Raw genomic sequence first — 230,686 nt, 5'->3', positions numbered from 1 at the left:
GGTGAAAAATCTAAGGAAGCCATCATTGAATATTCTACAAAGATCACCAATTTTTTGCTCGAGCAAAACTGTAAAGCTATTGTCATTGCCTGCAATACGGCAACCGCTAATGCTTTGAACGAGGTGATGCAGTCTGTTGCAGGTAAGATTCCGGTGATAGACGTAATCAATCCGGTAGCTGAAAAAGTATCTTATGAAATTCATACGAATGTTGGAGTCATTGCTACAAAAGCAACGGTGAATTCAGGGCTTTACAAAAAGAGTATCAGAAAGCATAATAAATGGATTAAAGTAGATGAGCTGGCAACTCCATTGTTGGTTCCCGCTATTGAAGAAGGTTTCAAAAACCATCCGATTACCCATGCCATTATCTACAATTATTTAAGTAATAGCAAGCTGAAAAATATTGAAACCCTGATTTTAGGGTGTACTCACTATCCTTTATTGATTGATGAGATCAAACAGTATTACGGAAACCGTGTACGGGTTATTGATTCTCCGAATATTGTGGCCAATCATTTGAAGATCATTCTGGATAAATATAACCTCCTGAATCAACATAATCAGAAACCTAATTATCATTTCTATCTTTCTGATCTTACAAAGAATTTTGAGAAAATTTCCAAAAAGTTCTTTGGAAAAACTATTGATTTAGAATTGAAAGTATTATAAAAGATCTACAATAAGCAAATTGACTTACGGAATACAAAAAAAGACTCATTCAATGAGTCTTTTTTCTTATAGTTCTACAATGACCTGTTCTTTGCTTTGTCTTGTTTTAGGCGTTATATTAGGTTGATTACTGTCATTTTCAGCCTTAATTCCGAGCGCTACGGCAAATAAGGTTTCATAATTTTCATTGTTTAAAATGATATCATACTGATCGGGATCAATTCCTTCCATCGGGGTAGAATCTATGCCCATTTCAGCACATGCAGCAAGTAACACTCCCAGGGAAAGATAAACCTGATGGCCCATCCATGATTTGATCGCAGCTTCTCCTTTTGTTTTTACAAAATTTTTGTAAAAATTGACGGAACCTTCAGGTAACCTTTCTTCAATTTGTTTCTCAAAATCCTCAGCATGTTTTAAAACCTGAAAAACGATCAGATGGCTACTTTCCACTATTTTTTCCTTATTCCAATAGGATGCTTCTCCTAATTTTTCTTTGATGTCGGGATCGCTTACAAAAACGAAGTTCCATGGCTGGCTGTTGATGGAAGACGGGCTTAGCTGTACTATTTCTTTCAGCTGCTGAATCTTCTCTTCACTGATTTTACCTTGTGGATCATACTTTTTAACAGTATATCTCGATTTCATTTTTTCTAAAAAGTTCATAATATGTATACTATATTTTTTATAGTTACAAAATTAATTTAAGTTTAGTAACTTTGCAATAACGGTAAAAAAGGATAGTATAAAATGTATACAATAGATAACAAAGATTACCCATGCTGCACCAGTGTGACCATGAAATTTATAGGAGGAAAATGGAAAGCGGTTATTTTGTTTTATTTGCTGGATGAACCCAAAAGATATAATGAAATAAGAAAATTAATCCCAACCATCACAGAAAGAACGTTAAGCCTTCAATTAAAACAACTGGAGGAAGACGGGATTATCAACAGAAAGGTTTACACGCAAAAGCCACCGTTGATGGTAGAATATTCCTTAACGGATTTTGGAAAAACATTACTGCCTGTTTTACATGCAATTACGAAATGGGGAATTGAAGCTTCTGAAAGCTCAAAAAAAATAATCAGGAAAAAAGTTTCCTGATTATTCTATAGTTGTATTCTCTTCCTTATTAGGATCAAAGAAACTGAAACCTATGTTTCCGTATTTCCTTGTCTCCACATAATTAGGATGTTCAAATTTCATTCTGCTTTGATGCTCGATGATAAGAACTCCGTTTTCTTTCAGGTATTTATTATTAAGGACCAGAGAAATTAATTCGTAGTATTTTTTCTCTTCCATCTCGAAAGGAGCATCAGAAAAAACAATTTCAAAAGATTTTCTGTTTCTGAATTTTTTCAGCCAGTCGAAGACATCACCTCTTTGTACATTCACCTGCAGACTCATGTCCAGCTCAGAAGCCGTAGAGTTGATAAAACTGGTATGCTTAGGATTCATTTCTACGGAAGTTACATCCTTACACCCTCTTGAAGCAAATTCTAAAGAAATAGACCCGATTCCGGCGAAAAGATCCAAAGCAGCTATCGACTGCATATCATATTTATTTTCCAAAATGCTGAACAAAGCTTCTTTTGCAAAATCAGTAGTTGGCCTTACATCAAAATTTTTCGGAGCGGCTATTTTTTTGGCTTTCCATCTGCCTGCGATTATTCTATACATTATTTTTAGGGTTTAGGTTGAGTAAAAGAATCAGAAAAGGAACAAAACAAGTCCTTATTCTAATATTCTTTAGACCTTAATTCAAAATAAAATTCTTATTAGGGATATTATCAAATATAATTTTGAGATTCTTTACGAATTTCTGGAGTTCAGAGAGAAAAGTTTCATTTTCTGTAGTTTCTCCATAAGCATAGAAGTTGGTTTCGTTGATTCCAAAACCTATTTTGCTTAACGTAAACATAACGAAATAAAGAAAATCAACTTCTGAATTCACATCCAGATTGTTGTATAAGATTACTTTTTTGTTATCAATGGCGAAAAATTCACACTGATTATGATACAGATTGATATGAATTTCCTTATTGCTTTTATTGTTGATTGAGTTTAAAAATTTCTCTCCCGAAAAATTAAAATGCACCGGAATAGCCAGTTCTTTTATTTTTTTGTAAAAGTTTTTAGGAAACGTATAATAAAACTGAACATTGAACTTCTTGTTTATAGAAAGCATAAGCTCTTCTTTTTCCTTATCGGCGGGAGCATTATAGGCGATCAGCTCGAATCCATCCTCATGTCCGGAAAATCCTTCAGGCATTAAGGTAAAATGATTCAGCGCTGAAACCACCTGGATTTCATCAAACCTTTGCTTGATAAGAATTTCATCCAGCTTCTCTTCAATGAGATTTTCCGGAGTTTCTTCGGTAACGAAATAAGACTTTTCCTCCAAAATGCTTTTGTTTTTAGCAATCTGGTAGATTAATCCGTCTTTGGTAAAAAGTAAATTAAGTACGTTCATATTTCAATTAATGCAAATTTAGTGAAATTCTACCATAACAGCACCTGATTGATGGTGAAGTATTTCCTTGTTATAAAAATCCAATCCTCTCTGGCTTTCCAATACATCCAGCACCATTTTCTGAAGGATGCCGTCTCCGATCCCATGAACAATCTCGAGACGTTTCAGGTTATGTTTTCTGCAAAACTGTAAAATTTCCATCAGCTTTTCTTTTTGAAGGAAAAGTCTTTCATAGCTGTCATAATCTTGTGGGTTTTTAACTAAGTTATGAAAATGAAGATCCAATACAAGGCCGTTCTTTTGATGCTTTTTCGAAGTGTTTTTTTGAGGTTCAGCCTTTTTTACAATAGGAATATTTTCATACAAAGATGGATTTTTCGGAACCAGCTTTTCTTTGGAATATTGATAGGTGAATCCGTATTCATCTTTGAAAACCACAATATTTCCGTTAACCGAAGTCACCACTCCGCTTAAATCTTCATCCAATGCTGAAACTTTATCTCCAATCTTCATGTAATATAGTGTATAGATATGCTGTAATACGATTAATAATTAAGACTTTGGTCCCAGTTCAATAATTTCCAGGTCCTTTATTTCTTCACCATCGATCACAAAGCGCATCATGGTTCTCGTGGTATGCCATCCCTGCTTTCCACAGGCTCCGGGATTCAGGTGGAGAAGATTATTCTTTTTGTCAAACATGGCTTTTAAAATGTGAGAATGCCCTGAAATAAATAAAGCAGGAGCTTTTTCCTCTATTTCTTTTTTGGCTAAGGGAGAATACTTTCCAGGATATCCCCCGATGTGAATCATTAATACTTCTACATTTTCGCAAAAAAAACGGTTGACTTCAGGGAATTCAGAACGGATCTTGGCTTCATCAATATTTCCGTATACCCCCTTCAAAGGCTTGATTTTTTCAAGCTGTTCAATGACGTCCATATTTCCAAAATCTCCACCGTGCCAGATTTCATCAGCCTGTCGGGCATATTCCAAAATTCGGTCATCTATATAAGAATGGGAGTCGGAGAGAAGGAGTATTTTAGTCATCAGCACTTTTTTGCAAAGTTAAGAAAGATTTATTTTTTGTTACATGGAATTAAAAAATAAAAAAGTAACCTCAAGAATGAATACATTTTAAAGATTGATCTGATAAATGCTGCCGGATGGATGTGTATTTATATTCCAGGTTGTGCCTGATAGAAATAGTCTTCACTTTAATTTTTGTTGTTAGGTTGAATTTCAAATGTACTTAATAAATACCGAATTGATTACCTTTGAGAAAATTTAAAAACAATGAGGCAAACCTTTTCTTTGTTCTTTATTCTTTTCTCCCTGGTCTCTTTTGCACAGGTTGAAGAAAAGAAACTCGATGAGCTCATCCAAAATACTTTGAAAACATTTGATGTTCCCGGAATGTCTGTAGGAATAATCAAAGACGGTAAACTGATCTATTCAAAAGGATTTGGAGTCCGTTCTTTAACGACTAAACAGGCGATGGATGATACCACTTTGGTAGGTATTGCCTCCAATTCCAAAGGTTTTACCTGTACGGCATTAGCAATTTTAGCGGATGAAGGAAAACTGAACTGGGATGATAAAGTGTCTAAATACATTCCTGAATTTCAGATGTATGATCCTTATGTGTCGCAAAATGTCACCATTAAAGATCTGGTGACTCATAGAGCAGGACTGGGATTGGGACAGGGTGATCTGATGTTTTTTCCAGAAGGAGGAAATCTGTCTGTGAATGATATTGTACACAATGTAAGATACCTGAAACCGGAGAATCCTTTCAGAACAACATTGGATTATAATAACATCATGTTTATTGTTGCCGGAGAAGTTATCCACAGAATTTCCGGATTAAGCTGGGCAGAATTTATAGAACAGAGAATTATGAAGCCGGTAGGAATGACCTCCAGTTTCGGAAGCTACAACAGAGCAAAAGCCATAACCAATAAAATCGATGCTCATGCTCCCGTAAACGGAAAATCGGTTGCCGTTCCTCATGATTGGAATGAAACTGCGAATGCAGCGGGTGGTATTATGAGTAATATCAAAGACATGACTACCTGGGCAGAATTTCTGATGAATAATTTTACTACAAAAGACGGTAAAAAACTGGTTTCAGATAAAAATGTACAGCAACTTTGGAGTTTACAGATTCCTAGCGGTATAGCGGCTAAAAATCCATATGACACAAGTTTTTACGGATATGGAATGGGCTGGTTCCTAAGTGACGTTAAAGGCCATAAACAGATCCAGCACACAGGCGGACTGATCGGAACTGTTACCCAGTTTACCTTAATCCCAGATCTTAAATTAGGAATTGTTGTATTGACGAACCAGCAATCTGGTGCGGCTTTTAATACGATCACCAATACGGTAAAAGATTCTTATTTGGGAATTGCAGACAGAAACTGGCTGAAAACCTACGGGGAGAGAATGACTAAAAACGAGGCATTCTATGAAAAGCAGAAGAAAGAATCATTCGCCAAATCTGAAGCCTTTAAAAAAGAAAAGAACAGCCAGCCTAAAGCAGAACAGTTTACAGGAAAATACAATGACGTATGGTTCGGAGATGTAGAAATTTTTCAGCAGGGAAGTACCTACAGAATTTCGTGTGCTAATTCTCCAAGATTAAAAGGAGAATTACTTCCTTATTCAAACAATTCTTTCATTATAAAATGGGACGACAGAAGCTATGATGCAGATGCCTATATTATTTTTAATTATGATGAAAACGGTAAAGCAGAATCAGCAAAATTGAAAGCCATTTCCGATGTTACTGATTTCAGCTTTGATTTTGATGATCTGGATCTGAAAAGAAAATAATGAGTAGACCAGCCAATCTGTATTAACAACATAGGATATCATATTCAATAGAAATGGGCTTTAGCCCATTCAATGAATAAAAAATCAAATCAAATGGCTTTAGCCAAACAAAAAAACAAAAGCTTCAACATCTGTTGGAGCTTTTTATTTTAATTAACTTGAGAAGGAGAGATCTTTGAAACAAACCTAAATTTTTCCCGGTTCATAAAAGAATAACAATTTTTTTCTGGCACCATCAAATTCAGCCCATGAATCACAATCGATCTCAAAACCTGCCACGCCGCAAGTAGGGAAATGAAAGATATCCTCAGAGATAGAATTGGCAAAATTGGAAATTCCGTTGTTATGGGAGAAAATAGCAACTGAATTATGGCTGTCATCCAGACTGTAGATCACCGATTCGAAATTTCTTTCCGATGGATTATAAAGTTTCTCATCAGTTATGCAATTAAGCTGATACGTCTGGTTGAAAACTTCGCACGTATGCAGTGCCCGGACTGCCGGACTGGAGACCAGATAATCAATCGAAATATTATTACTTTTCATAAACCTGGACATATGCATGGCATCATTTAAACCCTTGTCTGCCAATGGTCTGTCAAAGTCCTCCGTTTCTTCAGGCCAGTCGCTTTTTGCATGTCTTACGAGGATGAGTTTCTTCATATTTTCGTTTTTTGGAAGATTAAAATTATAAAAAAAATAATGGAATAAAACATGATTTACATAAAAAAACTGCGTTATGAATAAAATCATTAAAATTTACTAAATTTGCAGACTTATGGGACAAATCCTCGCAATAGACTACGGAAAGGCTCGTTGTGGCATCGCTGTAACGGATGATATGCAAATTATTGCAAGCAGCCTTGATACTGTGGAAACAAAATCGCTGCTGGTATTTTTAAATAAATATTTCAGCGAGAATAAAGTAGACGGCGTAGTTATAGGACTTCCTGTAGATTTGAAGGGAAATATTTCCGAAGTGGAAGTGGATATTCTAAAATTTATTGAAGAATTTACAAAAGAATTTTCTGATATTCCTGTCCACCGTTTTGACGAAAGATTTACCTCCAAAATGGCCTCGTTTTTTATTTCCCAAAGTGGGAAAAGCAAAAAAAAGAGACAAGAGAAGGGATTAATAGATAGAGTAAGTGCAACCATCATATTGCAGAATTTTTTAGAACAAAGAACAAGATGATTTTACCGATAAGAGCCTTTGGGGATCCTGTTTTGAGAAAAGTAGGCAAAGATATAGACAAAGATTATCCCAATTTGCAAGAACTTGTAGAGAGCATGTTTGATACGATGTACAGCGCCAACGGTATTGGGCTGGCAGCACCTCAGGTTGGACTTGATATCCGCCTGTTTGTAATCGATGTGACGCCTCTTGCAGAGGATGAAGATTATGAGGATATTAAGGATGAGCTGAAAGACTTCAGAAAAGTTTTCATCAATGCACAGATTCTTGAAGAATCAGGTGAAGAATGGAAATTCAATGAAGGATGCCTTTCTATTCCTGATGTAAGAGAGGATGTAAAGAGAAAAGGAACGATCCTTATTGAATATTATGACGAAAATTTTGTAAAACATACAGAAACTTTTTCCGATATTAGAGCCCGCGTAATTCAGCATGAGTACGATCATATTGAAGGGGTTTTGTTTACCGACCATTTAAGTGCATTGAAAAAGAAGCTTGTAAAAGGTAAACTCACAAAGATCTCTCAGGGTGATGTAAGCATCAATTATAAAATGAGATTTCCAAAATAAGTATAAACATTAAAGTAAAAAAATAATACAGGGCAAAAAGCAATAGGCGGATTGCTGAATTTACAAAAAATAAAATTATGTTGTTAGAAAAAATAATTTCAATTTCTGGAAAACCAGGACTTTACAAATTAGTTTCTCAATTAAGAAACGGGTTTATTATTGAAGATGTTACTTCAAAAAAGAAAGTAAGCATTGGAAATTCTAGCCAGGTTAGTTTGTTAGACAATATTGCAATGTTTACTTTTGATAAAGAAGTGCCTTTGTTCGAAGTTTTTGAAAATATTGCTAAAAATCATGATTATAAGGAAACGATTTCTCATAAATCTTCTGAGTCTGATTTGAAAGACTTTATGGGTACTTCTCTTCCTAACTACGATACAGAAAGAGTATACGCTTCCGATATCAAAAAATTAGCTCAATGGTATAACATCTTGCACAAAGCAGGGTATATCACTCCTGAAAGCTTCGTAAAAGCAGAACCTGAAACATTGGATCCTGCACATGAAGAAGTGAGCCTTGAAAAAGAAGCAACTAAAAAAGTAGCTCCAAAAGCAGAAAAGCCGGTAACTCCGAAAGTAAAAGCTACTTCAGCAGCAAAAGGGGCTCCAAAAAGCACTCACACTAAAAAAGGATAATTCATTCATCTGAATTTCAAAATAAAGGCCTTGTCACGTTCAGTGACAAGGTTTTTGGTTTTTACTGAAGATTAAAACGCTTATGTATTTTGAATCTTCTGCCCAACGACACAAATCTTCGATTTCAGGACAAAAGAACAGTAATTAACAAAGATTACCTTAAATTTGTGCCCATTGAACGCTCAATACCTATGAATACAAAACAGGAAAAACTAGACGCCTTCGAAAGACTGCTCGATATCATGGATGATCTGCGGGAAAAATGTCCCTGGGATCAGAAGCAGACCTTGCAGTCGCTTCGACATTTAACTCTTGAGGAAACCTATGAACTTTCAGATGCTATTCTGAAAGATGATCTGCTGGAAATTAAAAAAGAATTAGGCGATGTCCTTCTTCATCTGGTTTTTTATGCTAAAATTGGTTCTGAGAAAAACAGTTTTGATATTGCAGATGTGATCAATTCCCTGAATGAGAAGTTGATTTTCCGTCACCCGCACATTTACGGAGATACGGAAGTGAAAGATGAAGAGGAAGTAAAAAAGAATTGGGAAAAATTAAAACTGAAAGAGGGAAATACTTCTATTTTAGGCGGTGTTCCTAAAAGCCTGCCAAGCCTGGTGAAAGCATACAGAATTCAGGATAAGGTAAAAGGAATTGGTTTTGAGTTTCATGATGCAGAAGATGCCTGGAAAAAAGTAGATGAGGAAATTGCAGAGTTTCATGCAGAGACCGATCTTGATAAAAAAGAACAGGAATTAGGTGATGTATTTTTCTCGTTGATTAATTACGCCAGAATTTCCGGGATTAATCCTGATTCTGCGTTAGAAAGAACCAATTTAAAATTTATTACAAGATTTCAGAAAATGGAAAAGCTGGCTGATGAAGAAAATGTAAAGCTGGCAGACTTATCACTGGAAGAAATGGATGTTCTTTGGGAAAAAGCTAAACTGCTGCTTTCTTAGTATAGAAAGAACTTTATACATTATTGATATCTTAGAGAAAACATGCGATACCCGTATGTTCAGTTAAAAAAATAAAAATATAGATATGCTGCGCACTGTTATTTTATCCGCATTCTTTTTATGGAGTTGCAATCCTAAAGCTCAGGATTCAGCTAAAGATGAAGCTCTCAAAGTGGAGTTTACTCTTCCTAAAAAGCTGAAAGAAGTTTCCGGAATTGCTTTGTCAAAAGATAAGAAAACAATCTGGACGATAGAAGATCAGGGAAACAAAAACAGAGTATATGGACTCGATCGTCAGGGAAAATTAATCGCTGATGTTCTGGTTGAAAATGCTGAAAATACGGATTGGGAAGAAATTATTACAGATACTACGGGAAATATCTATATCGGTGACTTTGGAAATAATGACAACGAGAGAAAGGATCTTGCTATTTTGAAAATAGATCTGAAAGATGCTTCTCAAACCACGACACAGGTTACGCAGACTACAAGGTTTCATTATGAAGGACAAACTGATTTTCCTCCCAAAAAATCAAACTTACTCTACGACTGTGAAGCCTTTATAGAAATGGACGAGAATTTTTATCTCTTTACCAAAAACAGAAGCAAAGGATTTGACGGGACATTCCTGGTTTTCCAGGTTCCTAATAAAGAAGGAGATTTTGAAGCTAAATTGATCGCTACATTAAAGCTTGACGGCAAATACAGCGACGCTGCTATTACGTCCGCATCCATCAACAGTACGAAAGATCGTATTGTTTTGTTGAATCATAAAAATATCCAGGTGCTTACAGGATTTTCAGCTAATGATTTTAGCAAGGTGAAAATTCAGAAGATCCCGTTGCATCATAACTCGCAAAAAGAAGGAATTGTTTTTCTTGATGATAAAACCCTGCTGATTGCCGATGAAAAAGATAAGGAAACTGGCGGAAACGTTTATAAATTTTCCTTTTAAAATATAATCCCCACAAAATAATTTTTGTGGGGATTATTATATGTTTGAACTATGGTGTGAGGTAAATACCATCACGACCAATCTTAAAAATTCATACCTACGCCGGCTGAAATTCTTCCGCCATCAGAACCATAGAAATAATTCAGCCTTGCTGAAAACATATCTACAATACTTAGCCAGAATCCCGCTCCTACAGACTGGTGCCATTTTTTAGAATCTTCACCATTGTTCCAGACCCGTCCGAAATCATATCCTACCAGGACTCCCATATTGGCAGGAACGATATTGTTCCGCACTCTGCCGAAGTCCCAACGGACTTCAGAATTATTTGTAAAATAAGACCTTCCTGAAAAGCGGTCATTTCTAAAAGCTCTCATACCGTTGTTGCCACCGATAGCTGCCGCCTGATAGAATTCAAAATTATTATTGTTGATCCACATTCCATTACTTGAGTTGGCAAAAACGAATAGTCCTCTTTTGTCAATTCTGTGGTCTATGGTAAGGGTTCCGTTTAGCGCTAAAAAGTTTTTATCGAAATTGGATACATTCGTTTTCCAGTTCGCATTCACTAGAAGTTCCATCCCCAACGTTGGGAAAGCCTTGTTATCCATATTTTTAAAGCTGAAAGTATAATTTGCTCCTGCAAACTGCTGGCTTTTAAAAACCTCAGGTCTTACATCCGGTGACTGATCCACAAACCGATCGCCGTTTCTTTGGATTTTATTATCCTCGAAAGTCAGTTGAAACTGATGCTGTAGATTCAGCCAGCTTTTTTTAGAAATAGAAGGCGCAAAACTGAATTTTGAGATTCTGGCTCTGTTATATTCCCGTTCCGTATTTTCTTTATCGTAAGGACTTTCGTTAGACAGTCCGAAGAAGTTTTGTGAAAAATGTGGAGTAGTATATGCTGCATCAAGATTGAAATCCCATCCTGAAATCGCTTTTTTGAAAATTCCTTTATAAACCAGGCTAAATCCACCAGTCGCCGTATAGAAGTTAGCCTTCAGGCTGTGCTTCTGGGTATAAGGATCACGGATGAAATTATTCACCGTATAATTGGCCAAAACACCCAATATCACCCCGTCATCAGGGTTATAATCTGCATTGGGATATCCTGCAAAGAAGTTGTATTTCGGGTGTTTATAATTGTAGGTATTGATATCATAATCATCAGAAATCTTTTTTGCTGCTGTACCGGCATTGTACGTGTTTTTTTGAGATTTAAAATCATAAATCTTCACTTTTTTTCCATCAGCAACAGTATATGTATCATGGTTGTAGCCTCCGATCAATCTGATGTTCATCTTAGGTCTGCTATCTCCTGAAACTTCATAAATATCATCATCTTCCAACCCATAGATCCAAAGTTCTTTGGTTTTAGAGTCATCATATGTTTTTTCAAATACCAGCTCCGGATTTTCTTTGTTTTTATCTAATGCATACTGTTGTACTGTAACGGAATGCCCTTTTTTAATAATAACAAACTTATCCGGATTTACTGTCCCTGCCAGAGAAACTTTTTCCTGCAGCACATCATAATATCGGGATGCATAATCCTGTAATTTTATCTTTCTGGATTTTAACTTTCTTTGAATATCGGTAATGGTCTCATCTTTTACCTCTTTAGGCAGATTGCTGAAAGCTTCATCAATATCCTGGTCTGTAAGATGCTCCTGGATATATTTCGCCTGGGCGATCCATTCTTCTTGTGTAGATCCTTTTAAAAATACAAGGTCCAGCGGATAAGGTTCCATGTTCATCCATTTTACATTTTTAATGTCATCTTTGAATGTTTTCATATGGCGGATTGCCGGGACATTCATGATAATCTTAAATGCAGCACCATCATATTTACTGAAAGCCTGGTCTCTGTCTCTGGGAATCGGTTTATAAACAACTTTATCACCGTCTTTGTATTCTGCCCATTTCCATTGGTCAGAATGTCTGTCCCAGTCACCGATCAGCATATCAAAAATTCTGGCTCTGATATAGGATTCCTGATCTACAGCATATTTATTATTTTTTGTAAAATTCTTTAAAACATCATCCGTAGAAAGAATATCTTTTGCATGATCCAGTGATTCCAGTGTTTTAGGATCAGAAGAAAACCGTTCTTCGATCATGTACATTTCATCACCGTAGCTTTGATTATAATCTCCCAAAGCATATTGTTTAGGGATATAATATAACTTAGGGTTGCTATGGAAAATATTGAGTTTATCAGCCATATTCCCGACCGAAAATGGGGTGAATGGATGATCGGTTGTATAGAAATCAAGCAGGAACTTCTCCGGAAAAGTATTGTTCAGTTCATTTCCGAATGTGCTTTTTTTGAAAGCCATATTATTCAAAAACCGAACTGCACTTTTTTTCACGCCCCGCATTACAAATTCCTGTCCGTCCTGAGCTTTAAGCCGAAGGCTGTTGGATTGGTTTCCGCCTCCTTCGCGGAAGGGAGTAAACCCGCCATTGATTTCCGAAAGATTAGCCGTCTGAACTTCAATAGGAATTCCGTAATATTTTCGGTAATGCTCCCCCCAAAGCCATCTGTAGATTTTTCCTTTCTGAGTAAGCTCTACAGGGTAAACGGTAGAAGTGAAGGTACTTGGAAAGGTATTCGGGAAATTATTGATGAAAACATCAGGTTTAGAGATCACTGAAATATGGGTGAGCTTTTCAAGTTTGTTATCCTTGGTCGAAAAATATTCTATATCCGAGCTTTTGTCTTTTCTTAAATTTAACACAGCAAATCCGCTGCCTCCGTAAGAAAAATCAGTTTTTTCTGCAATGGTTGCCGGATCTGTTTTAGAACCTGCTCCGCTGACGATCTGCCTGATATTTCTCTCTTCATGATACTGCAGATTATGATCATGTCCGGAAACAAAAATAATATTGTCTTTATCCTGAACGATACTTTTAATTCTGTTGGCCAGATCTGCATAATGTTGATTGTTGATGTCTTCCATGCTGGCGCCTGAAGAATTTCTCAAAACATTGATAAGACTTGCAACACCGGGAACCGGAATTTTGCTTTTTAAAGGGTAAAGATGTGATTTTGCAGAATTAAAACCTGCATGCACCCCGCTGCTTATAATCGGATGATGAAGCGCAACGATAATTCTTTTGTCCTGATTTTTATTCACAAGATCTTTAAATTCCTCAAAAAGATCTTCACGGGTTTTTATCGAACAGTTTTTATTGATTCCGGGATATTGGTCCCAATTTACCAAAGCCCATTCAGAATCTATAACGATTAATTTAATGTCTTTCGTAAGATTGATATCATCAATAGGACAAGAGTTTTTGGGTAAGAATGCTTTCTTATCGTTTAGATATTCTTTAACATAATTTTCCTGAGCCTTTAGTCCATCCAATCCGTAATACCAATCATGATTTCCAGGGATAACCAGTGTTTTCCCTTTGAAATTTTTAGTAATGGCCAGCTGGTTTTCCAGTTTTTCTTTTGCGGAAGGATATTCTTTATCCGATTTCGTCGGCATTCCTGAAGGATAAATATTATCGCCCAGAAAAAGAAGCATGGAGTTTTCGTCAGCAGAATCTAATTTACTTTTAATATAATTCAGCGTATGCTTTGCCTGGGCTTCATCTGCATTTCCGGCATCTCCTACGAGAAAAATTTTAAAGTCATTTCCGGATTTTATATCAGAATTTTTAACTTCGAATAAGTTTTTACCCTTTTTTACGTTATATGTTGCGCAGGAATAGAGAGCTCCGGCAGATAATGCTGCTTTAAGGAGAATCGAAATTTTTTTTAGATCAGTTTTCAAGGATAAATTCATAAATTTACATTAACAAAAATTCAGGAATGAGCATTTTACACAAAGCCAAAGATTATGTTGAAATCTTATTCAAAGATAAGTTATCTTCTGTATACTTTTATCATAATTTTATTCATACAACGTATACAGTCAATAAGGCTGAGGAAATTATGAGGAATACACCGGTCTCCAAAGAAGATCAGGAGAAGGTTTTACTGGCTCTTTGGTTTCATGATACCGGATATATTGAATGTGCCCAGAATCATGAAGAAAGAGGCGTTGAAATTCTGAAAAATTTTCTACAAAATGAAGATTATCCTGAATCTTATATAGAAGACGTTTCCCGATTGATCCTGGCTACAAAAATTTCCTACGAGCCCCAGAACCTTTTAGAAAAAATCGTAAAAGATGCGGATTGTAGCCACTTTGCAGGCCACGACTACAACGATATTTCTGATGCCTTGAGGAAAGAATGGGAACTTACCAATGTACGGTGTTTTTCCAATGATGAATGGAATGCCGGAAATCTGGATATGCTGAAAAACAAGCATCATTATTACACCGATTATGCCATTGAAAACTGGGAACCTCTTAAAAAGAAAAATATTAAGAAAATAGAGAAGAAGCTGGAAAAGGAAGAAGATAAAAAAACGCCTTCTGAAAATAAAAAAGACGGAAAAGAGTCTAAAGAGCAGAAGGAACCTAAAGAACCGAAATCTGACCGAAGTGTAGATACTTTGTTCAGAATTACATTGAATAACCACACCAGATTGAGTGATATTGCAGACAGTAAAGCGAATATCCTGCTTTCCGTGAATGCCATTATTATTTCAGTATGTCTTTCCGTGTTGGTTCCCAAATTGGATGCTCCAAAAAATGCACATCTTGTAATTCCAAGTTTTATATTGTTGCTGTCTAGTGTTTTAACGATTATTTTTGCAATTTTATCCACAAAACCTAATGTTACCAAGACCAGATTTACCAATCAGGATGTTGCAGACAGAAAGGTGAATCTTCTGTTTTTTGGAAATTTCAACCAAATGCTTTTCGGAGATTATAATGAGGCGATGAAAGACCTGATTAAAGACAGAGATTATATTTATGATTCTATGGTGAAAGATCTCTATTTCCTGGGAAAAGTATTAGACAGAAAATATAAACTGTTATCTATTACCTATCAGATCTTTATGGCTGGAATTATTATTTCGGTACTTTCTTTTGGATATGCTTTTCTTACCCTTTAACTTTAGTTAGAAAAAGAAAATCATTGTAAAGGAATTAGTTACGGTGATAAAATCCACCTCAATCCTACAATTTTATATTGATAGGAAATAACTTTGGCTATTGAATTTTCTATTTCGGGCAGGCTGAAATTCCGCAAGGAGAGTTGGATTTTTCTTTTGTGGATTAATATTACACTAAAGAAACCCTCAGTGCAAGTAATCCTGTAATTCCCTGAAGGTCTTCAACCTTTAAAAACTCTACATCAGACTGAAGAATTCCTTTTTTCTGAAGTTTTGCGATATATTCCAGATATTCTCGCTGATTTTCCATTCCAAAATAGACGATGGTGATTTTTCCGGGACAGGTGATTCTTTCGTTGGAATCTTTGACATGTGATTTGTCCAATCGTTTTTTGACGATTTCATAGTAAGAATTGTAGGCACCGTCTACATCAAAACGTTTCTCATCCATTCGAAAACGGATGTCTATTTTTTCATTATAAACAAAGATGAGGGAAGCGATATCCAAAGAGATCGGAAGATCTTTTTTAAAATCCTGAAATTCACTTTCCATTTTACAGATGGTCTTCAGCTGCCAATATCTTAATTGACTGGCTACCTTGGAAGAATAGGGCACATCCGGAGCAATATTCTGGCCGATGAATAAATTATGTTCAACTCCGTCAGATTTGAATCGTTCATAGTAATGTGGATAGATCTGTTGTGCCTTCACCTGGCTTTCGTCCAGCATATCTGCCAGCTTTCTGTTCACCAGTGTGATAGAATCGTCCAGGTTTTTCCGGTTGGCATAGAATAAGTCCGTCTGAATAAATAATTGTAAAAAGTAATCTTTAATTTTTTCTTTTACTTCTTCACTCGATTGTACTTCCAGTTTTCCCTGTAAAAATGGATGAATTTCATCTCTCAGCAATCGTTGGAAACGTTGTTCAGTATCTGCTTTGATTTCTTTATTCAGTTCATTTTCGAAGATCTCTAAAGCCAACAGATATTTTTCCGAATCAGAATTGATCAGGCTGAATATATCATACAGACTGGCAATCTGCTCATTGAGATCCTGAAGCATTAAGTTAAAACGCTTGTCAGAAGAAGAACGGATGTCTGAAAACCCAAAAAGAGGGGTTAAGTTTTTAAATGAAATCTGCTTTAGTGTGTATATTTTTTTTGCCAGGGAAGCATTGAAATATCTCTCTGCTTCATTTCTGAATTTCCAGACTACGCTGTCGTGGATGGAAGTATATTCACGCTGGATAATGGCTTCTATCTGATAATTCTTTTCAAAGCTGAATCTCGTCAGTGAGAAGAGGATCATATCTGAGAAAAACTCCATCTTTTTAAGCTTTAAACCATTAAAACTATTGGAAATGGGTGAACTGAACTCCATGATGGCCAGCAATTCATTGTCTTTCATGATAGGAATTACCATGAAACTGTTGATGTTATTGTTCTTTAGAATATTGAAAGAAGGCATTTTTCGGGTCTCTTCATCCATATTTTCAACATTCGAAATAACTATCGGTCTGGAATTATGATTTAAATTATTAAACGTATTCTTTCGGGTTTCTTCATCAAATGTATTGATCCAGAAATCTAAAATATGATTGGTGAAAAAGTTTTCATAGATCGGAACATTTTCAAGTCTCTGATCTTTTTTATTGAAAAGCATTAATCCGAAGTTCAGTGCCGGAACATCGAAATAAGATTTAAAAATTTCTATCAGATTCTCATCCGGATTCAGGTTTTCCGGATCAATTTGGATCATACTGGATTTAAGATCTGAGAGTGCTACTTCAGAGGTACAGTCCACCAGAGAAATAATAGTAAATCCCTTAAGAATCCAGGATTGCGATGGGAAATATTTCTTCCAAAGATTGGTATCATCAATATTCTCCAGCAGCATATTCAGGGTGTCGTCAGAAGGAATTTTAGCCTGCTCTGTGGGATATACTTCTGTGAAATCTGAATTGACTGTGATCTTATAATGCTTCATAATGCCCTGCTTGTTTGGAATGTCATAATAAAAGGGCAGGGTACTTTTGATGTCTTTTTTGAAATAGCTTTGTAAGATAAGACAGCAGCAGAATACATAAAACTCATCATCATTAATATTTCTGAGCTCTATTTCAAAATCCTTACCAGCATCTTTCAGGATATCTTTAAATCTTTCGGTATAGTTAAAGGTGATATCGGATAGAGGAATGCTGGCTGCTTTTATTTCATTATTGGTCAAACCTGTCGGGAAAAGATCGGCAAGAAGCAACCTGATGAGGTCTTCATGTTTTTCCAGTAATGCTACATCCTGAAAGCCGTCTTTGAGTTCCTGAAAGTTTTTAGTTTTATCAATCAATGACTGGGCATAGTTGACGCGGTATTCTAAACGGTCGTTATAACGGATATGCTCAAGCACATCCAAATATTTTTTGAATGATATATAAACCTTAAATGGAGCGTCTTTTTTATAAAGATTTGCCAATGTTGAAATTTCAAGTAAAGTTATGAAAAAAGTTGTGTTCCACTGCTTTGAGATCACTTTTATTCTGTGAAAAAACAGTTAGATTATTGAATTTCGATGGGCATTATAATTACTATTTTTTTACCATATATTATATTATACTAAAAGATAGTTATAAAAATTACCCACCAAAAAAGCACAACATCAATGTTGTGCTTTATATATTATTTATAATTAAATTCTTACAGTCCGAACTGTTTTGCAAACAGATCCGGGAAAACTCCCAATACAATAATAGATGCAATAACAAATACCGCAACAATATTATAGGTAAGCGTTACTTTTTCTGAAGTCTTGAATGTTGTTTCTTTAAAGAAGAACATCGCAATGATTAACCTCAAATAGTATGCGATAGAAATTGCAGAACCTAACACAGCTACCAATACAAGGAAAGCCGCACCGTTCATCGCCTGAGAGAATAAAGCAAATTTACCCATGAAACCTGCTGTTAGTGGAACTCCAGCCATTGAAAGCATCGAAACGGCTGCTACTGTTGCCAATATAGGCTCAGATTTAGCCAATCCTTTAAAGGCTCCAAACGAAGTTTCTCTTTTTAGTTTTTCTACCCAGATCAGACACATAAATACACCAACTGTAGATAATGAATAGGCAAAGAGATAAAAGGCCAGATTATAAGTGGAAAGATTCGTCATTCCAAAGAAAACCAATCCGATATATCCTGCGTGAGAAACTGATGAATATGCCAGCATTCTTTTTGCGTTGGTTTGAGCAAGTCCCATAACATTCGCCAGTAAAAGCGTAATGATCACAAATACTCCGAATACATTGATCCATTCATGGGTAACTCCGGCAAAGCCGATAGTCATTAATCTGAATAGTGCAAAAAATCCTGAGATCTTTACCACACTCGCCATGAAAGCCGTAATCAATGAAGGTGCTCCGTAATATACATCAGGACTCCACATATGGAAAGGTGCTAAAGCCACTTTGAATGCCAATGCACAAAGAATAAGCAAAACGCCTAAAATGAACATGGTATTGTGAGCATTTGCCACTCCAAAGTTTTGAATGGTATATAAATCAAAACTTCCAACACTTCCATAAATAAATGCAATACCAAACAGAAGGAATCCTGTAGCAAATGCACCCATCAGGAAATACTTGATAGAAGCTTCATTGGATCTTAGATCAGTTTTGTTGGCACCTGCCATTACGTACAGTGGAATAGAAAGAATTTCTATACCCAAAAACAGGGTCACCATATTTTGGAATCCGAAAAGGGTAATACTTCCGCAAAGTGCGAAAAGCATTAGTGCATACAATTCAGACTGGTGGCTTCTGTGATTGCTGAACGCAAAACCTCCCAGGAAGAAAAGCAATAGGGTAGTTACAATAGATATTTTTGTAAATAGGGCAGTATTAGGGCCATATTCATACATATTTTTGTAATGCTCGAAGAATGTACATTCCGGCAAGAAGCTTACATATAATGCGATGATTAATCCAAAAATCCCAATGTATCTTGCGAATTTCCCTTGTTCAAAAACTCCTGAAAATAACGCAACAACTGCCGTTAGGAAAACAATAATTAAAACACTCATAATATAGATTTGAGATGCGGGAAAAGAGGGATGAGACAGAAATTCTGATTTCTCAATTTCTTAACCGCTTAATTTTTAAATTTTTTACTCTTTCAATTAATTTACCATTGATTGGTAAATAAACTTCAACGAACTACTCACCATATCGATTACCGGCTGAGGATAAATACCTAAAAGTATTACAAATACCGCTAAACTGGCCAATACTGAAAATTCTACTCCTGAAAGATCTTTTGCAGTACTCAATACCGCTTCATCTCCTTCACCGAACATTGCTTTTCCATAGAATCTCAATAAATACACAGCACATAGAATTACGGTAAGACCGGCAATTACAGATGCTAATACATTGAAATCAAAAACAGATTTTATCAGGATAAACTCCCCGATGAATCCGTTGGTTAATGGAACGCCCATTGATCCTAATATAATGATCAGGAACAACACGGCAAACTTAGGAGCAACTTTCGCCAATCCTCCCATCTGTCTGATGTCTCTTGATTTGAATCTTTTATATAAAATATCACAGCAGTAGAATAAGCCGACTACGTTGATACCGTGAGCAAATGTCTGTACTAAAGCACCTTCAGCACCTTCAATAGTAAAGGTTCCTCTTAAAGTAATTACTGCAGAAGCGAAAATACCTGCTACCATCAATCCAACGTGTGAGAATGATGAATAGGCAATAATTCTCTTCATATCATTCTGGATAATGGCAATCAGTGCTCCGTGAACAATTCCTACAATGGCAAGAATAATAACGATCTGTCCTGAAATTCCGGCAATCGGAATGGGAGTGATCGGTAACAGATAACGCATAACTCCGTAAATCGCCATTTTCAGCATAATCCCTGATAACAGCATTGATCCCTGAGTAGGAGAGTAAGTATACGTATCCGGCTGCCATGTATGGAACGGGAATACCGGAAGTTTTACAGCGAATGCAAAGAAGATAAACCAGAATACAACGGTCTGCTGCGTTTCATTCAACTGAGCATTATAAAGATCAGTTAATGCAAATGAAGCCGAGTGGTTGTAAACATAGATTAATCCTGCCAGCATGAACAGTGATCCAACGAATGTATAAACGAAGAATTTAGTTGTAAATTCAAATCTTTTATTTTCCTGTCCCCAAAGTCCGGCAATGAACCAGATTGGAATCAAGGTTACTTCCCAGAAGATGTAGAATAACAGTCCGTCTAAAGACGTGAACACTCCTACAAGTCCAAACTGCATCAGCAGAATAAGACCATAGAAAGAGTTTCTGTAACTTACATTTTCATTGAAAGATGATAAAATGATAATTGGCGTTAAGATATTGGTCAACAATAAAAGAAGTAAACTCATTCCGTCAATCCCGAAATGAAGAGAACTTTTAATGAATTGTGACCACGGATAATTGATCTCGTGCTGTAATACGCTGTCTACCGTTGGATTAAAATTAAAATCCGAAGCGATATAGAAGGTAATAAGCATTTGAACCAATGCAATTCCTAGTGCCAAATATTTGCTGGATTTATTTTTCCAGGCAAAGACTAGTCCCGACCCTACTAGAGGTAAAAGCAATAATGTTAATAATAAACACGACATTATTATTGTAATATAAAGTTAACAATCAGTATAATTCCCACAGCTAAAGACATGATAAGTATGTATGTCTCAACATTTCCGTTCTGGATACGTTTCATAGATTTACCGCTGTCTTCAGCGCCTTCACCCACGAAATCTACAAAACGGTCTAACACCCCTTTATCAAACATTTTTCCTCCACGTCCTAATCCTTCAACAGTTTTTACAATTAATGCATTGTAAAGTTCGTCAACATATAGTTTTTTAGCAGAAAGCTTTTCCCATCCAGTGTAATTTTCTTCTGCAACAGCCATCTTTTTCTTATTCACATACGTGTTTTTAACGATGAACCATACAGAGAAGAACATTAGTACTGTTAATCCTAACAGGATCATTTCAGTCGTAAAGTCAACTCCTGAAAGCGTTGCTTCCATTTGTTTGAAACTCTCTTCGGTAAGAACCGGTTTCAGCCATTCCATAAGTTTAGCGTAGTGTCCGTGCCCGATAAAGTGCGGAAGGTTAATGAAACCTCCGATTACAGAAAATACAGCCAATACAATCAATGGTAAGGTCATATTTGCAGGACTTTCATGTAAGTGATGTTTTTGTTCTTCCGTACCTCTAAATTCACCATGGAATGTTAAATAATACAGTCTGAACATATACGTTGCCGTAATTGCTGCTAAGATGAATAGCATTACCCAGTAAATAGGGTTTTTAGCAAAAGCTGCAACTAAAATTTCGTCTTTAGAGATCATCCCTGATAGAAAAGGGAATCCTGAGATCGCCAGCGTTCCGATAAGGAAAGTAGCATGGGTTAATGGAATATATTTTTTTAGACCACCCATGAAACGCATATCCTGCTCTCCGCTTACTGCGTGAATTACAGAACCTGCTCCCAGGAATAGTAAGGCTTTAAAGAAAGCATGCGTCATCACATGGAACATAGCAGTGGAATAAGCTCCCAATCCTAAAGCTATGAACATAAATCCAAGCTGTGAAACTGTAGAATAAGCCAATACTTTTTTGATGTCGTTCTGACGTAATGCATAGAAACCTGCTAAGGCTGCTGTTAAGAATCCTATTAATAAGATTCCGTCCTGTACTGTTGGGGCTAATGTAAATAAGAAGTTAGATCTTACCACTAAATAGATCCCCGCCGTAACCATCGTTGCCGCGTGAATCAATGCAGAAACAGGAGTTGGGCCGGCCATTGCATCCGGAAGCCATGTATATAAAGGAACCTGTGCAGATTTACCGGTAGCCCCGATAAATAAACTCCCTGTAATAAAGATAATTACGGTTCCGTCTAATTCAAATTTTGAAGCATTTTCAGCCACTGAAAGATAATCTATAGCATTCGTCTGAGATGCGATCATAAAGATACCGATCAAAAGAGCAAGGTCACCAATTCTGTTCATGATGAAAGCTTTTCTTGCTGCTTTCCCATATTCTTCATTAGTATACCAGAATCCGATCAGTAAATAGGAACAAAGTCCAACCCCTTCCCATCCGATAAACAGGATCAGGTAGTTGCTTCCCATTACCAAAAGAAGCATAGAGAAGATAAACAGATTTAAATAAGTAAAGAACTTATAAAAACCTTTATCATGGCTCATATATCCGATAGAGTACAGGTGAATCAAAGATCCGATTCCTGTAATAATCATGATCATCATTAATGAAAGCTGATCGATCTGGAATCCGAAATTAATCTGAACCCCGTTTACTCTAAACCATTCAAAAGCTTTTACGATTATCGGCTGGCTTTCAGAATTGAAGTTCATGAAAATGCCTACCGCAATACAGAAAGATCCGAAAACCATTGCAGTTGCCAGTCCGCCCACCAACATTTTTGGAAGGTTTTTCCCGAATAAACCGTTAATAAGAAAGCCTAAAAGTGGTAAAAGTATTATTGCATACACTAAATTTTCCATTCCTTATCCTCTTAATTTATTAAATATACTTACATCTACAGAACGGGTATTTCTATACAGCATAGCAATAATTGCCAGACCTACCGCAACTTCTGCGGCAGCAACCACCATAATGAAGAAAACTAAAAGCTGTCCGTCTCCATTTCCTTTGTATGCTGAAAAAGCAGCCAAAAGAAGGTTTGCAGAATTAAGCATAAGCTCTACACAGCCTAAAATAACAATAGCATTTTTTCTCAATAGTACTCCTAAAACTCCCAAACAGAATAGTACTGAAGAAAGAATTATGAAATAATCTAAAGGGATGCTTTGTATAAATGTATCTCCCATAATCTTATAAATCTTTTTTACCGATTAATACCGCACCTACAATACCTGCCAAAATAAGGATGGAAGCAAGTTCAAACGGTAAAACATATTCATTAAACAAAAGTCTACCCAGATTTTTAGTAAGACCAACGCCTCTGTCTACGTTCTCCAAAACAATATGTTTTTCTCTTACTCCTCTGAATACTCCTAAAATACCTATCAATACAAGCCCGGCTGTAAAAACTCCAACAAATTTTAAAGTATTGTTCTTCTTACTTTCGTCTGCTTTATTAAGGTTAAGCATCATTAGAATATAAAGGAATAATACCATGATTGCTCCTGCGTATACTATAATCTGAATAATTGCAAGGAACTGCGCATTCAGAAGAATGTACATTCCGGCAATTGAAAACATCGTAACAATTAATGACAAAATAGCATACAAAGGATTTCGTGCAAACACAAAATACACGGCACTTGCCACTGCTAAAAACGCCACCAAGAAAAATAAAAACTGATCCATTATTTTACCGCATTTTTTTGTTTCTCGGATTGTCTTGCTGTGATGTCAATCCTATCATTTATTTTTTCAACCAACTTATCTTTTCCGTAGATAAAAGAACCTCGGTTTGTTTCTACGTCTACCAAACGGTCTGTAAGATAGATGGCAGATTTAGGACAAGCTTCTTCGCACATTCCACAGAAGATACATCTCAGCATATTGATTTCGTATACTGATGCATATTTCTCTTCTCTGTACAGGTCTTTTTCTTCTTTAGTTCTTTCAGCAGCAGTCATTGTAATGGCTTCTGCAGGGCATGCAACAGCACAAAGTCCGCAGGCAGTACATCGCTCTCTTCCTTCTTCATCTCTTTTAAGAACATGATGGCCTCTCCATACTTTTGCTCTTGGCTTTTGTACCTCCGGATAGGAATATACTGCAGGAGCCCCTTTTACTACGGTTCTCACAGCATGCTTGAATGTAATCCCCATACCTTTGAAAATCGCAGGTAAATAGATTTTCTCAGCAAGGGTCATTTCTTTATTAGAAACAACTTTTGATCTGTTCGTAAGTTTCATTTATTGTAATTTTTTTAGGCTGAATTTTTGTTCAGCATTAAAAATATATTCTTATCACTCTTTTAGTTCGCAAATGCTAAAATTACAGCACCTGTAATAATCAGGTTCACCAATGCCATAGGAATTAAAGTTTTCCATCCTAAATGCATCAATTGGTCATATCTAAATCTAGGAAGTGTCCATCTGATCCACATAAAGATCAGGATTCCGATCACGGTTTTAGCTAAAAATGCAACCACACTTAATATCCCTGCTGTATTCTCTCCCCAGTGCTGAGTTACCCATTCAATTCCAGGATAGTTGTAACCCCCGAAGAAAAGAACGACCATGAAAGCGTTAGAGATAAACATGTTCACGTATTCACCAAACATATACAATCCTAATTTCATAGAAGAATATTCCGTGGAATATCCTGTTACCAATTCAGATTCACACTCAGGTAAATCGAAAGGATGTCTGTTGGTTTCTGCCAAAGCAGCTACAAAGAACACTAAGAAGGCGATAGGCTGGTAGAAAATATTCCAGTTCATGCCGTCAATATGAATAAGACCCCAAAGTTTCCCTGTAGTCTGGCTTTCTGTAATTACTTTTAAGTCTAAGCTTCCTGTCATCATGATGATAGACAGCAATGCCAATCCCATCGCCAATTCGTAAGAAATCATCTGTGAAGAGGCACGGATAGCTCCTAATAATGAATATTTGTTGTTGGATGCCCAACCTCCGATCATAATACCGTATACTCCAATGGAAGCCATTCCGATAATGAAAAGTACTCCAACATCAATATTAGCTACCTGAAGATCATAAGAAATACCACCGATACTTAAACTTTTACCCCACGGAATAACAGCGCCTGTAATCAGTGAAATAAACATTACCAAAGCAGGTCCTAATACGAAAAGGAATTTTTCTGCATTGGCCGGTGTAAAGTCTTCTTTAAAGAAAAATTTTCCACCGTCTGCAAGAGGCTGCAGTAATCCGAAAGGTCCGGCTCTGTTGGGACCGATTCTGTCCTGCATAATAGAGGCAACTTTTCTTTCTGCCCAGGTAGAGTAGGCTGCTATCGTCAGCGAAAGCAGGAAAAGTGCTAATACAAGTATTAATTTAAATGTCAGTAAATCCATTTTTATTTAGATATTTAGAGGTCAGATACTAGATATCAGATGGTCTGAAGTCTGGAATCTGAAATCTGATGTCTTTTTATTTAAAATTATTTTTCGTCTTTTTCGCTGATCTCCTTAGCCATAGGATTGTCTAAAACTCTTAGCTCGTCCTGAGGTTTTTCGTAGTGATTCAATGAAATGACAGAATGTCTGTCGATATGTCTAGGACCTTCAATATTCCAGTCTTTCAATTCTTTTCTTTCAAAACGACATGTATCGCAGATGAATTCTTCCACCTCTCCCCACTGGTCTTTTCTTGCAGTAACTCTAAGAATTTCATCACCTTTCATCCATACCAATGCTTTTCCTGAACATTTATCACATTTGCACGTAGCATTCATCGGTTTTGTAAACCAAACTCTGCTTGCAAAACGAGAAGTTCTGTCTGTTAAAGCTCCTACAGGACATACATCGATAATGTTTCCAATGAAATCGTTATCTAGTGCTTTATTCAAATACGTAGAAATTTCGGCGTGGTCTCCTCTGAACAGAATTCCGTGTTCTCTGGTTTCTGTAAGCTGATTCGCAGTCAATACGCATCTTGCACACAGAATACAACGGTTCATGTTAAGCTTGATATTAGGTCCAAGATCGTCTGCTTCGTATGTATTTCTTTCAAATTCCGTTCTGGTATTCTCAACACCATGCTCATAGCCAAGATCCTGAAGACTACATTCTCCGGCCTGGTCACAAACAGGGCAATCCAGCGGGTGGTTTACCAATAAAAATTCGGTAACCGCCTTTCTACCTTCCTGAGCTTTGTCTGAAGAAAGGTTTTTTACTTCCATACCGTCCATCACATTGGTTCTGCAGCTTGCGACCAATTTAGGCATAGGGCGGGGATCTGCTTCAGATCCTTTGGAAACTTCCACCAAACAAGTTCTACATCTCCCTCCACTGGTTTCCAATTTGCTATAGTAGCACATTGCAGGAGGTACAGATTTTCCACCGATCTGTCTTGCAGCTTCCAAAATAGAAGTACCTGGCAAAACTTCAGTAGTCTGTCCGTCTATAGTTATTTTGAATTTTTTAACCTCTTCGCTCATATTCTATGCTTTTCGCTTAAAAGCTTTTAAGCTATATTTTAATTATACTTCTTTGTATTAAATGTATACCCGATTCCTCCAAGAACCTGCCCGAAAACAAAATCCTGACGAGCTTTGTCTGGTTTATTATTTAATGTAGTTTTAATATCCCACATATTAATATACCCGGCTTTTCCTTCTACTCTCAGCATCCAGTTTTTCCAGAACACTAAGTTAAGACTGGATCTGATATCGGTTCCCATACCGGCAACATGAAAACGGTCGCTTCTTTCATTTCCAAAAAGTTTAATATTACTTTTCGGAAACATTACTCCGATACCGGCTCCATAAGACCATACTAAATCTATATTTTTTTTGTGAATAAGATTTTTATATTTCTCAAGACCTAAATTTTCATAATTAAGTCCATCGGTATGTTCAAAGGTAAGGAATTGGGTGTCGGCTAAATCTACCTGGCCGTTATGTACCATTCCTGCATATTTAGGATCTGAAATTGTCCCTGAAAAATCAACCGTCTGGTTTTGTTTCATCACATATTTCATATGATCTATCCCCAATACAAGGGCTAAATTATCTTTTATAAAATATCCAACCCTGAAATTATACTGCGTTACGGTAAACCAGCTTGGATCAAAATAAACGATACCGAACTTAGTAGGTTTATCTCTTGCCTGTACATTATTCAATTGAAAATCATATCCGTTTCCGGTAAAATGAATATCAGATCTACTGAAAGCCCCTCTGTTCCAACCAAAGAAAACGAACATCTGACCTTTTTTGCTTAATGGTAAAGGTTTTTCCTTTTTTTCAGCTTTATAAGATGTGGTTTCTACTTTAACCTCCTTAAATTTAAGAGGTATATAACCAGCAGACTCTTTATAAGATAAAGTATCATTTTTATTTTTAGCTACCTGTGCAAATGCAAAATTCGACATCATTAAGCCAACTACCAATAACTTTTTCATTCTAAGCATTTTTTTCAACAGCAGGAATTGGATCTGCATAATTAGCCAGTCCATAATTTTGGGTCTGGGATAATTCAGGATTTTTCACATGCCATTCAAATTCGTCTCTAAAGTGACGAATTGCTGCTGCAACCGGCCACGCCGCTGCATCTCCTAATGGACAGATGGTGTTTCCTTCAATTTTTCTCTGGATATCCCAAAGTAAATCGATGTCTTCCATTTTTCCTTCTCCTTTTTCTATCTTTTTTAAGATCTTATGCATCCATCCCGTTCCTTCACGGCAAGGCGTACACTGTCCACAACTTTCGTGATGATAAAATCTCGCCAAAGTCATAGTATGTTCTACGATACACTGGTCTTCATCCAATACTATGAAACCTCCTGAACCCATCATTGTTCCCGTGGCAAAACCACCGTCAGCTAAGGATTCATAATTCATGTATCTTGGTTCTCCATTTACCGTTTTTAATAATAAGTTGGCAGGAACAATTGGAACTGAGCTTCCTCCGGGAATACAAGCCTTAAGCTTCTTTCCGTTAGGAATACCACCGCAGTATTCATCAGAATAGATGAATTCTTCAACTGTAATGGTCATATCAATTTCATATACCCCAGGTTTGTTGATATTTCCGCACGCAGAAATCAATTTTGTTCCTGTAGATCTTCCTACTCCGATTTTTGCATATTCAGCTCCTGTAATATCAATGATAGGAACGATAGCAGCAATAGATTCCACGTTATTTACCACGGTTGGCCTTTCCCAAAGTCCTTTTACAGCCGGGAATGGTGGTTTTAACCTTGGATTTCCTCTTTTACCTTCAAGAGATTCAAGCAATGCTGTTTCTTCACCGCAGATATAAGCTCCACCACCTCTCTGAACATAGATTTCCAAATCGTAACCTGTTCCTAAGATGTTTTTACCTAAAAATCCTGCAGCTTTAGCCTCTTCAATAGCTTCTTCCAAAATATCCGGAATCCATGAATATTCTCCACGGATATAGATGTATGAAACATTGGAACCTAAAGTGAAAGATGAAATAAGCATTCCTTCGATCAATAAATGAGGAAGAAATTCCATCAGATATCTGTCTTTGAAAGTTCCCGGTTCAGATTCATCGGCATTCACTACCAAGTGTCTTGGAACGCCTTCCGGTTTTGCCAGAAAGCTCCATTTCATTCCGGTAGGGAATCCTGCTCCACCACGTCCACGAAGTCCTGAAGCTTTTACTTCTTCAAGAATTTCATCGGGTGTCATTTTTAAGGCTTTTTCAGCTGCTCCGTATCCTCCCTGTTTACGGTAGGTCTCGAAGTAGCGAATACCTTCTATATGTGCGTCCTTAAGTAAAAGTTTTTTACTCATTTTTATTATGCTTTTAGCAGTCTGCTTTGGGTTTATGGCCTTTCGCTTCGGGCTATTTTAAGTTTGTTAAAATTTATTTTAGTCTAAAGCAACCTGTCCCTGTCTGCAAAGCTCAAGGATTTCGTCTACTTTTTCTATAGTTAAATTTTCGTGAAAGAATTTTCCTAACTGTAACATCGGCGCATATCCGCATGCACCAAGACATTCAGCAGGTTTTAAGGTAAACATACCATCTTCGGTCGTTTCTCCGTCCTTAATGTTCAGTTTGGTTCTGATGTGGTCTAGGATTTTTTCGCTTCCGCAAACCATACAAGGTCCCGTTCTGCAAACTTCCAAAACATATTTACCAACCGGTTTCATATTGAACATGGTATAAAAAGTAGCTACTTCATATACTTCAATTGGCTTAATACTTAATAATTCAGCAACATAATCCATCACAGGAACGTCTAACCATCCTCCGAATTCTTTCTGTGCCAGGTGAAGGACAGGAAGAAGAGCAGATTTTTGTCTACCTTCAGGATATCTTGCGATAATTTTATGTACCTGTTGTAAACTTTCCGGTTTAAAAGCTATTGTTTCGCTCATTTTTTTTAATGTATTATTGTACGGTGTACAATGTACTAATGACTTTTTTTATTTTTTCCACTGTAAAATCATGAATACATTTTACAATGATACTCTTTACAATTTTATGCGTCTAATTCTCCCGCAATAATATTCATACTACACATTGTAACGATAGCATCTGAAATTACAGAACCTGTAATCATTTCAGGATATGCCTGATAGTAGATGAAACAAGGTCTTCTGAAGTGAAGTCTGTATGGGGTTCTCCCTCCATCACTCACTAAATAGAATCCTAATTCTCCGTTTCCACCTTCTACCGCATGGTACACTTCTCCTTTAGGCACTTCTGTTTCTCCCATTACAATTTTGAAATGGTAGATCAACGCTTCCATTTTGTTGTAGACATCAGCCTTTTCAGGAAGATAGAAGTCAGGAACATCAGCATGGAAAGGCCCTTCAGGAAGGTTCTCGTAAGCTTGTTTGATGATTTTTAGAGATTCCCAGATTTCCTGCTGACGAACCATAAAACGGTCGTATGTATCTCCAGCAGTTCCTACAGGAATGATAAAGTCGAAATCTTCATAAGAAGAATAAGGTTGTGCCACTCTTACATCATAATCTACTCCAGCTGCACGTAAGTTAGGACCAGTAAAACCATAGCTTAAAGCTCTTTCGGCAGAGATTGCTCCCGCACCGATGGTTCTGTCCATGAAAATTCGGTTTCTTTCTAACAATTGACCAAATTCTGCAAATCTTGCTGGGAACGTTTTTAAGAAGTCCTGAATCAATTCATGACATTTCGGAGTGAAATCTCTTTCAAAACCTCCGATTCTTCCCATATTGGTAGTCATCCTTGCACCGCAGATCTGCTCATAAATATCGTAAATACGTTCTCTTTCGATAAACATATAGGTAAGCCCTGTAATAGCTCCGGCATCCATTCCTGTTACTCCGTTGCAGATCAAGTGATCTCCAATTCTTGCAAGCTCCATAAGAATCACACGCATATAGTCTACACGTTTAGGAACTTCAATTCCTAACAGTTTCTCTACCGTCATGTGCCAGCCTAAGTTGTTGATTGGCGCAGAACAGTAATTCATACGGTCTGTAAGGGTAGTGATCTGAGCGTAATTTCTTCTTTCAGAAATTTTCTCAAATGCTCTGTGGATATATCCTACCGTTTGCTCAGCGTGAAGGATTCTTTCTCCATCCATCGTTAAGACGTTTTGGAAAATCCCGTGAGTAGCAGGGTGGGTAGGTCCTAAATTGAGGGTGTATAACTGACCGTCAATCTGTTCCTTACTCTCGTATTGGTTAAGTATATTTGATAATGAGTTGTCTTTCATAATTTCAAATGCTTTAGGCTCTAGGCTTTAGGCTTTAAGCTTACTGCTTATTGCTTGTAGCGTATTGCATTATTTTTATCTTCCGAACATGCTATCGTTCTTATCTGTTCTTGTACCATCTTCAAGACGATATTCTTTCAACATTGGGTGGTATCCAAGATCTTCCATATTCAGGATAGCTCTAAGATCCGGATGACCTTTAAATTTAATTCCATAGAAATCAAAAGTTTCTCTTTCCATCCAGTTGGCTCCTGCATATAATTCGGTAAGAGAATCTACTTCAATATTTTCTCTGGACATAAAGATTTTCAGACGGATTCTGAAATTAGTCATCATATTATGCAGATGATAGACAACGCCTATTTCTTTTTCCGGAAACTCAGGGTAATGGATTCCGCAGATGTCAGTAAGAAAATTAATTTCTAATGATGAATCTTTAAGATAATGAATTACCTTTTTAATATCTTCTTTCTTAATTTCAACAGTCAGCATTCCGTAAGGTTCTGAGCTTGAAATTACAGATTCCGGAAACTCTCTTGTTATCGCCTCTAATACAAATTCGTTTGTCATCTTCCTTTTAGTTGCTTATGTTGTAAGAATCTAATAATTTCTGGTATTCAGGCATATCTCTTCTTCTGATGCTTTCGCTTTCTGCCAAAGCCTGAACCTGCATTACACCTTCGATGATTTGTTCTGGTCTTGGCGGGCATCCTGGAACATATACGTCAACCGGGATGATTTTATCAATTCCCTGTAATACAGAGTAGGTGTCAAAAATACCACCGCTGGAAGCACAAGCTCCAACAGCAACTACCCATTTTGGCTCAGCCATCTGGGTATACACTTCTTTTAGGACAGGTCCTAATTTTTTAGATATCGTTCCGCAAACCATCAGCATATCTGCCTGTCTTGGTGAGAAAGAGTTTCTTTCCATACCAAATCTTGAAGCATCATACGTGGGGTTCAGGGTAGCCATAAACTCGATACCACAACAAGAGGTTGCAAATGGTAACGGCCAAAGAGAAAATTTTCTAGCCATCCCGATTACACTGCTCAATTTCGTTGCGAAAAATCCTTCTCCTTCAAATCCTTCAGGAGCAGGTGCATCTGTTCTTATTACTGGTTTGTTATCTGACATTTTTTTTAATTTTAGATTTTGAATTATGAATTTCAGGTTAAAACTTTTGGTCGTAATGATCCAAAATTCAAAATTTATAATTCACAATTTGTTTTTATTTATCCCAATCTAGCGCACCGCGTTTCCAAACGTAGAAAAATGCTACGAAGAAAATGGCTACGAACGTAAGCACTGCAAGGAATCCTTCAAATCCGAATTCTCTGAAGTTTACAGCATAAGGATAAAAAAATACGATTTCAATATCGAAAAGTACAAACAATACCGCAGTCAGGAAGTACTTAATAGAAAACGGTGTTCTCGCATTTCCTTCTACAGGAATTCCACATTCCCAGCTCTGGTTTTTTACAGAATTTCCTTTTTTCTGTTGTGGACCTAGAAAATGTGCTCCAAGTAATGAAACCGCTACGAAAGCAACCGCAACACCGGCTTGGATAAGGATTGGAATATAACTTTCAGGTAAATTCATTTTTGCATTATTATCTCAATTTGCAAATTTAGCGAATAAAGAATAAAGCATGAAATTAATCAGGTTAAAAGTCTGATGAAATTAGGGAAAACCAATAATTTAGAATCAATAAAAATAACGCTTATTTTCGCATTTTTTTGAGGAGAGAGAAGGCCATAAATGAAATGTAGCCGAAAAGGATACTGGCATAGATGATATTAACGACCGTATTGGTCCGGTCATCCTGTATCTGAAAAAACAGATTATAAGTGATAAATCCTGCGATTAAAATAGCAAAAACAATAAGATGCGGCTTCATAAAAAATGTGGTCTAAATGTAGAGTTATATGGCGCGGAGTCCATTTTTAGTAAGGCAGTTTATGAACTTTCAGTGAAAGAAATTCATTATTTATCATTAATCATCATTGAATAGGTTCTTCTTCTTTTATGATTAACCGGGTTGTAATCCTGCCAGAGTACCTGAACGCTTTTATTTTCCTCCAACTCAGGATTGGTTTCTGCAAAATCAATTCCCATGCTTGTAAAACGCACGAAAATTTCTTTGAAGATAATGGCAGTTACGCCACGTCGCTGATATTCAGGATGAATTCCGATAAGATAGAAATTAGCACGGTCATTTTTCTTACTTGCCTGCAAAAAGTGCCACCATCCGAATGGGAATAATTTGCCCTTTGATTTCTGTAAAGCTCTTGAATAAGAAGGCATTGTGATGGCAAAAGAAACCAGTTCCTGATTTTCATCTACCACACAAATCACGTAGTTTTTATCAATAAACGGGAAGTACTTTTCTCTGTATGTCTGGATTTGCTCATCAGAAATTGGAGTATATGTTGAAAGGTGTTTATACGTTTCATCCAACAACTTAAACATGGGTTCCACGTAAGGTAAAATTTCCTCTTTTGATTTGAAATGCAGAACTTTAAGTTTGTATTTCTGAGCGATTAATCCACTGAATTTCTCTACTTTTTCAGGCAATACTTTTGGAAAATTCATTTCAAATTCTACCCACTCTTTTTCTTTGGTCAGACCTAGATTTTCAAGGTGTTTAGGGTAGTATTCATGGTTGTAAATTCCAATCATGGTGGCTAGTTTATCAAACCCCATGGTCAGCATTCCTGCTTTATCAAGATTGGTGAAGCCCATTGGCCCTTCTATTTTATCTATTTGATGTTCTTTGGCATAATCAATTGCTTTTTGAATTAAGGCAGCCGAAACTTCCTGGTCATCAATAAAATCGATCCATCCAAAACGAACTTTTGCTATGCCTAGTTCCTTTTCTTCTTTATGGTTGATCATCACGGCGATCCGTCCAGCTATCTTATTGTCTTTGAAGGCGAGATATTGTTTCGCTTCCGAATAATTCAGGGCCGGATTTTCTTTTGGATCCCAAATTTTAAATTCATCTTTAATAAAAGAAGGAACATAATAAGGGTTGTTTTTATACAGATCCATAGGAAATTTTACAAATTTCTTTAACTGATCGGCCGTTTTTACTTCAACAATGGAAACTTTAGACATGGTTTTATGACGTAATTAAAGGACAAATATAAATAATATTATGCAATACTTTGGCACAGTTTTTACATCAATATGCTTAAAAATTCAACACAAAATATAGAAGAAATAATGGGTTATTATATTATCATAATTATTTCGATGCTCGTTAGCTGGTACATATCTTCCAAGCTAAAATCGAAATTTGAATACTACTCCAATGTCCATCTAAGAAACGGACTTTCCGGTAAAGAAGTTGCTGAAAAAATGCTTAGAGATAACGGGATTAATGATGTACAGGTAATTTCTGTACCCGGTCAGTTAACGGATCATTATAACCCAGCCGATAAAACGGTCAATCTTTCCGAAGGAGTTTATATGCAGAGAAATGCAGCGGCAGCGGCAGTGGCTGCTCATGAATGTGGACACGCAGTACAGCATGCGGTAGGATATTCGATGCTTCAATTGCGGTCTAAATTGGTGCCTGTTGTTCAGATAAGCTCCAATCTTATGCAGTTTGTTATTATTGCCGGAATCGGTATTATGGCGGCAACGGCATCAGAACAAAATCCAAGAGGAAATACTTTGGTCCTGGCGATCGGAGTTATTATGTTTGCAGCGACTACACTTTTTGCATTCATCACGCTTCCTGTAGAATATGATGCGAGTAACAGGGCAATGAAATGGCTTAAAGATACCGGTACTGTAACTGCAGAAGAATTTGTAGGTGTAAAGGATAGTCTGAAATGGGCGGCCAGAACTTATGTGGTTGCAGCCATTGGTTCACTGGCTCAACTATTGTACTGGGCTTCACTTTTATTGGGAAGCCGAAGAAATTAATCAGTAAACGTAAAAGAAATATATTGCATCTCGGAGAGTTTTTCCGAGATGTTTTCTTTTTGGGCTATTTTTAAAGAAGCGGTAAGAATACAGTTTTCATCAGCATCAAAATTGAGTACTTTAGCATCAAATTTTGAAAGTAGGGTAAAAATGGTATTTTGCTGATTGAAATTAAACCGGATCTCTATTTCAGTTTCCAATTCTTTAGTAATGATATTCGCTTCTTCTAATGTTATTTTTGAAGATTCTTTATAAGCTTTAACTAATCCGGATACGCCTAGTTTGGTTCCCCCATAATATCGAACAACAATCACCAGCACATTGGTAATTTCATGAGCTAATAATTGGTTGTAAATAGGAAGTCCGGCACTTCCGGAAGGCTCCCCATCATCATTGGCGCGATAATTTTCGCCCTGAAGGCCCATTCTGAATGCGTAACAATGATGGGTTGCTTTAGGATGTTCTGTTCTTACTTTTTCCAATGCGTCTTTTAGCTCCCTTTCATTATTGACTGGATAAGCGAATCCAATGAATTTGCTTCCTTTTTCCTTTAATAAGATATCTTGTATGGGTTTCTCTATAGTTTTGTATTCGAACGTCATTGTAGCCTTCTTTATAACCATTTAATTAATACGATATACCGGTTTGGTGGAAATTTATATATTTGAATACGGTATTATCAAGGAAGGTTTTTCGATCCTCTGCATCATTTTTGAATACAGGAGCTTTTGTTCCGTTTTCCAGCTGCAGACCTTCATTTTTAATAACAAATGCTTCATCCCAAAGATTAGCGTTGATAAACTGTTGCAACGTGAAACTTCCGCCTTCTATAATGATAGACTGTATTTGCTCTTTATATAAAACATTCATTAAATCCTTCAGAAAATTTTCTTTTTCTACTTTGATAAACTTAATGTTGTTTTCCGATCCTTCTTTCATATTGTTGATCACTAAAGTTGGTGCTTCATCATTATAGATCTTAGAATTGTTTGGAACTTTTAGATCAAAATCAATAAGAACTCTTACGGGGTTTGTTCCTTCAGCGTTTCTAACGGTCAAACTGGGATTATCATTTAAAGCGGTTTGTGTTCCCACCAAAATAGCATGTTCATCAGCTCTTAACTGATGTACCCATTGATTGACCAGCGGGTTTGAAATAGAGTAGGGTTTATAGTCTTTATCTAAAAACCCGTCGCCTGATTCTGCCCATTTCAGAATGATGTACGGCCTTTTCTTTTCGTGATAGGTGAAAAACCGTTTATTCAGTTCAATACATTCTTTTTCCAATACTCCCGAAACAACTTCAATTCCGGCATCCTGAATAATTTTTTTCCCTTTTCCATTGACTTTGTCATGAGAATCCATGGCGCCAATCACTACTTTTTTGAATCCCAGCTCTTTGATTTTTAATGCGCAAGGTGGGGTTTTCCCATAGTGGGCACAAGGTTCCAGTGAAACATAGATGGTAGATTCCGGGATCAGTTCTTTATTTTTAACGGAATTAATGGCGTTGATTTCAGCATGATTTTCTCCTGCTTTATGATGATAGCCTTCTCCTATTATTTTTCCGTTATGCACAATAACGCTTCCAACCAAAGGATTTGGATAGGTTTTTCCCAAAGCTTTTTGAGCCAGCTCGATGCATCTTTTTATGTATAATTCGTCCTGCATAATGGTCATGAAAAAGGCGAAGACAAATTTCTTTGCTTCGCCTTTTTTTAATATTGTAATAAAATTTATTCTCCAGCGATGATGCTGTGAAGATTTTGTCTTAACGTGTCAAGATGAGATCTTTTCTCATCAATAGTATTGAACGTATCTCTTAACAGAGGATTATCTTTCGATGGATTTTTAAAGAACGCAAGATTGGTTTCCAATTTTGTGATCTCAGCTTCCAGGTCAGAAATCTGGCTCTTGATTTTTCTTGCCTTGTCTGTAAGTTGATTTTCAGATAAGCCTTCTTCTTTAAGTTCAAGTTCATTGATCTTATTCAATTTCAACTTTTCTCTTAGGGTTCTGTTGAATTCTGTATTGATCGATATTTTATCTCTTGGAACTTTTCCAATGTTGTTCCATGCTGTTTTTACAGCTTCAATTTTTTCAATACTTCCTTCTTCATTGGTTACTGTCTTCAGTTCATCAAGCAAGTCTTTTTTCTGCTTGTAGTTTTCTTTCCAGTTATCGGTGGAAGTATTGCTTTTCTCTCTGTAATTGTTGAAAAAAGTGTTACATGCATCACGGAATTCATCCCAGATCTTATTGGTCATGCTTTTTGGAACGTGTCCAACCTTTTTCCAGTCTTCCTGTAGTTTTTTGAACAACGGAACGGTAATTTCCCACTCTTCATTGTTCATATTGTCTTTCGCAGTCTGGATAAGTTTTAATTTCTCTTCCAAATTAGCCTGCTGAGAACCTTTTAAAGATTTATAGTAATTATTTTTTGTAGTATTGAAAGCTCTGAGTGTTGTTTTGAAATCATTCCAGTTTTGGTTGGATAGTTTTCTTGGAACGCTTCCGGTCTTTAAGAATTCAGAACGCAGATCTTCCACTCTTTTTATCGAGTTTTGCCAATAATTATGGTTAGGTGTTTCGGAAGGTTCAGAAAGTTTCTTTATTTCTGCAATAATCTGATTTTTCTTTTCAAGACTGTCATTTTGTTCTGTTTCTATAGCTGCAGAAAGTTCAGATTTTCTTTCGTGAATTTTATTGGAGATTTCTTTGAATTCTTCCCATGTTTTTTCACGGAATTCTTCTGCTACAGGTTCTGCTTCTTCTTTCCAAAGTTTGTGAAGATATTGCAGTTCATTCAATGCCTTTTGAATCACAGGTTCATTTTGAAGTTCCTGTGCACGGGCAATGATGTGTTGTCTTTTTTCAAGGTTATGGCTGTATTCCTGCTCCAGAAATTCTTTATTTAAGTCCAGCATTTGATAAAACTGATTCAAATGGTGGAAATAATTATTGTTAAGGATTTTAAATTCAGATTTAGCAACCTGTCCTGCATTGGACCAGTCTTCTTTGATCTCACGGATCGATTTAAAAAGATTGATGCCCGGTTCAGAATTGGTGTATAGATTTTTAAGCCTTTCGATGATTCCCTGTCTGTGATCCAGGTTTTTCTTTTGCTCTTCTTCCTGACCTTTTTGGTAGGTATCATGTTTTTCTCTGAAGATATTGACTAAAGCAGAGAATCTTGTTTGTGCAGGATGTTCGTAGCTAAAGTTTTCAGGAGCATTGCCTGCTTCGGCGTACTCATGTTTTTTATCTTCCACTTCATCATGAATGTAATGACTTGCTTTTTCTTTGAGTTGATTGAATGTTTTGAAATTTTCACCGGCATTATCCGTGTTGATAATTTTTTCCATTTCTTTCAAAGCATCGGCTAAAGTGATATCTGCTTCTACATGCTCTTCTTCAAGGTGTTCTGCTTCATTGTCGTGTGTTGTTACATCATGAACAGTAGTGTTTTCTGATGTTTCTTCTTGAGATACTTCGTTAGAATTTTTCATTTCTTCGTTTTCAGAAAGATTGTTTTCTGTAGTCATAGCAAGTCTTTTATGTGAGTGGCGTTAATATAGCTTAAAAGGCAATTAAAGTACTAATTTATGTTATTTTTTTTGAAAGTTCCAAATTTCCCAAGCTTTTTCTGCTTGCTGTTCCAGCATGTAATAGCCGTTTACTGTTTTTGCTCCTTTTTCAGAAGCATTAATAATGAACTGTGTATAGTTAGGGTTGTATATCAAATCGATAATCAGGTGTTCCGGCGTAAGTCCATTAAAAGGAAAATTCAGACAATCCTCTATATTGGGGAAAGTTCCTACTGGTGTACACTGGACGATGATTTTGTGATTTTGTACGGTTTCTTTATCCAGGTTTTCGAAATTGATTTCAGAATTTCTTGAAACGATTTTGGAAGAAATTCCATTTTTATCCAGAACGTATTGTACTGCTTTTGCGGCGCCACCACTGCCTAGAATTAAAGCTGTATCCTGATGATTTTTTTTGTGGAGCAGCAAGGTTTTTTCAAATCCGAAAGCGTCTGTATTATATCCTGTTTTTTTACCGTTTTGGATGAGTACACAGTTTACGGCACCTATTTTTTTAGCTTCGTCACTTAATTCATCCAGATAATCAATGATTTTTTCTTTAAACGGAATGGTAACGTTGAAGCCTAAAAGGTCCGGATTGGAAAACAGCTGTTCAACTTCATGAATCTCACTGAGATCAAAAATATCATATGAAAAGCCTTTCAGCATTAACTTTTGAAACTTGTCTTCGAAGAACTTCTTAGAAAAAGAATAGGAAATATTCTTTCCTATCAAGCCTAATTTTTTATTGGAATCCATACTATCAAAAATAAAAAAAAGACCGAACAAATCGGTCTTTCTTTATAAATATTTTTTAACAATTATTCTACAATGAATTTTGTAGAGAAACTGTCTGTTTTAAGGATGTAGTTTCCTTTAGTAAGTCCTTTAAGATTGATCTTGTTAGAAGTTTTGAAAGGATTCACAATCACGTCGATTAATTTTCCTGAGAAATCATAAATTTCTGCTTTTGAAATTTTGCTTAGGTTTTCACCCTTTACAAAAAGTTCATTGTTTTTTACCGGGTTAGGGTAGATGGCAAAAGCAGATTTATTTTTATTGATTTCTGAAGTTCCTAATGAAGAGAAACATGTCCAACTAAGGTCATCCAAAGCAGGTCTATCTGTGGTAGATGAATTGGTTAATTTCAAGACAAAATCTCCACTTACATTAATATTGTTGATTGTCGTTGTAGTTATTGCAGCGCTGTAAGGAATTGTTCCTACATTAACATTATTGATAAGAACATTAATAGTCCCAGGATCTCCTGAGAATTTTAACTGAGTGGTTAAAGTTAAGCTCTGAATTCCACCGGAAATAGTTGAACTTGTTAAGGTGCCATTTCTTATGGTAATTGCTTTACCTGTGATCGTCTGGTCGATTCTTGCATCAGTTGCCGTCCAAGTTATATTGTTATTTGTCCATATTCTTGTATCATAGGCTGGATTTGTAGAAGTAGGGATGTTAGAGAAATTCTCTGTTCCACAGCTTGTATTTCCACCTGACTGTCCTGCTAAAGTAGTTTCCGATGCAATATTACTTTGCGGGGATGCATTTCCAAATGCATCTTTAGCAATAATATAGAAATTATAGGTAGTAGATGAAGATAATCCTGTAACAATAGCTGTTGTTCCGGTAACGGTAGCTTTTAGAGTACCATTTGCATATATATCATATGCTGCTACTCCAATATTGTCTGTAGCTGCAGTCCAGCTTAAAGCAATAGAGTTTGAAGTTGGGTTATTGGCTACTAAATTGGTCGCTGCGGTTGGTGCTTCATTATCAATAACCGGTGCTCCCCAAATCAGGTTAGCATACGAAGGATTATCAATAAATGGGTTTCTGTTTCCCTGGTAAGCAAAAGAAGCATTATTTCTGCGAATTTCAGCAGGAGAAACAGGATCTAAAGTATTCCATTCCAGCAACTGGTTCAGTTCCCAAGGTTGAAGCCCCGGAAAAGCAGTTGAGCCAAGCATGTTTCCTGAGCTAAATCCTGAAAGGTTAGATTGATATCTCGTTACAAAATAGAAAATCATTCTGGCAACATCTCCTTTGAAACCATCGTTGGGTTCAAATACAATTCCTGAATATCCGGGTGATGCAGAAGGTCCTAATTTAGAACTGTTTAAAGAGGTGAAAGTGGGTACTGATACCTTTCCAAATGGATAATTAGATCTCATTCCATTTACTTTTCCGTCTGTAGCACGGATAAAGTTGATGTCGGATTTCATAGGTAAAGCTTCATTGAAAAGACTTTGCGGAACGATATGTTCTCTGTTGTAGCAGCCTCCTTCACCTGAATATTGACCACACTGGTTGGTGCCAAGGGTGAAGTTATAAGGATCTGGACCGTTAGGCTTCTCAGAATAAATATCTAAGATCGTCCCATCATTTTCATAGTCATAATCCCTGTCCGTTGTTGCATATCCAGTCCAAAGTTGGTCATAGGTTTTAGCCTGATGCCCGTTGGTGATAATTGCACTTAGCTCGGTTTTAAGGTCAGGACCCGTTAAACCAGCTGCGGTACTGTAGTAATTGGCCGGAGCCTGTGCTGATGCATTAAAAAATGCAATATTCAGCAAAATAAAGGATAAAATTCGTTTCATTTCCATAAATTGGGCCGTAAAGGTACAAAAAAATGAAAATGAAGTGTATTAATTTTTGGTAATATAGTCTTTGCTTATTTTAGAAAAGAACCATGAAATGGCGACCCCAAACAATGATGCTGTACAGGCTACGATCAGGTAATTCTGACCTACTATTTTCACAGGGAAAGGCAGTACATCATTGGCTCTGAAGAATTCTGTGTATAGCTGGAAGTAGCAGAGTGCCGTTCCCAGAATTAATCCTGTAATCACTCCTGAAATAACGATCAGGATACCGGTGTAAAAATATATTTTCCTTAGATGACTTAAAGGAAGTCCCAGAGAAATCAAAGATTTTGCCTGTTCTTTTTTGTCGAGCTGTAAAATAATGATAGCTCCTGCAAGGTTAAAAGTCGTAATGAAGATCACCAGTGCAAAAATCAGGTAGATGAACATTTTCTCGGTGTTGATCATCTTCCAGAAGGCTGCATTTTCTTCTTCCTTCGTTTTAATCTGAATTGTTTTTCCAAGAGAAGAAAGAAGGTTTTGCTTGACCATATCAGCATTTTCTGGATTTTTTAATTTAATAACAATCTGATAAGCTGATTTTTTGGGAAGGCTAAGAAGTTCTTCAGCCAGTTCAATAGGAGAAATAATATAATTGTCCAATTGATCTTTGCCAGGAAAAACTCCAGTTACGAGAATATCTCTTTTATTGTAAATGTCCTCTTCTTTATTGATGATTCCCGTGCCGGGCTTGGGCATGAAAATAGTGGCGTAATGGTTGGATGAATCAATGGGAATAGACAACCTGTTGTCCAGATTATTTTCCATTAATACTTCATTGGAGTATTTAAAGCTTGGATAGACTCCAAAAAATACATCCTTGTTGATGGGATTTACCTTGGTATATGCAGAATCAACGCCTCTTAGATAAGCGATATCTCCCTTTCCATTAAAATTGATGTATACTTTTTCTTCAATAACCCTGGAAAAGCTGATGATTTCTTTATTAGCTTTTAAGACCTCAGTAACTTTGCTGAGATCTTTGATTGTTTTCCCAGTCGCATTCTTAAGGGTAAGGTCTGCATGAAGATTGGAGATCAGATCTTTATTCAGGTTTTCAAGTCCTGAAAAAACTGAAATGATGACGAACATTGCCGCTACAGCTACCGTCATGGCTCCTACTGCCAGCCATGTAATGAACGTGACAGCAGTACTGCCTTTTTTTGCTAAAAGGTATCGGGATGCTATGTAAAATGCAATATTCTTCAAGATCTTATAAAACCGGATTGTCGCCTTCGCCTCTTAATTCTTTTTCTAATTTCTCCACATCATCCAGAGCGGTATCTAAGTAGAAATTAATTTGAGGGATGATACGAACTTGTTTCCCCATTTTCTGACCGATGAAATTTCTGTATTGTGCTTTGTTTTCTTCAATTTCCTTCATGACTGCGGAACGGAATTCCTGAGGGAAGATGCTTAAATAAATTTTAGCAATTCCTAAATCCGGAGTTACTTTTACATCCGAAACGGATACTAAAATACTCTGCTTGCTTTCTGAAGCTTGTTTTCGGAAAAGCTCTGCGAAGTCTTCCTGAATAATCTGTGCTACTTTTCTTTGTCTGTTACTTTCCATAATTTCTGCAAATTTAGTACTTTTGTTTGAATTGATACTTTGAAATGTGGCTCCGGTATCAAATTTACGATTAATTATATGTATTATTATTTATGAAGCTAGAACATATCGGTATTGCCGTACAATCTTTAGGAATTTCTGATGAACTTTTCACTAAACTTTTAGGAAAGGAATCTTACAAGAAAGAAACTGTGGAAAGAGAAGGAGTAGTGACCTCTTTTTATGAAACAGGTGAGAGTAAGATTGAACTGCTGGAAGCGAGCAATCCTGAAAGTCCGATCTCAAAATTTATAGGAAAAAAGGGCGAAGGCATCCATCATCTGGCTTTTGGTGTTGAGAATATCCTTGCGGAGGTGGAAAGATTAAAAAAAGAAGGGTTTCAGTTTATTTCTGAAGAACCGAAAGAAGGTGCTGATAACAAATTAGTTGTATTCCTTCACCCTAAATCTACTAATGGGGTACTGGTAGAACTTTGTCAAGAAAAGCAATAAAAAGTTTTGTAGTGAAAGAAATTTTACTATTTTTGCAAACACAAAATTTAACCAAGTTTTGAGGTCCTATAGCTCAGTTGGTTAGAGCACCTGACTCATAATCAGGTGGTCCCTGGTTCGAGCCCAGGTGGGACCACTTTTAAAATCAAGCACTTACAGATTTGTAGGTGCTTTTTTTATTTTTACCTGCAACAATACTGCAACATTTTATTATTTTTGAATTATGTCAGTAAGTTATGTTTTCAAAATATTTAGCGATGGTTCATATTTAAATGAATCAAGTAATTTAATATCTGTTGAATTAGATTCAAAAGATTTTAATGAAACATGGGATTTTTTGAAAACCTCAAATATAGCACAAGTGTCCATCTCAAGTAGAACTTTAATCTTATTGAAATCTCTTATTTCTAAATTTGATATATCAAGGTTTGAGACACTTTTATTAAATATCGGTGTTAATTTACAGAATGCATTTATACTATTCCAAGATTCCTTTAATGATATTATTTTAGATGATTTTAAAAAAGAAGATAATGAATACAGAAACTTGCTAAATATTATAGAAGAATACTTTTTTAATAGCAGTAATGAACTCAATTCAATTTCATTTAATTTTAATAAAAAAAACTTTCCGATTTCTCCATTTAAAAATCAGACAGTTCTTACAGATATAATGAATGGTATTACAAAACATCTGGACATTAATGTCGAAAATTTTCATAGCAGAAAAAAACAAATCTTAGAAGATACCATTCAAATAAAAAAGGGTAAAGGTGATGAGTTTATAAGAATAAGATTAGTTCAAGAACTATTTAAATTTTTCAAAACTGAAAAGCCGCAATTTTCTGATTATTATATTCTTCAATTCATAGGCTGTTTTCTTCATGTCTGCCAAATTCCATATAATTCTACTATTACAGAAATTCAGATAGACTCTATTGAGGAAGAAATTAATTCAATAGATGTTAATCTTATGAGACTTTACATTGATAGACCTAAAAGTATCTTCACCAAATAGTTGAATTTCAATAACAACAGAAATTATTCAAATTTCATTTTTTTCTGCAACTATTTTTAGTTTTTGCATAATAGACCTTTGTCTCGAAAATAGAAGTCTAAATTGAATGACGTCAAGACTTCATAAAGCAATTATTATGTTAAAACAGAAATTAAAAGAAGGATATCCTATGTTACCAACATTTGTTGGAAAGGATATTTTAAGCTTCAAGGAAGCTATCCAATATCTTGATTTATCAGAAAGTTCACTGTATAAATTAACATCTGAATTGAAAATTTCATTTTCCAAACCTAATGGCGGAAAGTTATATTTCGAGAAAGCTGAGTTAGACAATTGGATGATTCAAAATAAAAGCAAAAGTGTAGTGGAAGTAGAAAATGAAATCTTAGAAAAATCAATAAAAAATGGAAGAAGTAAAATATAATAACGGGATAGTAAATGAAATGATTGATGACAAAGTATATCAATTATTGCCTTCTGTCTTAAAAAATCTAACAGATAATTTTGAAGAGAGAGAAAGAGATATTGTATTGACATCATCTTTAACAGCGTTAAGTGTTTGTTTACCTAATATTTTTGGACAATACGATAGTGATAAAGTTTATCCGAATCTTTACTCAATGATTATTGCACCAGCTGCATCAGGTAAGGGAGTAATGAATAAATCAAGAATTTTAGTTAATAAGATTCACATTAGATTGTTAGAATTAAGTAGACAGAAGCAGCACCAATGTAAAGATGAAAAGAAAAAAGGAAAAGATAGAGACTTTGAGAATTGTCCATCTCCCGAAATCAAGATTCTACCAGCTAATATTTCAACTGCAGAAATGTATTCGTATTTGTCAAGATCTGAAAATGGTTTAATAATGATAGAATCTGAAGCTGATACTATGAGTATTATGCTGAACAATGATTGGAGCAATTATTCTGATGTGCTACGTAAAGCTTTTCATCATGAACCACTATCAATTAGCAGAAAATTAGAAAATATTTTTGTAGATATTAAAGAACCTAAATTATCGCTGCTTTTAAGTGGGACACCTCAGCAGCTGAAAAGTTTAATAAAGTCTAAAGAAAATGGATTGTTTTCCAGATTTATTGTTTATTCTTTTGATGAGGTTTCTGAATTTAAAACCGATCTATTTTCAAAGAAGATAGCTGACATTAATTCCATCTTTGAAAAAGAGGGCTTAAAAATTTACGATTATTATGGAAAGTTAAAAGAATTAAATTCTGAAATTGAATTTTCTTTTACACACTTGCAAAATAAAACTTTTATAAAAGAATTTGAGATTTTACATGAAAAAATTATCAATGAACATTCTCATTCATTTTTATCTAATCTGCGCAGGCATGGAATAATATGTTTTAGAATTGCAATGATTTTATCTGCGTTAAGAAGTGTAAACAATATTATGGAAGATCAAAAATTAATCTGTAAAAATATTGATTTTGTACTGGCTTTAAGAATAACTAAGAAATTATTGAAACATTCCTTAGTGACTTTTAATTCATTTGATGATTCCTTTTTATCAGAAAATGATGAGCAGTTTTTATTTTCTTTGCCATCAACTTTTTCAAGAGCAGAAGCAATACAAAAAGGTGAAACTTTAGGTATTCCAAAAAGAACAGTTGATGATAAATTAAGCCAATGGAAAAAAAAGAAAATAATTATTCCGGTCAAACATGGTGAATATCGCAGAGATAGAAAGATGGTGTAAACCTGCAATTATTGCAGTTTCTGCAATTTAATTTAACTGCCCAGCTTCTTGGGCAGTTTTCCTAAACTTTAAAATTAAAATAGATGAATACAAGTATTAAAATAGTGCTTGACAGTAGACCTATGTCCAATGGTCAATACTCTGTTTATTTACAAATCATAAAAGCACGTCAAAGAAAAAAAATAAATATTGGTTTAAAATGCTATAGAGCAAATTTTGAAAATGAACAGTTTCTTAAAGGACATCAAAATTACAAAGCTGAAAATAAGATTCTTAATAAAATTAAAGTCAAAGCTGAAGATATAGTTAGAGATTTTCAGTTGGATGATAAAGATTTTTCTCTCGAGGAATTTGAAGATAAATTTAGAGGAAAACAAATAAATAGAAAATTAGTAATTCCTTTTTTTGATGAAATTATTGATGAACTAACTACAGCTCATAGGCTTGGTAATGCAAGGGCTTATAGCGAAACTAAAAATGCACTTTTAAAGTTTTCTAATGATAAGATTAAATTTACTGATATAACCCCTGAGTTCTTAGAAAAATTTGAAGTTGATATGAGGTCAAGAGGGAATGTAGATGGCGGTATTGCCTTTAAAATGAGGGAATTAAGGTCGTTGATTAATAAAGCAATTCAAAGGAAAATAATGTCAAAAGAAGATTATCCATTTGATGAATATTTGATTTCAAAACTAAAAACAAAAACTAAAAAAAGAGCATTGACAGAAGAGGATTTTAGAAAATTTAAAAATGTGGACTTGTCTGAGAGACCTGAATTGTTGGAAGCTTATCATTATTTTATGTTTTCATTTTATACACGAGGGATGAATTTTGTTGATATGATGAAGCTGAAAAAATCTGATATTAAAAATAATAGAATCATTTATACTCGTTCAAAAACAAAAGGAGATTTTAGTTTAGAATTGAATAATAAAGCAAAGGATATTATTAATTACTATAGTAATAGAAATAAATCAGAGTATGTATTTCCCATTTTGCTCCACAATGAAATGACACCTTTGCAGATTGAAAATAGAAAGCATAAGATACTTTCAAGATTCAACAATAAGCTTAGGGAGATAGCTAAGATAGCTAAAATTGAAACTCATTTAACTTCTTACGTTGCAAGACATAGTTTTGCAACAATTATGAAGAATAGGGGAGCAAGTACAGATATAATTTCTGAATTGATGGGACATAGCAATGTTCAGGTTACAATGACTTATCTGAAAGAGTTTGGCAGTGATGTGTTAGATGATGCTGTAAAAACATTAAATGATTTATAATCTTAACTATTAAAAGTCGGAGGAAAGGTTAGGCAAATTTGCTTAACCTTTTTTCATTTTAAATATTAATCATTAAACAAAAAATATTATGCAATTAAGACAAAGCGAAAGAAAGAGAGCCAAAATCAAAATGGCTCTTCAAGGTGCATCTGGAACAGGAAAAACTTATTCTTCTTTGCTCATAGCACAAGGATTGACAAATGGTGATTTGTCAAAAGTAGCTATAATTGATACAGAAAATGGAAGTGCTGATTTATATGCACATTTGGGTAACTACAATGTTCTAACAATGACACCACCATTCACACCTGAGAATTATATAAAAGCTATTGAAGTTTGTGAAAATGCGGGAATGGAAGTCATTATTATAGATTCCATTTCTCATGAATGGGATGAACTGTTGGATTTTCATTCCAAATTGGCAGGAAACAGCTTTACTAACTGGGCAAAGGTTACACCGAGACAGAAAGCCTTTGTAGATAAAATTCTTCAAGCTAATGCTCATATTATTGCCACTATGAGAACTAAGCAGGATTATGTATTAAATCAAAAGGATGGTAAATACATTCCTGAAAAAGTAGGTTTGAAATCAGTTCAAAGAGATGGATTGGATTATGAATTTACTTTGGTTTTTGATATTGATATAAAACATTTTGCTGTATCAAGTAAAGATAGAACTGGCTTATTCATGGGGAAACCTGAATTTCAGATAAGTGAATTGACAGGAAAATTGATTTTAGATTGGTGTAATAGTGGCGTACCTGGAAATCAAAATATTCTTAATGAACAGCAGGTAATTCAACAAATTCAGTATTGTAATAATATAGCTGAATTACTGGCTTTGTACAAGCAATATCCTGAATATCAAGAGAACCTTAAGCCTCATTATGAAGAGAAAAAAAGTCTTTTAATACAATTATCCAATCCTAAAAATTATTCAATCAATGGAAACAGTAAGACACATTAAGCCTGCCACGTTAGAGCAGGCTTTTGATTTAAGACCAATCAACGATGCAATAATTGAAAAGTTACCTGGAGATAATAAATATATTCCAACTCCAGGTAAGGAAAAAATTTACTTGAATTCTTTACAAAGCCAAAATGAATATGTTCACAAACCTTTCATAGAAGCTAATACACAGGAAATTAATTTACAACATTTAAAAAATGAATGCATCATACCTGTATTCAGCAAGGATAACGAAAAGACTATTAGTCACCAGGAGTTTATAGAAATCTCTCAAAACTGCATTGCTAATGTATTTCCTAACCATTCTATAAGTGAACCTGAAATAAGGGTTTCTCATCAAATCAAAGGTAGAACTCCAGGTGCTATTTATAAGAATGTAAAGGATTTGTTAGACCATGAGAAAACCATCTATTATGAAAGGATGGCTTTTATTGTTAAAATACCAGCCATTACAGATGTTATTAACGGTAATGAACTGTCATTAACAATTGGCGGAGTTAGAGCATATAATCAGGAGAATCTGTACAATAAGAAGACTTTTGAAAAGTTCAAATTTTTTGTTGGTTTTCAGAATAAAGTATGCTGTAATCTTTGTGTATGGAGTGATGGGTTTGTTGATGATTTAAAAGTGAGTTCTTATGAAGAATTACAATCTAAACTATTCCAGGTACTTAACAATTATAATGCAGAGAAACAGTTATCCGAAATGAAACAATTTGCTGATTACTCATTAACTGAACATCAATTTGCTCAATTATTAGGTAGAACCAGACTGTATCAGCATTTACCTAAAAAAGATAAGTTAAAGATACCATTGCTTCAATTTAATGATGGTCATATTAATACCATTACTAAAGATTATTATGAAGATCAAAGTTTCTGTAGAGATATTGCTGGGGATATAAACCTATGGAATCTCTACAATCTCTTTACACAAGCCAATAAGAGTAGTTATATAGATACTTTCTTAGATAGAAATTTGAATGCTTTTGACTTTACTAAAGGTATTCTACAAAGTCTCAATGGTAATTCTGATTATCATTGGTTTTTGAGTTAGAGATACTGTCCTACAGAAATGTAGGGCAGAATTTCCTAATAATTTGTAATTTGCAAAAAAACTATAACTTGTGATAAAAGCAATTTTAAACAAAATAAATGAGAATTACATTTCCCTTAAAAATCAGATGATAGAAATTTATTTTAATGCTCTGTCAAAAGCAATTTTTAGTTTGGGAAAAAGAAAAAACAAAATTCTAACTAAAAATAATCCTAATTACAATCATTTAGAAGATCTTACACCATTCATTGTTAAAGAAGATGAAGATAATTATAACCTAAAAACTTATTTAGAGTCTATAAGATGGGGAATCTTAAATCAAAATGTGAAAAATATTGCAATTTCTGGCTCCTTTGGTACAGGAAAAAGTACAATTCTTAACCTATTTAAAAAAAATAATCCAGAGCTTAAAACATTAGATATTAGTCTTGGAAAGTTTGAGAAAAATGAACAAAAGGAGATTGATATTGAGACAAGTATTGTTCAACAAATTTTGTACTTTGAGAAGAAGAGGAATTTGAAGGATTCAAGATTTGAACGTATTAATAATGATAGATTTGTTTTATTAAAAGCTTTTTTATTCATTATTTGGATCTATTCAATACTATATATTTTCTTCGATAAAATATATAATAAATTAATTTTAACTGATAAGATAGAATTTTCTTATTATCATTTATTAGTAAAAATAATCTTTTTAGTAGGATTCTTTCTCATACTAAAGAAGTTGTTTAGACAAATTTTTAAACTAAAAATCAATAAAATAAGTTTTAGTGACGCAGAATTTGTACCGAAAGAACATAATGATATTTCGATAATTAATAAACATATTGATGAGTTAATATATTTTTTTGAAAAGACTAAAACACAAGTTGTTTTTATAGAAGATATCGATAGATTTGAATCTGCTGCAGAAACTTTTATAAAATTGAGAGAGTTAAATATACTTATAAATAATTCAAAGGATATTCTCCAAAAGGTAACTTTTGTTTATGCTGTGAAAGACGAGCTATTTAGTAGAAATGATGAAAAAACAAAATTTTTTGATCTAATAATTCCGATTATACCAATAATCGATTATAGTAATTCAAGTACACAATTTATTAAAAGGCTCAAAAAGGATTTTATCGAAAATAAAGTTATTTCTGAAGATATTATCTATGATATAGCTCCGTATATAAATGATATGAGAAGTCTTATCAATATTATAAATGAGTTCAGGACATACTATAAAATTAAAGTTAACGAGAATTCTGAAATCAATGGAAATAGCTTATTTTCATTATTAGTCTTAAAAAATATATACCCGAATGAATTTAAATGTTTGCAAAACAAACAGGGAATAGTTTACTCAATTTTTCAGAATAAAAATGAATTTTATTCTGATCTGAAAACAAGTTTAGAAAATAAGATTAGTGAACTGAAAATTGAAAATAAAGCAATACTTAACGAACAGCAAGATGATATTCAAGAATTACGCAGGCTATATTTATATGAGATATTACTTTTAAGTAAAAATGCAAATACTTATTACTTAGGTGACTCTCAGATTGAGTTTAAAGATTTACTTACTACAGATAGTTTTGATAAAATGGTTGAGCTTGATGGTATATCGCATTTTTATGTAAAGAAAAATTATATCAAATTTAGTGAAATAGAAAAAGTAGTATCACCAATATCTTATAAAGAAAGAAAAAAAGTAATAATAAATAAATCTAATGGTAAATTTAAAAATAATGAAATTACTGTAAATAAGACTCAAGTTGAAATAAATAATTTGAGAAACTCATCTATCTTTCAATTGTTTGAAAAATCTGAAAGGGTTAAAATTGATAATTATTTTGATGATATCTTTAATAGTTATAAAAAGTTGAATATTGAACAGAAGACACCATTAGAAACTGATTCTGTAGAAGAGGAATTTTCAAATGAAATTGAAGTTAAAGAAATGGCATTAAAGGAAATTAGTGATGAAGAGATTAACCTGCATTATAGCCTTCTAAAGGTTTTAATAACGAATAAATATGTTGATGAAAATTACTCGACTTATATTTCGTTGTTTTATCCTGAATCAATAAGTGAAAAAGACAATAACTTAAAATTAAGAATTATTCAGGATGGAATAACTGACTTCAATGAAAGCATTGATAAAATAAAGAATTTTATTTCTGAATTAGGTGGTAACAATTTTAAAAAGGAATCCGTACTAAATTTCTATATTCTTGATTACCTACTTATTAATTATAGAAACAATGAAAATATCTCAAGCAAGCTTGATGAGTTTATTGTTGTATTAAGTAGTGAAAAAGATAAATCTGTTCAATTTATCGAAAAATATATTGAGTTTTCCGATTTAAATGGAACAATTATAGAATTTGTAAGAAAAATATCAATATGGGAAGGATTTTGGAATTTAATATATAGTAGAGAAGAATTCACTCTTGAAAAGAAAAGAAGAGTTTTAGATATTATAATGAAATATTTTGATATTGAAACAATCAAACTTCTTAATAAGGAGAAGAAAATAAACGCCTTTCTGAATAACTATGATGATTTTTTACTGAATAATTTTGAAAAAGAAACTAAGGAAAAATTAATTGACAAATTAAAAGTCTTAGGTGTCAAATTCAATAAAATAAAATATGGAGATATTATTTTCGAAATAGTCATGAAAGTAATTGAATATAACCTATATAAAATAAATATAAGTAATATAAACCTCTTCTTAGAAAAAGTAAATTCTCAAAATATTGATTTGGATTATAAAACAGCAAACTATTCTTATCTATTACAATCAAGCGTTACATACTTAAAACAAAATATTAATAATAATATAAATGAATATGTCGAGCAGGTTTTATTGAAACTTGAAAATAACACAGAAGAAGAAATTAATGTCGTTGTAAGTTTAATTAACAATTCTAATGTTAAACCTGAAAATGTTGATTTATTGATAGAAAAATTAAACTTTAAACTCTCAAATATCTCAGAAATAGAAAATAGTAAATTTTGGTCTACTTTAATGATCGAGGAAAAGATAGAACCAAGTTGGAAAAATGTTTTACTGTACTATAAATCTAAATCTGAAGAAATCGATGATGTTCTTATTGACTTTTTAAATTTCAAACCTAATTTTGAAATGCTAAGTGATAATTGTATTGATCATTTTTTAAATGAAGAGGAGGAGATTGGATCTGATACTATCGAAAGATTTAATATTTCTCTGGTAAATTCTACGATATCTGAAGAGGCATTTAATAGCTTGGTTCATTCCATAACGAAGAACTTTGATGATGCTTATGCAGTAGGAAAATCCAATAGAATAAATATTTTAATTAGGAATGGATTAATTGTTTTTAATAATAAAAATTTATCTGAGTTGCATGGTAAAGATTTAGAATTGTTTGTTGAAAGAAATGAAGAAGAACTTAAGAACTCATATGATTCATTGGTATTATTTATCTACCAATGGATTACTATTTTAACATCAAATATTTCAGAATTTTTAAAGAAACAAATCTTCGATCACTTAACAAAAAATAAAGCTTATGATAAAGAAGATGATACGTTTTTGATTAAAGTATTAATAGATTTCTATGAGCAAAAGTTTCATTCTTTTTCTGAGTATTTTTTGAATTGCGTTGTAAAATCTACACTTCATCAGTCTGCTAAAATTCGATATCTTAATTTTGATAAGGAATATATACCTGTTCAATTAATGAATGAATCAATTGAATTAGTTGGTAATCCCTATTCTAAAGTTTTGAATAAAGAAAAAATTGAGCTTCCAAATACAGAAGAAAATGCAGAAACACTGAAAAATCTTCAACAAATGGGCTATATTAAAAGAACATATTTAAGAGATAAAGATTCAAAAATAACAGTAAGCTATCATGACTAAAGAGGAATTATTTTTAACTGTTTAGCAATATCTTTTTTATATTTTTGAAAAGGTTTATTCCTATCTTCTGTAAAAATATCGGAGCCAAATATTTGATTTTTGATTTCATTTTCAGAAATAGATTTTCCTTTTACATTCAATAAGTTGAAAATTTCTTTGATTTGAGAATCTGAATATATCCGCCTTTTGGAAATAAGTTCATGAGATATATTCTTATGAAAATTATATCTACCTTGTAAATTAAAGACTTTAAAATATTCTGTATAAGGAGATTCAATCTTTACTGAATATTCATTGAGTTCTTTAGGTAAGTTTTTATCATCAAATCCCGTCTTAAAGTAAATTTTGAATATTATATCACTGATTGTTTTTAAGCCTGTTGGTGAAGTGAATAATAATTCATCTAAATTCGAATAAATTTTTTTATCATTTTTAAGCTTGGAATTACAACTATAACAACTTGGTACAAGATTGAATAAACTTAGGCTCAAGTATGGATATTCACTCTGTGGCAATAAATGATCTAAGGTAAAATGATTTTTCTTTTCGGTTTTAAATATATCAAATTTTATAACACCGGACTTATCTGTAAGTTTATGTAATGTCTTATTTATAAAATCGCTATGACCAATATCTATATCTGAATATTTTAAAATTTTTCCTTTATAATCCTTTATAATAATATCCGCTTTAGAACTCTTAATACCATAAATTTTCATTAAATCTTCTTTAGTACATTCGTTCATAAAATGTTCAAAATCTCTATAATCATTATCTAAAGGGATATAGGCATTTATAAAATCAATTCCACAATAATTGCAACCGGTAATATCTAATGATGTTGAATATTTATTGAAAAATTTTGAGAATTCATCTTGCTGAAATTTTGAGTAATTAAAATATGATTTGAGTTCTTCCTTTTTTGCTTTTTTTTGCTTTTTTGATAATCCATCAAATATATTGGTTTTTGATAATGGAGTTAATTTTATTAAATCTTCAAGTGGCATGATAATAATTTCTTTAAAAGGAAGTTTTACTCCGATAGAATTAAGAAAAATTTGAATTTCAAGAATATCAATTTTACTACTTTTCAAAATAAAATTCTGAAACTCTTTTTTTAAATTTTCTAATTTTGAACTATTGGTTGGATAATTTATTTTGTGCATTTTCTAATTGTGTTTTTAAGTTTTGTAATCTTTTAATTTCTTGATTAAGAGTTTCAATATTACCTGGATATTTAAACTTCTCGTCCAATCTCATTAAATGATTTTTGAGAATTTGCTTTATAACATTCTCTCCGATAAGATTAATAAGCAATTCAAATTCATCTCTTTTTGATAGGTAATTATCCTTTGAATCACTTGCGTACTCATCAAACTCTAAAAATTCATGAATTTTATTTTTCGCAAATGCTCCCATAGTTTCCTCTAAGAAGAAACCATTAGTTAGTATTTCATGTATATTTTCCCCAAAAGTATTATCATTTGATGGGTACTCTTTTGATATTGAAAAACTAACGTCTTTGTCCACTTCTAAAAATAATATATTTTGTTTTGGAATATCTGATAAAATAAATGGTGAATGGGAAATAATAAGAATGTTTATACCTTTCAAATCTGGAAAACTAAAACTTTTTAAGTCTGTTAAAAGCCTATTAATGTATTTTCTCTGGTATTCAGGATGAAAGTATAGTTCTATTTCATCTAATATAATATTGACATATCTATATTTTACAACTAAACTTTCTTCATTTTCTACTGAATTTATATTATTCAAATGATATAGAATTGATGAAATAGAAGTTATAAGTTGCATTTCTCCTGAACTAATTATATCCAATACATCAACAGATTTGTTGAAAAAAAGTTTTGTTTCAAATATTGGAGGTGGTAATAACTCTAACAATGGAACTCCATTTCTTGTCATATCTATCAAAGATGTTGATAAATCAAGAATAGGAATGTAATTTTCTTGTTTTTCTAAAATAAAATACTTCCAGATAGTATCATAGTGTTTTATAAAGTTTACAATTTGTTTTAGTTTAACAACAATATGACTATTACTATTCGCAAACCTTTCCAAAAAAACTTCGAATAAAACATGATAACTTTTTAGGGTACCATAATCAGAATCTTGCCCGATGTAATCTTGATACAGTACATACTTATCACAGATACTTGTAATTTTATATAATATATAAAGATCTAATCTACTCTGTAAATTAGGGATATTTATATGTGAAATTTCAAAGTGTTTTTTAAATTCGTTTAGTAATCTCAATAAATTACTATAAAGTCGTGGTGGAACATCTGTATTTCTGAGGCTAAAGGTAAAGGCATAATTTTTTTCTAACAATTCTAAATATGATGTTTCAATATTAGTATCTTCATCAAATATTTTCAAACTATTATTTAAATCAGGTGCATGTGCACGAAACTTTCTATTACTTTTTGTAATTAATTTTAAATTATTAATCCTTAGATTATCGGTAATACTGTAATCTGGGTTTGAAATTATTGTGGCTAACAATCTTTGTTGCAATAAATAGTTTTCATTATTCACATCAATCATTCCAGCCATACGGTCTGATTTTCTCTCTCTTTTAGGATTGATAACAAGAGGTATTTGGTAAGAATCATTTTTATGAAAAAGTTCATCAATCCAATCCCCTAACTCCCAAGAATTAAACGCATAGATAGAATAGTTAATAACATTTGTGTAGAAAAAATTATTAAAACTATGGTTTTGATCTGTACCAATTTCCTTAATACTACACACTGTATCTTTTACCGTAAGAATATAAAATACAGAATCAATTTCATAGAATAACTCACAAAAAACTTTTTCAATTTCTAACTTACCAGTCGTCATTAGATGGGCGGTTGTTATTATTTTACCATCAGCTTGTAATTGCAATGCAAATTGATTAAGTGATGCAACTATTAAATTGATTAAAGTACTTTTCCCACTACCATTTTTTCCTACAATTGCTGATACATTTATATTATCACCAAAAAAATCATTTAATGCTGAATTTGAATTTTCAATTTTATCTATTTCAGTATAGATGGATATGTCTTTATCATAACAATCAATCTTTATATTATTTGATTGAAATATATACTCATTATAAAATTTATAAATTCTATTAGTTTGAAGATTTTTTAAAAATTTTGAACCACATCCATCAATAGGGCGAATTGCAAGTAATTTAAATGACATGTTTATAAAAATATTTCTGGTTATTAGTTTTAAAATTATTCCACTATTTTTTATTGTAGTGCATAAGTATTTAATTGTTCTGGTTATTTATATTAAGGACATAGTGAAATTGAAAGTATCTTTTATCCTGAACCAATCTATATTGAAATTTTTCAAAATCCCAAATTCTACCATTCCAATGATTATTTTCATCAATTTCTGATTCATCAAAATATCCTTTATCATTACTATCAGTTCCTAAATAATCAACTATAATTTTAACCATCTCTTTAATTTCCTTGTAAAAAACACCCAAACAATTTGTTGGCAACTCTTTACCAAACATAAAACTGATTGAATTTCTATCTTCATCAGAATTGAAAAGATATATTCTATTAAAGTATCCAAAATAGTTGAAAGTAGAGAAATGAACTTGGTTTAAATCATCAGGATTGTTTTTATCAGAAATATCATAAAATTTTCCTGATTTAGTCACTTCTTCAAATTTGTTCCAGCTTGTAATGAAATCAACCTTTTCAAGATTTTCCTTATAAAAATTGATAAACTCATCCGCTTTTAAAATATGAGTGAAAATATTTTTTTCTTTAAAAATTGCCTTTGCTTTTTGATAGTTCTTTTTGTCATTTGTAATATAAAAATCACAAGTACTTGCAAATGCAGTATGGAAAGAATCTTGGGTAGTGTTTTTAAATGTTTTCTTTTTTGTTTCTGTGACTTTAACTTCATCAGAATGAAAACCATGCATATCTAAACTAATATATGCTGAAGTTATATCATCAAACCAGACTGGTGCATTTTTGCCTTTCTCGAAATAATCTTTTTGTAATGGACTTTCCTCAATACTTAATTTTTTGTAAGTTTCATTTAAGACATCAAATGGATTGTTATCAGGATTTGTTAATTTTCCTTGATTAATATTTAAATGTTTAAAAGGAGTTTTTAAGTCTTTATACCCTTCTTTTTCATTAAGGTTTTCCAACATCTTTCCAAATGAATTAAAAAGTCCTTCAAATGTAGGATTGCCTTTTAAACCCGGGAACATAGAATCCATTATTTCAGCACTTTGAGGATTTTCAAATGCTTCTTTAAAGATGTTATCTAAAGGAAAAGATTGCATCATAGTCTTTAATGGTGCAACCATTTCTGCATTTTCCCCATTGTCATCCAAAACGCTAAAAATATTATTAAAAGAAAAATCTTCAGTTAAATTTTTACTTTCAATTTCATTCTCAAATATATGAAAAGGCTCATTTTGTTGTAGAACTATATCTTTTCCATTATTGAAAACACACATACAGTCTGTTATTTCAGCAAGAAATTCTAAATCTGATTGAATGTTTGGATTTTCCTTTTCTTCTGAATAACTTGAGGCTATATCAGAAATATGAGATGTGGAATAAACAATTACAAACTTTTCAGATTGTCTAATTATTTTTTCAAATTCTTGAAATCGTCCATTTTTAATTCCATTTAGAACATTCCAATCAATGTAGAGTTTCATAATACTATCTTTCAGTTGCTACTTTATCAATTTTTACTGATTCAAAAATAAATGGAATAGAGTGCCAATTTCCGTAGGTAGGTCTATTTCTATTTTCTTTTTCTACAACTTGTTGATAATTTACGATCAGAGCTTTAAAGCTTTCAACATTTTCTACATTAAAGATGCCCTTAACCTTATCGAAAAATCTTTTAGAAGTTAGTTTAATAAAGAAATCAAAATCTCTATATTCATCTTTATATAAGTAAGTGGTTGGAAACCACTTTTTATAATTCTTAGATTGCAGTTCTGAGATATAATGACATAATGTATCAGCAAAAATTATCTCCATTTTACTAATATTACTATTTAGATTAGTGATTATGTAGTGTCCAAAACCAGTAATTTTATTTTCCAGCTCTTTGTAATATTTTTCTAAATTTTGATTATAAGAGTATAGTTTAGGGAACTTTTCAAGGTCTGTATTTCTACCAGTTACATCACTAAAATAATAACCTGAATTTAATAAGTCAGAGACCAAATTATAATTGTTGTTTTTATAAGCAATTGCTATTGTATAAAGAAAAAGTTCTTGGAAAATTATTTTAAAACTTTCGAAATCCGATTCATAGTAGCTTCTAATATTTTCACCGAAATCTCTTGGTTTTTTATACAAGGAAGATTTTTCAAAAAAACTAATCAGTATTTCTACATCAAGATTATATTCATTTTTTGTAACTTTTAATAGGAATTCTATATAATCATTCCGCATTTCTCTATAAGAGGACAAATTGTTAATTAATAGTTCGCCAAATTCACCAATAGAACGAGGAGTACTGGTTAATTGAAAATTCCATAGATTATCTAAAAAAACGGTTAAGAAATCATTTGTTAAAGAATTGACCTTTAATGGATTTTTATTTAATTGGTTATCTAAACTTTTTAAATGAAAATATGTTTGGCTATCATGCTGTTTTTCCTCTGTGATATAGCTTGGAATATTTCCAAGTTTTGGTTTACGAATCTGAGGAGCATCCAATATGTTTCTAACTAAATTTTCATACTCTTCTTCATAGTATTCTTCTGTAGATAAATCAATATACTTTCTGGATTTTAAGAATGTTGGTAAATATGGTTTGTTTTCTTCATCTCTTTCAAAGACTATTGGAATAAATTTTTCCTGTTGGGTATTGCCATATATTTCAGGTGTCAATATCTGTGCTTCTGTACCAACACCACCTTTTCTTCCATCCGCTTTTAAGGAATAATTTTTATCGGAAATAATTAATACTTTATTTATTGTATTATCATTGACAATTGATTCCATGAAAAAATTTAGATCATGGCCGTCTTTTAAACTCCATTGATCTAAGATTACATCAATCCCGTCATTCATTAATCTTGTTCCAATTTCCCTTACTTTTTCCTGGTGTTCTTGTAATCCCCAGCTATAAGAAATAAATACTTTTTTTGTTTCCATTTAGTTTACTTAGTTTTATTATATAAAATTAAAAGATATTTGATTTTCTTTTTAATTCATTTAATGAATATATTTCTACATCTTTAACATTTTCAATTAGTTTCAAAGGAAGCTGAAATGATGAAACCAAAAATGATTTAACATTAAAACTTGTGAAATCATAGTTGAATCTTTGAGAAAGAATTTGCTTATTCTCTTTTACCCATTGTATTCTATTCAAATGTTTTGGTAATTGTTTTTCAATGTAATTCTGAATACTTACTGAAAATTCATAGATAATTTTAGTTTGTTTTGTATTTTTACATTCTATACAATAAATGATTTTTTTCTTTTTGTCAAAAACCAAAACATCAATATCGCCATAGTCTTTAATTTGCCCTTTGCGAGGAATTTTATATTCGTATGGAATAACTTCCAAATTAGGGTTTTCTTTAAGCCAATTCGCAACTTCATTTCTAAATTCTTTTCCTTTAATATTATTTCTATCTGCAAGGAATGAATTTATTTTTTTATACTGTGAATCTACTTTTAAGATTCCATTTAATAATGCATAATGTAAGTTTCCATATGCAGAATTAAGGTGTCTTGGTGAGAAAATTATTGTGTCTTCCTCATTTTCATTTTTTATTAATATAATAGGTCTAAGTAAATATGATAATTTTCTATTATAACGCCATGGAAAAATATCTGAATAATTATATCCTTTAGGAGGTTTACCAATATTTCCTCTTGATGTAAGAGCGAAATGATTTAAAAAACTGTCTATTTCAGAAAGTGATAAATTTGTTTTCTCTTCTAATAAACGAATAAAAGTTTTTTTAGATAGAATAAAGCATGATGTTTTATATTCTTCGATACAAATATGTGCGAGTTCATTGAATAATTTCAATGCAAGGTAAAACTCTATACCGTACTCTTCTTTAAATATATTGTCAATTCGATCAAAATACGAATCAGTTAAATTATCTGATGATTGGTTTGGATTATTATATATTTCTGAATACTCTGTTAGTTCATCTTTTTTAAATTCTAAGGAGAATTTGTTCATTTTATCAAATGATTCTTTAGAAACGCCTAACCTACCTGATGGCAGCAAACCAATTTTTGGGTTACCAATTTTTGATTCTATTAAATCAACAGTTGCTCCTAAAAATAAGACTTCATCCATCAATGCAATTAAAAAATCTATATCTGAATTATTTATAATTTTATTACCATCATAAACTTCTGCAGTTGCAAACTCTATTAAAGACCTTAAACATAATCCCGTTCTAATGATAGAAGAATCTTCATCCATAAACTCTTTGAATACATCTTCATATTTCCCATAACATTCATGATATGTTACCAATCTTAACCTATAAAAAGAATTACTATTTATAATTGATTCATGCCTTTCCATTAAAAATTTTACTAACTGAATTGAATTATAATTTTTCAATTCAGTTCTAATTTTATCTATCAGAGTATTTATACCAATTCTACATATTTCCTTCTTTTTTTCATCATTGGTAACATTTATCGGTATCTTAATTTTCATCCAACTAACCATATCTTCTAATACTATTGATGTACTGGCTTTATCTAATTTTTGTGGCTTATCAATGTATCTATTGTCTTTCGATATATCATAAATAGAATTTCCTGTAACTATCATTTTTTTCATTCCAATTGGCATATAAGTAGATATGATGAGACTTATATTTTCTGATGAAAGAGATATTCCTGAGATATTAAGAATCTCTGAAAGGCAATTCAATATCTTTTTCATAAGAATAATTTCACCTATATTATTATTTTGATTTAAGTAGAAAAAAAGATTTTTGGGGATTATTATTTCCACAATATTGCTTTCAAAATCTATTTCTGATCTAATAATAACATCATCAGGATTAGCGTATTCTTTGTTTAGTTCATACTCTGTTAAATCAAAAAACTCTGGATCAAAATCTATAATAAATGTAATAGGAAAAGAAATATTACTTTTTAAGAAGTCTTTTAAAGTAGGGAAAAATTCGTTTAACCAATACATTATGCAGTCTGTAAATGAATTTCCATAGGAATCTGCTTTCACGGCTTTTACCCACAATGGAACTTCATATCTTTCTAAAACTTGCTCTAAAATTCCATTGAAAATTCTATCAGAAGTATAGATAGGGAATAGTTTTCGAGTTTTAGTAACTGGTGAATAAACCCAATTATTATTAATTTTATCTAAAACCAAATGTCTATCGTTTTTTTGTAATGATTCAATTACTTTATTTCCCTGTATATCTAATCCAAAGGCAAGAAGTTGCACTGGCTGGTCATCACTTGGAAAGAAAGATTTTCCATTTTTTTCATACCATGAATAATATGACAATATAGAATAATGTGGTAAGATTTGAAGTCCTTTCTTTATTGCCCTTTTTTGTGCAAAAAGATAATTCCATAAGTCTAAATCTTTCAGATTATATAAATTCATTAACCTTTCTAAATCATGAAAAGAAAGCATTAATTGATAATCTATGAAATTCTTGTTTTCTTGATAAGAAAAGGATGGAGTTAATACGGCAAGACTTGCCACTATTGTGATATACATTGTACTAAATCCATCTTTTTCTTTCAAAATCTCTTTTAATTTTTTTGTGTTCTCAACATTTTTTCTACTAATGCTAAAATCTACAATTGCAATTTTATTGGAGTCAAATTGCCAAACTTGAAATTCATCAGAATCATCTTCCAAATCCAAATTCTTCCAACCCATTGAATAGAAAAAAAGACTTGTTTTATATTTAATGATATTTTCAAAAACTTTTTTGAGTTCATCATTTTGATTATATATTGTTATTTTATTGTTTATAAAATAATTTAAAGAATACATTTGCGAAGATGGAAGTGCCAAAATATATTCATCATCAACCTTTACAAAAGGCTTCTTTAATAATATAGAATCATCTGGGTTTTTAGCTTGTGGAATATCTTTAAGCAAAACCGAGAAGTTGTCAATTGTGTTGTCGGGTAATTTCAATGCTTCACATATTCGTTTTATTCCACTTTCAGGAAATACGAATATGTCGAGTTTTTCATTAGTCAAATAATCAGAAAAATGTATTTTTCCCTTATAATCATCTTTATGCTCATATCTTGAAATTTTTAGTCTTTTTGCTATATAATTATGAATAGTTAAATTAAAAAGAATTCCATTTTCTATTTCATTTAAATATTCCTTGGATATATTATTTTCATTTTTATATAAAGCTTCTATTAGTATTTGATTTGTTTCAGTACTATTATTACAAAGACCAGGAAAAACAATGTTATTGCCATTTTTAAACATTATTATCTCTGAAAAACAGCCTTCCGCTGGGTCTTCTCTATAATCTTCAGAAAATTCAACATCCAGAATATTATTAAATGTTTGGTAGTGAATTCTATTATCCAGTTTGTTAAAGTTGGAAATGATTGAATGTGTAATTTCTTCTAATCGAACTAATTTCGTAGCATTTTCAGGAATTAACTGCAGAAATGCGACTGTTTTTAAAAGTTCTTTAGAAGAGTTTTCTACAAGAAACTTCGTAAAGTAATTTTGATATTTAGCAAAGCCCTCAGTTACTTTTTTTATTCCACAGCAAAATTTTATTTTCTTTCCACTTCCACAAGGACAGGGATCATAGATATTTGGTTTCATAATTAGCAGTATATATAGGCTTTAATTTGCAGTATGATTATAGAATACTTGAAGTATCTATTAATTAAAGCGCAGATGGTAATTTACAAAGAAAAATAAAATTTAATGAAAATTTTTACGGTTTCCCATATAGCATCGACTTATTATATTTCAAGAAAAATTTTTATAAAAAATAATTTGTAAAATTTTATTCACTTACAAAGTCCCACGCCAAACAGCCCCCACTCATTCTCAGGAGGAAATCTCCGCCCACCACTCATAAGAAAACAAAAATTTTACAGGAACAATTATAAATTCAAGTTGAAAGCTGGGTTTATTTGTGCGGTAAATTTCAATTCTTGTGGTGTTATTTCTAACTCAAAAATCAAAACAATGGTAAGAATTATCAATTACAAAAAAAGACAAGCAGAGAACAGGGAATTCTTTGTACTTGAAGTGTCAGGAGGTATTGAAATGGTATTAAGCAAAACGACAGGAATGTATTATGCCACTTCTAAAAAAGCCACGATTACATCAACATTTAATGAAGAAACCTGTAAATCTTTAGTTGGCTCAGAATTTCCTGGCTCAATTGTTAAAGAAGAATGTGAACCTTATGAGTACACTATTCAAGATACAGGAGAATTCATTACATTATCTCACAGGTATGTTTACAGAGCAGAAGAACTAACTAATTCCAAAGTGAATTCAGTTCAAAGTAATTTTGCAATGACTGATTAAATTTCCTAAAATGTCCAAATTTTACTGTAGAGTCTTATATAGGTTCAGGTAAAATTTGGACATTTTTATTTTTTAGCTGCACAAAATTTCCTTTTATATAATATAGTGTAAGGAAAAAAGGTGCAGGAGAATTTAAAAACCCTTCGACTGCACCTGGATATATAAAATATATCAACTCCAGGTTTGGTGCGAAAATCTTCACAATTTCATTATTCATATTCGCAGATACCTGGAGATATAGATATGCATGATTGCTTTAATATCAATAAAATAAAAGATTTTCCTTATCCAGGTTTGATAGAAGGATATGTATAAATAGCTAAAATTTACTCAGGTAAAGTTTTAAACTTTAGAATCTCAAATGTTTCAATTTCTAACTTTTGAGCAATGATATAAAGAGTATATGCAGTAGGATTGGTATTTCCTGCTTCTAACCTGGACATATTAGACTTTTCAAAGTTGCATAAAGCAGCCAATTCAACTTGAGAAATGTTTTTCTTTTCTCTAAGCTGTTTGATACGCTTTCCTATTGCAACTTGATACTCTTTTTTATCCACTTTTTTGAATTAAATAATAATTAGAATACACTTTAACTACGGAAAACCGTAAGAAAATGTGATAAACTCTAACTCTATTTGTTTATTAATATTAATAGCCAAAAGTGGTCATAAATGATAATTGTATGGTTATCATAAATGATACATTTACTATATTTGAAAAACTTTAAAATTTATAAAATGAAGAAAATATTACCCTTATTACTATTCCCAGTTTTTTCGTTAGCACAAACAGCTTTTAATTCAGGTTACAATGATGGATATAAAGGTGGATATTGCTATGACAAGGGATTAAATTGCCAAAAGCCAATTTCTCCTATTGCTCCAGTTCCAAATGCAAATGAAAAAAGTACCAGCTACTATGATGGCTATAACAGAGGTTTTGCAGAAGGCTTGAATAAAGCAAAGGAATCTGAAACAGCTAAATACAAAACTTCTTCTGGTGAATTTATAGAAGATAAAATGTACAATCCTTATCAGAATATTAACAATGCAATTGAATTGGCAATGCTTTTAAAAGAATCAAAAGGTGTTGCAATAAACCATCTGGAGGATGGGGATTATCAAGGTGTTGCCAATATCTGTTATGCAGGATTAAAGGTTTCTCCTAAAGATTCGGAATTTATGTTATTACTTGCTCAGGCTTATAGGGACAGTGATAATTTGGAACAAGCTCTTAAATGGTATAAAAATGCTTATCAATACAGAAGAGGAGATAATAATCTCAAAGAACTGATTAAAAGTTTAGAGAAGTAATAATTAAAAGTATAATAATGAATCTTGGTTTCAACGATATTTTTTATTACATAAGCTTAATTGTCATTGGTGCTCCTGTGATATACTTTCTTACAAAGTCTGGGTTTTCATATCGGGAAGAAAAAAAGGCAGTTTTAACATCAATCTTTTTAACTCCAATCTTAATATTACTTTTAATGTCTGTCATTTTTGGTATAGATAAAACTACTAAAAATATTGGGCATTTATTTGGGGATTTTCTACACTTCTTAATCTATATAGTTATTGGACTCTTCTTCTTAGGGATTTGTTTGGTTATATTAGTTTTCCTAATTGCAGATAACAAAAAAGATGTTATTAAAAGTATAAAAGATAGAATTTTAAAAATTGGAAAAGGAATTGGAAGAAAAAATAAATAGATCACTTTATTGTCTAAAAGAACTCAACGGCAATCCTTTTACGTTACAAAAGATTGCTTATTGGCTGTATAAATACAACGATTTATACAAGGACGTTAAAAATTATTCTGAGAATCTTTGTGAGCAATGTCAGCGATGGAAAGCTAATGATTTGCCTTATGATTGTTTACAGGAAAGTGAGTATTGTACAAAGAGATTTAGGTATTTTACAGCCTTTTACGAAGAAGTTGAATATGGTGTTAAAATCCAGGAATTAGACGCAATTTGTAAAGTTGCACTTGAAGAATACAAAACCTACAACAATGATTCACAATTAAAAGATTGGTTGATAAAGTACTTTGATATTGGTTACAACAAACTGGCTATTTTCTATTATGACCATTTGGATTATAGCGTTAATAATGATGAGGTAATTCATCCTCATTTTGGGAATTCGCCAATAGGAGAATTCGGAGTTTGTATTGACAGAATGTATTATGAGAACCTTATTGAATTTGATGATGTATTTAAAATGCTATTTTATGAGAGAAAAATATATCCAGAAAAACTAAGAGAAATAGAAAAGGAAATGCAGAAGATAGTTACACCTATGATTCCAATTTCTAAAATTGATTAACAGCCACCTTTGAGGTGGTTTTTTTATACCCTTACATTAATGAAAAAAGATATTTATGATTACTTAATTTTTAGACTTGACAGTGAATATACAGAATACGAATTTGACTTAATTTCTATTCCGCCTTATGAATTTATTGAGAATGGATTGTCATTAGAACCTTATGAATATTTTGGTGAGATTAATGAAATGTTAGAACTAAAGACAAAACATATTCTTATGTATTTTAATGCCGATGTATTGATGAGAGTAGAATTCCTATATCCAGGTGACATTTTAGATTTTTTAAAACAGAAATTAGAAGAGATGCAGGATATTGAGTTACCAGAATATATGATGTTGATTCTGAGAAAGGATAAGAAATTCTCTGTATTGATGTATCAGAATAAGCTATTACAAAACAATTTAAACTAAAAAATGAATAATATTATATCAGAAGTTTCTGAAATCCAGGTTTCTTATAAACCTAACAAAATGGTAAGTTCAAAGATTACTACAAGCTTTGATGCTGTTCAAATTATAAGAAAGTTTTGGAATGAAGACACAATAGAAATGCAGGAGGAAGTAAAAGTAATCTTGCTTAATAATTCAAACTTTGTATTAGGAATCTATAATTTATCCAAAGGTGGAATAACAAGTAGTTTAGTAGATGTCAGACTTGTATTATCAGTAGCATTAAAATGCTTGGCTCCAGGGATCATATTAATTCATAATCATCCAAGTGGAAATTTAAAACCAAGTTCCACAGATTTGAACATTGTAAAGAAATTAAATGAAAGCTGTAAACTTATGGATATTACTTTATTTGATAGCATCATCATAACAAAAGAAAGTTATATGAGTTTTGCTCATGATGGATTATTGTAATGTTGCAAATATTGCAGATTTTGCAAGTTTACATTAGTTGGGAGAGTAATTATTTTTGCTGCAACATTACTGCAACACTTAGATTATATCAATGAATAAAAATAAAAATAAATGAAAAGGTTTGAGATTTTATTTGTCAGTAAATTATTGAAAAACAGATGAATATAAATAAATGCAAAAGATTGAAAATTATATTTAATCGTCTCATAATCAGGTGGTCCCTGGTTCGAGCCCAGGTGGGACCACAACAAATGAAGCCGCTTACAGTAATGTGAGCGGTTTTTTATGTCTTCAGAAGAAAAATATATTAGCAATTACCAGGACTATAATTATTTTGTTCTTCTATAAAAAAGGGCAAAGCCAATTATAATAAGCATAATACTTATACCATAAATACTATATTGTTCCAGACTGATATTCAATAAGCCTGAAATTTTTTCTTTCAATATTTCGGAATCGAAAATATTGGTAAGTATTATTAAATTAGTTACAGGATGCATTGAAGATTTTTTAAGTGGGAAATACTGTTAATAGGTTAAACTGTGAAATTTTTCCTCCACTTAGCAATCGTATTTCTACTCAGTTTAAAATGGCTTGCCAATTGGGAATTATTCAGCTTATTTTTTTTCTGATAATTTAAGATCTCTAAAACTGCGGATTGGTCATAAGACCTGTGTTTTTGGTTATTGATAAATTCTTCTTTATCATTTATACCAAAAATGATCTCATTGATTTTAATGATATCCAGTACAGATATTTCTTTTTTCTCCAGTATAGATTTGCATTTTTTTTCTTTTTCAGGATATTTTTTCGAAATTATATCCGTGTATATGCGTTTGTAATCGGGTAAATTTGCTTTTTTCATAATTATGTTGTGTTTAGATCGTTATTATGTTTTTCAATCGGGAGTTTCCGAATTTTCATCTGCATTGTATTTATTTATCCATTTATATAATGTAGTTTTAGGAATTCCATAATATTCTACGGCTTCTTTTTTTGTTTTTTCACCGGTGCTAATTTCCTCTAAAATAAAATTGATGATATCTTTTGTGTAAATATTTTTCCGGAACTGCGGCAGGACCATATTTTCGTTTTTACTATTTTTCACTTGTGGTGCGTATAAAATCAGATGCTGAGAATAGAATCTGAAAAAATCATATTTTAATAGTTTAGACCATTTAAGCATATCATCAGAATTCATATTCTTTTGTTTAAACATGTTCATAATTTCCTCTTCCGTAAGCTTAAAAAACTTGCAGATTCTATCAATAGAAATATTTAATTCCTGATGTCTGGCTTTAATAAGCCTTCCGATATGTATTTTTTTTAAATCAAGCATAATTGGAATTGAATTTGTTTTTCTTTTAAATCTTATTAGAATTGAGAATCATATTAACAGATGTCAAATAATTTTCATTGAATCTGCATATTATAGTGGTGTTGCTATGATATCAAGCCTGTCATATGGAGATCCTCCAATAGTTGCTTTTATGCCCTGAATATTATCAAAAGCAAAAACAAATCCTTTTAATTCAACTGAATAACTGCCAGGGCTCAGAACAACAGAATATTTTCCTTTCGGGTAATAAGTACCTTTGCTATAGGTCGCTGCTAGATTTGTAAAAGGCAATGTATTAGCTGACATAACATCATTCACTATAAATGGACTGCCGGAAGGAAGGGTTTTCCATATTAAACGGGCTCCTAATTGCTTGTCTGACCCATCGGTTATGCCAGTTCCGGAAGTATTTACGATGTTGTCTATTCCCAGCTGATACGAAAAAACAACTAAAGAGGTCTGCGAAATCGTAAAACTTTTAGTAAGTAAGTTGTTTGTATAGCTTGCCGTATTGTTTATAGAAGACAACGTTTGGGCAGAAGATACGGCATCTGCTCCGTCACTGCCTGCCAATACCTGTGGCAATAGTGATGTGCTTGAATTCGTAGTGATAATTCCGGAAGCATCTGCTGTCATCACTTTTGTATTAGTGGTATTCGTTCCGAGACCATCCAAGCGTATCGTACTTGTGGTATGGAGCTGTGCTGAAGGATTAGGCGTTCCAATGCCAACATAACCGTTATCAAGGACAGTGACCATTTCTGATGGACTTGAATTACTTATTTTTAAGGCTTTTGTTGTATTGCTGTTTCCTTTGCTTACAATATCCAGCATTGCCGATGGCAGATTGGTATTTATACCTATCTGGCAATTGTAAAAGCTGGAAACCAAAGAAAAAATAAAAAATGCCCAATTAAAATTATTCATCATTATACTGAGATTTATTAAAAATTATTGTACGGATGTTGCTGAAATATCAAGTCTGTCATATGGAGAGCCTCCAAAAGTTGCCCTGATTCCTTGAATGTTATCAAAAGCATTTAAGAAACCCTGCAGTTCAACAGTGTATGCTCCCGGAATTAAAATAATAGAACAGCTATTTGCCTGATAAAAAGTTCCGCTTGTATAACTACTGTTTGTATTTGAAATGGGTATTGCATTCGTGCATAATATTCCATTCACAGCGAATGAACTGCCGGCAGGTAAGCTTTTCCATATCAAATTAGCCCCGATTTGTTTTGCTGCTCCGTCATTAAAAGTATTACTTCCGGAAGAAGTCAATATATTGAGAACACCCAAACTATAAGAAAAAGTAACTAATGAAGTTTGTGAAACTGTAAAACTCTTGGAGGTTAAATTATTTGTATATCCAGGGGTATTATTGATAGAAGATATAGTTTGCGGCGTAGTTACCGCATCTGCACCATCTCCACCGGCAAGAATTTGTGGAAGTAACGTATTGGTCAATCTTGTGGTAACATTACCGGCAGTGTCGGTAGTCAGTATTTTTGTATTGACAGTATTTGTTCCTAAGCCATCCATTCTTACGGCACCGGTAGTATGTAATTGTGCAGTAGGATTTGCAATACCAATACCTACATTACCATTATTAAGAACGGTAACCATTTCTAAAGCGCTGGAATTATTTACCTCCAGTGCTTTTGTTGCTGATGTATTTCCTTTGCTTACAATATCCAGAGAAGCAGAAGGGCTGCTGGTATTAATCCCTACTTGAGAGAAGGTGAAAACACCGCAGATAAAAAAAGAAAAGAATGCTATTTTTTTCTCCATAACAGAATGTATTTTGTTTTAGCGGCAAAACTATTATATTCAGATATGATGACTATAAAACCATGGCTGACAATTTATGATAAAATCTGTCAGAGCTGTCTGGTTGTATTTTAATTATCTTATTATCAATTTGTTGTGTTTTTTTTTGTTTTGTGCTGCGAGACTGGAATTTATTGCTGTATCCTAATAATTCTAAACGTTTTTGTAATATCAGTACCTGGAACATTGACAAGAACCCCTGAGCTTGATACATAAGAATTGGCTGCAGCCGGTTTGTATATGACCACTCTCAAAAGATCATTTGATGAAAAATGATGAATAAAGTTTGGAAACGAAATAGTTTGAGTTTTGTTGGCTGCATTTTTTTCTATGGGAGTACTATTGGAGAAAATCGTATTCCATAGGAGTCCGTTGTTAGAAGAAGACTGAAGAGCGACAATTACTTGGGAAGAATTTCCAGCTACAAGTACATTGACTTTAAAATTGAGTGCTCCTGAGATCTGATAGTAAGAATCTGTTAAAAACGTTAAAGTATTCCCTGTTAATTGGATATCACTAGTATTATTTACATAAACATCAGCCGACTGCCAGGGAACGGTCACTGGCTGGCTTAAATTGATGCTCGCTAATTCTGCTACGCTAAAGTCCTGTTGTGTTTTTGATGATAATACATAATCGATAGGCGTTTTTAAAGTTCTGATTTCCGGTAGATTACTAATACTTTCCCAAATAGTAGAATTCCAAACCACCAAAGAATTTGCTTTGATCAGAGTATTTCCGCTTCCGGATGCCGTTTTATTATAAACAAGCATACCTGTTGGAGGTGACGCAATGGTAGATGCATCGGTATTGCTTGTAAGGTTTACACGCGGTGGCAGAAAACCTTTTTTAGGAGTAATAGAACTCACGTCCAAATCCAAAACAGATGATGAATTTGGGGTTGTGGTACCTATTCCTACTTGGCCCATACAGAGGTATGAGAATATGATACATACAAGTATTATTATTTTTTTCATCTTAGTTTAATTTTTGAATTTTTAAAACCTTACCATAATTAAGTCCGGTTGCGGCACTTATACTTGCGCTATTTCCGTGGTTTGTGCCAGTTGTTTTAAAGACAGTACATCGGATCAGATTATTCTGTGCTAAGGGGACTACTATGGGAGCAACATTATTAGTTCTGCTGTTTTCTGTAAGCCCATTACCCCATACACCGACCGTTTTTGCCAAAGGTGACCAGGTGCCTCCGTTATCTGTGGAAATTTGGATGGTAAACTCCATATTCGTTGAGGTTGTTAATGAAAGAATTTGAGGATTGTATCCAATATATCCGGAGATTTCATAATTCCCGGAATTATTCACTTTAAAATTATTTTCGTTCAAAAGAGAAATATTATTCCCGGTATTCAAAATGATTGAACCTGCTGAAAAATCAACCAATACCGGAGCAACATTTACATTATCTGATCCTGATATTGGGCTTTGCGGAGTAGTAACACTATTATTGCCTTCCGCAAGAAAAAATATTTGAGGTAACAGTTCTTTTTTTACTTCTGTTATGTTGGCAAGATCAATCCAATTGCTGCCATTCCAGTAATAATACGTATTAGCGAGAACAGCCGTAGTTCCGGACCCGTTGTCTGTCGTATTATAGACCGTTAAACCTGCTGCCGGATTGGTAATGGTTACTATATCTGTGTTGCTTAATAAGGCAACCCGTGGTAGAAGAACCCCTTTTTTATTGTTGGCAGGTAAATTTGATACATTCAGTTCAAGTACTGCAGAACTGTTAGGAACAGAGGTTCCTATTCCTACTTGGGCCGTAATAAATGATGATATCGAAAGAAAAAAGAAAAATTTTAGAGCTTTCATAATTATTTTATGTTGTAATCTAGTAACTGTATTTGAAGTCCCTTAGAAGTTGGAATATTATTAGCTGCATCAATTCCTATATAGCAATTGCCTGCGCCGCAGTGGTCATTCGAAGCCGTTGAATTAAATGGATTAGCAATGACAAGTCTTATCCTGTCCCCTTGATTTAACTGAAGTGGTGTTGCAAGTAAAATAGCTGTTTTTAAAGTGCCGGCTCCGTCTTCACCCCATCCCGATCTTGATCCTATTGCATTATTCCATGTAGCTCCATTATCCGTAGATTTCTGAATCTTCAAATTGAGGAATGCTCTTTTTTGATAACTGGAAGCAGGAACACCTGCTGTGGTGGCCATTGGGTTATAATTAACGAAAGCAGAAAACTCATAAATTCCCGTTACATTTGCGGTGAAAGTTGAGCTTGTACTATTAAAAGTAATAATGTTTTTAACGTTAATAGAAGGAGTTGTAAAGGTAACGACATTGTCATTAGGCGTGCCTGTTGCAATATTCATGTTTGCAGAAGTGAAGGTTTGATTATCGCTGCCCTCAATATAGAATATTCTTGGATTTACAGCTTCCTGAACGGCACTTGTATACACTAAACGCTCCCAATTAGTACTATTCCAGTAATAGAAGTTATTGGCATCTACTTCGTTAGGATAAACACCCGCATTGGCTGTATTAAAAATTAAAAGACCGTTTGCCGGATTCGGAATAGTAGAAACATCATTAGCTCCGCTAAGTGATACTCTGGGGGGTAAAAATCCTTTTTTAGTGGTTCCGGAAATTCCCGGAGGAGAATCTGCGCTTACCTCCAAAATTGCAGAGGTATCGGGAGTTATGGTATTAATCCCTACATTTTGCGCACACAATAAGTTCATTGCTAAAATCGCAAATAAATTTTTCTTCATTAATAAGTGTTTAAATAATTAATTTTTTAGAAGTTATTAATAGAGCCCAGAAATTACAAAATGACTCATTTTTTAGGAAAAAAATCATTTCTAATGCTGGAATACTATTCGATTTTACTGTAAATTGTTGAGAGAACTCAGTGTTATTTAAATCTGTTTTGAAGATTAAAATTCGTGAAATTGCAACGAAGTGCTAACTTTTTTGTTATCATCCTTATGTTATTTGTGTTGTTTTTGTAAATATAACAATTTTGTCATATTGAAATTTTTTTATTTCCTTTTTTTTTAAAACTGAAATAAAAGCTGTCTCTTTTTTCATAAATAATAAGTGAAAAAAAGTGGAGTTATTGCGTGATGATCGAAGAGACAGCGGATAATAAAAAAAATAGCGAAAAAGAAAAATCAGAAGAAATTTTCGCTAATGCTTAGTGTATTATTAACAAAATATTGAGAAATTAGATGTTTTAGACTCCCATTATGAGGACAGATGTGTTTAATAATTGCATGTTTTTGGTTAGTCGTTACAAAATATCATCTAATAGTTTGTTATAATAAGGTGTTTAATTTTATCAATGCAAAACTACCATTATGGAGTATAAAATTCATACAATGTCACCTGATATTTTATGATAAAAACTGTCAAAGCTATTTGAGTGTGTGTTATTTATAATTTGTTTGAATTTTCATCAACCATTTATAAATATTTTCAGAACTGTCAATATTGAGTTTTTTTCTTATTCTGTATTTTCTGCTTTCAACGGAACTTACGGAGGTTTTCTTTAATACTGCGATCTGTTTTGTGTCAAAATTTAATTTCATTAAGGCGCAGTACTCCAGATCGGATGGAGTAAGTTGAGAGCTTATTGATAAAAGTGTTTGATTGAATGCCGGAAATATTTCAGAAAATTTAAGATAGAAAGACTTGTCATTATTTTGAGCTAATTCAATAATATGATCCAGTCTGTTTAGATCTGTGTCCTCCGGTTTATTTTCCGGCGACAGATCTGAAGAGGTTTCATCTGCCACTTTTTCTTGTTCAACCGGTATTATTGTTTCCTCTTTTGAATCTGTTTTTTTTCGGACAAAGAAAAAATAGGATAGAAGTAGTAATACGATGATAAGAACGGGGATAACATAAAAAAGCAAATGGTTTTCATTGTTCTCTGTATGCTCTGATGGAATGTTATCAATTATTTTCTTTTCAGCATCGGCAAGGCTGTCAGTTATCTTTTTTGCTTTTGTAAGATAGAATGCCTGATTTTTGTAATCCTGAAGGCCAAGGTAGGATTCTGCAATTCCCGAATAACTTTCGATTAACTTTGAAGGCAGGATTTTATATTCTTCCGAAAGATGTATTGAATGATTAAAATATTCAATCGCTTTATCATAATTTCTTTTTTTGTTTTCGATATTTCCTTTAAGGGTAAAGAATGAAATATACTCAACGCTATTTTTTTCATTTTTGGTTAGCGCTTCAAACTCAGTTAAATATTTTTCAGCCTCAGGGATTTTATTTTGAAGAAGATAGATAGATGCTATATTCTTCACATTTTTAGCGAGATATTTATTTTTCTGAGGAAATACATCACTTAACGCCTTAGATTCTGCATACGCCTTATCATAATAAAACCTGACAGAATCATATTTATTAGGGAGTGTATTTTCTTTATCTATAGTGCTTGCTGTCTGTCTGAAAATATTTGATCTGGCGATATGTTGTCTGTCTGTTTCTGCAATTTGATTGGCTATAGATAAAGCTTTACGACAGTTTTCTCTTGATTTATCATAATATCCTAATTCCTGGTAAATGCCGCTTTCCAATGTAAGCAGATCCGACCATATGACATAGTTGCTGGTGTTTTCAGCAAGAACAAGTCCTTCATTAATTTTGCTTAGACTTTCTTTATAATTTTGCTCATTCTGATAAATCTCAGACATCTTCACCAGTGCTCTTAGAGTTCCCCTGTCGTAATTTATGCTTTTGGATTGATAGTAAACTTCAGTACATAATCTTAACATCTCTTTGCTTCCTTTTTCAGCATATGAATGTTTACTGACAGCCAGATTCCATAAGCTGTCAATAGATTTTTCCTGAGATGACTGCCCGTTGATTAGGCTGTAAAAAAGAAAAATAAAACAAAAAATATATTTAGATCTCATTTAGAAAATTATAAAACAAAATTAACTTTTTTAAAGATTGTTTTTTATTAATATAGTTAAATCAATTTACTAGTTTAATATTCAATACATTGAAAACGTAGGAGTTTAATATGTGTTGTCAAGAAGGTTATTTATTTTTAGGCTGGTAAAACAAATCTAGTGCTAATTAATGCAATTCTGTTTTTTAGTGTACCGGAAAGTTATTACTTTTGAAGATGTAATGATCGGGAACGAAAAAATTGAAGTGGCTAATTCAGATGAATGAACATTAAATTACAGTTTTTTAATATTCTGATAATACATACAAACTTATACAAATAATCAAAAAAAGAGACGATGTCAATAACAAATGAACAGGAATTAATAGGAATGCAGAAAGCAAGTGAAGCGGTTGCCTATACCTTGAAGGAAATGATTAATTATGCTCAGCCTGGTATGACGACAAAAGATCTTGATGAATATGGAGCGAAAATTCTTTCCGGTTTTGGAGCAAAATCTGCTCCTTACCTGACGTATGGATTTCCGGGCTGGACATGCATTAGTGTTGATAATGAATTTTGCCACGGCATCCCAACAGATCAGAGAGTGTTGAAAGAAGGAGATTTAATCAATATTGATGTATCAGCAGAACTCAATGGATTCTGGTCAGATAATGGAGGTTCTTTTATTATCGGAAAAGACATTAACCAGCATCAGAAATTAGTGGATGCTTCCAAAGATATTTTACAGAAAGCAATCAATTCAATAAAAGGAGGAGTGCGAATTGCAGACATCGGATTTCTTATGGAAACGGAAGCTAAAAAAAGAGGATTTAAGGTGATTAAAAACCTTGCTGGACATGGGATCGGAAGAAGTTTACATGAGCAGCCTGATGAATTGCTGAATTACAGAAACCGTTTTGATAACAGAAGATTCAAAAAGAATTCTGTGGTGGCTATTGAAACATTTATCTCAACCACTTCCAATAATGCAGTAGAATTGAAAGACGGATGGACGATGGTGGGTAATAAAGGAGGATATATGGCGCAACATGAACATACGATTGTGGTGACCGATGGTAAGCCTATTATTTTAACGCAGATGAATGAGATATTAAATTAATTACAGCACCTATTTTTTGTTTCACAACATCGTAAATATAATAAACAAAGCCTCTGAGTAATAAGAGGCTTTGTTTATTAATATTGGTTTTATACCAATATGCTGTATTTTTTATCTGTTAAAAAGCGCAATAAGAAGAATCTATTGGACGGCAGGTCCCTTTAGCGCAACAAAATTTTTCTCCGCAATGTTGCTCTTCATTGCAATTGATAAGTCCTCCCTTAATCGTTTTTAAATTTTCTCGTGAAATTTTGGTGAAATTTTTCATATTTTTTAGTTTATAGTGAGTTGCTAATATATAAATAAATCCAACGTAAGGTTTTTTTATTTTCCGCCGCCGCCATTCTTTTCAAGATCGGTTTTGGTGTTGTCTTTTACTTTCTGGTTTCCGAAACGTTTTACGAATGAAAGAGAAACTCCATACCAGTCCCATTTTGATGAATTTCGTACCGTTCCTGTTTCACTGAAGGTCGTGGCATCATAATTAGGCCTTTTGAAAATATTCATGAGCTGTAAGCTGGCTTCCATTTGTGTTTTAGGAAATAATTTGGTAACAGAAATATTGTGGAAAACATTGGCCTTGTTGGCATAAGAATTCCCGTTATTTTGGTTTGAAATTTCAACCCATGCACTCACATTGATATTCTTGTTAAAAAGATTGGTATAAGAGATATTCGTAGAACCACTCAGATAGCTGATGTAATCTTTGGCGCTATCCAGTTTATTTTTTGCATTAAAATCACTGTTGTCGTTATAGTACCATCCAAGACCCACATTCACACTCAGCTTATTCTTTAGGAAAGTCTGGTTGGTATTGGCATAGAGGTAATATTTTTCAACTTTTCCAGTGAAATTACCCGGATAAGTGATTGTTTTATTATTTTCAACGGTATAAGTCGTCCAGTAATCCTGGTTGGTAAACATATACCTTGCAGAAATGAAATACTTTTTCAGGATTCCGAATTTCATGACGATTCTGTCACTTGGGTTAGGATCAAGATCCATATTTCCCCGGGAATAAATTCCTTCATTATTAGGGATAAGGAAAGGATTGAATTCTGTGTACCATGGGCGCCAGATATTCCGGTTATAAGTAAGGCTTAAATCATACTTGTCCGAAAAAGAATATTTCAGCAAAATATTAGGAAGAAAATTGCCATAAGACTCTTTTCTGTGGGTATCTGCGACGTCCTGTTGCAATTTGAAGTGAGTATTCTCATACCTGATTCCGAATCTTGTTTCAAGCTTTTTGAAAAAAGTCTTGCTGTAATTCAGATAAATGGAACTAATATTATCCTGATACCTGAAGTTATCATTTCTTCGAAGATCACTGTTCTCCGGAAGCTCCAGGCTGTTTCCATACAGGTCATAAGGCACCACATTATTATTAAAATCTATTTTTCCACCAGCTTCCAGTGTACCGCCCTTACCCAAAGGTTGAGTGTAATCTACTTTCAGATAATAATTACGGGTTTGGTTAAGGCTGATAATTCCTGTTTCTCTGGGAATAGGTGAAGTGCTTACGTATTTGATAATATCGTTATTATCTGACTGTGACTCATAATTGGTGCCCAGATTGATGTCTAAGATTCTGTTTTTTTCCTTATCGTAATACTTATAAAATAGGTTGGTTCCCAACATCCGGTTAAGCCCTGATGAATTCTGGTTTTGAATATAAGAATCCTGAAATTCATCATTCATATAATGCATATTTTCTGCATCGGAAAAAGAAGATCGTTTGCTTTGATAATATTCCAGAATAAGCCCGATTGTATTTTTATCATTCAAAGCGAATTCCGAAGTAGAAGATAGAGAAGGACTCTGACCCTTATCTGTGGTTTCGCTATTAATATATTTAACATCATTGTCTTTGTATAGCGTGTAGGTATTGTAGTTTTTTTCTACATGCGTATTATTACTGTAACTTCCGATTAAAGTCTGTGTGAATTTTTTCTTGTGGTAATTCAGGTTGAGGTTGGTGTACTGAGAGTTTTTCGTATTCTGTCTATTGTTGAAGGTTACGCTGCCTTTCATACCTTCATCATCCCTTTTTTTAAGAACGATATTGATCACAGATCCGGCACTTTCATAACGTGAAGACGGGCTGGTAATCACCTCAATTTTCATTAAGTTATCAGCAGGAATAGTAGCAAGGTATTCTTTTAATTCCTTCCCTGTAAACACAGATTTTCTGTCATTAATATATACTGTAACAGATTCGCCTTCCGCTTTTATGGCGTCATTATTATCAATACTTACCAAAGGAGTCATTCTTAATACATCCCAGGTCGTATTTCCTGCCAGAATAGAACTGTTGGCTACATTAAAAACGGTTCTGTCGGCTTTAGATTCTACCGTCGCCTTTCTGGCAACGAGCGTCACGGCTTCTATTTCTTTCTGTTTAACAATGGTATCTTTTTCTGCCTGAGCAAATGTTAAAGAGGCCATTAATAAAGCGATGGTGGATATAATTATTTTCACGAAGTTTTAGTTTTCTCTTATAAGACACTTATCATAGGCGGTATGTTACACCGAAAATGAGGAAATATTGAAATAAGTACTGAAATACAGGCATTAACAAGTGTTGTGTGATTTTAATATTCATAACCAATAAATCATTTCATTGTTTTTACTGTTGGGTTTTGTGATTTCTGAAATGAAAAATATATAAATAAAATAAAAAAGCAACACATGTAAAATTTACTTATTGAGAGAATATCATTACCGTTTTATTTAATAATTTATGGTTGTTGGGATATAATTTGGGGTTTTTCATCTTTCTCCATAAATTTTATAATTAACACCTTAACAGGGGAAAAGCAGTATTCATCATGTGTTTCATTGTGATTAATTTAATTTTTTATTCATTATTAAGTGTATTTATTATTTATTACGTGTTTTTATTATTTTATATGCAAAAGTTTGTAACTTTAATAGAATGAAAATATACTGATATGAAAAAACTTTAAATAATTGGTAAACCGGAATGTATTTTATAACCTATGAGATTAACGGAAAAACATATAAAGATAAAATGATGAAAAAATAATTGATGAAAGAAACCTTTAACACCATGTTAGAGGTTTTTTTATGGGTTGATGAAATATGAACAGCAACCACTTGCGAAAATATAAAAGCAGATGTATGTGCATGTACGATTCCTAATTCTGAACGGAAAAACTTTTGCAGCTGCATTCTGTATTCTGTATTCTCCTTGGAGCGAGTAAGAGAATAGGTAACTGTCGTTTTTTATAATAATTCCATAAATTCAGACTAAATCCTTATCATTGATGAGGATTTTTTGAAGTGTAAACAAAATATTTTTTACATTTGAGAAAACAATATAATATGTTGAATCATAAAATTTCCTTACTTGGATTTATTTGTGCAATCGATTGCATTTTTGGAGTCAGTAAGATGAAAGCACAGAGTTACATTCAGGTAAAAAATACATTGGATTTTGTCAGGAATGAAGTGGTTTCCGTTCGTGTATCACAATTGAAATCATTTTTAAACAGCAATAAAGAAGGAGATCTGAGGATTAAGGACGAACAAAATAACTTCCTCACAATCCAGTGGATCGATTACGATGGTGATGGAAAAAGCGACGAACTTCTTTTCCTTGCTGCTGTTGAAGAAAAGAAAACAAACATCTATACTATAATTGCAGATGGAAAAACTCCGGTTCCTGAAAGTCCTGTAACGACATACTCACGATTGGTTCCGGAAAGAGTAGATGATTATGCCTGGGAAAATGATAAAATCGCCTTCAGAGTGTATGGTCCGAAAGGCCAGCAGGAAGCACTGCGGGGAATTAAAAGCAGTACGCTTTCCAGTGGAGTGGATATCTGGTTGAAAAGAACAGAAAAACCGATCATCAACAAATGGTACAAAGGATATCTTACCGATCCGATGTTTTATCATAAAGATACAAGAGGTGAGGGGTACGATCCTTACCATGTAGGAAACAGCCGCGGTACAGGAGGGATCGGCATCTGGTCCAAAGACAGCCTGCAGGTTTCCCAAAACTTTGTAACCTCCAAAACGATTGCAGAAGGTCCGTTGCGTACTGTTTTTGAACTCACTTACCATCCTTGGAGTGAATACGGAGTAACAGAAACCAAACGTATTTCATTAGATATCGCTTCTAATTTCTCTAAGTTTGAATCCAATTTTACCGCAGAAAAAAAAGTACCCAATTATACCATTGGAATCACTTTGCATAACAACGAAGGCGAGACTCTATTAAACGATAAAAGTGGATGGTATCTTCACTGGGAAAAAATTGATGATGCCTTCGTCGGAGAAGGGATTGTAGTAGACCCTGCTATTGTGGAAAAAGCCTGGGCCAGAAAATCTGAAGTGGCCGACCAGAGTAATTTATTGGTAGTCACAAAACCAAAGCAAAAATTAGTGTATTATGCAGGATTTGCGTGGCAGAAAAATGGCCAGATCAAAACCAAACAGGACTGGGAAAATATCCTGCAGAAACAATCTCAGAGTATCTCAGCTCCTTTACTTATTAAGATTAAATAATGTCTAAAACAATGAAATTAACAATCTACACAGCGGTTTTTACGGTAGTTTCCATCAATTTGTCCGCTCAGGTAAAAGATACGCTGGCAGAGAAAATGGTATTGTACCAGCTTCCTAATGGAGGTTGGGGAAAACAACTTGACGATAAATCTGTCGTTAACTACAATCTTCCCGTAGATAAATCCCTTTTAAAAAAAATAAAAGCAACCGGTGATGATCATGCCACCATTGATAACAATGCAACTTCCCGGGAGATCAACGGATTAATAAAAGCTTATCAGACCACAAGAAATCCCGACTACCTGAAAGCCGCAGAAAAGGGAATAAGTTATCTTTTGCTGATGCAGTATAACAACGGAGGTTTTCCACAGTATTATCCTAACGCCGGATTATACAGAAAGCAGATTACCTACAATGATAATGCAATGATCAATGCCCTTACCGTGCTTTACAATACAGCCGAAAGTAAAAATGATTTTGATCCGGTAGATCCGAAATTAAAAGAAAAGGCAAAAGCGGCAGTACAAAAAGGAATTCTTTGTATTTTAAAAACACAGGTCCTTCAGAATGGCAAGCCTTCGATCTGGGCAGACCAGTACAACGAAATAACATTGCAGCCCGATAAAGCAAGAGCTTTTGAACCAATTTCGCTGGCAACAGGAGAATCTGTCAATATTGTGCGGTTTCTGATGATGCAGCCTATAACCCCGGAAATTGAAAAATCGGTACAGTCTGCCATTCAATGGTTTCAGCAGAATGATATAGAAGGGTATAGTTATAATGTAGGAAAGCAGAACGGGAAAACCGTAAGAATTTTAGCAGAAGATAAAAATTCCGTGATCTGGGCAAGATTTTATGATATCAGTACCAATAAACCTTTGTTTGGAGACCGTGATGGAAGCGTAAAATATAATTATAACGAAGTGTCTGAAGAAAGAAGAAACGGCTACAGCTGGTTCGGAGACGCTCCTCAGAAACTGATTGACAAAGAATACCCGAAATGGCTGCAGAAAAACAATATTTCTCAATAGTTGCAGAGGAGATTTTGTATCATTTAAAATTGGATTCTGCTTAATTTTCAGGAGATTAAAACAAGATATTCACATTATAAAAAAGACTGAGAACTACTTCTCAGTCTTTTTTTATCCTTGTGTATTTAAATTCCTTTATTTTAAAATGCAGTACAGATATTTCCGGTTAAGGTAGCTCCGGCATTTGCTGTAACATCTGCTTTTACAGAAGAAACAGATAGTGCTCCGATTGAATAAGGCGGGGTAAATGCAGTACCGCTTCCTGCTGTATTTCCGGTAACATTGGTAAACGTATTTCCTGTTGCTGTTACCGCAGTATAGCCACTCATAAGGTTGATCGGTTCTTTTACATTTTCAAAAACATTTCTGTCAACAAGAATATTGGCCTGTACTCCTGCCGCAATACATTTATTGCTTACAGTACTGTTGAAATAGCTGTTGATGATATGGATTTTACCAAATCTTACCCTTGGCATTCTTTCCCTGCATCCCGGAGCCCACCAGCATCGTACGAAAGTTACATTAAGTTTTCCTGCATCTGCTGTTGCGCCATCACTTGATCCGATAAGATTGGAAAACCTGTGGTCATCCGTTCCTCCTGAACCGCCTGCTTTTGGTGCTTTCAGGTAATGGAATTTAGTATAGGAAACCGTCACAAAATCAGATTTATTTTTAATGTCAAAATTTCCGTCTACGCCGTCTCTGAATTCACAATGATCGATCCATACATTTCTGCAGTCATCTAAAATGGCATTGTCCCAGCCATCTGTGTCGTACGCTCCCGGTCCTTCAAAGATGAGGTTTCTGATGATGATGTTTTCACACCTTTTAATATTGATAATTCCCGATCCGTCTTTTGTCTGATCTGTAGAAACCAGTTTGGCACCGCTGGTCCCGTAAATGGTTTTACCGGTTTGGTCCTGAAGAGACAGACGGGTTGTAATGGTGATGGTTCCTGTTACCTTAACCACTTTTACTGCGGTGTTTTCAATTGCTGCTTTAAGCTGCGCATACGTGGTAACGGTAGTTTCTGCGGCAGTACCACCTCCTGTTGTACCACCATTTTGAGAAGCCCATCCCGGAGCAATGCAACCGGCAAGAGGAACAATGGCATTGGTTTCTAATGAATTGCTGAAATTAATGGCATTGGGATTTTCTGTTAATTCGCTTTTGATATCCTCCTGACCGCAGCCGGTTAAGGCAAAAGCTGAACTTAGAGCTACCGTTAACAGGATCGCTTTAAAATTGAGTTTCATAGTGTAATAATTTTATATGATTAATGTTGTAAAAACATTTAAATCTAAACAACATAGTTGTGGTTTTGTCTATAACAATAGGATTTTACGCAGATTTGGGAGGATGAGAAGAATATAAAAAACACGATCACCGGATGGTAATCGTGGTATGATTTGGAAGTACGGGAAATATAATCTGTTTAACGGACTTTGATAAATTATTTTTCACCAATCTTTATTTTAAAGCGCGATAAAATCCTCTCTAAAAGGTGTGAAAGCATCCACCAGCTGTCCTTCTTCAAGACATTTTACCCCATGGAAAATATTAGGTTGTGCGAAAAATCCATCCCCTTTCTGCAGGATTTTCACTTCGTTATCTACCGTTACTTCAAATGTTCCGGAAGCTACATACGTGATCTGCGAATGAAAATGCTGATGTAAAGTTCCAACGGCACCTTTTTCAAATTTCACAATGACCATCATCACCTGGGAGTTGTATCCTACAAATTGACGGGATACCCCGTCTCCAAGGTCTTCCCATTCAGAATTACCATCAAAGAAGGGTTCTTTTTTAAACTGCATTTTTCTTATTTTTTAACTGATGTTTTTAGTGAATCGCAAAGGCGCAAAGAATATTGTGTTAAACAACATTACTTGATATATTTCTCTAATCCTGTTTTCAATGGTTTCAAAGCATTTGCCGCCAGTTTAGCAATGGATTCAGAGCCTAATTTTGATAAATGGGTATCGTCATCTTTTCCGTCAGGATAATAAGCGTTTTCTCCTTTTTTATAGTGGAGATGCAACCTCTTGGAATTCTCAGGGCCATAAGAAATTTCTAATTGTTCAGTCAGCAGCTGCAGATCCACCAATGGTACTTTGAGGTCCTGAGCAACCATTCTTACTACTAACGGATATTCTTTATGGGTATCTACCAAAACACCATTTTCATTAAAATTTCTTCTGACAATAGAGGTCATGAGAATAGGAATAGCTCCTTTTTCTCTGGTTTCCTGAACGTATCTTTCAAGATTGGCTCTGTATTGGGTGTAAGGATTGGTGAAACGTACCGAATCATTAACTTTCTGATCATTATGACCAAATTGGATGATCACAAAATCTCCTTTTGTAAGCTGTTTCTTTACTTTATCCCATCTTCCTTCGGTTCTGAAACTTTTAGAGCTTCTTCCGTTGGTTGCATGATTCTGAATCTCAATTCCTGTTGTCAATAATAACGGAAGCATCTGTCCCCAGCCATGTTCGGGGTTTTTATCCGGATTTTCCTTATTGGCCACGGTAGAATCGCCGATTAAGAACAACGTGGGTTTCTGTTGTGAAAATGTGAATACAGATAGTAGTACACTGAAGAAGAGCAAGTATTTTTTATTCATTTTTTCTGATGTAAGGGTAAAAGTTGTCGGTTAATTGGCAGGATTCCAGCCGTCCAGTATTTTTTCTAAGGTGTAATTTTTCAAGTCTTTTTTCGTCAGTTGATGGGACCAGCTTGCGCGTTTGAGAGTGTTTCCGCCATCGCCTTTACTTCCAAATTCTGCATAGTAAGCGGTTTTTTCTTTATCCGGGAACATGTTGTCGCCTTTCCAGGGATTCCAGCCTTCGGGAAGAATATGTTTTCCCATTTCAGTACGGATGAAAACTGTTTTAGCGTAGGGACGCCAGGGTCTTCCGAGATATACTTTCGTAATACCTTCTTTAGCCGTTAAAGTGCAGTTGAGAAAAACAAAGCCGTATTTCCTGTCAGCTTCTGTTGCGGCAGCGGTGATATAAGAATCCGCGAAACTTTTGATGATACAATTCTTAAAAACAGCAGTTGCCTGTCCAAAAATAAAGTCGGTGGTTCCTTCGATATAGCAGTTTTCAAAATACTGCCGGCTGTGATTGGTTGCCGCGTACACGGTATCCTGACAACCCAGAATATTGCAATTTCTACTACTGAAACGATCGCCCTCCACGTGAAGAGAAACGGCTTGTCCTTCATTGCAGGAACTGTTTTGAATGGTAAGGTCACTGATTTTAATATCATCAGCCATCACCAAGAGCGTATAAGAATTGAAGGTGGTCATTTTTTCGTTAAAAGCATCAGGTTTTCCCGAATAGTCATTATTGGTAATGATGGTCGTATTTTTATTTTCACCCTGTAACGTGATCTTATGCTTTGAAGAAGGAATTATAATTTTCTCGTGATAGGTTCCGGCTTTGATGATGATCAGTGCTTCTGAAGGACCTAGATCTCTTACTGAATTAATTGCTTTCTGAATTGAGGTGAAATCTCCGCTTCCATCTTTGGCAACCGTGATTTTTATGTAGGGAGAGTTTCCTGCCAGCAGCCATTGAGCCAGGGAAATGAATACCATTAACAATAATTTTTTCATATGCTTATTTCAATGTGATAGTATTGGGGAAGGCTATTGTAAACGCAAAGAAAAATGTTCAGATCATTTAAGAATTTTATTTAAAAAATCGACAGTGTAGTTCAACGTTTCCGTAAACCAGGGTTCAGCGCTCCAGAAAGAATGAGGGGTGTCTTTTATCTCATGATATTCTGTAGGAATGTTGAAGTTTTTCAGTTTTTTCATCATATCATCACTTCCTGCGTGAAACCGGGGCTGAGGACTGTTGATAAACAGGGTAGGAGGTGTATTTTTATTTACATATTCCAAAGGGGAAGCTTCGGTCCATTTTTTTAGGTTGACATTCCGGTCTCCGTCCAGCCAGTATGAAGCATAGGTACTTTCTTCCGCTTCTGGATGGATAAAGGAAACAATCCCATCTATATTCACGATAGCACTGATGTTGTTTTTTGATCGTACTCCAACCAAAGTGGCCATTTGAGCACCTGCAGATTCTCCCAGTACGGCTATTTTCTTCTGATCTAAAGAATATTTTTTACGATTTTTCTTAAGCCATCTGATAGCTTGTTCTATATCTTCAACACCTCCGGGATATTTGGCGGCATCGGCAAGCCGATATCCTACAGCTATTGAAACATATCCTCTTGAAGCCAGTTCCTGAGCCATGAATTTTTCATTTTCCTTACCTCCTGAGATCCAACCGCCGCCGTGAACCAAGGAGATTCCTGGGTATTTTTGGGTATGATCTAAAGGATAATAGACATCTGCTTTTAAAGAAATACCGTTGATATTGGCATATTCCACCTCTTTATCAATCCCGATATTGCTCGGAACAGGGCGTTCCAGCGGGGTAATAAAAGGATATTTCTTTTTTAATTTTTCGTAAGTTCCTTCATTGGTGTAGGGGGAAGCATTCGGTCGGGTATGCTGACCGAATGCTAAGATCCCTACTAATGAAATAGAAATATAAGTAAGTTTGCTAATAATCATTCGCTTATCGAATTTTTATTGAACTGCATTTTTAGAGACTTCATTGGAGATTGTCAATGAGTTTTTGGTATTGATAATGTTTTTAGGCAATTTCACAGAACCTGTTTTTGCCCCTAAAATTTTTACGGATGGTTTTTGAGATTCAAACGTAACAGTAGATAAGTCGATATTTTTACTGTTATATACAATGGCTCCAGTTCCTTCAGCATAAGCAAGAGTAACATTTTTCAGAATAATTCCGTCCGCATCGGTAATGGTCAGTGCTTTTTTCGTGTCAAATTTAGAATCTTCAATCACGATGTTTTTAAGATTCATTTCTGCCAGACCGTTGAGGGTAATGGCTTCGTAAGAATTGACAGCATTGATATTCTTGAAATAAATATTTCTGAAGATCGGAGTTTCTTCGGTCACCGGATATACTTTTTCCGGAGCTTTATTTCCTTCCTGTTTCTGCCCGTCTTCCAGTACCGGAGAACTTCCTTCGTAAAACATATTGAATCCGATGGTCTGAGTGGGAATGTTAATCATATCAATATTTTTAATGTAAATATTTTCAACGATACCGCCTCTTCCACGCGTAGTTTTAAAACGGAGACCGATATCCGTTCCGATAAAAGTACAGTCGGAAACCTGAATATTTCTCGCTCCACCTGACATTTCGCTTCCTACGACAAAACCTCCGTGACCGTGATAGACTACATTATTTTTAATGATGACATTTTCAGTGGGCATTGCTCTTTTTCTGCCGTCTTCATTCTTTCCTGACTTGATGCAGATGGCATCATCTCCTACATCAAAAGTGTTGTCATAAATCAGTACATTTTTACAGGATTCAAGGTCTATACCATCACCGTTTTGAGAGAACCAGGGATTTCTAACGGTAAGATTTCTTAAAATAACGTTGGTACACATCAAAGGATGCAGGTTCCACGCCGGAGAATTCTGGAAAGTAGGACCGTCTAATAAGACCTGGTCACATCCCACCAAACTTACCATGACCGGGCGAAGAAAATCTTTCACCGTTGTTAGTTCATCTTTTGAAATTTTATCAGGAACGTTGAAGCTTGAACTGCTTTCAAATCCTTTTTTATAGCTTTCAGAAGGATACCAGGTTTTGCCGTCAGAAGATAAAATACCGCCTGAAGCAACGATCTGTTTCCATTCGGATTCGGCTAATTTTCCTTTTTTAACGGCTCTCCAGGCGTCACCGCTTCCATCAATTACACCTTTTCCGGTGATGGCGATATTTTTTACATTTTTTGCGGAGATCGGCGACTGGCAGCGGATGGTATTCAATCCTTCAAAACTTACGTCTACCAGAGGATAATCATTTTTATCTTTACTGAAAATGATGAAAGCTCCTTCTTCCACATGAAGATTGATGTTGCTTTTTAATACGATAGGGCCTGTTAGCCACATTCCTCTCGGCACGATCAGTTTACCGCCCCCTTTTTTGCTGAGGTCATCAATTGCTTTTTTAAAAGCTTCTGTATTTTTTACTTTTCCCCCTGCAATCCCTCCATATTGGGTAATATTGACGGTAGCAGCCGGAAAAGAGGTTTCTGTAACCTGAGGCATTTTAAACTCAACATTTTTATAAATGTCCATATTCTGAGCCTGGATCTGTCCCGAGAACAGCATGGCTGCCGCAAAACCGATCATTTTAAAAGACTTCTTCATGATTTACTTTTTATAGGTTGTAGTACTATTTTTAAATTCTTTATATACCAGAGAAGCGACAACTTGTGCTCCTTCCGGCTGAAAATGAGTATTGTCTTTCTGACCTTCCGGATAGGCTTCATACGTTCCGGAAGGAAGATTCATAAAGTAATGACTGGTAACATATTCCTGTCCTTTTTGGGTAAAATACTCCATAGACAACTTATTTAAATCGATGTAAGGAACATTCATTTCTTTTGCGATATCCAAAGCGGCCTGCCAGTAGTCGCCATGTACATTCTGAAGCTTTCCGTCTTTCCATGGATAGTTTCTGGCCACCGGAGTAACGATAACAGGATTTGCGCCTTTCTCTCTGGTTTGAGATACGAAAAGCCTTAAAAACTCTTTGTAACCCTGAATATTGATATACCGATCCGGATGCTTTTCCGATCCGTCATTGTGGCCAAACTGCATGATGACATAATCATTAGGTTCAAGATGCTCATATACATACCTCCATCTTCCTTCCTGAAAAAATGTTCTGGTGCTTCTTCCGCCATGCGCTCTGTCGTTTACGATTACGGAATCTGTCTTAATCCCAGGCCGTAAAGCTGCGAGGCTGTCTTTTACAAAAAACGGTTGAAAAACCTGCCCCCAACCTGTAATCGGATACCGGACTTTCATGTAATCTTTTCCCGGTTCATAATCCCCGGTGTAATCAGCCATTGTGGAATCCCCGATAAGATAAATATGGGTGATATTTTTATGCTGTTTTGCCTTTGCCTTTTGAGCACTATTCTGTGACTGGCATGCAGAAAGCAACAGGGAGCTGAATACAAATGAAAGGATTTTATAAGTTTTTTTTTCCATGACTAGAAGTCAATTTTTAATTATATTTAGAGAGGTTTACCAAGCTGATGTATGATGAAATACTCTCGCAGATTAAGCGGATAATGTAGATTTTAATGTACTATAATTTCACTATTGTTTACACAGTTATCTGCTCAATCTGTGTGATCTGCGTGACAAAAAAGCTTGCGTTTTACCAGGCATCGTTTTATTTTTTTGTGATTCTGAACCAGTCGAAATCAGCATATCCTCCGCGGGGCGCTTTTGCTGTGCTTACGCTGTATAAACCAACCTTTGCTCCGATCCATTTCCCCGGTTTTGCCTGGAAAATATCTCCTGCTTTGGTAAAGCTTTTTCCGTTTTCACTGTAGCTGAATTGGCAAAGGCCGTTGGGTTCGCTGACATTCACTTTTAAATACACTTCATTTCCTTTCAGTTTTGTTTCAAACAGGACTTTTTCTTCACCGCCTTTATCTGCTTTTTCGGCTCTTCGTAACTGAAGATAGTATCCGTCAGGCTTATTGGTAATGACTATTGATTCATGATCTAATCCCATCACCAAAAGTCCTGCTGTTTTCCCTTCTTTGGCATCTTCGGGGGTTAATTTAACCTTTGTAGACGCTGTAAAATTAGGACCCGGAAATTTTTGAGTGAGTAAGTTGGGAACGTTCCAAAGATTTTTTTCACCTTCCGGAACTTTCATGGAAAACAATCTCAAAAACTCTTGTCCCGGAAGTTTTGAAGACCATACGATATTCGGATTGGCACTCCATTGCCATTGAAGACCTAATTCTTTACCGTCAAATTCGTCCGTTTCCGGTGGAGTGACGATAGGGTAGGATTGGCCTGCATCAGGCTTTTTATAGGTTAAAACCGGTTCTCCGATGCCGTTTTTATTGTTGTCGATCCCCATTACAGGCCAGTCTTTTTCCCATTTCATCGGCTGCAGATGAACGATTCTTCCGTACGTATCTACATCCTGAAAATGATAAAACCAGTCTTCTCCTGAGGGTGTATCTACCCAAGCTCCCTGATGAGGTCCGTTGATTTTTGTAGAACCCTGCTCCAGAACAGTTTTCTCTTCGTAAGGGCCATAGATATTTTTTGATCTTAAGACCAGCTGCCATCCTGTAGCAACACCGCCGGCAGGAGCAAAAATGTAATAATACCCGTTTCTTTTATAAAGTTTCGGTCCTTCAACCGTGGGATGAGCATCGTGGCCGTCAAAAACATGAACTCCTTTATCCAGAACTTTGGTTCCTTCGGGATTCATTGTATTAATGGATAATAAACTTTTCACTCCGGCACGGCTTCCTGCCCAGCCATGCACTAAATAAGCTTTGCCGTCATCGTCCCAAAACGGACAAGAATCGATTAAGCCTTTTCCTTCCATCACCAGAACAGGCTTTTCCCAGGCTCCCAGCGGATCTTTGGTTTTCACCATATAAATTCCGTAATCGGGATCGCCCCAGTAGATGTAGAATTCACCTTTATGAAATCGAATACTGGGTGCCCAGACACCGTCTCCTCTTTTGGGAGTACTGAAGTTTTCATTGGGAAGCACATCGGGAAGGGCATAATTCACCAATTTCCAGTTGACCATATCTTTTGAATGAAGAATAGGAAGTCCCGGAGCTTCATTGAAACTGGAAGCGGTCATATAATAATCATTTCCCACACGGGTAACGTCCGGGTCGGAATAATCTGCATATAAAATCGGATTTCTGTAATTTTTCCCCTGATCAGCAGTCCAGACTTCAGAAACATATGGTTTTTCCTGTGCACTAAAGAAACTTGCTGTGGTTGAAAGTACCATAAGAGCTAACGCATTCAGTGAGTTTTTTCTTTTCTTCATAAAGATCATTTTCATTTATTTTTCGAATTCTAAACTTGCTAAGATGAAAGGTCCCGTTCCTTTTGGATCATTGGAGCGTATTTCTTCATTTACATAATATTCATAGGAACCGCTTCTGTAGGGTGTTCCGCCTAAACCTGCTACGGCGCAACATTTATTTAGACTTATCACCCCGTTTTCATCCACTGTAATTAAATTGTTGATGATTCCGTGGTAGCCTTTTTTAGCATAGGTTTTATACGATGCTGGAAGATAACCTTTATTCACCGATTTTATTATCGTATACACAAACATAGAGGATCCTGTAGCTTCCAGATAGTTTCCTTTCTCATTGCCTTTATCCAACACCTGATACCAAAGTCCTGTTTTTTGGTCCTGAACTTTAATAACTGCATCGGTATAGGATTTTAAATAAGAGATCAGTTGGGCTCTTCCGGGATGATTTTTGGGTAAATAATCCAGGACATCTACCATGGCCATTCCGTACCAGCCCATGGCTCTGCTCCAGAAATTGGGAGAAAGTCCTGTTTGCTTATCTGCCCACGCCTGTTCTTTACTTTCATCCCAGGCATGATACAATAATCCTGTTTTTTTGTCTAAAAGATGTTTTTGAATGAGATCAAATTGATTGATAATATCGTTGTAGGCTTTTTCAGCCTCAGCTCCTTTTGAAAAATCGTGGGTATAATGGGCATAAAACGGTTCACCCATATAAAGACCGTCCAGCCACATTTGATTGGGATAGATTTTTTTGTGCCAGAATCCTCCTTCCGAAGTTCTCGGCTGTCCATCAATTTGGGAACGAAGCGTTTGTAATGCTTTCAGGTATTTTTCTTTCTTTTCCTTTTCATAGAGGTAAAGAAGGACATTTCCACAGTTTAGCATGTCGATATTATACTTTGAAGCATCATAAGAAAGAATGGTTCCATCTTCTTTAACCATCGTATCACCAAATTGGGTGATGTACTTATAATATTCCTGGTTGCCTGTTTTGTCGTATAATTTTTCTGCACCTTCCAAAACAATAGCGGTCGGATAGCTCCATTTTGGGGTTTTATTGTAATCAAGCATCCATGCTTCTGGAAAACGTTTAATTTCAGAAAGAAGCATTCTTTGAGACCATGGTAATGTTGAAGAAATTTCCCCGTTTACATGGGTTTTTACTTCTTTGGAAGCAGTTTGCAGAGGCTTTTGTGCACAGGATAAAAAGAGTCCCGAACATAAAGCGGTGAATGCGTAAACTGTAATGGTACGGTTGATAAAGTTCATAGTTTTAAACTTTAAAGTTGATTATTTTTATCTAATAGATCCAGTTTTTTATCCAGATCCTGGTAAAAAGCTTCTTCGGTAGTAAGACCGTTGGGTTCCAGCGACCATGCTCCCATGAAATAATAAGAAACATTTTTAGTTTTCTTGAAGATGACAGTATGGGTGGATTTTGTTTTCACATATTTATCGAAATTTTCGAGAGGGTAGAAGACAGCCATTCCCAGGTTGTCATCTTTTTTGGTTTCCGTCTGATTTCCGTAGGTAGCGATGTATGCCCATTTTTTATCTTTACTGATTCCCTGTTTTAAAGGAATATTTTTAATGGCTACAAGGCCTGTACACAATCCGGACAGCGTATTGCTTAAGGAAAGATCTACTTTTACAAAACGGTCTTTCGGAAAAATAGTAAGTTTTGATTGAAGGTCTACTGCATTACCCCAGGTTTTCCAGCCTTTATAATCGATGGTGGCAAAAGACCTGTCTTTTTCATTGGTTACTTTTGCGGTAGTGCTTTTTACGATTTTAAAAGTTTCCACATAGTCGTTCTGTTCATCGTATCTTCCGTAAGATCCTACGCCAATCGTACGACCGGATTTTAACACATCCTGTCCCCATGGGGCATCATGATGATAGGATTCAAAACCATCTTGTCCGACATCGGGAAGAACGAGTGTGTTTACTTTTTTACCGAAAATATCGGTAGCATTTCTCCAATCCAGATAGAGTCTGTAGCCGATCTGGTTATTCTCCAGCCCGATTCCTTCATATCTGATGTAGGTTGAATGATCAGTATGTGCTTCCGGAAGTGTTAATTCCTGAATGTTTTTGAAGGTTCCGCCCACATATTGATCTCCTTCCCATTTTCCACCATCCTTTACGCTAAGTTCAGCATAGGAGAAAGGGGCTTTTGGATTTTTACGGATCTTTTCAATAACGCCGGTTTGGGCAAAAGAAACCGTTGAGCTCATAAAAGCTCCGACAAGAACTATGGTAAAGATGTTGAATTTCAATTTTTCTGACATACTATTTTTATTGGATAACTGGTTAATAAGGAGTTTTCATGGTTATTAGCGTTGTCCTTCCGTTATTTTTTTTACAATATCATTCATATAGACTTCAATATTGTCGTAGTTTTTATCTAAATCTCTTCCGTTGGCATTGGCAACATTTGGGTTTAATGCATTGTTAATTTCCCATTCGTCAGGAATTCCGTCGTGGTCTGAATCTACAGGAGATTTACCTGGAGCTAACATTGGAAATCCTCCGACATCATTCTGGGAATCGATGATTCCATTGGTGCTGCCTTTCGAACCTTTATAAGTGAAACTTCCGCTTCGGATATCTTTCAGCACATGAAGATCAACGGCATCCCTGGTAAGACTCGCTCCCCCAAACTGCAATATCTTTTCGTAAGCTTCTTTGGCAGAATGGGTTTTTATATTGTTGTGAACATCATGAGGCTGATTGATTTTAATTGAATTTTTCTCAGCCTGTGTAAGGTTATAAGAAGCTTTCATCTGGCTGAAAACCCCTTCTGTCCAGTTGTCTTTCGTTACTTCGGGATTTCCTTCCATCACATTTCCGCTGATATAATATTTCCCCCAGATGTTATAGACCTCTGCCTGTGGTTTTTCATTTTTATCGATGGCAACAATCCTTTGTCTGGTTGTGGTGGCAGGACCGGGTTTATAGTAATTATTGATGATATTGACATTCATGCCTTCGCCTCCGTAGAGACTGTTATGTCCCCAGTTATACATTACATTATTTCTGAAATCCGTAAGATCCGTCAACGCAAACTTACTGCCTGCATATTCTCCCAGTCTAGGGTTTCTGCTGTCGTGATGAGCATAGATATTGTGATGAAAAGACGCGAATTTTCCTCCGGCAATTCCGCCATAGCCATGGGCTCCTTTTTGATGGAAAGAATTTCTCAGACTTTCTGCAATCACACACCATTGAAGCGTTGTATTTTCATTTACATAAATGGAAACCGTCTCGTCAGTAGACCAGCTCATCGAGCAATGATCTACCATCAGATTTTTAATGAATCTTGCCCCTAAAGCATCCCCTTCATATTTTTTCTGATCACCCATCCGGAATCTCATATAACGGATGATGACATTGTCTGCAGCGACAAAAGTTTCGTAGTTGGCAACGGTGATTCCATCCCCCGGCGCGGTTTGTCCGGCAATTGTTACATTACCTTCTTTTATTCTTAGCGGAGATTGAAGATAGATGGTACCGCCTGTTGTAAAAACAATATATCTAGGACCTTTCTGATCCAAAGCATACCTCAGCGTACCTTCCGAGCTGTCATCTGCTGTTTTGGTTACGAAATACACTTTTCCGCCCCTTCCCCCTGTCGTATAATGCCCAAAGCCTTCTGCTCCGGGGAAACTCAGAACATTTTGCGCCTCTGCCAAAGCAGAAACACCACATATAATTCCTATCGTCAGTAATTGGGTGAACGGTCTTCTCATGATTGAAAATTCTTTAGGATTGAATGTTGGTTTATTTTAAACTCTTTTTTACGTTCCAGCCTTTTAAAATGTTAGTTGTTGTATAGTTTTTTCTTTCAGATGGAGTCAGTTGGTGAGACCACGAAACCCTTTTTGAAATAGGGGCACCAGCGCCTTTGGAATTGTATTCAGCATATAAAATTGTCTTTTCAGCATCCGGTTTATTCCAGTTGTGCCAGCCTTCAGGTTTTATGGTTGAATTCATTTCACAGTTGATGTATACGGTCTTGGCAAAAGGTCTCCAGGGTCTTCCCAGATATACTGAATGTTCAGCAGCATTTCCCATTATTTTACATTGAATAAAAACAAATCCAAAAGCATTATCCTGTGGAGTAGAAGCAGCTGTAACGTAAGAAGCACTTTCTTTTGAATAAATAGTACAGTTTTCAAAAACGGCAGTTCCCGCTCCGAAAATATAATCTGTTGTTCCTTCGATGTAGCAGTTACTGAAATAATTTCTGGAAGGTTTTGTTTTATCCTGAAGGTCTTGAGCTCCTTTTAGATATAAAGTATCCTGAAATCCAAGAAATCTGCAGTTTTCAAAGGCAATCCGGTCACCCGCTGTAAGAACGGCTACTGCCTGGCCTACTTTTCCCGAGCTGTTTTTAAATGAAATATTTCTTGCCGTAAAATCATTCGAAAAAATGAAAACAGTAGCAGAACCTGTGGTCCCGATTTCTTTACCGTCAGCATTCTTTTTTGATGCATAATCGTCATAGGTGATCATCGTGTTTTCAGGATTTTCACCTTCCATCAGGATGGCTCCTTTTGTTTCAGAAACTGTAATTTTTTCGTTATAAACTCCGGTTTTTATAATAATTCTTGTCCTTGCTGCGGTTCCATTTTCAACAGCATCAACAGCCTGTTGTATGGTCATAAAGTTGCCTTTTCCGTCTTTCGAAACCACGATGGTTGTATCCTTAGTTTTGAAAGAAAGAAGGCTTACCACAAACAGAATGAAAACAGGAAAAAGAATGAATTTTTTAGTAACAATAGAAGTTTTCATGACTTTGATTTTTGAGTACCATACAGACTTATCCCGGGAAGAAGCAAGTCTGTATGATCTACTCATATGAATGTACTGTATCTCTAGTAACCGTAATCCTGGGTAAGATTATAGTTAGACTGAATGATGTCGCTGTAGATCGGCAATAGTTCTCTTTTGTTAGGCTGGAAATATTGCGCAAAACCTTTTACAGGATCGCTGATGTACGTTGGAAGTACCGAAGTTCTCCATGCAATTTTCGTATATCCTGCCGGCGTTGCATCCTGCGAAGGATTGTAGAATACTTCTGTTTTATCAGTTCCCGGATAATAAATATCAATGGCGCTGATATTCTGTTGTGCTGTTTTGGAAGGATCATAAACCGATTTTTTATAATACAGATTCAGAGGTGCGTTGGCATAGGCTCCCGTTCCGTTCATAAAATCAGTCATTTTCTGTCTGCTCTCTAGAATTTTGGTGTTCAGTAAATTCCAGCGGATGAGGTCATATTTTCTGATGCCTTCTGCTCCCAATTCCAATAATCTTTCTTTAACGATAGCATTGAAAAATCCTACTTTGTCCGTAGGAATCGTTCCTACCTGACCTAAGTTTCCTGTATAGGCTCTGTTTCTTACCAGTTTTAATGCATTTACAGCTTCTGCTGAAGGAGATCCGTTCAGTTCGTTATCAGCTTCTGCAAACATCAGCATAACATCGGAAACACGGATCATAGGCCAGTCTACCGCAAGATTTTGAGAAGGCCCTGTGATATTCGTCCATGATTTTCTGAACTTGGAATCTGTAAATGAAATAGCAGTTACCAATTCTGCCTGGTTCGTATTATTCACTTTAAAAATTCCTACATTCATGTCTCTTCTCAGGTCATATTTACTGAATTCATAGAAATAAATAGGTAACGCATTGATTCCGCCGCCGCCTTTCCATGAAGAATTATCGTCATGCTTCAATCCGTTATAATATCCTATTTTACTGTCTGTTCTAGCATTTCCTCCGAAAGCTCCAACCGCAAAAATAACTTCATTGGTTGCATCCTGGGTATTGGTATGCAGTGCTCTGAAAACATTTTCGTAGCTTGGGTTCAGGCTGTGTTCTCCCGGATGGTTCATGATGTCTTTACACTCGTCGTAAGCGATCTGGTAATATTTTTGAGGATTAGTTCCCTGCACCATAAGCTGCGGGTTTCTTCTCAATGAATATCCTGCTCTGGCCAAAGCGATTCTTGCTCTAAGACCTTTTACAGCACCTTTAGACAATCGTGCAGCCGTAGTGCCGCCTTCCGATCTCCATGGAACTAGTGTAGCAGCCTTTTCAAGATCAGCAAGAATTTTTTCATAGATAACATCGCGGTCTGTTTTAGCAAGGTATAACGTTTCCATATCGGCAGATGGGATTTCCTGGAAAGGAATATCACCCCAGTTTCTGATCAGCTCATAATAGAACTGCGCTCTTAATGTTAAAGCTTCACCCATAAAACGATCCATTAATTTTTTATCATCTGCAGAACCTGTCTGGTATACCGGTGATATTGGGATATTTTTAATGCAGAGATTTGCTCTTTCAATACCTGAATATAATTTTAAAAACGGTTTATTAAGCTCCGTATTCGTAGTACAGGAACCGAAAGTGGCGATTCCTCTTCTGTCGTTACAGTTAAAATCTCCTGAAGTCCTAAAATCATCTGAAGAATGTGGGAAAATCAGAGAAAGTCTCTGTCCATAGCCATCATCGCCGGCAAGCTGGCTGTAAACCCCTACCAAAGCGGTGAAAGTATCTGCGGTACTGTCGAATTGCTGCGCTTCAGATACACTCGAAAGATTTTCGGGTTCTAAAAAGTCATTACAAGAAGTAAATGTTAATGACGAAATGATGCAGCTTACAATAATTATCGATTTTTTCATTTTCATTGTTTCATTAAAAGGTTATATCAATACCTGTCAAAATAAATCTGCTTCTTGGATAAGCAGCATAGTCTACTCCCGGAGTCAATGGATTTCTTCGGGTACTTGCTTCCGGATCATAACCGGAATATCCCGTAATGGTAAATACATTGTTTACCGTAGCGTATATTCTTAAGTTCTTAATAAATGCATTTTCCAATGCACCTTTAGGAAGTGTATATCCTAAGGTGATGTTGTTCAGTCTAAGGAAAGATCCGTCTTCAATCGCATAAGAATGAAGGATATAATTTCCTGATGGAGGAGTCCACATGGTGGTGTTGGCATTTAATGCAGCTAATGCGGTAGGATCTGTAACTTTTACCCCGTTATTGTCAAACCATTTCCAACGGTTGGCAACATCCGCAGACATGTTATTATCTCGGTATAAATATTGAGTGGTAAACTCAGATTTGTTTGCATTATACACTTTGCTGCCTACCGAGAAATTGAAGAATAAACTCATATCCCAGTTCTTTAATCGGAACGTCTGGCTGAATCCACCATAGAATTTCGGTTGTGCACTTCCCAGTTCCGTCTGATCCGCTGCGGTGATTTGCCCGTCACCGTTGAGGTCTTTCAATTTCAGATCTCCCGGTTGTACTGCTTTTGATCCTAAAGCTACCGCGCTGCTGCTCGGAACTCCGGACTTCAGAGTGTAAGCTTGCGTGGTTGGATTAAAGTCAAAATCACCGATCTCATATCTTCCTTCCGTTACATATCCGTAATACGTTCCTACCGGGCTTCCTACTTTAGCAATAAAGTCATAAAGATTATTCACCCATCCAGAAGCAACCAGGTAAGAATTTGAATTGGCGGCCAGATTTCCACCCAGACTCATAATTTTATTTCTGTTGGCAGAAATATTGAAATCTGCTTTCCACGAGAAGTTTTCTCTGTTAAAGATAATTCCTCCCAATGTTACCTCAATTCCTTTATTTTGAGTTTTTCCTGTATTCTGAAACTGTGTTTCGTATCCGGAAGTCTGAGGAATTTTAGCCAATACCAAAAGATCTTTTGTATCGGTGATATACGCATCTACACTACCATATAACCTTCCATTGAAGAATCCGAAATCGATCCCTACATTTTTAGAAACTGTAGCTTCCCATTTTACACGTGGGTTTTCAGCAATATTTCCGGTAGTCGCTCCCGGAGTTACCCCGCTCCCGAAAGTATATCCGTAATCCGTAGAAGTAGTAAAGAACGTGTCATGTAAATAAGCAGTAATTCTGTTGTTTCCAGCTAAACCATATCCGAAACGAAGTTTAAGTTCATCCAGCCATTCCTTATCTTTAAGAAAGTTTTCCTGTTTCATTTTCCATGCTAATGAAAACGCCGGGAAGGTTCCATATCTGTTTTCCTTACCAAATACATTAGACCCGTCTTGTCGTATAGAAGCTGTTATGACGTATTTATTCGCAAAAACATAATTGGCTCTTCCAAAGAAAGAAACCAGTCTGTCCGGTGGCAATGCTAAAGTTCTTGGGGCATCCTGAATCATTCCTGTAGGAGGTACCGCAGACTGTATGCTTGCAAATGCCTCGTTCGGAAGGATAGAAGAAGGAAGCCATTTTACATAGGTGTTGGAAGACTCTCCATCCGTTTGTACCGTTTCCTGCCCGATCATTAAGTCCAGCTTATGATTTCCGAATTTTTTATTATAATTTAAAGTATTACTGTTGGTAATTCTTCTCGTCTGTTGTCTTGTCAATTGCACAATCGGCTGATTGTTATTGGCCCTGGCATCGCTGGTTACCGTTCCCCAGAATTGGTTGACTGCATTATCTTTCTGTACATATCCTACCACACTTCTGAAAGTTAAATCTTTCGTGATGTTATAGTTCAGGTATGCATTTAATAATAAATCATTCGTTCTGTTTTGTCTGATCTCATTATCATTTAAGATTAATGGATTGACAAGGTTGGTAAGAGTAGCGTAGTTTGGATCGAAATCATCCACAGGAACGTTACTTCCCCCTTCAAAAGGTTGATATCGTACCGCATTTCTCAATCGGTTGGTCCCTTGTGAACCGCTTGCAGAAGTTCCTGCACCGTCAATCAGCTGGCGGCTGTATCTTGCGTTGAATCCTACTTTTAATTTTTTGCTGACATCATAATCGTACTTGAAGTTGGCCATACTTCTTCTGAAACCCGAATTCAGCATGATCCCATCTTCTTCAACATGGTTTAAGGACAAAGAGAATGCTGACTTTTCAGATCCTCCCATGATGTTGACATTATGGGTAAAGTTAAAAGCCTCCTGACCGAAAAGTTCTTTCTGCCAGTCTCTTTTCTTGATATTCCCGTATTTATCAGCCAGTTCGCTGAAACTTCCGTACCGCGTCTGAAAAGCAGTCTGATCCTCTAAAACACCATTTTTGTTGTATAGTTCATACTGATACATCACAAACTCATAAGGATCCAGAACAGGAATGGTATTGGTAATTTTTCTTACCCCGGTATATCCGCTGTACGTGATGGAAGTGGAAGCTTTTTTCCGGCCTCCTTTTGTAGTGATCAGCACTACACCATTAGCTCCTCTTGCTCCATAGATGGAAGTGGAAGAAGCATCTTTCAGTACTTCAATAGATTCAATTTCTTTGGGAGAAAGGATAGAAAGAGCGTTATCCATCTGGATTCCGTCTACAATATAAAGAGGGGAGTTGCTCTGAGTGATAGAAGTACCACCCCTTATCTTGATATCTACTTCAGCTCCGGGTGCACCTTCACTCGCCATAACTTGTACGCCGGCTACTCTTCCCTGGATTGCTTCTGCTGCATTGTTTACAGGCATGTCTTTCATTGCTTCGGCCTTTACAGAACCTACTGCATTGGTGAGATCAGCTTTAGAAACTTTAGAATAGCCTACCAAAACCACTTCGTCGATCTTGGATTCTTTTTCTTTATTCTTTTCTTGAGCCATACCAAGGACAGGAAGTAGAAAGACCGTTACATATAACCACTTTATTGATTGTACTCTTTTATCCATTATGATATCCTTATAGTTTTAATTATGGGTTGAAATCTTCTTTTCAATCTCTTTTGTTTTTTGTGGATTTTTTGTAAGTATTCTATTCTTTAATTAGTGGTCAATATTTTTGAAATAGCTACGCTTTTTTGTTGTGCAATCGATTGCGTAAATTTTCATGATAAAATATCTTGGCTCCTAAACTAATATTATTTTCCAATACGCAAAGAAAAAAATATTATTTTTTCATTAATTTGTGTGTTTAAATTATTAAAACTGACAAAACAATCGTTAGTTAATGTTAATTAAATTAAAGAAAATCAATTAGTTAATTGTTGTAATTTTATTATTAACTGAAATATAGAAAATACTGATTTTTTTAATGTTTAGGATTTTAAAACTTAAAATTTTCTTAAAAAACTACAGGATTTAAGTGTTAAAAAATCCCCAAATTGATCACTGAGAATTAAATTTTGAGAGATTTCCTGATTTTTATCATCTTTTTCTTCCTCAATTTTGATTCATATTTTTTAAATGATAACAATTAATATCAATAGGTATCATATATATGTATAAATTAAGTTATTATTATCGATATCTTATCTCATGCTTAACTTTTATTTTGGCATGATTTTATTTTAAAACACACCGCTCAGTATCATTTTCAGGGAAAAGAAATGTAGGGAACGGATCACAAAATTTTCTGTTTATGAATTAAATTTTAAATTTATTTAATTGATAATCAGTGTTTTAAAAATAAAAATTAATTTTTTGTTAACCAATTAAATAATAATTATATATTTATCCACAAGTATTTCTAACATTTTTTAGTGTAATTTAATGCAATCGATTACACAATGTTTAACGGTTTTGACAAACCATCAAAAGTAAAAGTATAAAAGCCAGAGTATGACACCATCAGAATTTCGATACGCCCATCATCCCGAAGATGCCAAAAAATACACCACTGAAGATCTTAGGAGGGAGTTTCTAATCGATGATCTATTTAATGAAGATAAGATTAAACTCGTGTATTCTATGTATGACAGGCTTATTGTAGGCGGTATTATGCCCTCATCAACAGCTTTGAAACTGGAACCTACAGATGATCTTAAAGCAGCATATTTTCTTGAGCGCAGGGAATTGGGAATTATCAATGTTGGTGGTGCAGGTAAAGTGACCGTAGATGGCGAAGTATATGAGCTTGGAAATAAAGAAGCTTTGTATATAGGAAAAGGAGCACAGGAAGTGACATTTGAAAAAACAGGGGAAGAACAGCCTTATTTTTATATCAATTCTGCTCCGGCACATCATGCGTATCCTACAAAGAAGATCACTAAAAGTGAAGCCGAAATTGTAGAACTGGGCGAAGAGAGATATGCCAACAGGCGTACCATAAACAAACTGATTGTGAATAGTGTACTGGAAACCTGCCAGCTGCAGATGGGGATGACAGAACTGCATCCAGGAAGTGTCTGGAACACCATGCCGGCACATACCCACACGAGAAGGATGGAAGCCTATTTCTATTTTGATCTTGAAGAAGGACAGACGATCAGCCACTTTTTAGGGCAGCCACAGGAAACCCGTCATATTTTCCTGAAAAACAGAGAAGCCGTTCTCTCTCCGGAATGGTCAATTCACTCAGGAGTAGGAACCTCTAATTATACTTTTATCTGGGGAATGGCCGGAGAAAATATGGACTACGGTGATATGGATGGTATCAAAACTAACGAACTAAAGTAATTTTTCTCATGAATTTATTTGATTTATCCGGTAAAATAGCCGTTGTAACCGGCGGAACTCATGGATTGGGAATGGCTATGGCTGAAGGCCTGGCTGCCGCGGGTGCTGAACTGGCTATTACAAGTACCACTCCGTCTAAGCTGGATCAGGCATTAGACTATTATCATGAAAAAGGATATAAAGCCACAGGCTATCTTTTTGATGTAACGGATGAACTTGAAGCAGCCCAGAAAGTAGCCCTGATGGAAGCCACTCATGGAAAAATAGACATCCTGGTCAACAATGCGGGAATCATCAAACGGGTTCCGGCGATTGAGATGGAAATAGAAGACTTTAGAAAAGTAATCGATGTAGATCTTACCGGTCCTTTTATCATGTCGAAATTAGTCGGCAAACACATGATCAAAAGAAGATCAGGGAAGATTATTAATATCTGTTCGATGATGAGTGAGCTGGGCAGGGATAATGTAGTCGCGTATGCTTCTGCAAAAGGCGGACTAAAAATGCTTACGAAAAATCTGGCAACAGAATGGGCTAAACATAATATTCAGGTGAACGGAATCGGTCCCGGATATTTTGCGACTTCCCAAACAGAACCAATCAGGGTGGATGGACATCCATTCAACGATTTTATCATCAGCAGAACCCCGGAAGGAAGATGGGGAAATCCCGAAGATCTTGCAGGAACCGCGATTTTCTTAGCCTCCGATGCAAGCAGGTTTATTAACGGACAGATTATTTATGTGGACGGCGGTATTCTGGCAACGATCGGGAAACCTGCTAATGAGTAACAAAAGAATTAAACTAGAATGAAATCCTTTATAACAGATCAATTTTTACTACAAAATAAATACGCTGAAGAACTCTATTTTAACTTCGCGGAAAAACAACCGATCATTGATTATCATAATCACCTGATCCCTAAAGATATTGCTGAAGATACGGTATTTGGGAACATCTCTAAAGTATGGATTGCAGGCGACCATTACAAATGGCGGGCAATGCGTACGCTGGGAGTGAATGAAAAATTCATAACAGGAGATGCTTCAGATAAAGAAAAATTCGAAGCCTGGGCGAAAACGGTTCCTTATACGCTGAGGAATCCTTTATACCACTGGACGCATCTGGAACTGAAACGGTATTTCGGGATTGATGAACTGCTTAACGAAAATAATGCAGGTGAAATTTATGAGAACATCACGGCTCAGCTGCAGACTCCGGAAAAATCAACAAGAGGCTTGCTGAAAATGATGAATGTAGAATCTTTATGTACCACAGAAGATCCTACGGATATTTTAAATTATCACCAGGAAATTGCAAAAAGCGATTTCAAGACCAAAGTGAGCACAGCTTTCCGTCCGGATAAAGCCATCCTGATTGAGAATCACAATTTCGCAGACTATATTTCTAAATTAGGAGCATCTGCAGGAATTGAAATTAATTCTTACCAAACATTGTGTGATGCGTTAATTAAAAGAATTGAATATTTCCATGAAAACGGTTGCAGACTTTGTGACCACGGATTGAATAATATTTCTTTTGAAGAAGCTTCAGATGCTGAAGTAAGTGCTATCTTTAATGATAAATTAGCGGGTAAAGTAATTGCTGAAAAGCAGGTTAACCAATTTAAAACCACCATTTTATTATTCTTAGGAGAAACCTACCACAAATTCGGATGGGTTCAGCAGTTCCATTTGGGAGCACTGAGAAATAATAATGAGCGTATGCACCAGATTTTAGGACCCGACACAGGATGGGACTCTATCGGTGACTTTGTGCAGGCTGAAACCCTGTCCAGATTTTTAAATACCCTGGATGGAAAAGATAAATTAACAAAAACCATTTTATATAATCTAAATCCGGCAGACAATGAAATATTCGCGACTATGATCGGGAATTTCAATGACGGAAGTGTGAAAGGAAAAGTACAGTTTGGTTCCGGATGGTGGTTCCTGGATCAGAAAGATGGAATGATCAAACAGATGAATGCACTTTCCAATATGGGACTGATCAGCTGTTTCGTAGGAATGCTTACTGATTCCAGAAGTTTTCTTTCTTTTCCAAGACATGAGTATTTCAGAAGAGTGCTGTGTAATCTTTTCGGAGAAGAAATGAAGAAAGGCGAACTGCCAGATGATATTGAACTGATAGGAAGAACAGTCTCTGATATCTGCTATCATAATGCAAAAAATTATTTTGACTTTTAATTAATAACATATGGGCAGTAGAATAGTCACTTTCGGAGAAGTCATTATGAGGCTTTCGCCTCCCGGAAATAAAACAATGAGACAAAGCCACGAAATGGAATTCTTTTTCGGAGGTACAGAACTTAATGTGGCCTCGTCACTCGCAGTGATGAACTGTGAGGTAAGGCACATAAGCAATGTTTCAGATGATTTTGTAGGTGAATCTGCCGTTTCTTTCATGAAAAGTGTAGGAATTGATACATCTTTCATCAATAAAACCGAACATCCTCTGGGATTATACTTTCTTGAAGTGGGTTCATCTGTCCGTGCAAGCAGAATTGCGTATAACAGACTGAACGGTTCTTTTGCCAATATAAAAACGGAGCAGGTAGACTGGGAAAAAGCATTGGAAGGCTGTGAATATTTTCACTGGACCGGAATAAGTCCCGGAATTTCAGAAACTGCCTATGAAACCTTAAAGGAAGGGTTGCAGACTGCCCAAAAGATGGGAATCCAGATCACGACGGATCCTGCGTACCGTTCCAATCTTTGGAAATACGGAAAAAGCGGAAACGAAATATTAAAAGAGCTGGTTTCCTATTCTACTATTTTCATTGGCGGTGTTAATGAGATCAATGAAATTTTAGGAACTCAGTTTTCATCAGATCAGGAAGGCTTTATAGAAGCCTGTACAATATTACAACAACAAATTCCTTCGATCCATAAAGTTTTCGACAAAATAAGAATTGGCGTTAATGCAAGTTCCCAGCAGACGCAGGGGAGAGCCTGGGTTAATGATACATTCTTTGAAACCGACTTGCTTGAAGTGAATCCCGTGGTCGACAGAATCGGAACCGGAGATGCTTTTGCAGCGGGTCTTATTTACGGACTGCTGCATTTTGATGACGAAAAAGCATTGAAATTTGCCAATGCGGCGTGTGCGATCAAACACACCATTTTAGGAGACATCAATTACTGCAGTGCCGAAGACATTATGGAAGTAATGAACGGAAATTCAGGAGGAAGAATAAAAAGATAATTATGGCAAGATTTACCCGTATAGAAGTTGCATTAAAAGCAAAAGAAACAGGGATCGTTCCCGTGTTTTATCACGCTGATGCGCAAGTGAGCAAAAAGATTTTAAAAGCCTGTTATGATGGCGGCGCCCGTGTTTTCGAATTTACCAACAGAGGAGAATATGCCCATGAAGTTTTTACCGAGCTGACGAAATATGCAGCCAAGGAACTTCCTGAAATGATGTTGGGAGTAGGATCTGTAGTAGATGCAGGAACAGCCTCATTATACATTCAAAACGGAACGAATTTTATCGTTTCTCCTTTATTGAATGCGGAGATGGCTAAAGTCTGCAACAGAAGAAAAATCTCATGGATGCCGGGCTGTGGTTCCGTTTCAGAAATTTCTTACGCCGAAGAATTGGGTGCTGAAATTGTAAAAATATTTCCTGCTTCCCAGGTAGGCGGACCGGAATTCATCAAAGCGGTAAAAGGTCCTATGCCATGGTCCAATATTATGCCTACAGGCGGTGTACTTCCCACAAAAGATAATCTCTCTCAGTGGATTGCTGCCGGGGCTTTTTGTGTAGGATTGGGATCACAGTTATTTGTGAAAAATGAAAACGGGGAATATGATTACGAAAAAATTACAGAGACTGTCGCGAATTCAATTCAAATTATTAAAGAATTAAGGGAATCATTATAACCTGAAACTTACATGTAAGTTTCAGGTTAACTACTTAGGTTTCCAATAAAAAAAGATTTATAAAATTAATAAGTCCTTGCTGAAAACGGCATGGAAAGGAGAGTTTTTGCTCTCATTTGTTTCAAAATCAATAAAAAATCAATACTATTAAAGATTGATATGAATAAAAATATATCCCCGAAACCGACTCACTTCAGATGGACGATATGCGTATTGCTATTCATCGCCACTACCATCAATTATATGGATCGGCAGGTGCTTTCATTAACCTGGAAGGATTTCATCGCACCCGAGTTTCATTGGAATAATAACGACTATGGAAACATCACCGCATTATTTTCTATATTTTATGCAATAAGCATGCTTTTTGCCGGGAAATTCGTGGACTGGATGGATACGAAAAAAGGATTTCTCTGGGCCATTGCAATTTGGTCTGTGGGAGCGGTTTTACACGCTTTCTGCGGTATTGCCACTGCGGGAGTCCTTACCGGAAACTGGATGGTAGGCTTCCATGAATCTAAGGAACTGATCGGTAAAGTAGATAACGTTTCTATGGTGATCAGTACCAGCGTTACCTTATTTATTTTCGCCCGTTTTGTACTGGCGGTTGGTGAAGCAGGAAATTTTCCGGCAGCCATTAAAACCACGGCAGAATATTTTCCTAAAAAAGACCGGGCGTTTGCCACCAGTATTTTCAATGCCGGAGCTACCGTTGGAGCATTGGCAGCACCGTTAACGATTCCTTTCATTGCCAAATCTATGGGATGGGAATGGGCTTTCATTATTATAGGAGCATTAGGATTTGTCTGGATGGGACTTTGGGTATTTTATTATAAAAAACCGCATGAACACCATAAAGTAAATACCCACGAATTAGAATATATCCAGCAGGATCAGGATGATCTGCCTAATACAGATTCCAGTATTCCTGAAAAGAAATTCACTTTTAAAGAATGTTTCAGCTATAGACAGACCTGGGCTTTTGCTTTTGGAAAATTCATGACAGATGGAATCTGGTGGTTTTTCTTATTCTGGACTCCGGCTTATTTAAGTTCAGTATACAAAATGGACAGTACGCAAAGTGCACTTCCTTTATTCGTTCTGTATATGATTACGCTGCTTTCGATTATCGGAGGCTGGCTTCCTAAATATTTTGTAGAAAAAAAAGGAATGAATGCTTATTCAGGAAGGATGAAAGCCATGCTGATCTTCGCATTTTTTCCACTGCTGGCACTTTTAGCACAGCCTTTAGGATCTATTACCTATTGGATTCCTGTTTTAATTATAGGGGTTGCCGGTGCAGCGCATCAGGCATGGTCTGCTAATATCTTTTCGACGGTTGGAGATATGTTTCCTAAAAAAGCAATTGCTACCATTACTGGAATTGGCGGAATGGCCGGTGGGATTGGTTCATTTTTAATTAATAAATCATCAGGAGTATTGTTTGATTATGCCCATAAAGCATGGACAACCGTTGATGGGACTCCCTTGCTGGAAAAATATCCACAATATATCAACGAACGCTTGCCGGAAGGTTTTTTTGAAAAATTAGAACAATCAGGAGCCGTGATTTCAGACGGAATCGATAAAGGATATATGATTATTTTTTCAATATGTGCAGTAGCCTATCTTATCGCATGGAGCGTAATGAAAGCATTGGTTCCAAAATATAAAGTTATCAATAAATAATGATGGAAAATCAGATAAAACAAAAATTAAACCGTGAAGTAAGCGGTTCTCAGGAGGAACTACCCATTAAAATTGTACAATTTGGAGGCGGAAATTTCATGAGAGGATTTACGGATTATGTCATTGACAGATTAAATAAAGAAGCGGGGTTTAATGCCGGAATTGTCAATGTACAGCCTACACCGGGAGGTTCTGTTCATAAACTGGAGGAACAGGATAACTTGTATACGCTTTTTTCAAGGGGAATAAAAAAAGGGGAAATCATCGACGAAAAAAGAATGATCTCAGCAATCCAGCAATCCATTAACCCTTATACGGATTATAACGAATTTCTGGCATTGGCTAAAGAAGAAGACCTTGAGTTTATTTTCTCCAATACTACAGAAACGGGAATCGTTTACGATGAAACTGAAAACAATTATACAGGTCCACACAAAAATTTCCCAGCTAAGCTAACGGTTTTGCTGCATGAAAGATTTAAAAATTTTGCGGGAGCACGAGATAAGGGAGTAAGAATCATTCCCTGTGAGCTTATTGAAGATAACGCTTTTGCCTTACAAGCGATTATCCTGAAATATGCATCCCTTTGGAATCTGGGAGAAGATTTTATCCAGTGGATTGAAACTGCCAATCAGTTTCACAATACATTGGTGGACAGAATTGTTCCCGGTTATCCTAAAGAGGATAGCGCGCAGTATGAAGATCAGCTCGATTATGAAGACCAGATGATGGTTGTTTCGGAAGTATTTTTACTTTGGGTGATTCAGGATGCTGGAAATCTGAAAGAAAGAATCCCTTTCCACAAGATCAATGAACAGATTTTAGTGGTTGATGATATTCAGCCTTACCGTTTAAGAAAAGTCAGAATTTTAAATGGCGGTCACACCCTGATGCTGGCGCCTGCGATTCTGTCCGGAAAAGAAACGGTGAAAGAATCTATCGATGATCAGTTTATCGGCACCTTTTTAAAAGAAACTATTTTTAATGAAGTCAATCAGACGCTGGGTCTGGATGAAGAAGAACTGAAAGACTTTGCTGAAGAAGTTTTCGACAGATTTAGAAACCCGTTCATCAAACATTATCAGGCAAGCATTGCTTTATATTTTGTTTCTAAATTTAAAGTGAGAATTTTACCAAGTTTATTAACCTATGTTGAAATGAATGGAAAGCTTCCATTGAATCTGACATTTTCACTGGCTGCCTTAATAAGATTCTATCAGGGAAATTTAGGGGAGCAATCATTACCCCTGAATGACGAAGAAACCATTGTGACCAGATTCAAAGAAATCTGGAAACATGAAGACTACGGAAAAGTAGCTGAGCTTGCATTAGCTGAAACCAGTTTCTGGGATACAGATCTTACCCAGGTTCCGGGATTGGCCGCCGCTGTTTCAAACGCACTATCTGAGATCGATCAGTATGATGTGGAAACAGCTTACCGTAATTTTATTCAATTCAATTCTTAAGAAATTATGGAAAAGAAAGTACTGAAAGTAAATCCCAACGATAATGTAGCAGTGGCATTGGTAGATCTGAAGCAGGGAGAAACTGTTACTTTGGGTCATCTTACCTATGATATTGTAAAAGATACCAGGGCAAAACATAAGTTCGTTACAGAAGATCTTTCCGTTGGCGATCAGATCATCATGTATGGTGTGTTAGTGGGAAAAGCCAGCCTTCCGATCTGGAAAGGAGAAGTGATTACCACCGAAAATGTAAAACACCAGAGTGCAAAAGTAGAAGGAAAAACAGAAACCGTTTCATGGTCTGCACCCAATGTTGATCAGTGGAAAGATAAAACATTCATGGGATATCACAGAGAAGACGGACAGGTGGGAACCTCCAATGTCTGGCTGTTTTTTCCATTGGTTTTCTGCGAAAACAGGAACGTTGAAATCCTGAAAGAGGTTTTTGAAAAAGAACTTTTATTCGAAAAAGTAACCAAACATCAGTTACTCCTAAGGTCATTGATCAATAATTCATCAGATACGCAAACAGTTGCTGATGAAGAGCAGGATTCAAGGGTATTCAAAAATATTGACGTTAAATTTATTACCCATCAGGGCGGCTGTGGCGGAATCCGTCAGGATGCAGAAGCGTTGGGTCGCCTGCTGGCAGGATATGTTAAAAACCCGAATGTAGCAGGAGCGACGGTATTGAGCCTGGGTTGTCAGAATTTACAGGTTCAGACCTTTAAAGATGCTCTGGAAGCTATAAGTCCTGGTAATAAAAAGCCTATCATCATTTATGAACAACAGAAATCGGGGACAGTAGATGAAATGCTCAACGGAATCATCAAAGATTCCTATGAAGCCATCAAAGAAGCCAATGAAATTCAGAGAAAACCTGCACCCATGTCAAAATTGGTGTTGGGATTAGAATGTGGCGGATCAGATGGTTTTTCAGGGATTTCTGCCAATCCTGTGCTGGGCCAGCTGTCAGATATAATGGCAGCGATCGGAGGCTCAACCATCCTTTCCGAATTCCCGGAATTGTGTGGAGTAGAGCAGGAGCTGGTGAACCGATGTGTGAATGAAGAAGATGCAGAAAGATTTTTAACTCTGATGCAGGATTTTGAAAAATCAGTCGTTGCTGCAGGATCTGGCTTTGATATGAATCCATCACCGGGGAATATTAAAGATGGACTCATAACCGATGCCATGAAATCTGCAGGAGCGGCTAAAAAAGGAGGCTCATCACTCATTCAGGATGTGCTGGATTTTGCAGAATATATCAAAAGACCGGGCTTGAATCTGCTTTGTACTCCGGGCAATGATGTGGAATGTACCACAGCGCTGGTCGGTTCCGGATCCAATATGGTTCTGTTTACCACCGGTCTCGGAACACCTACGGGAAATCCTGTGGTGCCTGTCGTGAAAATTTCATCCAATACTTCATTATCCGAAAGGATGCCTGATATCATTGATTTCAATACCGGAGATATTATCACCGGAGAAAAAACAATTGATCAAAAGGCTGAAGAGCTGCTGGAATTTATTATTGAAGTGGCCAGCGGAACCACAAAGACGAAAGCGGCAATTTTAAATCAGAATGATTTTATCCCCTGGAGAAGGGGCGTTTCTTTATAAATATAGTTTTTAAATTATATAATTATTAGGTTGGAAATGCTTTCTACATGGTAGGAGGCATTTTCTTTTTTGATAAAATATAAGCTTGTTGGTTATTCGCAAAGGCGCAATGATTTTAATCTTTATGTTGTTTTAGGGCGCAAGAAAATCAAAGATTTTTAGAAATAAACATAAAGCTTGTATCAATAGGAACGGACTTAAGTCCGTTTAATAAAAATAAATTCATAATTGGCTTTAGCCAAAAGTTAAAAAAATCCCGCTGTTCAAAAGGCTACACAACTCTGAACCGGAGAACAAATATTGATTTCGGGCAAAATCGGGGATTAAATTTTAATTTAACAGAAGATCCAATTCTTCATTTTTTTCTTTTACGCTAAGACAAAAAAGAAAGTCTATTTCCTTTTCGAAGACTTTCTGATATAAAGCTGTGGCGTTAATACTACTTTTTTCTCAATAGAAACCCCGGAACCGTTTCCCTTTACACTGTCCAGGAATACCTGCCCGGACATTTTCCCCATCAATAGAGGAGTCTGATCTACAGAACTCATGGTAAGTTCCATAAACTGGGTAAAAGGCTCATTACTGAAACCTATTACGGCTACTTCCTGAGGGATTTTTATTTTACGTTTCTTTAATTCCTGGCAGGCGCCCAAAGCCGCAAAATCACTCGATGAAAAGATCGCATCCGGAATTGATTTTTTATCCCAAAGCTTCTTGATCGCGTCAATTCCTGCATCAATAGAACTTCCCATAGAAACAATATTATCCTCCTTTACAGGAAGCTGATGGTCGATCAAAGCTTGTTTATAGCCGTTGAGACGGTTTTGGTAGATTTCAAGATTAAGATCTCCTGCAAAATGACAGATATTTTTGTACCCTTCATTGATCAGGTGTTCCGTTGCAATATAGCCCCCACGGTAATCATCGATGGTTACCGTGCTGATTCCCTTAATGTCTTTCTTTCGGTCGAAAAAGATAATCGGAGTGTTGGTAGTATCTAAAATACTCTGGATATGTTCAGTATCAATGGTCGTTTTGGAAACCGACATGAAAATTCCGTCCACCTGGGCATTCAGCAGGGTGTTGAGGTGTCTTTTCTCAATATTCACATCTTCATGGCTCTGGCAAATGATCACGTGATAACCGAATGGAGAAAGTTCCTCCTCAATTCCCCGGATTACGGATGAAAAGAAATTGGTATTCACAAAAGGAACAATGATGCCGACGTTTTTTGTTTCACCACTTTTTAATGCTTTGGCAAGATTATTCTGCTTATAGTTCATTTCTTTGGCAGTCTTCTTCACCAAATCTTTTGTCGCCTGGCTTATTCTCGGATGATCATTAAGCGCTCTGGAAACAGTAGCCACACTTACATTAAGTTTCTTTGAGATGTCGTATATCGTGGCACCTTTTTTATTCATAGAGACGTTTTTTCAGATGTTTTTTATACCAAAAACTAAGGTTGATTATTGACGTAAATTTAATCAAATAATACCTAATAAGGAGAAATAAAGTGTATTTTATCCTTAAATATGCTCGTAAAGATTTTATCAGTACAAATTAAGAGTCAAAACAAAGAACAAAGAATAAAGAGACAAGATGCCAGACTTCAGATATCAGACATTATGAACTTAACTCATACGCTAAACACTAAACATCATCAACCAACAACCAACAACTGACAACTATTAACCAAAAAAATAGAGCACCAAATAATTGATACCCTATCCCTGATATATGATTGTGAATTAAAGTCTTATTTTTTCCATATTTTTTCAATTTCTTCCAGAGATTTCCCCTTGGTTTCCGGCACCCATTTCCACACGAAAATAAGTGATAAAACACTCATTACTCCGTAAAAGCCATATGTTAAGGCACCACTGAATTCCATCATAAAAGGATACGTAGAAGAAATAAAATAATTGGCGGCCCACTGTACAGCTACAGCCGCCGCAATAGCACTTCCCCGGATTTTATTAGGGAAAATTTCTGATATCAGAACCCAGCAAATCGGTCCCCACGACATCATAAAAGAGGCGGTATACACGATAATAAATACTAAGGTGGCAATCCCGATAATATGGAAATAAGAAAGGATGGCAATAGCAAACATCCCGACCGCCATTCCTATCGATCCTACGATAAGTAAAGGCTTTCTTCCCCATCGATCAACGGTGAAGATCGCAACAACAGTAAACACTACATTTACCAGTCCCATGACAACTGTCTGGAGCATGGAGGCATCTTTATGCACCCCCATGCTTTCAAAAATTCTCGGTGCATAATATAATGCGACGTTAATTCCTACAAACTGCTGGAAAACAGAGAGAAGAACCCCTATGACAATAACGGTCTTTCCAAAAGCAAAAATTTCACTTTTATGTTCAGCCACTGTACCTTTTATTTCATTGAAAATTTCCTTTCCCCGGGCCTGTCCATTGATTTTTGTTAAAATTGTAAGCGCTTCCTCATCCTTTTTTATAAATGTTAGATACCGTGGCGTTTCCGGAACGAAGAAAAGCAGGGTTCCAAATAGAATTGCAGGAATAGTGAGGGAAAGAAACATATAACGCCATCCGATTTCATTGATCCATTCAATACTTTTGCCGTCCGCAATTCCCCAGTTGACAAAATAAACGACCAGCATTCCAAAGATAATGGCAAACTGGTTCAGAGAAACCAACTTTCCCCGTACTTCTGCAGGAGCAATTTCCCCGATGTACATTGGGCAGACTGCGGAAGCAAGTCCCACACCGATTCCCCCGATAATCCTGTATCCGTTGAAGGCAAGCAAAACTCCCATTGAGGGTTCTCCCTGTTTAAAAAACAGAAACTCAGGATAGGCAGCTCCCAGTGCACTGATAAAAAATAAAAAGGCAGCCAGCATCAGGGATTTCTTTCGTCCCAGCCGGGTAGAGAAAAACCCGGATACGGCTCCGCCAATGACACATCCTATCAATGCACTGGAAATCGTGGCGCCATGGGCCAGTGAACTAAGTCCCAATGGAATAATTAAATATTCCTGAATTGATTTTTCTGCTCCGGAGATGACTGCCGTGTCATACCCAAACAAAAGGCCTCCCAAAGTGGCTACCAATGTAAGGACTGTCACATACAACATATTAATTTCTGCTTTGGTTCCTGATGAATATTTCGGACCCGAATCTATTATCTGCATGGTTGATGAGTTAAATTATTGTTTTGATTTCTAATAAACGCGCAATCGATTGCATTATTCAGTAATGAATTTCAAAATCTTATCGAGCGTAATCCTTTATCTTACAAAGACTATTATTTTACTAATTGTAAGCCTTTAAATGTAATAATTTTACATTATATAGAATAAAATTTTATGAATTTGTAAATTTTAATGATAAGGCTCATGGTATTTATTTACTGTTCAATATTTTATCGAATGAGGGAGTACTGATATTTTAAGATTATCCAATGAGTACCATAGCATTTACTTGAAATATTTTCTCCTGAAATAATAGGGTACCACTTTAAATTGGACTACTATGTTTCAAATTATTTAAAAAAACTGATTTTAGGAAAATAGGAAAAAATGTAATGTATCTCTTTTAAAAATTTTATTTTTGAGCATGAATAACAGAAACCGTGGAAAAAATACAGGAGATGATGAACTGTTTGGCTCACCAAAGCAGACCGACAAATTGAAACTTGCGGTTCAGGATATGCAGTATCTTCTCAGCAGAGGCTATGCCGAAAAAGCGTCTTCCGAACTTATTGGAAACCGATATCGGTTAAAGACCCGCCAGATTCAGGCTTTTCGCGCGGCTTCAGCTTCCATGGCTCAGGTTGAACATAGAAAATCTAAGCAGTTATCGATTACTGATTTAAAAGATCAAACGGTTTATCTGGATGGGTTTAATCTCTTAATACTGCTTGAAAGTATGCTTTCAGAGGCCTATATTTTTGAAGGGTCAGATGGCTGTTATCGTGATCTTTCCGGAGTTCATGGGACTTATAAAAGAGTGAATCAGACACAGCAATCGATAGAATGGGTAGATCTTTTCTTTCAAAAAGCCCAACTCCAAAAATTGATCTGGATTTTTGATAAACCGGTTTCCAACAGTGGAAGAATCAAACAGATCATTCTGGAATATACTCAGGCAAAAAACCTCAACTGGGAAGTGGAGCTGGAGTATAATCCGGACCGATTTTTAGCAGAAAATGCATTCATTGCCATTTCTTCCGATGCCTGGATTCTGGATAATGTCAAAAATTGGTTCAACCTTGTAGGGTTTTTAATTGAGGAAGAGAAATTACACGTAAATTTGATAACACTACTGTAAAATGGAATTGTTGAAACCCTGTATTCCGTTCATTTCAAATGCCTGGAAAGAAAAGTACAAAACCCTTTTAGCAGAGGAACATCTGGAAAGACTGGGAAATAATATAGAAAAGTATAAAGAAAATACGCTGGATTTGGAATTGCCTTATTTCAATGAAGAGCTTCCAACAAACCGTGAAAAAAGCTTTAAAACAATCATCACTATTCTTGAAGCAGATGATTCTGATCAAACTAAAGCGCATAAATTAGAGCAAATTCCTTTTGAATATTGGCTGGATCTATTGGGGCAACGTTTGACCTCTGCCAGCATTCGTGATGAAAATGCGATTCCCCCACTTAGAATTACTTTGATAGAAAGCTGTATGGCACCTTTTAATCATGAAATCACTATTGCCCAGAGAGCATGGGAAAAGCATGTAGGGCGGATGGATGATTTGTATTGGGGGAAAATCAGTGGAAATAATGAACAGAAACAGAAGAAAGTGATGGCGAAAATCAATGAGATTCTCGATCATACTACCTGGTGGAATGTTTTTTATCATTATAAGCACGGACTGGTCTATGAAGTAAGGGAAAAAGGAGGCCATGGCATCCGCTGGAGTCATGGAGGTCAACAACTGATCGGCTTTCTTGAAGTTTTTATTAATGAATAAAACTTTTTACACTGCGTAAAAAGATTGCGTATTGCTGTTATAATTTTGCCTGCTTGTATTTTAAAAACTACTGGGATGAAAAATAACTATAATAAAGGACCTTTCAGAGCTCATGAATATGGAAAGATTTCTCCATTTCTGAAAAAGTATGGCAACAAAAAATGGAGGCGGACGGCAACGTCTGAAGTAGAAAATCAGCTAACCGAATGGACGAAATTTCGAAAATCCAGAAAGAAAAAAAGGAAACATATTTGGGCAAAAATCACAACAGAAATTAGAGGAAAGAAGCATTCTGATTATAGAAAATTTGCAACAGAAAAATCATTTAAAGATTCCATTAACAGAGTCCATGTAATATCCTATTATACAATCAATAACAAACAAAAAAATAACAAACAAAAATGAATACCTATATTGATATTGGCATTAATCTGACCAATAAACAGTTCTTTAATGAACACGAAGAAATCATCAACCGCGCTCTGGACAACGGAGTAGAACAAATGATCCTCACAGGAACCAGCGTGCGTGGCAGCAAAGAATCCGCAGTAATCGCTGAGGAATATCCCGAAATTTTATTTTCAACGGCAGGAATTCATCCTCACGATGCAAAATCTTTTAATGAACAGTCTATTCCCGAACTCCGGAAATTACTTCAACTGGATCACGTTATCTCCGTTGGAGAATGCGGACTCGATTTCGACCGTGATTTTTCACCAAGACCCATTCAGGAAAAATGCTATCAGGCACAGCTGGAACTGTCCATTGAAATAAACAAACCCCTTTTTCTTCATGAAAGATCAGCTTTTAAAAGATTTAATGAAATCACAGATGACTACCGGTCTCAACTTCCTGAAGGAGTTGTCCATTGCTTTACCGGAACGTTAGAAGAAGCAAAGATTTATCTGGATAAAGGATTTTATCTGGGATTTACCGGAGCAATAAGTGATGAGCTGAGATTTAAGCATTTGGAAGACGTGATCAGATACGTTCCGCTTGACCGGATGATGATTGAAACCGACGCGCCTTTCATGCTGCCGAAGAATATGCCGAGAATGCAGAACCGACGCAATGAACCTTCTTTTCTCCCTTATGTGGCTCAAACGATTGCCCATCTTAAGAAAATAAATATCGCTGAAGTGGCAGATGAAACAACCGAAACCGCCAGAAAATTTTTCAGGGTATAAAAAAGAGCTCTACTGATAAAGTAAAGCTCTTTTTCTTTGCCGAAAAGTTGAATTGTCTTTTAAAGACTCTTCAATGCTGATTCCAATGCCAGTTCGATCATTGGTTTCAAAGCCGTTTCTCTTTGGTCAGCTGAAATTTTTTCATGCGTAGGAATAATGTCAGTTACCGTAAGAATCGTTGCTGCATTTTTTCCCAGATGTTTAGCATTGGCATATAATCCGAATGCTTCCATTTCTACAGCCGGACAGTTATATTGTGTGGCAATAGCAGGAATATTAGGATCTTTTCTGTAGAAAATATCACTGCTGTGCACATTGATAGCTTTTGTTTTTAAAGATAATTCTTCTGCCGTTGCATTGATGGTATCAAAAATACCTCCCTGGTGGGGCAGGATATCCCCTTCAATTTCCCATGCATATTTTGCATACGTACTTTCACTAGCTGCATTTTCAACATTTAAAATATCAAAAACCTTCAGATCAGTCGTGTAAGCACCACAAGTTCCGATTCTGATGATCGTTTCTACTTCATATTCTGTATATAGTTCAAAAGAATAGATCCCAATACTTGGGAAACCCATTCCACTGGCTCCTACACTGATTTCTTTACCTTTATAAAGTCCGGTATAATAAAAAATACCTCTTGTTTTGCTGACTAATTTTGCGTTTTCTAAAAAGTTTTCTGCAATATATTGTGCACGAAGCGGATCTCCCGGCTGCAATACTACTTTAGCAATTTCTCCTTTTTTTGCACTGATGTGAATACTCATAATCTTATTTTGAATGGTGCAAATATAATAACTTTTTGATTGTCATGGCGGGGAGCAAAGCCACAACGCAATCTCTTGAACAGAATGGCTGTTTTCTTATTTTTATAGGAGCTGTTTCCCGCTTTTTGTTACAATCTTTTTTTTCAAAAAAGGATTTCCTCGGCAATCGGGGCTAGAAGGTGCATCGTTGAAATCATTGTTTCCTGTATTGAGTAGGCGTTATATTTTTGATCTTTTTAAAAACCCTGTTGTAATAAGGAATATCATTAAATCCCGATGCAATGCAGATTTCTGCGACAGACAATTTTGTTTTTAACAGCATCTGGCAGGAAGATTCAATTCTGAACTCCGTTAAATACGTGAAAAAAGATTTGCCGGTCATTCTTTTAAAAAAAACACAAAATGATGATTTCTGCATTCCGACAGATTTTGAAATCTCCTCAAGACGAATATTTCCCTGAAAATTTCTTAAAATAAACAGATGGATTTCCTGAAGTTTCTTTTCCTTTTTATTTTCAGTGATCGGTCGTCCCACAATATGCATTTCCTTACAATAGGAAATTAATTTCAACAGCTTGATAAAAGAAGAAAGCCTTTCAATACTGTCCTGATGAATCATGGACGACATTAAAACCTGCAGCTCTTCCAATAATCTGCCCTGAAATGATACGGCATTTTCATTACTTTGAAGCTCAGAAATACTCGAAAATAATTCAGGGAAAAGATTTTTACAGCTGATTAAAAAATCATTCTCAATAACAATCGTAATATTTTCAATTTTACCCTCAGCATCGTGTACGGATTCATCAAAAGACCAGCAATGCGGAATGTTGGGCGGAATAAGGATAATCTCACCTTTTGAAAAATTTTCAACTACATCTCCTATGATTCTTGCTCCGCTTCCCGTAATAATATAAGACAATTCCCACGTTTGCTGTTGATGAAGAGGAACCTGCTGGTTCCATATAATATGTACGTGATCAAAATGAAACGTATTATTCTTCGTGGTTGGATAATATTTTAATTTTGTGCCATTAAAAGATTTTGTTATCATAGTAATGTAAATATAAGACAATAATAAAAAAATATAGAACAATATTTTTATAGCGGGGCTCTTTATTTTTGCATCACATCTCTTACATCAAAAATGAATAACACTGTAAATATTTCTCAATCAAAACCACATTACGAAATTCTGGACGGTCTTCGTGGGGTAGCCGCAATTATGGTTGTTTTTTTCCATGTATTTGAAACATTTTCCAATGGAGATCATACCAAACAATTCATTAACCACGGATATTTAGCAGTAGACTTTTTCTTTATGCTTTCGGGATATGTGATCAGCTATGCGTATGATAACCGCTGGAGCCAGATGACGATGAAAGATTTTTTTATCCGTCGTTTGGTCAGGCTGCAGCCGATGATTATTATAGGTTCACTCGTTGGGGCAGCTTTATTTTATTTTCAACAATCTGAAGGATTGGGTTGGGGCGGTATTGCTACAACTCCGGTTTGGAAATTATTGCTGGTTATGGTTATCGGAATGACTGTAATCCCTGTTGGAAAAGGTTTGGATATAAGAGGCTGGAACGAAATGCATCCTCTGAATGGACCTTCATGGTCATTATTTTTTGAATATATCGCCAATATTGCATATGCAGTCTTTCTAAGAAAAGCCTCAAAAATTGTATTGGGAATTCTAGTCTTTATTACGGCCGGATTTACCATTCATTACGCATTTACCAATCCCCATGGAGATATTATCGGAGGCTGGTCTATTGATGATGCCACTCAATTGAAAATAGGTTTTATAAGACTGTCGTTTCCCTTTTTAATGGGGATTTTTTTAGCAAGAGTGGTTAAACTGAAATATACCAAAAATGCTTTTTTAATAACAAGTATCTTATTAATAATCCTATTTGCATTTCCTCGTCTGGGAGGAATTACAGCACCCTGGAAAAATGCTTTTTACGAATGTTTTACCTTGATGATCATGTTTCCGATTGTTATTTTACTTGGGGCAGGAGGTAAGGTTATAGGAGAAACAGCAAACCGGTTCTGTAAATTTTTAGGAGATATTTCTTATCCTATTTATATTACCCATTTTCCATTGGTATATGTTTATACGGCCTGGGTAGTGAATGGAAAGCATACATTGGCAGAGCCCCAATCATGGATTGTAGGATTCATAACGGTAATTATTTCCATTATGATGGCATATGTTTTCATGAAATTCTATGATATTCCGGTAAGAAAATGGCTGGGAAAAATAATCAGCTCAAAAAGATAATGACGCGATCCGTATATAAAATAGTTTAATTTCCAAAGTAAATTTCACGGTTTACTTATTCAGCCTATACTTGTTAAGAATTTCTAAAACTTGGTATAGGCTGATTTTTTATTTTACTATAGAAATGAAATCATCGTTGAGTAAAATTATTTAATTGTCAATCATTCTATTAAAAATTTCATTCTTGAAAAAATAATTTTATTTTTGTTAGATGATGGAAAATAAATCCCCATTTTTAGATACCCTTTTTCTGCTCCGCAAAGAAGAATGCATTACTATTTTTTCGGATATCAAAGTTATTTCTAATAAAGAAGAGATGGACGCTGCAGATTATTTTGAAGGAGAATTTGAAAAAGAAAGACTGGAATTTTTATCCGATCAGATGGTGTGCAACAGAGAAGCGGCCGTTTGGGCTGCTAAGGTACTTTATCACAGTGCACAGCTTCATTTGATCCGGGAAAATACAGCCAAAGATCTGGATACTTTCATTCCTCAGTTCAAAGGAGTGAGAGATGTTGCTTCCATCGTATCGGCAGATCTGTCGCTACGGTTTTTACCGCAGGTGATTGAAGTATTGCAGGCAGCAGATTCAGAAGATCCTTTGGTGAAAATGCTTGAACATATATTGCAGCAGTTTCATTATTCGGGAATAGGATACACGCTGGAACTGGGAAACATCAACTGGGAAGAAGAATTAAAAGATAGAACCTACCGAAAATTATATCTGGAAAGGATTGTAGAAAAAAAAGCATATCAATGGGCTGAAATTCCTTACCTCAACCAGCTGCTTATTGCAGAGTTTGGAATGCACAAAGACCTGTTTTGGAGAGAACTGAAAATAGTTGATCATGGAAATTAATTTCGTTAGATTGATAATTTCTCCAAAATTGATGTACCGCTTATTGTAGTGAATGGATACACTTGTATTGTTAAGAAATAAAGACTAATGACTCAAAATATTATAAAACTCAATACCGTTCTTACCTATGTAAAAGAAACATTCGTAGGAAAAAATGATGTAGTAGATTTACTTGGAATCTGTCTGCTGGCAAGAGAAAATGCTTTTTTATATGGTCCTCCGGGAACGGCAAAATCAGCTATCGTAAGAACATTGTCCAGTGCTGTAAAAGACGGGAAAAACTTTGAATATTTATTAACTCGCTTTACAGAGCCGAACGAAATTTTCGGTCCCTTTGATATTAGAAAATTAAAAGAAGGAGAACTTCTTACCAATACGGAAGGCATGATGCCTGAAGCATCTATGGTGTTTTTGGATGAAATTTTTAATGCCAATTCCGCCATTCTGAACTCCCTTTTGATGGCTTTGAATGAAAAGATTTTCAAAAGAGGAAAAGAAACAAAACACCTTCCTGTGTTAATGTTTGTAGGAGCGAGCAATGTCCTTCCGGAAGATGAAGCTCTGAATGCCCTGTTTGACCGTTTTCTGGTCAGAATTAATGTAGATTACGTTCATCCCGAGCTCTTACATCAGGTATTGCTGGCAGGTAGAAAACTGGAAAATGCATCTGAAACTGATATTCCGGAAATCCATGCAGACGAAATCCGTGAACTGCAGAACCTGTGCAGAACCATAGATTTGAAGCCCATTTATGAAGTCTATTTAAATACCATTATCAGCCTAAGGAATACGGGTATCGGAATTTCAGACCGTAGAGCCGTAAAATTGCAGAATTTAATTGCAGCAAGTGCCCTGATCTGCGGAAGAAATGAAGCAGTTCTTTCAGACCTTTGGGTATTGAAACATATTTGGGATACCGAAGAACAGATTGAAATCCTCGAAGGAATTATCAACAGGACCATTGAAAAAGATGATCATCCGAAATCCCATCCTCAGGCATTTCAGAATAAAGCGCCCAACCCCGAAGAAGTGATGAAAGACGTAAAAATTCTGGTGGAAAAATGGAATAGCGGAACGCTGACTTTTGAAGAACAGAATGTCATAAAAGATAAATTAAGATACCTTCAGACGCGTTGCGACTGGATCAAAAATCCTGAACAGAAGAACTATATTCAACAAGAAATTGAAAGTTTATGGCAGAAAATCCTTCAAAGCGTGTAAAAGAATTTTGGGCAGAACTTCCCCGGTCGGATGAAGATTTTCTGGGCTCCATCAGAGACTGGAAAAATGTTCAGGTGGCGTTGGATGATGAGGTGATCTGGCTCAAAGACTTTACCGAAGAACAGGCAGTTTCTCCGGAAATACAACAGTTGCCTAATATTCTGCTGTATGAACTTCGGGAAGGTCTTCTATTCCGGAAAGATGCATTGGTTCCCAGTAAAAAAATGAGAACGGCACTTTTGTGGTCGCCTATTGATAAGGCGATGCAACTTAGTTTTCCGGCTTCCAATCAGAATTATTTTGGGATCCATGAAAAGATAAGCATCCGGTTGATCCCCAGTGATGAAGAACAACCTGCAGCCGCTTTGCTGTGTTCTATAGCTTCCATTAAAGAAGAGATTCCTGCATTACCAAAGTTTAAACTGGAACCAATCCATTGGATTGTGATTGATGATCACGCACTCTTTGTCGGAACCCCACTCTTAAGCCTCCCAGGGAAAAGTTTCTGGACAAAAAATGGACATCTTTTACCCGCAGGTTTTGATTTTGAATGTAAAAATACAAGTGTGCTTCTTCAGCAAAAATATAATCCAGAACTCGATCATTGGCTGGTATGGAATGAAAACGGAAGCTATACAGCCATCCTTACAAATGATTTTCGCCCTCTGTCTGTAAGCTCATTCCGTCTCACTGAAAAAGCAAAAGAATGGAATTAACAGAGTATTTCCAATCCTATGAACATTATTTCTGGGAATGGACGACAGATGAAGATGTTCCGGACAGTTCCGGATATCACGACAATAACCTGATTATTATTCCGAATCAAGGCGCAGTGGCCTATAGACCCTATGTCATAGAAGTACTGAAGGAACTTCAACCGCAAGGCTGGCCACCTTTTGGAGCATTGGTGATAATGTTATATGCTACGCAGGATGGTTACACCAATTTTGCAGATCCGATTACTGCTACCACCGATTTTTACAACACAGGTAATTTTGATTTTCATGCAGATCGTGCAATACGCTTTCTCGACAACCTGAAATCATTAGGAAAAACCTATACATATGGGCAAAATCGCATGGTGCTCTTGCAGACTTTGTGTAAAAATATTCATAACGGTGTATCCTCCGGAAATGCGGAACTGATATTAAATGTCTACCATAAAAGACCCCAGAAACTTTCGGAAGCAGCTTATAAAATTACTGCATCACCTTCTGCTTTAAACAAAGATATGGCTGCATTAGCGCTGCTCTTTGAAAAATTTCCTACCACACAGTCTATTATTGATGCTATGAAGGGAATCATGGCAGAGCCGGAACTGGCAGATGAGGTAGCAGAAGAATCTACAACCGTAGAAACGGAGCAGGATTTTATTCAGGAACTGATTGAGGAACCGAAAACCTTTCAGGTAGGAAGCTTAATTAAAAGAATCTGGAGCGGGCTTAAAATTCCTATGCGGCACCTGTCGCCGGGGGATCAGCCGATTGGCGGTATTTCGGATATGACCAATAAAGGAGAACTTCACCGGATGCTCCTTTCGGAATTTGCCAATGAAGATGAAATATTCATGAGCCGCATTGCCAATAATGAAGTCCTATATATTCAACGTGAAATACCACCCGAAGAAAATGTTTTTGAACGAATCATTTTAATAGATACTTCCCTTAAAAACTGGGGAACACCTAAAGTGCTGGCTTTTGCGTCCGCACTTGCCGTGATTAAGCATCCAAAGGCGCATTCACAGTGCCGTGTTTTTACGCTGGGACAGACCAGCACACAGATTTCACTGGATACAGTGGCTGATGTCATTGAGAATATGAATCAGGTAAGCTCTGTATTGGAAGTATCGGTTGCTCTTGAAAAATTTCTGGAAGAAGAGCATACGGAAAAAGACCTTGAAATCTTTTTTATAACCCATCAGGAAAATATATCCAACGGAAAACTTCAGAAGCTGATCTTTCAAAATAGAGACCGTCTGAAATTTTTGGTGACCACTTCCTCAGACGGTGAGCTTAATTTTTTTAAACATGATAAAGGAACCAGAAAGCATCTTCAGAAAATAATCCTCCCGCTTCATGAATTATGGGCCAATCCGCCACAAAGAAGACGGAAGACGGATGATAGTAGTTCCGGGAACAGTAAAAAGACGGAAGTCCCTATGAATTATCCTCTGCTGTTTCCAACACCGGGCAATACAATTGCCGGATTTTTATATGAGGGAGAATTTTTTATGTTGAGTACTAAAAAACAGCTTCTTAGAACCTATTTTTCAGATAATTATTATAACCGGGATTATTACGATTATTATAAAACTTACCATGGTTGCGAAGTATTGATTGATGATATTTCGGTGAAACCCAGAGGGCAGTTTGCATTAGCAAGGAATAAACAGCAGCAGTATATTCTGTGCCAGTACCAGCCGGATAAGCACCTGCTGTCAAAACTGAACCTGAATACTAAAGAATACTCAGAGCTTAATTTAACGGGTAAACAGATTCCCCTGAATATGAAGCTGATTTATTTTGACAGAAATTTCTATCTGCATCAGGCTCTAGTTCCTTCTATTTTTAAAATGAATCTGGAAGGCACACTGTCTATAGAGACTGTGAAAAATGAAACAGAGATAGAGAAAAACCATATAAAAGCAGAAGCTGAGACGGAAAAACTGACCCATAGCGGAATCAGGATTTTAAATAATTTTAATACAGTAGGAATTAATGCCAACGGTAATCTCGTAGTTTCCAACCATGAACTTAACCGTATGGATGATTCTATCCATTTTTATAAAAATAGTTCGGCAATTAAAATCCCTGCGGAACAGAATAAAAATAAATTCTTTTTCCCTGATGGAAGCGAGATCATTACAGATTCCCGGGGAATGCTTAGTTTTAGAAGCAGCAATAAGAGTATTCCTGAATTTTATATACCCTCGTCGGAACATGGATATCTGTCTTTGGCAAGCTACACGGAATTTGGAGGCTCAGAATATTATCTTCCGGAAACAACTTTGCTGAAAGTGAAAAAAATGGATGAAATGTATACCACTTACCTGAGGGCATTTATTGATCAAATTATGGAATATGGAGCTTAGAATTAAACCTTTTCCGAAAAATACCTATCCGAAAAAAGGACTTTTAATTAAAGGTTCTTCTCCAGTGTTGTGGCTTCATGAGATGGAAGTTTTAAGCATTGATCTGGAACAGGTAAGATCCTATGCTGTTCCGGCAAACGAACCTAATATTCTGTACGGCTGTTTTTTGATTTTCCCTCATGAGGCTCCGAAGGAAATTGGAAAAAATGCCTATTTTCAGGGTGTTGATGATAAATTATTCATTCCTGAAAATACTATTTTTTATCCTAAAATAAATTCTGAAGACTGGCAGCAGATGGACGCTGAACTGGTCATTATGCATCCTGATTTTGGAATGGTGAAAGCAGAGGAACCTATCGACTGGATTTCACTGATTCAACAGCCTGAAAAAACAGGAGTCTCTGTACGTAAACCTGTAAACGGTGTGAAAATTCCGAAAACAATCGAGAGCTACACCGTTGAAATGGACGATGATAAAATACTGGAAGCGCTTCAAAAGCCAAAGACGGAAGAAGAATGGATGAAAAATCTTCCTTTCGATCTTAAAAAAGTAATGGCCGGAAATAAAAAGGAGATTGAAAAATATTTAAAATACATTGAAAAATATCCGGACAGGGCAGTAGATCTCGGGGTTCCTTTGGATATTATGGGAACTTCCAGAGGCGGCGGTTTTGGAAAATTTTCTTTTGATAAAGGATGGTTTGCCGGATTATTCGGTGGTGGGGATGGAAATAAAGCAAGAAAAAATTTCCGTTGGGTATTCTGGACTGTGATCATTATGGCGGTTATTGCCAGAATAGCTTTTGATTCAGATAAAAATACTCAAGAGCAAGTCCCGGAAGCCTCATCAGGTACTATTGAGAATAGCGTTAAAAGCCCATCTGACCTGGTAGCCTTTCAATCCGGGTTAACAGAGATCGATCATGTTATAGATTCCATATACTGGGGAGAAAGAAGACGGCTGTCTGCAGAATATATTGCTGCAACAGCGGTAATGTCAAAAAGTAAAGAAGAACAGGACCAATATAAAAAATCAGGTGGAAGACCGGTAGGAGAAGTAGGTAATGATCTGGAGAGAATCCATGCTAAAGAAAAGCAGAGCAGGGATTCCCTTAAAACGGTTTATAATAAAAAAATCGCCCAACAGGTGGAAAATAAATCGGAGCAAATGAAACGCAGGCTTTCGGATTCCCTGAAAGAATATGTCAGAGGAAAACCAGTGAATGGAGATGTGGTAAAATATCTGCTGACCAAGAAAAAAGCATTGATGGCTGATTCATTAGGCCGTCTTTACGGAACCATAGGAGAGCCGGAAATGTCACCGTCTTCCAATAAAGATTCAGGGATCAAAACCGTGAGCCCAGGAAAAGAAGTTCGGAAAGGAAATATTTCGTTTATGGATATCATGTTTCTCATCCTGTTTATGGTAGGTGCTGTAGCTGCTTTTTCTTTTCTGTTAAGAAGAAAATCAATGAATATCGGAGGAGAAAATGTGCCGGCCGGGATCAAGATCTTTTTAATGATTGTACTCGTTGCCATGCTGGTGTATCTGTTTTATCCCTTGATACAATCTTTTGGGTACAATTGGTTCGTATGGATCCTTATTATCTGTGTGATTCTTCTGTTGTACCGTTTATTTGCAGAAGATAAAACCATCTTAAAATCTGATGATCATGAATAAGCAGAAGTTTATAGATAAATTTTTAAGATGTCTTTTTATACTGGCATTTTTCAAGATCATTGCGATTATTGCACAGCTTTTTCATCAGAGCTTTTGGAATGTGATCGGTACTTTGATCCTGTTTCTGATCATTGCTGCCATTATATTCTTTGTTATTGTCGGGTTGTCAGATAAAGAAAAAGATGCTAAAAATGGAGGGAGAAGAGGAGCCGGAAGCAATAGTTCTTACATTGAAGGTTCGCTTTTCGACAGAATAAGGAGTAAGTACGAAGAGCTTGCAGAGAAATACATTGCCGAAAATGATTATAAAAAAGCCGCAAAAGTATACATGAACCTCCTTCAGGATAATTACAGAGGCGCAAGAACGCTGGAAGAAGGAGGATTTTATAACGAAGCAGCGGTGATTTATCTCAGAAAATTAAAAAACAGATCCGATGCAGCTTCCTGCTATGAAAAGGCAAAACAATATAAAAAAGCCATTGATCTTTACATAGAAATGGAGCAGAAAGAAAAAGTGGGCGATCTGTACAGGGAAATCAATGAGGTGAAAAATGCCAATACCTATTATCAGATGGTTGTAGACGATTACATTCAAAACAACCAGATGGTTAAAGCTTCTCTGATCTGCCGTAAAAAAATGGAACAATCCGATGAAGCGCAGAAAATTCTGTTGAAAGGCTGGGAAGAAGATAATGATTCCTTTAACTGTCTTAACAATTATTTTGCAAATATTTTTGATGTGCCAACATTGGAAAAGGAAATTGAAACCCTCTACGAGAAAACTCCTGAATATAAGAAGATAACCTATCTGCAGGCACTGAAACATGAATTTAAAAAAGATCCGGCACTGCATACCATTACCAGAAATATCGCCTACGAGATTATTGCTGAAAAAGTAGCTAACCGTTCAGAAATCATTAATGAACTGAAATATTTCAATCCTGATGATGAAGTGATCTTAAAAGATATTTCGAGATATAAAACGGGAAGGAATAAAATGTTTAGACATTGAGAAATTAAAGATGGATCAAACTAAAAAATATCTGCATTTCCAGCTAAACTATACCCTTTTTTAGGTTACGAAAATATTGTTTTCAGTGTTGAAAAGCAATTTTTTATATCTTTGCGCCAATATAATTATGACAAAACAAAGAGCACATATCAATGTAAACCTATGCGAAAGCCCTTCAATAGAAGGATTATTCGGATATGATGAACTGATGTGTAATGAGGCGAAATGTGCTGACTTTGGAAATTATTTACGTTAAACTTGTAAAAATTTAATCAAAATACTGCAAAACGCCTCGACTACCGGGGCGTTTTTTGTGTTTTTAGGGCAGAAATTATTTAGAATGAAAAAAAATAACCATAAAAGTGAAAATTTATTAATCAACAATGAATATTTAATACAATAAATAAGAGTGATAAGTAACCCAATGAGAGACAGTCATTTAGGTAATTAAAGTATCTGCAATACATTGCGGACAGGAATTTCTATCTCTAAATTTTACGTGTAAAATACTGATAATCAGTGATTTGAATTTTAAATTTATTTGCGAGATCAAAAAAATCATATTTACTTTGCAACCGAAAATTGAAAGCAACAGGTTTTCAGGATTCAAAAACAATTTAACAAGAAATATAATGAAACAATTACATAACATATCTAATCAGTTTTCAAGTGTATACGGGATTCATCCGCAAGGACTGGTATGTCTTCTTGATCGTGAATTTATGAATAAAAGGTGCTTATATACGTGGGTCAGTTAATGATCTGATACGTCAAAATATATACAGCACTTCCCAAAAAGAGGTGCTTTTTTTATGGTTTCTTTAGCTTATTTGGTAAAGCGCCGGTCTGTGGCACCGGAGAACAGGGTTCGATCCCCGGAGATACCCAAAGTAAAGGTTCTGTAACTCAGCCGGATAGAGCGTTGGTTTTCTAAACCGAAGGGTAGAGGTTCGAATCCTCTCAGGATCACAAAAGGTTCAGCAAAAATTTGGCTCCGACTGTCTCTCGGAAAAAAATGGGAAACTGAACCTGAAAAGACTGGAAAGATAACGGAGGTTGTTTACCCGCCTTGGACGCGGGAGGTCGCAAGTTCGAATCTTGCTTTCCTGACAAACGGTACAAAAAGTGAATGGTGAATTTTGTTTCACAAGTGAATTTTTATAATGATCAGCAAACAAAATTGATCATTCACCACTCACAAATGATCAATGATTTCGTAGCTCAATAGGTTAGAGTTTCGGTCCGATACGCCGGAGGTTGAAGGTTCGAGCCCTTCCGAAATTACAAAAAAGATTTTGTAGCTCAATGGTAGAGCGCTGGTCTGTTAAACCAGAAGTTGAAAGTTCGAGCCTTTCCAAAATCGCACATAATGATGTTAATTGTTTCAGGGAGAAAAGTACAAGTTTGTCGAGCGTAGAAGTTCTTATATCAAACAAAAAAAAATTAAGACAAGCTTTTTCTTTCTCCAAAAATTGAAGGAATAAATATCAGATATTAAAAATAAGATTGTAAAGTCTGATATCTGAAATCCAGAATCTGATGTCTAATAAAACAACCTGATGGTTCGCCGAAGTGGAAGAGTCGGGGCGGTCTGCAAAACCGCTGCATACGCTGAGTGGGTTTGAATCCCATAGCCATCTCAAATAACTAAGATGAGATTAGTTCCGGAGAAAAGTACAAGTTTGTCGAGCATAGAAGTTCTTATATCAAACTAAAAAAAATAAGACAAGCTTTTTCTTTCTCTAAAAGACATAAGATTTTAAGATCTGATATCTGAAATCTAGAATCTGATGTCTAAATCAAAAAAAGGAAGTGCGCCGGAGTTGGAGAGCCGGGGCAGACTGTAACTCTGCTGCTTCATTGCTGAGTAGGTTCGAATCCTACCACTTCCACGAAAATCAACTGATAATGTAATGTCAGCATGCAGGAAATATACTCTTGTTGTTTAGGTTCAATTCCTAATCAGTTGATTATAATGCTCTATTCGTCTAACGGTCAGGACGCCTGCCTTTCGAGCAGAAAACAAGGGTTCGATTCCCTTATAGAGTACGAAAAAGTGAATGGTGAATTTTACAATGGTAAATAACCATTCACACAAAAAATAAGGAAAGAGAAAAGTTTGTCAAGCGCAGAAGATCTTTACAAACACTAGCAGACATAGTTTATTTATAGACAGACTTTCTCAAACCTTACATGATAAGTGAGCATAGCGTATGTTGAAATGCTAATTATTCAATACACCTGCGGGAATGGCGGAACTGGCAGACGCACTTGATTTAGGATCAAGGTATTGGGGGTTCGACTCCCCCTTCCCGTACTCATAATGAATAGGTTATCAATTAATCAATCATTATCAACCCGGATTAGTGGTGTAGAAGGTCTGCACATTTGTCTGAAAAACAAGAGGTAACCGTTCAATTCGGTTCTGATCCACACAGAATGAATCATCATACATAGTATACTGATCATTCAGACTTTATCCTGATTCATAGTGTAATTGGATAGCACACAAGACTTTGACTCTTGTTGTTCAGGTTCAAGTCCTGATGAATCAACAAAATAAATCAAAAGATCATAGCGGGCTAGTGAAAGCTGAACAATCAGTAAAATAGACCTCCGGTCAAATGAATAAGAAATATGACGTACAAAATAGAAACGTAGAATTTTAAAAAATTTTAAAAAATGGAAACGCAAGAAGAAATCTGGCAGAATATGGACGGAAAATTTTTCCGTCAACCTATCACACAGTTGGTAGAAGAAGCTATTATTCGTGAATTAGCTAATGGGCACAAGCTTACAGTATGTGTGGGATCAGACTCTCATGTATATGGTGAGGCCATTAATTATGCAACGGCAGTAGTGTTTATTCGGGAGGGGAAAGGAGCGTTTACCTTTATCAGAAAAGAGAGAGCAATACAAACGATCAGTATTAAAGAACGTATGCTGAATGAAGTGAATAAATCTGTTGAAATTGCCTATGCTATCGGATCAGTACTGGAAATGTACAACGTAGAAATGGAAGTACATGCAGATATCAATACCGATCCTGAATTCAAGTCCAATGTCGCATTAAAAGATGCGATGGGATACATTATGGGAATGGGCTATATATTTAAAGCCAAACCGTATGCTTTTGCAAGCTCCAATTGTGCCGATATGATGGTATAATGAAAATATAATAAGCGATGGAAATAACAAAAAGGCTTTTATTTCTGGATGATATAAGATATCCACATGAAGTATATCGTTATACAAAACAGGATATTTTTCTTAGAAATGACTGGCATATTGTACGGAATTATGAGGAGTTTGTCACACGAATTACAGAGAAAGGACTTCCAAAGTGGATTTCTTTTGATCATGATCTTGCAGATGAACATTATCTGAAGCCGGATTCTTTAGACTACACTGAAAAAACAGGCTATGAATGTGCAAAATGGCTCATAGAATATTGCCTGGAGAATCATGTAGACCTTCCGGAATTCTACTGTCACTCAATGAATCCTGTCGGAAAAGAGAATATTCTCCGTCTGTTGGAAAATTTTAAACTAAAAAACGAATAAAAAATGATTTTCAAAACATATAACTCAATAGAAAATGCTTACCAGGCCCGGGTGATCGATCAGATCAGAATACAGGGTTTCGGTGATGAGGTTTTCATTGTACAGGAGAAAGTTCATGGCGCTAATTTCTCTTTCTTTACCGATGGAAAGGAAATTAAGATCGCCAAAAGAACAGATTTTATCAGGGAAGATGAAAAATTTTACAATGCCCATCATATATTGGAGCAATACCGTGAAAAAGTAATCGGTTTGTTCCGAAAAGTGAAAGCCATTTTTCCAGAAACTGAAACCGTAGTCATTTACGGTGAATTGTTTGGCGGAGGTTACAAACATCAAGATATAGAACCTGTAAAAGGTGCTGTGAAAGTTCAGAAAGGAGTTGAATATGCACCTCAAAATGAATTCTATGCTTTCGATATTAAATTGAATGGGATAACGTACTTGGATACAGATATTTCCAATGAAATTTTTCAGGAAACAGGATTTTTCTATGCTAAAATTATATTCCAGGGAACTTTGGAAGAAGCGTTACGATTTCCTAATGCATTCGAATCTAAAATTCCGGGTTGGTTAGGCCTTCCTGAAATAGAAGATAATATGTGTGAAGGAACTATTGTTAAAACGTTGAAAACAAAGTATTTTGGAAATGGTGCAAGAGTAATTCTTAAAAACAAGAATGAAAAATGGACGGAAAAATCTAAGATGGTCAGAAAAGACAGAACTGCTCAAAAGGAAATGCATTTTTCTGAAACCGCTCATGAAATTTGGAATGAAATTCAGCAGTATGCAACCACCAACAGATTGCATGCCGTAACCAGCAAGATTGGTGAATTTGAGCCTAAAATAATGGGTAAGGTGATTGGGCTTTTTGCACAGGATATCTTAGAGGCTTTTGAAAAAGATTTCCCTAATGTTTTCAGTACCATAGAAAAAGAAGAGCAGAAGAGGATCAACAAAAAGTTGAATACTTTGGCGATCACTTGCATTAAAGAAGAGTTTATGACTCTAAAAGTTGAGTTTCGGTAATCCATTACCGAAACTTTTTTATATTTAAAAACTAAAAACCATGTTACAAGCAACAATAAAAAGTCTTCCCAATGAAGACATCAGCATACTCATAAAAGTTCCCAACTCCGGTACCATGTACCTGTGTGATTGCGGCGAAGCCAGTTTATTAACGGTTAAAGAAGCACAGTCGATATCTGCGCTATTCATCAGCCATACCCATATTGATCATTTTTCAAACTTTGACGGAATTTTTAGACATCAGATCGGAATCGGAGAAAAAGTAGTCATTTGCGGACCTGAAAATATTCAGCAGCAGGTTCAGTCAAGGCTAAAATCTTACACCTGGAATCTGGTTGATGAAAATGCCATAGAATATGAAATCCGGGAAATCATTTCTCCCAAAGAAATTAAGGTGTACACGATTAAGCCTCCTCTTTGGAATCTTACGTTTGTGAAAAACCAAGATGTTCTCTATGAAGATCAGTTTCTTGATGTTGAATGTACAGTTCTTGACCATAAAACCGATTCTATTGCCTATCTGTTTAAGGAAAAAGACAGTATTACCTTTAAAGAAGATGCTTCCTCATTCAAAAAAGGAAAATGGATCGGAGCACTGAAAGCAGCTTTTGAAGAAAATGATGCAGACCAAAACATAGAGATAGAAGGAATTAATCATAAAGCCGGAGATTTGTTTCATCTGTTGTTACGGACGGAAGGGTATAAACTTGGAGTGATTATGGACCATGCTTCCCACGAAGAAAATTACACTAAAATCAGAACTGTTTTTAAAGAAGCCGATCTGGTCTATATCGAAACATTTTACAAAGATACAGACAAGGAATTTGCGAAAATCAATTACCATAGTTTTGCCTCTGCATCAGGAAAAATCATGCAAGAATCTAACGTGAAAGAAGCGGTGCCGATTCACTTTTCAAGAAGATATACAGAAGCTGATATTGCAGAAATTGAAACGGCTTTTTATGAGGCATTTCGCAGTGGAGAGGTGTAAGTAATTAAATTTTAACCACAAAAGTCACAAAAGATTTAGACACTTTAAAACACATGAGAAGTTAAAAATGGTGTGTATAAATTTCACATAAGAGATAATTAAAGATTTTCTGATGTGTCTTAATAATAAAAGTGTATAAAAATATCTACACAGCTTTTGTGGTTTAATACAATCAAACAAATTAAAAAAAATGAAACCAAATATATTTTTTACGGCCGATCATCATTTCGGCCACCCCAATATTATAAAATTTTCCGAACGGCCTTTTGAATCGGTGGAACAGATGAATGAAGAAATGATCCGAAGATGGAATGATAAAATTGGTGTTAATGACACCGTCTATCATCTGGGTGATATCAGTCTGGGAAAACCGGATTTTACCAAAGAAGTGCTGGACCGGTTGAATGGCAATATCTATTTGATCAAAGGAAATCATGAAGGAGCTGCGCTTACCCATACCAAAAGGTTTGAATGGATCAGAGACTATCATGAATTGAGAGTTGAAGAACCCGATAACAGTAACGGAAAACAGAAGATCATTCTTTTTCATTACGCCATGCGTACCTGGAACGGATCACATCGGGGAACCTGGCAGTTGTACGGCCATTCTCACGGAACACTTCCGGATGATGAAATGAGCCTGAGCTTTGATGTCGGGGTAGACTGTCACGATTTCTGTCCTATTTCTTACGAAGAAGTAAAAGACATTATGAAAAAGAAAAAGTGGACGCCGCCTTTTGCACCAAGAAACAATGAAGACTAAGATGGAAACGACCAATGAAATATTAATTGTCGATCTGGAAGCAACATGCTGGGAAAACGACAGAATTCCTGTCGGACAAAAAGTTGATATCATAGAGATAGGAATCTGCGAATTGAATCTGACCACAAAAATCATTTCCAAAAAGCAGAGTATTTATGTCATTCCCGAAAGATCTGAAATCAACAGTTTTTGTACAAAACTAACCGGAATTACTCCACAACTGATCGAAGAACAGGGAATATATTTTGACGAAGCCTGTGAAAAAATTCAGGATGAATATCAATCTGCAACCCTTACCTGGGCAGGATTTGGAAATTTTGATAAAGAGCAGATCTTCGAGCAATGCGATTGGCTGGGCATCGAAATCCCTTTCTCCTATGATTATGTAAATGTAATGGAAGAATTCAGAAGCCATTTCAAACTTCAGAAAATGATCGGATTGAAAAGGGCACTGGAGTATCTCAAAATGGATTTCGAAGGAAATCACCACAGTGGGGCAGATGATGCCTACAATACCGCCAAGATTGTAAGAACACTATTGGGGTAAATTTTAAATTAAGCACTAAACAAATGAAAACAACAGATACTATATTAATTATAGACCTCGAAGCGACATGCTGGGATGGCAGGCCGCCGCGAGGTCAGGAAAGTGAGATCATCGAGATCGGGGTCTGCATGATGGAGGTAAAAACCGGTAAGATTTCTCAAAATGAAGGGATTTTAGTAAAACCACAATATTCAAGCGTAAGTCCGTTCTGTACAGAACTTACTTCTATAACTCAGAAAATGCTGGATGAAGAAGGAATCCTTCTTGAAGATGCATTGGATATTTTACGTGCCGAATATGATTCCGAAGAGCTTACATGGGCGAGCTATGGCAATTATGACCTGAATATGCTGCAGAGCCAGAGCCGCAGATTCAATGTGGATTATCCATTGGGTGATCAACATATCAATGTGAAAACATTATTCGGTGAGCTGCATCCAGCCATCAGAAAAAGTGTCGGCATGAGCAGGGCATTAGGTGAACTCAATATCCCATTGGAAGGGACTCACCACAGAGGGGTGGATGACGCCAAAAATATTGCAAAAATCCTTTACTGGTGCCTGCAAAACAGCTAAACACAGCATGTGAATTTATAAAAGCTCTCTTGAAAAAGGGAGCTTTTTTGCTGAGCATAATTCTTCCTGTCTTAAGCGAAAAACTACACTGAAATATAAATAGCATCACTTTAATTCCAATAAGTAATCACATAACTGAAGGTAATCCTTACCTTTGCTTATCTACATAAAAAAATAAGCATGCAGGCTCAATAATGGGTCCATGCGATACATAATAAGGTAGATCATAAATGAAAATAGAAATCCTGTTTTCAATAATTCCCTGCAGCAGAAATAATTTCAGAAAGAAAAAGCGATCCATTCCAGAAAGCTTCCTGCTGCCCACCATAAGAATATCATGAAGTATGACGAAGGGAAGAGACGGTGATAGCTATGGATGAAACCCATAAATCTATAGGTTCAGATCATTCTGAACATACTGATTTTTATATTTACACTACAATGAAAAAAGAAATACGATATACAAAAAGAGATAAAAAAACACCTCTTGATGAAACACAGCTTCATGAGAACATTATCTACCTTAAACATATATATACCGGTGACAGCTTAGAAAAGACAGAACATTACCATAAGGGTGTGGTCTACTGTATTTCTCTTTATTTTGCTGATGAAAAGATAACTGATGAAGAAATTCTATTCGAAAATATTTTTCTCAAGAAGGTCAATATTATAAGAGAAAAACAACTCGGAACCTGTAAGCTGGCTCATGAAAGATGCTACAATAAATTACTGCTTGAAAAAGATTTTTTTAGAGTAGAAGATGCTCAGGGACGCGTCATTTCAATGTATCATCACAGCAAAGAAGAATATCACAATCAAAAAACCTTGTATTCGGATTCCAATGAAAAACTGAATTTTTATTATTTTGACACTGGAATTCCTTTGCTTAAAAAAGCGGAAATAGAAAAACAGCTGCAGGAATTTTCGGTATTGCATCAATTGGAAGTTTCAAGCCCGTATTACCTGAATTTTTTCCCTTTTACGCCATCGGGCTATACCCCGGAAATAGAAACCTGCACATACTTTTCCGGTTTTGGAGAAGAAAGAGAAATTACATTACAGCAGGCTTTTTTTGAAAACAATTTCATTAAAAAAATCTATAATGAAGGAATTTTAAAGTGCATTGAGCATTTTGAGAAATTTAAAATTTCCGCCATCAGTTATTTTATTGAGGAAGGTGAATCTGTTGTTCTGACTGAGCTATATACTGAGCTTCATTATGTAAAAGAGAAAAAAAATGGCTTTACAAAATGGAAGATCGAGCAGTACAGGAATGGTGTTTTAAATGAAACACTCATTAAAGTTATGGACCTGTTGGGGAAATGCATTTACCTGAAATCTATGGATCAGCGTGGAAATATAGAATCCTGTACAAAATATGCATACTATTATGATGCTAAATATTCACCTCTGGACAGGTTTACCTATGATTCAAAGGGGCGGCTAACATCAGAATCTATTCATGAAGAAGATGGCTGGCATGGGACAGATCATACAGTTGAAGAACTTAAAGATTCAGGATTCTTTGATTCCGAGTATGGAAAATTCTTTCTCACTGCATCACCCGAGATCCCGGAACTTTCAAATCCAGTTATTTCCTACCAATCGGTGTACAAAAATCATCTGGATGAAATCATCACCAAATCTGAAACAGAAAATCTTTACGAATATTCGGTAGAAAGCTTCGAAAACGGAAAGCTGGTCAAAAGAATAAACGCTAAGGCCGTTTCTAAAGAAGATTTTAAAGACAAACATTACATTGAATATATAGAAAGCTATCATGATGAAGTAAAGGAAATTACAGATCTTGCCCATTTTACAGACGGGAGAAATAAAATTTATTACAATAAAAGAAAGCAGAACAACTATATCGTATACGATTTTATCATACGAAATGATGATACCTGGAGTATCGTTAAATTTACGGGCACAGCTGTTTATGACAATTACTACAGACTGGTAAGCAGTGTAACCTATGATGTCGCTTCTGATAATCTTGTTTCCGGAACCAAGATATTTTACCCGCATATATCTCCACTATTTGGCTCGGATGGGATCACCGTCAACTTTAATAACAGGGGAGAAGCAGTAAGTTATACAGAAAGGAGTCTTGGAAGGCCACGTTTTTTTTCAAGGGAGTTATTTGAAAAAGAGTATTTCTTCAATGTAAGCCCTGTTAATAACGAATACTACAGAAATATAAAGGATCTTATTCCCGGGAAAGAGGCATTTCCTTTTTTTGATTTTAAACTGGAAAAAGTACAGTACGCTCAGGAAGGATCACATCTGCAGACCGTAGAACTTCTCACCCATCATTCCAGACTGAAGGTTGCTTTTCTGGGAACTTATAATATGTACTATTTTTTGGGGTCTGATGAAAAACTGGAGACTTATACCAATACACTTCACAAAGAATATTCAAATGTTTTTTTCTATAACATTGAAAAAAAGAAGGGAATTATTGAAGCTGACTGCTTTTATCCCATGGGGATTGATGCGCACTTTACCATCGATGTGGAAACAAGAGCAATATACTGTGACATCATAACCCCTAAAGATGAAGTACGGTTTGGATTATTTAAAACAACCGAATTCTCGGATCATTACAGCTTTTGGCACGGAGAAGAACGATTGTGGACTATTGATTTTGAGTCGGAAATTTTAATTGAATTATTGTTAAAAACGTAAATTCTTTATCGAATACGTAAAACCTTATCCATCAAAGTTTTAATGTTTTGTTAAAAACTCACTTTTGTGGGATATGTAAATTGATTTTTGTTATTTTAGTTGCCAAGAATCAATTTATGCTCATTGAAGACGAATTTAAAGCGATTTACTTAAACTATAAGATCAAGGAAATTATTCTTTTTCTGGAAAAGCTGACCCCCAAAGAAAAAGAAAAAATTATCGTTATCTTAAAAAACTCCCTGAAAAAAGACTGGGGACATAATACCGTTTCCATGTTGGCTGCTCTAGCCTGTAGCAAAAATAAAGGTACCATTGAGCATCGCAAAGTATTGAAGTTTTCTTTAAATGCAGTTAATCTTACCTTCTCAAGAGATTGTAGCAGAGTTTTTTTTGAATTGCTTACCTATCTCATTCCCACAATCCGGAAAATTCGGATACTGGTGTTGAGAGAGAAAAAGAAAACTATTCCCGAAGTTGAAAAAAAGCATAAATGGGATGCTGTACTTCCGAATGAATGGAAGGAGCTTGAGCTTCCATTCCAGAAAATACACTATTTATTTTTATCTGCGGGGCTTTTTAGTAAAGATAAAACCTTTTCTGGTACGGCTTTTGAAGCCCTTATCAATAGGGCAGTTGTAGCTGATTTCGACCTCTCCGTATTAGGATTACTGATCGGAGAAAAGATCAATTTTGGACTAGCTCAGATTAAAAAAATAACAGATGGACTTTCTACCTGTATTAATCTGAGTCCGGAACATCACCAAGCTTTTGAAAAACTAATAATTTCTATTCTTACAGCCATTAAAAATCCGGTTTTTAACCTGAAAAAATTGCTGGAGCTTTATTATGAATTAATGAGGCTGAATCATTCTGTGCCTAATGAAGCACTGATTGAGAAACTGAAAGAATGGAAAAAAGAAAATAACCTGAAAAAAATTATTCATCAAATTAAAGACTAATGAAAGAGAGACTTTATGAGATCCTTAGTGAGGAAAAAACACATGAGATTATTCCCTTTTTAAAAACACTGAAAGCAAAAGATAAAAAAGAACTTGTTCCGGCGATCAAGAAAATGGATAGAGAGATCAGTAAAATAGTGATGACTAAGAACTCTTACCATACCAGCGGATCTGCCGAACAACATTCCATCATTGATATTGCCTCGTTTGTCTGTATGGACAGGAAGCATTACGGAAAAGATTACTGGAGCCTTTTCAGGAATATGGAACAAACCAATGAAATTTTGGAATGGGGCTGTCCTGCCTGGTTTTCTGATTTCATCAATGAATCAGTAGATGCTGAATACACCGCTTTCAACTACCAGCATATTATAGAATGGTCTGCTAAAGGATATATTCAACCTTCCCCCGAACTTTTAGGGAGCCATTTAAGCGATCATCCCCGCGATTTAGAAAAATATCCAGAAACGTTAAAGATGCATTTCTGGCATCTGTGTGAATTTCCATCCAGATCCCTGCCGTTTTATAAAGAATGGCTTCCTTTAATTCAGAAACTCATTAACGAAGAAAAAATAGAAAGAAAAAGATTCTTGAAAGAATGCCTGCTGGCTTCCAACAGAAATTTCAATAAGAATGTTACAGGATGGTTTATGGATGCTTTTACCGCATTAAAACCTTCAGACGAAGAACTGATAGAACTGCAGGATGAGCTCTTTGCCGGCCTTCCTTCTGTACAGTCCAAAGCAGTCAATACCATTCTGGCCCATCTGAAAAAGATTGTTTCAAGTGCTGACTTTAAGAGTGAGGAATTTTCAAACTTTCTCCCGAATTTATTAAGCTCCGAAGTTAAAGCCACGCTAATGGCAAGTTTGATCCTGACAGAAAAACTGCTGCATAAAGAAGAAACGGATACCGAAAATTTAGGAATGGCTCTAAGTGCTGCATTTGTGAGTAAAGATGAAAGTATCCAACTGAGGACGGCAAAAATCATTCAAAAATATATTCCTGCTTCTGATGGAGTAAAGGTGGCTATTTCTCATTATTCTGAAAATATGCTGGCCAATGCCAGATTGATCCTGGAAGATTATTTGAGCAACGAAGATCATGAACTTGAGGAAGTATCTGTTGAAAGAAGAGAATTGATTCATCAGGAAAGTAAAGTTCAGGAACCTCAGAACTTTGAAGACCTTATGTTTTTCCTGCCACAGGCTATTGATCAATCAGGAACGTATTATTACGATCTTGCATTGTCGGGATTAGTCCGTTTTGCGGGGGATGTAGATTCAGGATCGGTGAAATTAATGGAACCTGTTTTTCAGAAAGCATGTAAAACCATTGCCAAATGGGAAGTAGCTCCTTACAGTATTATTCTTTGCAATATGATTATCAATTATGGATTGATGCTCATAGAAAAATTCCCTTATGAACTGAGAAATCTTGATAAAATCTATAGAAAGATCTTTGATGAAGAAAGTACAAGAGAACAGTACAAACATTACGATAAAAAAATAGGTCCCATTGAAGGAATTTCTTTCGGAAGTTTTACAATGAGCCCGTATAAAAAAATAGCCGTAGATGTTTTTGATAAAATTAAGAAGGGAAATACGATTCCACTTTTATCAACAGTAACCCATGAACCTTGCTGGATCAGCCCTGCTGCATTGGTAGAAAGATTTGAAATATACGAGAACGAAAACATAGTACCTAATGATTATGATGTGCAACTGGCATTACAGCGTTGTGCGTTGGATAATACTGATGAAGCACTGAAGCAAGCCGAAGAAAAGCTAAAAGGAGAATATAAAGAACTGCTGGTTTTCTTTTTTAATAAGAAAAATACCCCGAAAGGACCGTTTACACATCCTTCATGGTGGATGACAGCAGGAATTACGCGCTCCCCTGAGACGGTTTTTGAAGAATTTAAAGATTTTGGATATACTACAATACCTAAGGAATTCTTCACAGGTAACTACAATTGGATCACCACAGATAATAAAAAGAATTCTTACTATCCGGTTGAATTAAGCATTACGATTCCCAAATACCATTTTGAGAAAAGAGAACATCCGCTCTTTTTAGAATATTGTATTGCAGAACAAAAAGACTCTTCCGATATTCCTGCATTACTATGGAGTTTCCCCAATACTCCTGCTCATGTAATTGCTAAAATTATTAAAATAGGACTGTTTTATTCAGGGCTGTCTGAAGTATATGAAAGAGGACTTACCTTAAGAACGGCACAGGCTCTTCATCAGATAAAAACCCCTTTGGATAGTATGGGATATCTGTTTTTGGGTACTACTTTACTGGATGGTGATAAAACGATTCGGAACACGGCTTGTGAGATCTGGCTGGAACATGTTTCCCTCCAGATGATCGATAATATCAGACTTGGGGAAGTAATAGGGTTGCATGAAAAATTAGAATGGGCACCTGTGAAGCGGTTTACAGATCTGATCCAAAATAATATGCTGAATGTAAGCAGAAACCACAACCTTGCGTTAGAAGTAATGATTTCCAGCATATTGCTGCAGATGGAAGCACCTATTACCAATCTGAAAAAGCTTTTGGAAATTTATCACGAAATCCTTGCATTGAATCAATCTGAAATACATAAAGGATTAGAGGGTAAATTCGACAGCTGGAAAGAAAATTCAACCTTAAAGAAAGTCTGTAGTCTTTTATTAAAATAGTTACCATGGAAGATACACTCATTTATACCTATTCAAAACCTTCGTCTTTGACTAAAAAAAATTCTTCAGAGGAACTTTTTTTATCCAAGTACAGCGAAATCCAAAAAAATACAGATGCACCTTGTTTCTTCTGGGGAAATGTGGGGCAGCCTTTTATCGTGGCCCGATGCTTGATTACGCTTTCCAATATCGTTAAATCCAGTTTTAACTTGTCACCGTTTCAGATGTCGCTTCTTAAAGATCCGATTGTCACTGCGGGGAATGAAAGATTGCGTTTTGAAGGATTTTCTCACTGTGCAGGCGTTTATGCCCGGGTAGACATTCTTCCGGATGCATTGGACGGGGAATTTCTTGACAACGGAACAACCAACGTAGATTTCAATCAGCCGATGATTACGGCGCTGGGAAGCATTCGTCAGAATGAGAAAATAATGCTTTCCGTGGGTGAAAAGGAAGTAGGACTGTACCAGGAAGATCATAAAACAATCGAAAGAAAAGTACCATTGCCTGTAAAATGGATCAAAGGATTGGGTAACGTTCAAGTGTATCTTTCAGAATCAGAAAAGCGACACACATTCAATAAAATCCAGACCCAGCAGCTGTTCAGAGGAATACCCAAAGGACCCGTAAAAACAGATTATTACCTTATTATAAGAGGAAATAAACCCATGTTTTCTCCTGTAAAATCAAATGATGCCGTTTGCATCGGGGGATTAAACCGTTTGCGCCTGTTGGAGCCCTTACTTCCTTATATTGATGAAATGAAAGTATTTCCTCACCCTAATATGCAGTCGACAACCTGGCAGCTGTATATGGGAAATGTCCGTTTCAGTTTTTCGTTATCCAGAGAAAACTGGCGTGGGTTTTCAGGAGAAGGAGCAGTACTGGACAGCCTCATTGATGATGTTTCTGATGAATGGACCGAAGCATTGAACCAATACGCCTATGCCAATCAATCTTTTAATACAGCCGCTTTGGTGCTGGAAGAAAAAATGAGCATTACAAATCCTGAAAGTCTTACAGGGAGACTTGCTGCTATGGGATTATTAGGATATGACCTTGACGATAGAGAATTTTTCTACCGCAGGCTGCCTTTCAAACCTGACCGGATTTCCGGATTGAATCCAAGAATGAAAAATGCAGAAAAGCTGATTGAAGAAGGAAAAGTAGTCATTTTACATGATCAGTATGACAGAACAGAAGCCAGAGTAGAAGGCACTGGTGTACATCATACGGTAATCCTGGACCATGAAAAAGAAAGATGTACCTGCGAATGGTATAGCAAATACCAGGGAGAACGCGGTCCGTGCAAGCATGTCTTAGCCGTGAAGAAAATGATGAACTTAGAAAGTAAATGATACTTTACTATTTAGAAAAAGGACCAATCTGTTATCAGGTTGGTCCTATAAATTTAAATTAAAAATAAAAGATAGAATTGAGTGAATTAATTATGATTCAGCCATTCCTCATAAGAAATGACACCCAGATTAGGTTGTGATTCTCCTTCCAGAATAGAAATAAATTCCAGTTGATTTCCATCCGGATCATTAAAATAAATGGCTAAAGCCGGCATCCATGCAAAAACCATAGGTTTGTCCATTCCGTCCTTTAAAAAGTTGTAAGGTTTTAAATTCCTGTTTTTTAGATATTCGGCAGAATAATCTAAAATATCCTGAAGATCACTTGAAAAAGCAAAATGTCTCGGCTGTAGATTCTCCTTTTGCTCCCACAATCCCAACATATAATCTTTACCTTCCCCAATCCATAAAAATGCGATAGGTCTGGTTGTATCAAGGTGGGCTAGCTTTAATCCCAACACTTCCGTATAAAATTGAATGGCACTGTTTAAATTGCTTACCTGAATATGGGTTTCATATAATCCTTTGATCATGATGTTGTTATTTGAAATTAATACGACAAAGATAGACCAGCCCTTCAAGAGATAGAATAGACGGATTACGGTTTATACAGCCTATTTTACTGTTTTTTCCTAAAGTCTGTCGGAGTTTTTCCTGTATGTAACTGAATGAACCGTGCAAAATGGGCAGGACTTCCGAAGTTTAATTCATTGGAGATTTCTTTAATACTTCTGTCTGTATAGCTTAGCGAAATTTCAGCTTCCTGAAGAATCCTGTTTTGGATAACCTTTAACGCAGAATAGCCTAAATGTTCAACCACACATTCGCTGAGGTATTTCGGGCTGATGTGCATCTGTTGTGCATAGTCGGCAACCATTTTATGCGTTTTAAACTGTTCATCCACCAATTTTCGGAAGCGGTGCATGATCTGAAATTTCCTGTTGATGGTTGTATCTGAGTTAAGAAGACATATTTCACAAATCGGGTTGTATTCATATAAAATCTGCAGGAGGTATAAACGAATCATTTCCATTCCGAAAGGTGCCTGTCTGCTGACTTCCTCAGCAATCTTACCGAATTGGTAAACAAAATCCGCCACCTGTTTGCGCTTCAAAGGAAATGTAGGCGGGTAGTGGGGATTGATAAACAGAAGATCATTAAGGATTTCATGATTGGCCAGCCCTTTTTTAAGAAAATCCTGATCAAATAAAATAGCCTGTGCTTGAAATGCTTCCGGGGTTTTTTCCATACTTATCCACGTAGCGGCCGGAATGATAGAAATGCTGTTAGCTTTTATTAAAAATTCATGAGAACCTGCTTTGATCTTGCATCTTCCTTTGAGCCCTGCAATAATCATATAAAAATGGATTTGAACACGTTCTTCCGGAAAAGTATGGTTTTCATCCAGAGATAAAAACACGATTTCATCACCCTTCTTCGAAAGATCAGAAGGATAGTAAGATGCCATGAAATTTTTAATGGAAAAATGCTTTTCGGTTTTCATACAATTAATCCATTACAAAAGTAAACAATAAAAAAATGAAAATTTTTCAGGAAAAATGAAACTGCGCAAAAAGACTGCGTAATTGTGGTTTTACTTTGCATCAGAAATCAGAGAGGAAACGATAATCCTTATATGTTTAACAATAAAAAACAGTAACTCATGAAATTTAATTTTTTAAGAAAAGAGAAAAATGTAGTAATGAACTACGAAGGTGCAAAAGCATATATCATGACACCTGCAGAAGAACTATATACTGCTGTTGTTACAACAGGATTATCCAATACTACGTATGAAAAAGGGAATGAAAGACTGAACAGAATTCAATCTCTGATTATGAAGAATGATCCTGAATTCGTGGCAAAATTAGCAGTGTACGCAAGAAAAGAAATGTACCTGCGTTCCATTCCATTGGTATTGACTACCGAATTGGCAAGACAAACCTCCGGTACCGATCTGGTAAGCAGAACTGTGGACGGAGTGATCCAAAGAGCTGATGAAATTACAGAATTGCTGGCCTATTACCAATTGGCCAACGAAAGAACGGAGGTGAAAAAACTGAACAGACTTTCAAAGCAGATTCAGAAAGGTCTGGTAAAATCTTTCAACAAATTTGATGAATACCAGTTTGCAAAATACAACAGAAAAGCTGAAGTAACCTTGAAAGATGCCTTGTTTTTGGTTCACCCGAAAGCAAAAGATGAAAATCAGCAGGTCATTTTCAATAAAATTGTGAGTGATTCATTGCAAACGCCCTATACATGGGAAGTAGAGCTTTCCGTTTTGGGACAGACTCGGTTTGCCACTGAAGCAGAAAGAAAATCAGCTTTCAAAAACAAATGGGAAGAATTGATCTTCAGCAACAAGCTTGGTTATATGGCAACGCTTAGAAACCTGAGAAATATACTGGAAGCAGGCGTTTCTCCGGATGCGATGTCTAAAGTCTGTCATTATCTTGCAGATGAAAAAGCGGTAAGAAACTCAAAACAATTACCATTCAGATTTTTGGCAGCGTACAGAGAATTGAAAACAATCGATTCACCCTATCTTTCCACAGTGTTGGAAACATTGGAAGAAGCTGTATTGGTAAGTGCTTACAATATCAAAAGTTTCGGTTTCGGGACTTCAGTGGTGATTGCGGCAGATGTTTCAGGTTCGATGCAGCAACCGGTTTCTCCGAAAAGTAAAATTTTGCTGTATGATATTGGGCTCTTGATGTCGATGATTCTTCAGTCACAGTGCAAAAATGTAATCACCGGAATGTTCGGTGACCGTTGGAAAAGAGTTTCGATGCCTAAAAACAGCATCCTGAGAAACGTCAACGAGTTTTACAAACGCGAAGGTGAAGTAGGATACTCTACCAACGGATATTTGGTAATTGAAGATTTGATCAGCAGAAGAGAAAATGTAGATAAAGTAATGCTTTTTACCGATACGCAGATGTGGAACAGCAATGGAAATACACATTCATTTGAAAAATCCTGGAACCGATACAAAAGTATCAGTCCCAATGCAAAATTGTATATTTTTGACTTGGCGGGTTACGGAAGACAACCTCTGGATGTCAGAAAAAATGATGTATACCTTATCGCAGGATGGTCCGACAAAATTTTCGATGTACTGAATGCCTTGGAAGACCGGAAATCAGCGGTACAAATGATAGAAAAAGTAGTGCTGTAAAAGGCACTGCTTTTAAATAAAAACTAATAACCATTAATTTTTTAGAAGCTTAATCCCGCTTTCCACTGTATCTTTTTCGCCAACGCTTTTTTCAAAGCCATTGAGAAAAAGGATGCCGTTGCAATCGGGGCTAAGAATATAAAACTGCATAAAATGATACAACTTTTTAATGTTATTGAAATTGACCCTTTCAGATACTCGAAAGAAAAATATGAAATACCGGAACTTTCAGATTTATCAAACTCTGAAGATCTGCATGAAAGATGGCAAAAAGCTATAGCAACATTAAATCTGAACTTGGATTCAATTAAAATAGGTTCTTATTTTGTGGATATTGAAAATGTGGATGATGAAAATTTAAAAATTATTTTAAAAGTAGTTTTTGAAGATTCTGAGATAGAAGGAACTGATTTTCTAGCATTATTTAATGGAGGTCTTATTTTAATGGAAAACAATGAAATTTTAATTGAACCTACTTGTTGTAGTGATCTTGAAAATTTAAGAGATTGGCAATATATTTTTGAAAATAATTCATCAGGATGGTCACAGTTATGGATCGGTCATCCGTGGGTTTTCTATAAAAAAGAAAATGGAATGATCCAATTTTCAAATTATTCAGATTTGAATTTAAATGAATTTTTAGATATAAAGCCAATTTTTGAAATTGATGAGTCTAACTTGAGAATTGAATTCGAAAAAGTAAACCAACAACAAATAAAATTTAAAATTAAAATCTCAGAAATTCTAAAGAAAATGAAAATTGATGATTCAGAAAGAATTTCAGAATTAATGACAGGAGTAAAATAAGAGACATAGGAAATGCAGGCGTTAAGAAAATAAGATATGCGAACGTTAAGAAAATTCTAGTGTCTGAGCGCAAGTGAAATTTTGAAAACAAACAACAATAGTTAATTTGCGCGAGTTTAGAATTTTTAGAGAGTATAACTTATTTTTAGCCGGAGTTTCCAAGTCTTGAATTTTTGGTTCTTTTGCTTCAAGGCAAAACGAACAAACATAAAAAATAGAGATTGCTTCGTCGCTTCGCTCCTCGCAATGACCTAAAAATAAACCGATGCCGTAAGAAAAGAAATCCTTCGACTTTTAATTGAATATGAGTCTTTTCGCTGAGTTGCTCGGTTTTAAATAACCAATGTCGTCACCATAAGAGTTTCATCGTCAAACTTCCAATTTTAATACTATTCAAAACTCTTATAACCTGTTACTTGGTTTTTAAATTTAAATGTAAACCATGGGAAATATTTTTTATAGAATTGAACAAGACCTGAAGGCAGGAAGGAAGAAAAAAGCCTCCGACAGATTGAGAAATCTTATCAACGAATTTCCTGATGATATTTCTTTACGAGAAAAATTGGGACAGATCTATTATAATTCAGGATTTAAAGATGAAGCAGGAAAATTTTGGATCTTGTCTGAACCGAAAAATCAAGAAATGAAAGAAGCTGTTGAAATTTACAGAAACTCATTAAGCAATTCCGGAAGTACAATATTAAAAGATATTGTTTTCAGGGGAGATAAAAATAAACTGACTGATTATTCAAAGAAAGTTTTAGAGGATTTGGAATCTGACAGTTTCAAAAAGACAAAATATATTCCTGATTTTAATAGAAAGCAAAGAGAAAAAGGAATTTATCAGGAGTCAAAAGATAGTCTTTCAAGTAAAATTGGAATGTATTTTTTAGGAGCAATTATTATTTTAATTCCTGTTTTGGGATTTTTTAAACTTTTTGAATTATTAAAATCATTATTATTAAAATAATTTCAACTGCGTAAAAAGAATGCGTACTAAAGCAATAATTTTGCTGTAAGAAAAAACAATAACTATAAAAACTAAAAAAGTAAGTGTCGTAAAACAGAATTTCTTCGTTTAAGGGGTGGCGATACAGGTGCAAATCCTGTTCTGCAAAGTTGCAGATAGTGTAAATGACTAACACTCCACCAGCAAGTCTCTGTTTGATTTTTTACCTTACTTATAACCTATCGATGCCGTAAGAAAGAGTTCCTTCGAATCCAAAGTTGAAAAAGCCGCTTTCGCTCTGTTGCTCGATTTTAAATAAAACACATAAAAATAAAAATCAGGTGTCGTTATAGAGTCATACTTCGAGGTCGCCTCTTTAAAAAAACAAACAAGTGCCGTAGAATAATGCTACTTCGCTCATCACGACGCGGTCGCGGGTTCGAGTCCCGTCTCTTCCACAAAAAAACACAAGACCAATCGGAAGAGTAGCTCAGCAGGTAGAGCACGATATTGCATTTTCAGCGTATTGCCTTGTTTTTAATTTATTAAGTGTCGTAAGGAAAAGTTCCATCGTCACCATATTGGGGAGGAACAGCGCAGTCGGTATACCGGCAAGGCTGTCCGGTTCGACTCCGGCAAAGACAAAGCCCCGTTCTTTTCCTGCTTTTTACCTTATGATAACCAATGCCGGTACATTATGTATCGGCATTGGCGGTTTCATTGATTTCTTCTTCAAACATTTTTTTCCATTTCGCAAGCGTTGTTCTGCTTATTTTATATTTCCTTGACATGTAGCTTGTCGAAAATTCATGCTTTTTTTGATACTGAAGAAGTTTAAGCATTGTTTTTTTATCGTACGTTTTCAGTTTCTGATTGTTTTGCTGGCTCTCTCTCGACTGCTCAAACAATTTATCATTGAACTTCAATATATCTTCAGTGGTATTAAGCTTTTTAAGAAGTGTTAAAATTTTAGGATCTTTTAATTTGTCCGGATAGTCCTGTTTTAGCATATCCTCATAAATTTTAGTGTAATTGGGGCGCATGTTAGAATAGGTTTATCCGTTATTACTGTTTTTCTGAAGCCATCGGTGAAGTGTACTTTTGGGAATGGAATACTCTCTGATAACATCATTCTGAGTCATTTCACCGGAATGAATCTTTTTCATAATGAATTCTTTAATCTCCTGAGTATAAATATTTTTCCTAAAATAAGGGACCTTTTCAGATTTCTGCTGATTTTTGTTAACTGCTGCGGGTGGAGCATATAAGATGAGGTGAGAGCTGTAAGGTCTGAAAAAATCATACTCTAATAATTTGCTCCATCTCAAAAGAAGATCTGTATCTATTGATTTGCTGGTATATACATTTTCAATGAATCTCTCATCTTTATTCAGAAAATTGCAGATTCTTTCCATAGGGATTTCTTTTTCATCAACCCTCTCCTTAATTAATTGTCCTATATATATATCTTTATATAACATGTGTTGAATACTGTTTTTTATTAAACTTTGCACCAAAGAAAAATAGAAGATATATTATCTCCTGACAGGAATAGCTGTGCTTACCAAAGTAAGATGTGAGTAGAAATTTTGATGTAGATTAAGTAGTGACCAGTATTGTGATGATAACACCATCATGCTCATTAACAGTTTTGTGATACAATCATTGATGGTGTACAGATCTTTGTCTGCAATGGCCCTTATTTCAGGTTATTTTATAAAGGTTTCCCTCTATTTTCATCCAATTCGTTTACTAAAACCCATATTTTTCAAACTTCCTATTCGGTTGTCAAGTATGAATAACATATAACCTATTAAAGTTCTCTCATGCCATTTTATTTTGTAATTTCTAATTAGTAATCTAATGATGAGTGTATTAGGTTACTGTACTTACAACTATTTAATTAATAATAAATAATTGACTTGTTTGTTTTCAAATTTAGAGAAAAAAAACAGAAATTAATTCACAAAATGGGTTAAAAATTTCATTATAAACGCAAATTAAAGAAATATTTACGTAATAAGTATATGGATGTGTGAATTATTTCAATGGTTTTTTGTTTAATAAATAGCAATATAAACAGCAAAAGAGTATGGATAATAAAAAATTGTGTACCACCGTACAAGTGCCTACCTTTGTGCTTCAATGAAAAATACGATCAGTTTATTCGACCTTTCGAAAAAAATAAATTATAAAAATGAAATGCTTGCAGGCTTTACAGTAGCCATGACAATGATTCCCGAATCTCTTTCCTTTGCTATCCTGGCTGGGCTTTCTCCGTTAACAGGATTATATGCAGCCTTTATGATGGGAATTGTGACCGCTGTTTTAGGCGGCCGCCCGGGAATGGTTTCCGGTGGGGCAGGAGCGACCATCGTTGTACTCATAGCCCTGATAAAATCTCATGGTATTGAATATCTTTTTGCCACGGTGATTCTTGCAGGGATTTTCCAGCTTCTTGTAGGAGTTTTTAAGTTTGGGAAATTTGTGCGGCTCATTCCACAACCCGTTATGTATGGTTTTTTGAATGGGCTTGCCGTGATTATATTTATGGCACAGATCGAACAGTTTAAAATTACAGACAGCAGCGGAACTGTAAGCTGGATGCAGGGAACTACCTTATATATAATGGCCGGGCTCGCAGCGCTTACAGCAGCGATTGTCTACTTTTTTCCTAGAATGACGAAAGTTATTCCTGCTTCGTTAGCCGCTATTCTGATTGTTTTTGCCATTGTTTTAGGCTTTAATATCAATACCAAAACTGTGGCCGATATTGCTCATATCAGTGGTAATTTGCCAAGTTTTCATATTCCCAAAATTCCTTTTTCCCTGGAAACATTACAGATTATTTTCCCTTATGCCTTAATTATGGCAGGAGTGGGTCTCATAGAATCACTTCTTACTTTATCGATGGTAGATGAAATTACCAATTCTAAAGGAAATACCAACCGCGAATCTATTGCGCAGGGAGTGGCCAATATGACGAACGGCTTTTTCGGTGGAATGGGCGGATGTGCCATGGTGGCTCAAACACTTGTCAATCTTAATGCAGGTTCAAGAGCCCGTTTATCAGGGGTTATTGCATCAATCACTATTCTGATAATTATCCTGTTTGGTGCCCCTTTTATAGAAAAAATTCCGATGGCTGCGTTGGTTGGGGTAATGATGATGGTTGCCATCAGTACTTTTCAATGGGTATCCATTAGAATTGTAGGAAAAATGCCAAAATCCGATATTTTTGTTGGGGTTTTAGTAGCCTTGATCACCATTGTTCTGCATAATCTTGCATTGGCTGTATTGGTGGGAGTTATTATTGCTGCTTTGGTTTTTGCCTGGGATAATGCCAAGAGAATCCGAGCGAAAAAATATATTGATGAAAATGGAATCAAGCATTACGAAATATATGGTCCCTTATTTTTTGGATCTGTGATGGCATTTTCGGATAAATTTGATCCCATCAATGATCCGGATGAAGTACTGGTAGATTTCAAAGAAAGCCGGATTGTAGATATGAGTGCCGTTGATGCTTTAGATAAGCTATCGAAAAGATATCAGCAACACAATAAAATTATTCGTTTACGCCATTTGAGTGAAGATTGCCGTACCATCCTGAAAAATGCAGAAACGGTCATTGAAGTGAATATTCAGGAAGATCCTACTTATAAAGTGATGCCTGAAAAATAGAAATTCAGAAAATTGATCTGAGTAGAATTGATAATCTCTCTTCTTTATTAATATCTGCAGTTAAAACACAACTCCTCTATACTCTTAATTTTGATCTGAATGATTAATCACAATTGAAATAAAGGAAATAATGGAGGCGATCCGTCTTTATCTGTGAAATCATAAAATATCATAAAACAAAGACCGAACCCTGTGACGTAATGATAAAAATTTTATCTTTGGGAGGAATTGTAAAATTCAACGAACTGATGATGAAAAAACTAAACTCTTTTTAAAGAAAGAGCTAAAACTTTTAACCTATACCGTTTTGAAAGTAGATATTGACATTCATAACCACTATCATTTTTCTTTTGATCTGTGGCTCACCTTAATAAAATCTCACCCTGAATTTAAAGCAAAAAGAGTTGGGCTGTTTGCTTCGTTTTTTGATATTGACAAACCTGTTGAAGAGGTTGCGAAAGTCGTAAAATACTATGATGATTTGTGCAATACCATTAATGAAGTTATTGGAGGTAATATAGATACCTTCGAGATGTATTTATTAATCTTGGGTTCATTGGATGTAGATGTAAAACAGTTAGATAAAGAAAAATTAAATCAGTTTTACACAAAAAGTGAAGAATTGTTTTTAGAATACAAACCAGTTATTATTTTTGAAAATATTCACCAGTTTTTTGAGGAAATAAAGAATCAGGGGAAAACGATTAATATTCTAAGTAATACAGGATTTATCAAAGGAAGAACAATGAAGAAATTTCTGATTGAAGAAAACCTGGACCAGTATATTGATTTTCATATTTATTCTGATGAAATTAATTGTTCCAAACCCAATCCTCTTGTATTTCAGGAGGTAAGAAATAATATGAAAAACCAGGATCTTCCGATGCACCAGATTCTGCATGTAGGAGATAATCCCATTGCAGATTATAAAGGGGCAAAAGATTTTGGATTCAGTGCACACTTATTAAAATACCAATAACAATGAATAGAAGGTACAGCTTACACCACATTCATTCGGCGGATGAATTTACTTTTTCGCCTACAGAATACAGCTATTTCAAGTACGGAGATAAGTCGTACGCAGAGAAATTTGCTAAGGAGCTGTTTGATGGATTTGTTGCCGAACATGCAGATCTTTTACATACAGATAAAGAAATTTTGATTCTGCCGAGTCCTTATATGGCGATTCCGACAGCTTCCAATTTTTTATGTTTTTACTTTAAAAAACACCTGGATTATTATTTATTCCAAAAAGGAAGAAAATCCACCGTTTTGTCTAAAATTAATAGAAATCACACCTACATTACAGATTATGGAAATCTTAGTTTTGAAGACCGTAAAAATCTGATTGCCAATGATACCTATTATATTGATAAAGATTTTTTAAAGGAAAAACTTTGTATTTTTATAGACGATATAAAAATCACCGGAAGTCATGAATATACAGTGAATAAAATTTTGAATCAATATGAAGTAAATGCAGATTTTGTTTTCCTGTATTATGCCGAATTGATGAATTTTGATCTTGATCCTAAGATTGAAAATTTTTTTAATTATTATGCGGTTAAAAATGTAGAACACGTCGCAGAAGTAATGCTGAAGCCTAGTTTTCAGTTTAATACCAGGATCGTAAAATATATTTTAGGCCTGGATTCAGAAAAATTTGATTATCTTAACTCGAAAGTTGGAAAACAGCATATGGATGACCTGCTGGAGCTTGCTATCAGCAATAATTATCATTTAATAAAAGATTACGAAAATAACATGAACACTTTAACGAAAACCGAATTATATTATGGCTATTAACTTACAAAAAGGACAAAGAGAAAATATTAACGCCCCTAAATTTACGGTAGGTTTAGGATGGGATACCAACAATACTTCTACAGGAACATCTTTTGACCTGGATGCTTCCCTATTTTTATTAGGAGAAAACAAAAAACTGGTTTCAGACAACCATTTTATTTTTTACAATAATCTTGAGTCTCCGGATAAAGCGGTGATTCATACAGGAGATAACCTAACAGGGGAAGGTTCCGGAGATGATGAGCAGATCAAAATTGATTTAACGAAAATTGATCCTGCAATCCAGGAAATCACAGTAGTGGTAACAATTCATGAAGCGGATGCAAGAAAACAGAACTTTGGACAGGTAAGAAATTCTTTCATCAGAATTTTCAATACAGATACCAATGAAGAGATCTTAAAATATGAATTAGACGAAGATTTCTCCATAGAAACAGCAGTAGAATTCGGAAGAATATATAACAGAGGCGGAGAATGGAAATTTGAAGCGGTAGGAGCAGGACAGAGAGAAGGTCTTGACAAATTTGTATCAATTTATCAATAATCAACATGTCAGATATCATCCCCAATACAAACATGACGCTGGTAGATAAAGACGGAAACGTCAATCTGACCCAGCTGCAGGTAGAAGAACGCCAGAAATATGAAGTTCTTGCCAATTCCATCGATGAAACCAATCCCGGTTCTATCGTTAATTATGGTGCTGAGCTTCAGAAAACACTTTCTAATCAAAGTGACAGCTTCTTAGGAAATGTAAGAAGATCGAATTCCGGTGAAGTAGGAGAGCTGATCAATAATCTGTTGGTTGAGCTTAACTATGTAGACGTAGATGAGCTTCAGGGCAATAAGATGAAAAGCTTTTTAAGCAAACTGCCTTTCATGAAGAAAATCATGACGCAGGTGGAAAATCTGTTTGCGAAATATGATAAAATCATCAATAATATCGATCAGATTTCCCATAAAGTAAATGCGGGAATCATTACTTCTACCAAAGATAATGCTGTTTTACAGACTATTTTTGAGAGTAATGTGAATTCTATCAAGCAGATCGAAGATCTTGTTATTGCCGGAAATGTAAGAATGGAAAGAGCTTCTACAGAACTTGCAGAAATGGAAGTTGCTCCGCAAAATTACCAGGATTACCAGATTGCTGATAAAAGAGATTTTATTGCAAGATTAGACCGAAGAATGGCTGATCTTAAAGTGGTACGTGTGATCATGATGCAATCACTTCCGCAGATCCGTTTAGTACAGAATAACAACGTTTCGATTGCTGAAAAAGCACAAACTATCCTTACCACTACATTACCGGTTTGGAAAAATCAGCTTTCACTGGCTGTGGCAATGTACAGACAGCAGCAGAATATTGAGATCCAGCAGAAAGTATCTTCTACTACAGAAGAAATTCTGAGAAAAAATGCAGAACGTCTGGGACAGAATTCAATAAATGTGGCTAAAGCCAATGAGCAGACTATTGTATCGGTAGAAACATTGAAAGAAACCACTTCAATGTTGATCAATACGCTGAACGAAGTGAAACAAATCCAGAAGCAGGGTGCAGAAAACAGAAGAAAACTGGATCAGGATTTACAAACATTGGAAAGCGAATTAAAAGCAAACGTCAGAGGATAATTAATAGGATATAAAGGTGGATGATGAAGCTGTAGCCATAATGTCTCAAAGCAAAAGAAGAGTAACAAAGCTTAAACTTCTTGCAAATTTTTTTGAAAATATTGATATAATATCCATTTACATCAAAACGGATATTATACACAATCTCTTTCAGGAAAATAAGGCATTGGATTACAGTAAACTTGAACTTTTTCATCTTCAGTATACAGACAGCCTGATTGAGCTGCTGACAAAGATTAAAAGGCAGAAGGAAAACGATATGCTGGCGGTGATCAATGAAATTGATGTCAACAACAGATACGTCGTTAATTTTGAAGAAAGAAGGGTTGACAGCTTTGAGACAGACCGAAAAATGTACAGTGGTATATTTTCAAGACATCTTGCCAATCTGTATAAAGATCTTACGGAAGAACGTTTCACCATAGATTGGAATAATGTTCTGTATTTTAATAAAAAATATGCGACGGAATTTTACCGGGAAGCAGATGAAGAACTTTTGAAATCTGATCCTTTGCCGTCTTATCATTATCAGGACTATGAAATAGAAAGGAAACTGTTGGGCAGGCTGAATATACAGAACTTTAAAGTTCGTTTCGTATGCGGCTATCTTATCGGCAGAAATGAATATGAGCTCTTTAAAATTTTTCAGTCGGATGACCATTTTATTTTTAATATAGAAGAAAAAAAGATGTACCTAATAGATGATCAGCTTGAGAAACTGGATATTTCAGAGAATCAATCCAATCAGACTACCATCATTAATCAGTTGAAAAATAAAAATGAATATCTGGAGCAGACGATGAACGAAAAAAAACGTGTCCTTCCGGTTGAAGTAGAATCTGTATTAAAAGATTATCTTCGGAATCTGGAAAGTATTGATATCATGAGCAAAATATTTGATTTCAACGAAGAAACCAATATCCTCCGGGCAATGCTTAATCTGAATTTAAATAATTAGTGAAAAGAGAAATAGGAGCAGATGAAATGCTTATTCTTTTCACAAAAATGAATAATAATAACTAAACATAAAAAAATGGCTATTAACTTACAAAAAGGTCAAAGAATTAATCTGAAGAAAGAAAACGGTGCAGACCTTACGCAGGCTTGTGTTGGGATCAACTGGGGTGCAATTGAGAAAAAAGGTCTCTTTGGAACTAAAAAAGAAGCGGTAGACTTAGACGGAAGCTGTATTCTTTACGATTCAAATAAAAACGTTACCGAAGTAATCTATTTCGGAAACCTGAAATCTAAAAACGGCTCAGTAAAGCACAGTGGAGATGACTTAACAGGTGACGTAGATGGAGATGACGGTCTGGATAATGAAGTGATCACGGTAGATTTTAGTCAGCTTGATGCTAACGTAGAACATGTTGCGATGGTATTGAACAGCTACAAAGGACAGGATTTTGGAACCATTCCTTTTGCTTCTATCCGTATTTATGAAGGTTCACCTACCAATGTAAGAGAGGTATTTGCAAAGTATGATATTGCCAATGATGCGTCTTTCAAAGGACATGTTGCAATGGTAATGGGCGTATTTTATAAGAGAAACGGAGAATGGAAATTCAACGCTATCGGAGACCCTACAGCAGACAGAAAATTAGAACAGACCGTACAGACGGTTCAGCAAAATTATCTGTAAATAAACTGATAATCAGTAATAATGGACTTTATACAAAAACGGGTAAAGTACCATTTAAAATTAAATACATACAAAACAGCAATAGCCGTACCCCGTACAACTATTGCTTTTGTTATAATAAAACATAACTTACGTGGAAAAACATCAAGGTATTTTAGACCTTCACCCTGGTTTGGTGGTAGGATTTGCGATAACGGTCGTTATCATGTTACTTCTGGATTTAGGAGTATTCAATAAAAAGAGCCATGAGGTCTCTTCCAAAGAAGCAACGATCTGGTCTATCGTGTGGATTTCATTATCCATGATATTTTCAGGAGTTGTGTACTGGGTTTTCAATACTGATGGATCTCCCGAGAGTCATCAGGTAGCGATTGAAAAATTCACGCAGTATCAGGCTGCATATTGGGTTGAGAAAGCACTTTCTGTAGACAATTTATTTGTATTCATTCTTGTTTTCGGGTTCTTTAAAGTACCGAAATATCTGCACCATAAAGTTCTTTTCTGGGGAATTATTGGAGCGCTGATATTTAGGGCGATATTCATCTTTGCCGGAGTTGGATTGATTAACTTAACCTATTTACCGGAAATGACTGTTTTCGGGAAAGCGGTTCAGATCAATATTGTAATGGCTCTTTTCGGATTGTTCCTTGTGTATGCAGGAATCAAGTCCTGGGGTGGAGGCGATGATGACGAAGACGAAGACTTCAGCGATACTGCAGGAGCGAAACTGGTAAAAAGTTTCTGGAAGGTTTCTGATAACTATGATGGAGATAAATTCTTCACCATTCAGAATGGAATTAAAATGGCAACTCCTCTTTTAGTGGTAGTGGGAGTTATCGAATTCACGGACGTTTTATTCGCTGTAGATTCTATTCCTGCAATTTTTGCCATTTCAAATGATCCTTTCATCCTGTATACATCTAATATCTTTGCTATTTTGGGTCTTAGATCACTATATTTCCTTCTGGCAAATTTCATTCATATGTTCAGCAAACTGCCGTATGGTTTAGCCATTATCTTATCTTTCATCGGAGTTAAGATGTTAATTGCACCTTGGATTCACATTTCATCGCCGGTTTCATTAGGAATCGTAGGGGGTGTATTGGTTATTTCGGTTCTTTTATCCATCATGTTTCCGGATAAAAAAGAAGAGACGGAATAATATTAAGTACAACTCTTTTAAAATATTTAGGCTCCTGAAAGTTCAACTTTCAGGAGCTTTTTTATTCAATAAAATTAAAATAATTCAATATAGACAGACTGGTTTGTCTGTATTAAGAATTTGTTGTACATTTGATTTACAATTGAACAATATATGGCATTTCCGAAAGAAAGAATTGTAAAAACGGCATTTGAACTTTTTAGCAGGCAAGGGTATAATTCTACGGGAATTAACCAGATTATTGCAGAGGCAGAAGTCGCAAAAGCCAGTTTTTACCAGTATTTTAAATCTAAAGAAGATCTCTGTGTAGAATTCCTTACCGTAAGGCATCAATACTGGTTTCATGAATTAGACGTTTTTTTAATGCACGAAGAAGTATTGAAACAGAGAATGCTCAAAGCTTTTGATTTTTTGATGTATATGAATGGGAAAGAAGATTTCAGAGGCTGTAGTTTTCTGAATATTTTATCTGAAATACCCGTAGATAATGTTAAAATCCTAAGCGTGATTCAGCATCATAAAACAGAGCTCAGAACTTACTTTTCAGAACTTTTGAACAATGAAGAGCTTTCAGACCATATTTATTTACTTTTTGAAAGCTGTATCATAGAAAGTCAGCTTTTTAAGTCGAACGAACTGATAGAAAAAACAAAAAAATTAATCAACACCTTACTCCCTTAACAATGGAACAGAAACACCCGCTTCCGCCTTTCACCCTTGAAACGGCAATAGAAAAAATACAAATGGCAGAAGATGCCTGGAATAGCCAGAATCCCGAAAAAGTGTCTAAAGCATATAGCATTGACAGCGAATGGAGAAACAGAGATACTTTTGTCAACGGAAGAGACGAAATCATCCTTTTTCTTCAGGGAAAATGGGAAAAAGAACTCCATTATAAACTTAAAAAAGAATATTGGGCCCATACCGATAACCGGATTGCTGTCCGTTTCGAATATGAATACCAGACGAAAGACGGAAACTGGTTCAGAGCCTACGGAAATGAAAATTGGGAATTTAATGACGATGGTCTGATGACGAAAAGATATGCAAGTATCAATGATCTGGCTATACAGGAAGAAGACCGAAAATTTAAATAAAAGGATCTACTATAATCCCCAACACTAAACACTAAATACTAACAACCATAAACCAACAACCGCCACCCAATTACCCGTGCAGCAGCTTATTAATCTTAGTCCTCGTCTGCATAGACACCTTATAAGCCTCTTCCCGAAGTTTTTGAATCTTCCCTACAGGATGGAAAAACGGTTTGCTTTCAAAAGGATTGAACGAAAGAAGCTCATTGCTGCAGTCACGCGGATTCGGCAAAGAATTTTTTTTAATGTTCACTTCTCCGATTTTAATAAAAGGAGCATTTTTCCATTCCGCATTCAGTGTATTGATCGGCTGATCCTTGATATCACTGCAAAACTGGATTAGTACATCTGCGGTATAATCATTCGTGCTAAAATACTCTTCCAAAGCTTTTCGGGTGGTAAGTTTCTTTCCAAAGTTCTTGTCGACGGATTGCGGCTTTAGCTTAATTTTAATCATATAATCGCCCATCCGGTAAGCTCCCACAGAATAAAAATCAAAAGACAAAAAGAAATCATTTCTTTTATCAATAAAATGCAGGGTATTCTTTATAAATGAACCATTAAGAACAGAAGGAATAACTTTTACCATCTGAGCGGCTAAAGAAGGAAGATGACTCCATTTTTTAAGATAAAACTGGTTAATTGAAGTAAATAATTTCAAAAATGTGCTCACAGAATTTACCGGAAACAAAGGGAAGTTCACCAATGGATAATTAGCAATCAAAGACCCTTTATCATCTATAATCTTCACCGCAAATCCATAAGCGGGAATCTCTTTTTTTGAGGAATTGATGATAGGTTTTGCATTCGAAAAACGGATCACCAGATCAAATTTATTTTCCTCAAAAAAGAGCTGTAGTTCGTGTGGAAGGGGAGTAGATACCACAAATTCGCCATTGATGACGGCATAAGTTTTGGCGTGAACATTTCTGGTGGCATAATTCACGTCACTCAGCAAAGAGGACTGTTCAACAAAATCAGCGATGCTTTTTTTGTTAATTTCGAGAAGTATTTTTTCCTCTTCATTAAGTTCATCAAACTTCCTATGGTATGGTAATGGATTTGGCATTTAGTTTTTAAATTCAATTATAACGCCAAGTTTTGGATCCTGTGTTAAAATAATATTAAGCTTATTTGAATTTTTAACTGGAAACAGAGGGGATTGCTCTAAGTGCATGGAAAATAGTATTTTAAGCCGAAAACTGTTGAGGTATACTTAAAAAGGTAAAATTGTATCTTTGCAAAAAAAGAATACTATGGGAGTAGCAGATATGTTATTTAAACGTAAAAAAGAACTGGCGGAAAAAAACCTTAACGATGGGAAGGAGTACATGGAAGAGTATGGGAAAAGAGAAAGCGTAGTGCAGCTGCCAAGCGGTTTGCAGTACGAGATCATTACCGAAGGAGACGGTGAAAAGCCGGGTCCTAAATCTATGGTAAAATGCCACTACCACGGAACGACCATTGGAGGGAAAGTTTTTGATAGCTCTGTAAAAAGAGGAACACCAGCTTCTTTTCCTTTAAACAAAGTAATTAAAGGATGGACAGAAGCATTACAACTGATGCCTGTTGGAAGCAAATGGAGATTAATTATTCCCCCTCATTTGGCATATGGAGACCAGGAAATCAGCAAAGAAATAGGACCAAACAGTACCCTTGTTTTCATCGTGGAATTGTTAGGAATAAAATAAATATTCCTTCCTTAAAAGCTTAAAATTTACTTGATTTCAGGTAAATTTTTTTATTGGGAGTAAATTAGTATTTTAGAGTGAAAGTTAGTTGAAAAGCTTTTTCAGTTACCCGGATTCTATTAAAATATGACTGAATGAAAAAAATATTTTACCTTTTTGCTGCCCTTGTACTTCTGGTTTCCTGCGTTTCCAAAAAAAATCAGGTGATCCAGCAGAATATTCTGACGCTAAAAGACAGCTATTGTAAAGCCCCTTTTAAATATAATTATGCCAATAAACTGCCGTCTTACAATTCAGATTCTGTGTTGGCAGCCAATAAAGAACTAAGAGGAATGTTTTCAGATCAAAGCATTTTAATTTTAAATGCATTGGAAAATCTGGACGAAGTGCATAAAATCATTGATCTTAAAAAAGATTCATCACTGGCATCACAGGTGAAAGTGTTACAGCTTAAAAGTGTTATTAATAGTAAAATAACCATTTCCCTTACCGAATTAGATGCGGTAGCTGCAGAATTCGACTGTGAAGGGGAGCGCGTTGCACAAATCGGTAATTATGTGGATAACCTCAACAGTTCCAGAAATAATAAACTGATCCTGTATTCCATTGCAGCAGGAGCCATGGCCTCCATAGCAGGAGGAATTGTGAGTGATAATGCCTGGAGCAACGCAATAGATATCAGCGGTGGGGTATTGGGAGCCGGTTTGGGACTGGCCACTTTAAATCCAAAAGGAAAAAAAGTTGAATTTATCCATCAGAGAAATTTATTAAGAGATATCTGGCGGGAAAAACTGGAATCCCCAAACTTCCCACCATTCATCTGGTATATGTACACCGAGAAGAAATTTTCGAACAAAGAAAACCATTCTATTATCCAGAGTATGAAAGAAAGATGGCTTCATTACCAGTTTGATGACAATCAGGTAAAAGCTAACCAATCCGTTATTTTCAGTGACGGCGGATACTACCGGGCAGATGATCTGCATAACCGGGCCGCAATGCTGAACCAAATGCAGTCTGCAACCAGAACTATCAACCAGAATATCAATTATCTTCTTCTGGATCTGGATAAATTAATTCTTTAAGAAAAATTTAACTGTAATAAAATTTGTTACAGTTAAATTTTATTCTATCTTTGCAGAGTAATTATAATGAACAATACAAGATTTGCTACGGCAGTACATATTATGACCTTATTGGCCAAAAGTCCTCAGGAGTGGCTTACTTCTGAATGGATTGCGGGAAGCATTAACCTGAATCCTGCAATGGTGCGTAAAGAGATCAGTGTATTGAGAGAAGCAGGTTTGATAGCAAGCAAGCAGGGAAAAGAGGGCGGAAGCCAGCTTGGGAAAGGTGCAGAAAATATCAGTATTTCTGAAATATATGCAGCCGTGAAAAATACGGAAGTATTGGGAAAGAAAAATACTAATCCCAATCCTGCCTGCAGCGTAGGAAAAGAAATTAATGTTCATTTGAATACCTTATTTGAAGAAACAGATCGCTTGGTGATCAATTTTTTAGGAGATAAATCATTGAAAGAATTCAGTGAACAGTTCGAATAAAATTTTTTAACTATAAATGTAATAAAAGTTATTACAATTTAATTTAAATAAAAATTATTATGAAAAAAGTAGCAGTAATAGGTGCAACAGGATTTGTAGGAGCACAGGTAGTAAAAGAACTTGCCAACAGAGGATATGCAGTAGAAGCCATTGTAAGAGATGCATCTAAAGTAGAACAGAACAATAGCGTTACAGCAAAAAGTATTGATGTAAACAATGTAGCAGAATTGTCAGAAGGATTAAAAGGAAACGATGCCGTAATCAGTACATACAATGCAGGCTGGACAAATCCAAACCTTTATAATGATTTTCTTACAGGTTCTGAAAATATTGAAAAAGCAGTTGAAGAATCCGGCGTGAAAAGATTGATCGTAGTAGGAGGAGCAGGAAGTCTGTATACACCGGATAATGTTCAGATCGTAGATACACCGGATTTCCCTGAAGCTTACAAACCGGGAGCCACAGCAGCAAGAGATTATTTAAACAAAATTAAAGAAAATACCACCTTAGACTGGACATTCTTCAGCCCTGCAATTGAAATGAATCAGGCCAATGTAGGAACCAGAACAGGAACATACAGAACTTCTCTGGAGACTCCGGTTTTTGATGAGAACGGAAGAAGCATTCTATCTGTAGAAGATGTAGCAGTAGCATTGGTAGATGAGCTGGAACAGAATAATCACATCCGTGAACGTTTTACAGCAGCATACTAATTAAAGATAATATATGATGATCAGAAAAAAGATAATAGGGTTAATGACCTTACTGGGTTTCGCAAGTGTTGTATGGGCGGGAACTCCAAAAATTAAAGTATATAATCCGGGAGCTAAAGCTATTTTTCCCATCACCTCAACCTTAATTTATGGTGAAAAGGATGCTATACTTATTGATGCACAGTTTCAAAAGCAGTATGCGGAACAGCTCGTTAAAGAAATTAAAGCAACCGGAAAAAATCTGAAAACCATTTTTATTTCCCACAGCGATCCTGATTTTTATTTTGGACTGGATGTGATTAAAAAAGCATTTCCGAATGTGAAAATCATATCAACTGCTCAGACCGCTTACCTTATTTCAGCATCTAAGGATGAGAAAATGGCAGTCTGGAAACCCCAGTTGAAACAAGATGCCCCTTCAGAAATTATCACTCCGGAGGCCGTGAATTCAATTCCCGATCTGGAAGGAAATACCATCGAGATCAGACAGAATACTGAAGATCCGGCACACAGCTTTCTTTGGATTCCTTCATTGAAAACCATAGTGGGAGGAATTTCAGTTTCAGTGGATTCGCATCTCTGGATGGCGGATACAAAAGACAAAAAGGCCATAGACAAATGGATTGGCCAGATTGATGCGATGAAAGCACTTCATCCAACACAAGTTATTCCATCTCATTTTGCAAAACAGTCTTTCGCTCCTGCATCTCTTGATTTTGTTAAAAACTATCTTGAGAACTATAAAAAGGCAGTGACAACAAATTCGACTTCGGAAGGTATTGTGAAATTGATGGTTCAGCAATATCCGGATCTTCCTGGAAAAGATGAGCTGGAAATGGGAGCCAAAGTTTTCTTAGGAGAAATGGACTGGGAATTAAAATCTCCATACCCAGCAATCGGTCATAAGGTTGAAGTGGATTTTGGAACAGTAAAATTCCTTCTGGATTTTAAAGATAACAAGACAATGACCTTTACCGGGACAGCCGGAAGTTCAAAAAACACCACTGATACTGTAGAATATACTGCTGTAGAAGTTGCGAAGAATGTTTTTATGGTATACTGGCATGAACCCAATCTTAGTTTCAATGTAACCCATATTCAGGATTATAATAAAAATATAGTGTATTCAAATATTGCAGGTCCTGACGGTACATTTACCCATCCGAAAGGAACTATTAGAATTTTACCATAATTTTTTCTGATTTTCAATAGAAAACCTGCTATCCCTCAATAGCAGGTTTTTTACTTCAGAGCTGTTTAAACTAATTAAGAATTTAACCACTTGAATTTATTTTAAGTTTCATAAAAGTACACTTAAGCAAAAAATATTTGATTTTTTAAAACTCACGTGATCTTTAGTGGACTTCTGTTCACAGCTTCATTAAACTTACGTGTTCAAAAAAGTTTGTGACTTTTGGAGTCAAAACATATCTTAATACCTTAAACAATCTGAATGGTTTAAAATTATAAATTCATAAACAATTTCGGATTCACCGGCGTATTGTTTTTGTGTACTTCATAATGAAGGTGAGGTCCTGTAGAACGTCCGGAATTCCCGGATTTTGCAATCACCTGGCCTACTTTTACTTTATCATTTACTTTGGAAATTAATTGTGATAAATGGCCGTACAATGTTGCCAGCCCGTTTCCGTGAGAAACAATTACACAATTTCCATAACCTCCTTTTTGCCCGGAAAAGATGATTGTTCCCGCAGCAGCAGCTCTTACGTCAGAACCAAAAGCAACGGCAATATCCAGTCCTTTGTGGAACTGCATTTGATCAGCTTCAGCAGGAGGATTGTTTCTTTCCATCGGTGTTTTTGCAGTGGTGGTACCTGAAACAGCTTTTGTAGATGCCATTGCAGGAGCTGGAGCAGCAGGGGAAGCCTTTGGAGTCACCATCACTTTTACTTCTCTTTTATTTCCGTAACTGTCAGTTAATTCAATGATTTTTTCAACCGGTTCAGCTTTTACTTCTGGTTTGGGTGCCGCAGCAACGGTCGCAGGTTTGGCATCTGATGATCCGGTAGATTTTACAGAAGCATACACGGTTTTAAAAGGAATAGGATTTTTTCTGATGCCGAAATTTGAGGAGATGTATCCGTCGGTAGGCATTCCCAGTGGGACCTGCATTAATTTCTTTTGAAGATTCATCAGATACTGGCTGTACCGGTTAGCCTGTTTGGCAAGATATACAGAATTGGAAATACTGTCTTTGCTTAGAATCATCAGCTTTTCATTGGCGATATCTTTAGATTTCAGGAATGAATTAAGCTGTGCAACAGTTTGATCTACCAGGGTAAGATCTGTTCTCATTTTTAAATAATCTACACTGTCTTTTTCAGTGTTTATTTTTACAAGGTTCACTTCATACGTCTTGTCATCCTTCTTAGAAAATAACGTGGCGATAAAAATCCCTTGTGCAAAAACTACTAGTAAAAGTCCTCCTAGAAGAATGTTTACGTTCTTTCTGCTGTTTAGAAATTTCTTCATTTTTCTTCTCTTAGTATATTAAAAAAACGGTTTTAAGCTTGCAAATTTAACTAAAAATAGGATTTAGGGGCAGTTTTTAACGAAAAATTTAGTTATTTCTGTATTTAACGTATAATTAGATATTTAATTGTATTGAAATGTTAATTTTTTCAGAAAAAGAGTTTTATCATCATTTCAAAAGTGTGGCTAAGCCTTTGTTTTAATATATTTGTAGTTCATTTTCTCATTATGGCTAAAAAGAAAACAATTTCAGAATCTCCTCATCCAAAAAAGAATAAAAAGGACATTTCTGTAGGAGTTGTAGGAAGCGGAAGTTTTGCGACCGCTATCGTAAAAATGCTTGTTGAAAACTGCAAGGTAGTACACTGGTGTGTACGAAGTGAGTTTGTAAAAGGAGCTATAGAGCTTCGTGGACATAACCCTACTTACCTTACGGCTGCCAATTTTAATCTTAAAAATTTAAAATTAACCACTGATATCAATGAATTGGTATCTGCCTGTGATGTAGTAGTCCTGGCAACACCATCCATTTACCTGTCGGACACGATGGATAAAATGACCTGTGACTATTCGGATAAGATTTTTGTTTCGGCAATTAAAGGGATTATTCCTAAAGTAAACGATGTGGTAGCCCATTATCTGAGAGACGAATTCAAGATAGGATTTAGAAATCAGGCAGTAATTGCAGGACCTTGTCATGCTGAAGAAGTAGCCATGGAAAGACTGTCTTACCTTACGATTGCTACCGTTGAAGATGAAGTTTCTGATAAATTGCAGAGCATATTTAATTCAGACTTTATTAAAGTACATTCCAGTAAAGATGTTTTGGGGAATGAATATAGTGCCATTCTTAAAAATATTTTTGCCATCGGAGCAGGAATTGCCAGTGGATTAGGCTATGGAGACAACTTTACTGCTGTTTTCGTATCTAATGCCATCCGTGAAATGGAAGCCTTTTTAGAAGCAATTTATGAAGCGCCAAGAGATGTCAATGAAAGTGCTTACCTCGGAGATCTTCTCGTGACGGCATACTCTCTCTTCTCAAGAAACAGGAATTTAGGAAACCTTATTGGTAAAGGGTATACGGTAAAATCTGCCATCCAGTCTATGAACATGGTTGCAGAAGGATACTACGCCGCAGATTCTATCTATAAAACGGCAAAGCAGAAAAACCTTAAACTTCCGATCATTGATACCATCTACGGAATTCTGTATGAAGGAAAAAATGCTGAAAAGCAATTCAAAAAATTAACAGCAAAATTGAATTAATAAAAACAAGGTTTTACTTATATTAAGCCTTGTCTTTTCAAATAAATTAAAACTTAAGCTTTTTAGGCTTAAGTTTTTTTATTGGGCATGGAGCTCTTGAAAGTCATAAGCAAAAAAGCAATTCTAATATGTAATATCAATAGTCCAAGATTGATAATTTCCATGATATATGGTAAAGAATTTATTAATTTATTTTAGACCTAAAATTAACGTGTTAAAATCGTTAAAGAGGGTAGAGGTTCTAAAAACTTTTCCCGAAATTTGAGTAAAATTTAGAATTATGTCACAATCCCTTACAAGCAGAACGCCAAAACCAAAATACGACGTTGTACTGATAGGTGGCGGAATTATGAGTGCCACTTTAGCTACATTGCTTCATGAATTTAACCCCGATCTGGAAATTGCCATATTTGAAAGGCTGGGAAGGTTTGCCAAGGAAAGTACGGCAGCATGGAACAATGCAGGAACCGGACACTCAGCCTTTTGTGAACTTAATTATACCCCGGAAAAACCTGATGGCTCCATCGATATCTCTAAAGCAGAAAGTATTGCAGAGCAGTTCGAAATGTCTAAACAGTTTTGGTCCTACCTTATTAAAAAAGGCTATGTACAAGAACCCAAAGAGTTCATTAATTCATGTCCACATATGAGCTTGGTATTTGGTGAAAAAGATGCCGAATACTTAAGAAAGCGCCACGAAAAAATGTCAGGATCTGTTCTGTTTTCAGGAATGAAATATTCTACAGATCATGATCAGCTGAGGGAATGGATTCCCCTTGTCATGAGCAAACGAAACGATTCTGAAGTGATGGCAGCGACCAAAATGGATTTGGGGACCGATGTAAATTTTGGATCCCTTACCCGCAAAATGGGAAGACATTTACTGGAAGATTCTAATGTTGAGGTTTTCTTATACCACGAAGTAAAAGATGTAGATCCAAGAGAAGACGGAACCTGGGGAATGAAGGTGAAAGACAGGATCAATAACCATAAACAGGAAGTTACGGCAGACTTTGTATTCATAGGAGCGGGCGGATATGCTCTTCCGTTACTTGATAGCTCTGATATTAAAGAAAGTGAGGGGTATGGAGGATTCCCGGTTTCAGGGCAGTGGCTCGTATCTCACAATCAGGAACTGGTAGAAAAACACCAGGCGAAAGTATATACACAAGCTACAGTAGATGCTCCGCCGATGTCAGTTCCGCATTTGGATCTTAGAATTATCGACGGTAAAAAAGCACTTCTTTTTGGTCCTTTCGCAGGATTTTCAACGAAATTTCTAAAGGAAGGAAGTTACCTGGATCTTCCGGAAAGTGTGAATACCAAAAATTTACGCTCACTTTTTGGAGCGTGGTGGCATAATATTCCTTTGACCAAATATCTGATCCAGCAGGTTGCGATGACAAAATCTCAGAGAATGCAGCATTTGAGAGAATTTATCAAAGATGCCAATGAAGAGGACTGGGAGCTGAAACTTGCAGGACAAAGAGTTCAGATCATTAAAAAAGATGAAAAAGACGGTGGTAAACTGGAATTCGGTACTGAAGTGGTGGTGAATAAAAGCGGTACTATTGCTTCATTATTGGGGGCTTCGCCAGGAGCTTCAACAGCAGTATATGCTATGGTGAATGTTCTTGAAAAATGCTTCGCGGATAAGCTCCAAGGAGAATGGAAAGAAAAACTTCTGGAAATGATTCCTTCTTATGGTCAGAAATTGGCAGAAAATCCTGAACTTACCGAGAAAGTAAGAAATTACACCAAAGAGACATTAGAATTAGAATATTAAAAAAAGAAATTGTCAGTGGTGAACGGTGAATGTAAAATTAACCATTCATCACTGATGATTCATAGTAACAAAAAAAGTGGAAGAAGTCGTTGTAAAGCCAATCATCGTAAAAGAGCTCCTGGAATCTCTTCAGACAAAAATAGAAGAAGAGAAGCAGGTTATTGTACACTGTTGTTTTCCGGCATCACCTTTTTTAGGAAATCTCATCAGGATTTGGCAGTCAACCTATCTTTTTGATAATCAATCTGAACATAAAAGTAAACTGATCCATGTTGAGAATATTACCATGTCTCCCAATTGGACGGTGGTTCCTTTTATGAAAGATTTTTGGTTTACGCTTATATTTTCAGGTCTTCCTAAAGACTGTAAAAGCTTTGATCTTAAAGAAGTTATTCCCGAAGAAGGTGGCTTTTATGTCAATTCCATCAAACGAAATTCCCTGGATGTTTATCGGGTTAAAATTGCAGAATCATATTAAATACTGATCCACAGTAGCTTTTCTCAGGCTACGCAAATTCATTTTCCCGTATTAAATTTTCAATACAAAATTCTGCAATGGCAGTAATCGTAACGAACGGATTCACCCCAATAGTTCCCGGAATTAATGAGCCATCCAACACATACAGATTTTCATGTTCTTTAAGCTTGCCATACTCGTTGGTAGCCTGTCCCAAAACACAGCCGCCAAGGGGATGATAACAAATATCAGCTCCGAAACCATTATTGAAAAGAAAATGACTGCGGGTTCCGCCGTTAGCCTTGTTCATCTTTTTGATAAAATAATTGGCATTTTCTTTCATTGTAACGGTATGACTTTGATCCCAGTTCAGGGCTAGTTTGGTGTGGGCTGAATCATAGGTGACCTCACCTTTTTTATCAACCCTGTTAATGAGCAGATACAAAGCAGTGGCGACATCCATTCCCATGGGAAGTGGCGCAATCTCAGTAAAAAAAGGATGCTCCTGATCATCCCAATTATCAACTCCACCTACAGGAATGGTAGACTGCTGGGCACCTGTTCCGCCTGATAACGGTTTTACCCAGTTTCTGCCCGTCATGAAATTTCCATTGTTCCCCCAGTTTTTACCGACAAGTTCATGAACAGGAAAGTTATCTAGAGAATGAGAACGCAGTAATAATTCTAACGTTCCCATCGTTCCTGCTGAAAGAATCAGTTTTTTACAGTGAAAAGTTTTATCGGCAATGGTTTGTCCTGCTGTATCGATCTGCTGAATAGCTAACGTATAACTCTTGTCTTCGTTAAGCTTTATATGATCAACTTTATGAAGATCCAAGATTTCCAGGTTTCCTGTTTCCAGTGCTTTTTTAAGGTAGGTTTTATCCAGGCTGTTCTTACCGTGATTATTTCCATAGATGACTTCCGTATTCAACGCAGAGCGGGGAACTTCATTCCTGAATTCTTTCTCCATATACTTGAAATCATAAACATTTGGAACACGGATGGTCTTAAAGCCCGCTTTATGCGCTTCTTCTTCACCTACTCTTGTAAATTTATAATACGGACATTCTTTTAAAAACTGCTCATCAATCACATTCACTTTCAGTTCTTTATGAACTAATGGAAAGTAGAAATTATAAAATTTTTCAGCATCAAGGTCTGGAAAAATCTCCCTGAAATAACTTTCTTTCGGGGTAACAGCCATTCCGCCATTAACGATTGATCCGCCTCCGACGCCTCTTCCTACCCAAACATTGATGTGCTCAAAATCCAACCGGTCCAGTGCTCCGGTAAATGGAGTTAAAGAAAAAAGATTCATGAAAGGGGCTATGCTTTTCTTTTTTAACCAGGCTGCGCTTTTACCTGGTTTTAGAAGATTGGAAAAAGGGATTCCTGATTTTTCCCAATTAAGACCCATTTCCAGCATCACTACTTTTTTTCCGACTTCACATAAACGAAGCGCAGAAACAGCACCGCCATATCCGGATCCGATAATAATGATCGGAACCTCTCGGTCTTTTTGTTCAGGAGTTGTAGGCTGAGCTGCCTGAAATAAATTGGATTGTAAAAAATAAAAGCCGGATACTGCTAAAACACTTGTTGTAATGAATTTCTTTCTGTCCATGTTATGTATTTTTCAAAAAGCATGCTAGAGAATCTTATTTAAAAGCAGATTGTGCTTTTTGGGGGAATTTTAACTTTCATCCCATGAAAAATTCATAGTTTTACTCTTTTAATAGAAACATATATGAAAAAATATATTGTCTTATTCTTACTATTCCCATTGTGGGCTTTTTCTCAAAAAATGGTTTCACCGGAAGTCATGGAGGTTAAAAAATTTCAGGAAGACCTGAATGCGGAATACCGTAATCCTAAAGAAACTCCTTTACGTGGAGATAACTTTACCAATTTTAAAGGACATCCTTTCTTTCCTTTTGATCTGAAATATAGAGTTACAGCAAAATTCGTAAAAACAAAAAATGCGAAACCTTTTGACCTTCCGACATCTTCCGGCAAAACAAAAACGTACAGGGAGTATGGGAAAGCAATCTTTGAATTAGATGGAAAATCCTATACTTTAAACCTATATCAGAGTTTAGATTTAATCAAACAGAAAAAGTATAAAGATTATCTTTTCCTGCCGTTTCGTGATGCAACCAATGAAAAAGAAACTTATGGTGGTGGAAAATATATGGATTTAAGGATCCCAAAAGGTAATACCATTATTTTAGATTTCAATCAATCGTACCAGCCTTTCTGTGCTTATAACGCTTACGATTATAACTGCCCGATTGTTCCAGAAGAAAACAAACTTCCGATAGAAATAAGAGCGGGAGTAATGTATCAGGATATTTATCACCATTAAGCAATGACCAGTTTACATTTTTTCAAGCCTGAAGATGTATCAGGATTACAATATACGCTGGATGAAACTCAATCTCTTTTTACCGCAACGCCAGAACAGGCACTTGAAAGGATTAAAGAAAGAGATGATGATTTGGCACATCCTATAAACATTGTCCATGATGAAAAATCAGTCGGGTTTTTTGTACTGGATTTCGGAGAAGATAAATTTGACCTTACCGATAATAAAAATTCTGTGCTATTAAGGTCGTTCTCTATAAACCCTCAATTACAGGGAAAAGGGATCGGGAAATCTGCCATGCTGAAGTTGGATGATTTTGTTAAAGAACATTTCAGAGAATGTGATGAAATTGTGCTGGCAGTTAATCAGAAAAATACTTCAGCATATCAGCTCTACCTAAAGGCAGGATATGTATTTGAGGGAAAAACGCGGATAGGAAGAAGTGGGCCTCAGTTCCTGATGTATAAAACTTTAAGAAAATTTTAATTTAAAATCTTTCATTCTCACCAATACTTTCCATTAACTTTGAGTAAGATCAAATAATAAAATATGGAAATATCACTTCAAAATCAGGTTGCTGTTATTACGGGAGCCTCAAGCGGAATAGGTAAGGGAATTGCTGCATCATTAGCTTCGGCAGGTGCCACAGTTGTTATCAATTATCCGGTAGAGAAATCTTTGCCAGATGCCCAGGCTGTTTTAAAAGAAATTACTGATGCTGGAGGAAAGGGCATCACTTACCAATGTGACGTTTCCAAAGAAGACCAGGTGGTGGCGATGTTTAAAGATGTCGTTGCTGAATTAGGAACAGTAGATATTTTAATCAATAATGCAGGTATCCAGAAAGATGCGAAATTCACCGAGATGACTCTCGATCAGTGGAATGCTGTAATTGGAGTGAACCTTACCGGACAATTTCTTTGTGCCCGGGAAGCCATCAAGGAATTTTTACGTCGTGGCATCGACCCTTCACGTTCTGTTGCGTGTGGAAAAATCATCCATATCAGTTCTGTTCACGAAATCATTCCCTGGGCGGGACATGCCAATTATGCATCGAGTAAAGGAGCGATCAGAATGTTGATGCAGACACTTGCTCAGGAATATGGGGCTGATAAAATCCGGGTTAATTCAATCTGTCCGGGTGCAATTCAGACACCCATCAATAAAGATGCATGGAGTACTCCACAGGCTCTGAATTCTTTGTTGACTTTAATTCCTTACAATAGAATAGGACAACCGCAGGATATTGGAAATCTGGCTGCTTTCTTAGCAAGTGACCTGGCAGATTATATTACTGGGACCAGTATTTTCATCGATGGTGCAATGACCACTTTTGAAAGTTTTTCAACTGGAGGGTAGAAGATGGCAATAGTCAATGGTGAATTAACTTCGTTGTGAATTTTAAATTGCCTTACGAAGTAAAATTGACGATTGACCATTTACTTTTTTACAACGTCAATGGTGAAATGTGAATCAACTTCGTTGTGAATTTTTAATTGCCTTGCGAAGTAAAATTGACAATTGACCATTCACTTTTTCATAATATCAATTGTCAATGGTGAATCAACTTCGTTGTGAATTTAAAAAATTGCCTTGCGTAGCAAGATTAACGATTCACCATTCACTTTTTTAAATAATTTAAAACTTAATTCATGTCGGAAAAGCAAAGAATTTCAGATGTTTCATGGAAAAAATGGGGACCTTATGTAAGCAACCGCGAATGGGGACTTGTACGGGAAGATTACAGTGCCAACGGTGACGCATGGAATTATACCACTCATGATACAGCAGAAGCTAAAGCGTACCGATGGGGTGAAGAAGGAATATGTGGCATCTGTGATGATTTTCAGAAGCTCGTGTTCTCCGTAGGATTTTGGAATAAGAAAGATAAAATGGTAAAAGAGCGGTTTTTCGGTCTTACCAATGGGCAAGGAAATCATGGAGAAGATGTAAAGGAATATTTTTATTATCTGGATTCCACTCCCACGCATTCCTACATGAAGATGCTCTATAAATATCCCCAGAATGCTTTTCCCTACGAAAATTTAATAGAAACTAATGCGGGTATAGGTAAAGATGCCCCGGAATATGAACTTATCGATACCGGAATTTTTGACCATGATGAATATTTTGATATTTTCATTGAATATGTGAAAGAAAGTCAGAACGATATTTTAGTCAGGCTCACGATTGTTAATAAATCTGAAAACAATGTTCCTCTTGTCTTACTTCCTACCGTTTGGTTCAGGAATACCTGGAATTGGGGCTATGATGATTATAAGCCACAGTTACGTTCCGAGAATTCTTCCTGCATTGAAATCAGCCACAAGGATCTCGAAATAAAAAATCTCTATGCCAGACAGTCTGTACAGGTTTTATTTTGTGATAATGAAACCAACAGTGAACGCATTTACCAATCACCCAACACTTCAAAATATTGCAAAGATGGGATTAATGATTTTATCATTAATGGAAATTCAGGGTCTGTAAATCCGGAGCATATGGGTACAAAAGCTTCATTTTTTATTGATGAAAATTTTAAAGCAAAAGAAACTAAAACTTTTGAATTCAGAATGTCTGACAAAAAGCTGGAAAAGCCTTTTGAGGATTTTGAAGAGACTTTCAGTAAAAGACAAAAAGAATCGGATGAATTTTATGCTGAAATCCAAAAGGGAATCCAGACAGATGACGAGAAATTGGTGCAACGGCAGGCATTTGCAGGAATGCTCTGGAATAAAATGTTTTACCATTACAACGTAGATAAATGGCTTAAAGGAGATCCGGCAGAAATAAAACCTCCGAAATCGCGGGAAAAAATCAGGAATTCAGGATGGAAACACCTCAATAATGAGCATATTATTTCGATGCCCGACAAATGGGAATATCCCTGGTATGCGACGTGGGATCTGGCGTTTCATACCATTAGCTTTTCTTTAATTGATCCGGATTTTGCAAAATACCAGCTGAAACTTTTCTTATTTGAATGGTATATGCATCCGAATGGACAGCTTCCTGCCTATGAATGGGATTTTAGTGACGTGAATCCGCCGGTTCATGCATGGGCTGTTTTCAGAGTATTTAAAATTGATGAATTTCTTAAAGAAAAACCTGACATAGCATTTTTGGAAAGTGCTTTTCAGAAATTGCTCATGAATTTTACCTGGTGGGTCAATAAAAAAGATAAAAACGGAAATAATATTTTTGAAGGCGGATTTTTAGGTCTTGATAATATTGGAGTTTTTGACCGCAATGCAGTTCTTCCGAATGGCGAGCAGCTGGAACAGTCAGACGGAACAAGCTGGATGGCGATGTTTGCCCTCAATATGATGAGAATTGCTCTGGAACTCGCTCAGTATAATACAGTATACGAAGAAATGGCGATGAAATTCTTTGAACATTTTCTTTCCATTGCCCATTCGCTGGATAATATGGGAGAAGAGAATTTTAGTCTTTGGGATGAAGAGGACGAATTTTTCTACGATGCGATTTCTGCCAGTGACGGAACGAATATGTATCTTAAATTAAGAACAATAGTCGGATTAATTCCGATGTTTGCAGTAGAAGTTATCGATGATGAAATGATTGAGAATCTTCCTAATTTTAAGAAAAGAATGAAATGGGTTCTTGAAAATAAACCGGAACTGGCTTCTCTCGTTTCGAGATGGGAAGTAAAGGGGCAGGATTCTAAACATTTATTGTCTTTACTGCGTGGTCATCGTTTGAAAAGATTGTTGAGCAGAATGTTGAATCCAAATGAGTTCCTAAGCGATTACGGAATTCGAGCGTTATCCAAAGAATATGAAAACAATCCTTATACGCTAAATTTGAATGAAACAGATTACCGGGTAAAATATACTCCGGCAGAGAGTGACAGCGGTCTTTTTGGTGGGAATAGCAATTGGAGGGGACCGATCTGGTTTCCAATCAACTTTTTGATCATTGAAAGTCTGCAGCGTTTTTTCTTTTATTATAGTCCGGACTTTTTGGTGGAATATCCTACAGGAAGCGGAGAATATTTAAATTTAGATCAGATTGCTGATTCTTTGAGTAAAAGGCTTTCAAAAATATTCCTGAAGGATGAAAATGGAAACCGGCCTGTAAATAACCAGTATGAAAGGTTTCAGACAGATCCCGATTTTAAGGATTATATTTTATTTTATGAATATTTCCATGGAGACAACGGGCGTGGAGTAGGAGCTTCCCATCAGACAGGATGGACGGGTTTGATTGCGAAAATATTGCAGCCCAGATTTACTAAAAAAGAAATCGCAGAATCTGAAACAGAAATGCCGGAAGATGTTGAAAAGCTTAAAAGCTAGGAAGGATATTTGCAAATCCATCCATTATTCAAAAATCTGTTGAATAACTTCAAGTGAAGCCGGTATTCTGAAGTCTGTAATGTGGTAATGGTAATATACCAAAAGGCTGTCCAGAAAATCTTTCCGTAAAGAAGCCGGGATTTTTATATGGTAGAGGTTTTCAGAGGAAACCGCATTTTTCCATAACGTGGAAATTTCTTCATTAAATAGCTGATGGGAAGCACCAACAGCAAAAGTTCCTGTTTCTGGATCGAGGTATTTCCCGTTATTGACTAACGGCGCAATTCCCTGAATTTTTAATATAGCAATGAGAAACAGCAGGTGGGACTGATAGTTTTTATTTGTCAGTTCGGCTATGAATTGATCAATGCTAGAGAATATACCAGGATTTTTATTTTCATGTTTAAGAATTTGGTTTAAAAAATCTGAAACAAAAAATATAACCGTATTTACTTTGATATCCGTATAGATATCATTGTTTTCTATCAGTTCAAATTTTGATACCGCGGGTATTCCGTTGCCTTTAACTGGGTTAGTTGTAAAATTAAGCTTGCTTAAAGGTAAAAGCAGGGCTTTCTTTTTATTTCTTTTGGAATAGATTCCTTTTAGGAAGTAAGTTTGAAAGCCGTCCTCTTCTGTAAAACAGTGAAGGACGGCATCGTTTTCTCCGTATTTGATGAACGAAAGTAAAAATCCGTTTTGTGAATTCATTAATTAACTACAGCTATTTTTGCAGTAGCTTTATCAGAGCCATCTTCATTGGTCATCAGTACAAAATAGATTCCGGAAGCTACTCTGGTACCTCTTACATTATTAAGATCCCATTCATAATAGCCACCTCTTGCTACTGCTGAATGTACTACATTTCCTGCCGCATCGGCAATTCTGATATTTGTTTTTTCTGCCAGTCCTTTAATTGTTACTTTTCCTTTGAAATTAGAATATACAACAGGATTTGGATAGACTACGACATTTCCAAAATTGGAGTTAACATCAGAAACATCACTTTGATAGGCTACGATACCACTGTAAGTAGCAAAATATACTTTACCAGTCTTTCGGTCTACTTTGATATCTGTTACACTGTTGGTTGGCAGTGGTGAATTTTCCTTTGTGAAATGTTTTATGGTCTGCTGGCCATCAGCTGATAGATAATATACCCCACCACCATCTACGGATACCCATTTATGATCACCTGCATCTACTTCTATCTGAAGAATCTGAGCATCTCTGAAAAGTTCTTCACCAAGCCCGCCTTGTTCAATGATAATAGGGTTTACTTCTGGGTTAGTTCCTTTTATTTCTGTTGCTGCATTAGATAATATTCTTAATCCACTGTCTGTACCTATCCACGCATCACCTGATTTATCAATAGCGATAGATAATGTGCCTCTTGAATTACCAGCAAATCCGTTAGATTCTGCTAATACATATTCGACATCATCGGAAGTATTGGTTGCTGTATTTTTATAGTCGTAAACCATAAAATTACTTGTTCTGGGCATAGGAATCCATAACATTCCCTCATAAAGCAAAGGTTTCTGAATTCCGTCACTTGTGAAATCGAATTTCTTTACAATAAAATTATCTGCTGATTTGTCATAAATACCTAATGAACCATTTCCAAAGTTGAACCCAAAACTTACAAAAAGATTATTTTCATTATCACTTACGAAACCTACAGGGCGGTAATAATAAGGGTCATTGGCTACCAGGTCATAATGCTTTACAAAGTCGAAATCCTTATTGGTAGAATTATACTTCACTTTATAGATTCCTTGATTAAAATAGGTGTAATTTGTAAAAAGTATTTCATTATTATCCATAGGGTTGATAACTGCATCCAGGATATTAAATGATATTGGATTTCCGGTAAAGTAAGAAGAATAAAGCCATTCTGAGCCGTTAAAATAATAAAATCCTGGATTTTTTGGGTTTAAAACCTGTGCACCATATCTATCTCCTCTTGCACCCGAAGAAACAAGCATCTGATTATTATCGTACAAATTCATTTTGTAGGCATAGTTAAGATAAGGACCGGAAGGTTTATAGGTAGTATTGGCTTCATCTTTTATTCCTGATAATATGGTCCCACCATACACTTTTCCGCCCACCATTGTAGCAGTGTTACATTCTTCCCCTACGCTTACTGTAGCCTGAGCCATTCCGTTAGTGTTAAATGTATATATTCTGTTTTGGTCGGTGATTATGATATTATCATTTGTAGTAATTACGTCGTGAATATTTCCAAAGGTAATAGGAAGAGCTGTTGCAGTACCATTATTGTACATAAATGCAGCAGTAGCTGAAGAAAAAACGAGCCCGGATTCCGAATCAATGTGTTTAAATGATCCGGGAACTTCTGTAGTCCAGGTTGAAAATACTGGAAATGTAGTATTCATTTCATGACTTTTCAGTCCGGTATTAGTAACAGTATAGACTTTATTTCCAAAGATTGTTGCTTCATTACTTGCTTCATAAACACCTCCGCTTAAAAAAAATGCAGAATCTCCAAATTCTTTTTTCTTTAAATTAAATATTGAAACACCATATCCTACCGAAACCACAGCCTGATCTCCTGTGATAGAAATATGATTTATTTTTTTGCTTCCATTATAGCTTGCGGCAATAGGAATATCTACCACATATTTGACTTCTTGTGGGGTAATGACATCTAGTGAACCGTTCTCATATCCGATAAGGCCAATTTTTGTTTTCGGATTATAATCAAAAGCGGTGATGCTTACATCATGGAGGCCATTGGCTTTCGACAACTTTGTAATCTCTCCTGTTGAGGTTGTATAATAGAATATCCCGTTTTCTGTAGCAGCTACTATTTTTCCATTGTCTTCTTTCATAGCTAAGACATTATTGTAGGAAAAAAGATCAGTCCACTTTTTTGATGAAATGGTCTGTGCATTTGTCAATTGCAGGGATGCTAAAATACCAAGAGAAATTATATAAAGTTTTTTCATATTATGCGATTATGCTGCTGTCGATTACCTGATTATTCCAGGAAATATGCTGTATATTTTTATTAGAATCAAAGTGAAAATCTATTCTGCCTAAAAGAAGACCTGCCCATCCTACCTGATTAACCAGCACATTTTTTCCTTGCCTGTTGGTATAGGTTTGCGGTTCAGGTAAAAAAGTATGGGTATGACCGCCCAGTATAATATCGATATTTTCTGTTTTGGCTGCCAGAATTTTGTCACTTACTTTATTGGGTTCATCTTTATAGTCATAGCCGATGTGTGAAAGGCAGATGACAAGATCACATTTCTGTTCATTTTTAAGGAAATTTGAATAATGCTGTGCCACATCAATGGGATCTGAATAAACAGTTTCCCCATATTGTTTCTTACCTACAAGCCCGTCCAATTGTATTCCTACTGCAAAAATCCCGACTTTAATTCCATCTTTATTAAAAATTTTATACGGAGCGGTTTTTCCATCCAAAACTGTATTTTTAAAATCATAGTTGGAGCAGATAAAAGGGAATTGAGCATTAGGCAACACCTTTAAAAAACCATCCAAACCATTGTCAAAGTCATGATTCCCCATTGTAGAAGCATCATACTTCATCATAGACATTAATTTAAACTCAAGTTCACCTCCAAAAAAATTGAAATAAGGAGTTCCCTGGAAAATGTCTCCGGAATCAAGCAGCAATACATTGCTTTCCTGACTTCGAATTTTCTGAATCAGGCTTGCTCTTCTTGCAAAACCTCCCTGATTAGGATTTTTTGTATAGCTTTCGTCAAAAGGCTCGATTCTACTGTGCTGGTCATTGGTATGAAGAATAGTCAGTTTTCTTGCAGATGTTATCCCGCTGAATTTCAAATCCTCTGCCATCATCATATTGGGAGCTAAAGCCATTGCTAAAGTTCCGCCGCTTATTGCTTTTAAAAAACTTTTTCTATCCATTACTTTTTGCCAATAAAATTTAAACGAACATCATTATTAGATACTACTTCAGCATTTTTCTTGAAATAGTCAATAAATAAATCTCTTAACCGGATTCCGGTAGGAATTGATTCCCCTTTTGCGAAGAACTTCATGTTGTCGCCACCTAGAGCAAGATAATCTGACGTGGCAATGTAATAATCCTGATTAGGATTTACAGGTTTTCCGTTGATTAAAGACTTTGATAACTGTCCGTTATTTGTTTCAATATATAAATGGGACACAGGATTGTTCACCTGAGTTTTTGCGTAATAATCAAAAAGTCCCTGAAGATCAGTCCCTTTCATTTTAACGATAATCACTTCATTTTCAAAAGGCATTACCTCAAAAACGCTTTTCAAAAGAATATCGCCTTTTCCAATCGTAGTACGGATTCCTCCGATATTAATCAGCGCGGCATCTACATTTTTGTTAAGCTTGGACTTTGCCCATTGATCAGCTCCATCGAATGTATAATCTGCTAAAAGATTTCCTAGGTTACTGTTATCTCCCTGCTTGGTAAGGTCTGTATTGGTATGAGAGATTTTCTGATTCATCTCTTTATCCAATTTTTGCTTATAAGGTTCGATAATTTTTACAAAATCTTCATCATTCTTCAGCTCGTTATTAATAGAAATGTTTTTCTGTGTCTGCACATTATATACCTGCAAAGAAGCCGTCTTGCAGGCAGTAAGAACAGTCAGAGAAATTCCCAGTAATAAGAATTTATTTTTCATAATCTCTTTTAGTATATGCAAATATAATTATATGTATAATAAAACATTATTATTTATTATAAATTCTTAGTCTAAATTATTAAATTTGAAGAAAATAATTCTAGCAGATGAACATTTTAAAAGGAGTAGGTGTTGCGTTAATAACACCCTTTAATGAAGATTTATCCGTTGATTTTGATAGTTTAACGAAACTTGTTGAATATAATATCGAGAACGGAATCAATTATTTAGTTGTATTAGGAACTACAGCGGAAGCTGCAACACTTTCTACCGAAGAGAAGAAACAGGTAGTAGATCATATCATTAAAGTAAATGGTAAACGCCTTCCCCTTGTCCTGGGAATCGGTGGAAACAATACTCTTGAAGTAAAGAAACAGATTGAAGAAACAGATTTGTCAGCTTTTGAAGCTGTTCTGTCAGTATCTCCGTATTATAATAAACCTAATCAGGAAGGGCTTTACCAACATTATAAAGCACTTGCTTCAACAGGTAAAAATATCATTATTTATAACGTTCCTTCAAGAACGGGACAAAACCTGGAAGCGGATACAACTATCCGTTTGGCAAAAGAATTTCCTAATTTATTCCTGATCAAAGAAGCAGCACCGAACATTCTTCAGTATTTTGATATCTTAAGAAAGAAGCCTGAAGGATTTTCTTTGGTTTCCGGTGATGATGAATACACACTTCCGGTAACATTGGCTGGTGGAGACGGTGTTATTTCTGTAATAGGCCAGGCTTATCCTAAGGAGTTTACTACGATGGTACAGCTTGCTTTCGAAGGAAAAGTACAGGAAGCTTATGAAATTCACAATAAATTGGTGGAGATGATCCGTTTGATTTTTGCTGAAGGAAACCCTTGTGGTGTTAAAGCAGTACTGGTAGAAAAAGGGATTGTTAAAAATTATTTAAGACTTCCTCTGGTTCCGGCATCAGAAGGATTATATACCAAGATAAAAGCTGAAATGGCAAATATCTAAGAATGATTATATGATCAGTTCTAATTTCTTAAATGATTTTCATTTACCAGTGAACTTACAATTGATTATCCATTATTGATCAACAATATAAGTGAAAAGCAACACGCTTTTCACTTTTTTAATTACTAAAAACATGAAATTAAGAAAGGCAACAGAACAGGACATTCCTTTAATACAGGAATTGGCAAAAAGATCATGGGAAAATGCTTATGCAGATATTCTCTCCGGTGAGCAGATGGAGTATATGCTTGATACCATGTATTCGGATGATGAGATTTTAAGTCATTTGCAGCAATCCAATTATCATTATTATATGATTTTGGATGAAAAGGATGGCCTCTATGACGGTTTTATAGGGTATGAGAATAGCTATGAAGAAGGTACAACAAAGCTTCACCGTATTTATCTGGTTCCCGAAAGTAAAGGAAAAGGATTGGGAAAAAAAGCCCTGACATTTTTAACTGAGAAAGTTTCTGAAAGCGGTGACCGTAGGATTATTTTGAATGTAAACAAGTATAATTCTGCAAAAGCATTCTACGAATCCCAAGGATATACAGTATATGGAGAAGGTGTTTTCGATATTGGTAATGGGTTTGTCATGGACGATTACTTAATGGAGTTTTTAATTCACGACAATTTGACTTAAAATTCTATAACATTATCCTATAATTCTATAACAAGTGATGTGATTTTTTAGATCATCTTTGTATCAGAACCAAATCACTTCATAACAATACATTCATATGCTTGGTTTTAAGCTATTAAGCTTTTTATCAGTGTATTTTTTTTCATCCTTAGTGTTTAAATTCCTGTATTTAATAATACAGGAATTTTTCGTGATCAATTTTAATGTTAAAAAAAATACCCTATTTCACTTTAGATTGAAATAAATCCTTATATTTACTTAAAATTTATCACACTTATACTAGGATGAAAATGTACGTAAAATTTGATTTCAATGCTCTCTGTAAGAAAGTGTTGGATGAAAAACTTAAAGAGCAGGGGCTTAAATACCGACTGCTGAACTTTGGTGAGGTAGAATTCTATGAATCTTTTACACAAGAGCAGCATAGTGTTTTCAAGAAAAATCTTAAAGACTATGGGATAGAAATTATTGAAAGCCAGAAAACAGCTTTGGTACAGAAAATAAAAGATGCCATTGCAGAGCTTGTGTTTTCTAACGAAATTATTCCCGTAAAGGCTTCTATTTATATTGCAGAGAAGTTGAAGCACAGTTATGGGTACCTTTCCAATTTATTTTCTGAGGTTACCTATACGTCGATAGAAAATTTTATTATTCTGCAGAAAATAGAATACGCAAAAGAATTAATCATCAGCAATAAGCAAAGCCTTACGGAAATTGCCCATAAATTAAATTATTCCAGTGTTGCCCATTTGAGTACACAGTTTAAAAATACAACAGGGATTACCCCTTCCCAGTTTCATAAAATCATTATGAAGAGACGGAAAGCCCAGAGTTTGGTTATCAATTCAAAAATGCTCTATGAATAAAGAATTTCTGAACGTAATAGTGGTAGACGAAGATGAAGGGAATTTAATATTCTTTAAAAGCATATTTAAAGATTTAAAAGTAGGGGTGAAGGTGCAGTGTTTTACCAATGGAGATAATCTGATGGAATACCTGAACAGCGATGATGCTCTTATTCCTGAAATTGTATTTATGAAATACGAAATTACCAAGAAGAGCAGTATGGAATGTCTGGATGAAATAAAAATGGACTTCAGATTCAGTAATATTGTGACAGCGGTATACTCTCATCTGCTTTCTGAGGATGAAATTGAAGGTGTTTTTGTAAAAGGAGCCAATATCTTCATTAAAAAACCTGAGGCTTATGAGGCGCTGAAAAAGATTCTTACAGACGTGATCACCATCAACTGGCAGTATCATACTTCGGGATTGAATATTGATAATTTCATGATGAAAGTAGGGTAATTATATGGGTAAATGTTACCTGTATTTGAATAAAAAGGATAGTATTTGTTACATAATATTCACACTTAGGTGAAAATTTTATAACTAATAATAGAAATAATGTAAAAGCTTTTCAGGTGAATAGTTGCAATTTTGTAACTGTAAATAAGCGACACAAATTTATTATATATAAAATCAGTAAATGTTTGAAAAGATAATTGTTTCGAATGAGAAACTAAATTATATTAGTCACAATGTTAGTTAAACAAAATGGATTATATTAATTTCCAACTATAAAGCGCAGAAGATCTTTAAACAAAACGGTACAATCATGAAAACTTGAGAAGAGCTGGAGGATATTTTTATTCGTTTCATTCCCAAATCCTTCAACTCAGACACAGTTAGTTTTTATAATAAGCAAGTTGGAAAAGTAATTCATTTTGTTTTTTTATAATTTATTTTAATAGTTATAGCCCAAAAATATTTTCAAATAATATATAAATATTTTCACACCACATCACCAAATCACAAGATATTAAGCTATGGCTATTAAAATAAGTTTTTTTGAAAAAATCAAAAGTAATTTCTTCTAAATAACAGTTTTATAAGGGGGCCGCGGGAAGATTTCTTTTCGCGGTTTTTTTATGAAATTTTACTCCATTTATTTTTACCCTTATAATATCTTACATAGTAATTCTTGATGATGAGGTTGTCCGGTTTTACAAGCAATGGATCATTTTCAAGGATTTTTTCTACTGCATCTTTAGTCGCTTTAATAATTGCTGAATCATTTACCAGATCCAGTTTCTTAAAATCTACCACACCGCTTTGCTGAGTACCCAAAATATCTCCGGGTCCACGAAGCTGCATGTCAACTTCAGAAATTTTAAACCCATCATTGGTTTCAGTCATCGTTTTGATACGGGTTCTGCTTTCTTTAGACAACTTATCAGAAGTCATCAAAATACAGTAACTCTGTTCAGCACCCCGGCCTACACGTCCACGAAGCTGATGAAGCTGTGATAAACCGAATCTTTCAGCACTTTCAATGACCATTACCGAAGCATTGGGAACATTGACCCCTACTTCAATAACCGTAGTAGCTACCATGATTTCAGCTTTTCCGGATGCAAAATAATTCATGGCAGCATCTTTTTCATCAGGTTTCATTTTTCCATGCAGCATGGTCACATTATAATCTGAAAAAGAATTCATCACATGCTCCAATCCATCCATTAGATTTTTGTAATCTAAGGTTTCAGATTCCTCGATGAGAGGATATACAAAATAAACCTGTCTTCCTTTCCTGATCTCGTCTCTGCAGAAATTATAAACAAAAGTCCTGTCTTTTTCACGTCTGTGAGCTGTTATAATAGGTTTTCTTCCTACCGGCATCTCATCAATCACCGAAACATCAAGATCAGAATAAAAACTCATAGCCAATGTCCTGGGAATAGGCGTGGCGGTCATCACAAGAATATGCGGCGGGATTCTATTCTTAGCCCAAAGCTTGGCCCGTTGAGCAACCCCAAATCTGTGCTGCTCATCAATAATAGCCAGACCAAGATTTTTAAATTTTACTTTATCTTCTAACACCGCATGAGTTCCTACTAAAATAGAAAGTGTACCATTTTCAAGTTCTTCATGAATGATCTTTCTTTGAGAAGCTTTGGACGAACCGGTTAAGATCCTGATATTGATTCCTGTCCCTTCCAACAGATCTTTTATCCCATTGTAATGCTGTTGTGCAAGAATTTCAGTGGGGGCCATCAGACAGCTTTGAAAACCGTTATCCATGGCAATAAGCATAGTAAGTAAAGCAACCATCGTTTTTCCTGAGCCCACATCGCCCTGAAGCAGTCTGTTCATCTGGATAGGCCTTTTCATATCCAGGCGAATTTCCTTTAATACCCTTTTTTGGGCATTGGTCAATTCAAAGGGAAGATGATTCTGATAAAAATTGGTAAAATAATCTCCTACGATCGGAAAGGAATTACCGAATGACTGCGTTTTATGATGAAGTTTTTTCAAACCAAAACCCAATTGGAAAAAGAATGATTCTTCAAATTTTAATCGATTGTCAGCCTTTTCAACATATTCCATATCTTTTGGAAAATGAATATTCAAATATGTGTGCTGTCTGGATAAAAACTTAAAAGCTTTTATCATATAATCCGGAAAATTTTCCTGGATGAGATTTGGAATTTCTTTACAGACATTTTTTAAAACAGTCTGAAAAAATCTTTGGTTTAACCCTCTTTTGGTTAATTTTTCTGAACTAGGATATATGGGACTTAATCGGTGATCACCTTCTTTCTTTTCCTCAATTTCAATCTCAGGATGAGGCATGGAATATTGATTGTTGAACACATTGATCTTCCCGAAAATATAGATTTCACGGTTAATAGGAAGCTGCTCCTTCATCCATTTTGAATACTGAAACCATACCAGATCCATGGTTCCGGTATCATCATTGAATTTTGCAGTAAGCCTCTTTACTTTTCCTGTCTGGATTTCCTGAACATGGGTAATTTTTCCTTTGAGCTGAAGTTCCAATGTACTTTCCTGAAGATTGGAAATTTTGTACACTTTGCTTTTATCGAGATACCGGATCGGATAGAAGGTTAAAAGATCTTCCACCGTAGAAATGCCCAACACACTTTTGATGAGTTTGGCTTTTTCAGGACCGATACCTTTTACATATTCTATGGATGTCTCTAACGTCATTTAAAAATGGGCACTAATTTCGTGAAAATAGGCTAAAGTTTAAAATTTGCGACGCGGAAAAGTGAAAAAATATTGATAAAAAAAGACCCTCAATTTCTGAAGGTCTTCTGTATTAATCTTTTATTTTAGATTTAAACTTTTTCTGGTAATCTTCCCACTGGTCCCGTGTTTTTATTTTTTTGAAAAGATTGGTGGAAATCATTTCTAAATATGGTTCCAGCTCTTTTGCAGATAATTCCCCTTGAAGTATGGTAATCGGACCTCCGTTTTCATCAAGAAAAACAGTACTTGGGACAGCGCCTACATTCATATACTGGGTGAATTCATGAAGTGAATTTTTTCCTTTTTTATGCTCCGTATTAGGATTTGTAAATGTTCTCCCGAAAATCTCCATAGACTTTTTCTCTTCTGCATTAAATTTTACAGCATAATAATTTGCATTTAAAATATCAGCAATAACGGGATGACCATAGGTTTTTTTCTCCATAATTTTACAGGGACCGCACCAGTCTGCATAAAAATCGATCAGTATTTTTTTGGGATTTTCTTTTTGGGCTTGCAAAGCTTCCTCAATGGTCATCCATTTGATTTGTGCAAAACTAAAGGTGAGCGAAAAAAGAAGTAATATGCTTAATATTTTTTTCATAATTTGATATTTAAGTAAAATTAAGCATAATACGTATGACTATTTTACATCCTGCATTAATTTTTTCACAAACGGAGATATCAAAATTAGTACCACACCGGCAATCACGGCATATAATCCTAATTGTTTATATCCATCAGTATAAGTGATTAAAACATCATAGTTGGTTGCTCCTTTTTTTGCTGTTGCAAGACCTGCTCCAATAATTCCTGCCACATACTGTCCATATGCTGATGCAAGAAACCACATTCCCATCATCATTCCCTGAAGATTTTTGGTAGAAAGCTTGGTCATAATTGATAATCCGATAGGAGAGAGGCAAAGCTCACCTAGGGTAATTACTAATAAAGCAATGGTAAAAAAGTTCAATGAGGTGATGCCTTGTAAATTCGCAAAGAATTTAGTAGCAAATAAAACATAATAACCGATTCCCAGGAAGATAAATCCAAGACCGAATTTAATGATGGTATTAGGCTCTATCTTTCTTTTATTCAGCCATATCCATAGCAGACCGATAATAGGCGCTAAGAAAATGATGAAAAATGCACCTCCGGAATTGTTGACTCCGTTAGGATCCAATCCAAGAAGATCTTTATTTAAATTTTTAGCAGCAAAAATACTTAATGAACCACCACTTTGCTCATAAATTCCCCAGAACAGGATAGAGAATAAAATGAATACCAGTGCTGCCCATAGTTTTTTACGTTCTGCAGCCGTTACTTTTGTCATTTCATAGAACAAATAGATCAGGGTTAGCGGCCCAATGGTATACATAAAATAGTCTGTATACTGGGTCTTTGCAACCATAATCATAATAATCGGAACGAAAATTAATGATAAAATATACACGCCGTATTCCTGCCATTTTGCGATAGGAGCTGACTTTGTTTCATTGTTGGGGTGTCCCGGCTGAAGCCCTATCGTTCCAAGGCTTCTTTGCGTGAAAACAAAATTAATCAAACTAATGACCATTACGATAGCCGCCAGACCGAAAGCTACATTCCATCGCATACTTTCCGGGATGGTATTGCCCAGTATTTCTCCTTTACCTATGGCAATACAAAGGTATCCACCCAGTAAAGCACCAAGATTAATCCCGGCATAAAAAAGGGAAAATCCGGCATCAGCTCTTGAATCATTGGGTTTATAAAGCTGGCCAACCATTGATGAAATATTCGGTTTAAAGAAACCGGTTCCTACAACGGTAAATGCAATTCCCAGAAAGAAGAACTTATGCGGATCGGTTGCTAGAATTAAACTTCCAACAATCATTAAGAGTCCGCCCCAAAACAGAGATTTTCGGAAACCTAGAATTTTATCTGCAAATAGGCCGCCTATAAAAGTAAAGGCATACACAAATGCCTGGGTGGCGCCATATTGAAGATTGGCTTCCTTTTCGTGGAAATTAAGCTGGGAGATCATGAAGAAAACCAGCATTCCGCGCATTCCGTAGAAACAAAAGCGTTCCCACATTTCAGAGAAAAATAAGCTCCATATTTGTTTTGGATATTTTCCTTTGAAATTTTGTATTTCATCTAAAGTTAAGCTCATAATTGCTTTATAATTATTTTAGTTTGAGTGATTATTTTCCTGATCAAGTTCGAAACGGATTCTGTCCTGATCGATGATTTGCTTTAATTCTTCTTCTTTCGGAAGGTACAACAAATATTTACTTGCAAAGAGGTTATTTTTGTCGTTAAGAACGGAGTACTTTACGATGGTTTCATCTTTTTCTGAGCAGAGTAAAATGCCTATGGTAGGATTATCGCCTTCATTTCTTTTCATGTCATCATACATTCTACATACATATCAATTTGTCCAATATCCTGATGAGAAAGTTCTCCGGTTTTTAAATACAAGAGAATTAATTTGTCTTTTCAGATCTCTGTAGTTCCAGTTGTTTTGATATAAAGAATCTTCGGAGATTTCCATCGTACGAAAATAAAAAAAACCTCTGACTTAGCAGAGGTTTTACTTATATTTTATTGATACGGTTAGTTTACACCGTTCATCATTTTCTTTAAGATTGGTGAAATTAAAGCTAAAATTACAGCTGCGATACCACACAATACAACGAATACCATAAAGAATTCGAATAAGTTGTGAATTTCAACTCCTGCAAAAGTTGGATTTGCTAAAGGTAGTTGAGCTTTTTCAAATGCTGCAACCTGAGCAGCATTTAATGTCACTTTTTTATCTAAAACATCTTGAAGATTGACTCCGATTTCCTGTGCTTTAGAGAATTTATCACCAGTTGCAGGAATCAATGCTCCTAATGAACCAGCCAATGCATAACCGGCAGCATTAGAAATAAAGAATACACCATATAATAAAGATGCGAATCTTTTTGGAGCTAATTTACCTACCAAAGATAAACCGATTGGAGATAAACAAAGTTCACCACAAGTTTGAATGAAATATAAAAGCATTAACCATTTGATCGCTAATAATCCTGAATTTCCAAGATCTTTTACGTTATGCGCGATAATGAAATAACTTAAAGCAATTAAAGCTAGTCCCATTGCCTGTTTCATTGGAGAAACTGGTTCTTTTCCTTTGGCTCTTAATTTATCCCAACATAAACTGAAAGGAACTGCCAATAATACAACGAAAATACCGTTGAAAATCTGCACCATTGACGGTGGCATATTCCATCCGAAAATACTTCTGTCTGTTTGGTTATCTGCGATAAATGTTAATGAAGATCCTGCCTGCTCGAAAGCTGCCCAGAAGAAAATAATGAAGAATGATACGATATAAATTACCCAAATTCTTTGTCTTTCTATCTTGTTTTCAGCAGAACTCATAATTAAGAACGCCAAAGCAATACCTGCAGCATAAATGAAAGGATAAATAATTCCTTTGATTAATTGCCCCATTTCCACAGCTTTAAACCCAAATTCACCTACAAGTAAGTATCTGAAAACGAAGAATAAAACAACGAAAATACCTCCGGTAATTCCTAATGATGCTCCAGTAAATTTTGCTGTCTGCGTTTCTCCTTCTTCAAAATCTGCACTTGTATTATTTTTTGGTAATCCACCGATAGGTCTTCCTTCCGGCGTTACTACATACTTGTTTTTAAGGATAAAGAACGTTATTGTTCCAACTACCATGGCAATTGAAGCAGCTAAGAATCCCCATTTAAAAGCAAAAATATCTCTTACTCCCGTTGTGGCATCTTTTACGTCTCCTACATAAGGGCAAATGAACTGTCCCAGGAACGCTCCAATGTTGATTCCCATGTAGAAAATCGTGAAAGCTGAGTCTAATTTAGATTTTTCCTGTTTAGGATAAAGACTTCCTACCATTGAGGAAATGTTTGGTTTGAAGAATCCGTTACCGAAAATAATAACGAATAATGCCAACCACATAATTGTTTTCGCACTTCCTATATCTGCGGAGAAACTTGAGGCACTGATGAATAATAAAAACTGACCAATTGCCATTAATGAACCTCCAATAATAATGGCATTTCTGTTTCCGATATATTTATCAGCAATAAAACCACCCAAAAGAGGGGTAAGATAACATAAAGCTAAAAATCCACCATAAATGATTGCCGCATCCGCTTCTTTTATTAATAGGGAATTTACCATGAAAAGCGTCAAAAGCGCTCTCATCCCGTAAAAGTTGAAACGCTCCCACATTTCTGTTCCGAAAAGAACCCATAATCCCTTTGGATGTCTGGAACCCTTATTCTCTACAAATTCATCCGGTTTCGGACTTAATGCTTCAATATTATCCATTTCTATTGTTAATTTTTGTTAAGACTGACAAATATAGTTTTTTTTGAGTTTTTGGCAAGGTTTTAATTTTATAATTAAACAAAAAAGCCGTAGAATAGTACTACAGCTTTATATTATGTATGAAAAACAGGAGATTAATGTCCTTTTTCTTTCATGATTTTATTTAATCTTTTTAACATGGAAAGTCCTAATAATGTGGCGAATATCAGTAATGCGAAGTTCACCAGGAAATAATTCATTTTGTTGTCATAATTGTACCAGGTGCTTGCCAGAATTCCGGAAAGCTTGTTTCCTACCGAGTTGGCAAGGAAGAATCCTCCCATCATCAGGGCTGTGATCCTAGCAGGAGACAATTTAGAAACGAAAGATAATCCCATTGGGGAAAGACAAAGCTCTCCAACTGTGATGACTCCATAGCCTGCCACCAGCCATACTGCCGAAACTTTGACCGCTCCATTTTCCCCGGCCATCACGGCCAATACCATAACCAGACAGGAAAGTGCAGAAATAAATAATCCCAGAACAATTTTTGTAGGCGTTAATGGTTCTTTCCCTTTTCTTCTCAGTAATGCCCAGAAACCAACCACTACAGGAGTTAAAGCAATCACCCAGAACGGGTTGATAGACTGGAAGAGTTCAGTATTGTAGAGAAAAACCTGTTTTTCAGGGTTTTGTTCTAATGCAGCCCGCTGTTCAGGGGAAATGTTTTTAAAGTAAATGTCTTTTCCTATTTCTTTAACTGGTTTTCCATCTTTATCCTTTTTGGATTGATACTGCTCATTATACACCGGAACTTCTTTGTCTTTGTAGCTTTTTCCTTCCACCATATAAATGTCTTCCAATGGTTTTTCTAATGATGCGGGGACACTTCGGTCGGTGTAATAATTCGCCCATCTTGTTAAAGCTGTTCCGTTTTGTTTGAAAACTGCCCAGAAGAACATACTGATCATAAATACAGATAAGAGGGCGCCAATAGAAGCTTTCTCTTCAGGTTTTGCTTTAAAGTATAAGGAAGCATAAAAATAAATAACAGGAACGCAGGCAAAAATAAAGGCATCAGTGCTGTCGCTTCCGAAGATATTATTAGGAATGAACCATCCAATTACCCCGGCAATTATTGCGGGAACAAAGACTTTAAGCATAATTTCAGAAAGCTTTGTATCTCCTTCCTGTACAGGTTTCATCTGTGCAGCATGAATATAATGTTTTCTTCCGATGGTAAAAATAACCATCCCGATCAGCATTCCAACACCAGCCGTAATGAATGCCTCACCCCAGCCAAATTTATTTCGCATGAAGGCGGCGATAATATTACAGATAAATGCTCCGATATTAATTCCCATATAGAAAATATTGTATCCGGAGTCCTTATTGGCCTTATAAGGTTCTTCAGAATATAGATTTCCTAATAAGGTAGAAATGGTAGGTTTAAAGAAACCGTTTCCAATGATGATTAATGCTAAAGATCCGTAAAACAAAGGCAATTCTTTGAAAACACCCATACCGATATATCCTGCGGCCATTAGAATTCCGCCTAAATAAATAGATTTGATATATCCCAACACTCTGTCTGCCAAAAAACCTCCGATAAAAGGAGTCAGATACGTCAGAGCAATATAAGTTCCGAAAATATCATCAGCAGTTTTGTCGGGAAGTTCTAAACCACCCTTTACACCGGCCGGTTCGATAACGTACAGAACAAAAATTCCGAGAATCAAATAATACCCAAAACGTTCCCACATTTCAGTGAAAAAGAGAAAGGGCAGGCCTTTAGGATGTTTAGTCTTCATAGTTTCAAATTTCAAATTTCCCAAAAATAAGTTTTTAATTTTAATTGATAAAATAAATAATACTTTAGAAAACGATTAATAAAATAAATAAAAAAATCCTTTCAAATTCAATTTGAAAGGATTTTTTACATTGTTACAATACAGATTATAAATTCTTAAGAATAAAATCCGTCATTTTCTGATACAGCTGCGGTCTTGTCTGTCCGCCATAAATTCCGTGGTTTTTATCCGGATAGGCCATAAACTCAAACTGCTTTTTATTTTGAATCAATGCTTCAGAAAACTCCATAGAATTTTGAAAATGTACATTATCATCAGCAGTTCCATGGATCAACAGGAAGTTCCCTTTTAACAGATTTGCATATTCTGTAGGAGAATTTTTATCATATCCATCAGGGTTTTCCTGTGGCGTTCTTAAGAATCTTTCTGTGTACACTGAATCGTAATACCTCCAGTTGGTTACAGGTGCCACAGCAATTCCGGCTTTGAATACATCAGCACCTTTTGTCATGGCTAAACTTGTCATGTACCCTCCGAAACTCCATCCGAACATTCCGATTCTTGTTTTATCGATATAAGACTGGTTTCCAAACCATTTTGCAGCAGTGATCTGATCTTCGATTTCGTATTTCCCTAAATTCATGTAGGTTACCTTTTTGAACTTAGCGCCTTTATATCCTGTTCCACGTCCATCAACACAAGCAATGATATATCCTTTTTGTGCCAACATTTCGAACCAAATTGCGTTTCCATTGTCCCAAGAATTTGAAACCTGCTGAGAACCTGGGCCTGAATATTGGAACATAAACAATGGATATTTTTTGTTTTTATCAAAGTTTTTAGGTTTTATGATCCAGGCATTCATCTGATCTCCCACTGCATTTGGAATGGTGATGAATTCTTTTTCAGCAAAATTATCTGATTTTAGCTTTTGAAGCTGGTCATTATTGTTCTGAAGTTCTTTTACCGTTTTGCCGTTTCCGTCTTTTAAGACATAAGTGTACGGTTTTGAAGCTGTAGAAGATGTTTCAATGAAATAATTATAGTTTTTGCTGAAGTTGGCGGAATTATTTCCGTCCGTATTGGAAATCAGCTGTGACTTTCCATTTTCGATATTGATCTTGGAAACGACTTTATTGATGCTTCCTTTTTCTGTCGTCTGGACGTAGATTTCTTTAGATGTTGGATTGTATCCGTAATAATCGGTTACCTCCCAGTTTCCTTTAGTTACCTGTTTTTTCAGCTTACCGTCTTTGTCATACCAGTATAAGTGGCGGTTTCCATCTCTTTCAGAGCCCCAAAGGAAAGAATTATCCTCCAGGAATTCTAAAGTAGGATTGTCTGTATCAATCCATTTTTCATCTGTTTCGGTAAATAATTTCTGAACAGCTCCTGTTTTGGTATTCACTTTTAAAACATCGGAAGCATTTTGGGTTCTTTCAGAAGTTATTAATACGATCTCATCAGGTTTTGCCGTCTGGATCACATTAGGAATATAATAATTTTTATAACCGTCTAAATTGATTTTTGTTTTTTTAGCTCCATCCAATTGATAGATGTGGGCAGAAACAACCGAGTTTTTTTCTCCTGCTTTTGGATATTTATAACGCATTTCAGATGGATATAGCGTTTTTCCATAGATAGGAATATAGATTTCCGGAACCTCGCTTTCATCAGATTTTACGAAAACTATCGCATCGGAATTCTTAGTCCAGTCATACAGTCTGGCATGTCCGAATTCCTCTTCATATACCCAGTCTGCCAATCCGTTAAGGATTTTATTTTTAACACCATGTTCAGTAATCTGCGTGATTTTCTCTGAAGTAAGATCCTGATAAAATAAATTATTATCTACTATAAAAGCAATCTTTGAGGCATCAGGTGAAAATCTTGGCTCCTGAATAGGCTTTCCGTTATTAATGCTGATGGTTTTTCCTGTTTTTAAATCTTTAACTTCAAATTTCCCTAAGAAAGAATGTCTGTAGATCGGCTGACTTCCCGTTAACAATAATATTTTTGATTCATCATCAGAAAATTCATAGCTTTCATATTGTCCGTCAACGATATTTCCTTCTTTCTGGGAAGTTTTATATGAATACTTGGCAATTCCTGTCGGTTCAATAACCAGATAGTTCTCCCCGTTTTTCATGGAAGTTATTCCGGCAATGCCTTTTCCACGGTAGTATCCGGAGTATATTTTATCTAAAGTGATTTCCTGTGCAGACATATTTTGAAATGCCACCGCAACAGTAAGAGTTAAAAGGATTTTTTTCATTTCTAATTTTAATCGATTTCAAATTTAATAATTCTTATCAAGATAGCCATATAAAACTAAAAAACAGGGCAAAAGCCCTGTCTATGCAATATATCAAAGAGAAATTACTCTTCAAGGCGGCATATTGGATAAGTTGTGATTCCGCATGGGTTGTCAAGACCTCCAATATATCCTACAGTTCTGGTACAGGAAATCGGGCTGATGCATCTGATCATGCCGGGAAGAATTCCTCCCACTACATCTTTAAGTTGTTCTCTTGAAATTTTCTTTAGATTTTTCATAGTTATTATAATGTTTTGATTACAAAGACTAAAATAATAAAAAAACAGCTTACTAAATGAAATTATAATATTATTTGTATGCATTTGGCAATAAAATTGAATATATAAAGTATAATCAATTTAATAGTAATAATTATGGAAACGAATGCATATAACCAAAAACTTAACCGATACGTTTTGACGGATAAAATTGTGTATACTGGTTTTTCAAGTTTTAAAGATGCCGAAGCATGCGCGCAAAGTAAAGGAGGAGATCTTGTAGAAGTAGCTTTTAAAGATGGAAATGATAATCCTCAGCTAACAAATGAAGCAGGATTAATTGAAAAAAAACTCCATTTTTATGTAGATGCCGGTGATGAATATAAATTTATCCATTCATCTGACCCCGGATTTAAAAAATATGCAGATGAACTCCAGAAAATAAAGGCCAGCAACGATAAAACAAGCCCTGAAGAAAGATATTTCGCCAATTTTGAGATTGAAAATATGGAAGATCCGATTATTGTGATTAAAAATGATCATTTAGAGTCGGTAACTTCCAGAGAGCGTTCAAAATATTTGAAGCACGCTAGTGTTTATGAATTAGGGGTAACCCTGCCAAAACCTTAAAAAAATTATAATGAGCAAGACAAAATACTCAGATAAGGCTCAAGACAAAGTAGGAAAGGTAATGCACGAATTTAAGGAAGGAAAATTAAAATCTTCTTCCGGAAAAAAGGTCACAGACAGAAAGCAGGCGGTTGCCATTGGAATTTCTGAAGCCAAAGAGAAAGGGCTTAAAGTGCCTGAAAAGAAAAAAGATTAATTAGAAAATATCCGGGAAAATTTTTCCCGGATATTTTTATTTGAAAAGAATTGGCTTACTGCTATTTTGTATTATGTTGCAGTTCACTAATCATTATAAAGTATTTTATAGTATTCATCAGCCATTCGGTCGCTGTTGAAATGATCTTTAACATCATTCATTGAATTGTATTGAATTTTCCTCCATTTGTTTGGATTGTCATAATAAGTTGGAATGATCTCATTTTCCAGGATTTCATATAATTTGTTCAGGTCATAATTGTCCTGCTCATAGATACTCATATTGGCATAATCTGCCTTTGGTACGACAAATGAGTTTTCTCCGTGGTGGGCAAATTCAGGGATCCAGCCGTCATCGGTTGAAAGGTTTACAGAGCCATTCATAGCAGCCGTCATTCCGGATGTTCCTGAGGCTTCCCGTGGTACTCTTGGATTATTCAGCCATAAATCAGAGCCTTGTTTCAATGATTTACTTAAAGAAAGCTCGTATCCCGTTAAAACAGCCATATTCTTATGGTTTTTACTTTCCTCAACCAGCGTATTAAAGGTAGAAATTGCTGCATAGTCCATCGGATAAGGTTTTCCCGCCCAAATAATCTGTACCGGATATTTAGGGTTGTTTAATAGATTCCGGAACCTTTCTTTATCATGTAAAAGCATGTCGGCACGTTTGTAACCTGCGAATCTTCTCGCCCAAACGATGGTAAAAATTTTGGGATCAAACAAATTACCGGTCTGGTCTGCGACGATTTTAAAGAGTCTTTTCTTTAAATGCTTTTTCCGGAAATCAAAAACCGTTTCGTCATTCTCATCTTTAGAATTGTAAAGTATTTTATCTGACCAATATTTAAATTCCTGTGCATTAGTGATCGATTTTATTTCACAGATTCCCGGATATTTGCTCCACATAGCTCTGGAAACTACGCCGTGAAGCTGAGAAACTCCGTTGGCAACTTTCGCCATTTTTAAAGCACAGAGCGAATGGTTAAAGCGGTCGTCATCAGTTCCTTCAATTTTTTTTGCTTCTTCCATACTGAACCCGGAGAAATAAGACATGTCATAACATAATTTGAGGTTATGTTTTTCATTTCCTGCTTCTTCAGGGGTATGGGTGGTAAATACTAGTTTTTCTTTGACTTTCTCAAGATCTCCATTGTATTTTTTCAATAAATGGAACGCAGCAGGAAGTCCGTGGGCTTCATTCAGGTGATAGATATCCCTTTCAATATTCATTTCATCCAGCAATTGTGCGCCTCCTTTGCCTAGTAAAATATATTGTGCAAGCTTTGTAGACTCATTGGCGTCATATAATTTATGGCAGATCGTCTTTGAAATATGATCGTTTTCAGGAACATCTGTCGAAAGAAAGAACATAGGTGCCGTATTGAAAATTTCAGGATCCAGATACCATACTTTCACCCAAACCGGTGCGCTGTGGATTTCAATCTGAAATTTGATTCCCGTGTCTTCCAGAAAGCTGTACATTTTTTTTGTCCAGGTGGGTTGTAGGGTTTGATCATGGTTTCTTGCCTGATCATAGTAGCCGAATTTCCAGAGAATTCCAATTCCAATAAGGTTTTGCTTTAGATTGTAAGCACTTCTCATATGAGATCCTGCTAAAAAGCCTAAGCCGCCAGAGTATACTTTGAGTACTTGCTCAATGGCGAATTCCATCGAAAAATAGGCCGTTTTTGTAGTGTATTGAGGGTTGACACTATAGGGTATTTTAAAGTTTTTAAAATCCATAAATCACAGTTTTGTATTTTTATAAAGACTAAAGGTATTAAATATGAAAATAAACGCTACATTAATTATGTAATAAATAAATTTTAAAAGTATCTGCCGAATAGTTTTTTTACCTACCTTTAATAGGTAAATTTTTGATTATCAAAAACTTCTAATAATAAAAGCTCATTGGTACATGTGTTCTTTACTCATCAATAAAAAAATCACACATGAAAAAGACATTTTCCGAAGAAGATCTTATTAAGAATCTAAGCCTGTATTATCTGAATCGACATTTGAAAAAAAAGCCGATGGAGAAATATCACCGTAAAATAGATGAATCTCTGCTTCACGACCGGGAAAAATATAAGAAGAAATCTGAGATTTTACTCTTGAACTCTTTTATGCACCATTTTCCAGAGGTGCAGTTTGAAAATCTTATTTGCGAAAGTCCTGACTTTATCGCCAAATTCAACGACAAAAAAATCGGAATAGAGCTTACGGAAGTGATTAACCATTTGGAAATGAAGAAAGTGGAAAGCTGTTTGAATAAAATTTTCCGTCAGGCTGAAATAGTATTAGAACAAGAGAACACTACGAAATATCGTGGTGTTTATTTTTTAGAATTCCATACCAATATTAAGTTTGAACGTCTGGAAGACCAGCAGGAAATTATCCAGTGTATTTGCAGGAGTATACAGAAAAATAAAGCAGTGGGATGTGTAAAAAGCATCAGGAAATCTGTCCACAGGAGAAATGTGTTTATCACCCATGAATATAATATGAATCTTTTTGATGAGCTCTGTTCTGAAAAAATTTTGGAACTGATTGAAAAAAAGAATGAAAAGTTCCCGTATTATGATACTTCAGTAGATGAATGCTGGCTGGTGATTGTTTCAGATATGAATTCTCTGGCTTCAAGATATACTTTTATTCAGGATAGGGAGCATCTCCAGGAAGTACAAAGTCCTTTCCATAAAATCTTTCATCTTGAAAATCTTTGTGGCAATATTACAAGTATAAAATAATCTGCATTTTTAGTGTAGAATTCTATAGGTATATCTTTATATTTTAGAATAATTCAATCTATGAATAATTTTATTATTTGTAATGAAATAATAGGTATATTTGATATATGTGTTGTGTATTGTTTTAATTTATGATTAATTTTTAATAAAAACATATATCTATGAGAAAAAATCTACTTTTTATTTTATTATTTGTATCCCAGATCTTTTTTTCCCAGGCGGACTGTTCAACAGCGCTGGCGGTTTGTGGAAATTCTAATATTACATATACACCTTCAGGAATTGGTTCTGTTAATGAAACATTAGGCGGCTGCCTGCAAATGGAGCATAATTCTGCCTGGTATTCATTTACGATTGCTACGGGGGGTACCCTTACATTTGAAATTAATCCAACAGGACCTGTTGATTACGACTGGGCTATTTATGGACCCAATAAAACCTGTGCTACCAGAGGAACTCCTATCAGATGTTCTTCCAATGACGGTACTACTGCAGGTTATCCTACAGGTATGAATATGACCGCTACAGATACTACCGAAGGGCCTGGTGTTGGGGATGGTTTTGTGAAATATATGGATGTTCTTCCTGGGGAAACCTACTATTTATATCTGGATAATTTTTCACCTACCGTTTTTTCTTTTGATCTAACATGGGGTGGGACAGCTACATTAGCTTCTCCGTTTACGGATCCGACCATTCAGCCACATCCTTTTATGCCTCCGGGAAATCCGGCTGCTAATCCTGCAGATCCACGGGAAGTTGTGATATGTACCAATCCTGCTGTTTTTGATTTTTCTTTATTGTCTTCAGGGATTATTAATGGAAATCAGAACTTTACGGTAACCTATCATACAAGTCAGAATGATGCCTTGACAGGAAATAATCCTATAACTGCACCTATAACGGTTAATACCACTACTGTTTATTTTTATAGTATCAGCTATACAGATCCCACTAACCCAACTAACCAGTTGAATAAGTGTAAACAGATTGGCACCTTCAAATTTAAAGACGGTTCAATTAGCCCTTATAATGCTACACTAACCCAATGTAACAATAATAATGCGGGGACCGCAATATTTGATTTAACAACAGCTAACGTAATTGCAGATCCTACAGTTACTAAAAAATATTACAATACTTTATCCGATCTTAATGCAGGAACCAATGAGATTACTACTCCTACAGCTTTCGTATCTGCAGAAGGGAAAATCTATGTGAAAGTAACCACCCAGTTCGGCTGTTCCGGTATTGCAGAGATTACTTTAAAATTCTATCCTGTTGTAGTTGTGAATGATGCTATTTTAAGAGCATGTTTCATAGAAGCAAATCCTTCAACTGCATCTTTTAATCTTATCAATGCCACTGTAACGACACAATTGGGAGCTGTGAAAAAATATTATCCTTCTCTCACAGATGCGATTAATCAGACTAATGAGATTGCTACGCCTGCGGCTTATATCGCTCCGAATGGAGTAATATATGTACGGGTATCCAATGCGAACGGCTGTTATAACATTGCTAAAGTTACTCTTGTAGTGATTCCGCCTGTGTATTCCAGCGTTCTTAAAGATAAAGTGATTTGTATTGAAGATAAAACCACTTTGGATGCCGGCCCGGGATTCAATGGGTATGAATGGAGTACAGGTGCTACTACTCAGACGATCAGCAATGTTGGTGTCGGAACGTATTGGGTAAAACTAAAAACAGGAGACTGTATTGCAAAACAAGCGGTGAAAGTTTATCCTTCAGAACAGCCCGTTGTGTCTACGATTGATATCAGCAGCAGTACGATTACCGTTTATGTAATTGGAGGTATGCCGCCTTATCAGTATTCAATGGATGCCATCAATTGGCAGGATTCCAACGTCTTTACCAATGTTTCGAGAGGAGATCATACCGTATTTATAAAAGATGCTTATGACTGTGAGCCGATACAGATCGATGTTGTAGTTCCTAATCTTATTAATGTGATTACGCCCAACGGAGATGGAATTAATGATGTAGTTGACTACTCCGCACTCGCTCATAAACAGAATATGGTATTCAGTATTTTTGACCGATATGGCAATAAAATCCATCAGGCTGATAAATTCAATGGCTATAAATGGGATGGTACCGCAAAAGGAGGCGGGAAAGTTCCTACCGGAAATTATTGGTATTCAGTAACCTGGAATGAAAATGATAAAAAGAATACCGCTTTCAAGTTTTCAGGATGGATTATGGTAAAAAACAGAGAATAAATACAACCCTATAAAATTAGAAACCAGCTTGTATTAAGCTGGTTTTTTGTTATAATGATGAATGAATTTCTTAAAAAATAAGAATGATATCTATTAAAAACCTTTAGTATCTTTAAAATAATCAGAAAGATAAATGATTTTTCCATTTTCTGAAAAATGAACCAAAGTACAGATGTTATTTTCATAGATGCCCTTTCCAATCATGGTTCCGCATGAAGTGGTTTGATAGAAATATTTGTGATTTCCCAAAGAAAAAATTTCAGAAACGTGCCATTCAATCGTTTCATAGCGTTTGAAAATAGCTCTGAATAAAGCTAAAATCCTATTTTTACCTGAAACTTCCTGTAAAGGCGGAATCCATATGGTACTTTCATCGGTGAACCATTTTTCAAGCTGTTCTATATTTAATGAATTCAGATCTTTCATAAAGTCACTTATCTTACAAACCATAACTGCATTTATACTGTATATACGGGAAAAATGGTAACTTAGTTTTTATTTTAAACTCATGGAAGATTTATTTGTAAAACGTTTTGAGTATTATAAGTCTCTTGGAGATAATACTTTACAACAGCTTTCCGAAGAGCAGGTATTTTGGCAGTATAATGAAGAAAGTAATTCTATTGCCGTCATCATAAATCATATTGCAGGAAATATGCTTTCCCGATGGACGAATTTTCTGACGGAAGATGGAGAGAAATCCTGGCGGAACCGAGATGAGGAATTTGTAAATACGATGAACACTAAGCAGGAAGTTCTGGATTTTTGGGAAAAAGGATGGAAATGTTTTTTTGATGCTTTGGGGCAGATTACTGAAGAAAATCTATACTCAACGATTTATATCAGGGGAGAAGCGCATTCTGTTGCCGATGCTGTTTTTCGTCAGCTGGCTCATTACCCTTATCATATCGGCCAAATCGTTTATCTTGCTAAAATGATGAAAAATGAAGACTGGAAAACACTTTCCATTGCCAGAAATAAATCTCAGGAATTTAATACGGAAATGAAAAAAAAGCAGGAAGAAAAGGATCTAACATCCAATGCTTCACCCGTTTGTTTTCAAAATAGTTCTGAAATAAGAGATGAATACAAACAATAGACTGAATCAATTTAGAGTCTTTATTAAAATTACTATCTTTGCACCCATAAAATTCAGGAGTAATCAATGTCTCACATTCACAGAACCGCCGCATTTCATACCCTTGGCTGCAAATTAAACTTTGCAGAAACATCTACTATTGCCCGTCAGTTAACAGATGCAGGTTATGACAAAGTAGGTTTTGATGATAAGGCGAATGTCTATGTTATCAATACTTGTTCGGTGACCGAGAATGCAGACCGAGAATGTAAACTTCACGTAAAAAGAGCCATGAAGGCCAATCCTGAAGGGTTGGTGGTTATTGTTGGATGCTATGCACAGCTGAAGCCTGAAGAAATTTCTCAGATCAACGGAGTGGATTTGGTTCTCGGAGCCAAAGAAAAATTCAATATCTTAAGCTATCTCGATGATTTAGAAAAATCTGAAAGCGAAGGAATTGTCCATTCTTGTGAAATTGAAGAAACAGACTTCTTTATAGGAAGTTATTCTATCGGTGACAGAACCAGAGCTTTCCTGAAAGTTCAGGATGGCTGTGATTATAAATGTACGTACTGTACGATTCCTTTGGCAAGAGGGATTTCCCGTTCCGATACCATTCCGAATGTTCTTGCAAATGCCAAAGAAATTGCAGGAAGAGACATCAAAGAAATTGTTCTTACAGGAGTAAATATCGGTGATTACGGAAAGGGAGAATTTGGAAACAAAAGACACGAACATACTTTTTTAGATCTGATTTCAGAACTTGATCAGGTAGAAGGCATTGAAAGAATACGTATTTCTTCCATTGAACCCAATCTTTTGAAGGATGAAAGCATTGAACTCGTTTCTAAAAGCAGAAGCTTTGTTCCGCATTTTCATATTCCTTTACAGTCGGGAAGCGATGATTTATTGAAAAAAATGAAACGCCGTTATCTGACTCAGCTGTACAGAAACAGAGTCAATAAAATTCGTGAGGTAATGCCCCATGCAGCAATTGGTGTAGACGTTATTGTAGGATTTCCAGGAGAAACCGAAGAATTATTTATGGAAACCTATAACTTCCTGAATGAACTTCCGATAAGTTATCTCCACGTATTCACCTATTCTGAAAGGGAGAATACAGAAGCTGCCGGAATGGACGGAGTAGTTCCTATTCCTGAAAGAAAAAAACGTAATAAAATGCTGAGAATACTTTCTGAAAAGAAAAAAATGGCATTTTATGAAACCCAGCTTGGAAAAACGCTTCCTGTTCTTTGGGAGCATGAGAATAAAGACGGAAAAATGTACGGCTTCACAGAAAACTATGTGAGGGTTCAAAAAGAATTTGATCAGGCCTCCGTTAATCAAATAGAATTTCTGAATTTAGAAAAAATCCTGTCAGATGGCACAGTTTCTGTGCAATCTTCTTACGAAAGTTTTTTAGCAAAAGCATAGTCTCTTTGCAAAATTTCAACTAAATTTATTTTAACTTTTAAATACTACATTCTTATGAGAGATAAGTTTTTATCTTGGGGAATTGTATTAGTAACTGCTATATGGATTGTAGCGTTATTAATCAGAGCGCATTATTGGATACCGATTCTGCTTTCCGCCATTTATGCATTAGGCGTATATAATGCCTACCAGTCAAAACATGCCATTTTAAGGAACTTTCCGGTGCTAGGCTACTTTCGGTACTTTTTTGAAAGTATCTCACCTGAAATGCAGCAATATTTCATCGAAAGAGAAACCGATGGCAAGCCGTTTCCGAGAAACCAGCGTTCTGCAGTGTATAGACGTGCCAAAAACCTGAGTGATACGGTAGCTTTTGGAACACAGTTAGAAGTTAATCATAGAAAATATGAAGGAATTAAGCATTCCATTTATGCAAAATCTCCTTCAGAAGAATTACCGAGAGTTTGGGTAGGAGGGGAGCAGTGTACACAACCTTATCATGCCTCGTTATTCAATATTTCAGCGATGAGTTTTGGGGCATTAAGCGACAGGGCTCAGATGTCTTTGAATAGAGGTGCAAAAAAAGGAAATTTCTATCATAATACCGGTGAAGGAGGGGTTTCTCCGCACCATTTGGAAGGTGGAGATTTATGCTGGCAGATTGGAACAGGATATTTTGGATGCAGAGATGAAGAAGGGAAATTCAACCCTGAATTATTTGTAAAATATGCTACACTTCCAGCTGTAAAGATGATTGAAATTAAATTATCTCAAGGCGCAAAACCCGGACATGGAGGAGTTCTGCCGGGAGTAAAAAACACCCCTGAAATTGCAAAAATCCGTCACGTAACACCCGGAATGACGGTTATTTCACCACCCTCTCATTCTGCTTTTTCCAATGCTGCAGGATTATTGAGATTTGTACAGCATTTAAGAGAACTTTCAGGAGGAAAACCTGTTGGTTTTAAGCTTTGTATAGGAGATACCAGAGAATTTGAAGACATCTGTGTTCAGATGAATGTGTTGAAAATTTACCCGGATTTTATCACTATAGATGGTGCTGAAGGAGGAACAGGAGCCGCACCGCCGGAATTTTCAGATGGAGTAGGAATGCCGTTGGAACCAGCCTTAATATTTGTAAACAGAACGTTGAATAGTTATAACGTAAGAGATAAACTGAGAGTGATTGCTAGTGGTAAAGTATTAACGAGTTTAGATATTTTGAGAGCTGTTGCGATGGGTGCTGATATGTGTAATAATGCAAGAGGATTCATGTTCTCTTTAGGCTGTATTCAGGCACTGAGATGCAATACGAATAATTGCCCTACAGGAGTTGCTACACAGGATAAAATGCTTATTAAAGGGTTGGATGTAACTGATAAAAGTGAAAGAGTGTATCATTTCCATAAAAACACCCTTCATACCTGTAATGAACTGATTGCTGCAGCAGGAAGAAAATCTTATGAAGAAGTAGATGCAACCATGTTTATGAGAGGAGATGAATTTGATCATCTGGCGGATCTTTATTTCCCTGATATCTTAGGAAATGTAAAACAAAAAGCCAGATCTTAAAAGATAAAGGTAAAGTATAAAAAAACCGCTTCATGTATTGAAGCGGTTTTTGTTTTATGTTGTTTTAACTATTGTCCAGCAGGTCTCGGAGCTGTTCCATATACCTGAAAATTAAAGACAAAAGAATTGTTTCTTAAAGAAGATCCGGTGTAATTATTGTATGGGTCTCTGGCAAAAGCTGCTCTTGAAGGTACAATGATAACTCCTTGAAGGTTATATGCTTCTGAATTTCCTTTGCTAAAAGCTTGGAATTTTTGCAAGGCTTCATTAAAGCCTTCAATCATATAATAGCTCTTTTGTTTTGCAGCATCAGTAGTTGCATTTACTATTAATGGATCTTTGTCAGATATGTAATAGAATTTAGGATCAACAGCAGGAATAGTAGATCCGTCTATCGTGTTCATAAAATCTGTTCCGGTCTGAAAAGCTATATTTCCATCTGTATTTACCGCAAGATAAGATTTAGATCTCATCATGATTCTAATAATATCCGTAGCACCAATGGTGTATCCGGGTGTTGGTACATCCGCTGGCTGAGCACCGGCTCTTATGAAATAGATCGTTCCGGAAGGTAAAGTGGTATGAGGCAGATCAGCCAGTTTTGTCTGAGTGTCATCAGAAGTGTCTGTACTGCTGAAAGCTTTTATATTTCCCTGGGCATCCAAGTAGTTTTCATTCATAAACTTAACGATAGCCTGATTGTCGTAGTCGTTTTGTACACCAACATCAGCCGGCTCCGTATAAGTTGTATCCGCATCATCTTTTTTACATGCAGAAAAACACAGCGATCCTGCAAGGATATATAAAAATATTTTTTTCATTTCAAAAAACTTTAATTACTTTACAAATAATATAACGGCAAAAGTATAAAAAATTATGAGAATAGATAAATTTTTATGGAGCATTCGTTTTTATAAGACAAGAAGTGTTGCTACAGATGAGATTAAAAAGAACAGAGTGTCCATAGGAGAGGGTGTTGTAAAGGCCTCAAAAGAGGTAAAAGAAGGAGATGTTATCAAGATCCGTAAAAATCAGATTGATTATAAAATAAAAGTGATCCAGATTCCTAAAAGTAGGATTGGAGCTAAATTGGTTCCACTTCACATCAAAGACGTCACGGATAACGACCAATATGAATTATTAAAACTCCGTAAAATGACTCAGGATTATTACAGAGTTAAAGGAGAAGGAAGGCCTACTAAAAAAGACAGAAGAGAGATGGATGAGTATGTAGGAAATGATATTGCATCAGATTTTACCGATTGGGATGACTTTTTTGGGGAAAGTGGTAACCAAAATGAGGAAGAAGAAAATGAAAAAGCTCTATAAATAGAGCTTTTCAATAATTTCTTGAACAATATCTTCAGGTTCTCTCGAATCTGTATTGATATTAAACTGTGCTTTGCTGTAAAATTCGTTTCTTTCGAATAGATGCTTAGCAATGAACTCAGGAAGGTTTTCATCCGAAATATTGGCTATTAACGGCCTTTTTTCTTTTTGTTTTGAAAGCCTTTCTGATAATGTACTGATAGATGCTCTCAAAAAGAAACTTTTAGAGCTATGGTTGATAATCTCCATGTTATTATAGTAAACCGGAGTCCCACCACCAAGACTTAAAACCACATTTTCTTCGCTCGCTAATATTTCTTCCAATGCCTCCCTTTCTAGCTTTCTAAAGGAGATCTCGCCCTTTTTTTCGAAAATTTCTGAGATGGTTAATTTATTTCGCCTAGAAATCTCTTTATCTAGGTCAATTAATTTAAAATTTATTTTTTCGCTTAATATTTTGGAAATGTGAGATTTGCCACATCCCATGTATCCGACCAGTGAAATTATCATGAATTTTTTTTAAACAAATTTGCAAAAAAGTTTTGAGATAATGAAAAAAGTCCTATCTTTGCACCACTGAAAACGAGGAACAATACACAACTGCAAATCGTTATCAAAGTGACCGACTCGGTAGCTCAGCTGGTAGAGCAATACACTTTTAATGTATGGGTCCTGGGTTCGAATCCCAGCCGGGTCACAAGCGAAAAAATATTACTAGATTTTTGTAATTTTTTTAGCCTGCGTGGTGAAATTGGTAGACACGCCATCTTGAGGGGGTGGTTTCCTAAGGATGTGCTGGTTCGAGTCCAGTCGCAGGCACTGCAAAGAAAATTTAATAGTTAACAGTGAAGTAATTCATTTTTAATTGTGGCCGACTCGGTAGCTCAGCTGGTAGAGCAATACACTTTTAATGTATGGGTCCTGGGTTCGAATCCCAGCCGGGTCACAAGTTTACTGAAAAGTAAATTTTTTTCATATTAATATTTTGTGATTTGGTGTTTCAAAGGCTTCCCTCAGGAAGCCTTTGATTTTTTGTTTTCTGTTCTACTCTAAATGCATATTGTCGATTAATCGCACACCATCTACCATTACTACAATAAAAGCTCTGTAGTTTCTGTCTTTATAAAAGAAATCAGTCTCTTTTAACGTCTCTTCGTCAGCAATCAGGAAATATTCCAGCTGCATGCCCTGCTGATGGTCAAAAATATCAGATACTCTCTCTTTAATTTCAGGAACGGTAACGGTTCTGAACCAGTCGTTGACTTTTTGTAAGGTCTGGTAAATGATTTTTGAAACCTCTTTACGGTCTTCATGAAGTCTTTGGTTTCTTGAACTTAGGGCAAGACCATTGTCTGCTCTGTAAATAGAAACTCCAACTATTTTGATCGGCAGGTGCTTCTTTTCAACCATTTTTTTTATAATGGCCAGCTGCTGGAAATCTTTTTCTCCAAAATAAGCACTATCAGGTTTCACCTGTCGGAATAACTCTTCCACTACAGTTCCAACTCCATCAAAATGTCCAGGTCTTGACTTTCCTTCCATTTCATTTTCCAGTCCGTCAAAATCATAATGCTGGCTTACTGCCTTTTCCGGATAGATATCCGCTACTTCAGGAATATATACGGCATCCACCAATCCTGAGTTTTTTAAAATTAAGATATCTCTATTGACATCTCTTGGGTACTTTTCCAGATCTTCAGGATTATTAAATTGAGTGGGATTCACAAAAATTGAAGAAATGACAAGATCATTTTCTTTTTTAGCTTCTTCATATAAGGAAAGATGGCCGTTATGCAGGGCTCCCATGGTAGGCGCAAAGCCTATTCTTTTTCCCATTTCTTTCTGTCTTTCAATGAAATCCTGAAGGGTTTTCTTGTTTTTTAGAACTTCCATAGTTTATTTTAATACTAATTCAAAAATACTAAAAATATAGCATAATAAAGTGCGTTTTTGATAATTTGGAAAAGGGAATTATCGTAAAAAAATGTTAATTAAAATAATGTTGGATGTTTTTTTGTAATTTTGCACATTAAAGCGTTTTTACAAAAAATTAGAAAGAAATTTATGCCGAATCAAAAAATACTGTACATTACTACGGAGATGTATCCATACCAAGAAGACACAAATATGGCTGCAGTGGTAAACAAAATGGCACTTAAGATGCACAATGAAGGCAATGATGTTAGAGTTTTTATGCCAAGATTTGGACAAATTAGTGAGAGAAAATTCCAGCTTCATGAGGTAATCCGCCTTTCGGGAATGAATATTATTATCAATGATCTAGATCAACCTTTAATTATTAAGGTAGCGTCTCTTCCGGGGGAAAGACTTCAAGTCTACTTTATTGATAATGAAGAGTACTTCAAAAGAAAGCAATACTATGTTGATGACGAAGGGAATCCTTTCGAAGACAATGATGAAAGAGCAATCTTCTTCGCAAGAGGAGTTATTGAGACCATCAAAAAACTGAACTGGGTTCCAGATGTTATTCATTTAAATGGATGGATGGCTTCTTTTGTTCCAATTTATCTTAAAACCTATTACGAATCCGATACTTATTTCAAAGATGCAAAAATTGTACTTTCTCTATACAACGAGAAAGAAGCAGCCTTGGATAAGAAGATCGATGAAAAATTAAAATTCGATAATATTTCAGGATTAAAAGCGTTAGATAACCCAAGCATCAAAAGTTTTGTTATCGAAAGCATGAATTACGTAAATATGGTAGTGAAGGGCGATGAATTCCTGGATGAGGATCTGGATAAAGCTTTCAACGAAACATCTACTCCAAAATCGGAGTATCTTGATGTAGACTCTATAAACCAACTTTATTAAAAAACACATTTTTAATGACTCATAATGTTAAAAGAACTTTCGCCATGTTATTATTGGCGATTTTTGGAAGTGTATTGCTTTATAATTGCGAACCGGAACCGGATTCGCTGGGGGAGCAGCTATTTGCCAATGAAGCTACAGAAGGTACCGTGACACCATATGACCTTATCGCTTATAATATTAATAATAATGATAGTATCAGAAGTGATGCTTCTAAATTGATCAATTTATGGGGATCAACTTCATCTACTGCGGTTTTAGGAGCCTTTAACGAAAGTAAGTTTGGAATGCAGAAAGCTTCTTATCTTACGCAGTTAAGACTATCAACTGATAATCCTGATTTTGGAACCAATGCAGTAGTAGATTCTGTGGTTTTAGTAATAAGACCTTCTGCTGCTCAATATGATGGTACAGCTTTAGGGGATATAACAGGTAAGGCTGGTTTCCTTAATGGAGATAATACTATTCCCACTAATGAAAGTATTAAGACCTATGCAGTTAATAAATATGGGAATATTGAAACGGCAGGAGCACCGACTTTGTTTAATATAAACGTGAATGAAGTAACCACTTTCCTGGATGCTAACAACCCAAGTTTTACCCGTTCCAATGTAAGTGTAAGCACAGGAGCTCTATTAGGAACCCGCGTTTTTAATGGAAATGTTACGGCAATGACCATTTTAAAGACTTCTGATAACAGTACTGCATTTACGTCTAACTTAGGTTTCAGAATCCCATTGGATAAGACCTTCTTCCAAAATAAAATCATCGCTAAGAAAGGACAGCCTGAACTTCAGGATGCGTCTAACTTTACACGATATTTTAATGGAATAAGAATTTCAGTTGCAGAAAATGACGGGTATTTGTTCCAGTTTTCTCCTAATGATATGGAGATGATCATGTACTACAAATCTGATGTTACTACTAATGGTGTGGTAACGAGACCACAAACGACATTTACCTTTAATCTGAAAGAAGCAAATGCTCATATCGGGCAATATGAATATAATAGAGCTGGATCAAGTCTATCTACTGCATTAGCTACAAGTAGTGAACAAAATGGTGACCCAAGACTTTATACGCAGGCTATGGGAGGTCCTTCTATCGGGGTGAAAATTCAGGATACTGATATCAATAAGCTTAAAACATTATATCAAAATAATAAAGCAGCAATTGTAGGAGCTAAAATCAGAATTTATACTGATAAAACCAACTGGGACAATGCTTATGCTAAGCCTACAAAGTTTACACTTCTTCCGGTTGATAGTAAAGCTGCCACGGGTGAACTTATTTCATCCACGTTTACTCAGGATATGTTGTTAGGTTTTACCCCATACAAAACGTATGATTTGGATAAGAACCCAGCATATTATGATTTTACAGTAACGAAAACTGTTAAAGATATTGTTGAAACTGGAGCAGAAAACAAAACATTGGTAATCAACCTTGGAGAGTTTTTAGCCCTTTCATCATCGTCAACAACACTGGCTGGATATAAATATACTTCCAGATCATTTGCAATGGATAGGGCGGTGTTCGTGGGAACAGATGCTTCCAATGCTAACAGAATTCAATTATTAGTTACTTACGGAACAAAAAAATAAAAAAAACACTAGAAAAAATATGTGCGGAATAGTAGGATACACAGGTTTCCAAGACGCGTATGATATAGTAATCAACGGTCTTAGAAGATTAGAATATAGAGGATATGACAGTGCAGGTATTGTATTGGAAGATTCAGGGAACAAGTTTGAAATTGAAAAAACAAAAGGGAAAGTAGAAGACTTAGTCAATATTTCTCAACAGTTAAAAGGAAAAGCAAAAATGGGAATGGGGCATACCCGTTGGGCTACCCATGGAGTTCCTAGTGATAGAAACTCCCATCCGCATTTATCTAATAATGGTAAAGTGGCTATTGTTCACAATGGTATTATAGAGAACTACGATACTATTAAAAAAATGCTTACCGAAAAAGGATTTACTTTCAAATCAGAAACAGATACAGAAGTATTGGTTAATCTTATCCAATATTTTATGGATCTGAATTCACAAACAGATTTCCCGACCGCAGCAAGATATGCTCTTAATGAAGTATATGGAGCTTACGCAGTGACTATTATGCACGAGGACTATCCTGGTGTATTGGTTGTGGGTAGGTTAGGATCTCCTTTAGCAATCGGAATTGGTGATAAAGAATACTTTATTGCTTCAGATGCCTCTCCTTTTGTTGAATTTACAAAAGAAGCAATCTATTTGGAAGAAGGTCATATGGCTACGATTTCATTAGAAGGGGGTGTAGACATTAGAACAATCAATGAGAATTCTAAAATTGAACCGGAAATCCAGCAGCTTAAAATGAACCTGGAGCAAATTGAAAAAGGCGGATATGAGCATTTTATGCTTAAAGAAATTTTCGAGCAGCCAAAATCTGTCCATGATACCATGAGAGGAAGACTTCTTGTTGATGAAGGAATCATCAAGATGGCAGGAATCTGGGATCATGTTGAGAAATTTAAAAATGCTAACAGAATCATCATTATTGCGTGCGGAACTTCTTGGCATGCAGGACTGATTGGCGAATATCTTATTGAAGAATACGCGAGAATTCCTGTAGAAGTAGAATATGCTTCAGAATTCAGATACAGAAATCCAATTATTACAGATAAAGATGTAGTGATCGCAATTTCTCAGTCAGGAGAAACCGCAGATACCATGGCTGCATTAAAATTAGCAAAAGAAAAAGGTGCATTTATATATGGTATATGTAATGTAGTAGATTCTTCCATTGCAAGGATTACAGATGCGGGTTCTTATACCCACGCTGGTCCGGAGATTGGGGTAGCCTCTACAAAAGCATTTACAGCACAGCTTACCATTCTTAGCTTAATTGCATTGAAACTTGGAAAACACAATGGAAATCTGGGGAATGCTGAATTTATGAGCTTAATTGCTGAATTGGATGTACTCCCTAAAAAGATAGAAGAAGTATTAAACACAACCCATGAGCTGACTCAAAGTATTGCAAAAGATTTTGTAGATGCTACCAACTTCCTTTATTTGGGAAGAGGGTACAACTATCCTGCAGCATTGGAAGGAGCTTTAAAACTAAAAGAAATCTCCTATATTCATGCTGAAGGATATCCTGCAGCAGAAATGAAACATGGTCCGATTGCTTTAATTGATGAAAACATGCCTATCGTTATTATTGCTCCTAAAAAAGGACACTATGATAAGATTGTAAGCAATGTTCAGGAAATTAAAGCCAGAAGAGGTAAAATTATCGCTGTCGTAAATAAAGGCGATCAGCAGGTAAGTGAAATGGCAGATTATGTTATTGAAATTCCCGAGACTTCAGAGTGCTTCTCTCCAATCATCGCATCAGTACCTTTACAGCTCTTAGCATATTACATTGCTGTATATAGAGGTGCTAATGTGGATCAACCGAGAAACCTTGCGAAATCTGTAACTGTGGAATAAAAAGTATTTGTAAATAAAATAAATTTAGATTTCTTTCGTTATTTCAAAAAAAATCTTAAAAGTTTCTTAAAAAAATTATATATTTACGGCTTAATTATAAAAATTAACATGAAAAGGATATTTCTTTTATTATTGTCTGCGTCGGTAGCGTCGGTATCTTGTTCAGGTGGTGGTAGCTCTTCTGTAGGGAAACCTGGAACAAAAGGAGAATTGATACCAAGAGAGAAAACGAAATCATTTGTTGCGGAAAGACCATACGGTATGGTGGCCATTCCTGCAGGTTCCTTTGTTGCTGGTTTAGCAGACCAGGATCCAACAAATAGCCCTGAAAAAGCAGCATTAAAAACGGTTACCGTTTCCTCTTTCTTCATGGATGAAGCTGAAACTACAAATGCAGAATACAGGGTATTTATTAATTACGTAAGAGACTCAATTGCGAGAACTTTACTTGCTGAAGCTGCTGGAGAAGGCGGTGATGAAGGCGGACGTAAAGGAGCAAGCATAGGGGATTATGCATACCTTGCAAAGAAAGAAGAAAATTTAACACCCTATCAAGAATATTTAGAAGGCCAGGGAGGCAGAGAAGAAAGTGGATTTGATGCCACTAAAAAATTAGACTGGAAAATTCCTTTACATTGGAGTACCTCTAAATATCCAGATGTGGAATATGCAGAAGTATTAGAATCAATGTATTTGCCAGCTTCTTCTAGAATGGGTAACGAAAGAATTCTAGATGTTAGTAAATTAAAATACAACTATCAGTGGGGAGATATGGATGCTGCAATTGCTGATAACGAAAGAGGTGCTAATTACCTTAAGAGTAAAAGTATTGCGATCTATCCAGATACTACAGTTTGGGTAAAAGATTTCCACTTCGCTTATAATGAGCCGTTGTTCGAACAATATTTCTGGCATAAAGCTTATAAAGATTATCCGGTAGTTGGGGTAACATGGGATCAGGCTAGAGCATATTGTAACTTTAGATCTAAACTGAAAACTGATTACAACGAAAGTTTAAAAAGAAAAAAACAAAGACCATTGACATTCCGTCTTCCTACAGAGGTTGAATGGGAATATGCTGCAAGAGGTGGTATGCAAAATGCCACTTATCCTTGGGGAGGTCCATATTTGATGGATGATAGAGGATGCTATTTTGCAAACTTCAAACCGAAGCGTGGTAACTATATGGAAGACGACAAGAAAGGTACTTATACATATACAGCTCCAGTAAAGAAATTTAAGAAGAATGGTTTTGGGTTATTTGATATGGCTGGAAATGTTTCTGAATGGACAGTGTCTGCTTATAACAATTCTTCATACGGATTCTCTTCTACTTTAAATCCTTCTACAAAAAATACAACAGATACTAAAAAATCTGTAAGAGGAGGTTCTTGGAAAGATGTAGGCTATATGCTTATGACTGGAGCAAGAGATTGGGAAAGAAAAGATTCGGCTAGAAGTTATATTGGATTTAGAACAGTACAGGATATTCCTGAAGCTGCTGTAAAACCAAAAAGAGTTAGCAGATAATAAATCAGACAATTATTTTTCAATAACAATTTTATAACACTAAAAAAAACTAACTTATATGTTTAAGACTAAAGATGCTTGGATGAACTTCTTTTATTCATTCGGTGCTGCAATTGTAATTCTTGGAGCTTGGCTTAAAATTACTCACATTACTTTGGGACCAATTAATGGTAATATTGCTCTTACAGTAGGACTTATTACAGAAGCAATCATTTTTATTATTTTTGCTTTTGACCCTCCGAAATCTGAAGAGTCTTATGCTTGGGAAAATGTATATCCTGAATTATTAGATAAACATGCAAATCCTAACCCAATACATTCAAATATATCTTCTAAAAATGGAGCAGCAGCTCAATTTGCAGAATTAGAAAATTCTCTTTCTACAAAATTGGACAAGATGCTTGCTGACGCAAAATTAGATGTTCAATTATTTGATAGACTAAGAACAGGTATTGATAAATTCTCAAACTCTGTAGACCAGATCAATCAAACGGTAGATGTTTCTGCTTCTACTCATAAGTATAATGACCAACTTAACAAAGCTGCTCTACACATGGAAAGCATGAATGCTTTATATGCAATGCAGTTGGAGAGTGGTAAAAGACAATCTGAATTTGCTAACAAATACGTTGCAGACATGCAGAAATCTGCTGAACATTCAGAGAAATTTAATCAAGAATTACAAGGTTTAACATCTAACTTAAATAATCTAAACAGAGTTTATGGCGGTATGTTGACTGCTATGAAGTCGTAATTTCCAAACCATTTTTAATATTTAATTTTTAATCCAAAACAAAAAGAAAAAGAATGGCACAAGGAAAACAGACTCCACGTCAGAAGATGATCAACCTTATGTATTTGGTGTTCATCGCTATGATGGCCCTCAACATTGATGCTGAAATCATCCGATCTTATTACGATTCCACTAAAGCGCTTCATGAAACAAGAACTTTAACAGAGAAAAAGAATGAGAAAATTTTTGAAAGAACCCTTGAATCAAAAGCGCAGCAGGTACCAGATACCTATGCACAGCCTTGGGAGCAATATAAAGTTCTGAAAGTGAAAATCGATGCTTTAGTAGAGGCGTCTCAGAAAATAAAAGACGAGTTAAAAAAGCAATCAGAATTTCATGAAATAGATCCTGTAACCAAGAAAGAAATTGATGTAAGTGAAAACTTTGCAGCTCTTAACAATAATGAAGCAACAATGGCTTACTTCTTTAAAGACGGAGATGAAAATACACTTACTAAAGGAGCTACAGACTTAAAAGCTAAGATTGATGATGTAAGAAATTATATCGTTGCTACTTTTGGTAATAACGCTCAATTAAAAGATTTGGTTGAAAGAGCTAATAAGTCTCTAATTGCGGAATATCCAAAAGGAAAATCTCCAAATGAGAAGACTTGGTTCCAGAACAAATTCTATCATCAGCCACTTATTGCGGCGATCTCTAATTTAGAGATTATCCAAAATGATGCCAGAAACGTACAATCTGATGCATTAGCATTATTATTACAGGAAAAAGTAGATGCGAGTATTAAATTCTCTAGCTACGAACCTATCGTTTCAGGACCAATTGATATTCAGGCTGGTAAGCAGGCAGAAGTAAAAGTAATGTTAGGTACTTATTCTAATAGTAATAAAATTAGTATTACAGGTGTTGGTAAAGTTGAGAATGGACAAGGAATTAGTTCAATTACAGGATCAGGTATTGGCGAACATAAATTAGGAGGTACGATTACATTAACAGATGCTTCAGGTAAACCTCAAAGTTTCCCTTGGACGCATACGTATAATGTGATTGCAGGACCAAGAGAAGTAAAACTTGAAAAAGGATTATTACTATCTGCTGATAAAATGAATGTAATGTATAGAGGCCTTGAAAACCCAGTATCCGGATCGATATTAGGTGCTGATAACTCTAAACTTTCATTATCTGCTCCAGGTGCTACCGTAAGAGGTACAGGTCCAGGAAAATGGATTGTTAAACCTTCAAGCGGAACTACAGTGAAGCTTACATTATCTGGAATAGATCCTTACGGAAAATCTGTTTCTCAGGTATTTGAATACAGAATTAAGAATGTACCGCCACCACAAGGGCAGATGAGAGGTCAGAATGTATTGTCTATGCCGGCAAGTTCTATTCCTAACCAGTCTGTTCAGGCAGCAATTCCTGACTTTGACTTCCCGGTTTCATTTACTGTAACGCAGTTTATGGTTAGAGTTCCTGGTAAAGCAGCATTATTGATCCACGGAAGTTCACTAGATGATGCGGCAGGATTAGTGAGAAACTTAAGAACAGGTGATGTAGTATCAATCTTTGATATTAAAGCAACTGCTCAAGGCTTAGACGGACAAGTAATTAAAAACATTACTCCTATATTAATTAACGTTCAATAGGACTAAAATTGTAAATTTATTATGAAAAAATATATTAGCAGCCTTTTAGTATTAGTTTCGGGATTTGCTTTTTCTCAAACTATTCTGAACGCTTCTTCTCCAGAAGAATTTAGGCAGATGAGAGCTGAAAACAAGCAAAAAGTTGGAGATACTATCGTTGATAAAACAGTAAAACCTTTGGAATATGGTTTTGTTGATGATAAAGATATTTTAAAGAGTATGTTTGTTTGGGAAATCATTGATATGAACGATAAGATTAATCAGCCGTTCTATTATGATAATCCGGATGGTCTTCTTTCAACACCTACAAGATCATTATACCAGTTATTATTAGACGCTGCATTAAGCGGTAAAATAGAGCAGGTTTACAATGACGAGAATTTTGTAGACAGACTTTCTGCTGAAGGTATTCAGAAAAGATTAGAAAAAGTAGTCATTAATGATGCTGCCATCGATATTCTTAACTCAGGAAGACAATTAACTGATCAAGAGAAAAAACAATATACTGACGTTTATAAGACTACTACTGAAAAAGTAAAAGTTCTTAAAATAATGGGTATGTGGTTCATCGATAAGAGAGACGGGCAAATGAAGTACAGACCTCTTGGTATCGCAGCAATGGGTCCTGACCCGGCGGTGCAGGGAGTTATCGGTCCAGACGGAAAACCTATTGCAAGCAATGATGAACTGATTGATCTGTTCTGGGTATATTATCCAAGTGCAAGAGATATCTTAGCAAATAATTACGTTTTCAACAGAAAGAACTCTTCTGCAGATCTATCTTTTGATGATATTATCAATGCAAGAAGATTTTCTTCTATCATTTATAAATCCTCTGCAGGTTTAGGTGATGGTAACATTAAGGATTATATTCCTAAGAATGCTGAAGAGCAATTGGAAGAAAGCGACAGAATTAAGTCGCAGATCCTTGATATGGAAAATGAAATGTGGAATTACTAAATTTCACTTGATATTTATACAAAACCTGAGTACTTTTACTCAGGTTTTTTTTATTATGAAAAATATAGAATATATAATCGTAGGAGACGGATATGCAGGACTTTTCTTCGCTCATCAGCTGATTAAAAATAATAAATCCTTTGTCATATTCTCAGAAGGCAGGAAAAGTGCATCGCAGGTTTCAGCAGGAATTATCAATCCTGTTGTGCTCAAAAAGTTTACGACATTCTGGAAAGCTCAGGAACAAATTGATTTCCTGACACAGACATTGGAGGAAATCAAGTCGTATACAGGAAAGAATTATTGGATTGGCAGTTCAATTCATAGAATTTTTCATGACGAAAACGAACAAAACCTTTGGATGAAGAAATCCGGAAATGAAGAGCTTTCAGGTTTTTTAAGCCAAAATTTTGAGCACATAGATGGGGTGAAAAATGATTTTGACACAGGAAAGGTTATTCAGTCTGCAAGACTTGATGTTAGTGGGTTTTTCAATGGCCTTTTCAGTTATTTTGAAAAAAATGGACGATTTATAAAAGAAAAATTTGATTATACTCAACTTGATGTGGAGACCTCTTCTTATAAAGACTTCACTTTTAAGAATATTATTTTTTGCGAGGGAATTGGTGTCAAAGACAATCCATATTTCTCTGCAATTCCTATTAATCCCAATAAAGGACATCATATAAAAGTTAAACTGTCCCGGGAAATTCCTAAGGATGTTACCATTAAAAAGAAACATTTTTTATTTCCTGTAAATGACGGACTTCACTTTTATGGAGGTACTTATGACAGAGAGCAGCTGCACCATCATATAGATGATTCTGCTGTAGTACAACTTGTGAACGGATTATCAGAATTTTATCCTCATGATTTTGAAGTAAAAGAAGTAAACTTTGGATTTCGTCCTACGGTAAAAGATAGAAGACCAATCATAGGAAATCATCCTGATTATAAGAACCTATATGTTTTTAATGGCCTGGGAGCAAGAGGAATTCTAAATGGCTGTTATTTTTCTAAAAGTTTATATGACTGCATTGAAGAAAATATTCCTTTGCATGCAGAAGTAGATATAAATAGATTCAAATAGATAATATTTTTTGATCTTTTGTCTGAACGAGTGAAATATATTCGATAATCAGATGAAAATGTATATCTTCAAGAGAGAATTTTAAGCTATGAACGAAAATATTTTAGGTATTGTAGCAGGCGTACTTACTTCTGTTTCTATGATTCCTCAGCTTGTAAAAGTCATTAAAGAAAAAAATGTGGAAGATATCTCATGGATCATGATTCTGGTACTTATTTCAGGGCTTTCACTGTGGGTGTGGTATGGCTTTCTGAAAAATGAATTGCCTATTATTCTTTCCAATGCCTTTGCTGTATTGGTTAATATATGCCTTTTCGTTTGCTATTTACTTTTTAGAAAATCTTGAAAAATAAATTATTATTAAAATAAAAAATAGGCTTTACATTATGTAAAGCCTATTTTTATATAGTGTTAATAGAATGTGAGATTATTGAAGAACAAATTTTGCCAATGGGGCCATTCTTGCTTTGTTTAGCGTTAATGTATTTCCATTCACAGAATAGTTGTCTGCGGTAAGTAGGGCCTTTGTGAATAAATTCTCAATATCAAGATCTTCACAAGCCATCATGGTAGAAATTCCCTGATTGAATTTTATTCTCATAATGTCAGGTTTTATTTCAAAAGTACCGCCCAAACCATTGCATCCGGCATTTCCTTCATACCTCATATCAGCCATATTCAGTTTGAAATAAGGATTGTTTTTCTGGTTTTTAAGAGCAATAGGTTTTCCGTTAAGCTCTGTAAGTCTCCATGTTTTTCCGGTAATATCTTTATTACCTTGGGGTGGCAGCGCACTCGTTTTGCTTTCACAAGAAATAAGAAATGCGGTTAAAAATAAGACCGTGATATAATGATACCAGTTTTTCATAATTTTTTATTTTAAAAGATTGATAATCTTTATAACTAATACGATGCCATCTTTGCAGGAGCTTGTTCCTTTTTATCATGTTTTAGGTGAAAAAGAACCATATCAACATCTTTTTTCAAAAAAGTAATATTTCCTCTGATATTGGAATAAAGATATTCAGTATTCGTAGCAGTATATTCTGGGAGATCTTTATTTTTTTTTAGATCATACGTTTTGCCGTTCAGATGAATGGTAGCCGTATTTTTTGTTTCATTAATAGTAACTTCCATTTTTTCGCCATAAGTATCAACAAAGATATTCTTGACAGATTCGTCAGGAGTTTCGGAAGCTGGGACTGCAGCAGTGATTTCTGCTTCTTTTCCTGGGTGCTTACATGCTGTTGCAGAAATGACCATCAATCCCATAAGAATCGATTGTAATAATTTTTTCATAATAATAGGTGATTTTAATGTGTTTCATGAAATGGGAATATTAATAATACATAAATTTACAAATATTTTTACTGAATATATGTTAATTTTAAATAAATTAATTAAATATCTTTATTTCTAATGCTGTTGAAGCCTTTATGCAAAGCATTTTTCATGAAATATAAAATTGTAGATAACCATAGACAAACCTAAATTCCGAGGGAGTTTTATTGCGTCTGGGTAGGGAATGGTTTAATGTAAATAAATAATAGACTTGTTTTCATTTGTGTTTTATTTTTGGCAAAAGTACTCTAAAAATGATGAAATAAAAATAGATGTATATCAATGCTTTAAAATCTTAATATAGGTTTTGCTGATCGATGTAAATTTTTCATAAACTGAGTTGTTTTTTTGAAATAAAATTTTAAAATATTGATTGTGTTGTTCATATATAAAAAAGAAATTGATGAATTCAACTTCTTTTTTTAGTTTACAGCTATACCTCAGTGAAAAAAAGTGTATAAAAAGGAATAATGTTTTAAACTATTTGATAATGAGATATCTGCGGTATTTTTTAGACACTCATAATTATTATATTTTGTATTGGGAAAAATGGATTTATTCAGCTTATTTAAAGGAGAGTTAAATTTTGTTAATCTATTATGACGGTATAGGATTCAAGGCGTACCTTTGCTCCTTCAAAATGAGAAACTATATAGTATATTTTTTAACGAGTCTTTTTCTGCTTTTTATAGTAGAAAGTAAGATTAATGTTAAAACACTTCAAAATGACTATTCTGGTCATGCTTCTCATCATATGCCCAAAAGGGCCAATCGATTAAATCAAACCTACGAAAAGTTTTCCGTACAGCAGATGGCAGATGATGCCGGGAGTTATTCCCTGGAACTTCCAGAGGATGATTTTCAGCTATCCGACACAGTAGAGGCTATGGTTGCCTTTGCCAGTGTGTTCAGCCTGGTTTATATTTTTGGATTACGATCTTTTAAACGCAGAAAACCCGATATTCATGGTTTTCTTTCGCGATTTTCCACAGTAAAAAAATTCATTCTAATACGTTCTATTAGAATTTAAACTCTTCTTTTTCGATCTATTTTCTACTTCCGAAACTGAGTAGGAAATGCCCTGTGTTGTATATGCCGGTAATCATTACAATATTTCATATTCTCTATTACCAATTTTCAATTAAAACATTAACGATTTATATAAACTCTAGAATTATGATGAAAAGAGTTGCTTCAAGCATTATGCTTAGCACCCTTTTGCTCGTTGTTGGCTGCAACGGCAAAAAAGAAGAAAAACAGGAAGATACAGTATATCCTGTTACCAATCCTTTGAAAAAAGATACTGTAATTAATAAGGAATTTGTAGCACAGATCCGTTCTGTGAAGAACATTGAAATCCGTGCACAAGAAAAAGGATTTCTTGAAAAAATTTATGTAGATGAAGGTCAGTATGTTCATGCGGGCCAGACTTTGTTCCGGATTATGCCTCAGTTATATCAGGCAGAGCTACTAAAAGCGAAAGCAGAAGTAGAACAAGCTTCTATAGAATTGAGAAATGCAAGTACATTAGCAAACAATAATATTGTTTCTAAAAATGAAAAAGCAATGGCGAAAGCAAAACTCGATGCTGCCAATGCGGAAATGAAACTGGCTCAGATCCACCTTTCGTTTACGGATATTAAAGCACCGTTTTCAGGAGTGATCAACAGAATTCCTTTAAAACTAGGAAGTTTGGTAGATGAGGGAGATCTTTTAACTTCTTTATCAGACAATACGGACGTGTACAGTTACTTTAATGTTTCTGAACCGGAATACCTAAGCTATCAGACTCATGTTGCAGACCGTGGAAGTAATCAGGTATCCTTAATTATGGCTAATGGTGATATGCTTCCTCAAAAAGGTGAAATTCAGACCATCGAAGGAGAATTCGACAATGAAACAGGAAATATTGCCTTCAGAGCGAAGTTTCCAAACCCTGATAGACTGTTAAGAAATGGTGAAACAGGAAAAGTACAGATGACATTGCCGCTTCATAATGCTCTGATTATTCCTCAGAAAGCAACCTATGAGATCCAGGATCAGAAATATGTATTCATTATAGGTAAGGACGGAAAAGCAAAATCCAGAAATATAAAAGTTGCTTATGAACTTCCGGATCTGTATGTAGTAGCTTCAGGGCTTTCAGAAGGAGATAACATTCTGTTGGAAGGAGTTCAGAAAGTAAAAGACGACCAAAAAGTGAAGACTAAATTCCAGAATCCTGCGAAAGTTCTTCAATCATTGAAATTAAAAGCAGAGTAGTAGCAGTATGTTTAAGAAATTCATTCGCAGACCTGTTCTGTCTATTGTAATCTCATTGATTATCGTATTTATGGGGGTACTTTCACTGGTAAAACTTCCGGTGACCCAGTTTCCATCCATTTCTCCTCCTAAAGTAAATATCACCGCAGAATATCCGGGAGCCAACAACGAATTGTTGATTAAATCCGTAATAATTCCGTTAGAAAGATCATTAAATGGTGTTCCCGGAATGAAATATATGGCTTCCGATGCTGGAAATGATGGTGAAGCTTCTATTCAGGTGGTTTTTGATTTGGGAACCGACCCGAATGTTGCTGCCGTAAACGTACAGAATCACGTATCTTCTGCCGTAAATAAATTACCTCCAATTGTAGTAAGAGAAGGGGTGAAGATTACCCGAGAAGAACCTAACATGTTGATGTATATCAACTTGTATAGTGATGATGCGAAAGCTAATCAGAAATTCCTGTTCAATTATGCCGATATTAATATTCTTTCTGAGCTTAAAAGGATCAAAGGAGTTGGAGATGCTGACATTTTAGGAACCCGTGAATATGCAATGCGTGTTTGGCTGAAGCCAGACAGATTAACTGCTTACAATATCTCAGCAGATGAGGTTATGGAAGCTTTAAATGAGCAAAGTTTAGAAGCATCTCCCGGAAAGACGGGCGAAAGTTCGGGAAAACGTTCTCAGTCTTTTGAATATATTTTAAAATACCCGGGACGTTACAGCAACGAAAAAGATTACGGAAATATCATTCTTAAAGCGAAATCAGGTGGAGAATTTGTAAGATTGAAAGATGTAGCAGATATTGAGTTCGGAAGTTCAATGTATGATATCTATTCTACTTTGAACGGAAAACCGTCTGCCGCAATTACCATTAAGCAGTCCTATGGTTCCAATGCAAGTGACGTTATTACAAATGTAAAAGCTTTGATGACTGATCTTGAAAAAAATAACCTTCCAAAAGGGATGCACTACGACATTAGTTATGACGTTTCCCGATTTTTGGATGCTTCTATTGAAAAGGTAGTTCACACGTTGTTTGAAGCCTTTATTTTGGTAGCAATCGTGGTGTTTTTATTCTTAGGAGACTGGCGTTCAACGTTGATTCCGACTATGGCTGTACCGGTTTCTTTGATAGGAACTTTCGCAATTATGTCCGCGTTCGGGATTACCCTAAATATGATCTCGTTATTTGCTTTGGTTATGGCGATTGGTATTGTTGTGGATGATGCCATTGTCGTCATCGAGGCTGTTCACGCCAAGATGGAAGAGAAAAATCTCTCGCCATTAAAAGCGACAGAAGAAGCCATGCATGAGATTAGCGGTGCAATTATCGCAATTACTTTGGTAATGGCAGCCGTATTCATTCCGGTGGCGTTTATGTCTGGTCCGGTTGGAGTTTTCTATCGTCAGTTTTCAATTACAATGGTTTCTTCCATTATCCTTTCGGGGGTTGTTGCCTTGACGTTGACGCCAGCATTATGTGCTTTAATCCTGAAAAATAATCATGGTAAAGCTAAAAAGAAAACACCAGTAACTATATTCTTAGATAAATTCAATAATTTATTTACAAAAGGAGCAGGAAGATATGAGAAGATGCTGAATAAAACAGTAACTAAAAAAATCATAACACTTCCATTATTATTGGTTTTCTGTATATGTACTTTCTTTTTAAGTAATTCGCTTCCGGTCGGGTTTATTCCGAGTGAGGATCAAGGAATGATTTATGCAATTATTCAGACTCCTCCGGGGTCAACCTTGGAAAGGACGAATGAGATTGCACTAAAACTTCAGAAAGCTTCAGAAGATATTGACGGAGTACAGTCTGTTTCTTCATTGGCAGGTTATGAAATTCTGACGGAAGGTACAGGTTCAAACTCAGGAACGTGTCTGATTAACCTTAAAGACTGGGGCGATCGTAAAGAATCCGCAGCTGAAATTATTGAACAACTCGAAGCAAAAGCCAAGGAAATTCCGGGGGCGAATATAGAATTCTTCCAACCGCCTTCTATTCCGGGTTATGGTGCTGCAGGTGGTTTTGAGCTTCGTTTACTGGATAAAGCAGGAAGTGGAGATTACAAAAAGATGGAAACTGTGAGCAATGATTTCGTAAAAGAATTACAGAAACGCCCTGAATTGGGTTCTGCATTTACGTTTTATTCAGCGAGTTTTCCTCAATATATGTTAAAGATTGATAATGACTTAGCCGAACAAAAAGGAGTAAGTATAGAAAATGCAATGGATAATTTATCAACTTTAATTGGTTCAAATTATGAGACGAGTTTTATCCGTTTCGACAGGCCTTATAAAGTAATTGTTCAGGCTGGGCCGCAGTATCGAGCTTTACCAAGTGATTTATTAAAGCTTTATGTTAAAAATGATAAAGGTGCGATGGTTCCTTATTCCGATTTCATGAAATTGGAAAAAGTGTACGGTTTATCAGAGATCACGAGACATAATATGTATAATTCTTCTGAGGTAAGTGGAACTCCTGCACCGGGTTACAGTTCGGGACAGGCGATTAAAGCCATTCAGGAAGTTGCTGATAAGACGCTTCCGAGAGGTTTTGGTATCGACTGGGCTGGTATTTCGAAAGATGAAGTAAGCCGTGGAAATGAAGCTGTATTTATTTTCTTAGTGTGTTTAGGATTTGTGTATTTAATTCTTTCTGCACAATATGAAAGCTTCATCCTTCCGTTACCGGTTATTTTATCATTACCAACGGGTATTTTCGGGGCATTTTTATGCTTGAAATTATTAGGATTAGAAAACAACATTTATGCGCAGGTGGCGATGGTAATGCTTATTGGTCTTTTGGGTAAAAATGCTGTATTGATTGTAGAATTTGCCGTTCAGAGGAAGGCAGAAGGAGTACCGATTGCAAAAGCTGCAATTGAAGGTGCTACGATCCGTTTCCGTCCGATTTTAATGACTTCATTTGCATTTATTGCAGGTTTGATTCCATTAGTAATGGCAACCGGACCAGGAGCTGTCGGAAACAGAACAATTGGTACGGCAGCTGCCGGAGGTATGCTGATAGGTACTATTTTCGGACTAATGATTATTCCAGGATTGTACTATATTTTCGGAACGATTGCAAGTAAATCCAGGCTGGCCAAATATGAAGAAGAAAATCCTTTAACAGAACAAACTGAACCTTATGAACATGATGGAAAATTCGAAGACTAAAAGTATCATTACAGCCATTGCTTTATCACTTGTTCTCGCAAGTTGTAAAGCTCCGATGGCGACCGTTATAAAAGATGAGGTTAAAGAAAATCTGCCTCAGAATTTTAATCAGCAGGAGCAGCAGGATGCTAATAATAACAGCGGAACGACTCCCTGGAGACAGTTTTTTACAGATCCCAATCTGGTAAGTCTGATTGAAACTGCACTGAAAAATAATCAGGAACTGCTGATCACCCTTCAGGAGATTGAAATTGCAAAAAGCAGTGTCCTTTACAAAAAAGGAAAGCTAAGTCCGACAGTTGCTGCAAAACTGGGAGCCGGAGTGAGTAAAGCCGGCCGCTATACCAGTGAAGGAGCGGGGGATGCTACGACAGATATAGAGGCAGGAAGAGAAATACCTGATCCGCTTGGAAATTTTGAAGGTGGATTAATGGCCAACTGGGAAATAGACATCTGGAAAAAGCTCAGAACTGAGAAAGAATCAGCAGTAGCGCATTATCTTTCTACGGTAGAAGGGAAAAACTTTGTTCTTTCCAATCTTATTGAGGAAGTTGCCGATAATTATTATGAATTATTAGCGCTTGATAATCAGCTGGATATTATTCAGCAGTATATCAAACTTCAGGAAAGAGCACTGGAAATTTCTAAAATCCAAAAGCAGGCTGCGGCGGCTACAGAACTGGCTGTGAAAAAGTTCGAGGCTGAACTGGCAAAATCAAAAGCTTCAGAATATACCATTCGTCAGGAGATCACAGAAAAGGAAAATGAGATCAATGCACTGTTGGGAAGATATCCACAGCAGATTGTGAGAACAAAGGAAAGCTTTATGTCGACGATTCCTCAGACTATTTATACGGGTATTCCGTCACAGTTGTTATCCAACCGTCCTGATATCAAACAGGCAGAATTGGAATTGAAATCTTCAAAACTGGATGTAGAAGCAGCAAGAAAAGAGTTTTATCCGTCACTGGAAATCTCTGCAACATTAGGATTGGAAGCTTTTAAACCTTCCTATTTGGTGAAGTTACCTGAGTCGATAGCGTATAATTTAGCAGGAGAACTGGCTGGACCACTGATCAATAAAAGCGCGATTAAAGCCAATTTCCAAACCGCTGACGCTAAGCAGATTCAGTCGCTGTATGAGTATGATAAAACAATATTAAATGCCTATCTCGATGTGGCCAATTTAATGTCAAGGGTTAAAAATATTGACCAATATTATCAGTTAAAATCTCAGGAAACGAAAGCGTTGGACGAATCTATTGATATCGCCAATCAGTTATTCCGGAATTCCAGAGCAGATTATCTGGAAGTTTTACTGAACCAGAGAGATGCGTTAGATGCAAAAATGGAACTGGTTGAAGCAAAACAAAAACAGTTAAGCACCGTAGTAGACATTTATAAAAGTCTGGGTGGTGGCTGGAAATAAGAAATCATAATTCAGCCAATATAAACATTATGTTTTGGGGTTAATTCTTTTTAGAATTAACCCTTTTTTTATTTTAATACGACAGGTTTTGACGTTGTGGAGAAATACATTTGTAATAGCAAGCAAATACTAAGAGAAAAAGACATCATTCTGATAAAATTCATGTTAAATCTTTTTAATGGGAACTTAAGAGTTGCTAAAAAGTGTTAAATTTGCAAGATTATAATAATAAAAACTAACATTAAACTTAAAACACACAATAGATGAGAAAACTCTACACGAGTGTACTTTCAATGTGCACAGTCTTGGGTATATCTGCCCAGGAAGTATTGTGGCAGAAGGATATTAAATCCTCAACACAGGATTTTCTAAGCCAGGTAACCACCACCATCGATCAGCAATACCTTATTACAGGAAGTTCAATACAATCTAAAAAACTTTCTACCGATAATGCCCAAAATAATGGTTACGATTTTCATTTAGTAAAATTGAACCAGCAAGGTGACCAGGTCTGGGAAAAATATTTTTCCGGAAATAACCATGATTTTCTATCCGCTTCTGTAGCCACTCAGGAAGGAGGATTTCTTCTGGCTGGAACTTCGTATTCCGGGAAAGGATTAGATAAAAAAGACGATTCTAAAGGAGGATCTGACATCTGGCTGATCCGTATCAATGAATTCGGAGATGAGCTTTGGCAGAAAACCTTGGGAACTTCTTCCGATGAAGAAGCCAGATCTGTGATTCAAACCACGGATTTAGGATTTTTTGTGGCCGGAAATGTTCAAAACTCAACCAGAGGATACGGTTCTAAAGATGTTCTGATTATAAAACTCGACAAAAATGGAAAAGAACTCTCCCAAGTGATTCTGGGAGGAAAAGGTTTAGATGAAGTAGAGAAAATGATTCCGACAAAAGACGGCGGAGCATTACTGGGAGTCTATTCAAGAAGTTCAGCAGTACCAGGTAAGAGATCAAATCTACCAAGTACAGAAGTTAGTAATACACCCGACACCCGAAATTTTACTGCTGTACAAAAAAACACTAATAATGAAGGCGAGGGTGATTACTGGATCATCAAACTCAATAAAGATGGAAAAGTTGAATGGGAAAAGAACTATGGAGGAAAAGGAGATGACCATTTGAGAACCTTAGCCCTGACATCAAATGGATACATCATCGGTGGTGAATCAAGATCCGAAAGATCAGGAAATAAAACCGTTGGTATTGAAGAAGGAACCGATCTGTGGCTGATTTCACTCAATGAAAGAGGCGAAGAGATCTGGCAGAAATCCTATAATTTCAAAAATCGAGATGTTCTGATGGGAATGAGTGTCCTGCATTCAGCGGATGATAAATCTTCAAAAGGAATTCTACTTGGTGGATATACTCAGGCAGAAGGCAGAGTGGAAAGTGATGATGAAACCTTCTGGATGCTGTACTTAAATCAGGATGGCAATGAGCAGTGGAGAAAATATGTAAAAGGAGAATCCCGAAAGAAAGAAGAAAGATTATCAGATATAAAACTCAACAGAGATGGTTCTATTGTATTGGCAGGAACCAGTGCCGAGGAACTTGGAAAAGAGAACTGGAAGATCATTAAGCTTGGCGACAGCCAAATCGATAAGTTGATCGAAAAACAAGAGATCAAAATCTACCCGAATCCGGTAACTGATTATGCCTATGTAGAAACCGGGTTTGATTTCAAAGAAGCGGATATTACTTTGTATGATATGGGAGGCAGACAGCTGCAAAATATTAAAACCCAGAATAAGGTAACGAAGATCAATACCCAGAATCTGATTCAGGGAGCTTATCTGGTGGTAGTAAAAACGGATACGAATAAAACAGCAAATGCTAAATTGATTAAGAAATAAATATAAATGATGAATACATTAAAAATAAGAGGTTTACAGATAGTATTCTTTATCATTCTCTTTACACAGTGTTTTAATGCTCAGCAAGGGTTGGGAGAAGGAACAGGAAAGCCCATAGCTTCCCCTTCAATGGCATCTATGGCTACATATACAGATGTACCATTGAACCAGGCTTCAGGGCTTCCTGATATCAATTTTCCCATTGTTAATGTTCCTATCCAGGATGAAAATATTAGGTATAGTTTCAATCTAAGCTATGCACCAGTATATGTTGATAACGGAAATCAGGCTGCAGGAGATGTTGGGGCAGGGTGGACTTTGTTTGGTGGAAGTGTTATCTATAAAAAGATCATTGGTGAATTAGATGAACGTCTTGATAATACCAGTCTTCCAGAGTATAAAAAAAATGTATTTGATGATTATTACTATTACAACCTTCCGGGACTGTCAGGCAAATTTCAGATAAAAAGAGATACCATTAATAATACGTTCAGTCTTATTAATCTGACACCCAATACTGTAAAATTTGAATATGAAAGAGAAAATAACAATGCAACACTTAAGATAAACACTTTTACGGTAACAGACGGAAAAGGGTATAAATTCTTTTTCAATGATTTTGATTATGAAACGATTGCGGATGGTAATTTATTAGTAGGGAAAGGCTATAGATCTGCTTATATGCTAAGTAAAATAGTAAGCCCATCAGGAAAAACACTGGCAATTTTCACCTATGATAAAAAATCGAAAACTACATCTGTTACAAACAGACTTATTTATCAATACTGTAAATTAAAAACAATAGAAACAGACGTTGGAAAAGTTATTTTTGATTATCTGTATGATGAAAGTCTAGCAACTACCCCTAATGACTTGTATAGTTTACAAAAGGTAACACTACAAAATTTATTTGGGCAGGTTATAAACTCGTATACGTTCAGTTATGTAAATAGTATTATAAAAGAAAAGAAAAGGCTGTTGACATCAATCACTAAAAATGATAGGAATGGGGTTAAAATTGAACAGACTTCTTTTGTATATAATCAGCAGTTTATTTTTCCCCCGGCGGGTGGAACCAGTGTCTGCGATTGGGGAGGATCGGTAGAACAAAGTTATTATGACAATTATAAAGTTACTAATATACTGGAAAAAATCATTAGCCCTTCAGGAGGTGTTACGAAATATGAATATGCTTCTCATGACTATTTTTTTAATTATGACCAGGCTTATTTAGATTCTCTATTGAATGGTTATACCGATTCAAAGGCACAATATGTACAATCACAGCCTGAGACTCAATTTGATACAAGCCAGACCAGTACCTATACTTTTACCATCTCAGGAGATCCGAATAAAAAAATTGCTTTTAATATATATGGATTTAATATAGACGGATACCATGATGGTGATGAACCTATTATTGAAAACCCTTTACATCCAAAACCTGTTAAGCCTTTTTCTACAGAATATAAGATCAAAAGCAGTACAGGGGAATATCTGAATTACAGAGGCTGTCTTCTAGGGAGCAATAGTCTCTCTGACAGGGTATTCTATGGCTATCCGGGAACCTATACTATGGAAATAACAAGTGTAGGGAAGGGATATGGAGTTTTTACGGTTTCTGAAATCAAGTTTTTTCCTCTTCCACTACGAAATTCAAAATATGTAAATGCTCCTTCACCAAGGCTTAAGACCCTTACTTATTATAATAACATTAACGATACACAGCCTGTAAAGAAAATAAATTACAACTATGATACTGAAGACGGATCAGGATCCAGTGGATATATTTTCTACAGTGATTCTGACGATGAGTTTTCCGCCAGTGAAATTTTTGTTTTATATAAAAATATAAAAGTGTCGGAAGATCAAAACGGATATACCCGTTTTTCTTATATTATTCCGGAAGATTATCCTAAATATCAGAATGGAGGCAATCAGCTTTATCCTACTTATTTTTATCCGTACTATAACATTACTAAAGGAGGATTGTTATCTGATAAAAAAGTATACAATGACCAGAACCAGCTTTTAGCCTCAGAGAAATATACCTATGCTTTTGAAGATTATATCAGCGATACATATCAGTTTTATGTTAATAATAATCCGTATACTTCTAAACCTACTTATGTAAAAAAGGCCAATGCAAGTATCAAAAGCTTTATGAATAATGGAGGGTTTATTGAGAATATGAATGAAACAGTTATTAACAAATTCAATCTGAAACCAAACTATATTAAAGAAACTTCAGCAGACGGTACAATAAGAGATAAACAATTTATATATCCTTCGGGAACTTCTGGGTATAGCCATCTTGAGAATGCCTATATTATCTCTGATCCTATCCAAACGATCACAAAAAATAATGATAAAGTGATTTCCAATATACAGCTGAAGTATGACAATAATAAGCTTCAGCCGACCTCAGCAGTATCAGTAAATCCTAATGACGGCAGCTTGAAGACAGCAATCAGATATGATGATTACGATGCCCAAGGCAATCTTCGTCAGTATACCGCTGTGGGTGATGAAAGTACAGGGAAAGGAGTAACAACAACGGTAATCTGGGGCTATAACAATACGATGCCTATTGCAGAGGTGAAAGGAGCTTCGCTGACAGACATAGG

200 protein-coding genes, 15 tRNA genes and 1 pseudogene (1 of these 216 cut by a window edge) are annotated in these 230,686 nt (G+C 35.6%); 125 read left to right on the top strand and 91 right to left on the bottom strand.

Features of this window, described 5'->3' with window-relative positions:
- Nucleotides 1–672 carry the 3' portion of a glutamate racemase gene (gene murI, locus SB679_RS17500; RefSeq protein WP_034712438.1) on the top strand. It extends 159 nt beyond the left edge of the window, so the window shows 672 of its 831 coding nt (coding positions 160–831); the start codon falls outside the window, past its left edge; its stop codon occupies nt 670–672.
- Nucleotides 673–738: 66 nt separating this feature from the next.
- Here murI and SB679_RS17495 read toward each other — a convergent pair whose 3' ends face one another.
- The gene (locus SB679_RS17495; protein ID WP_410703556.1) at nt 739–1,338 is read right to left on the bottom strand and encodes a nitroreductase family protein; all 600 of its coding nucleotides are present in this window, start codon (nt 1,336–1,338) and stop codon (nt 739–741) included.
- Between the two features lie 84 nt (nt 1,339–1,422).
- On the opposite strand from SB679_RS17495, the gene SB679_RS17490 reads away from it, so the two are divergent.
- Entirely contained in the window at nt 1,423–1,779 is a 357-nt protein-coding gene (locus tag SB679_RS17490) for a winged helix-turn-helix transcriptional regulator (protein WP_410703555.1), read from the top strand.
- Here the strand turns inward: SB679_RS17490 and SB679_RS17485 are convergent, their stop codons facing one another.
- The 4 genes from SB679_RS17485 to SB679_RS17470 all read right to left on the bottom strand — a co-directional run bounded on the left by SB679_RS17485 (nt 1,780) and on the right by SB679_RS17470 (nt 4,198).
- A complete protein-coding gene (locus SB679_RS17485) occupies nt 1,780–2,355 on the bottom strand; it encodes an RsmD family RNA methyltransferase (RefSeq protein ID WP_410703554.1) in 576 nt (191 codons plus the stop codon).
- Nucleotides 2,356–2,431: 76 nt separating this feature from the next.
- A complete protein-coding gene (locus tag SB679_RS17480; protein ID WP_410703553.1) occupies nt 2,432–3,148 on the bottom strand; it encodes a DUF3822 family protein in 717 nt (238 codons plus the stop codon).
- A gap of 18 nt (nt 3,149–3,166) precedes the next feature.
- Nucleotides 3,167–3,661, bottom strand: a complete 495-nt coding sequence (locus SB679_RS17475; RefSeq protein WP_410703552.1) for a Smr/MutS family protein — start codon at nt 3,659–3,661, stop codon at nt 3,167–3,169.
- 39 nt (nt 3,662–3,700) lie between these two features.
- The gene (locus SB679_RS17470; RefSeq protein ID WP_410703551.1) at nt 3,701–4,198 is read right to left on the bottom strand and encodes a metallophosphoesterase family protein; all 498 of its coding nucleotides are present in this window, start codon (nt 4,196–4,198) and stop codon (nt 3,701–3,703) included.
- A gap of 246 nt (nt 4,199–4,444) precedes the next feature.
- Here SB679_RS17470 and SB679_RS17465 point away from each other — a divergent pair, with 246 nt between their 5' ends.
- Nucleotides 4,445–5,986: a serine hydrolase gene (locus tag SB679_RS17465; protein WP_410703550.1), complete on the top strand. Its 1,542-nt coding sequence runs from the start codon at nt 4,445–4,447 to the stop codon at nt 5,984–5,986.
- Between the two features lie 186 nt (nt 5,987–6,172).
- Here the strand turns inward: SB679_RS17465 and SB679_RS17460 are convergent, their stop codons facing one another.
- Entirely contained in the window at nt 6,173–6,649 is a 477-nt protein-coding gene (locus SB679_RS17460; RefSeq protein ID WP_034712567.1) for a SixA phosphatase family protein, read from the bottom strand.
- A gap of 115 nt (nt 6,650–6,764) precedes the next feature.
- Here SB679_RS17460 and ruvX point away from each other — a divergent pair, with 115 nt between their 5' ends.
- From ruvX to SB679_RS17435, 5 genes are all read left to right on the top strand, one after another.
- Nucleotides 6,765–7,181 carry a Holliday junction resolvase RuvX gene (gene ruvX, locus SB679_RS17455; protein WP_410703549.1) on the top strand — a complete coding sequence of 139 codons (417 nt, stop codon included), beginning with the start codon at nt 6,765–6,767 and terminating at the stop codon, nt 7,179–7,181.
- The gene (gene def / locus SB679_RS17450) at nt 7,178–7,750 is read left to right on the top strand and encodes a peptide deformylase (protein WP_034712421.1); all 573 of its coding nucleotides are present in this window, start codon (nt 7,178–7,180) and stop codon (nt 7,748–7,750) included. The genes ruvX and def overlap by 4 nt, the downstream gene beginning before the upstream one ends.
- A 77-nt stretch (nt 7,751–7,827) precedes the next feature.
- Nucleotides 7,828–8,385: a DUF5606 domain-containing protein gene (locus tag SB679_RS17445; protein ID WP_410703548.1), complete on the top strand. Its 558-nt coding sequence runs from the start codon at nt 7,828–7,830 to the stop codon at nt 8,383–8,385.
- Nucleotides 8,386–8,576: 191 nt separating this feature from the next.
- Complete coding sequence (mazG, locus tag SB679_RS17440) at nt 8,577–9,347, top strand: nucleoside triphosphate pyrophosphohydrolase (RefSeq protein WP_410703547.1); 771 nt, start codon at nt 8,577–8,579, stop codon at nt 9,345–9,347.
- 85 nt (nt 9,348–9,432) lie between these two features.
- Nucleotides 9,433–10,302: a hypothetical protein gene (locus SB679_RS17435; RefSeq protein WP_410703546.1), complete on the top strand. Its 870-nt coding sequence runs from the start codon at nt 9,433–9,435 to the stop codon at nt 10,300–10,302.
- A gap of 83 nt (nt 10,303–10,385) precedes the next feature.
- Here the strand turns inward: SB679_RS17435 and SB679_RS17430 are convergent, their stop codons facing one another.
- Nucleotides 10,386–14,090, bottom strand: coding sequence for a metallophosphoesterase (locus tag SB679_RS17430; RefSeq protein ID WP_410703545.1), 3,705 nt, complete (start codon nt 14,088–14,090; stop codon nt 10,386–10,388).
- Nucleotides 14,091–14,128: 38 nt separating this feature from the next.
- Here SB679_RS17430 and SB679_RS17425 point away from each other — a divergent pair, with 38 nt between their 5' ends.
- A complete protein-coding gene (locus tag SB679_RS17425) occupies nt 14,129–15,325 on the top strand; it encodes a Pycsar system effector family protein (RefSeq protein WP_410703544.1) in 1,197 nt (398 codons plus the stop codon).
- 169 nt (nt 15,326–15,494) lie between these two features.
- Here the strand turns inward: SB679_RS17425 and SB679_RS17420 are convergent, their stop codons facing one another.
- The 17 genes from SB679_RS17420 to SB679_RS17340 all read right to left on the bottom strand — a co-directional run bounded on the left by SB679_RS17420 (nt 15,495) and on the right by SB679_RS17340 (nt 33,860).
- Complete coding sequence (locus tag SB679_RS17420; protein ID WP_410703543.1) at nt 15,495–17,729, bottom strand: GAF domain-containing protein; 2,235 nt, start codon at nt 17,727–17,729, stop codon at nt 15,495–15,497.
- Between the two features lie 287 nt (nt 17,730–18,016).
- A complete protein-coding gene (locus SB679_RS17415; protein WP_410703542.1) occupies nt 18,017–19,396 on the bottom strand; it encodes an NADH-quinone oxidoreductase subunit N in 1,380 nt (459 codons plus the stop codon).
- Nucleotides 19,397–19,492: 96 nt separating this feature from the next.
- On the bottom strand, nt 19,493–20,986 hold the full coding sequence (locus SB679_RS17410) for a complex I subunit 4 family protein (RefSeq protein ID WP_410703541.1): 1,494 nt from the start codon (nt 20,984–20,986) through the stop codon (nt 19,493–19,495).
- A 2-nt stretch (nt 20,987–20,988) separates the two neighbouring features.
- Entirely contained in the window at nt 20,989–22,902 is a 1,914-nt protein-coding gene (gene nuoL / locus SB679_RS17405) for an NADH-quinone oxidoreductase subunit L (protein ID WP_410703540.1), read from the bottom strand.
- 3 nt (nt 22,903–22,905) lie between these two features.
- Nucleotides 22,906–23,229, bottom strand: a complete 324-nt coding sequence (gene nuoK / locus SB679_RS17400; RefSeq protein WP_034712387.1) for an NADH-quinone oxidoreductase subunit NuoK — start codon at nt 23,227–23,229, stop codon at nt 22,906–22,908.
- A gap of 4 nt (nt 23,230–23,233) precedes the next feature.
- On the bottom strand, nt 23,234–23,731 hold the full coding sequence (locus SB679_RS17395; RefSeq protein ID WP_034712384.1) for an NADH-quinone oxidoreductase subunit J: 498 nt from the start codon (nt 23,729–23,731) through the stop codon (nt 23,234–23,236).
- Complete coding sequence (locus SB679_RS17390) at nt 23,731–24,288, bottom strand: NuoI/complex I 23 kDa subunit family protein (RefSeq protein WP_410703539.1); 558 nt, start codon at nt 24,286–24,288, stop codon at nt 23,731–23,733. Before SB679_RS17390 ends, SB679_RS17395 begins: the two co-directional genes overlap by 1 nt.
- Nucleotides 24,289–24,350: 62 nt before the next feature.
- Complete coding sequence (gene nuoH / locus SB679_RS17385) at nt 24,351–25,412, bottom strand: NADH-quinone oxidoreductase subunit NuoH (protein WP_317742135.1); 1,062 nt, start codon at nt 25,410–25,412, stop codon at nt 24,351–24,353.
- 86 nt (nt 25,413–25,498) lie between these two features.
- Nucleotides 25,499–26,497: a 2Fe-2S iron-sulfur cluster-binding protein gene (locus tag SB679_RS17380; protein ID WP_410703538.1), complete on the bottom strand. Its 999-nt coding sequence runs from the start codon at nt 26,495–26,497 to the stop codon at nt 25,499–25,501.
- Nucleotides 26,498–26,535: 38 nt separating this feature from the next.
- On the bottom strand, nt 26,536–27,264 hold the full coding sequence (locus SB679_RS17375; RefSeq protein ID WP_410703604.1) for a hypothetical protein: 729 nt from the start codon (nt 27,262–27,264) through the stop codon (nt 26,536–26,538).
- Nucleotides 27,265–27,463: 199 nt separating this feature from the next.
- On the bottom strand, nt 27,464–28,822 hold the full coding sequence (gene nuoF / locus SB679_RS17370; protein WP_410703537.1) for an NADH-quinone oxidoreductase subunit NuoF: 1,359 nt from the start codon (nt 28,820–28,822) through the stop codon (nt 27,464–27,466).
- 78 nt (nt 28,823–28,900) lie between these two features.
- Nucleotides 28,901–29,410 (bottom strand): complex I 24 kDa subunit family protein, encoded by a 510-nt coding sequence (nuoE, locus tag SB679_RS17365; protein WP_034712368.1) that lies wholly within the window; start codon nt 29,408–29,410, stop codon nt 28,901–28,903.
- 104 nt (nt 29,411–29,514) lie between these two features.
- The gene (nuoD, locus tag SB679_RS17360; RefSeq protein WP_410703536.1) at nt 29,515–30,738 is read right to left on the bottom strand and encodes an NADH dehydrogenase (quinone) subunit D; all 1,224 of its coding nucleotides are present in this window, start codon (nt 30,736–30,738) and stop codon (nt 29,515–29,517) included.
- Between the two features lie 75 nt (nt 30,739–30,813).
- Complete coding sequence (locus SB679_RS17355) at nt 30,814–31,308, bottom strand: NADH-quinone oxidoreductase subunit C (RefSeq protein WP_034712363.1); 495 nt, start codon at nt 31,306–31,308, stop codon at nt 30,814–30,816.
- 7 nt (nt 31,309–31,315) lie between these two features.
- Entirely contained in the window at nt 31,316–31,876 is a 561-nt protein-coding gene (locus tag SB679_RS17350; protein WP_047397471.1) for an NADH-quinone oxidoreductase subunit B, read from the bottom strand.
- Nucleotides 31,877–31,970: 94 nt separating this feature from the next.
- Nucleotides 31,971–32,342, bottom strand: a complete 372-nt coding sequence (locus tag SB679_RS17345) for an NADH-quinone oxidoreductase subunit A (RefSeq protein ID WP_034712358.1) — start codon at nt 32,340–32,342, stop codon at nt 31,971–31,973.
- Between the two features lie 384 nt (nt 32,343–32,726).
- On the bottom strand, nt 32,727–33,860 hold the full coding sequence (locus SB679_RS17340; RefSeq protein WP_410703535.1) for a GTP cyclohydrolase: 1,134 nt from the start codon (nt 33,858–33,860) through the stop codon (nt 32,727–32,729).
- 108 nt (nt 33,861–33,968) lie between these two features.
- On the opposite strand from SB679_RS17340, the gene SB679_RS17335 reads away from it, so the two are divergent.
- Nucleotides 33,969–34,676: a zinc metallopeptidase gene (locus SB679_RS17335; protein ID WP_410703603.1), complete on the top strand. Its 708-nt coding sequence runs from the start codon at nt 33,969–33,971 to the stop codon at nt 34,674–34,676.
- On the opposite strand, the gene SB679_RS17330 is transcribed toward SB679_RS17335, so the two are convergent.
- The 7 genes from SB679_RS17330 to rbfA all read right to left on the bottom strand — a co-directional run bounded on the left by SB679_RS17330 (nt 34,673) and on the right by rbfA (nt 42,487).
- On the bottom strand, nt 34,673–35,278 hold the full coding sequence (locus tag SB679_RS17330) for an IMPACT family protein (RefSeq protein WP_410703534.1): 606 nt from the start codon (nt 35,276–35,278) through the stop codon (nt 34,673–34,675). The genes SB679_RS17335 and SB679_RS17330 overlap by 4 nt on opposite strands.
- Nucleotides 35,279–35,303: 25 nt before the next feature.
- The gene (gene ribD / locus SB679_RS17325) at nt 35,304–36,347 is read right to left on the bottom strand and encodes a bifunctional diaminohydroxyphosphoribosylaminopyrimidine deaminase/5-amino-6-(5-phosphoribosylamino)uracil reductase RibD (RefSeq protein ID WP_410703533.1); all 1,044 of its coding nucleotides are present in this window, start codon (nt 36,345–36,347) and stop codon (nt 35,304–35,306) included.
- A gap of 65 nt (nt 36,348–36,412) precedes the next feature.
- Nucleotides 36,413–38,221, bottom strand: a complete 1,809-nt coding sequence (locus tag SB679_RS17320; protein ID WP_410703532.1) for a DUF349 domain-containing protein — start codon at nt 38,219–38,221, stop codon at nt 36,413–36,415.
- Between the two features lie 63 nt (nt 38,222–38,284).
- Entirely contained in the window at nt 38,285–39,022 is a 738-nt protein-coding gene (locus tag SB679_RS17315) for a shikimate dehydrogenase family protein (protein ID WP_410703531.1), read from the bottom strand.
- 62 nt (nt 39,023–39,084) lie between these two features.
- On the bottom strand, nt 39,085–40,869 hold the full coding sequence (locus SB679_RS17310; RefSeq protein ID WP_410703530.1) for an endonuclease: 1,785 nt from the start codon (nt 40,867–40,869) through the stop codon (nt 39,085–39,087).
- Between the two features lie 48 nt (nt 40,870–40,917).
- Complete coding sequence (locus SB679_RS17305; RefSeq protein WP_410703529.1) at nt 40,918–42,123, bottom strand: ABC transporter permease; 1,206 nt, start codon at nt 42,121–42,123, stop codon at nt 40,918–40,920.
- Between the two features lie 4 nt (nt 42,124–42,127).
- Nucleotides 42,128–42,487: a 30S ribosome-binding factor RbfA gene (gene rbfA / locus SB679_RS17300; protein ID WP_034712338.1), complete on the bottom strand. Its 360-nt coding sequence runs from the start codon at nt 42,485–42,487 to the stop codon at nt 42,128–42,130.
- Nucleotides 42,488–42,579: 92 nt separating this feature from the next.
- Here rbfA and mce point away from each other — a divergent pair, with 92 nt between their 5' ends.
- The 9 genes from mce (at nt 42,580) to SB679_RS17255 (ending at nt 52,931) form a co-directional block, all read left to right on the top strand.
- Nucleotides 42,580–42,978: a methylmalonyl-CoA epimerase gene (gene mce / locus SB679_RS17295; RefSeq protein WP_410703528.1), complete on the top strand. Its 399-nt coding sequence runs from the start codon at nt 42,580–42,582 to the stop codon at nt 42,976–42,978.
- 62 nt (nt 42,979–43,040) lie between these two features.
- Nucleotides 43,041–43,114 (top strand) — tRNA-Ile (locus SB679_RS17290).
- Nucleotides 43,115–43,201: 87 nt separating this feature from the next.
- Nucleotides 43,202–43,996 (top strand): hypothetical protein, encoded by a 795-nt coding sequence (locus SB679_RS17285; RefSeq protein WP_410703527.1) that lies wholly within the window; start codon nt 43,202–43,204, stop codon nt 43,994–43,996.
- A 136-nt stretch (nt 43,997–44,132) separates the two neighbouring features.
- Complete coding sequence (locus SB679_RS17280; protein WP_410703526.1) at nt 44,133–44,420, top strand: helix-turn-helix domain-containing protein; 288 nt, start codon at nt 44,133–44,135, stop codon at nt 44,418–44,420.
- Nucleotides 44,401–45,717 carry a DUF3987 domain-containing protein gene (locus tag SB679_RS17275; RefSeq protein ID WP_410703525.1) on the top strand — a complete coding sequence of 439 codons (1,317 nt, stop codon included), beginning with the start codon at nt 44,401–44,403 and terminating at the stop codon, nt 45,715–45,717. The genes SB679_RS17280 and SB679_RS17275 overlap by 20 nt, the downstream gene beginning before the upstream one ends.
- An 83-nt stretch (nt 45,718–45,800) precedes the next feature.
- Nucleotides 45,801–47,003, top strand: a complete 1,203-nt coding sequence (locus SB679_RS17270) for a phage integrase SAM-like domain-containing protein (RefSeq protein WP_410703524.1) — start codon at nt 45,801–45,803, stop codon at nt 47,001–47,003.
- Nucleotides 47,004–47,091: 88 nt separating this feature from the next.
- Nucleotides 47,092–47,970: an ATP-binding protein gene (locus tag SB679_RS17265; RefSeq protein ID WP_410703523.1), complete on the top strand. Its 879-nt coding sequence runs from the start codon at nt 47,092–47,094 to the stop codon at nt 47,968–47,970.
- The gene (locus SB679_RS17260; RefSeq protein WP_410703522.1) at nt 47,948–49,030 is read left to right on the top strand and encodes a DUF3871 family protein; all 1,083 of its coding nucleotides are present in this window, start codon (nt 47,948–47,950) and stop codon (nt 49,028–49,030) included. Before SB679_RS17265 ends, SB679_RS17260 begins: the two co-directional genes overlap by 23 nt.
- 70 nt (nt 49,031–49,100) lie before the next feature.
- Nucleotides 49,101–52,931: a hypothetical protein gene (locus SB679_RS17255; protein WP_410703521.1), complete on the top strand. Its 3,831-nt coding sequence runs from the start codon at nt 49,101–49,103 to the stop codon at nt 52,929–52,931.
- On the opposite strand, the gene SB679_RS17250 is transcribed toward SB679_RS17255, so the two are convergent.
- The 5 genes from SB679_RS17250 to SB679_RS17230 all read right to left on the bottom strand — a co-directional run bounded on the left by SB679_RS17250 (nt 52,928) and on the right by SB679_RS17230 (nt 62,783).
- Nucleotides 52,928–54,097: an HNH endonuclease gene (locus tag SB679_RS17250; protein ID WP_410703520.1), complete on the bottom strand. Its 1,170-nt coding sequence runs from the start codon at nt 54,095–54,097 to the stop codon at nt 52,928–52,930. The two genes, SB679_RS17255 and SB679_RS17250, sit on opposite strands and share 4 nt — an antisense overlap.
- Entirely contained in the window at nt 54,069–56,153 is a 2,085-nt protein-coding gene (locus tag SB679_RS17245) for an ATP-binding cassette domain-containing protein (RefSeq protein ID WP_410703519.1), read from the bottom strand. Before SB679_RS17245 ends, SB679_RS17250 begins: the two co-directional genes overlap by 29 nt.
- Before the next feature lie 70 nt (nt 56,154–56,223).
- Nucleotides 56,224–57,654: a hypothetical protein gene (locus SB679_RS17240; protein ID WP_410703518.1), complete on the bottom strand. Its 1,431-nt coding sequence runs from the start codon at nt 57,652–57,654 to the stop codon at nt 56,224–56,226.
- Between the two features lie 4 nt (nt 57,655–57,658).
- Nucleotides 57,659–59,113 carry a toll/interleukin-1 receptor domain-containing protein gene (locus tag SB679_RS17235; protein ID WP_410703517.1) on the bottom strand — a complete coding sequence of 485 codons (1,455 nt, stop codon included), beginning with the start codon at nt 59,111–59,113 and terminating at the stop codon, nt 57,659–57,661.
- Nucleotides 59,114–59,141: 28 nt separating this feature from the next.
- A complete protein-coding gene (locus SB679_RS17230; RefSeq protein WP_410703516.1) occupies nt 59,142–62,783 on the bottom strand; it encodes a YecA family protein in 3,642 nt (1,213 codons plus the stop codon).
- Between the two features lie 372 nt (nt 62,784–63,155).
- Here SB679_RS17230 and SB679_RS17225 point away from each other — a divergent pair, with 372 nt between their 5' ends.
- Nucleotides 63,156–63,503 carry a hypothetical protein gene (locus tag SB679_RS17225; protein ID WP_410703515.1) on the top strand — a complete coding sequence of 116 codons (348 nt, stop codon included), beginning with the start codon at nt 63,156–63,158 and terminating at the stop codon, nt 63,501–63,503.
- Between the two features lie 326 nt (nt 63,504–63,829).
- Here SB679_RS17225 and SB679_RS17220 read toward each other — a convergent pair whose 3' ends face one another.
- Nucleotides 63,830–64,060 (bottom strand): helix-turn-helix domain-containing protein, encoded by a 231-nt coding sequence (locus SB679_RS17220; RefSeq protein WP_410703514.1) that lies wholly within the window; start codon nt 64,058–64,060, stop codon nt 63,830–63,832.
- Nucleotides 64,061–64,240: 180 nt separating this feature from the next.
- On the opposite strand from SB679_RS17220, the gene SB679_RS17215 reads away from it, so the two are divergent.
- From SB679_RS17215 to SB679_RS17195, 5 genes are read left to right on the top strand one after another with little or no spacing between them, the layout of a single operon-like run.
- Nucleotides 64,241–64,816, top strand: coding sequence for a tetratricopeptide repeat protein (locus tag SB679_RS17215; protein WP_410703513.1), 576 nt, complete (start codon nt 64,241–64,243; stop codon nt 64,814–64,816).
- A gap of 17 nt (nt 64,817–64,833) precedes the next feature.
- Nucleotides 64,834–65,214 carry a hypothetical protein gene (locus SB679_RS17210; RefSeq protein WP_410703512.1) on the top strand — a complete coding sequence of 127 codons (381 nt, stop codon included), beginning with the start codon at nt 64,834–64,836 and terminating at the stop codon, nt 65,212–65,214.
- Nucleotides 65,183–65,830, top strand: a complete 648-nt coding sequence (locus SB679_RS17205; protein WP_410703511.1) for a hypothetical protein — start codon at nt 65,183–65,185, stop codon at nt 65,828–65,830. The genes SB679_RS17210 and SB679_RS17205 overlap by 32 nt, the downstream gene beginning before the upstream one ends.
- A gap of 39 nt (nt 65,831–65,869) precedes the next feature.
- A complete protein-coding gene (locus tag SB679_RS17200) occupies nt 65,870–66,244 on the top strand; it encodes a hypothetical protein (protein WP_410703510.1) in 375 nt (124 codons plus the stop codon).
- 3 nt (nt 66,245–66,247) lie between these two features.
- Entirely contained in the window at nt 66,248–66,697 is a 450-nt protein-coding gene (locus tag SB679_RS17195) for a JAB domain-containing protein (RefSeq protein ID WP_410703509.1), read from the top strand.
- A 535-nt stretch (nt 66,698–67,232) separates the two neighbouring features.
- Here the strand turns inward: SB679_RS17195 and SB679_RS17190 are convergent.
- The 8 genes from SB679_RS17190 to SB679_RS17155 all read right to left on the bottom strand — a co-directional run bounded on the left by SB679_RS17190 (nt 67,233) and on the right by SB679_RS17155 (nt 74,770).
- The gene (locus tag SB679_RS17190; RefSeq protein WP_410703508.1) at nt 67,233–67,562 is read right to left on the bottom strand and encodes a helix-turn-helix domain-containing protein; all 330 of its coding nucleotides are present in this window, start codon (nt 67,560–67,562) and stop codon (nt 67,233–67,235) included.
- Between the two features lie 33 nt (nt 67,563–67,595).
- Entirely contained in the window at nt 67,596–68,036 is a 441-nt protein-coding gene (locus SB679_RS17185; RefSeq protein WP_410703507.1) for a transposase, read from the bottom strand.
- 90 nt (nt 68,037–68,126) lie between these two features.
- Nucleotides 68,127–68,966, bottom strand: a complete 840-nt coding sequence (locus SB679_RS17180; protein ID WP_410703506.1) for a hypothetical protein — start codon at nt 68,964–68,966, stop codon at nt 68,127–68,129.
- A 21-nt stretch (nt 68,967–68,987) separates the two neighbouring features.
- Entirely contained in the window at nt 68,988–69,827 is an 840-nt protein-coding gene (locus SB679_RS17175) for a hypothetical protein (RefSeq protein ID WP_410703505.1), read from the bottom strand.
- Between the two features lie 170 nt (nt 69,828–69,997).
- Nucleotides 69,998–70,843, bottom strand: coding sequence for a hypothetical protein (locus SB679_RS17170; protein WP_410703504.1), 846 nt, complete (start codon nt 70,841–70,843; stop codon nt 69,998–70,000).
- A gap of 1 nt (nt 70,844) precedes the next feature.
- Nucleotides 70,845–71,699: a hypothetical protein gene (locus tag SB679_RS17165; RefSeq protein ID WP_410703503.1), complete on the bottom strand. Its 855-nt coding sequence runs from the start codon at nt 71,697–71,699 to the stop codon at nt 70,845–70,847.
- Between the two features lie 2 nt (nt 71,700–71,701).
- Nucleotides 71,702–72,610, bottom strand: coding sequence for a hypothetical protein (locus SB679_RS17160; protein WP_410703502.1), 909 nt, complete (start codon nt 72,608–72,610; stop codon nt 71,702–71,704).
- A gap of 660 nt (nt 72,611–73,270) precedes the next feature.
- Complete coding sequence (locus SB679_RS17155; protein WP_410703501.1) at nt 73,271–74,770, bottom strand: tetratricopeptide repeat protein; 1,500 nt, start codon at nt 74,768–74,770, stop codon at nt 73,271–73,273.
- Between the two features lie 336 nt (nt 74,771–75,106).
- On the opposite strand from SB679_RS17155, the gene map reads away from it, so the two are divergent.
- Nucleotides 75,107–75,871, top strand: a complete 765-nt coding sequence (map, locus tag SB679_RS17150) for a type I methionyl aminopeptidase (RefSeq protein ID WP_410703500.1) — start codon at nt 75,107–75,109, stop codon at nt 75,869–75,871.
- A gap of 118 nt (nt 75,872–75,989) precedes the next feature.
- Here the strand turns inward: map and SB679_RS17145 are convergent, their stop codons facing one another.
- Both SB679_RS17145 and SB679_RS17140 read right to left on the bottom strand, forming a co-directional pair.
- On the bottom strand, nt 75,990–76,139 hold the full coding sequence (locus SB679_RS17145; RefSeq protein WP_410703499.1) for a bacteriocin-like protein: 150 nt from the start codon (nt 76,137–76,139) through the stop codon (nt 75,990–75,992).
- 56 nt (nt 76,140–76,195) lie between these two features.
- A complete protein-coding gene (locus tag SB679_RS17140; protein ID WP_410703498.1) occupies nt 76,196–78,352 on the bottom strand; it encodes an outer membrane beta-barrel protein in 2,157 nt (718 codons plus the stop codon).
- 867 nt (nt 78,353–79,219) lie between these two features.
- Here SB679_RS17140 and SB679_RS17135 point away from each other — a divergent pair.
- Nucleotides 79,220–80,407 carry a DUF4861 family protein gene (locus SB679_RS17135; protein WP_410703497.1) on the top strand — a complete coding sequence of 396 codons (1,188 nt, stop codon included), beginning with the start codon at nt 79,220–79,222 and terminating at the stop codon, nt 80,405–80,407.
- 11 nt (nt 80,408–80,418) lie between these two features.
- Nucleotides 80,419–81,438, top strand: a complete 1,020-nt coding sequence (gene pelA / locus SB679_RS17130) for a pectate lyase (RefSeq protein ID WP_410703495.1) — start codon at nt 80,419–80,421, stop codon at nt 81,436–81,438.
- A gap of 140 nt (nt 81,439–81,578) precedes the next feature.
- Here pelA and SB679_RS17125 read toward each other — a convergent pair whose 3' ends face one another.
- From SB679_RS17125 to SB679_RS17060, 14 genes are all read right to left on the bottom strand, one after another.
- Entirely contained in the window at nt 81,579–82,694 is a 1,116-nt protein-coding gene (locus tag SB679_RS17125; RefSeq protein ID WP_410703494.1) for a pectate lyase, read from the bottom strand.
- 219 nt (nt 82,695–82,913) lie between these two features.
- Entirely contained in the window at nt 82,914–83,255 is a 342-nt protein-coding gene (locus SB679_RS17120; RefSeq protein WP_410703493.1) for a cupin domain-containing protein, read from the bottom strand.
- Nucleotides 83,256–83,323: 68 nt separating this feature from the next.
- On the bottom strand, nt 83,324–84,064 hold the full coding sequence (locus SB679_RS17115; RefSeq protein ID WP_410703492.1) for a rhamnogalacturonan acetylesterase: 741 nt from the start codon (nt 84,062–84,064) through the stop codon (nt 83,324–83,326).
- Between the two features lie 30 nt (nt 84,065–84,094).
- Complete coding sequence (locus tag SB679_RS17110) at nt 84,095–85,063, bottom strand: pectinesterase family protein (protein ID WP_410703491.1); 969 nt, start codon at nt 85,061–85,063, stop codon at nt 84,095–84,097.
- Between the two features lie 63 nt (nt 85,064–85,126).
- On the bottom strand, nt 85,127–86,032 hold the full coding sequence (locus SB679_RS17105) for an alpha/beta hydrolase (protein ID WP_410703490.1): 906 nt from the start codon (nt 86,030–86,032) through the stop codon (nt 85,127–85,129).
- 15 nt (nt 86,033–86,047) lie between these two features.
- Entirely contained in the window at nt 86,048–87,712 is a 1,665-nt protein-coding gene (locus SB679_RS17100; protein WP_410703489.1) for a glycoside hydrolase family 28 protein, read from the bottom strand.
- 3 nt (nt 87,713–87,715) lie between these two features.
- Nucleotides 87,716–88,561: a rhamnogalacturonan acetylesterase gene (locus tag SB679_RS17095; RefSeq protein ID WP_410703488.1), complete on the bottom strand. Its 846-nt coding sequence runs from the start codon at nt 88,559–88,561 to the stop codon at nt 87,716–87,718.
- 187 nt (nt 88,562–88,748) lie between these two features.
- The gene (locus SB679_RS17090; protein WP_410703486.1) at nt 88,749–90,395 is read right to left on the bottom strand and encodes a glycoside hydrolase 43 family protein; all 1,647 of its coding nucleotides are present in this window, start codon (nt 90,393–90,395) and stop codon (nt 88,749–88,751) included.
- Nucleotides 90,396–90,410: 15 nt separating this feature from the next.
- Complete coding sequence (locus tag SB679_RS17085) at nt 90,411–91,664, bottom strand: glycoside hydrolase family 105 protein (protein ID WP_410703485.1); 1,254 nt, start codon at nt 91,662–91,664, stop codon at nt 90,411–90,413.
- Between the two features lie 11 nt (nt 91,665–91,675).
- Nucleotides 91,676–92,686, bottom strand: a complete 1,011-nt coding sequence (locus tag SB679_RS17080; RefSeq protein ID WP_410703483.1) for a DUF4861 family protein — start codon at nt 92,684–92,686, stop codon at nt 91,676–91,678.
- Between the two features lie 45 nt (nt 92,687–92,731).
- On the bottom strand, nt 92,732–94,147 hold the full coding sequence (locus SB679_RS17075) for a pectate lyase (RefSeq protein WP_410703482.1): 1,416 nt from the start codon (nt 94,145–94,147) through the stop codon (nt 92,732–92,734).
- A gap of 31 nt (nt 94,148–94,178) precedes the next feature.
- Entirely contained in the window at nt 94,179–95,192 is a 1,014-nt protein-coding gene (locus SB679_RS17070) for a pectinesterase family protein (protein ID WP_410703480.1), read from the bottom strand.
- An 83-nt stretch (nt 95,193–95,275) separates the two neighbouring features.
- Complete coding sequence (locus SB679_RS17065; protein ID WP_410703479.1) at nt 95,276–97,090, bottom strand: RagB/SusD family nutrient uptake outer membrane protein; 1,815 nt, start codon at nt 97,088–97,090, stop codon at nt 95,276–95,278.
- A 13-nt stretch (nt 97,091–97,103) separates the two neighbouring features.
- The gene (locus tag SB679_RS17060; protein ID WP_410703478.1) at nt 97,104–100,118 is read right to left on the bottom strand and encodes a SusC/RagA family TonB-linked outer membrane protein; all 3,015 of its coding nucleotides are present in this window, start codon (nt 100,116–100,118) and stop codon (nt 97,104–97,106) included.
- A gap of 888 nt (nt 100,119–101,006) precedes the next feature.
- On the opposite strand from SB679_RS17060, the gene kduI reads away from it, so the two are divergent.
- The 8 genes from kduI to SB679_RS17020 all read left to right on the top strand — a co-directional run bounded on the left by kduI (nt 101,007) and on the right by SB679_RS17020 (nt 110,526).
- Nucleotides 101,007–101,843 carry a 5-dehydro-4-deoxy-D-glucuronate isomerase gene (gene kduI, locus SB679_RS17055; protein WP_410703477.1) on the top strand — a complete coding sequence of 279 codons (837 nt, stop codon included), beginning with the start codon at nt 101,007–101,009 and terminating at the stop codon, nt 101,841–101,843.
- 8 nt (nt 101,844–101,851) lie between these two features.
- A complete protein-coding gene (locus SB679_RS17050; RefSeq protein WP_410703476.1) occupies nt 101,852–102,634 on the top strand; it encodes a gluconate 5-dehydrogenase in 783 nt (260 codons plus the stop codon).
- Between the two features lie 18 nt (nt 102,635–102,652).
- The gene (gene uxaC / locus SB679_RS17045) at nt 102,653–104,050 is read left to right on the top strand and encodes a glucuronate isomerase (protein ID WP_410703475.1); all 1,398 of its coding nucleotides are present in this window, start codon (nt 102,653–102,655) and stop codon (nt 104,048–104,050) included.
- A gap of 10 nt (nt 104,051–104,060) precedes the next feature.
- Nucleotides 104,061–105,068 carry a sugar kinase gene (locus SB679_RS17040; protein WP_410703474.1) on the top strand — a complete coding sequence of 336 codons (1,008 nt, stop codon included), beginning with the start codon at nt 104,061–104,063 and terminating at the stop codon, nt 105,066–105,068.
- Between the two features lie 2 nt (nt 105,069–105,070).
- Nucleotides 105,071–105,748, top strand: coding sequence for a bifunctional 4-hydroxy-2-oxoglutarate aldolase/2-dehydro-3-deoxy-phosphogluconate aldolase (locus SB679_RS17035; protein WP_410703473.1), 678 nt, complete (start codon nt 105,071–105,073; stop codon nt 105,746–105,748).
- 159 nt (nt 105,749–105,907) lie between these two features.
- Nucleotides 105,908–107,437 (top strand): MFS transporter, encoded by a 1,530-nt coding sequence (locus SB679_RS17030; RefSeq protein WP_410703472.1) that lies wholly within the window; start codon nt 105,908–105,910, stop codon nt 107,435–107,437.
- Between the two features lie 2 nt (nt 107,438–107,439).
- Nucleotides 107,440–108,903 (top strand): tagaturonate reductase, encoded by a 1,464-nt coding sequence (locus SB679_RS17025; RefSeq protein ID WP_410703471.1) that lies wholly within the window; start codon nt 107,440–107,442, stop codon nt 108,901–108,903.
- A gap of 6 nt (nt 108,904–108,909) precedes the next feature.
- Nucleotides 108,910–110,526, top strand: coding sequence for a UxaA family hydrolase (locus tag SB679_RS17020; RefSeq protein ID WP_410703469.1), 1,617 nt, complete (start codon nt 108,910–108,912; stop codon nt 110,524–110,526).
- 392 nt (nt 110,527–110,918) lie between these two features.
- Here SB679_RS17020 and SB679_RS17015 read toward each other — a convergent pair whose 3' ends face one another.
- Together SB679_RS17015 and xylE are read right to left on the bottom strand one after the other, a co-directional pair.
- Entirely contained in the window at nt 110,919–111,947 is a 1,029-nt protein-coding gene (locus tag SB679_RS17015; RefSeq protein WP_410703468.1) for a LacI family DNA-binding transcriptional regulator, read from the bottom strand.
- Between the two features lie 335 nt (nt 111,948–112,282).
- Nucleotides 112,283–113,704: a D-xylose transporter XylE gene (xylE, locus tag SB679_RS17010; protein ID WP_410703467.1), complete on the bottom strand. Its 1,422-nt coding sequence runs from the start codon at nt 113,702–113,704 to the stop codon at nt 112,283–112,285.
- A 424-nt stretch (nt 113,705–114,128) separates the two neighbouring features.
- On the opposite strand from xylE, the gene SB679_RS17005 reads away from it, so the two are divergent.
- From SB679_RS17005 to SB679_RS16990, 4 genes are all read left to right on the top strand, one after another.
- On the top strand, nt 114,129–114,842 hold the full coding sequence (locus SB679_RS17005) for a DUF434 domain-containing protein (protein ID WP_410703466.1): 714 nt from the start codon (nt 114,129–114,131) through the stop codon (nt 114,840–114,842).
- A gap of 1 nt (nt 114,843) precedes the next feature.
- Nucleotides 114,844–115,494 carry a hypothetical protein gene (locus SB679_RS17000; protein ID WP_410703465.1) on the top strand — a complete coding sequence of 217 codons (651 nt, stop codon included), beginning with the start codon at nt 114,844–114,846 and terminating at the stop codon, nt 115,492–115,494.
- Between the two features lie 75 nt (nt 115,495–115,569).
- Nucleotides 115,570–115,899: a hypothetical protein gene (locus SB679_RS16995; protein ID WP_410703464.1), complete on the top strand. Its 330-nt coding sequence runs from the start codon at nt 115,570–115,572 to the stop codon at nt 115,897–115,899.
- Nucleotides 115,896–116,681 (top strand): TatD family hydrolase, encoded by a 786-nt coding sequence (locus SB679_RS16990; protein ID WP_410703463.1) that lies wholly within the window; start codon nt 115,896–115,898, stop codon nt 116,679–116,681. Before SB679_RS16995 ends, SB679_RS16990 begins: the two co-directional genes overlap by 4 nt.
- Before the next feature lie 59 nt (nt 116,682–116,740).
- Here SB679_RS16990 and deoD read toward each other — a convergent pair whose 3' ends face one another.
- Nucleotides 116,741–117,451: a purine-nucleoside phosphorylase gene (deoD, locus tag SB679_RS16985; RefSeq protein ID WP_410703462.1), complete on the bottom strand. Its 711-nt coding sequence runs from the start codon at nt 117,449–117,451 to the stop codon at nt 116,741–116,743.
- A 193-nt stretch (nt 117,452–117,644) separates the two neighbouring features.
- Nucleotides 117,645–118,505: an AraC family transcriptional regulator gene (locus SB679_RS16980; protein WP_410703461.1), complete on the bottom strand. Its 861-nt coding sequence runs from the start codon at nt 118,503–118,505 to the stop codon at nt 117,645–117,647.
- A 93-nt stretch (nt 118,506–118,598) separates the two neighbouring features.
- Here SB679_RS16980 and SB679_RS16975 point away from each other — a divergent pair, with 93 nt between their 5' ends.
- From SB679_RS16975 to SB679_RS16830, 30 genes are all read left to right on the top strand, one after another.
- Entirely contained in the window at nt 118,599–119,741 is a 1,143-nt protein-coding gene (locus tag SB679_RS16975; RefSeq protein WP_410703460.1) for an acyltransferase family protein, read from the top strand.
- A gap of 211 nt (nt 119,742–119,952) precedes the next feature.
- Nucleotides 119,953–120,600, top strand: a complete 648-nt coding sequence (locus SB679_RS16970; RefSeq protein ID WP_410703459.1) for a hypothetical protein — start codon at nt 119,953–119,955, stop codon at nt 120,598–120,600.
- A gap of 87 nt (nt 120,601–120,687) precedes the next feature.
- Nucleotides 120,688–121,821 (top strand): AAA family ATPase, encoded by a 1,134-nt coding sequence (locus tag SB679_RS16965; protein ID WP_410703458.1) that lies wholly within the window; start codon nt 120,688–120,690, stop codon nt 121,819–121,821.
- Complete coding sequence (locus SB679_RS16960) at nt 121,794–122,537, top strand: hypothetical protein (protein WP_410703457.1); 744 nt, start codon at nt 121,794–121,796, stop codon at nt 122,535–122,537. The genes SB679_RS16965 and SB679_RS16960 overlap by 28 nt, the downstream gene beginning before the upstream one ends.
- Entirely contained in the window at nt 122,528–124,912 is a 2,385-nt protein-coding gene (locus tag SB679_RS16955; RefSeq protein ID WP_410703455.1) for a hypothetical protein, read from the top strand. Before SB679_RS16960 ends, SB679_RS16955 begins: the two co-directional genes overlap by 10 nt.
- On the top strand, nt 124,902–126,593 hold the full coding sequence (locus tag SB679_RS16950; RefSeq protein WP_410703454.1) for an APC family permease: 1,692 nt from the start codon (nt 124,902–124,904) through the stop codon (nt 126,591–126,593). The genes SB679_RS16955 and SB679_RS16950 overlap by 11 nt, the downstream gene beginning before the upstream one ends.
- A complete protein-coding gene (locus SB679_RS16945; RefSeq protein ID WP_410703453.1) occupies nt 126,586–127,605 on the top strand; it encodes a hypothetical protein in 1,020 nt (339 codons plus the stop codon). Before SB679_RS16950 ends, SB679_RS16945 begins: the two co-directional genes overlap by 8 nt.
- Nucleotides 127,606–127,732: 127 nt before the next feature.
- Nucleotides 127,733–127,861: a penicillin-binding protein gene (locus SB679_RS16940; protein WP_317742192.1), complete on the top strand. Its 129-nt coding sequence runs from the start codon at nt 127,733–127,735 to the stop codon at nt 127,859–127,861.
- A gap of 564 nt (nt 127,862–128,425) precedes the next feature.
- Nucleotides 128,426–128,493: transfer RNA gene (locus SB679_RS16935), tRNA-His, on the top strand.
- A gap of 7 nt (nt 128,494–128,500) precedes the next feature.
- Nucleotides 128,501–128,574 (top strand) — tRNA-Arg (locus SB679_RS16930).
- Between the two features lie 71 nt (nt 128,575–128,645).
- Nucleotides 128,646–128,713 (top strand) — tRNA-Pro (locus tag SB679_RS16925).
- Between the two features lie 102 nt (nt 128,714–128,815).
- Nucleotides 128,816–128,889, top strand: a tRNA-Ile gene (locus SB679_RS16920).
- Nucleotides 128,890–128,896: 7 nt separating this feature from the next.
- A tRNA-Asn gene (locus SB679_RS16915) sits at nt 128,897–128,968 on the top strand.
- Nucleotides 128,969–129,163: 195 nt separating this feature from the next.
- Nucleotides 129,164–129,245: transfer RNA gene (locus tag SB679_RS16910), tRNA-Cys, on the top strand.
- Nucleotides 129,246–129,413: 168 nt separating this feature from the next.
- A tRNA-Tyr gene (locus SB679_RS16905) sits at nt 129,414–129,497 on the top strand.
- An 85-nt stretch (nt 129,498–129,582) separates the two neighbouring features.
- Nucleotides 129,583–129,654 (top strand) — tRNA-Glu (locus SB679_RS16900).
- Between the two features lie 194 nt (nt 129,655–129,848).
- Nucleotides 129,849–129,922 (top strand) — tRNA-Leu (locus SB679_RS16895).
- Nucleotides 129,923–129,965: 43 nt separating this feature from the next.
- A tRNA-Phe gene (locus SB679_RS16890) sits at nt 129,966–130,038 on the top strand.
- 49 nt (nt 130,039–130,087) lie between these two features.
- Nucleotides 130,088–130,160 (top strand) — tRNA-Gln (locus SB679_RS16885).
- Between the two features lie 127 nt (nt 130,161–130,287).
- Nucleotides 130,288–130,773 carry a ribonuclease H-like YkuK family protein gene (locus SB679_RS16880; RefSeq protein WP_410703452.1) on the top strand — a complete coding sequence of 162 codons (486 nt, stop codon included), beginning with the start codon at nt 130,288–130,290 and terminating at the stop codon, nt 130,771–130,773.
- 17 nt (nt 130,774–130,790) lie between these two features.
- Nucleotides 130,791–131,168, top strand: a complete 378-nt coding sequence (locus SB679_RS16875) for a cyclic-phosphate processing receiver domain-containing protein (RefSeq protein WP_410703451.1) — start codon at nt 130,791–130,793, stop codon at nt 131,166–131,168.
- Nucleotides 131,169–131,171: 3 nt separating this feature from the next.
- On the top strand, nt 131,172–132,194 hold the full coding sequence (locus tag SB679_RS16870; protein ID WP_410703450.1) for an RNA ligase, Rnl2 family: 1,023 nt from the start codon (nt 131,172–131,174) through the stop codon (nt 132,192–132,194).
- 40 nt (nt 132,195–132,234) lie between these two features.
- On the top strand, nt 132,235–133,185 hold the full coding sequence (locus SB679_RS16865; RefSeq protein WP_410703448.1) for a peptidase: 951 nt from the start codon (nt 132,235–132,237) through the stop codon (nt 133,183–133,185).
- Between the two features lie 190 nt (nt 133,186–133,375).
- Complete coding sequence (locus SB679_RS16860; protein ID WP_410703447.1) at nt 133,376–133,948, top strand: metallophosphoesterase; 573 nt, start codon at nt 133,376–133,378, stop codon at nt 133,946–133,948.
- Nucleotides 133,938–134,495 (top strand): exonuclease domain-containing protein, encoded by a 558-nt coding sequence (locus tag SB679_RS16855; protein WP_410703446.1) that lies wholly within the window; start codon nt 133,938–133,940, stop codon nt 134,493–134,495. The genes SB679_RS16860 and SB679_RS16855 overlap by 11 nt, the downstream gene beginning before the upstream one ends.
- Before the next feature lie 23 nt (nt 134,496–134,518).
- A complete protein-coding gene (locus tag SB679_RS16850) occupies nt 134,519–135,070 on the top strand; it encodes an exonuclease domain-containing protein (RefSeq protein ID WP_410703445.1) in 552 nt (183 codons plus the stop codon).
- A gap of 441 nt (nt 135,071–135,511) precedes the next feature.
- The gene (locus tag SB679_RS16845; protein ID WP_410703444.1) at nt 135,512–137,761 is read left to right on the top strand and encodes a hypothetical protein; all 2,250 of its coding nucleotides are present in this window, start codon (nt 135,512–135,514) and stop codon (nt 137,759–137,761) included.
- A gap of 116 nt (nt 137,762–137,877) precedes the next feature.
- Nucleotides 137,878–138,720 (top strand): DUF6493 family protein, encoded by an 843-nt coding sequence (locus tag SB679_RS16840; protein ID WP_410703443.1) that lies wholly within the window; start codon nt 137,878–137,880, stop codon nt 138,718–138,720.
- On the top strand, nt 138,720–141,413 hold the full coding sequence (locus SB679_RS16835; protein ID WP_410703442.1) for a DUF6493 family protein: 2,694 nt from the start codon (nt 138,720–138,722) through the stop codon (nt 141,411–141,413). The genes SB679_RS16840 and SB679_RS16835 overlap by 1 nt, the downstream gene beginning before the upstream one ends.
- Before the next feature lie 5 nt (nt 141,414–141,418).
- A complete protein-coding gene (locus tag SB679_RS16830; RefSeq protein ID WP_410703441.1) occupies nt 141,419–142,771 on the top strand; it encodes an SWIM zinc finger family protein in 1,353 nt (450 codons plus the stop codon).
- Nucleotides 142,772–142,857: 86 nt separating this feature from the next.
- On the opposite strand, the gene SB679_RS16825 is transcribed toward SB679_RS16830, so the two are convergent.
- Together SB679_RS16825 and SB679_RS16820 are read right to left on the bottom strand one after the other, a co-directional pair.
- Nucleotides 142,858–143,304, bottom strand: a complete 447-nt coding sequence (locus SB679_RS16825) for a VOC family protein (RefSeq protein ID WP_410703440.1) — start codon at nt 143,302–143,304, stop codon at nt 142,858–142,860.
- An 86-nt stretch (nt 143,305–143,390) separates the two neighbouring features.
- A complete protein-coding gene (locus SB679_RS16820; protein WP_410703439.1) occupies nt 143,391–144,275 on the bottom strand; it encodes a helix-turn-helix domain-containing protein in 885 nt (294 codons plus the stop codon).
- A 159-nt stretch (nt 144,276–144,434) separates the two neighbouring features.
- On the opposite strand from SB679_RS16820, the gene SB679_RS16815 reads away from it, so the two are divergent.
- The 3 genes from SB679_RS16815 (at nt 144,435) to SB679_RS16805 (ending at nt 147,729) form a co-directional block, all read left to right on the top strand.
- Nucleotides 144,435–145,952, top strand: coding sequence for a TROVE domain-containing protein (locus SB679_RS16815; protein ID WP_410703438.1), 1,518 nt, complete (start codon nt 144,435–144,437; stop codon nt 145,950–145,952).
- A gap of 153 nt (nt 145,953–146,105) precedes the next feature.
- A complete protein-coding gene (locus SB679_RS16810; RefSeq protein WP_410703437.1) occupies nt 146,106–146,759 on the top strand; it encodes a hypothetical protein in 654 nt (217 codons plus the stop codon).
- A 442-nt stretch (nt 146,760–147,201) separates the two neighbouring features.
- Entirely contained in the window at nt 147,202–147,729 is a 528-nt protein-coding gene (locus SB679_RS16805) for a DUF6584 family protein (protein ID WP_410703436.1), read from the top strand.
- Between the two features lie 674 nt (nt 147,730–148,403).
- On the opposite strand, the gene SB679_RS16800 is transcribed toward SB679_RS16805, so the two are convergent.
- Nucleotides 148,404–148,718 (bottom strand): helix-turn-helix domain-containing protein, encoded by a 315-nt coding sequence (locus SB679_RS16800; RefSeq protein WP_410703434.1) that lies wholly within the window; start codon nt 148,716–148,718, stop codon nt 148,404–148,406.
- A 45-nt stretch (nt 148,719–148,763) separates the two neighbouring features.
- The gene (locus SB679_RS16795; RefSeq protein WP_410703433.1) at nt 148,764–149,123 is read right to left on the bottom strand and encodes a transposase; all 360 of its coding nucleotides are present in this window, start codon (nt 149,121–149,123) and stop codon (nt 148,764–148,766) included.
- Nucleotides 149,124–149,853: 730 nt separating this feature from the next.
- On the opposite strand from SB679_RS16795, the gene SB679_RS16790 reads away from it, so the two are divergent.
- From SB679_RS16790 to SB679_RS16745, 10 genes are all read left to right on the top strand, one after another.
- Nucleotides 149,854–151,392 (top strand): SulP family inorganic anion transporter, encoded by a 1,539-nt coding sequence (locus SB679_RS16790; protein WP_410703432.1) that lies wholly within the window; start codon nt 149,854–149,856, stop codon nt 151,390–151,392.
- 307 nt (nt 151,393–151,699) lie between these two features.
- Nucleotides 151,700–152,371 carry an HAD family hydrolase gene (locus SB679_RS16785; RefSeq protein ID WP_410703431.1) on the top strand — a complete coding sequence of 224 codons (672 nt, stop codon included), beginning with the start codon at nt 151,700–151,702 and terminating at the stop codon, nt 152,369–152,371.
- A 2-nt stretch (nt 152,372–152,373) separates the two neighbouring features.
- Nucleotides 152,374–153,198 carry a phosphoribosyltransferase family protein gene (locus SB679_RS16780; protein ID WP_410703430.1) on the top strand — a complete coding sequence of 275 codons (825 nt, stop codon included), beginning with the start codon at nt 152,374–152,376 and terminating at the stop codon, nt 153,196–153,198.
- Nucleotides 153,188–153,742: a TerD family protein gene (locus SB679_RS16775; protein ID WP_410703429.1), complete on the top strand. Its 555-nt coding sequence runs from the start codon at nt 153,188–153,190 to the stop codon at nt 153,740–153,742. The genes SB679_RS16780 and SB679_RS16775 overlap by 11 nt, the downstream gene beginning before the upstream one ends.
- Nucleotides 153,743–153,747: 5 nt before the next feature.
- Nucleotides 153,748–154,830 (top strand): toxic anion resistance protein, encoded by a 1,083-nt coding sequence (locus SB679_RS16770; protein WP_410703428.1) that lies wholly within the window; start codon nt 153,748–153,750, stop codon nt 154,828–154,830.
- Between the two features lie 16 nt (nt 154,831–154,846).
- Nucleotides 154,847–155,788, top strand: coding sequence for a hypothetical protein (locus SB679_RS16765; RefSeq protein ID WP_410703427.1), 942 nt, complete (start codon nt 154,847–154,849; stop codon nt 155,786–155,788).
- Between the two features lie 75 nt (nt 155,789–155,863).
- Nucleotides 155,864–156,472, top strand: coding sequence for a TerD family protein (locus SB679_RS16760; protein WP_410703426.1), 609 nt, complete (start codon nt 155,864–155,866; stop codon nt 156,470–156,472).
- A 133-nt stretch (nt 156,473–156,605) separates the two neighbouring features.
- Nucleotides 156,606–157,634 (top strand): TerC/Alx family metal homeostasis membrane protein, encoded by a 1,029-nt coding sequence (locus SB679_RS16755; protein WP_410703425.1) that lies wholly within the window; start codon nt 156,606–156,608, stop codon nt 157,632–157,634.
- A 153-nt stretch (nt 157,635–157,787) separates the two neighbouring features.
- Nucleotides 157,788–158,315 (top strand): TetR/AcrR family transcriptional regulator, encoded by a 528-nt coding sequence (locus SB679_RS16750; RefSeq protein ID WP_410703424.1) that lies wholly within the window; start codon nt 157,788–157,790, stop codon nt 158,313–158,315.
- Nucleotides 158,316–158,317: 2 nt separating this feature from the next.
- The gene (locus tag SB679_RS16745) at nt 158,318–158,731 is read left to right on the top strand and encodes a DUF1348 family protein (protein WP_410703423.1); all 414 of its coding nucleotides are present in this window, start codon (nt 158,318–158,320) and stop codon (nt 158,729–158,731) included.
- Between the two features lie 70 nt (nt 158,732–158,801).
- Here the strand turns inward: SB679_RS16745 and SB679_RS16740 are convergent, their stop codons facing one another.
- Complete coding sequence (locus tag SB679_RS16740; protein WP_410703422.1) at nt 158,802–159,800, bottom strand: catalase; 999 nt, start codon at nt 159,798–159,800, stop codon at nt 158,802–158,804.
- Between the two features lie 187 nt (nt 159,801–159,987).
- On the opposite strand from SB679_RS16740, the gene SB679_RS16735 reads away from it, so the two are divergent.
- The 5 genes from SB679_RS16735 to SB679_RS16715 all read left to right on the top strand — a co-directional run bounded on the left by SB679_RS16735 (nt 159,988) and on the right by SB679_RS16715 (nt 163,889).
- Nucleotides 159,988–160,422, top strand: a complete 435-nt coding sequence (locus tag SB679_RS16735; protein ID WP_317742214.1) for an FKBP-type peptidyl-prolyl cis-trans isomerase — start codon at nt 159,988–159,990, stop codon at nt 160,420–160,422.
- A gap of 134 nt (nt 160,423–160,556) precedes the next feature.
- Nucleotides 160,557–161,507 (top strand): hypothetical protein, encoded by a 951-nt coding sequence (locus SB679_RS16730; RefSeq protein ID WP_410703421.1) that lies wholly within the window; start codon nt 160,557–160,559, stop codon nt 161,505–161,507.
- A gap of 66 nt (nt 161,508–161,573) precedes the next feature.
- Nucleotides 161,574–161,984 carry an Rrf2 family transcriptional regulator gene (locus tag SB679_RS16725; RefSeq protein WP_410703420.1) on the top strand — a complete coding sequence of 137 codons (411 nt, stop codon included), beginning with the start codon at nt 161,574–161,576 and terminating at the stop codon, nt 161,982–161,984.
- 59 nt (nt 161,985–162,043) lie between these two features.
- Nucleotides 162,044–162,697: an NAD(P)-dependent oxidoreductase gene (locus SB679_RS16720; protein ID WP_410703419.1), complete on the top strand. Its 654-nt coding sequence runs from the start codon at nt 162,044–162,046 to the stop codon at nt 162,695–162,697.
- A gap of 13 nt (nt 162,698–162,710) precedes the next feature.
- Nucleotides 162,711–163,889, top strand: coding sequence for a MoaF-related domain-containing protein (locus SB679_RS16715; RefSeq protein ID WP_410703418.1), 1,179 nt, complete (start codon nt 162,711–162,713; stop codon nt 163,887–163,889).
- Between the two features lie 272 nt (nt 163,890–164,161).
- Here SB679_RS16715 and SB679_RS16710 read toward each other — a convergent pair whose 3' ends face one another.
- Nucleotides 164,162–165,190 (bottom strand): M23 family metallopeptidase, encoded by a 1,029-nt coding sequence (locus tag SB679_RS16710; RefSeq protein WP_410703416.1) that lies wholly within the window; start codon nt 165,188–165,190, stop codon nt 164,162–164,164.
- Between the two features lie 228 nt (nt 165,191–165,418).
- Here SB679_RS16710 and SB679_RS16705 point away from each other — a divergent pair, with 228 nt between their 5' ends.
- The 3 genes from SB679_RS16705 (at nt 165,419) to SB679_RS16695 (ending at nt 168,723) form a co-directional block, all read left to right on the top strand.
- A complete protein-coding gene (locus SB679_RS16705; protein ID WP_410703415.1) occupies nt 165,419–166,459 on the top strand; it encodes an NAD(P)H-dependent glycerol-3-phosphate dehydrogenase in 1,041 nt (346 codons plus the stop codon).
- A 280-nt stretch (nt 166,460–166,739) separates the two neighbouring features.
- A complete protein-coding gene (gene mqo / locus SB679_RS16700) occupies nt 166,740–168,245 on the top strand; it encodes a malate dehydrogenase (quinone) (protein WP_410703414.1) in 1,506 nt (501 codons plus the stop codon).
- Between the two features lie 76 nt (nt 168,246–168,321).
- Nucleotides 168,322–168,723 (top strand): hypothetical protein, encoded by a 402-nt coding sequence (locus SB679_RS16695; RefSeq protein WP_034712135.1) that lies wholly within the window; start codon nt 168,322–168,324, stop codon nt 168,721–168,723.
- A gap of 28 nt (nt 168,724–168,751) precedes the next feature.
- On the opposite strand, the gene SB679_RS16690 is transcribed toward SB679_RS16695, so the two are convergent.
- The gene (locus SB679_RS16690; RefSeq protein ID WP_410703413.1) at nt 168,752–170,329 is read right to left on the bottom strand and encodes a GMC family oxidoreductase N-terminal domain-containing protein; all 1,578 of its coding nucleotides are present in this window, start codon (nt 170,327–170,329) and stop codon (nt 168,752–168,754) included.
- A gap of 123 nt (nt 170,330–170,452) precedes the next feature.
- Between SB679_RS16690 and SB679_RS16685 the strand changes: the two genes are divergently transcribed.
- The 4 genes from SB679_RS16685 (at nt 170,453) to SB679_RS16670 (ending at nt 175,389) form a co-directional block, all read left to right on the top strand.
- Nucleotides 170,453–171,070 carry a DUF1684 domain-containing protein gene (locus SB679_RS16685; RefSeq protein WP_410703412.1) on the top strand — a complete coding sequence of 206 codons (618 nt, stop codon included), beginning with the start codon at nt 170,453–170,455 and terminating at the stop codon, nt 171,068–171,070.
- 3 nt (nt 171,071–171,073) lie between these two features.
- Nucleotides 171,074–171,556 carry a GNAT family N-acetyltransferase gene (locus tag SB679_RS16680; protein WP_410703411.1) on the top strand — a complete coding sequence of 161 codons (483 nt, stop codon included), beginning with the start codon at nt 171,074–171,076 and terminating at the stop codon, nt 171,554–171,556.
- 63 nt (nt 171,557–171,619) lie between these two features.
- Nucleotides 171,620–172,429, top strand: a complete 810-nt coding sequence (locus SB679_RS16675) for a glucose 1-dehydrogenase (RefSeq protein WP_410703410.1) — start codon at nt 171,620–171,622, stop codon at nt 172,427–172,429.
- Between the two features lie 293 nt (nt 172,430–172,722).
- Nucleotides 172,723–175,389, top strand: a complete 2,667-nt coding sequence (locus tag SB679_RS16670) for an MGH1-like glycoside hydrolase domain-containing protein (protein WP_410703409.1) — start codon at nt 172,723–172,725, stop codon at nt 175,387–175,389.
- 24 nt (nt 175,390–175,413) lie between these two features.
- On the opposite strand, the gene recO is transcribed toward SB679_RS16670, so the two are convergent.
- From recO to SB679_RS16650, 4 genes are read right to left on the bottom strand one after another with little or no spacing between them, the layout of a single operon-like run.
- On the bottom strand, nt 175,414–176,100 hold the full coding sequence (gene recO / locus SB679_RS16665; protein ID WP_410703408.1) for a DNA repair protein RecO: 687 nt from the start codon (nt 176,098–176,100) through the stop codon (nt 175,414–175,416).
- Complete coding sequence (locus SB679_RS16660; RefSeq protein WP_410703407.1) at nt 176,100–178,364, bottom strand: hypothetical protein; 2,265 nt, start codon at nt 178,362–178,364, stop codon at nt 176,100–176,102. The genes recO and SB679_RS16660 overlap by 1 nt, the downstream gene beginning before the upstream one ends.
- Before the next feature lies 1 nt (nt 178,365).
- Nucleotides 178,366–179,316 (bottom strand): bifunctional metallophosphatase/5'-nucleotidase, encoded by a 951-nt coding sequence (locus tag SB679_RS16655; protein WP_410703406.1) that lies wholly within the window; start codon nt 179,314–179,316, stop codon nt 178,366–178,368.
- A complete protein-coding gene (locus tag SB679_RS16650) occupies nt 179,316–180,071 on the bottom strand; it encodes a 5'-nucleotidase C-terminal domain-containing protein (RefSeq protein ID WP_410703405.1) in 756 nt (251 codons plus the stop codon). The genes SB679_RS16655 and SB679_RS16650 overlap by 1 nt, the downstream gene beginning before the upstream one ends.
- Before the next feature lie 107 nt (nt 180,072–180,178).
- Between SB679_RS16650 and dapA the strand changes: the two genes are divergently transcribed.
- The 4 genes from dapA to SB679_RS16630 all read left to right on the top strand — a co-directional run bounded on the left by dapA (nt 180,179) and on the right by SB679_RS16630 (nt 183,005).
- Nucleotides 180,179–181,051 carry a 4-hydroxy-tetrahydrodipicolinate synthase gene (dapA, locus tag SB679_RS16645; protein WP_410703404.1) on the top strand — a complete coding sequence of 291 codons (873 nt, stop codon included), beginning with the start codon at nt 180,179–180,181 and terminating at the stop codon, nt 181,049–181,051.
- Nucleotides 181,052–181,184: 133 nt separating this feature from the next.
- Nucleotides 181,185–181,697, top strand: a complete 513-nt coding sequence (locus SB679_RS16640) for a GNAT family N-acetyltransferase (RefSeq protein ID WP_410703403.1) — start codon at nt 181,185–181,187, stop codon at nt 181,695–181,697.
- A 284-nt stretch (nt 181,698–181,981) separates the two neighbouring features.
- Complete coding sequence (locus tag SB679_RS16635) at nt 181,982–182,563, top strand: helix-turn-helix domain-containing protein (RefSeq protein WP_410703402.1); 582 nt, start codon at nt 181,982–181,984, stop codon at nt 182,561–182,563.
- Nucleotides 182,556–183,005, top strand: a complete 450-nt coding sequence (locus tag SB679_RS16630) for a response regulator (protein ID WP_410703401.1) — start codon at nt 182,556–182,558, stop codon at nt 183,003–183,005. The genes SB679_RS16635 and SB679_RS16630 overlap by 8 nt, the downstream gene beginning before the upstream one ends.
- A 621-nt stretch (nt 183,006–183,626) precedes the next feature.
- Here the strand turns inward: SB679_RS16630 and recG are convergent.
- From recG to SB679_RS16590, 8 genes are all read right to left on the bottom strand, one after another.
- Nucleotides 183,627–185,711: an ATP-dependent DNA helicase RecG gene (gene recG / locus SB679_RS16625; protein ID WP_410703399.1), complete on the bottom strand. Its 2,085-nt coding sequence runs from the start codon at nt 185,709–185,711 to the stop codon at nt 183,627–183,629.
- 112 nt (nt 185,712–185,823) lie between these two features.
- On the bottom strand, nt 185,824–186,357 hold the full coding sequence (locus SB679_RS16620; protein WP_410703398.1) for a thioredoxin family protein: 534 nt from the start codon (nt 186,355–186,357) through the stop codon (nt 185,824–185,826).
- Nucleotides 186,358–186,396: 39 nt separating this feature from the next.
- Entirely contained in the window at nt 186,397–187,908 is a 1,512-nt protein-coding gene (locus SB679_RS16615) for a peptide MFS transporter (RefSeq protein WP_410703397.1), read from the bottom strand.
- An 18-nt stretch (nt 187,909–187,926) separates the two neighbouring features.
- A complete protein-coding gene (locus tag SB679_RS16610) occupies nt 187,927–188,154 on the bottom strand; it encodes a PDDEXK nuclease domain-containing protein (protein WP_410703396.1) in 228 nt (75 codons plus the stop codon).
- A 197-nt stretch (nt 188,155–188,351) separates the two neighbouring features.
- Nucleotides 188,352–190,106, bottom strand: a complete 1,755-nt coding sequence (locus SB679_RS16605) for a peptide MFS transporter (protein ID WP_410703395.1) — start codon at nt 190,104–190,106, stop codon at nt 188,352–188,354.
- Nucleotides 190,107–190,240: 134 nt separating this feature from the next.
- Nucleotides 190,241–191,896, bottom strand: coding sequence for a peptide MFS transporter (locus SB679_RS16600; protein ID WP_410703394.1), 1,656 nt, complete (start codon nt 191,894–191,896; stop codon nt 190,241–190,243).
- 145 nt (nt 191,897–192,041) lie between these two features.
- Nucleotides 192,042–194,171 (bottom strand): S9 family peptidase, encoded by a 2,130-nt coding sequence (locus SB679_RS16595; protein ID WP_410703393.1) that lies wholly within the window; start codon nt 194,169–194,171, stop codon nt 192,042–192,044.
- Between the two features lie 104 nt (nt 194,172–194,275).
- Nucleotides 194,276–194,452 carry a bacteriocin-like protein gene (locus SB679_RS16590; protein ID WP_165585197.1) on the bottom strand — a complete coding sequence of 59 codons (177 nt, stop codon included), beginning with the start codon at nt 194,450–194,452 and terminating at the stop codon, nt 194,276–194,278.
- A 135-nt stretch (nt 194,453–194,587) separates the two neighbouring features.
- On the opposite strand from SB679_RS16590, the gene SB679_RS16585 reads away from it, so the two are divergent.
- Together SB679_RS16585 and SB679_RS16580 are read left to right on the top strand one after the other, a co-directional pair.
- Nucleotides 194,588–195,061, top strand: a complete 474-nt coding sequence (locus tag SB679_RS16585) for a hypothetical protein (protein WP_410703392.1) — start codon at nt 194,588–194,590, stop codon at nt 195,059–195,061.
- A 10-nt stretch (nt 195,062–195,071) separates the two neighbouring features.
- A complete protein-coding gene (locus SB679_RS16580) occupies nt 195,072–195,257 on the top strand; it encodes a DUF6496 domain-containing protein (protein WP_410703391.1) in 186 nt (61 codons plus the stop codon).
- 86 nt (nt 195,258–195,343) lie between these two features.
- On the opposite strand, the gene glgP is transcribed toward SB679_RS16580, so the two are convergent.
- Entirely contained in the window at nt 195,344–197,002 is a 1,659-nt protein-coding gene (glgP, locus tag SB679_RS16575) for an alpha-glucan family phosphorylase (protein WP_410703389.1), read from the bottom strand.
- Nucleotides 197,003–197,211: 209 nt separating this feature from the next.
- On the opposite strand from glgP, the gene SB679_RS16570 reads away from it, so the two are divergent.
- Together SB679_RS16570 and SB679_RS16565 are read left to right on the top strand one after the other, a co-directional pair.
- Entirely contained in the window at nt 197,212–198,009 is a 798-nt protein-coding gene (locus tag SB679_RS16570; protein ID WP_034712073.1) for a hypothetical protein, read from the top strand.
- Nucleotides 198,010–198,170: 161 nt separating this feature from the next.
- Complete coding sequence (locus SB679_RS16565; protein ID WP_410703388.1) at nt 198,171–200,252, top strand: T9SS type B sorting domain-containing protein; 2,082 nt, start codon at nt 198,171–198,173, stop codon at nt 200,250–200,252.
- 93 nt (nt 200,253–200,345) lie between these two features.
- Here the strand turns inward: SB679_RS16565 and SB679_RS16560 are convergent, their stop codons facing one another.
- Nucleotides 200,346–200,702 carry a nuclear transport factor 2 family protein gene (locus SB679_RS16560; RefSeq protein WP_410703387.1) on the bottom strand — a complete coding sequence of 119 codons (357 nt, stop codon included), beginning with the start codon at nt 200,700–200,702 and terminating at the stop codon, nt 200,346–200,348.
- Between the two features lie 58 nt (nt 200,703–200,760).
- Between SB679_RS16560 and SB679_RS16555 the strand changes: the two genes are divergently transcribed.
- The 3 genes from SB679_RS16555 to SB679_RS16545 all read left to right on the top strand — a co-directional run bounded on the left by SB679_RS16555 (nt 200,761) and on the right by SB679_RS16545 (nt 204,336).
- Complete coding sequence (locus SB679_RS16555; RefSeq protein WP_410703386.1) at nt 200,761–201,351, top strand: DUF1572 family protein; 591 nt, start codon at nt 200,761–200,763, stop codon at nt 201,349–201,351.
- A gap of 66 nt (nt 201,352–201,417) precedes the next feature.
- Entirely contained in the window at nt 201,418–202,764 is a 1,347-nt protein-coding gene (gene mtaB, locus SB679_RS16550) for a tRNA (N(6)-L-threonylcarbamoyladenosine(37)-C(2))-methylthiotransferase MtaB (protein ID WP_410703385.1), read from the top strand.
- Between the two features lie 54 nt (nt 202,765–202,818).
- A complete protein-coding gene (locus tag SB679_RS16545) occupies nt 202,819–204,336 on the top strand; it encodes an FMN-binding glutamate synthase family protein (protein WP_410703384.1) in 1,518 nt (505 codons plus the stop codon).
- Between the two features lie 68 nt (nt 204,337–204,404).
- Here the strand turns inward: SB679_RS16545 and SB679_RS16540 are convergent, their stop codons facing one another.
- Nucleotides 204,405–205,157 (bottom strand): hypothetical protein, encoded by a 753-nt coding sequence (locus tag SB679_RS16540; protein WP_410703383.1) that lies wholly within the window; start codon nt 205,155–205,157, stop codon nt 204,405–204,407.
- Between the two features lie 55 nt (nt 205,158–205,212).
- Between SB679_RS16540 and SB679_RS16535 the strand changes: the two genes are divergently transcribed.
- A complete protein-coding gene (locus SB679_RS16535; protein ID WP_410703382.1) occupies nt 205,213–205,665 on the top strand; it encodes an RNA-binding S4 domain-containing protein in 453 nt (150 codons plus the stop codon).
- Here the strand turns inward: SB679_RS16535 and SB679_RS16530 are convergent.
- Complete coding sequence (locus tag SB679_RS16530) at nt 205,660–206,175, bottom strand: shikimate kinase (protein ID WP_410703381.1); 516 nt, start codon at nt 206,173–206,175, stop codon at nt 205,660–205,662. The two genes, SB679_RS16535 and SB679_RS16530, sit on opposite strands and share 6 nt — an antisense overlap.
- A gap of 114 nt (nt 206,176–206,289) precedes the next feature.
- Between SB679_RS16530 and SB679_RS16525 the strand changes: the two genes are divergently transcribed.
- The 3 genes from SB679_RS16525 (at nt 206,290) to SB679_RS16515 (ending at nt 206,611) form a co-directional block, all read left to right on the top strand.
- A tRNA-Lys gene (locus tag SB679_RS16525) sits at nt 206,290–206,362 on the top strand.
- Nucleotides 206,363–206,401: 39 nt separating this feature from the next.
- Nucleotides 206,402–206,484: transfer RNA gene (locus SB679_RS16520), tRNA-Leu, on the top strand.
- A gap of 54 nt (nt 206,485–206,538) precedes the next feature.
- Nucleotides 206,539–206,611 (top strand) — tRNA-Lys (locus SB679_RS16515).
- Between the two features lie 98 nt (nt 206,612–206,709).
- On the opposite strand, the gene panC is transcribed toward SB679_RS16515, so the two are convergent.
- Nucleotides 206,710–207,558 (bottom strand): pantoate--beta-alanine ligase, encoded by an 849-nt coding sequence (gene panC, locus SB679_RS16510; protein ID WP_410703380.1) that lies wholly within the window; start codon nt 207,556–207,558, stop codon nt 206,710–206,712.
- Between the two features lie 171 nt (nt 207,559–207,729).
- Between panC and SB679_RS16505 the strand changes: the two genes are divergently transcribed.
- The 9 genes from SB679_RS16505 (at nt 207,730) to SB679_RS16465 (ending at nt 218,303) form a co-directional block, all read left to right on the top strand.
- The gene (locus tag SB679_RS16505; protein WP_410703379.1) at nt 207,730–208,500 is read left to right on the top strand and encodes a glycogen/starch synthase; all 771 of its coding nucleotides are present in this window, start codon (nt 207,730–207,732) and stop codon (nt 208,498–208,500) included.
- A gap of 14 nt (nt 208,501–208,514) precedes the next feature.
- Complete coding sequence (locus SB679_RS16500) at nt 208,515–210,104, top strand: DUF4270 family protein (RefSeq protein ID WP_410703378.1); 1,590 nt, start codon at nt 208,515–208,517, stop codon at nt 210,102–210,104.
- 19 nt (nt 210,105–210,123) lie between these two features.
- Nucleotides 210,124–211,977 (top strand): glutamine--fructose-6-phosphate transaminase (isomerizing), encoded by a 1,854-nt coding sequence (gene glmS / locus SB679_RS16495; protein ID WP_410703377.1) that lies wholly within the window; start codon nt 210,124–210,126, stop codon nt 211,975–211,977.
- Nucleotides 211,978–212,085: 108 nt separating this feature from the next.
- Nucleotides 212,086–213,507 (top strand): gliding motility lipoprotein GldK, encoded by a 1,422-nt coding sequence (gene gldK, locus SB679_RS16490; RefSeq protein ID WP_410703376.1) that lies wholly within the window; start codon nt 212,086–212,088, stop codon nt 213,505–213,507.
- 58 nt (nt 213,508–213,565) lie between these two features.
- Nucleotides 213,566–214,261, top strand: a complete 696-nt coding sequence (gene gldL, locus SB679_RS16485; protein ID WP_410703375.1) for a gliding motility protein GldL — start codon at nt 213,566–213,568, stop codon at nt 214,259–214,261.
- A 53-nt stretch (nt 214,262–214,314) separates the two neighbouring features.
- Nucleotides 214,315–215,907, top strand: a complete 1,593-nt coding sequence (locus SB679_RS16480) for a GldM family protein (protein WP_410703373.1) — start codon at nt 214,315–214,317, stop codon at nt 215,905–215,907.
- Between the two features lie 21 nt (nt 215,908–215,928).
- Complete coding sequence (gene gldN / locus SB679_RS16475; protein ID WP_034712027.1) at nt 215,929–216,867, top strand: gliding motility protein GldN; 939 nt, start codon at nt 215,929–215,931, stop codon at nt 216,865–216,867.
- 55 nt (nt 216,868–216,922) lie between these two features.
- Nucleotides 216,923–217,957 (top strand): NAD(P)/FAD-dependent oxidoreductase, encoded by a 1,035-nt coding sequence (locus tag SB679_RS16470; protein WP_410703372.1) that lies wholly within the window; start codon nt 216,923–216,925, stop codon nt 217,955–217,957.
- 88 nt (nt 217,958–218,045) lie between these two features.
- Nucleotides 218,046–218,303, top strand: coding sequence for a SemiSWEET transporter (locus SB679_RS16465; RefSeq protein ID WP_410703371.1), 258 nt, complete (start codon nt 218,046–218,048; stop codon nt 218,301–218,303).
- A gap of 81 nt (nt 218,304–218,384) precedes the next feature.
- Here the strand turns inward: SB679_RS16465 and SB679_RS16460 are convergent, their stop codons facing one another.
- Nucleotides 218,385–218,825: an META domain-containing protein gene (locus SB679_RS16460; protein WP_410703370.1), complete on the bottom strand. Its 441-nt coding sequence runs from the start codon at nt 218,823–218,825 to the stop codon at nt 218,385–218,387.
- Between the two features lie 35 nt (nt 218,826–218,860).
- Nucleotides 218,861–219,256 carry a hypothetical protein gene (locus SB679_RS16455; protein ID WP_410703369.1) on the bottom strand — a complete coding sequence of 132 codons (396 nt, stop codon included), beginning with the start codon at nt 219,254–219,256 and terminating at the stop codon, nt 218,861–218,863.
- 682 nt (nt 219,257–219,938) lie between these two features.
- Here SB679_RS16455 and SB679_RS16450 point away from each other — a divergent pair.
- The 6 genes and pseudogenes from SB679_RS16450 to SB679_RS16425 all read left to right on the top strand — a co-directional run.
- Nucleotides 219,939–220,328 (top strand): hypothetical protein, encoded by a 390-nt coding sequence (locus SB679_RS16450; RefSeq protein ID WP_410703368.1) that lies wholly within the window; start codon nt 219,939–219,941, stop codon nt 220,326–220,328.
- Between the two features lie 149 nt (nt 220,329–220,477).
- On the top strand, nt 220,478–221,560 hold the full coding sequence (locus tag SB679_RS16445) for an efflux RND transporter periplasmic adaptor subunit (protein WP_410703602.1): 1,083 nt from the start codon (nt 220,478–220,480) through the stop codon (nt 221,558–221,560).
- Between the two features lie 7 nt (nt 221,561–221,567).
- Nucleotides 221,568–224,756: an efflux RND transporter permease subunit gene (locus SB679_RS16440; protein WP_410703367.1), complete on the top strand. Its 3,189-nt coding sequence runs from the start codon at nt 221,568–221,570 to the stop codon at nt 224,754–224,756.
- Entirely contained in the window at nt 224,728–226,185 is a 1,458-nt protein-coding gene (locus SB679_RS16435; protein ID WP_410703366.1) for a TolC family protein, read from the top strand. The genes SB679_RS16440 and SB679_RS16435 overlap by 29 nt, the downstream gene beginning before the upstream one ends.
- A 263-nt stretch (nt 226,186–226,448) precedes the next feature.
- Complete coding sequence (locus SB679_RS16430) at nt 226,449–228,059, top strand: T9SS type A sorting domain-containing protein (protein ID WP_410703365.1); 1,611 nt, start codon at nt 226,449–226,451, stop codon at nt 228,057–228,059.
- A 6-nt stretch (nt 228,060–228,065) separates the two neighbouring features.
- Nucleotides 228,066–230,686: pseudogene (locus tag SB679_RS16425) on the top strand (hypothetical protein); the annotation flags it as partial.

Origin of the sequence: Chryseobacterium sp. SIMBA_029, from assembly GCF_046535275.1 — a bacterium.
Lineage (GTDB): Bacteria > Bacteroidota > Bacteroidia > Flavobacteriales > Weeksellaceae > Chryseobacterium.
The sequence above is the reverse complement of the archived record's forward strand: the minus strand, read 5'-3'. Positions and strand labels throughout refer to the sequence as shown.

Excerpts from the sequence above, each read along its gene's own strand:
- SB679_RS17060 (WP_410703478.1), bottom strand. The coding sequence starts at position 100,118 with ATGGATAAAAGAGTACAATCAATAAAGTGGTTATATGTAACGGTCTTT.
- xylE (WP_410703467.1), bottom strand. The coding sequence starts at position 113,704 with ATGCAGATAATAGATTCGGGTCCGAAATATTCATCAGGAACCAAAGCA.
- SB679_RS17115 (WP_410703492.1), bottom strand. The coding sequence starts at position 84,064 with ATGAATAAAAAATACTTGCTCTTCTTCAGTGTACTACTATCTGTATTC.
- SB679_RS16570 (WP_034712073.1), top strand. The coding sequence starts at position 197,212 with ATGAAAAAGACATTTTCCGAAGAAGATCTTATTAAGAATCTAAGCCTG.
- SB679_RS17250 (WP_410703520.1), bottom strand. The coding sequence starts at position 54,097 with ATGCACAAAATAAATTATCCAACCAATAGTTCAAAATTAGAAAATTTA.
- SB679_RS16500 (WP_410703378.1), top strand. The coding sequence starts at position 208,515 with ATGACTCATAATGTTAAAAGAACTTTCGCCATGTTATTATTGGCGATT.
- SB679_RS17375 (WP_410703604.1), bottom strand. The coding sequence starts at position 27,264 with ATGTTCGTTTTCTTTGGTTGGAACAGAGGGGCTTTCAGTAGATCTGAT.
- SB679_RS16435 (WP_410703366.1), top strand. The coding sequence starts at position 224,728 with ATGAACATGATGGAAAATTCGAAGACTAAAAGTATCATTACAGCCATT.
- SB679_RS17235 (WP_410703517.1), bottom strand. The coding sequence starts at position 59,113 with ATGGAAACAAAAAAAGTATTTATTTCTTATAGCTGGGGATTACAAGAA.
- SB679_RS17170 (WP_410703504.1), bottom strand. The coding sequence starts at position 70,843 with ATGAAAAAAATAATAATACTTGTATGTATCATATTCTCATACCTCTGT.
- SB679_RS17105 (WP_410703490.1), bottom strand. The coding sequence starts at position 86,032 with ATGATTATTAGCAAACTTACTTATATTTCTATTTCATTAGTAGGGATC.
- SB679_RS17330 (WP_410703534.1), bottom strand. The coding sequence starts at position 35,278 with ATGACGTTCGAATACAAAACTATAGAGAAACCCATACAAGATATCTTA.
- SB679_RS16735 (WP_317742214.1), top strand. The coding sequence starts at position 159,988 with ATGGGAGTAGCAGATATGTTATTTAAACGTAAAAAAGAACTGGCGGAA.
- SB679_RS16590 (WP_165585197.1), bottom strand. The coding sequence starts at position 194,452 with ATGAAAAATCTAAAGAAAATTTCAAGAGAACAACTTAAAGATGTAGTG.
- SB679_RS17065 (WP_410703479.1), bottom strand. The coding sequence starts at position 97,090 with ATGAAAAAATCGATAATTATTGTAAGCTGCATCATTTCGTCATTAACA.
- nuoL (WP_410703540.1), bottom strand. The coding sequence starts at position 22,902 with ATGGAAAATTTAGTGTATGCAATAATACTTTTACCACTTTTAGGCTTT.
- SB679_RS17005 (WP_410703466.1), top strand. The coding sequence starts at position 114,129 with ATGAATAACAGAAACCGTGGAAAAAATACAGGAGATGATGAACTGTTT.
- SB679_RS16995 (WP_410703464.1), top strand. The coding sequence starts at position 115,570 with ATGAAAAATAACTATAATAAAGGACCTTTCAGAGCTCATGAATATGGA.
- def (WP_034712421.1), top strand. The coding sequence starts at position 7,178 with ATGATTTTACCGATAAGAGCCTTTGGGGATCCTGTTTTGAGAAAAGTA.
- SB679_RS17445 (WP_410703548.1), top strand. The coding sequence starts at position 7,828 with ATGTTGTTAGAAAAAATAATTTCAATTTCTGGAAAACCAGGACTTTAC.
- dapA (WP_410703404.1), top strand. The coding sequence starts at position 180,179 with ATGAACATTTTAAAAGGAGTAGGTGTTGCGTTAATAACACCCTTTAAT.
- SB679_RS17225 (WP_410703515.1), top strand. The coding sequence starts at position 63,156 with ATGGTAAGAATTATCAATTACAAAAAAAGACAAGCAGAGAACAGGGAA.
- mqo (WP_410703414.1), top strand. The coding sequence starts at position 166,740 with ATGTCACAATCCCTTACAAGCAGAACGCCAAAACCAAAATACGACGTT.
- SB679_RS17195 (WP_410703509.1), top strand. The coding sequence starts at position 66,248 with ATGAATAATATTATATCAGAAGTTTCTGAAATCCAGGTTTCTTATAAA.
- SB679_RS16690 (WP_410703413.1), bottom strand. The coding sequence starts at position 170,329 with ATGGACAGAAAGAAATTCATTACAACAAGTGTTTTAGCAGTATCCGGC.
- nuoE (WP_034712368.1), bottom strand. The coding sequence starts at position 29,410 with ATGAGCGAAACAATAGCTTTTAAACCGGAAAGTTTACAACAGGTACAT.
- SB679_RS17465 (WP_410703550.1), top strand. The coding sequence starts at position 4,445 with ATGAGGCAAACCTTTTCTTTGTTCTTTATTCTTTTCTCCCTGGTCTCT.
- SB679_RS16610 (WP_410703396.1), bottom strand. The coding sequence starts at position 188,154 with ATGTATGATGACATGAAAAGAAATGAAGGCGATAATCCTACCATAGGC.
- SB679_RS16745 (WP_410703423.1), top strand. The coding sequence starts at position 158,318 with ATGGAACAGAAACACCCGCTTCCGCCTTTCACCCTTGAAACGGCAATA.
- panC (WP_410703380.1), bottom strand. The coding sequence starts at position 207,558 with ATGGAAGTTCTAAAAAACAAGAAAACCCTTCAGGATTTCATTGAAAGA.
- ruvX (WP_410703549.1), top strand. The coding sequence starts at position 6,765 with ATGGGACAAATCCTCGCAATAGACTACGGAAAGGCTCGTTGTGGCATC.
- SB679_RS17160 (WP_410703502.1), bottom strand. The coding sequence starts at position 72,610 with ATGAAGAAAAATTTATTTGCGATTTTAGCAATGAACTTATTGTGTGCG.
- SB679_RS17470 (WP_410703551.1), bottom strand. The coding sequence starts at position 4,198 with ATGACTAAAATACTCCTTCTCTCCGACTCCCATTCTTATATAGATGAC.
- SB679_RS17355 (WP_034712363.1), bottom strand. The coding sequence starts at position 31,308 with ATGACAAACGAATTTGTATTAGAGGCGATAACAAGAGAGTTTCCGGAA.
- SB679_RS17275 (WP_410703525.1), top strand. The coding sequence starts at position 44,401 with ATGGAAGAAGTAAAATATAATAACGGGATAGTAAATGAAATGATTGAT.
- SB679_RS17025 (WP_410703471.1), top strand. The coding sequence starts at position 107,440 with ATGGAAAATCAGATAAAACAAAAATTAAACCGTGAAGTAAGCGGTTCT.
- glmS (WP_410703377.1), top strand. The coding sequence starts at position 210,124 with ATGTGCGGAATAGTAGGATACACAGGTTTCCAAGACGCGTATGATATA.
- SB679_RS16820 (WP_410703439.1), bottom strand. The coding sequence starts at position 144,275 with ATGAAAACCGAAAAGCATTTTTCCATTAAAAATTTCATGGCATCTTAC.
- ribD (WP_410703533.1), bottom strand. The coding sequence starts at position 36,347 with ATGCAGGACGAATTATACATAAAAAGATGCATCGAGCTGGCTCAAAAA.
- SB679_RS16680 (WP_410703411.1), top strand. The coding sequence starts at position 171,074 with ATGACCAGTTTACATTTTTTCAAGCCTGAAGATGTATCAGGATTACAA.
- SB679_RS17270 (WP_410703524.1), top strand. The coding sequence starts at position 45,801 with ATGAATACAAGTATTAAAATAGTGCTTGACAGTAGACCTATGTCCAAT.
- SB679_RS16615 (WP_410703397.1), bottom strand. The coding sequence starts at position 187,908 with ATGAGCTTAACTTTAGATGAAATACAAAATTTCAAAGGAAAATATCCA.
- SB679_RS17120 (WP_410703493.1), bottom strand. The coding sequence starts at position 83,255 with ATGCAGTTTAAAAAAGAACCCTTCTTTGATGGTAATTCTGAATGGGAA.
- SB679_RS17180 (WP_410703506.1), bottom strand. The coding sequence starts at position 68,966 with ATGATGAATAATTTTAATTGGGCATTTTTTATTTTTTCTTTGGTTTCC.
- SB679_RS16630 (WP_410703401.1), top strand. The coding sequence starts at position 182,556 with ATGAATAAAGAATTTCTGAACGTAATAGTGGTAGACGAAGATGAAGGG.
- SB679_RS17210 (WP_410703512.1), top strand. The coding sequence starts at position 64,834 with ATGAATCTTGGTTTCAACGATATTTTTTATTACATAAGCTTAATTGTC.
- glgP (WP_410703389.1), bottom strand. The coding sequence starts at position 197,002 with ATGGATTTTAAAAACTTTAAAATACCCTATAGTGTCAACCCTCAATAC.
- mce (WP_410703528.1), top strand. The coding sequence starts at position 42,580 with ATGAAGCTAGAACATATCGGTATTGCCGTACAATCTTTAGGAATTTCT.
- SB679_RS17245 (WP_410703519.1), bottom strand. The coding sequence starts at position 56,153 with ATGTCATTTAAATTACTTGCAATTCGCCCTATTGATGGATGTGGTTCA.
- SB679_RS17200 (WP_410703510.1), top strand. The coding sequence starts at position 65,870 with ATGAAAAAAGATATTTATGATTACTTAATTTTTAGACTTGACAGTGAA.
- SB679_RS16955 (WP_410703455.1), top strand. The coding sequence starts at position 122,528 with ATGGAATTAACAGAGTATTTCCAATCCTATGAACATTATTTCTGGGAA.
- gldL (WP_410703375.1), top strand. The coding sequence starts at position 213,566 with ATGTTTAAGACTAAAGATGCTTGGATGAACTTCTTTTATTCATTCGGT.
- gldK (WP_410703376.1), top strand. The coding sequence starts at position 212,086 with ATGAAAAGGATATTTCTTTTATTATTGTCTGCGTCGGTAGCGTCGGTA.
- SB679_RS17320 (WP_410703532.1), bottom strand. The coding sequence starts at position 38,221 with ATGACTACAGAAAACAATCTTTCTGAAAACGAAGAAATGAAAAATTCT.
- SB679_RS17080 (WP_410703483.1), bottom strand. The coding sequence starts at position 92,686 with ATGTCAGAAAAATTGAAATTCAACATCTTTACCATAGTTCTTGTCGGA.
- map (WP_410703500.1), top strand. The coding sequence starts at position 75,107 with ATGTCAATAACAAATGAACAGGAATTAATAGGAATGCAGAAAGCAAGT.
- SB679_RS16605 (WP_410703395.1), bottom strand. The coding sequence starts at position 190,106 with ATGGATAATATTGAAGCATTAAGTCCGAAACCGGATGAATTTGTAGAG.
- SB679_RS17085 (WP_410703485.1), bottom strand. The coding sequence starts at position 91,664 with ATGAACTTTATCAACCGTACCATTACAGTTTACGCATTCACCGCTTTA.
- SB679_RS16595 (WP_410703393.1), bottom strand. The coding sequence starts at position 194,171 with ATGAAAAAAATCCTTTTAACTCTTACTGTTGCGGTGGCATTTCAAAAT.
- SB679_RS16670 (WP_410703409.1), top strand. The coding sequence starts at position 172,723 with ATGTCGGAAAAGCAAAGAATTTCAGATGTTTCATGGAAAAAATGGGGA.
- SB679_RS17495 (WP_410703556.1), bottom strand. The coding sequence starts at position 1,338 with ATGAACTTTTTAGAAAAAATGAAATCGAGATATACTGTTAAAAAGTAT.
- SB679_RS16990 (WP_410703463.1), top strand. The coding sequence starts at position 115,896 with ATGAATACCTATATTGATATTGGCATTAATCTGACCAATAAACAGTTC.
- SB679_RS16860 (WP_410703447.1), top strand. The coding sequence starts at position 133,376 with ATGAAACCAAATATATTTTTTACGGCCGATCATCATTTCGGCCACCCC.
- SB679_RS16805 (WP_410703436.1), top strand. The coding sequence starts at position 147,202 with ATGGGAAATATTTTTTATAGAATTGAACAAGACCTGAAGGCAGGAAGG.
- SB679_RS16770 (WP_410703428.1), top strand. The coding sequence starts at position 153,748 with ATGTCAGATATCATCCCCAATACAAACATGACGCTGGTAGATAAAGAC.
- gldN (WP_034712027.1), top strand. The coding sequence starts at position 215,929 with ATGAAAAAATATATTAGCAGCCTTTTAGTATTAGTTTCGGGATTTGCT.
- SB679_RS16870 (WP_410703450.1), top strand. The coding sequence starts at position 131,172 with ATGATTTTCAAAACATATAACTCAATAGAAAATGCTTACCAGGCCCGG.
- SB679_RS16540 (WP_410703383.1), bottom strand. The coding sequence starts at position 205,157 with ATGAAAAAAATATTTTTATATATCCTTGCAGGATCGCTGTGTTTTTCT.
- SB679_RS16560 (WP_410703387.1), bottom strand. The coding sequence starts at position 200,702 with ATGGTTTGTAAGATAAGTGACTTTATGAAAGATCTGAATTCATTAAAT.
- SB679_RS17315 (WP_410703531.1), bottom strand. The coding sequence starts at position 39,022 with ATGGATTCCAATAAAAAATTAGGCTTGATAGGAAAGAATATTTCCTAT.
- nuoH (WP_317742135.1), bottom strand. The coding sequence starts at position 25,412 with ATGGATTTACTGACATTTAAATTAATACTTGTATTAGCACTTTTCCTG.
- SB679_RS16975 (WP_410703460.1), top strand. The coding sequence starts at position 118,599 with ATGAATAACACTGTAAATATTTCTCAATCAAAACCACATTACGAAATT.
- SB679_RS16830 (WP_410703441.1), top strand. The coding sequence starts at position 141,419 with ATGGAAGATACACTCATTTATACCTATTCAAAACCTTCGTCTTTGACT.
- mtaB (WP_410703385.1), top strand. The coding sequence starts at position 201,418 with ATGTCTCACATTCACAGAACCGCCGCATTTCATACCCTTGGCTGCAAA.
- SB679_RS17000 (WP_410703465.1), top strand. The coding sequence starts at position 114,844 with ATGGAATTGTTGAAACCCTGTATTCCGTTCATTTCAAATGCCTGGAAA.
- pelA (WP_410703495.1), top strand. The coding sequence starts at position 80,419 with ATGAAATTAACAATCTACACAGCGGTTTTTACGGTAGTTTCCATCAAT.
- SB679_RS16970 (WP_410703459.1), top strand. The coding sequence starts at position 119,953 with ATGATGGAAAATAAATCCCCATTTTTAGATACCCTTTTTCTGCTCCGC.
- SB679_RS16950 (WP_410703454.1), top strand. The coding sequence starts at position 124,902 with ATGGAGCTTAGAATTAAACCTTTTCCGAAAAATACCTATCCGAAAAAA.
- rbfA (WP_034712338.1), bottom strand. The coding sequence starts at position 42,487 with ATGGAAAGTAACAGACAAAGAAAAGTAGCACAGATTATTCAGGAAGAC.
- SB679_RS16535 (WP_410703382.1), top strand. The coding sequence starts at position 205,213 with ATGAGAATAGATAAATTTTTATGGAGCATTCGTTTTTATAAGACAAGA.
- SB679_RS17215 (WP_410703513.1), top strand. The coding sequence starts at position 64,241 with ATGAAGAAAATATTACCCTTATTACTATTCCCAGTTTTTTCGTTAGCA.
- SB679_RS16740 (WP_410703422.1), bottom strand. The coding sequence starts at position 159,800 with ATGCCAAATCCATTACCATACCATAGGAAGTTTGATGAACTTAATGAA.
- SB679_RS16840 (WP_410703443.1), top strand. The coding sequence starts at position 137,878 with ATGCTCATTGAAGACGAATTTAAAGCGATTTACTTAAACTATAAGATC.
- SB679_RS17310 (WP_410703530.1), bottom strand. The coding sequence starts at position 40,869 with ATGAAACGAATTTTATCCTTTATTTTGCTGAATATTGCATTTTTTAAT.
- deoD (WP_410703462.1), bottom strand. The coding sequence starts at position 117,451 with ATGAGTATTCACATCAGTGCAAAAAAAGGAGAAATTGCTAAAGTAGTA.
- SB679_RS17015 (WP_410703468.1), bottom strand. The coding sequence starts at position 111,947 with ATGAATAAAAAAGGTGCCACGATATACGACATCTCAAAGAAACTTAAT.
- SB679_RS16750 (WP_410703424.1), top strand. The coding sequence starts at position 157,788 with ATGGCATTTCCGAAAGAAAGAATTGTAAAAACGGCATTTGAACTTTTT.
- uxaC (WP_410703475.1), top strand. The coding sequence starts at position 102,653 with ATGAAATCCTTTATAACAGATCAATTTTTACTACAAAATAAATACGCT.
- SB679_RS16440 (WP_410703367.1), top strand. The coding sequence starts at position 221,568 with ATGTTTAAGAAATTCATTCGCAGACCTGTTCTGTCTATTGTAATCTCA.
- recO (WP_410703408.1), bottom strand. The coding sequence starts at position 176,100 with ATGAATTCACAAAACGGATTTTTACTTTCGTTCATCAAATACGGAGAA.
- SB679_RS17095 (WP_410703488.1), bottom strand. The coding sequence starts at position 88,561 with ATGGAAAAAAAAACTTATAAAATCCTTTCATTTGTATTCAGCTCCCTG.
- SB679_RS16430 (WP_410703365.1), top strand. The coding sequence starts at position 226,449 with ATGAGAAAACTCTACACGAGTGTACTTTCAATGTGCACAGTCTTGGGT.
- SB679_RS17480 (WP_410703553.1), bottom strand. The coding sequence starts at position 3,148 with ATGAACGTACTTAATTTACTTTTTACCAAAGACGGATTAATCTACCAG.
- SB679_RS16940 (WP_317742192.1), top strand. The coding sequence starts at position 127,733 with ATGACAAAACAAAGAGCACATATCAATGTAAACCTATGCGAAAGCCCT.
- SB679_RS17410 (WP_410703541.1), bottom strand. The coding sequence starts at position 20,986 with ATGTCGTGTTTATTATTAACATTATTGCTTTTACCTCTAGTAGGGTCG.
- SB679_RS16775 (WP_410703429.1), top strand. The coding sequence starts at position 153,188 with ATGGCTATTAACTTACAAAAAGGACAAAGAGAAAATATTAACGCCCCT.
- SB679_RS17190 (WP_410703508.1), bottom strand. The coding sequence starts at position 67,562 with ATGAAAAAAGCAAATTTACCCGATTACAAACGCATATACACGGATATA.
- SB679_RS16685 (WP_410703412.1), top strand. The coding sequence starts at position 170,453 with ATGAAAAAATATATTGTCTTATTCTTACTATTCCCATTGTGGGCTTTT.
- SB679_RS16825 (WP_410703440.1), bottom strand. The coding sequence starts at position 143,304 with ATGATCAAAGGATTATATGAAACCCATATTCAGGTAAGCAATTTAAAC.
- SB679_RS16715 (WP_410703418.1), top strand. The coding sequence starts at position 162,711 with ATGATGATCAGAAAAAAGATAATAGGGTTAATGACCTTACTGGGTTTC.
- SB679_RS16880 (WP_410703452.1), top strand. The coding sequence starts at position 130,288 with ATGGAAACGCAAGAAGAAATCTGGCAGAATATGGACGGAAAATTTTTC.
- SB679_RS16450 (WP_410703368.1), top strand. The coding sequence starts at position 219,939 with ATGAGAAACTATATAGTATATTTTTTAACGAGTCTTTTTCTGCTTTTT.
- SB679_RS16960 (WP_410703457.1), top strand. The coding sequence starts at position 121,794 with ATGGCAGAAAATCCTTCAAAGCGTGTAAAAGAATTTTGGGCAGAACTT.
- SB679_RS16530 (WP_410703381.1), bottom strand. The coding sequence starts at position 206,175 with ATGATAATTTCACTGGTCGGATACATGGGATGTGGCAAATCTCACATT.
- SB679_RS17040 (WP_410703474.1), top strand. The coding sequence starts at position 104,061 with ATGGGCAGTAGAATAGTCACTTTCGGAGAAGTCATTATGAGGCTTTCG.
- SB679_RS16650 (WP_410703405.1), bottom strand. The coding sequence starts at position 180,071 with ATGAAAAATAAATTCTTATTACTGGGAATTTCTCTGACTGTTCTTACT.
- SB679_RS16865 (WP_410703448.1), top strand. The coding sequence starts at position 132,235 with ATGTTACAAGCAACAATAAAAAGTCTTCCCAATGAAGACATCAGCATA.
- SB679_RS16945 (WP_410703453.1), top strand. The coding sequence starts at position 126,586 with ATGAATAAGCAGAAGTTTATAGATAAATTTTTAAGATGTCTTTTTATA.
- SB679_RS16640 (WP_410703403.1), top strand. The coding sequence starts at position 181,185 with ATGAAATTAAGAAAGGCAACAGAACAGGACATTCCTTTAATACAGGAA.
- SB679_RS16460 (WP_410703370.1), bottom strand. The coding sequence starts at position 218,825 with ATGAAAAACTGGTATCATTATATCACGGTCTTATTTTTAACCGCATTT.
- SB679_RS17460 (WP_034712567.1), bottom strand. The coding sequence starts at position 6,649 with ATGAAGAAACTCATCCTCGTAAGACATGCAAAAAGCGACTGGCCTGAA.
- SB679_RS17280 (WP_410703526.1), top strand. The coding sequence starts at position 44,133 with ATGTTAAAACAGAAATTAAAAGAAGGATATCCTATGTTACCAACATTT.
- SB679_RS17230 (WP_410703516.1), bottom strand. The coding sequence starts at position 62,783 with ATGAAACCAAATATCTATGATCCCTGTCCTTGTGGAAGTGGAAAGAAA.
- SB679_RS17485 (WP_410703554.1), bottom strand. The coding sequence starts at position 2,355 with ATGTATAGAATAATCGCAGGCAGATGGAAAGCCAAAAAAATAGCCGCT.
- SB679_RS17390 (WP_410703539.1), bottom strand. The coding sequence starts at position 24,288 with ATGAAACTTACGAACAGATCAAAAGTTGTTTCTAATAAAGAAATGACC.
- SB679_RS16725 (WP_410703420.1), top strand. The coding sequence starts at position 161,574 with ATGAACAATACAAGATTTGCTACGGCAGTACATATTATGACCTTATTG.
- SB679_RS17175 (WP_410703505.1), bottom strand. The coding sequence starts at position 69,827 with ATGGAGAAAAAAATAGCATTCTTTTCTTTTTTTATCTGCGGTGTTTTC.
- SB679_RS17425 (WP_410703544.1), top strand. The coding sequence starts at position 14,129 with ATGAGCATTTTACACAAAGCCAAAGATTATGTTGAAATCTTATTCAAA.
- SB679_RS16470 (WP_410703372.1), top strand. The coding sequence starts at position 216,923 with ATGAAAAATATAGAATATATAATCGTAGGAGACGGATATGCAGGACTT.
- SB679_RS16465 (WP_410703371.1), top strand. The coding sequence starts at position 218,046 with ATGAACGAAAATATTTTAGGTATTGTAGCAGGCGTACTTACTTCTGTT.
- SB679_RS17165 (WP_410703503.1), bottom strand. The coding sequence starts at position 71,699 with ATGAAAGCTCTAAAATTTTTCTTTTTTCTTTCGATATCATCATTTATT.
- SB679_RS17100 (WP_410703489.1), bottom strand. The coding sequence starts at position 87,712 with ATGAAGAAGTCTTTTAAAATGATCGGTTTTGCGGCAGCCATGCTGTTC.
- SB679_RS17340 (WP_410703535.1), bottom strand. The coding sequence starts at position 33,860 with ATGTCTAAAGTTTCCATTGTTGAAGTAAAAACGGCCGATCAGTTAAAG.
- SB679_RS17145 (WP_410703499.1), bottom strand. The coding sequence starts at position 76,139 with ATGAAAAATTTCACCAAAATTTCACGAGAAAATTTAAAAACGATTAAG.
- SB679_RS16710 (WP_410703416.1), bottom strand. The coding sequence starts at position 165,190 with ATGAAGAAATTTCTAAACAGCAGAAAGAACGTAAACATTCTTCTAGGA.
- SB679_RS16585 (WP_410703392.1), top strand. The coding sequence starts at position 194,588 with ATGGAAACGAATGCATATAACCAAAAACTTAACCGATACGTTTTGACG.
- SB679_RS17490 (WP_410703555.1), top strand. The coding sequence starts at position 1,423 with ATGTATACAATAGATAACAAAGATTACCCATGCTGCACCAGTGTGACC.
- SB679_RS16795 (WP_410703433.1), bottom strand. The coding sequence starts at position 149,123 with ATGGAAAGAATCTGCAATTTTCTGAATAAAGATGAGAGATTCATTGAA.
- SB679_RS16790 (WP_410703432.1), top strand. The coding sequence starts at position 149,854 with ATGAAAAATACGATCAGTTTATTCGACCTTTCGAAAAAAATAAATTAT.
- SB679_RS16635 (WP_410703402.1), top strand. The coding sequence starts at position 181,982 with ATGAAAATGTACGTAAAATTTGATTTCAATGCTCTCTGTAAGAAAGTG.
- SB679_RS16565 (WP_410703388.1), top strand. The coding sequence starts at position 198,171 with ATGAGAAAAAATCTACTTTTTATTTTATTATTTGTATCCCAGATCTTT.
- SB679_RS17335 (WP_410703603.1), top strand. The coding sequence starts at position 33,969 with ATGGGTTATTATATTATCATAATTATTTCGATGCTCGTTAGCTGGTAC.
- SB679_RS17030 (WP_410703472.1), top strand. The coding sequence starts at position 105,908 with ATGAATAAAAATATATCCCCGAAACCGACTCACTTCAGATGGACGATA.
- SB679_RS16505 (WP_410703379.1), top strand. The coding sequence starts at position 207,730 with ATGCCGAATCAAAAAATACTGTACATTACTACGGAGATGTATCCATAC.
- nuoK (WP_034712387.1), bottom strand. The coding sequence starts at position 23,229 with ATGGGAGATACATTTATACAAAGCATCCCTTTAGATTATTTCATAATT.
- SB679_RS16600 (WP_410703394.1), bottom strand. The coding sequence starts at position 191,896 with ATGAAGACTAAACATCCTAAAGGCCTGCCCTTTCTCTTTTTCACTGAA.
- SB679_RS17350 (WP_047397471.1), bottom strand. The coding sequence starts at position 31,876 with ATGTCAGATAACAAACCAGTAATAAGAACAGATGCACCTGCTCCTGAA.
- SB679_RS16675 (WP_410703410.1), top strand. The coding sequence starts at position 171,620 with ATGGAAATATCACTTCAAAATCAGGTTGCTGTTATTACGGGAGCCTCA.
- SB679_RS17380 (WP_410703538.1), bottom strand. The coding sequence starts at position 26,497 with ATGAGCGAAGAGGTTAAAAAATTCAAAATAACTATAGACGGACAGACT.
- SB679_RS16655 (WP_410703406.1), bottom strand. The coding sequence starts at position 179,316 with ATGGATAGAAAAAGTTTTTTAAAAGCAATAAGCGGCGGAACTTTAGCA.
- mazG (WP_410703547.1), top strand. The coding sequence starts at position 8,577 with ATGAATACAAAACAGGAAAAACTAGACGCCTTCGAAAGACTGCTCGAT.
- SB679_RS16480 (WP_410703373.1), top strand. The coding sequence starts at position 214,315 with ATGGCACAAGGAAAACAGACTCCACGTCAGAAGATGATCAACCTTATG.
- SB679_RS17050 (WP_410703476.1), top strand. The coding sequence starts at position 101,852 with ATGAATTTATTTGATTTATCCGGTAAAATAGCCGTTGTAACCGGCGGA.
- SB679_RS16850 (WP_410703445.1), top strand. The coding sequence starts at position 134,519 with ATGAAAACAACAGATACTATATTAATTATAGACCTCGAAGCGACATGC.
- SB679_RS17285 (WP_410703527.1), top strand. The coding sequence starts at position 43,202 with ATGTCAGTAAGTTATGTTTTCAAAATATTTAGCGATGGTTCATATTTA.
- SB679_RS16720 (WP_410703419.1), top strand. The coding sequence starts at position 162,044 with ATGAAAAAAGTAGCAGTAATAGGTGCAACAGGATTTGTAGGAGCACAG.
- SB679_RS16800 (WP_410703434.1), bottom strand. The coding sequence starts at position 148,718 with ATGCTAAAACAGGACTATCCGGACAAATTAAAAGATCCTAAAATTTTA.
- SB679_RS17475 (WP_410703552.1), bottom strand. The coding sequence starts at position 3,661 with ATGAAGATTGGAGATAAAGTTTCAGCATTGGATGAAGATTTAAGCGGA.
- SB679_RS17185 (WP_410703507.1), bottom strand. The coding sequence starts at position 68,036 with ATGCTTGATTTAAAAAAAATACATATCGGAAGGCTTATTAAAGCCAGA.
- SB679_RS17345 (WP_034712358.1), bottom strand. The coding sequence starts at position 32,342 with ATGAATTTACCTGAAAGTTATATTCCAATCCTTATCCAAGCCGGTGTT.
- SB679_RS16580 (WP_410703391.1), top strand. The coding sequence starts at position 195,072 with ATGAGCAAGACAAAATACTCAGATAAGGCTCAAGACAAAGTAGGAAAG.
- SB679_RS17090 (WP_410703486.1), bottom strand. The coding sequence starts at position 90,395 with ATGAAGAAAAGAAAAAACTCACTGAATGCGTTAGCTCTTATGGTACTT.
- SB679_RS16810 (WP_410703437.1), top strand. The coding sequence starts at position 146,106 with ATGATACAACTTTTTAATGTTATTGAAATTGACCCTTTCAGATACTCG.
- SB679_RS17260 (WP_410703522.1), top strand. The coding sequence starts at position 47,948 with ATGGAAACAGTAAGACACATTAAGCCTGCCACGTTAGAGCAGGCTTTT.
- nuoD (WP_410703536.1), bottom strand. The coding sequence starts at position 30,738 with ATGAAAGACAACTCATTATCAAATATACTTAACCAATACGAGAGTAAG.
- SB679_RS17135 (WP_410703497.1), top strand. The coding sequence starts at position 79,220 with ATGTTGAATCATAAAATTTCCTTACTTGGATTTATTTGTGCAATCGAT.
- SB679_RS16620 (WP_410703398.1), bottom strand. The coding sequence starts at position 186,357 with ATGAAAAAAATATTAAGCATATTACTTCTTTTTTCGCTCACCTTTAGT.
- SB679_RS17070 (WP_410703480.1), bottom strand. The coding sequence starts at position 95,192 with ATGAAAACTTCTATTGTTACTAAAAAATTCATTCTTTTTCCTGTTTTC.
- SB679_RS17075 (WP_410703482.1), bottom strand. The coding sequence starts at position 94,147 with ATGAGAAGACCGTTCACCCAATTACTGACGATAGGAATTATATGTGGT.
- SB679_RS16855 (WP_410703446.1), top strand. The coding sequence starts at position 133,938 with ATGAAGACTAAGATGGAAACGACCAATGAAATATTAATTGTCGATCTG.
- SB679_RS16760 (WP_410703426.1), top strand. The coding sequence starts at position 155,864 with ATGGCTATTAACTTACAAAAAGGTCAAAGAATTAATCTGAAGAAAGAA.
- SB679_RS16875 (WP_410703451.1), top strand. The coding sequence starts at position 130,791 with ATGGAAATAACAAAAAGGCTTTTATTTCTGGATGATATAAGATATCCA.
- SB679_RS16845 (WP_410703444.1), top strand. The coding sequence starts at position 135,512 with ATGAAAAAAGAAATACGATATACAAAAAGAGATAAAAAAACACCTCTT.
- SB679_RS17265 (WP_410703523.1), top strand. The coding sequence starts at position 47,092 with ATGCAATTAAGACAAAGCGAAAGAAAGAGAGCCAAAATCAAAATGGCT.
- SB679_RS17240 (WP_410703518.1), bottom strand. The coding sequence starts at position 57,654 with ATGAAACTCTACATTGATTGGAATGTTCTAAATGGAATTAAAAATGGA.
- SB679_RS16455 (WP_410703369.1), bottom strand. The coding sequence starts at position 219,256 with ATGAAAAAATTATTACAATCGATTCTTATGGGATTGATGGTCATTTCT.
- SB679_RS16965 (WP_410703458.1), top strand. The coding sequence starts at position 120,688 with ATGACTCAAAATATTATAAAACTCAATACCGTTCTTACCTATGTAAAA.
- SB679_RS16705 (WP_410703415.1), top strand. The coding sequence starts at position 165,419 with ATGGCTAAAAAGAAAACAATTTCAGAATCTCCTCATCCAAAAAAGAAT.
- recG (WP_410703399.1), bottom strand. The coding sequence starts at position 185,711 with ATGACGTTAGAGACATCCATAGAATATGTAAAAGGTATCGGTCCTGAA.
- SB679_RS16555 (WP_410703386.1), top strand. The coding sequence starts at position 200,761 with ATGGAAGATTTATTTGTAAAACGTTTTGAGTATTATAAGTCTCTTGGA.
- SB679_RS17435 (WP_410703546.1), top strand. The coding sequence starts at position 9,433 with ATGCTGCGCACTGTTATTTTATCCGCATTCTTTTTATGGAGTTGCAAT.
- SB679_RS17415 (WP_410703542.1), bottom strand. The coding sequence starts at position 19,396 with ATGAGTGTTTTAATTATTGTTTTCCTAACGGCAGTTGTTGCGTTATTT.
- SB679_RS17395 (WP_034712384.1), bottom strand. The coding sequence starts at position 23,731 with ATGGATCAGTTTTTATTTTTCTTGGTGGCGTTTTTAGCAGTGGCAAGT.
- SB679_RS17155 (WP_410703501.1), bottom strand. The coding sequence starts at position 74,770 with ATGAGATCTAAATATATTTTTTGTTTTATTTTTCTTTTTTACAGCCTA.
- SB679_RS16730 (WP_410703421.1), top strand. The coding sequence starts at position 160,557 with ATGAAAAAAATATTTTACCTTTTTGCTGCCCTTGTACTTCTGGTTTCC.
- SB679_RS16545 (WP_410703384.1), top strand. The coding sequence starts at position 202,819 with ATGAGAGATAAGTTTTTATCTTGGGGAATTGTATTAGTAACTGCTATA.
- SB679_RS16980 (WP_410703461.1), bottom strand. The coding sequence starts at position 118,505 with ATGATAACAAAATCTTTTAATGGCACAAAATTAAAATATTATCCAACC.
- SB679_RS16815 (WP_410703438.1), top strand. The coding sequence starts at position 144,435 with ATGAAATTTAATTTTTTAAGAAAAGAGAAAAATGTAGTAATGAACTAC.
- nuoF (WP_410703537.1), bottom strand. The coding sequence starts at position 28,822 with ATGAGTAAAAAACTTTTACTTAAGGACGCACATATAGAAGGTATTCGC.
- SB679_RS17020 (WP_410703469.1), top strand. The coding sequence starts at position 108,910 with ATGGAAAAGAAAGTACTGAAAGTAAATCCCAACGATAATGTAGCAGTG.
- SB679_RS16660 (WP_410703407.1), bottom strand. The coding sequence starts at position 178,364 with ATGAAAAAACTTTATATAATTTCTCTTGGTATTTTAGCATCCCTGCAA.
- SB679_RS17125 (WP_410703494.1), bottom strand. The coding sequence starts at position 82,694 with ATGAAACTCAATTTTAAAGCGATCCTGTTAACGGTAGCTCTAAGTTCA.
- SB679_RS16445 (WP_410703602.1), top strand. The coding sequence starts at position 220,478 with ATGAAAAGAGTTGCTTCAAGCATTATGCTTAGCACCCTTTTGCTCGTT.
- SB679_RS16835 (WP_410703442.1), top strand. The coding sequence starts at position 138,720 with ATGAAAGAGAGACTTTATGAGATCCTTAGTGAGGAAAAAACACATGAG.
- SB679_RS17110 (WP_410703491.1), bottom strand. The coding sequence starts at position 85,063 with ATGAAAAAATTATTGTTAATGGTATTCATTTCCCTGGCTCAATGGCTG.
- kduI (WP_410703477.1), top strand. The coding sequence starts at position 101,007 with ATGACACCATCAGAATTTCGATACGCCCATCATCCCGAAGATGCCAAA.
- SB679_RS16780 (WP_410703430.1), top strand. The coding sequence starts at position 152,374 with ATGAATAGAAGGTACAGCTTACACCACATTCATTCGGCGGATGAATTT.
- SB679_RS17035 (WP_410703473.1), top strand. The coding sequence starts at position 105,071 with ATGGCAAGATTTACCCGTATAGAAGTTGCATTAAAAGCAAAAGAAACA.